Below are 230,686 nucleotides of genomic sequence, written 5' to 3' on the forward strand. Positions count from 1 at the left end.
GTTGTTTTTACGCGTTTAGAACGCAGTGTACAAACAAAATGGGGAATAAACCGAGCTTAGTGAATGCCGCTTTTCTCGTATATTGAAATATTTTAAGAATGAATCTAGTTTCAAACGGAATAAGAAAAGGAATTCCTTTGTGATTTTACATATACATCAAACCAAAACAGCCTAGTGAAAAAGGAGTAGACAAAGAGATGAAAAAATTATTCACTTTATTTGCAGCTATATTGCTGATAGGGGTATTAAGTGCCTGCTCAAAAGCAGAATCTGGAACAGTAAAGATTGGATACTTTCCTAACTTAACGCATATTGCTACAATCGTAGCTCTTGAAAAGGGATATTTCAAAGAAGAATTTGGAGAAAAGGTAAAGATCGAAACGAAAACATTCAATAATGGTGGATTATTTATGGAAGGTATGACCACAAAGGCTATTGATGTTGGGACAGTTGGACCGGGGCCATTGCTTAACTTTTATGTAAAAAATCCTAAGTTTCACCTCATATCGGGTGCAGTAAATGGTGGCGCAGTTCTTGTTGCTAGTGAAAAAAGTGGAATAAGTGAACTTAAAGATCTTGATGGAAAAAGAGTAGCCATCCCAGTCATTGGGAGCACACAGGACGTCATGCTAAGAAAGGCACTGCAAGAGGTTAATTTAAATGCTAAAGAAAACGGCGGCACCGTTGAGTTATATGCGGCTCCCCCGGCGGATACAGCAACCTTATTTGTACAAAACTCAGTTGATGCGGCGGCAACGCAAGAGCCATGGGGATATGTTCTAGAAACGCAAGCAAAAGGTAAGTTGCTGCTAGATTGGGATTCATTTGCATGGGGAAAGGAATCGACGAATACAGTTGTTGCAGCGAGTGAAGATTTTCTAAAGAATAAAGAATTAGTTACGGCTTACTTAAAAGCTCACAAGAGAGCAGTGGATTTCATTCAAGAACATCCGGAAGAAGCGCAAGATCTTGTTATAAAGCATATTAAAGATTTGACTGGTAAAGAAATTAATAAGGACGAAACGACGGCTGCTTTTAATAGATTGCAAGTAACAACGGATGTAAACGAACAAGTCATACAGGAAATGGCTGACATTAGTAAAGATGCAGGCTATGTACCAAGCAATGATATAAAAGGTTTATTTGATCTTTCATATTTAAAGGAAATAGAAAAATAACATTTTATTTTTAAGACGTTTCTAAAAAACTAGAGGCGTCTTTTTATTTGTTAAGGACATTTTCTTCACTTTGTTAAAAGAGGGAAATACTAATAATTGTAGAGTAATTAGGTGGAGAAAAAGAAATGAGTAAGAAAACGATGGAAACTAAAGAAGATGGAAAAACATTTTAACAGGTCACGGGATGTCCATGTTCCACTTCTATGATTTAGATGGCAATCGTTTTAATGTTAGTTGTTTTGTTTAAAATTAGCCCACGTATTTCTCTTGCAAATCTATAATTTTGAAGAAGCTGCCGGCTCGTTTTTTATTAGTGAAAAACCCCCTATGATATAATGATAAACAGTTGAGTTCATACGGATTAAGGGGGTTTTTAGCATAAATGTCAATCCAAAAAATTGAAGAATTTCTTAGTGACCAAAATAAGTCTATACAATTACTCTATAAACCAATTCTCTATAACCATTGGATGTCGGCGACAACAGGTGATAAAGAGTGGAGCGACAAACATGAACAGTCCTTGAAGGAATACTATGCCTACTTCGCCGATCAAGAGGCTTATCAAAAAGTTGTAGCCTTTAAAAAGGAGCAGTCTCTTACTGCGCTCCAAGAACGCCAACTGGGCGATTTATACAATAAAATGGTGAAAAATCAACTAGATCATAGTGAACTAGGTAAAACGTTAGAACTTGAAAAAAATATATCCTACGTTTTTAATACATATCGACCTACACTTACTGGAAAACAAGTAACGAATAATGCCCTCTTACATATTCTTAAAAATAGTAATGATAATGAGGAAAGAAAAGAAGCTTGGCTTGCTAGTAAACAAGTTGGAAAGAAAATTGAGCAAGATCTTTTGAAATTAATACATAAACGAAATAAAGATGCACAAGCATTGGGATATAATACCTTTTATGAAATGAGTCTAGCTACTCAAGAATTGGATATTAATACGGTTTTTAATGTTTTTCAGCAATTGAAGAATATATCAGATGAACCTTTCCGCTTAATGAAAGAGGAGATAGACGTAGAACGGGCTGGAATTTTGGGTGTTAAAAAAGAGGATCTGCGCCCTTGGCATTATGTAGATCCGTTTTTTCAAGAAGCTCCGCCTGTTAGTGGCGTAGATGTTGATCATTTTTACAGTCGTAAAAATCTTGAAAAGATTGTTTCAAATACTTTCAATGCAATGGGGTTGCCTATTGATGAAATTCTTCTAAGAAGTGATTTGTATCCTCGTGAAAATAAGAATCCTTTTGGTTTTTGTACGAATATTGATCGTGAAGGTGACATACGGGTTCTCGTAAATCTTGATGAAAGTGTTTTTTGGGCTACGGCCTTATTGCATGAGTTTGGACATGCGGCATATTTCAAATATATTGATAAATCTTTACCATTTTTATTACGGTTTCATTCTCACTCATTAACAACAGAAGCGATAGCCTTGTTTTTTGGACGACTAACGAAAAATGTTGAGTGGTACAAACGTTTCTTGGAAGTAAAAGAAGAAGAACTAATGGAAAAATTACCTGCAATTGAGAAAATGCTGCAACGACAAATGTTGGTTTCTGCCAGATGGATGATGACATTTTCTTTTTTTGAAAGAGAATTATATGAAAATCCAGATCAAGATTTAAATCGATTATGGTGGGATTTAGTAAAGGATATCCAATATATTCACCCCCCTGAAAACACAAGCTATCCTGATTGGGCTTCGAAAATGCATTTTTCATTAGCACCCGCCACTTACCAAGACTATTTACTAGGTGAATTAATGGCGTCGCAGCTGCAACATTATATTGAAACGAATATTTCTAAAGACTTATTTAGACCAGAGGTTGGAAAGTTTTTAAAAGATAATTTCTTCCGATATGGAGCTTCATTACAGTGGAATGAAAAAATAAAAATGGCAACCGGGGATTACTTAAATCCTGTGTATTTCATTAAGCAGTTTTTGGATTAATTTATTCTTAATAATAGAAGGGGATTAAGAGATGGAACACCAACTGTTTTCGCACAAGCAATTAGCTGCATCATGCTTCAACAAAGTATGGGACTATCTAGATAAAGAAGCTCTATCCTCTGAAGAAAAAGAAGAAATGATTCACCTATGCCATAGCTCATTTTGGCACTGGACTCAAATTGAAAATCATACTAAGCAAAACATTTCTATCGGCTATTGGCAGCTTTCACGTGTATATGCTGTAGCAGGACAAGGTGAGAATGCTTTGAATTACGCAAAACGCTGTATAGCAGTAGGAAAAGAAGCTAATCTCGATCCATTTTACATCTGTTATGGATATGAAGCCTCAGCAAGGGCGTATTCTGTATTACAGCAATCAGATAAGTGCCAAGAAATGGTGGAACTAGCCTATGATTATGTAAGAAAAATTGTTGATAACGAAAATAAACAATTATTACTAAATGATTTAAACAACATTCCCGATCAAGCTTGAGAAAAAAGAACTAGGATAAAGAATTCTCCTCATGTCTAGCTCATATAATGTACTGACTAATTATATGAGGAGGTTTTATATGGGGATTAAGTTGATTAAAATAGCTGTTGTTTACTTTTTGATCGGAATTTCTTTTGGACTATATATGTCTCTCACTCATGTTTTCAAACTAGCTACGGTTCACGTGCATATTAATTTACTTGGCTGGATGTCTCTTTCGATTGCTGGTATTTTTTATATTTTATTTCCAAAGCTTGCTGAGACATCTGCTGCAAAGGTCCATTTCTGGCTCCATAATATCGGTCTCCCGATCATGATGCTCAGCATTGCATTGGCAATACTGGAAATAAGCCCAATCTTTTTCCTATTTGCTACGATAGGCGGGGTCGTAACCGTTATTGGAATCTTTTGTTTCGGCTATAATGTTTTGAAAAATTTACATTCTTGAGGAATTGGAGCACCCTTTAAAAAAGGGGTGCTTTTTTCAAAAGTAAAGAAAGTATAACGTTTGATACGGTCCTTATTTTAAACAAGTCTTTCATTGTCTAGCTTCAGGCTCCCAGCGACTAGCAAACTTTCAACTTCTTTCCATGATAAGGAAGCCAAGCTCGTTCCTCACCGTGTTTCCTTTATCTCGTCAGAAGCTTAAAAAGTTTGTACGTCTCTTAACGGGCGCCTTTCGCTTTTCTTAATATAAAGGATATAGTCACTTTTTGGAGAATAATATACATAAAAGATGTAGATTGGAGTCCATGAAGTTGCAAACAAATATATACTTAGTTAGGCATGCCCATTCAACATACACACCTGATGAGCTAGGGCGGCCATTATCTGAGCAAGGAGTTAATGACAGCCATTTAGTAACAGAACAGCTTAAGAGTGAAAATATTGATTTTGTTATTTCAAGCCCTTATAAGCGTGCGATTCAAACTGTTGAAGGGATATCAAAATGGATAGATAAAGAGATTATTATAGAAGAAGGATTTAAGGAAAGGAAGCTTGCTAAGGGTCCCGTTGAAGATTTTATTGAAGCCATTACGATAGTATGGGAAAATCCCAACTTCGCTTGGAAAGGTGGAGAATCTAATATTTCTGCCCAAAAGAGGGGAGTAGACATTACGTTTAAGATACTGAAAAAGTATGAAGGAAAGAATATTGTAATCGGAACCCATGGAAATATCATGGTCCTTATTATGAATTATTTTGATTCGAAATTTGATTTTACATTTTGGCAAAAACTTGATATGCCTGATATTTATAGACTTACTTTTGAAGGAACACAACTTGTAGAGGTGAAACGAATTTGGAGAAAAGACAATTGAACAAATTGAACGCAATACAAGCTGCAGCACAATTTATTTCAGAGCAATTTCCAAATTGCCATGGAGCATTATTGGCGGGGAGTGTTGTGAGAGGAGAAGGAACGGAAACCTCTGATCTGGATATTGTTATTTTCGATAAAACCTTGGAGTCCGCATTTAGAGAATCATTAATTGCGCTTGGCTGGCCAATTGAGATCTTTGTTCATAATTTGAGCTCTTACAAATACTTTTTCCAACTGGATAGTGAAAGAGCTAAACCATCCTTGCCGAAAATGGTTTCTGAAGGGATTGTTATAAAAGATGAAGGGGTTATTCAAACCATTAAAAAGGAAGCGAATGAATTATTAGACAGAGGTCCGGATAAATGGTCGGAAGAAACCATCATCACGAAACGATACTTCATTACGGATACGTTGGATGATTTTATCGGCAGCAACAGTCGGGCCGAAGATATATTTATTGCAAATGCTTTGGCAGATCTCGTTCATGAATTTGTTTTGCGGATGAATGGACGGTGGATTGGCTCGTCAAAATGGATTGTGCGCGCGCTAAAACAATACGATGCCGCCTTTGCTGATGAGTTTGTGATCGCCTTTGATGAATTTTATCGATTACATAAAAAAGATAAAATCATTATATTAGTAGATAAAGTGTTAGAGCCGTATGGAGGAAGACTATTCGATGGTTTTTCAATTGGGAAAAGTGATTCTACTCATAGTTGAATCACCTTATTCAACCAACAGTTGATAGGTGGATGGGGAAAGGCATGCTACGATAAATATTGACAGTGCGCGCTGTACTTATATCCAAATGGAGGAGTTCATATGCTCGATACGAGAAAAATTGGTGCATACATTTCCAAACTTAGAAAAGATCAAGATATGACGCAAATGGAATTGGCAGATCAACTTAATGTTAGCCATCAAGCTGTTTCTAAATGGGAGCGGGGAGAGTCGTTGCCAGATATCGGCACGCTTCCTGTGTTGGCACAATTATTTGGTCAAACGGTAGATGACATTATGAATGGCGGGGCTGAAAGAGAAAATCGAAAGTTTCAGCATATCGGTAAAATCGTTGAAAAGATGACAGAGGACCAAACAGAGGAAGTAGCGGAAATGATTAATACTGGTGAAGTAGATGTAGAGGAACTCGTTGAGGTAGCTCCAATTGTTAAAACTAGCAAATTAAAAAAAGTTGCCGAACATTTAGATGCCGAAAGTTTTAGTATGGAGATCATTGTTAGGCTCGCTCCATTCTTGGATTCGGAAACATTGGATGACCTAGTCGGCCATGCAATTGAGGGTGAAGTACAATGGGAAGTCGTTACGAAATTAGCTCCTTTTCTAAGTCAATGGACATTAAATCAATTAGTCGATAAATCAATTGATGGGACCATTGACGTGCAAGAGTTAGTCAGACTTGCGCCGTTCCTCGGAAGAGACCAACTCGATAAGTTAGTTCACCATGCCGAAGAGGGGAGTTTTAGCTGGAATATTGTCCAGTCACTTGCTCCATTCATTAGTAAAGAAACATTAGGCCGCCTCGTCATTCAAGTAGTGGATGGTAAATTAGATGCGAGTCGGATAGTAAGTCTCGCTCCATTTTTAGATAAGGAGCATATTGATAAATTAATTAATGAAGTAGAGATGGAAAATCTAAACCCGGATATTCTTGCAAGTCTTGCCCCTTTTATTGACCAAGGGACATTGAGAAATTTGGTTACTAGTTTAATAACGAAGCGTGTTTGACATAGTATTGAAAGAGGCTGGGACATAACTAAAACAATCAAACCTAAAGACGAACAATGATCTAACTAAGCGCAGTATATTTCCGGAGCGGGTATATACACTAAACAACCTATTGTTCGGATTTATCTTTGTCTGAAATAGTTATGTCCTGGTCTCTTTTTTTATTAATAAAGGAGTTTTGGAGTCATTCACAGAATACATCAGTTAAAACACTAGTAGGAGTGCTAATGATGGAAGCTGTTATTGTTAATCAAGAAAAAACCTTAATTTTATTCGGTTTTTCCAAGCTTCATGATCCAAGCAGGGCATATAGTGAAACGATGTTTGAACTGTTGGATCGAGTTTGGGAGGAGGTAAGAAATAAAAACCTCTCTCATAAAGGCATTAATCATGTCGTTTATGATACTGGTCAGATCGTATTTGCCGGGATTGAATTGATATCGCCATCTGAAGAAAATTCATTGTTGGAACAAAGGGTTATTCACTTTAAAAAGTATGCTTATTGCAAACATAATGGACCATATAGTGAGTTAGACAAAACTTATAAAAAAATTCAATCGGTTCTAGAGATTTCGGGAGAAGATCATCAGCTTCCGATAATGGAGATTTATGGACATTGGAATGAGGATGAATCGAAGCTTGAAACGGAGATAATTTATATTCTCGAATAAAATGATAAGTACAAAAATACTAATTCGATTTTCTTGATGGTAATAAGGAAACGATTTAGTCCTTTGAAAATACGCATCATAATTAAAGATTTGGAGTAAGGAGATAGATTAATAATGGACTATCGAATTTTAATGAAAGAAGATGCGGAGATCTATCAAAAATTAAGATTAGAAGCTTTACAAACAAATCCAGAAGCATTTGGGTCTACATATGAACGAGAAGTCCATTTTACACGAAAAGACATAGAGCACAGGATTGAACCAACCGTTGATAAATTTGTATTGGGAGCTTTTGAGAAAGAATCATTAGTTGCTACGGCCAGATTTGTTCAGGAGATGGATTGCAAAACAAGCCATAAAGGATATATATATGGCATGTATGTTTCACCCTCGTATCGTGGAAAAGGAATTGGACATGAACTACTAAAAAGAGTAATGGAAAAGGCAAAATTACAGGATCGATTAGAACAAATCACTTTAACGGTAGTTTCGGATAACTTTAGCGCAAAAATGCTATATGAGAAAATGGGATTTAAAGTATTTGCTACGGAGAAAAATGCATTAAAGGTCGATGATGTCTACTATGATGAAGATTGGTTAGTCTATTTTCTAAATTAGGAAACTTTATAATTCAACTCGAGAAAAGGTGTCCGGATGAATCCCGACACCTTTCAACTTATAATAACTTCCCGACAGAACCGCCCTTAACCAACTCAACGGTAATTTCCAGTGGTTCAGTTTTCTCATTTTTTATTAATTGAATTAATTGTTCAGCTGCTTTCGAACCCCAGTCTTTTTTTGAATAATGGATTGTCGATAGTCTAGGATGAACATATTGGGACACTTCAATATCATCAAAACCAATAATATGAATATGTTCGCCAACGATGTATTCAGTTCCTGCCAAATAATTATACATTCCGATTGCCATTTCATCGTTGAAACAGAAGACGGCAACAGGATTCGTATAGTTTTGTATGATTTGTTGAGCTGCATGTTCTCCCGATGGCTTGTCAAAGTCGCCTCTTATGATTTGATAAGAAATAGAAGGATGGTTTTCCATTAGCTCTTGTACAAAGTGCAATCTTTGTTCAGAGTCGTAGGAACCTGGTGAGCCTGATACGAACACCATTTGATCGTGTCTGTGCTCAATCAAGAAGTTCACTGCCAGCTCAGCGCCCATTTTATTATCGAGCAGCACGCGCTCGATATTAGGGTGCTCAATTTCCCGATCAAGGACAACGAGCTTGTGACCGCGCTCTGCATAGGTTATAAGTTCCTCATCAGGAAAAGTAGCATCTAGAATAATCGCGCCATCAATGATACCTTCTGGCAAAAAACGGTGAGACTCTTTTCCCGTACATACAATCAAATCATAGTCTTTAAGATTCAAGGTTTCCCGCATTCCATGTAAGAGCTGCCCAAAAAATGGCCCGCTATAATCCGTTAAAAAAGCTCCGATGATTTTTGTTTTGCGTTTTTTTAATGTTCTTGCGGCTGCGTTCGGTATGTAATTCAATTCTTTTGCGATTGCAAGTATCTTGGCACTTGTTTCTTCTGTCACTTTCGGGCTGCCGTTCAGCGCATAAGAGACGGTTGAAATCGAAACACCTGCTTTTTTCGCTATATCTTTTATGCTCACCATGACGCTCTCTCCATTCTTACAAATCCACTTACTTCTAATGTATCGATAGTTTCTGATTTTGACAATCACTAAAAACAAAAGCAGCGGTCAAAAATGCCGCCGCTTTTGCTGTTAAATGGATATTTCTATTATATTTTGTCCTGTATTCAATCGGTTAATCCAATCTTCTTTTGTTATAAGGAATCCGCCTTTACGGTATGGATTCTCAATCCGGTCTGCAGCCAACGCTTCACCATTTATTTTAACTAAACGTTCAGCAACACCTGTCAACTTGTAGATAAAGGTAACTGGATTCCCATCAATTTCAAAATCAAAGTGAAGACCGTCTAATGTATCAGGGAGTACTGGATCGATAATTAAGTCACCCGCGGCAATACGAATACCAAGAACATTTGAAATTAATTGATTCATATAAATTCCCGGGCCGCTTGAGTAAATGCGCCAACCGCCTTTGACAGCAACAGAACCTGTTCTTAATTCATTAAATCTTTCTTGAGCTTCATAGCGTGTGTTAAACTTTCCGTCCGAGCTGCTGAAATATGAATTACTTTGACGAATTTCAGCATTTGGAACAGCTTGCTGAATGCTGACTGGATTGATAATTTCAAGCCCTCTCCATGCATCTTGTGCTTTTCCAAGTTTCGCCATTGCTTCAATATAGCGAATATGAGCATGAACATATTGTAATCCAACTTCCCGTCCAAAGTTAGACGCTTGTTCAGCACGCTTGAAATTAGTACTTACTCCACCTTCATAGTTTGCAGGGCGATTCATCAATCGCACTCCATCTGGACAGAAGAACTTCTCTTGAATCAGTTCATAATGCGCTTCTGCTTGTTCCGGTGTTAATAGCTCACTGATCATGCTGCGTGTCATTGGTAAAAGACGATAATGAATTCCAGTTATTGTATCTTCAGGGTGAAGCATTTTTTCTGGCTGGCCAGCTTTTTCCATGTACAAGAATCCAGGAATGATATTGGATGGTGCCATATACTTGTGGAAATCAGCGTTAATACCAGCTGCTAGTTCGTATAATTCTTTTGATTCTTCAGGATTAACTTTTTCAAGTGCTGTTGCCAACTGTCTAATAGATTGATAAGTAAGGGAGACTGTCCAGCTGCTTGCCATATATTGTTTTAGTTGAGCATTGGCTGGTTGTAGCGTGTCATCCCAATCCCCATCTCCGTATGAAGATAAGTACGTATCGTGTAAGAAATGATTTTTAATATAGTCAATTTCTTTTTTAGCGTGATCGAAAATCGTTGCAGTTTCTTCCGTAAACTGGAAGCTGCTTCGATCCATATATGGAACTTCTTCTTCTAGAATTCCAAAATCCTGCGTTACGTTTAAATAATCGCTCAACACTTTCAATGGCCAAACAATGATGTCTCCGTGACTTTCTCCAGCTTGAATGTTTAAATAACGATCAAACATAAACCATTGCGGCCAGTTTCCGTCGTCTTCGAATTGATGAGAGAAGACAGTTTTTACAATATCTTTCACTACATCATATTTTTGAGTGGCCATAAAATATTCAACTGGACCTTGGCACACATCACGTGTTCCCCAAGCTGCACCGCCATATTGCTCTAGTCCGTGTGGAACAGAATAGTGAACGAGCATATTATGCGTGTACCACCAAGCAAGGGAATTGAATTTTTCAATCGATTCTGGTGTTGAATCTTGAAGGGATAGCTTAAATCCATTCATCGTTTTCTTGAAGAATTCACGGTATTTTTCAATTTCATCTGCCACTTTACGCTCAGCGAAAGGCACGATCTTACCATGTAAAAGACCTTGAACTGTCATGGACCAATCAGCTGTTTCTTTTACTTCCAAAACAACAAGAGATGCAGAATTGGCGGCCACATTTTCAGCTAAAATCTGCTCGTCTGCTACTGTAAAATCTGCTCCCGTTACGCGCAAACGATATGTTAAGTCAGGATAATTATTTTTATTAAAAGCACTTTGACCTGCTTTAAATGTAAGAACTTCATTTGTTTTTTCCATAATAAATGGCGATTGATACTCATTGGCATCCATAATAACTTGATTTGTAACAAGGTACGGATAAGCATTGCCGCTTAGCGTACGGATTTGTAAATGTACTTCTGTAGAATCAACCGTAGTAAAGTTAGTAATAACAATCGTGTCGTTAGCTGTTTTATAATACCAACGTGCGTAGTTAAAGCCTAATTCAAATAGAGAAGGCATCGTTAACAGTTGATATTGGCCATTCATTTTTACATAAATGCGTTGCCCGGAAGTTTTCATTACGTTTAGAGCATTTCTAGCATTTGTATTAAATTTGTTAAAAGAAGTATTGCCGATTACGAGCTGGCAGTTGAAAATCCCGTACATATAGGATGTCGTTGTAATAACTTCTTCAATGTCTTTTACGTTGTTTCCACTCATCAAAATATGTCCATGCGGCCGTTCAACTAACAGTTCTTTTTCCTTCAAGACAATGTGTTCATGTGTATCTGTAAAGAAAGAAAGAAGTGTCTCATCCGCCCATTCCTCTTGATGCCGATTCGGGAAGAGATGGTTGATTTCTTCCATTGTCATTGACTGAGTTTGCAGTGTTTCACCAATCGAAGGAGAGATGGATACATTCTCAGTATAATGAAAATCCTTTGTTTCAGTTTGTTTCACTTCGTCCCATGCATCCATTATTTCCTGTTCAAATTCCAAGGAAGTAATCGCTTCTGCATGATTTTCTTTAAATAGACCATAAAATACGAATTGCGTAGAACCGGAAAGTTTCACGCGCTCTGATTGAAGTGCCGTATACGTAAATTCGTATTGATATACTTCATTGGCGAGCGTTGCTTTAGACAATGCTTCCGGTTTGTTTGTTTCTTTATAACATTTTCCGAAAAATTGAAATCCGTCAGTTGAATAACCAACCAACTTCGATAATGCACCTTGCTGTAAATAAGGGAAGCCTGTTGATTGCGGTTGGTTTTGACGAGAGCAAACAATATAGCCTCTCTTTTCATCGTTAAATACTTTATTGTCTACGTATTGGGACATATATGATTCATTGGAACGAACCGCTCCTTGATCCGCAAGGCCGATGTCCTGTGCATAAATAACATCTATTTCTACACCGGAACCATCTACTACTACGTCCCAAAACCAAATGTTTTGCTGTGTTAATGTAAAGGTAACTTTATATTTTACTTGCTTGTAAGAGCCTTCCCAACAAGCTTGATTGTTATAATAAGAGAACTTGCTAGCAGATTGCACGCCTAATAGAGGAATTGCTTCGATTTTTTCATCTTCATGAAAACGTAAATAAATATTATTTAACGAGCCATCAATTGGATTTGCGATCCATTGACTGATCATAAGATGGTTGGAGGCAGCAACATGCAAATCGCCACTGTTTAAAAACGAAAATTGCATATCTCCCGCCGTCATCTTAATCGTTGAATCTGTAATAGTAGTCATGATTAACTCCCTCGAATCATTGATATTTTATCAGGCAATCGAAACGTTTCGATTGCTTTGTTAATTGGATTATAAACTCATTAAAATCATTAGTCAATGATAGAATCGAAACGTTTCAATGGAATCATAAAAATATGCTAAAATGATAGCAAGAAAAAGTAGAAATGTTTCTAATTATCCCTTAGAGATAAACATTGATATTTTTTTAGGTAGAGGGTACATTTTTTGTAGTGAGATAATATTACGGAGGTGGTAAAAGATGATTGAACAACGTCTTCAAAAAGAGGTAACTATTACAAAGCAAGTTGAGTTGTCCTATTTGTTATCATTGCCGAAAGAATATGAAGAAAATCACGATACGTCCTATCCTCTTGTTTTATTTTTACATGGTGCAGGAGAGCGCGGCGATGATTTGAATCTAGTAAAGGAACATGGACCACCAAAACTAGCTAAGGAACGTGACTTTCCATTTATCCTTGTGTCACCGCAATGCCCGTTCGATATGAGATATTCGACATGGGAGCTTTATATGGATGATCTCAATGCGCTTATCGATGAGATTATTGAACAATACCGCGTGGACAAGAAAAGGGTGTATGTAACTGGTCTAAGCATGGGTGGCTTTGGAACATGGGATATAGCAAAGCGATATCCTGAAAAGTTCGCCGCTGCTGCCCCAATATGTGGCGGTGGTTCCACGAAGAATATAGAACGACTGAAAGGTGTTCCAGTTTGGGCTTTTCATGGAGCTAAAGATGATGTCGTTCTTTTAGAAGAAAGTGAACGCATGGTAGAAGCTCTCAGTGAAGTAGGCGGCAGCGTAAAATTAACGGTCTACCCTGATGCCAATCATGATTCATGGACAGAAACATACAATAATCCTGATTTTTACAAATGGCTTTTAAGCAAGAACAAAAAGTAATACTTTTGGTGGCGGTTTCAAATTTATTGTAGTATAACTATATATTTGATAGAATCAATCGAATAGTGTGTGAGTTTAATAAAGGAGAAGATACATATGAATAAACTTAAAGTTGGAGTTTTTGGCTGCGGAAGTATTGCAAGATATCGTCATTTACCTGAATATGCAGCGAATACCCAAGTGGAAATTGTGGCTGTTTGCGACATCGTAGAAGACCGAGCTAAAGAAATGGGCGAACAGTATGGGGCTCAAGCTTTTACAGACTATAAGACTTTGCTTGCTGAAGCAGATGTCGATATTGTATCTGTTTGTACACCAAACTATTTGCACGCTCCAATTTCAATAGATGCTTTAAACGCAGGTAAACACGTACTTTGCGAAAAACCAATGGCGACGTCTGAAGAAGATGCGCTTGCGATGATTGATGCAGCAAAAAATAATAATAAGAAATTAATGATTGCCCACAATCAACGTTTCGTTCCTTCTCACGCAAAAGCGAGAGAATTAATCGAAAACGGTGAAATTGGAAAAATTTATAGCTTTAGAACAGCGTTCGGACATCCGGGACCTGAAGGATGGAGCATTGATGGAAAAGGAAGCTGGTTCTTTAGAAAAGAAGAAGCTTTCATTGGAGCGATGGGCGACCTTGGTGTCCACAAAACAGACTTAATGCGCTATCTGCTCGGCGAGGATTTTGTTGAGGTAGGAGCATTTGTTGAGACTGGTGCAAAAGAAAATAGCACAGTCGATGATAATGCAGTCTGCGTGTTGAAATCAGAAAATGGAATTGTAGGAACATTAGCTGCAAGCTGGGCATATCAAAAAGAAGACAATTCGACGGTTATTTATGGAGAAAAGGGTGTTTTACGTCTTGAGGATGACCCTGAATACTCATTGATCGTTCATTATCGTAATGGGGAAACAAAGAATTACGATCTTGGAAAAATTCAGTCGAATGAAGAAGGCGGACAAAATAGTACTAGAGTAATTGAGAATTTTGTAAACAGCGTTGTGAATGATACTGAGCCGCCAATCAATGGTGAAGAAGGAATGAAATCTTTAAAAGTCGTCCTTGCAGCACTTGAATCAAGTGAAACAAAACAAATCGTACAATTTTAATAAAAATAGTTTAAAATAGAGTTGAGGTGTTAAAAAACACCTCAGCCATTACATAATTTTATTTTAGAAGGGATCGGTGTTTAATAATGAAACTTGGTGTTTTTACTGTTTTATTTTCCGACAAGTCTTTTGAAGAGATGCTTGATCATGTACAAGCATCCGGCCTCAATGCAGTAGAAATTGGTACAGGCGGTTACCCTGGAAATGCACACTGCGATCTAGATGCTCTACTTGAAAGTGAAGAAAAGCGCAAAGATTATTTGCATCAAGTTGAATCTAGAGGTCTTACAATCAGTGCATTCAGCTGTCACGGAAACCCAATTTCTCCTGATAAAGAATTTGCTCAAGAATGCCATGATACGATCGTTAAAACAATTAAACTAGCTTCATTAATGAACGTCCCTGTTGTCAATACATTTTCTGGTACACCTGGAGATCATGAAGGGGCTAAATATCCGAACTGGCCAGTTGCACCTTGGCCAAATGAGTATGGCGACGTTCTTAAATGGCAATGGGAAGAGAAGCTTGTTCCATATTGGAAAGAAGTCGGCAAGCTAGCAGAAGAGCATAATGTGAAAATCGGTCTTGAGCTTCATGGTGGATTCCTAGTTCATACACCATACACATTATTAAAACTAAGAGAATTAACAAGCGATGCGATCGGAGCAAACCTTGATCCAAGCCATATGTGGTGGCAAGGTATCGATCCTGTAGGAGCAATCAAAATTCTTGGTAAAGCGAACGCGATCCACCATTTCCATGCAAAAGATACATTCATCGATCAAGAAAACGTAAATATGTATGGACTTACAGATATGCAGCCATACACAGAGCTTAGAACAAGAGCTTGGAATTTCCGTTCCGTTGGTTGTGGCCATGATATGAAAGAATGGTCTGATATGATGAGTGCACTTCGCACATATGGATATGATTATGTTGTCAGCATCGAGCACGAAGATCCAATCATGTCTATTGAAGAAGGATTCCAACGTGCTGTAAGCAACTTGCAATCTGTACTGATTAAGGAACAACCATCTGCAGCTTGGTGGGTATAAGTTTCATATAACCTGCAAAGGAAATGTCGGCGAACTCCGCCTGCTTCTTTTGCAGGTTTTTTTATGGGGTTTTGACAGGAATTGAAGCAGCTTCATGATCAAGCAATCGGTTATCAGTTTTGACAGTGGATTCGGAGCTAATTCTCGATGAAAAAGTTCAGTTTTTGGGTTTGGTCGGTAATCTGGGTTTAATTCCCGATGAAAAAGTTTGATTATTGGATTTGGTCGGTAATTCGGAGTTAATTCTCGACGAAAATACTCAGATTTCAGATTTGATCGGTAATTCGCGGTAGCTCCTCGATAAAAAAACTCAGACTTGTAATTTGATCTCGAATTCGAAAGATGACACCTTATAGGTGGAGGAATAAATTTTTGACTTGGGAAGCTCTAATGGTGGCTTGTTCAAATTAGGAAACTGGAAAATTCATTATTCTTCAAGTAACATTTGATGTATACGATGAAAAAAGAAGGTTACTTTAGATGGAAAAATATATTGTAATTGGTGCTGGAATCTTAGGGGCTTCGACAGCCTATCATTTAGCAAAAGCAGGAGCCGATGTGACGGTTATTGATCGGAAGGATAAAGGGCAAGCAACGGATGCTGCTGCAGGAATTGTATGCCCATGGATTTCACAAAGGCGGAACCAAGCGTGGTATCGGCTTGCAAAAGGTGGAGCGCGATTTTATCCAAACCTTATTCAAGAATTGGAAAAGGAAGGGGAATCTGATACTGGCTATTCTCGTGTAGGGGCAATTAGTATCCATACCGATTCAAAAAAATTGATCGAGATGGAAAAAAGGGCGCGGAAACGGCGTGAAGATGCTCCTGAAGTTGGAGAAATTCAAGTACTTAGTCCAATGGAAACGAAAGCTTTATTTCCATTAATTGCGGATGGCTACGGTTCAGTTTACGTAAGTGGGGCAGCGCGAGTTGATGGGCGAGCATTGAGGGACACTTTGCTAAGATCAGCTGAGAGGTACGGAGCAACGATCGTAAGAGAGGATGCGGGACTTCTTTTAAGTAGAAAGAAAGTAATTGGTGCAAAGACGAGTGAAAGAACGTATTTTGCAGATACTGTAATTGTGACAGCGGGTGCTTGGGGGCGCCAACTGTTAGAACCACTGGGTGTCAATTTTCAAGTTGATTTTCAAAAAGGGCAGATTTTACATATGAAGCTCCAAGATATAGATACAGATAAGTGGCCGGTAATCATGCCTCCAGGCACCCAATACATCGTACCTTTTAATGATGGGAGAATTGTTGCAGGAGCAACTCATGAAAAAAATGCTGGGTTTGACTTGCGTGTTACAGCTGGAAGTATACATGAGATCTTAGAGCAATCTCTTAACTTTGCCCCTGGTCTATCCGAGGGTACGATTGTAGAAGCTAGAGTAGGGTTCCGACCTTTTACAAAGGATTTCCTCCCAGTTATTGGTCCACTTCCCGGATTCGAAGGAGTCCTTATCGCTAATGGATTAGGATCTTCTGGCCTCACGATGGGTCCTTATCTTGGTTCTTTATTGGCGAAGATAGCTTTAAAGGAAGAAGTAGATTTAGAATTAGAACCTTACACCATTTTTCATGCACTTGCCTAGTTTGTTAAGATTTTGTAAATATCCATAAAATCGTAATTTCATATGATAAGCTAAATATGGAACTTCAATCTTGAGGTTCTATATTTTTTATTCTAAAGGGAGAAGGTTTTATGGCTGAGAAAAATAGAACTTCTTTAACATTACTGATAGAAATTTTACTTGCTTCAACAAGACTTGGATTAACATCTTTTGGTGGCCCGATAGCCCATTTGGGATATTTCCACGAGGAATATATACGACGAAGAAAATGGATGGATGAAAAGAGCTACGCCGATTTAGTAGCTTTGTGCCAATTCCTGCCTGGACCCGCAAGCAGCCAAGTTGGTATCGGAATCGGGGTAATGCGCGCGGGTATTTTAGGTGGGATTGTCTCATTTCTAGGATTTACGTTGCCTTCTGTTATTGCCTTAATTGTGTTTGCACTAATTCTAAAAGGTATGGATATTGGTAATGCAGGTTGGATACATGGATTAAAATTGGTCGCTGTTGCAGTAGTGGCGCATGCAATTGTGGGCATGGCACAAAAACTTACACCTGATTTAAAGCGAAAAGCTATTTGTTTAATGGCGCTTGTAATCATATTATTATGGCAGACAGCTTACACGCAGGTCGGAGTCATTTTGTTGTCAGCTTTAATTGGCTTTCTGATTTATAAAAATCATAAAGATGAAGATGATACAAGAATTCACTTTCCCATTTCACGTGAAATTGGATTCATATGTCTATCCTTATTTTTTGGCCTACTGATACTATTACCTGTTTTAAGAGAAGTTAGTTCATTAGATTGGATTGCAATGTTCGATAGTTTTTATCGTTCCGGTTCTCTTGTGTTTGGAGGGGGACATGTCGTGCTACCTTTGCTGGAGCGTGAATTTGTACCTACAGGATGGTTAAGTGAAGAGTCGTTTCTTGCTGGATATGGAGCTGCACAAGCTGTTCCTGGCCCATTATTTACATTTGCAGCTTATTTAGGAGCGGTTATGAGTGGCTGGTCGGGTGGCCTGATCGCCACTATCGCAATCTTTTTACCTGCGTTTCTTCTCATTCTCGGTACGCTTCCTTTTTGGGATCAACTACGTCGCAATCCCAAAATTAAAGGTGCTTTGATGGGAGTTAATGCAGCAGTAGTCGGCATTTTAATCGCTGCATTTTATCAGCCAATTTGGACAAGTTCTATTTTTAAACCAATTGATTTTGCCTTTGCCGCGGTTTTATTTAGCATGGTCGTTTATTGGAAACTTCCACCTTGGATCATTGTTGTGACTGGTGCGATTGGGGGAGCGTTGCTCACATTATTGACATAATACCCAAAGGGGTATAATATATACATATGGAAAACAGAAGAGGAGGTGGTATATATGGAGTATAATGATCAAATAAAGAACAGAGTAAAACGTATTGAAGGTCAGCTTCGAGGCATCTTAAAGATGATGGAAGAAAATAAAGACTGTAAAGAGGTTATAACACAATTATCGGCTGCTAGAACTGGTATTGACCGGACAATTGGCGTTATTGTAAGTTCTAACCTTGTTGAGTGTGTGCGACAGGCTGAAGAGAGCGGACAGCAAAATACGGAAGCCTTTGTGAAGGAAGCCGTTGATTTGCTTGTTAGAAGCAGGTGAAAAAATAAAAGGGTTGACACTCTCTTTTATTTTGGGTTATTATAATACCCATACGGGTAATAGTATATTAAAAGAAGGGGAATATATTGAATATCGCGAAAGTATTAAATGCAAAAGGACTAGCGTGTCCAATGCCGATTGTAAAGACGAAAAAAGCAATCAGTGAAATAGAAAGCGGTCAAATATTACAAGTTCTTGCCACTGATAAAGGTTCAAAAGCTGATATAACTGCATGGTCGGGATCTCAAGGACACGAGCTTTTAAATATTTCAGAAGAAAATGGGGTTTTTATTTTTAATATAAAAAAAATGTGATTTTTTTAAACTGAAAATATACCCCCTGGTGTATATAAGGAGGATAAAATGACAGAGAAAAAACGTACTACCATCATTTTATTTAGTGGAGACTATGATAAAGCGATGGCAGCTTATATTATTGCCAATGGTGCAGCGGCATATGATCATGAAGTAACGATTTTCCATACCTTTTGGGGATTGAATACCTTACGAAAAAATGAACAAATTCCGATTAAGAAAAAGTTTATGGAAAAAATGTTCGGTAAAATGATGCCGCGTGGTGCTGATAAAATGGGATTATCTAAAATGCACTTTGCAGGTCTTGGCCCTAAAATGATTAAAGATGTGATTAAAAAGCATAATGCCATCCCGTTGCCACAATTAATCGAGATGGCCGAGGAACAAGGAGTTAAATTAGTTGCTTGTACGATGACAATGGACTTGCTTGGACTACAAAAGGAAGAACTACTCAATGACATTGAATATGCCGGAGTTGCTGCATATTTGGCAGATGCAGAAGAAGGCAATGTTAACCTATTTATTTAAAGGATGAATCACAATTAAGGAAGGGATTTAAATTGAATTATATGGCCGAAATCATTTTCGTGATTATCTTGTTATTTTTATTAAAAGGATTCTTGCCAGTAAAAGGTGTAAAAAATATATCAATTGAAGATTTAAAAAATGAAATGAAAAACAAAAACAACCAAATGATTGATGTTCGGACAATTGGAGAATTTAGTCGTTATCATATCACTGGTTTTAAAAATATTCCACTTCACGTTTTGTCTCAACAAGCCAATCAACTTATGAAAAAAAGGCCTATTATCGTAGTTTGCCAAAGTGGAATGAGAAGTAAAAAAGCAAGTAAGATACTGAAAAAGCTGGGTTTTAAAAATATCATGAACGTAAAAGGCGGAGTAGCCGCATGGAGATAGAAGGATTTTTGATGAAAGAATATACAACAAAAGAAGTAGAGGAAATGCTTAAAAATGGTATGCAATTTGAACCTAATAGATGTTCGTGAAATCGAGGAAGTTGAAGCCGGGAAAATTCCTGGAGCTGTTAATATTCCGCTCGGACAATTGGAATTCAGATGGACAGAACTAGAAAAGGAAAAAGAATATGTGGTGGTATGCCGCTCTGGTGGAAGAAGTGGAGGTGCCGTTCAATTGCTTGAAAGCCAGGGATTACGTGTTGTAAATATGGCCGGCGGAATGTTGAAATGGGAAGGCGAAGTGGAATAATTTTTTTAAATAAAATAATACCCTAGTGGGTAATTGAGGTGCCATCAATGAATATTAAAACGGATTATGTATTAGATGCAAAAGGTCTTGCATGTCCAATGCCGGTTGTAAAGACAAAAAAGGCCATTAACGAAATAGAGAACGGACAAGTGTTGGAAGTTCAAGCGACAGATAAAGGTTCAAAAGCAGATATTAAGGTATGGTCTGAACGTATGGGACACCAATATTTAGGAACATTGGAAGACGAGGACAAATTAAAACACTATATTCGCAAGTCTCCTTCAGAAGAAAAAGGTGAAAAAAGGTTTCCTCACGTAGTTGATAATGAAGAATTAAAAGCTATCTTAAATGAAGAAAACATTGTCCTTTTAGATGTAAGAGAAGAAGCGGAATATGCTTTCCATCATATTGCCGGATCTGTATCTATCCCTTTGGGTGAACTTGATTCAAGAATGAACGAATTGAATAAAGAAGATGAAATTTTTGTCATATGCCGTTCGGGAAATCGAAGTGATTTGGCCGCTCAGAAACTTTCTGAAAGTGGTTTTGTGAATATAAAAAATGTTGTACCAGGCATGGGTGCTTGGACAGAGGGGAAGGTGAAATAAATTGTCAGTAAAGGCAATGAGTCCGCATGAGTTGGCACAAAAAGTCTTTAAAAACGAAAAGCTGTTTATACTAGATGTTCGCAACGAAAACGATTTTCAGGAATGGAAAGTAGAAGGGAAATATTTCAAATACTTGAATATTCCCTATTTCGATTTATTAGATGGGGTCGAAGAGATTATCGATCAGTTGCCTTTAAAACAAGATATCTTAGTAGTTTGTGCTAAAGAAGGATCGTCAATGATGGTGGCAGACATGTTATCCGAACAAGGATTGAATGTCTCATATTTAGAGGGCGGAATGAAAGCATGGAGTGAACATTTGGAGCCTGTCAAAATTGGACAATTGAAAAGCGGAGGAGAACTATTCCAATTCGTTCGTATTGGAAAGGGCTGTCTATCATACATGATTTTATCTGATGGAGAGGCTGCCATTATTGATGCAACACGAATGACGGATATATTCCTTAACTTCGCGGATCAGCAGGAAGTAAAGATTAGGCATGTCTTAGATACACATCTTCATGCCGATCATATATCCGGAGGAAGGAAAATAGCCGAAGTGACTGGCGCCTCTTATTGGCTGCCACCGAAAGATGCGGATGAAGTGATTTTTGACTACAGTCCATTAGAAAATGGGGAAAAGATCGTAATTGGTAATTCCACGATTGAAATCAATGCCCTTTATTCTCCAGGACATACAATTGGATCTACCTCTTTTATTGTCGACGACACATTCTTAATGACAGGAGATATATTATTCATTGATTCAATTGGGCGTCCGGACCTGGCTGGAAAGGCAGAAGATTGGGTTGCAGATTTACGTGAAACGCTATATTTACGATATAAAAAGTTGTCAGACGAACTAATCGTCTTGCCGGCACACTTTATGATCATCGAGGAACTAAATTCAAACGGCAGCGTTTCATCCAAAATGAGTGATCTCTTTGCAAAAAACCATGGCCTAAACATTGCAGATGAGGATGAATTCAGAAAGCTTGTAACCGAAAACCTCCCTCCGCAGCCGAACGCATATAAACAAATACGCCAAACAAACATGGGAAAAATAACACCAGATGAAGAAACACAACAAGAAATGGAAATCGGACCAAATCGCTGTGCAGTCCGTTAACCATTTGTGAATTGTTTGAGAATTGTTTGAGTGCCAGGCACTCAAACAATTCCTGGACAATTCAGAATAGTTCAGGTGTATTTTTAGGAAGGGGCGCTTATGGATTTTATTATTGTTGTTTTCTTAATAGGATTTTTTGGTTCGTTTTTATCAGGTATGCTTGGAATAGGTGGGTCGATTATAAAATATCCGATGCTTTTGTTTATTCCACCTTTGTTTGGACTGGCAGCATTCAGTGCTCATGAAGTGGCAGGGATAAGCGCTGTTCAAGTTTTTTTTGCAACAATAAGTGGTGTTTGGGTATACCGAAAAGGTGGATATTTGAATAAAAAGTTAATTGTTTACATGGGAATAAGTATTCTTATCGGAAGCTTTCTTGGTGGTTTCGGATCAAAGCTAATGTCTGAGAATGGGATTAACATTATTTATGGAATTCTAGCATTGCTTGCAGCTGTTATGATGTTTATTCCTAAAAAAGGAATCGATGAAATTCCGCTCAACGAGGTGAGCTTTAATAAATGGCTAGCAGCGGGAATGGCTCTGATTGTTGGACTTGGTGCGGGGATTGTTGGGGCAGCCGGGGCATTTCTTCTTGTACCAATTATGCTAGTTGTTCTTAAAATTCCAACCCGCATGACGATTGCTTCTTCACTTGCAATTACCTTTATTTCATCAATCGGTTCAACTGCTGGAAAAATGGCAACTGGACAAGTTGATTACTTCTCAGCCTCAATTATGGTTATTGCTAGTTTAATAGCCGCCCCTATTGGTGCCCTTGTTGGTAAAAGGATGAATACGAAAATATTGCAAGTGATGCTGGCCGTATTGATTTTAGCAACGGCAGTAAAAATATGGGTTGATATTTTATAAAGCTCGGTGCCAAACATTGGGAGTATCCTACATTGTTTGGTTTTTTTACATAATGTTTTCCTTTTTATCATAGGTTAGGACATAGGTTTATTAGGAGGTTCGGGAAAATGGATAGTTTTAATAATCTTTGTCATCAGTTTGCGGCTATCTTTCATGCGAAAAGTACAAGCAATCATGGAGTTTGTTCTGTCTCGCTGCATCGTAATTTTTCTGTATTCGTTCAAGGACGGACGAGCACTTCAGTTGTCCCAGTAGGTATATCATTTGAAGCGCTTGATCAACATGGGTATGCCCTAAACTTAGCAGAGATTGCTATTTTAGAAGAAGAGGTTCCTGCGTTTATGCATTCAATTGTTCAGCAAGGTCTAATGGTCAGTGCACTACATAACCATTGGATCTTCATGAATCCCCATATATTATATATGCACATTCAATCAGTGGAACCACCTTTGCAATTTGCCAGAAAGATAGTAAATGCCTTTTCATCTTTAAGTAGTCTACCGATATCATAAATCAAAAGAAATTAATTTTGAAAAGGTTTTCATATATTTCTTTATATGGTATCTTAATAGATATAGCTTCGAGGTCATACATACTTTGTTTATTCGCTATTCAAAGCTCATACAACTAATTTTCAAGGAGTGAGAAATTTGAAGTTAGGGGTTTTTTCAGTTTTATTTGCTCAAAAAAGCTTTGAAGAAACGTTGGATTATGTTGCAGAAAGCGGTTTGCAAGCTATCGAACTTGGAACTGGCGGATATCCAGGAAATGCTCACTGTGATGCAGCTAGTTTGCTAGAAGATGATCAAAAATTAAACAAGTTTAAAGAAGCTATTAAAAGTAGAGGATTGGAAATCAGTGCTCTTAGCTGTCACGGAAACCCGCTGCATCCAAATAAGAAAATTGCCAATCAGCATCATGAAGATTTTCAAAATTCCGTTAAGTTGGCAACGAAATTAGGTGTCGATACAGTTATCACTTTTTCAGGTTGCCCAGGCGAATCAGATCATTCGCTCAACCCTTCATGGGTCACTTGTCCATGGCCTGAAGACTTTGGAAAAGTTCTTGACTGGCAGTGGGAAGAAAAAGTGATACCTTACTGGAAAGAACAAGATCAGTTTTTAAAAGAACATGGAGTGCGAGTTGCAATAGAACCTCATCCAGGATTTGTTGTTTACAATACAGAAACGATGCTGCGGCTGCGTGAGGAGTGTGGAGATAGCATCGGTGTGAACTTCGATCCTAGCCATTTATTCTGGCAGAACATGGACCCGATTGTTGGGATCAAGGATTTAGCTAAAGCCGGGGCGTTATACCACTTCCATGCAAAAGATACAGGAATAGATGCTCAAAATACTGCTGCTAACGGTGTACTTGATACAAAAAGTTATCGCGATGAATTAAATCGTTCTTGGATTTTTCGGACGGTTGGTTATGGCCATGGGGAAGAAACATGGAGAAAAATCATCAGCACCCTTCAACTTGTTGGATATGATGGCGTTATTAGTATAGAACATGAGGATAGCTTAATGTCAGTAGAGGAAGGCTTTCAAAAAGCAGCTTCTTTTCTACAAAATCTGCTTATTAAAGAAAGGATCGGTGAGATTTGGTGGGCGTAAAAAAGAAAGTAAGAATTGGAATGGTTGGTTATAAGTTTATGGGAAAGGCTCATTCACATGCGTATCGTGACCTCCCATTCTACTTTGATTGTGATGTAGAGCCTGTTCTTCAGGCTGTAGCAGGACGTGATGAAGAAGGGGTAAAAGAAGCTGCCGAAAAAATGGGATTTGCAACATATGAAACGGACTGGAGAAGATTAATTGAACGAGAAGATATTGATTTAATTGATATAGTCACTCCAAACAATACACATGCTGAAATTGCAATTGCTGCGGCTGAAGCTGGAAAGCATATTCTATGTGAAAAACCGCTTGCTCTCACGTTGGAAGATGCTCAGCGTATGTACAATGCTGTGAAAAAGAATAATGTTATTCATATGATCTGCCATAATTATAGATTTGCGCCTGCCATACAATTTGCAAAAAAATTGATTCAAGAAGGTAGATTAGGTAAAATTTATCATATGCGTGCAACATATTTGCAAGATTGGATCATGGATCCGAAATTTCCAAGTGTGTGGCGCTTGAAAAAAGAAGTGACTGGGTCGGGAGCGTTAGGCGATATTGCAGCACACAGTATCGACATGGCACGATTCCTAGTCGGTGAGTTTGAAGAAGTGACAGGAATGATGGAAACCTTTATTAAGGAGCGCCCTGTTGCAGATTCAAGCGGTGGTTTAAGTGCGAAATCTGAAAGTACAGTAATGGAAGAAGTTGATGTTGACGATGCTTCTGCATTCTTAGTTCGTTTTGAAAATGGAGCAATGGGTGTTTTTGAAGCAACTAGATTTGCAGGCGGAAACCGTAATGGAAATCGTTTCGAAATTAACGGATCCAAAGGTTCTATCCGTTGGGATATGGAGCAGATGAACAATTTGGAAGTGTATTTTGCTGACGATGAAGATGGACTTCAAGGCTTCAGAAATATCACCTGTACAGAAGAACACCATCCTTTTGCAGGTGCTTACTGGCCGGCGGGGCATATTATCGGATATGAACATACCTTTATTAATTTAATGACAGAATTGATAAAGGGGATTTCTGAAGGAAATAGCCCATCTCCTAATTTTGAAGACGGCATCAGAAATCAAGAAATTTTGACCGCGATTGAAAAGTCAGTTGAAACACGCGGCTGGGTGAATGTGAAACAAATGCGATTAGTAGAAAACGTATAATGAACAGGTGCCCTGGGAATTCCGGGGCATAACATAAGACATCATTGTGGGGGATAACAAAATGGAAAAAGTAAAGATAGGAATTATCGGTTGTGGCATGATTAGCGAAATTTACATAAAAAATACGAAAGAAACTTTTCAAAATCTTGATGTCGTTGCAGTTGCGGATATTAATCTCGATAGCGCGAAAGCACGTGCAGAGCAATTTGGGATTTCGAAGGCATATTCGCCTGAAGAGTTGTTAGCAGATGATGAAATTGAGATGGTCATTAATTTAACAATCCCTACAGCTCATGCGCCAATTTGTTTACAAGCACTTGAAGCAGGCAAACACGTTTTTGTTGAAAAACCACTTGCTGTTACACGTGAAGATGGTAAGGAAATATTAGAACTAGCTAAAAGCAAAGGGCTTTATGTTGGATCGGCGCCTGACACATTTTTAGGCGGAGGACTTCAAACATGCCGAAAACTTATTGACGACGGCTGGATAGGGGAACCGATTGCAGCAAGTGCATTTATGATGGGAAGCGGTCCTGAAAGCTTCCATCCAAACCCTGACTTCTTCTATGTTGAGGGTGGCGGCCCAATGTTTGATATGGGACCTTACTATTTGACTGCTCTTATTAATTTAATTGGACCGATCAAACGCGTTACGGGTTCTGCTAGAGCCACTTATCCCGAAAGAACGATTAAAGCTGGTCCGAGAGCAGGGGAGAAGGTACCTGTCGAAATCCCGACTCATATTTCGGGAGTATTCGAATTTGAAAATGGAGCAATTGGTTCCATTACAACAAGCTTCGATGTATGGGGATCCCAACTTCCAAGGATTGAAATTTACGGAACAACAGGAACTTTGATTGTTCCTGACCCAAATACATTTGGTGGGCCAATTTTTGTAAAAAGACAGGGTGAGGAGCTATGGACTGAAATTCCGCTTTCTCATAGCTTTAAGGAAAACAGCAGGGGAATCGGGGCGGCTGATATGGCAAATGCCATTCGAACAGGTCGTGCAAACCGTGCAAGCGGAGATTTAGCTTTCCATGTTTTAGACGTCATGCATGCGTTTATCGACGCAGCAGAAAAAGGGCAGCATATCGAAATTTCCAGCGGCTGTAATAGACCAGAAGCTCTTCCTATGAATCAACCGACAGACTTTTTAGCATAAAATGTTATAAAAACAACGAGACTTTCAAAATGAACTTTATTTTGGGAGTCTTTTTTTATACGAGGGAAGACTGCTTTTTCCCAAATAAAATTTAATAATACTTGGATAGGTGCCTTTAGCTATACTTTTTCGCTGCAGAAGGTGACGAATCTCCGTATTGGTGCCCTTGGTCAAGTCTATTTAATCTATGGAGGTCACCAAGACACAAACTATTATGTTTATTATCACACGGGACATCCAAAAAAATCAAAAAGAGACAGCACTATATGCCGTCTCTCCATTGAAAATATTAAACTTCAGTTACAGCAATGCCAGCTTCACTCATTGGAATACCAAGTGCATTTGCTACTCCTTCACCATAAGCAGGGTCTGCTTTGTAGCAATGAACGATATGTCTGATTTTAATTTCTTTTGGAGCGTCACCCATAGCGCGAGCAGTATTTCCAAATAGTATTTCCTTCTGTTCATCATCCATTTTATTAAAGAGAAGACCAGGTTGAGTGAAGTATTGATCGTCATCATCACGGAAATTCCAGTTGGCTGCGTCGCCGCTTATTTTTAGCGGTGGTTCTGTGAAGTCAGGTTGTGATTCCCACTCACCATAGCTATTAGGCTCATAATGCATAGTGCTTCCTAGATTGCCATCCACTCTCATTTGTCCATCACGATGGAAACTATGGAATGGACACTTTGGAGCATTGACTGGGATTTGATGGTGGTTTACACCTAAGCGATATCTTTGCGCATCCCCATATGAGAACAGCCTTCCTTGCAGCATTTTATCTGGTGAGAAGCCAATTCCCGGAACAATATTAGATGGTGCAAATGCAGCTTGTTCTACTTCAGCAAAATAGTTTGCAGGATTTCTATTTAACACAAACTCTCCAACTTCGATAAGAGGGAAGTCCTTTTTATACCATACTTTCGTGAGGTCAAATGGATTATAAGGCATGTTTTCAGCTTCTTCTTCCGTCATTACCTGAATATACATTTTCCATTTAGGGAATTCGCCATTTTCAATACTATCATATAAATCTTTTTGATGAGATTCGCGGTCTTTTCCAATAAGAGCTTCTGCTTCAGCATCAGTTAAATTCTCAATTCCTTGTTGAGAACGGAAATGGAATTTTACCCAATATCGTTCGTTCTCTGTACTAATCATGCTGTACGTATGGCTTCCGAATCCATGCATGTGACGATATGATTTTGGAATTCCTCGATCGCTCATGACGATCGTCACTTGATGCAGAGCCTCAGGCAACGAAGTCCAGAAATCCCAATTGTTTTTAGCACTTCGCATATTCGTTCTTGGATCACGCTTAACAGCATGGTTTAGATCTGGGAAGTTCAAAGGGTCTCTGAAGAAAAACACAGGAGTATTATTACCAACTAGGTCCCAGTTGCCTTGCTCAGTGTAAAATTTCAAAGCAAATCCGCGTATATCACGTTCAGCGTCAGCTGCACCACGCTCACCTGCAACTGTAGAAAAACGGGCGAACATTTCTGTTTGCTTACCAACTTCTGAGAAAATTTTTGCTTTTGTATATTGTGTAATGTCATTTGTGACTGTAAATGTACCGTATGCTCCTGATCCTTTAGCGTGCATACGTCTTTCAGGGATAACCTCTCTGTCAAAATGAGCAAGTTTTTCGATCAACCAGACATCTTGCAGTAATACAGGACCTCTTGGACCAGCCGTCATTGAATTTTGATTGTCTATAACTGGAGCACCTGCAGCAGTCGTTAACTTTTTCATTTGCTTCTTCTCATTCTCATTCACGAAACGTGCACCTCCGATATAATGGTATGTAACTTACAATAATTATTATAACAAACTCATTTTAATTTTACTATATTTATTATGTAAGTTTTTATATAAAAAGAAAAAGGCTTTTCCCTAAAAAGAGAAAAACCTTTATCATTAAGCTTTTGCTTCTTGATATTTAATTCTATATTGCTTCGCTTGTTGAACCAACTCTTCAAAATCCGCTTCTGTTTTTAATTTTTTTGGATTGACTAGATTACTGCCGATCCCAATTGCTGCTGCCCCGTTATTCACATAATCTTTCATATTATCAAGGTTAATTCCCCCTGTTACCATTATAGGAATTTGCGGCATCGGGCCGTGGATGCTTTTTATATAACCTGGTCCAAATACATTCGCAGGAAAAACCTTGATCATATCTGCGCCATTTTCATATGCTGTTAAGATTTCTGTCGGTGTCAATGCCCCTGGGATACTTATAATGCCGTACCGTTTTACGGTTTTGATTGTATCAACATTCAAAGTAGGAGAGACAACAAATTTAGCTCCCGCCGCAATGACAGCTCGAGCTGTTTCAGGGTCAAGGACTGTACCAGCCCCAACAAGAATTTTATCCCCAACTTTTTCGACTGCTTTTTCAATTAATGCAGCTACCCTCGGTGTTTCAGCTGTAATTTCCAGTGCATGAATTCCACCTTCATAAAGCGCTTCGCATATTGGAACAATATTTTCCAAATTAGCTTCTCTTACGACAGCCACTAAACCACTCTTCTGCAACTCAACTAAAACGTTCATTATATTCTCCTTTATTCGTATTTCCAATAATTTTAAAATGTTTATCACTAATAAGCAACTCAGGTTGTTAACGCATAAAAGACATTGTATGATAAAATATATTTATGAATTAGTCTCTAAGGAGGAAATAAAATTGTCGAAACAACAAATAGGCGTCATTGGTTTGGCAGTTATGGGGAAAAACCTCGCTTTAAATATTGAAAGCAGAGGATATTCCGTTGCCGTTTTTAACCGTTCTTCAGAAAAAACTGAAGATTTTATGCAAAACGAAGCAAAGGGTAAGAATTTTGTCGGTGCCTTAACGATAGAAGAGTTTGTAAATTCATTGGAAAAGCCGCGTAAAATATTACTAATGGTAAAAGCGGGAGCGGCTACTGATGCTACAATTGAATCTTTAAAGCCATACTTGGAACAAGGTGATATTTTAATCGATGGTGGAAATACGTTTTTCCAAGATACGATTCGCCGTAATAAAGAACTTAGTGAAGCGGGACTTCATTTCATCGGTACAGGAGTTTCTGGTGGAGAAGAAGGGGCGCTTACAGGTCCTTCCATCATGCCAGGTGGACAAAAAGAGGCGTATGATTTAGTTGAACCTATCTTCCAAGCAATTTCTGCTAAGGTAAATGGAGAAGCATGCAGTACATATATAGGTCCAAATGGAGCAGGTCATTATGTGAAAATGGTTCATAATGGGATTGAATATGGTGACATGCAATTGATTTGTGAAGCTTATTTTATAATGAAGAATATTTTAGGTCTGAATGCAGATGAATTACACGAAGTATTCTCTGAATGGAATAAAGGTGAACTTGATAGCTATCTCATTGAGATTACAGCTGATATTTTTGCGAAAACAGACGATGAAACAGGCAAGCCTTTAGTTGACGTTATAAAAGATACCGCCGGCCAAAAAGGTACGGGTAAATGGACAAGTCAAAATGCACTAGATTTAGGCGTTCCACTTCCGCTTATTACGGAATCCGTATTTGCTCGCTTTATTTCAGCGATGAAAGAAGAACGCGTAGAAGCAAGCAAAGTATTAAATGGGCCGGAAACATCCGCTTTTGAAGGGGATAAAAAGGAACTAATTGAAGCAGTTCGCAGGGCATTGTATATGAGTAAAATTTGTTCTTATGCTCAAGGGTTTGCACAGATGAAGGCTGCATCAGAAGAATATGGCTGGGATTTGAAATACGGCGACATCGCCATGATTTTTAGAGGCGGCTGTATCATCCGTGCGCAATTCTTGCAAAAAATTAAAGATGCATATGATCGTGATCCAAGCTTGGCGAACTTAATGCTTGATCCGTATTTTAAAGAGATAGTTGAAAGCTATCAGCAGGCTCTTAGAAAAGTGATTGCTATCGCGGTTGAACGCGGGATTGCAGTTCCTTGTTTCTCAAGCGCTATTGCTTATTATGATAGTTACCGTACAGAAACATTGCCTGCTAATTTATTGCAAGCGCAGCGTGATTATTTTGGTGCCCATACGTATGAGCGCCTTGATAAAGAAGGCATCTTCCATACGGAATGGATGGATAAAAATTAACATGAAGAAAACCCGGGGAATTTATTCTTCCGGGTTTTCTCGTATTTTAAAAAAGTATCAATTTTTCTAAGGCATCCAGTTTTGACCAGACTTTTATTGTCTAGCTTCAGCGCTTATCGACTAGAAAACTTCTTGTCCTTTTCGCTTGCGTAGTCAACATAAGGTTTCCTTTATCGCAAGTCTTGGGCCCAATTAGGAACGTCGACTAACAGCGGCCGCGTCCTGTGGCGACGTCGAGGGGCCACATCTTGTGGGCCCTCGACGTCGATGAAGAAGGTGCTTACGCTTTTCTGACGTTAACTTGCAAATTTAACTCTGATATTTGTAAGAACTTTTTAATTGAGAAGGCACAAGCTCCCATGACGCAAGCTTGCTTTCCTAATTCAGAAATAACGAGCTTGCCATAGTGGCTAATATTTGAATTTAGTCGATTTTCAATTTGTCTTACAGCGTCGGGATTTAAACGAAGCAGTTCGGAATTTAATACGATGATTTCAGGATTATACATATTGATGATATTATTCATTCCGATGGAAATGTGTTTTATTAAAGCCTCCATTTGTTCGCTTACGTCTTTGTCACCGGATTTTAACCATGACTGTATATCATAGTAATCCGCATTCGTGCGATTAAAGTTTTCTTCTAATTGCTTGAAGAAACTTGCTTCTGACGCATATAATTCCCAACAGCCTTGATTGCCGCATGCACATGTTTTCCCATCAGGAACGACGATCATATGACCAATTTCACCTGAATAGCCATGGAAACCTTGATGGATTTCATCGTTCATAATCATACCTAAGCCAATCCCGGAATGCATAGAAATGCTGATCAAATTATTGCATTTATTATGCTTAAAAACACCCTCGGCAAAAGCGGTCAGATTTGCATTATTTTCAATAAAAATAGGCACATCCACTTTTTTCTTAAGATCTTCTTTTATATTTTTGTTTCGCCATTGAAGCTGTGGGAAAAAGAAGACTTTTTCATCCTTTGATACGAGTCCATGAATGCCGACGGTTACTCCGATTAATCCGAATGCACTTCCTTGACACTTCTTTTGAATGTCGATAATGTATTCAATTAGGATTTCGAGTATTTCATCATACTCTTTTGTTTGCAATTGTACGATTTCAATATGGGTAGGGAAGCCAAGCAAATCTGATAATGTAAAAATAATTTGATTTTTATCAAGATCAATGCCTAATGCATACCCAGCTTTTCTATTTAAAGAAAGAAGGATGGGTCTCCTGCCCAAGTTATTATGTTCAAGCTGTTCCTCAATAAGCAAGTTTTCTTCTAGTAAGTCGGCAACTTGAACGGATACGGTTGCTTTATTAAGTCCTGTAACTTTAGATAAGTCAGCGCGAGAAATTTTTTTATATTCAATGATTTGGCTTAAAATTAAGCCTCTATTTAATTTCTTTATATAAGCAGCATCGCCAGTAATCATATTGATCCCCCTAATAACAACGATAAAGCGTATTCACTTTTGTAAAAGTTTTCTTTATTAATATTTTGTAAATACATAAGCTCTTAATCTATTATTAATTGACGGTTTGATTATGGTAATGATATTCTATTTGTATTAATTTGACTAATAAACAAATGTGTTGTAAAGAGATGTAAGTGGTTTCATTACCTTTTTCTTAGTAAGTGAATATGGATTTAGGTAGAATATCCTTTAAAGAAAAGATTTCTCTCTTTTTAAATCATACCATAGCATTACGCCTTTACCACTATATTTTGAAAAAATTGTCGAATTTTGACCTCAGTTGTCATTTTTTGCTCGGAGTATGAAATAGAATGAAAAGGAAGATGGTATATGTCTTACATAATCGGACTAGATCTTGGAACGACGAGTGCAAAAGCTGTTATATTTTATTTGAATGGAAAGGTAAAATCTGAAGCCGAGCGTTTAATTACAACTTATTATCCTGAACCTGGCTGGGTGGAGCAAGTTCCAAATGAAATTGAAAGTCTTGCGATAAAAGCGATTAGAGATGCAATGGATAACGTGAATATTGGCAAAGAAGAAGTCAAAGCTATCGGCATTTCTTGCGCGATGCATTCGCTTATTTGTGTTGATCAAGAAGGAAAAGCCTTATCTAATGCACTTATTTGGTCGGATGGCAGGAGCAGTCAGCAGGCTGACAGTTTTACAGAACAGGATCGGCAGGAGTTATTTTTAAAAACAGGGGTGCCAATTCATCCGATGACTCCTTTCACTAAATTATTGTGGATGAAAGAGGCAGGGTTTGAAGCTTATAAAAAAGCAGACTATTTTATGTCTGTAAAAGAATATTTGCTCTTTCGCTGGTTTGGGGAAAGGGTTGTTGATTACTCGATGGCATCTGCAACAGGGCTTTTTAATCCTAAAACTTTAGAATGGGATGGAACAGCAATGGAAGTTGCTGCAGTTGATGAAAATCAATTATCTAAAGTAGTCCCGCCGACGTATATATTGAATGGTGTGGATGAAGTTGTAGCAGATGAGATGGGGTTATCGCAGGAAATTCCGTTTGTGATCGGGGCGGCAGATGGTCAGCTTGCCAATTTAGGCATTGGTGCAATTTTGCCTGGAGAGGTAGCGATTACGGTTGGAACAAGTGGGGCCGTTCGTCAGTTTTCTAAAGGTGTTCGAATAAACGAAAAGCGAGAGACATTTAGCTATGCGTTTACAGATGAATATAGCATCATTGGTGGACCTTCTAATAATGGGGGCATCGCTTTGCAGTGGTTGAAAGAACTGTTAAATAATCAAGATAATTATAGCGATTTTATAGAGAAGGCTGGGAATGTTGCTCCTGGTGCGGATGGGATTATTTTTCACCCGTATATTAATGGAGAAAGAGCGCCAATTTGGAATCAGCGGGCGACCGGAAACTTTTCAGGCTTGTCCATCACTCACAAGCAAGAGCATTTCATTCGGGCAGTTCTTGAAGGAATCACGTTTAATTTATATCAAATAGAAAGGGCGCTTAGCAGACTTGCGGGAGAACCGTCCAAAATTTACGTAAACGGCGGTCTTGCTAGATCTCCACTTTGGCTGCAAATGTTAGCTGATATATTCGGAAAAGAAGTTTATGTTGCGGAAACCCATCATAGCTCAGCATGGGGAGCAGCTTGGACTGCGCTCGTTGCAATTGAAGAAGCAAATTCATTCGGGGAGATCAAGAACAATATTCAGTTGGGAGAACCGATTGTACCGAACGAAAAAACACATCGGATATACGAGGAAATATATAAAGAATATATAAAAAGAAGCCGCGTCTGATTGGATGCGGCTTTTATAGTCTAGAAATAAAGTTCGTTTTTGCAAAGGTTAATGCACCGATTACTCCTTGTTGTTGTCCAAAGCTATTTTCTTCTAAACTTAGGGAGAGGGTGGCAAAGCGGTTGGCGCGCAAAATAATAGTCCGCTTCGTTTCTTCAAAGAGCAGGGGAAGGGCATCAAAGATCGGACCGCCAATGAAAATCGCACTTGGATTAAATAAGTTGACGACATTACTAAGTGCGATTCCAAGTGCCTTTCCTGTATCAATGCAAACTTCGACAGCAATTTTATCATTTTTCTTATACGCCTCAGTGATAGAAGCATAGGGACCGTTTCGTTTCTTATATTCTATTTCAAGCATCGGAAAGGTAATGATATTTTCCAAGCAGCCATAATTCCCGCATAAACAACGGCCGGCGTTTTCATCAGCAGTAATATGGCCCAGCAGGCTGGAAACATTGCTTGATCCTCTCAGTAATTGATCATTGATCATAATCCCAGACACAATTCCGAATCCAATTTGAACGACGATAAAATCTCTAATTTCCCTTGCTTTACCTAATGTTTTTTCAGCGATTGCCATCGTACGACCGCCTTCATCAAGAAAAACAGGACATGAATATGTTTGTTTTAGTATATCGATAAGTTGAATATTGTCCCAACCTTTACGATTAGGGATATTTAATATTGTTTTTTGTTCTCTATCGATAAGTCCGGTTACTCCAATACCGATCGCATCAATATTCGCTGGAAGAGTGTGTGCTCTTTCTAAAAATTGAATAAGTTTTTCATGCAGAGCTTCGCCTTTATTTTTATAATCGTCTAATTCAGCCATGAAAAACTCTTCTTGATGTAAAACTTCCAAGCTATTATCGGATAAAGCAAATCGAACAAGATGACCGCCGATATCAATACCTAAAAAAGTGAATTTTAGAGGATTAGAGTAAAGCGATACTTCTTTACGCCCTAAACCGTTGCTAATTCTTTCACCTTCCATAATAAATTGTTCATCTATTAATTTTTTCGTGATTTTTGTAATACTCGCTTGAGACAAGCCTGAAATTTCTGCGAGTTGTTTTCTGGAGATCCTGTTATAAGTCGTTACAAGACTAATAATTTCCTTTTCGGATGTGGTGTATTTCATAAGGAAAAGTCCTTTCAATCTATGCTATAACTGATTATATCAAAAGAGGAGCGTAAGCGCCTTGCTCAATCGACGTAAAGACCTGCAATACGGGTTCGTCGACGTTGGAGCAAAAGACGAATCGATGTTATATACGCAAGGGAAAAGGACATCCAGTCTGCTAACAATAAAATAAACCCAGTGACAGAGTGGTCACTGAGTATAAGGGTTATTGATGAATTTCCATGCGTTCGTTCATATGTTTTGCAACCTTTTTTATAGCAGCAATCGCATCCTTGCAATCTTCTCGAGTCAAATTTTGATGCAAAGAAATACTGATAGAACGCGCTAATAAATCCAAAGTATTCGGGCACATGTCTTTTGAATATTGAACATTTCCTTTATAGCTTTCGCATGTCCACGGATTCCCTTTTTCACTAGCACCGCGCTTATCTAAAACATAATCCCAATTAACGTAAATATGACGATCGGCAATCCCATTGTTATAAATCGTTCCATTCGGAATGCCTTCCGCATTTAGTAAATCAGCAAAAGTTTTTGCTTCCTCTGTATCAGATAAATAGAAGATTAAGTTATATGAGACGTCACCCTCAGGGTCTGGGATTCTTTGCAATTGAATAATGGGAATATCTTTTATTCCTTCGACAATCGTTCGTTTAACTTGACAGAGCTTTGAAATGACGGAATCAATTTTTTGTGATTGGGCCAATCCGAGTGCAGCATTTAGTTCGCTCATTCGATAATTTTCACCTGGGAAGGATTCCACGTTTTCGAAAAGTTTTGTTCCCCAATAGCTTAACGCTGAGTCGTGATAGATGCTTGCTCGCGTATAAATGACATCATCATTTGTAGTAACGAGCCCACCTTCTCCAGCAGTGACGACTTTATATTGTTGGAAACTAAAGCATCCCGCGTCTCCCATAGACCCTAATGGTTTACCTTTATACAAGCCGCCATTTGCTTGTGCTACATCTTCAATGACAATAAGATCATGTTTCTTGGCGGTTTCCAAGATTTTATCCATGTCACAAGGTATTCCTTTCATATGGACAGGGATGACTGCTTTCGTGTGTTCAGTGATTGCGGCTTCAAATGCTTTTGGATCCATCGTTAAACTATCATCGACCTCCACAATAACAGGAACCGCACGGGCAATTAAAACTGCAGCCGCCGTCGCAATATACGTATAGGCAGGAATGATCACTTCATCGCCAGGCCCAATTCCCGCGCCGACAACGGCGGACACGAGTGCGGATGTACCAGAGTTAACAGCAAGAGCATGCTTCACATTCGTACGATATTTATATAAGTCCTCTAATCGTTTTGCTTCTGAGTCTGCAAGTTGCTCATGATAAAAGCGGAAAACCCTTTTCTTATCCAACACACGTAGGACATATTCTTTTTCTAACTCGTCAAATTCCTCAGAACTAATAAATTCAGGGACCCAAGGCTTAGTTCGAACTGGAGTGCCACCTTTTGCAGCTAACATGGATCTTCCTCCCTTGGCAAATTAATTTCATGAGTAAATTATATGATGGAAGGGAAGAACTGTAAACTGATTTTTAAAAGATTCATATACAATGTGAGATAGATTTAATATAATTTACTAAATAAAATAATGAGGAGAGATTGACCATGCCTAAATTCTTAATCGGATATGATGTGGAATCTCAAGATGAGTCAACAGGGAAGTTTTTGAAGGCAGCATTAGAAGTACATTCAAATCTTGAGGCAAAAGCAAGTATTTTTATTGTTGGAAAAACATTAGAAAAAAACGTGGCGGTTGCTCAGAAAGTTTTGAACCAAGGTGATTTGGAATTCCATCAACATACGTATTCACATGTTTTATTAAAAACGGTTGTTCAGGAAAATGAAAAAGGCATAACGATTTTTCCTAGCGGAACTTTTGAAGAAGTTTGCGAGGAAATCAGTAAAGGACAAAAGGTACTTCGGAACCTTTTAGGAGTTGAGGGAATTGGATTTACAGCTCCTTATAATTATTATCGGGGTCTAAGTGATCGTCTGGATTTGTTGGCAGTTTTACGCGGAAATGGAATTAAGTTTGTCCGCTCAGCTGGTAGAAATGAAAAGGATTGGCAGCCGGTTCCATTTGAGTGGCAACCTTATTTTTATGAGCGACAAGGCTTTCCAGAAATATTGGAATGCCCTCTGCATGGATGGCAGGACTGCATCGCCCGGGAAAAACTAGGATGGAGCAATATTGATGAATACATTAAGTGGGTAAAAAAGGACATTGATTACGCAAGTGCCAATCAATTAGATTTTGTATATTGCAGCCACGATTGGAGCAGCATCCGTCACGATCCTAAACTAGACCATATCGCGGAATTGATTATGTACGCTAGGGAAAAGGGGTTGGATGTTACGAATTATTCTACTTACTACGAAGAGAAACGCGCGGAACGGAAAGAACCTGGTCGAACTTTCTAATTAGAGTTGATAAAATTAGGGAAAAAGATCCGTTGCTACTGTAGGATTTTAAAAAGGCTAATAGGGAGCCCGAAGCATCTAATAGAAATGTAAAACGGCTAATAGGAAGCTTGAAATGGCTAATAGAAATGTAAAACGGCTAATAGAAAGCTCGAAATGGCTAATAGAAATGTAAAACGGCTAATAGGAAGCTCGAAATGGCTAATAGAAATGTAAAACGGCTAATAGGAAGCTCGAAATGGTTAATAGAAATGTAAAACGGCTAATAGGAAGCTCGAAATGGCTAATAGAAATGTAAAACGGCTAATAGGAAGCTCGAAATGGCTAATAGAAATGTAAAACGGCTAATAGGAAGCTCGAAATGGCTAATAGAAATGTAAAACGTGTAATAGAATGCCTGAAATAGCCAATTAAAATGCAAAAACAGTAACGGACTCTCTAAAATGACCAATAGAAATGCAAACAGCTGAACGAATACATGAAAATGATGACATTTAAACAAAAAACCCCCGAAGTTCAATTTTTCCTTCGGGGGTATCTTTATTGTCTAGCTCCAGAGCCTATCGACTAGTGGATTTCTATGTTCCTTCCTACGATAAGTCAACATCGATTCGCCCAAGGGCTCATCGTGTTTCCTTTATCTCGTCATGAACTACAAAATCCCTACGTCTATAAACAGGCGCTTTCGCTTTTGTTTTTAATCATTCGTTAATTTAAGTTTTTCAAGAACCTTGAAGAATAGGCTTAGTAAAATCGCCACGATTGTCGCAAGACCCATTCCTTTTAGTTCTACAGAACCGATATGGATAGTAGCGCCGCTGATACCAATCGCTAAAACTACACATGTTAAGATTATATTATGTGAAAGACTGAAGTCTACTTTTGATTCAACTAACATACGTAGACCACTGACGGCGATAATTCCGAAAAGCAGCAGTGAAATTCCACCCATAACTGGTGTTGGAATTGCTTGGATTAAGGCTGCAAGTTTTCCGAAGAAGGATAGGAAAATCGCAATAACTGCGGCTCCTCCAATGATCCAAGTAGAATATACTCTCGTGATCGCAAGAACTCCGATGTTTTCCCCGTACGTTGTATTTGGTGTTGAACCTGTAAGACTTGATATGATGGTTGAAATTCCATTTCCTATAAAGGAACGATCGAGTCCAGGGTCTTTGACAAGGTCTTTTTTGACGATATTGCCTGTTACAATTAGATGTCCAATATGTTCTGGCAGCAGGACAAGGGCTGCTGGTAAAATGACGATAATGTCAGACCAATTAAATTTTATTTGATAAAAAGTTGGAAGGGCGAGCATGCTTGCGTCCTTCACTCCAGAATAATCAACTAATCCTACAAAACCAGCAATGATATAACCGGAAACAATTCCAAGTAGGATTGGGATAATTTTTAAGAATCCTCTTAATGTAACCCAATACACGATTGTAAGACCTAAAGTTAACAATGAAACGGTGATCATCTTTGGATCGGGTGACCATGTTGCTGGAGCATCTGCTGGTTTTAAAAGTCCTGCCATTCCCGCAGCTACTGGAACTAGCTCCAATCCGATTACTGCTACAATTGCTCCCATGGCAGCTGGAGGGAAAATGACGTCAATCCAGGTAGTGCCAGCTATTTTTATAATAAAACCTACGAGTAGTAATACGATACCGACGGCTAGGAAACCCCCAAGTGCGTGGCTATAACCTTCTTCACCAGTATATCTTCCTAAAACAACCATAACTGGTGAGATAAATGCAAAGCTCGACCCAAGATAAGCCGGGATTTTTCCTTTCGTAATAAAAAGATAAATGAGTGTTCCAATCCCGTTCATTAGCAATACGATTGCTGGATTCACTCCAAATAATAGCGGAACTAATACTGTAGAACCGAACATCGCGAATAAGTGCTGTAGGCTTAATGGTAAACTTTGTAATAATGGTAAACGTTCGTCTACTTGGATTTCTCTGTTTTTCATCCGATATCTCTCCCTTTTTATTGATCTTAAATCAGATGCTTAAGCTATAGGACAATATAAAAAGCACCTTGTCCTAAGCTAGGCAAGGTGCATAATAATCGGATGATAGAGTCATCTTTATGCAGAATTTACGCATAGTAAGAATATGCGCATGCAACCTTGTCAGCCTCACGGGACTGTTTTAAAGGCAATCTGATTCATTTGTCTTATGTATTATTGCAGGAGCGAAAAGATAAGTCAATACCTTTTATTCATTTATCTGCAATAATCTTACAATAATACTTTTATTCTGCGCGTTCCTCAAATAATTTACAAATTTCCGCAATGACAAGAACCGCTTTCTCCATATTATCGACAGAAATAAATTCATATGGTCCATGAAAGTTTTCTCCGCCAGTAAAAATATTCGGAGTTGGGAGCCCCATATACGATAATTGTGAACCATCTGTACCACCGCGAATTGGAGAAACAATTGGTTCAATGCCAAGACTCTTCATAGCATCAGATGCGATATCGACAATTTCCTTCACAGGTTCAATTTTTTCTCTCATGTTATAGTATTGATCGTTCATGTCCATAACAACACGGTCTTGTCCATACTTTTCATGTAGATTTGCCACAATATTTGCAACTAATGCTTTTCTTGCTTCAAAATTTTCACGTTCAAAATCTCTGATGATATAAGCAAGCTTCGTTTCTTCTACATCACCTTTAAAAGCAAGCAAATGATAAAAGCCTTCGTAGCCTTCTGTCAATTCTGGAGCTTCATTTGCAGGTAATGAATTGTGGAACTCCATCGCGATTTTTGCAGCGTTGACCATGGTTCCTTTTGCAGTCCCTGGGTGGATATTAGTTCCCCGGAATGTAAGTTTTAACCCAGCGGCATTAAAACTTTCGTACTGTAGTTCTCCAATTGGACCGCCATCCATCGTATATGCATATTCAGCATTGAATTTTTTAACATCAAACTTATGGGGGCCGCGGCCTATTTCTTCATCAGGGGTAAAGGCTACACGGATTTTTCCGTGCTTGATTTCAGGGTGCTTAATTAAATAATCCATAGCGGTCATGATTTCAGCAATTCCAGCCTTATTGTCCGCCCCTAAAAGAGTCGTTCCATCTGTTGTAATTAATGTGTGCCCCTTGTAGTTAGCTAGTGAAGGGAAATCTTTCTGTGAAAGAACAACATTTGAAGCTTCGTCCAATATAAGATCTTTTCCATCGTATTGTTCTACAATTTGAGGGTTTACAGCTTCACCAGTAAAATCAGTAGCAGTGTCTACGTGAGCTAAAAAGCCGATAGTTGGTACTTTTTTCTCCGTATTTGCTGGTAGAGTTGCCATTACATAGCCATTTTCATCAATCGATACGTCCGCCATTCCAATTGCTTTCAACTCCTCTACGAGTTGATTTGCAAGAGTTAATTGTCCTTCTGTGGAGGGGCATGCAGTATTATTTTCATCTGATTGGGTATTAATTTTTACGTATGAAACAAAACGTTGAATGATCTCATTTTTCATTCTCATTACCTCCTAGTGTTGATAACTACATATTACGAAATTTGAAGGGTAAAATAAAGAAGCCGGCATTCCTATTAGGGAAAGCGGCTTTTCGTATCTAGCGCAAGCGACTATCCACGTACACTTTTCATGTACTTCGATAAAAAGACGCTTACGCTGTTCAATTTATTTTCTCTTCTTTTTCAATTTCTAGCCAGTTCTCGCCCCATACTTCTATTTCCTTCATCAAAGGAGCTAAAGCCAACCCTTTATCCGTTAAGGAATACTCAATCCGTACGGGAGTTTCAGGATACACTTGGCGTTTGACGATGCCTTCTTGTTCTAAGTCCTTTAATCTTTCGGATAAAACTCTGGCACTAATGGGCATGGCGGATTCGACTGAACAAAAACGCTGGGGTCCATTTAATAGCTGGTGAATAATTAACCCTGTCCAGCGTTGGCCTAATATACTCATTGCTTTTTCAAACTTTGGGCATAACACATTATTCAAAATACTCACCTCGCTAATTAGATTATATCACTTGCGCTACTAAATACCTATCATTTATTGAAGGGTGCCTTATTTGACATTATAACATAATTATAGTAAAGTTACTTACATAAAGTAAGTATAGAGGGGGATAAATTTGAAACAACCCACTATCATTAAACAAGCTGTACTGATTGTAAGGAATTTAGAAAAAACAGAAGCTTTTTATGAAAAAGTTCTCGGATTTAAAGTAATTGAACGAACAAATGAAAAAGTTGCTCTATCTGCCGATGGGGAAAAAGCATTATTAATTCTTGAACAGAATCAAGATGCAGTACCTCGAAACCCGAGAACTACTGGCTTATACCACCTAGCTTTTCTATTGCCGGAGCGTTCACATCTTGCCGATATTGTACATTATTTTATTCAAACTCGTTATCCTTTGCAAGGGGCTTCGGACCATCATGTAAGTGAAGCGCTGTACATGGCTGATCCAGAGGGCAATGGGATTGAAATATATACTGACAGGGCACCGGAAGAATGGAGATGGCAAGAAGGGCAAGTCTTTATGACGACAGAAGCTCTTGACATTGAGGATCTTTTAAGAGATGCTACTGAAACGGGATGGCAAGGCATGCCCGAAAGAACGGTCATTGGGCATATTCACTTGCAAGTTTCTGAGTTGAACAAAACTCGTGAGTTTTATTGTGACGGTCTTGGATTTGATCTTGTGCTTAACTACGGATCCCAAGCCTCGTTCATTTCGAAAAATAAATATCATCATCATATTGGATTAAATACATGGAATAGCAAGGGTGCTCCTGCACCGGCTAAAAATAGTACGGGACTAAAAAATTATACAATAGTCCTGCCTAGCGATGAAGAAAAGCAAAAAGTCATAGACCGTTTGAAAGAAATAAATGCTTCACTTTCCTTGGATAATGGGAAAATTATAACGGAAGACCCATCGGGAACAGAGATCGTTTTAGAAGTGTAAATAGAGGAGAGAAGATTAATGATTCAAACAAAACAAAACTTTTATACTGCAGTTGAAAATAGACGTTCAATATACGGAATAAGCAAAGAAACACTTATATCAGATGAACGAATTGAAGAAATAATCGCTCATGCGATAAAGCATGCTCCGTCAGCGTATAACTCGCAAAGCGGTCGTGCAGTTATTTTACTTGGAGAAAACCATGAAAAACTGTGGAATATTACAGAGGCGGCATTAAGAGAAAAGGTATCTGCTGAGAAATTTAAACCGACGGAAGAGAAAATGGCAAACTTTCGAAATGGTTACGGAACGATTTTATTTTTCGAAGATCAAACAGTAGTGCAATCTTTACAAGAAAAGTTTCCATCATATAAAGAAAAAATGCCTGAGTATTCATTACAATCATCAGGGATGCTTCAATATATTGTTTGGGCAGCGCTAGAAGTAGAAGGGCTTGGTGCATCATTGCAGCATTATAATCCTATTATTGATGAAGCAGTCAAACAAATTTGGGACATACCTGAAAGCTGGAAGCTTATGTCACAAATGCCATTTGGAAAGCCGACCGCAGATCCGCGTGAAAAACAATATAATAGTGTGGAAGAAAGAATGAAGGTTTTTAAATAATTTACACAGATCCGAATATTGCACATGCATATATTCGGATCGTTTTTTATTTTCGCAAATAAAGGAAAGAAGTTACTAGGAATTTTGATTAACTTACTGCCAAGTTTTGTGCTGTTTTTACCGATCTTATCGAGCGGGGGAGGGCTTTGGCATATAATGAAGAGTCTCCTTCAAGGTAGATTTCAACTATTCAAGTGTCTTTTTTTAACTATCGATTAATTCAATTTCCCACATTCCGATAACCTTTGCAAGAATGAAATTTGTAGCTGAGCCCTGAATGAAAACAGCACTAACGACTCCAATTCATACAATCTTTTTTTCTATTCATTACATTACCCCGAAACTAGGATATTTATAGTTTCTTTTTCCGTATCTTTATAAAGAGTTTTCATCCATTACAAAGTTCAAACGATAAATACGGCGTGGTCTTCCTTTGTGGGTCACTTTTTCCTCACCAACAATTTCTACCATCTTGGCATCCATTAATTTTAGTAAGATTCGATTTGCACTTCTTACTGTAATCTTTAAAGTAGATGCCAATTCCCGAGCTGTATAATCGTATTTCCTATATCTAGCTACACGAGCCATTAGCCTTGTCATATATGTAGCTGACATACCTGCTGCTTGGGCTTGGTCTAATAACTCTGCATCAGTGATAGCTAACTCATATCTTTCATATTGTGTGTGAGAAGTAATATCTACAGGTCCTAAAACACTACGATCTTCGCGAACAATATAACAAACATCTCCACCAACCTCCTTAGATTGTCGGAGTGCTAAGCGTGCATGAGTCCCAGCCTCAGCAGCAGTTCTTCCGAAGCCAATTCCAATACATAGTGAAATTCCAAGTTTGTTTTTTGTATCTTGGAGTAAGGGGATAAATTTATACCCTCTTGTTTCGCGTTCAAATATTCCTCTTGTTGTGATAAATAAATATTCCTCGCCACCTAGAATCGTAAGATGACCGTCAAGCAATTTTGTATAGTCCAGTAACATTTGATGGATACTTAACTTTAATAATTGCACATCATGCTCCGATGTGAACTTCTCAATACCGCGGTCTAGGTTGTCTACATTTATTAACCCAAAAACAATTTGTGCTTCCTTATTTTTTCTAATATCTGTTGCCAATAGCGCACGTTCTAAGGAAACAATCATGTCCTGTTTAGTCGGTGTTACCCATTCGTGTGGTATGTTTAATTCTTTAAGTTGAGAGGAAACTTTTTGAATACCTGTAAGCGGAATGGCTCCACGCTCATGATAGTTTTTTGCATGAAATTTAACAATATCATTTATCGATAGAATAGATGATTGGTTTTGATAGACAATAAGTTCACAAGTTTCTTCTTCAAGTTCTACCAGAATTTGTTCAACATATTTTACCTCAACCGTATCGATCGATAAAAGCACCAGATTAAAAGTGTTTTTTACTGAGAACAATGAACGATATAAGGCAGTACCTAATAATGTTACAGGGTGTACAGGTATGTTAAATTCATATTCTTGCTTGGCCATATTGTACAAATGATATTCGGTAAACAATAAAACATCTATGTCTTTTAAGAAATCTTCAGGAATATTGGGGCTAGTACAAGCAGAATCAACATTGAAATAGGAAGCTTTAAAATTTGGAAATGACTTTAAAGTTTCTTTAGTAAGTTGGTCTAATTCTTTTGGACCGATAATTCCAATAAGAACCTCAGATTCATTGCGTCCGTTATTCTCGATTGACAATGATTACACCACCTTAATGAATGTGTGTGTCCTTTTATCTTTCATCTTACTTTTTTAAAAGGGAGGTGTCAAAGGTAATTGTACGAGGAGTTAGAGGAAATTAATAATGGACCATTTAAAGACAAATAAAAGACTTGTCTTTTAAAAAACGTATTATAGAATAATATACAAAGTGGAATTCAAAATTCGGAAAATTTTTGAGGTGATGAGTTGAAAACGATTGAGGAGTTAGAGAATTTTATGTCGGAGCCTTCAGCACAACTCCTGCGTGATATAGCGCTGATAGATGGAGATATTTTAATCCTTGGTGTTGGAGGGAAAATGGGTCCAACATTAGCGAAGTTGGCAAAAAGTGCAATTGATAAGGCTGGAATTGAAAAAAAAGTAATAGGAGTATCACGATTTTCTTCTGGCGATTTAAAGAATGAATTAGAGGATTATGGTATAGAGACGATTGCAGCAGATTTATTGGATGAAAAATCACTTCAATCGTTGCCTGATGTTAAAAATGTTATTTATATGGCGGGTAATAAATTTGGAACTGTTGGGAATGAGCATTTTACTTGGGCAATGAATGCTTATTTACCAGGTAGAATTGCAGAAAAATTTTCTAAATCACGAATTGTCGCTTTCTCGACGGGCAATGTTTATCCCTTAACGAAGACAGTTAGAAATAATTGTTCGGAAGATTCAACGGTAAACCCGATTGGTGAGTATGCGCAATCCTGCTTAGGGCGTGAACGTGTGTTAACGTATTTTTCACATGTAAATAAGACCCCAATGCTTTTATTTAGGTTAAATTATGCAATAGATTTACGCTATGGTGTTTTATCGGAAATTGCCAAAAATGTGTATGGTGAACAAGCGATTGATCTTACGATGGGTAATGTTAATGTCATATGGCAAGGGGATGCTAATGAATATGCCATCCGTTCCTTGCTTCATTGTAATACATCTGTAAAAGTGCTAAATGTTACAGGACCCGAAACACTTTCCATTCGTTGGTTAGCGGAGGAATTCGGCAAACGATTTGGGAAAGTACCAATCTTTGCGAATGAGGAACAAGATTTTGCATTATTAAATAATGCGGCAAATGCACACCAATTATTTGGATATCCAAAAGTGACGATTCAACAAATGGTTGATATGGTGGCGGATTGGATATCCAATGACGGTGATACGTTAAATAAACCCACTCATTTTCAAGAGCGGGAAGGTGCATTTTAAATGTTAAACATAAATGTGAAAAAACGTCTACATGAGGGAACTGTCATACCAGCACATCCATTGGCATTGACAGAAGATAGACGCCTTGATACAGCGCGGCAACGAGCTCTCACTCAGTACTATATTGATGCAGGTGCAGGTGGGATTGCGGTTGGTGTACATACAACTCAATTCGAAATTAGAGATCCGAAATATGGTCTATATGAAGAAGTGTTGACTTTAGCGATAGAAGAGATTGAGCGAGCAGGGGTAGCTGAATCTTTTATAAAAATTGGCGGGATTAGCGGACCCTTGGAGCAAGCAATAAACGAGGCAACGTTATTAAAAAATGTTGGATACGATTTAGGTCTGCTCAGCATGGGTGGCTTAGGATCAGACTCCGAAGAGGATTTGCTTGAGCGCACAAAGGAAATTGCCAAAGTTATACCAATATTTGGCTTCTATTTGCAACAATCAGTTGGCGGGAGGGTGCTAACGTATGACTTCTGGAAAACATTAGCGGATATTCCAAATGTTCATGCTATAAAAATTGCACCATTTAATCGATATCAGACTTTGGATGTAATAAGGGCGGTTTGTCATTCGCGCAGAAATGAAGAAATAGCAATCTATACTGGAAACGACGACAATATTGTAAATGATCTTTTAACGACATATAGAATAGATGTTAATGGTAAAAAGATTTATAAACCAGTAGTCGGGGGGTTGCTTGGGCATTGGGCTGTATGGACAAAACAGGCTGTGGAAATGTTTGGAGAAATTAGGAATGCGAGAGAGAAAGGCACTATTTCGAGTGAACTGCTTACATTGGGGCAGGAAATTACTGATGCAAATGCAGCCTTTTTCGATGCTAATAATAATTTCAAAGGATGCATTGCAGGAATTAATGAAGTTCTTGCAAGGCAAGGACTTCTAAAAGGGAATTGGTGTTTATTGGAAAAGGAGAAATTGAGTTCAGGTCAATCAAGACAAATTGACAGGGTATATGCTGCATATCCCCACTTGCATGATGATGAATTTGTAAAGTCAAACTTGAAAAAGTGGTTGAGCTAGTGAGAAACATAGATTCCATACTATACTTTTTTAGAGAGTTATAAAAGTAGATAATTAAGGACTATTTTAAGACTTGTCTTTTAATGAGGATATTCATAAAATAAAAAGAATAGAATAATGTGAATTTCTACTCTCATGGCATGAATATGAAAACGGTAACAAAGGGAGGAGGGTTGGATGTGGGAGAAAAGTTAGGAGTTGCAATTATTGGCAGTGGGGGGATCTCTTACGCCCATGTAGAGGCGTATCAACAATTCAGCCATCAGTGTTCAATCAAAGCGGTTTGTGATGTAAGTGCAGATAGAGCCAATCATCTAGCTTCCTATATTGATAAAGAAACAGAAATATATATAAACTATAAAGACATTTTATCCCGCAACGATATCGATGTTGTCTCAATATGCACACCCCCGTACACGCATAAAGAAGTTGTGGTGGAGGCATTAAAACATGGAAAACATGTTCTTTGCGAAAAGCCGCTAGCTGCTTCCTTGCAAGAATGTGACGAAATGATAGCGGCATCAAAAAAGTATAATAGGAAGTTATCCATTGCTTTCCAAAGTAGGTATGAAAAAGACTTTTTGCAAGTTAAGCATGTTATGGAATCTGGAATGTTAAATCCTATTACTTTCAGTCAACTGAATGCGCTTTATTGGCGTGGGGATTCCTATTACGAAGTAGACTGGCGGGGAAAGTGGGAAACAGAATGTGGTGGAGCAACGATTAATCTAGAAATTCATTTGTTGGATATTTTTATCTGGTTGCTTGGTAAGGTTGAAACTGTCTATGCAGAAATGGAAACAATTTCCCATGATATCGATGTAGAGGATCTTTCAATGGCCACACTGAAATTCGCAGATGGTTCTATTGGACAAGTCAATGGGACCTCGAGCTCAGTCATTAATACAATGGGATTTAATATTTCAGGGGAAAATAAAGGAATAAGCATTCCACTTAAGTTCCATGCGCTTAAAGAAAATGAAGGTGGCTTTCCATTGGAAGATAGGGAAGGTCTAAAATATCTAGAAAATAAAGCTAGTGAAATTCAGGTGGGACATCTTGGACATACAGGCCCCGTAAATGACTTATTCCAAGCCATAAAAAATGACCGGGAACCATTAGTAAATGGTGAAGAAGCAAGGCGAGTCATAGAGATTATTACAGCCATTTATAAATCGGCAACTACTGGTGAAAGGATACCTTTGCCAATTTCAAGTAATGACCCATGGTATACGACGGAGGGGTTGCATCATCTTGTAAAAAAAGGAAGAGGGAAGAAGGTTTCTTCTGGAATTGGTCTTAAGGCTAAATAGCTGTTTGAATAAATTAAGATTAAAAACAATAAAAAGGGGAGGCTTTAATATGCGAGTATTAAAAAAGAAGTTGCACTTTACGGTTATGTTAGTTTTAATGATGTGCCTTATTATTGGGTGTAGCAGTAACGGGAAGACGAATCAAGGAAGCAGTGGGGGGGATTCCGCAAATGGGAAAAATGGCGAAACAGCCAAAGGGGAAGATAATAAGCCTGTTGAATTATCCTTTATTTGGTGGGGAGAACAAGCTCGTCACGACCGTACACAGGAAGCCATCAAGCTTTTTGAAGAGCAAAACCCTGATATAAAAATCAAAGCTGAATTTTCGGGATGGGATGGATACTGGGAGAAGATGGCGACACGTGCTGCTGGTAAAAATATGCCTGACTTGGTTCAAATGAGTTCCGCATATCTTGCTGAATATACAGATCGGGGTCTCTTGGTGGATTTAACGCAGTATATTGACAGCGGGATTATCAATTTTGATAATGTACAACCTGCCCTAAAAGAAATTGGGAAAATAGGTGACCATATATACTCTGTAAGCTTAGGTACATCTAATAGTGCTATGTTCTATGACCCAGCTATGTTTGAGAAAGCAGGGGTGCAAGAACCAAAGCCGGGATACACATATGAGGAAATGGAAGACATGTCTAAACAAATTAAAGATAACTTTGGTAAAGGTTATTTTGGTATAACAACCTTCAACAATTCAGAGGCCTTTTCTGTGTATTTAAGACAGAATGGACAAGATTTTTATAATGAGGACTTTACTGATTTAGGTTTTGACGATCAACTTCTTATAGATTACTACAATTACTGGTTGGAATTAATGAATAATGGAATTTCTACTACAGCAGAAGACGAGGCTGGAATCCAAGGGTTAGAAGATTCATTCCTTGTTCTTGGAAAGTCACCAATGGCAGTTGGCCCAGCAAATACTTTGGCGGCATTTACAGAGGCCTCCGGAAGGTCATTAAAGATGACAACCTATCCTTCCGTACCAAACGGATTGCCGGGACAGACCGCGGGGTCAGCTACACATCTATCAATCTCTGCAAATTCCCAGAATCCAGAAGAAGCAGCAAGATTTATTGATTTCATGACAAATAGCCTGGAAGCGAATTTAATTTTAATGGCCGACCGTGGTGTTCCAATTTCATCTAAAATTAGGGAAGGGATGGCGCCTGAACTAGATGATGTAACCAAACAATTATTTGAATATATGGATACGGTAGAAGATTATACTGTTGCTGCCCCTGTTATTGGACCAGCAGGAGGTGGTGAAATTACTGATTTATTTAACCGGCTTTCCGACGCAGTAAACTATGGTGAATTAAAACCTGAAGATATGGCAAAACAATTTAGACCAGAAGCAGTCAATATCTTACAAAGCAATAATTAATATAAAAGGGGGATCTCCCCCTTTTATGGAATTCTACTAAAGTAAAGAGGAGGCATGTAGGGTGGAAGTAGAAACATCAGTGCCTATGAAAGAAAGCAAAGTTCAATCATTGAACCCATCCAGACCTAAAAAGTCGAGGTGGAAACAAGACGCCGTTGCATATGCATTTATCTCACCGTATTTAATTGGCTTTTTGGCCTTTACACTTGGTCCAATGATAGCATCACTCTATTTATCTTTTACAGATTATGATTTACTGTCAAGTCCGAAATGGGTTGGATTTGAAAATTATAAAAAAATGTTTACGGCTGATCCGAGATTTCTGACTTCCTTAAAGGTAACTTTTCAATTTGCCTTTATCTCTATTCCTTTAAAGCTAGCAGCAGCACTTTTTGTAGCATTGCTTTTTGCAAGGAACTTTCGGGGAGTTTCTTTATATCGCACCGTATATTATATCCCCTCCATTTTGGGAGGCAGTGTAGCTGTAGCAATTATGTGGCGGCAGTTATTTGGTAAAGAAGGTGCTATTAATGGCTTTCTTGCTTACTTTGGGATTGAAGGTGTTTCATGGATTTCCACTCCTGATTATGCTTTATACACATTAGTTCTCCTTGGCATATGGCAGTTTGGATCACCGATGTTAATATTCCTAGCGGGAATAAAGCAAATTCCAACCGAACTTTATGAAGCAGCCGTCGTAGATGGTGCGGGAAAGATATCAAAGTTTTTTAATATTACTATTCCAATGTTAACACCTGTTATCTTTTTTAATTTAGTTATGGGGATTATTGGTGGATTTATGACTTTTACACAAAGTTTTCTCATCACAAAAGGGGGGCCGCTGGACCGCACATTATTCTATGCTGTCTACCTATATGAGAAAGGATTTACACACTTTAAAATGGGGTATGCCTCAGCAATGGCATGGGTGCTAGTAGTCATTATCGCTTTCTTTACCGCATTAGTTTTCAAGTCATCGTCCTTATGGGTTTATTATGAGTCGGGGGAGGACAAGTAAAATGTATGCAAAAAGGAAATTTTCATCAGAACTCATTTTCCACTTCGTTATCATAGCGGCTGGCATCGCCATGATTTACCCGATATTATGGACAATTGCAAGCTCGTTAAAACCTAAAACGGAAATTTTTCAAAATGTCACTTCTTTAATTCCTTCAAAACTTATGTGGGAAAACTATGTGGAAGGTTGGGCAGGATTTGGCGGTTATACTTTTGGAACATTCTTTTTAAATACATCAATCATAACTGGAGCTACTTTAATCGGAACATTATTTTCAACAACATTGATTTCATTTGGTTTTGCAAGATTGCAGTTCCGTTTTAAAAGAACATTATTTACGATTCTCCTTGCAACGATGATGCTTCCGAGTCAGGTAACATTAATTCCCCAATATATCATATTTCACAAATTAGGTTGGGTAAACACATTTTATCCGCTGACAATCGGGGCTTTTATAGGTGGAAATGCATTTTTTATTTTTTTATTAGTTCAGTTCATTAAAGGGATTCCCAGAGAACTTGATGAAGCAGCAGTAATCGATGGAGCCGGTACATTTGGTATCTTTTGGCGAATTATTTTACCTTTGACTAAACCAGCACTTGCAACTATATCCATATTTTGTTTCATGTGGACTTGGGATGATTTCATGGGTCCGCTTATTTATTTAAATGAAGCAAGTAAATTTACGGTTTCACTAGGATTAAGGATGTTTTCGGATCCTTCAGGCGTTACGAATTGGGGTTCATTATTCGCCATTTCCGTCTTATCAATTCTTCCTATTTTCCTTGTCTTTATATTCTTCCAGAAATATTTGGTTGAAGGAATTGCGACAACAGGAATTAAATAAACTCATTAATTAGAAGTGTAAATGGTTCCTAGTTTTAGTTCGCTAGATACCTGTTTTCCGTATTTCAATTGGTGAGAAATGAGTTCCATACAAAGGGTGATGAATTGTGAAAAAGCCAAATATCTTACTTATTACAAGCGACCAACAACATTGGAACACGATCGGGGCTTTTAATCCAGAACTATCAACTCCTAATCTTGATTGCTTAGTAAAAGAAGGGACTACATTTACAAGGGCATACTGCCCCAACCCTACTTGTACACCGACAAGGGCTTCCATTATTACTGGAATGTATCCTAGTCAACATGGAGCGTGGACGCTCGGCACTAAACTATTAGAGGATCGAAAAACTGTCGGAGACGAGTTTCTTCAAAATGGGTATCGAACTTCCTTAGTTGGAAAAGCACATTTTCAGCCTTTAGTTTCATCCGAAGAATTTCCATCTTTGGAGGCCGATCCTATATTGCAGGATTTGGACTTTTGGAAAAATTTTAAAGATCTATTTTATGGATTTGAGGATCCAGAAATAGCTAGAAATCATACAAGTGAAGCGCATGTAGGACAACATTATGCTATTTGGATGGAGGAAAATGGTTGTAAGAACTGGCGGGATTACTTTGAAGAACCTACTGGCACAATGGGGGCGGAAACAAAATATTCATGGCCGATTCCAGAAGAGTACCACTACAATACCTGGATTGCGGAGCGAACAAATCATAAAATGGAAGATTTTGCAAAGAACAATGAAAACTTCTTCCTTTGGGCGAGTTTTTTCGACCCGCACCCACCTTATCTAGTGCCAAAACCCTGGGATCGTATGTATGATCCGGAGAAGGTAACCCTTCCAAAGGGGCTGGAAGGGGAGCATGATCAAAATCCACCGCATTTCGGTAAAACGCAAGAAGAAGAACCAGATTTTACTGATTATGTTGAAACAGGGTACGGGTCACATGGTTACCATTCCCATATGGTGACGGATGAACACCGCAAAAACTTAACTGCGACGTACTACGGAATGGTTAGCATGATGGATAAGTATATTGGCAAGATACTCGATAAATTAGATGAACTTGGAATTGCTGATGAAACTATTGTTGTTTTTACAACTGATCATGGACACTTTTTTGGGCAACATGGGCTTCAATATAAAGGTGGGTTCCATTATGAGGATTTAATTAAACTTCCATTTATCGTCAGATATCCGGGCAAAGTGCCGGAAGGAAGAATATCGCCTGCCATGCAATCATTGGTTGATTTGGCTCCGACATTCCTATCTTTTGCAGGTATTAAGGTTCCTTATAGAATGACAGGGGTGGACCAAAGGGAAGTTTGGCTGAATGAAAAAGACGTGGCAAGAGATCATATCATATGCGAATTTCGTCATGAGCCTACCGCCATTCATCAAAAGACTTATGTAAATAATCGGTATAAAATAACCGTCTATTACAATCAAGAATATGGCGAGTTATTCGATTTGGAGAATGATCCGGATGAGTATCATAACCTATGGAATAAGTCGGAATATCAAGAATTAAAACAGCAACTATTTCTTAAATATATATGGGCGGAATTAGGAAAAGAATCCATGCCTATGCCGAGAGTTTCAGGAGCATAATAGGTAAGTTTATACGCGCTAAGGAGGAATGTGTTGGAATAAGCACATTATCATGTTCTGTAAGACTGGGTAAAAAAAAGCTTGCCAACCATATTTATTACGTAGGGATTGGAGTGTTTGTTTCAATGTTAAAAAGAAGACGTAACTATATATCACGTTTTACTTGTGTCGTGTTGGCTGCATTGTTGATGTTTGCGATATATCCATCATCGTTTTTTGCGGAGAAGGATATCAGCGCTACAGAACTTATAAGCATAGAAACATACGGTAATTTTGAAACAGCCGGTATCGATATAAAATTTGATAATCTAATCACTGATGAAACGGCTTCTATTTTTTATAAAAAATCTTCAGAAGCTATTTACAGGGAAGGCCACTCTTTCACAAAATACGATGGAAACCATATGGCGACCAGTTTGTTTGATTTAAAAAAGGATACAAGTTATGACGTTAAAATAGTTGTAAATGGTTCCCAAGGTTCAACTGAGTATTTTACAACAGTCAAAACAAAACCTGAATATACACTTCCGGTCGCTACAAAAACAGTAAATGTGGGCAACCAGCAGCAATTGGATGCAGCTATTGTAAATGCAAAACCAGGAGATCATATCTTACTAGATCCAACAGGTGTATATAGTTCAGCAAATTTTGAAGGTAAATCTGGTACAGAGGCAAATCCAATTCTTATTGGTTCTCAAGGAAAGGACAAGCCTTTGATAGAAGGACCTGTAAAATTATATCGTTCCAACTATATCGTTGTAAATAATTTAGAAGTACACAATGAGGCCGGCATAGGAGTACAAATTAGAGGGTCTCACTACGATGTGGTTGTTAATAGTGATATTCACGATAGTATTGGCGGTCCAACCACTTATCATGGAAATATTCACATTCATCATAGCGATGAAGGGAGTATGCCGGGAATCGGTGGCCATTTAATTATGAATAATGTACTAAGCGACGAAGATCATGAGCCGATTACAGATACGCAAGGTCCAGGGAATTCCAATACGGCTAATGATAGACAAACTTATTTTGGAATTAAGCAAGATGATAATCCAGGAGCATTTACAACAATACGTGGGAATATTATTTACGGGGTGGTAGATGGGATAGCTCCATCGGGTGATGAAAATAGTGATCCTGTTCTTGGTCAAGATGAACCGGATTTGTTGTTGACGTATCCAAATCAAAATATGGATATCTATGACAACATTATTTACAACGTAAAAGATGATGGCATCGAAATGGATGGTCTTACAGTTAATTCGAGGGTTTTCCACAACCATATTGGAAAGTCAGAAAACTCTATTTCGGTAGCACCAGTTTACCCAGGACCTATTTTCTTTGTAGGAAATTCAGCTTATGGAGCTCATCAGGGAAGTACGAAACTAAATACCGGAGTACGTGGGGAAACTAGAAATCTATATTTCTACAACAATACATTTGTTCAAAAAACTGGCACAACCTACGGTGTTATTTATCGGGGTGAACCAGCTAAAACAAATAATATTGTTTATAAAAATAATATCTTATTAGCTGAAACACGCATCATAAATAGTGATAACTATAATTATGGCATGAATATGTGGCACTTAAATCATGTATTTGACTATAATCTGGGATTTTCCAAGCTAACAGAAGGAACAGTTTATAAATGGAGCACTATACAAGGAGATCCTCTTAATAATGCAAGATTCGATACACTTGAGGAATTTAGGGCTGCTACGGGTCAGGAAGAAAATGGTGTTTGGGGAGATCCCATCCTAAACTTAACACCGCTTGCTGATTATCCTGAAAACTCTTTATTAATGGATCTTCGCATTGCCTCAGAAGACTCGCCTGCTATAGGTGCGGGTGCTATTATACAAGGAATTTCGAACCGATTTGCAGGAGATGCACCTGATATTGGAGCATTCCAATATGGTTTGGAAGATGAAATAGAATACATGAATCAATTAATAGATCAATACATTGCTACGGGAAAATTAAGAAGTCCTCTAACAAAGCAGTTAGAAAATAGTTTAAAGCAAGCAGAGCATCATTTAAATAAGGGATCGATTAAGCTGGCGACAAAATTTATGCAGGATTTCTTAAAACATATGAATAATAAAAAAGATAAAATATCTGCGGATGCTAGATTGGAACTTGAGGAAAATGCCAATAGACTTATGAATTCCTGGAATCAATAAAAGTTTCGACTAGTGGGATACCCGTTGATTTGCAGTTTAAGTTCTTTACATTGTATCTAAATATAGGGGGAGTAGGAAGCGGATGTTAATGTCCGCTCCTTTTCCGTTGGAGGTTAATTGCATGTTAAGTATGTTCAATTCAAAAAAAGATTTCTACGATTCAAATTGTACGATTGCAATTCTACCAGTCGGAGCATTGGAACAGCATGGGAGCCATCTTCCCGTCGGTACAGATATTATTTTTGCCGAATATTTTGCTAGACAAATAGCCGAAAAACTTGAAGGGACTTATCTTCTACCAGCGATCCCGATCACCTCTTCCATCGAACATAGAGAAGGAAAGGGAACGGTTTTCGTTAAAGCAGACACTTTGGCGCTTATTATTAGGGATATTGCGGAATCGCTCCAGTACGCCGGGTTTAAACAGTTGATTATACTAAATTGGCATGGAGGTAATTGGATTATTAAACCGACAATTAGGTCGTTAAATAGAGAATTGAATTCGTTTGAAGTCATTCTTTTGGATTCAGGTCTTGCCATTTATAAACATGGTGAAATATTTAAACATACGGAAAACGATTTGCATGCAGGTGAAATGGAAACATCTTTAATGCTTTATTTACATAAAAATTATGTTGGTGAAATAAGAACCCAAACGAATACCGATTTTACACCCCAAGCTTTTATGGACTATTTCGATGTCACTCAAATTACCGAAGATGGATATTGGGGTTACCCAGAGGAGGCAACATTTGAAAAAGGTGAGAAAATGGCCCAACTCTTTATTGAATGTGCACTTGAATATCTTCAAGAAATTGAACGTGTGAAATTAAAAGTGACGGGTAGTATTCATCCACAGTTATAAAGGAATGGACACTATTTAAGCCTGTTAAGGGGAATGATGATCCAAATGAACTTGCCTAGATGTAAACCTGAAGAACAACATGTATCTTCTAAATCAATCCTAGATTTCATAAACGCACTGGAATCGGAGGAATTAGAGATTCATAGTTTCCTTTATTTGAAAAACGGATGTGTCATTGCTGAAGGAACGTGGTCACCATATCTTAAGGAACAACTACATATTACTAATTCCTTAAGTAAAAACTTCACTTCTACCGCTATTGGACTAGCGGTGGAGGAAGGAAAACTTTCATTGGATGATTCTGTCATTTCCTTTTTTCCAGAATATATGACAGAGGATATTGAAACAAATTTGAAAAACCTTACGGTGTATCATTTACTTACAATGACAACAGGACAGGATACATCCCCTTTTTTTAAAAAGAGCGATGATTGGGTAAAGGAATTCCTAAATATGCCCATTGTTCATGTGCCGGGTACTTGTACAGAGATAATAAAGTTGTTTAATTTACAATAAAGTCATTAAAAAATAATAATGTTGTTTAAAAATCCTTATGTCACTAACGGACAAGTTACTTTAATAATGAATGTTATAATTAAGGAAATTTATTGCAGTATTAGGGGTGGGAATTTATGGATAAAGAGGAACAAGTAACATTAGAAGTATGGAATGATAAAATATCTATAAACATTATGGGGACGAAGAAACTAGCATTTGTAGACCACACTTCTAAAATGTATGACCTAATCAAAAATGCAAGATTTAGAATTCCTGAAACCGAGGAAGCTAAAGAAAATTACAAGTATCCGTATTCAAAGGAATATAAAAAAACATTACATCAGATCTCATTTGATTATTATTACGGGGAAGAATTGCGGAAAGAAGCATATAGTAAGGACTATATAATTGAGCATCTTGATAATGACGGATTTAATTGTTCAATATCAAACCTTTTTTTATTGAAGAAAATTAAAAATACTTATAAAGGTTGGAATTTTGACAAGTTAGTAGATAATAGCAAGCATATTGCAGCGCTGAGGATATATCATGTTTTAGAAAATAGAACATTTCAAATAACCATTGCATTCAATGAGTTATACCACAATGATCACATTGGAAAGTCACTTGAAAAAATTCGATTGCTCTATCCGTATAATTATGAAATTGTACTACAGGATGCTGAACAAATAATTGAAGCTATATTAAATAGAGAAAATATTAACTTCGAAAGATGGAAGGAAATCTACAGGTTTAAAGATATTCGTATCAAGTATGCACCTGAATTACAATTAACGGAAGAAGAGAAGCAACAACCACCTGGTTCATTAGTGATCAGAGATGGTCATTACTATTTTATTGTTGGGAAAACAGATACTGGAGTTGGACTCATCACCTCGATACCATATGATAAAAATTGGAACATTGATTGAATTGGTATTAGAACTGAAAGGATTTAACGACCCTGCAGGTAGAGTTATACCAATCAGTGAAATCAAAAAATCACATGAAACTGTTAAAGAACAATTAGAAAAACACGAGAATGCTGTTAAAAGTAATCAGCCACCGTTGCTCGATGGCAACCAACTAAAAGTGCTTAAAAATGTTGATGGTTTGCTTGGTGGTATTTTGCAAGCGTTTGAACAAGCTCAAAAACATGAAGCTAAAGAACATGAAAAGAAGGAAAAACAGCGTTATAGAGGGCAAAAAAAGAAGTCAAATGTCTTGGAACTTTAAAAAAGATTAGGTGGCCACTCCCAGGAGTGGCGCCAAACCTTTTTTCAAATATCAAGAGTCTACCACCTAGTAGATAAAGTAATGTCCAAAAATTCCTATATATCTGAAACATTATCCTGCTATCTACCGTATTATAAAGTATACAGCTATATATTATCTAATAGAGGTGATTCCTTATGATGAAATGGAAAGTCTTCACTTTTCTATATTCAACTGTGTTATATGCATATGTGTGTACTCAAGTTGATAATATAGATTGGATATTTATCACTTTATCCATACTTTATTTTACTATGGTGATCAATATTTATTTTATTAAAGAGGTATTTCGGATAATTTCCTCCCTTTTCTTTTTTACCTCCACTATATCTTTTATAGGTGCAATGTTTGATGAATGGTATTGGGGATTCATTTCAGGTATTTTCCTTATGACCATCTCTTTATTTATTCTCGTAGCAAACTATTCTTTCACTAAAAAGTCATGAATAGGCAGATGTTAATAGGTATAATCTCTTAAATACATATACACAATCTTCCTTTTATGGTGTACAATGTAAAAAACGAAAGGGATGTGGGGGTATGAGGGAGTTTTTGAAAAAAGTTTTAATAACATCTACGATATGCGCATTATCTATCGGACTTGTATTTTCCGGTAATGTTAAAGATCATAAGGTAAATGCTAGTGCAATAAATGAAGGCGCAAACATTAATTTCATTAAAAATGAAGAAAATCTTATGGAATACACAATTATCAGTGAAAGCGAGTCTTTATACTATATAGAGACAACTAATCAACTTGATGATGGAACTACAGTTATACATACAGAAGTTTTTGATTTTGCAAATAATATAAAGGGAGAATTGATAGAAGATTTTTATACTTCTGTAGAGAATAATAGAGTTACAGAACAAAGCGTTCTATTAGATCTTAGGGAAACAAACGAAGATGATAAAGACATTTCTATACCAAATATTCCAAGAAGCGATAAATTTAATGTAGGTATTTACGCTGTTACATCTAGCAATCGCTCATTAGTAAGCGTTATGAATATAAACTATACAAGAAACTATTCTACTGGAAAGGCAACCGCGAATTGGGTTACAAGTAGAACGAAAACTGGAATACCATTAAGTAATAAAGCGTTTAATGATTACGCTCAATCAGTAGATTCTATGAGGAATATTGAAGTTAGCACAGGTGTAGGTGCAGTTATTGCTGGTGTTGCTGGAAGCATCGGTGCTAAAAAATTAACCATGGCTTTGTTTAAAAATTTACTTGGTCCTATAGCTATAGTTACATATGGAGTAGCCTTGGGACAATGGCTTTATCAATATGATCGGCAAAGCAATCTTTTCTTGAAGATACCACCTGTAACTCCACCAGGAACAAAAACATAAAACAAATCCTAGACTGTTGAATTTTTCAACAGTCCCTCTATATAAAAATAGCCCTGATTTTTCTACACTAAAAAGAAAAATCAAGGCTATTTTTATATAGAGAGAAAATCAAGTCGCTATATGACCATTATGTGAGTACGTTCATAAGCAAGAACAAAGAAATTCCTTGTTCTATATAGAATAATAGAACGATGAACACAGTATGAAAGGGTGCATGCCTGATGAACGATAAATGGTTATACGTAACCGATGTTGAAAAACAAACAGGCATACCAAGTGCTACGATCAGGAGATACATAAGAAACCATGGACACCATTTGCAATTGAAAAAGAGAGGTAAAATCTATTTGGTTGCCAGTGAGTCTCTTTCATTTATAAAAAATATCAGAGACTTATACGATCAAGGCAAGCGTTTAGAAGATATTGAAGATGCCCTTAGATCTATGAACATACCCATGACTCATGATGAACGAGAGATGACTGTAAACGCCAGCGAAGTATTGGTACAACTGCAAAAAGACATGGAAGAACAAAAGAAATTTAATCAGTCACTCCTTGAAACTATCCAAAAACAGCAAGAATACATAAATACAAAATTAGAGGAAAGAGATCAAAAATTACTCCAATCAATTAGGGAGATCCAAGAAGCTAAAAGAGAAATTGCTGTTAGTCATGAAAAAAAGAAAGGATTCTTTTCAAAGTTTTTCAAAGGTAGGGAGGAATGAATTTGAGCAATAAGGAAAAAAATTGCTATTGATCCAATTAAAAATAGAGTATCTCCATTAATAATTGCTATTTCCTCTCCTTTATTCACAACTTCCTTCCCTTTTTCCCAAAAATGTATATTAATATGATGTTACACTAAGTGTATACAATGTTGGTATAAAAGATATGATATAATCAAGGAAGCTATTCAAAGTGATTTGCAAAAGAAACCACCCTGATCTGCCACGATCCTAAGGGTGGTTTTTTCTTTAACTATTTTCTTTCATCTTTTTTTCAATTTCTTCAGGAGAAAGCCCAATTCTAGCAAGTAACTCTCGTTTTTACTTTTGTAATTCTTCCGTTAATTCGGGAGTCTCTTGGGGTTCATCCTGACTATTAAACCATTCAGGAACAACTTCCGTTCGCCCTGTCCTTCTTTGGCTCGGCTTTAAGTTTGCAAAAGTAATTAAAAACTCAGCCTGATAAAACTCCCATGCTTCTTTCAATTTTGATTTAATAAATCCTAATGGATTTTTACGGATTTTTCTTCATTGACGTAGCGAATAAACTCACTTTCTGTTTTATCCTCCCAGATCATCCTCGCTATATCATATATTTCAGCGAAATATATTTGGTCAAAGTTGTAACCAGTAGCCAAACTGTTAAACCGATGAAGCCTTTCTTCATTTTTAGTGGTTATTGATAAACTTTGTGATGGGAATTACTAAAACTAAAGGGTAGCTTTAGCTTCACAAGGATTTAAACAACCTTATTATCTGTTTAAATTTCAGAGTATAGCTGAACTTAATCTTTTAAAAGAACTTTAAAATGAGACATTTCAATTTAAGTAGTGTCCCCTTTACGTTTTTACAAGTAAATTGTAATAATTTTATTATTCCTATTCAGTACTCACTTTGTGTATAATACGGGTGCATCTTATATGTTATCTGCCATTATCACAAAGGCTACCGGCATGAAGCATCTTGATTATTTAACCCCTCGTTTATGTAAGCCACTAGGAATGGGCGAGGTCACAACAATCTGTTGTCCAAAAGGAATCCATTATGGCGGTATAAGGATGAAAATTTTCAAAGAGGATAAGGCCAAATTTGGTTTACTTTACTTACAAAAAGGAAATTGGGACGGGCAACAAATAATACCTGAATATTGGGTCGAAGAAGCAACAAAAAAACTAGTTCATACATGGGGCGATGAGCATGATGATGCGCTCGGATATGGGTATCAATTTTGGCGTTGGCTGCATGGTGCATTTCGTGCGAGTGGAGCATACGGTCAATATTGTGTAGTTCTGCCTTAACAAAATGCAGTCGTTGCCACAACTGCGGGTACGATGGATATGGCAAAAATACTCGATTTAGTATGGTGACATTTGCTTCCTGGAATATCAGATTCATCTAATAGTTCTCAATTTAAGTTGGAAAAAAAGCTAATTCCTTAGCACTATGATCCACCAAGCTTCTTAATTACCTCACCTCATATCAAATACTGGTCCGGAAGACGTTTTGAGGTACAACACAATGAAGCGAAGATGACATTCCTTGCTTTTGACTTTTTAGAAGGGAATTATCAGTTTCATTTTTGGGATGCTAAAGGAAAACATTCAATTAGAATTGGGATTGGTATGTGGTTAGAAAGTAGTTTAAATATTCTTGCTAAACAGGTAACAGTTGCCGTAAGCGGTACATGGAGAACTTCCAAAACGATTGAAATGATTATACGAATATTAGGGACAGCATTTAGTGATACGTGGACCAGCGATTTTATAACATCGGCTGCACGAATAAGTATTAATCGGAATATATGGAATACGTCAGAAATTCCAGACTTAACCGATGTGGCGTTGTTCCCGAATTTAGTTGGATATTTAGTAGAAGAATAATTGTTTTTAACGACCGGGATTTAATATAAGAAGAACATTGGATACCGTTTTCCGATGTTCCTTTTTCAAACTTATTCTAGCGAATATGGCTAAATGATTTGCATAGTGATTTCTAATATATAAAGATACTATTAATCATTAAAAGCTGGTAAATGCTTTTGTTATAGTTCGTGTTATAATAGTAACAGAAAATTTTGAAAGGAAGACTGATTATGGGGAAAAAATACATAGGCTATGCAGGAACCTATACACGACAATCGAGTGAAGGTATTTATTGCTTTATTCTTGATACAGAAAAAGGGAAACTGATGAATGTAGAAGCAGCTGCAAAAGTTGGCAGCCCTACTTATTTGACGATCAGTGAAGAAAACCGTTATTTATATTCCGTAGCACAGCAAGAAAAGTCAGGTGGAGTTGCGGCATTTTCTGTGGATTCTGAAACAGGGGAGTTAAGCTTGTTAAATATAGAAGTGCAAGAAGGAGCATCCCCATGTCATTTAGATGTGTTTCAGCATGAACTTGTAACGGGCAATTATCACGAAGGGACCGTTGAGCTGTACAAAACGAATGGTCACGGTGTAGAACCAGCATCTTCTGTCTCAAAGCATGAAGGAACAGGTCCACACGAACGCCAGGAAAAACCGCATGTTCACTATACAGCTTTTACTCCAGACAAAAAGTTTGTCGTTGTTGCTGATCTTGGAACAGATGAAGTAGTTACATATAAAGTTGAAAATGAAAAGCTCGAAAAAGTAAATACATTAGCCGTAAGAGCAGGGAGCGGTCCTCGTCATCTTGCTTTCCATCCGAATGGAAAGGTAGCTTATTTATTAACGGAACTTAGTTCTGAAGTAGTCGTGCTAAATTATAATGCTGAAGACGGTAGCTTTACAGAAAAACAATATATTAAAGCGATTCCTGAAGAATTTACGGAAACGAATGATGCAAGTGCCATCCATATTTCGTCAGATGGTCGATTCGTTTATACCGGAAATCGTGGACATAATAGCATTACTGTTTTTAGTGTTGACACGGATACTGGAGAACTCTCAATTGTTGAACAAACTTCGTCAGGCGGGGAGTGGCCAAGAGATTTCGTATTAGATCCAAGTGAATCTTTCTTGATTGCGTCTAACCAACATACAGGGAATCTTGTGCTATTTGCAAGGGATAAAGAGACAGGAAAATTAACGAAGCTTAATTCAGAAGTTGAGGTTCCAGAAGTAGTCTGTGTAAAATTTTTAAAATATTAATCGTATTATAAAATAAATTGAAACGCTCAGAGTATCTCTGAGCGTTGTCTTATCTTATGACAGAATTTTCTTTTCTAATTCTTCGATTTTTTTAACAAGTTTTTTGCTTTTCTCCATTTCTAAGAATACGAGTGATAAAGCCGATCCGGCCATGAAAAATGCTAACCATACCATCCATTACTCCTCCAATCGCAGAAACCCCTTTCCTATTTATACGATGTTAACTTTTAATAGTTTCAGTTTTTTTCTACAATCAAAAAGTCATTATCTTGAGAAATCGGTATGATATTTGCTAGGATTCCCTTTTTTAAACTGTTTTTGACTGGATGTTTCTTTTTCTAGCAAGCCAAATAATTAATGAAATAATAAGCGATACAGCTGTATAAAAAGCGGCCCATCCAAATAAAGCTTGCCATCCAACGTTTTGAGTCATCGGCAAAACGATGGTCAAAACGTTCAGGCCGATAAAGATCATTAAGGGGGCCAAATAGTAATTTTTCAGTTTTACAGCGCCAATGAATGAAAATGCGATTGTAATGATTGGCATTAGAATAGCATAAAATGGAATTTCCCACATATAAATCATCTCCTAAAATTCTATTGATTGTATTCTTCGATATCACTTAGCTTGATGTCCGAATTTTTTTCAAAACCAACATAATATTTTACATAGCCTAGATTGTCTTTTTCAATTACTTCATTATCAAATAAATTTCCATTGAAGCTGACTCCACTGTAATTATAGTGTTCTGAATTAAGAGTTTGCTGAATAGAACGAACCATTTTTAAAACATCGTCCTTACTCCGATTTGTCGCATCCACGATAAGATGGATATAGATCGGTTTTTCCAGCTTTAAATCTTTACTCCAATTCGTATCTGAACTATACGTTCCTTTTAAAACTTCAATTTGCACGCTCATTTCGATAACTCGCCCGACTTTATCTGTCAGTAGTTCCGTAAGCTCAGCTGATGCCTCTTCCCCTAATTTATCCATGAGCGGCAGATCCAAGTTATCATAATAGATTCCATCATATGTGACAGTCGGCTTCCAAAAACCAGTAACGTTAAATTCATACTCTTTTTGTTGTCCATCACCAATTTTTCTAACATCATACGTATAACCACTCACCTTAAAATTGTAAAATCCATCGGGAATGACAAATTCTTGTCCTGGATATGTTTCTTTTAAATAGAGCTTCACTGATCTTTCTGAAACGTATTTCCACACTGGATTCCCATTAAAAGCATTGTAAAAAAATAAAATGGGGACGACTAGAATAATAATAAGTATCAAATATAACCATTTCATTTTAGTCATGATGCTGGACCTCTTTCTCTAATTTTTAGAACGAGCAAGCCAATTACACTTCCGACCAAGGCGAAGCTTAAGTGAATAACACCAAGGAAGATGGAACCAATGATAGCATCAAATGTAATGGGGGCATCTGTTGCAATATCAATGATGGACCAAATAAAATTCGGTAAAAAGGCAATTACTGTTACAATCAAAAATCGTCTGTAAAATAAAAATGTAATCAAACCAAGGATAGGATAGGTTAATATAAACCCAAAACTTTCATGCAACAACGATGTTTTAATCGCAAAAATAAACGAAATCGCGACAAAAATAATTTGATAAATAGAGAGTTTTAAATTTATTTTCTTAATCATATTTTCCGTATCGATTGTAGATGTAATCTTTTCTTTTTCAATTGGTTCCTTTGAGAGGAGGGCGAGTTCCCGACAGCTCTCACAGTTTTCTAAATGTGCCTCTACCCATTCAGTTGTTTCGTCTTGAAGCAATCCTTCGTTATAAAGGGGCAGAAGATCTTCTACAATCGCACAATCTTTATTCATGGTTCAACCCCATTTCTTTTTGAAGTCGTAGTTTCGCTCGATGAAATGTCACTCGAACATAATTTTCACTTTTATTTATGAGTTCTCCAATTTCTTTAAAAGATAATTCTCCGTATAAGCGTAAAGTTACGATTTCTTGCTGGATTTCGTCCAAGCTGCTGATTTTTTGCAATAGATTAACTTGGCCTTCCTTCGTTATATATACATCCTCGGGGGTGTTTGGAAGTTCAGGGACATCAAGAGTGAGCTTTTCTTGAAGGCCAGTCGCATATTTTTTTGAACGATAATGTTTTCGCAATATATTTTTTGCAATGGAAAATATCCAAGTTTGCAGCGTGGATTTGCCAGAGAAGGAATGGATTCCTCTAATTGCTTCGTAAAAAACATCGTGCGTTAAATCTTCTGCAGCAGATTTATCAGATGTTTTTATATAGAAGAAGGCGTAAATTTTTGGCTGAATCTCTTTATATAGCCTTTCTAACTCGCTCATGTTGTCCTCCCCCTAAGTTCTTCATAATATTAGTGCCATGAATATCTATTTCGTTACAAAAAATTATATGTTAACCAATAAAATAATTAGGTTGACATATAGTGACCATACTATTATTCTCTTATTATAGTAAAAATTTGAGGTGAAAAGATGAGTACTGCAACAGTGAAAACAAATAATAAGCTAAGAACTGTAGATATGATGTATGTAAGCATGTTCTCTGCACTAATGATGATTGGGGCGAATATTACCTCTTTTATTCCCTTCATGACGATAGGGGGAGTGCCGATTACGCTGCAAGCGTTCTTTGCTGTATTAGCGGGAGCGTTTTTAGGGAGTCGTCTTGGTGCAATTTCGATGGCAGTTTATATGTTTATTGGTCTTGTGGGTGCTCCGGTATTTGCTAAGTTTATGGGAGGGCCTGCCCAAATCCTTAACCCAACATTCGGATTTATTCTATCTTTTATTTTAACGGCATATGTAACAGGGAAAGTCATTGAAAAAAATAACAAGCTTCATTCTTTTATTATCGCGGCTTTAATCGGAACTATCGTAAGCTATTTAATTGGAACGAATTTAATGTATGTAGCTTATAAAGTGTGGGCAGCTGCTCCGTCTGCATTTTCTTATAAGGTAGCTTGGGTGTGGATGGCTGTTCCATTTCCAAAAGATATGTTTCTTGCCGTTTTGGCGGGGATGTTTGCTCATAGAATGCATAAGATTGTGAAAAGGTCTTATTAGGTGGCTTAAATATGATTAAATTTGATCATTTAGCAGAAAAAGTCTTGGCAGGAAAAGAACTCACGGACGAAGAAGCATTATCTGTTTTACAATGTCCTGACGAAGAACTGTTAACGTTGTTGCATGCAGCCTTTCAAGTACGTAAACATCACTATGGAAAAAAAGTAAAATTGAATATGATCATCAATACGAAATCGGGTTTATGCTCTGAAAACTGTGGTTACTGCGCTCAGTCCATCGTTTCGAAGGCTCCGATTGAAAAATACTCGATGATGAAAAAAGATGAAATCATAGCAGGCGCCAAAAGAGCGGCACAGTTGAATGCGGGAACATACTGCATTGTCGCAAGCGGCAGGGGACCGGCTCATCGTGAATTAGAGATTGTCGCTAGCGCAGTGAAGGAAATAAAAGAGGAATACAAACATTTGACGATTTGTGCTTGTCTTGGAATTTTGAAGCCCGAACAAGCTGCGAGATTGAAAGAGGTTGGGGTAGACCGATACAATCATAATATCAACACATCTAGTAACCATCATTCGAATATTACAACGTCGCATACATACGAAGACAGAGTTAATACAGTGGGAATTGTTAAAAAGTCAGGTATCTCACCGTGCTCGGGTGTCATTATTGGCATGAAAGAATCGCTTGAAGATGTCATTGATATGGCTCGCAGTTTGAGAATCTTGGATGCAGATTCAATTCCAATTAACTTTTTGCATGCAATTGACGGGACGCCACTTGAGGGTACGAACGAATTGAACCCACGATATTGCCTAAAAGTGTTATGCTTGTTCCGATTTATGAATCCCACAAAAGAAATCAGGATTTCCGGAGGACGTGAAGTGAATTTAAAAAGCTTGCAGCCACTCGGTTTGTTTCCCGCCAACTCTATTTTTATCGGAGATTACTTAACGACAGAAGGGCAGGCTGGATTGGTAGATAAGCAAATGTTAGAGGATATGGGATTTGAAGTTGATTTAGAGCCATTAAATCGAGAAATAGCAAAAGCTTTATAAAGATGAACAGACCCACAGCATGTGGGTCTGTCAACGTGTATGGCTTACTGGATTTCACTTTACGAACTCTAAGGCAAACGTTCAAAATTTGAAAATCGTCCCAATCACAAACAGTATGATTAGAAGTAAAACAAACAACAAATAGTAGATTGTAAATCTCCTAATGACCGTAAAGCGAATATTAGAATTAAGCGCGTAATGAACGGCCGATAATCCGGCAAGCAAACCCATTATGAGAAACCATGGTTCGTAAAAGAAAAGATCCCATAACGCTAAGCTTTGAGTGTTCAATTGTATCCATCCAGGGAAATCGATAGTAATGATGCGGGACAAAAAGAATGCCTTAGTCAGTATTCCACTTACAGCATGTGCAAGTAAAAAAGCTGTACCAATTAAGGTAGGGGTTAGCATGATAAGCGGGTGGATTTTCCTTCCACTTATCACCGGCATCCAGCGAGGAACAACTTTTCCCCATGGTTTGACTAGACCTAGTAAGCAAAAACCACAGAACATAATCACAACTCCAGCGATGTAGCTGGCCATTGATAATGCTTTCGGATCTTCAAATTGGCCATTCATAGAAATAATTCCACCACCCGCAGCTTCCAAAAATCGGACGAAGACCGCGTATAAAATTGCCCAAGTACATCCGACATAAGCAGGCCACACTGAGTTTCTTAAAAAGTGTTCGAGTGCTGTTTTCTCTTTAAATTTGGACATACTCGTTTTGCCTTTTCATAGTCGGTTTATGGATAAGGTTTTTTTCGCCTCTTCCACAATAAGAGCATCGACCGCGTCTACGATAATAGTAAGCAATAGTAGACAACCCAAGAGTTACACCCCATGGACCCCAGAAAACCATTGGTCCAACCGCCCCCCACAATTGCTCAAAAATGATGCTTTCGGTTGTAGTAAAGTGCAAGGCTAAGCTGAAAAATTGGAACGTAAAAACAAATCCAGCAGAGGTAACTGCAAGCGCCACTATAGTAGCCGGAATAACAGCAAGCATAATGGGAACTTTTTTTCCGCCAATAAACGGGAACCAACGTGGAAAGATCTCGCCCCATTTTTGAATCAAACCGAGAGTAAGGATACTGCCACCTACGCATAAAAATCCGAATGCCCATTCTGTAAATCGTGCCGCAGCATTCAATGTTGAAAAGTCTGCTAGGAATTGTGAACTTACTCCCAGCGGAATATTAAGTGCCCAAGCAAAACGCGTGATAGCATATGGAATAGGTGCAAGAGCTGCGATAATGGTAAGTAATTTACCTATTCGCACCAATAAGAACGTTCCTTCATTCTCTGTTCTTCCGCAATATTCACATGCATTACGGGTTTTTCGCTGATAAGCTACTGCGGTTAACATCCAAAGAAGTGCCCCTATAATACAAATAATTTGATTCCCCATTTGCCAGTTGAAGGCGAATTTAAATAGAAATGCGTACGCCATAGCCGCAATCAGATTGATATCCGGAATAAAAAGAATTAAGCTAATGGCAAAGCTCCAAGAATAGCCGATTAAGAGCCAATGAGGGATGGGGGCCTTTTTATTGCTTTGCATGATAAGGCCAAAACAAACTCCTAAGAGACAAAGAATCACGAATAGAACACCACCTTCTGCTTGGGAAAGATAGGTAAGCATGGCAGCGAATAAATGATCATCGCTTCTTTCCAGTTGAAATGGGTACCCCGTTCCTCCTAACAGCCAATATAGGTGCATACTTCCGTACAACAAGGACCAGATGACGGCAAGATATCCAATCCATTGAGGCCAACGCTTGAAAATTAATTTCGACATATCGAACAACCTTTCTTTTTGTTAATGGATAGGGTGAACAACAAATAACCCTGCTTTCATACTAACCAGCGAAGGTTAATAAAAAGGTAGGGTTCAGTTTAAATTTCGTTTAATTTTCTTAGAGAAAATTTTCGCCTAATATATTAAAGAACTGTTTCGTAAAGAAAAATGGTTGTTCCTTCTGATGTACTAATCATATCCCAAGTAAGATCCATTTCCTGAAGCATCAGTTCAACAATGGAAAGACCGATTCCTGCACCTTTTTCGTTTGAGCCGCCATCCATGCCCGGTCCTTTGTCATCAATTCTAACTATCAGTTTTCCGTCTTTTTCTTCGGAATAGATGCCTACGTGTTTTCCGGAATTCGCATGTCTAATGATGTTTTGAAAAAGATTATCTAATATTCGAGTTAACCAATGTGGATCGATATTCCACAACACGGACTTTTCCAGTAAATGAATCTTTACGTCGAAACCTTCTTTTTCAAATATCGGATACCAGCTCGCGACAGAAGTACGCAATACCCGATGCACATCCGTTTTGCTTTTTTGCATCGGGTATTTACCCGCTGACAATAAAGTAAAGGAAAGGAGATTGTCGAGCAGCGCGCTTAACATATCCACCTTATTTTCAATTAAAAGGAGGGAATCCTTTCCATTTGGAGAAAGGTCTTCTTTTTGTAAAGAATGGGCATGTCCTCGGATTGTAGTAAGCGGCGTCCTCAAATCATGAGAAATATTAGCGATCAACTGCTTTCTGAGTGCTTCTTCCTCTTGTTCCCGCTTCCTGCTGTTCATTAGATCATCAATCATATGATTAAAGGCTTGCCCCAACTGGCCGATTTCATCTAATTTTCGGATTATAACCTTTTCGGGAATTCCACTTGCGCCGACGGTAGTCATAGCATTTTGAAGCTTAACGAGACGTTTCCGAATTTTAGAGAAAAACAGCCATGATATACCGAGAAACAAAGTGAACACTGCAATGCCGTAGACCATAAAATATTTGTCATCGATAAAGTTTGCCGACAATGGTTCCGTAAGTTCGGATGGTATCTGAAATACCATAAAGCCTTGACTTGGGTCATCGCCAATATATTCAATGATCGTATAGGGGCCACTCCCAGTACTATTTTTCATAAACTGTATCGTCCTGGCTTCTGTCCATTGTTCCGGAATGCTCTGTTTTCCAATGGACAGCTTTGTTTTTCCAGTAGCGTCAACCCAGAAGATTTCAACTTTAGGATACTCTTTTGTTAATGCACGAAGCTTTTTGTTAATCTTGTCCTCGTTTTCTCCATTTAGCTTGAGGGCTTCCGTGTGCCACATTTGTTCAAACTTTTTCGTATCTATATAGTTCGCTCTCAGTTTCATATCTTCATTAAAAAAAATGGAGGGAATATAATAGATTGGTATGACGAATGGCCACAGTAATAACGCAACTGCAATAATAAACAAATATCTTGCGAGTAAAGAATGATGTAATTTCATTGTTTCACCCTGTAGCCGATTCCTCGGATGGTTTCAATAATTTGAGGGTTGCTCGGATCTTCCTCGATTTTTTCGCGAAGGTGTCGAATATGCACCATTAGTGTTTTATCTCCATCTAAATACGGATTTTCCCATATGGCTTCGTATATTTGTTCTTTCGTTAAAATCTGATTCGGATGACGAAGCAAATACTTGAAAATAAAAAATTGCTTCGCAGTCAAGGGAATTTCAGTATTTGTTCTTACATCCAAAACTCGGTTTTCAGGTATGTATATTCGTAGGTGTGAGAGCTGTATAAATGGAGCGGAGATCTTTTCAAATCGTCTTAATAATACTTCCACCCGGGCGGCAAGCTCGTCGGGATGAAAGGGTTTTGTCACGTAGTCATCAGCAAAATGGAGGCCTTGGAGCTTATCATCGATTGAGGTTCTAGCTGAAAGTAAAAGTATTGGTGTGGTAGGATGCTCTTTTTTCAGGCGCTGGCCTATCGAAAATCCATCCAAACCCGGCAACATGATATCTAGAATGACGAGGTCCATTTCATTCATTTGTTCTATAGCACCTTCACCTGACTTCAGCCATGTCACATTATAACCTCGATCCGATAAATCTTTATGTAGCCACGAGCCAATTTCCGTGTCATCCTCAATATATAAAATATTCATTTCATCGCATCCTCAGTTTCTTTTTAATTATAATAATAGTGTATCCTTTTGCAAATTTGGATTTCAAGAATCAAATGGAAAAATGAAAAGATAAATAAGACCTTTTTAGTAAAAGTTTCATATGTTCTTTTTCTAACCATCGATAATAGAATGAGCTTATAAAAATGATTTTCTATAAACGCCTTGTTATTTTATATGAAAGATGGTAATATTAGTTTTAAGCTTAATATATATTAAATCTTATAATTCACATGTTTTTACGGATTATATTGTTGATAATATTATCCGTAAAAGCATGTGAATTTTTGTTTATATCGCTATTAAGTAACAAATTTTTGGAGGTTTTAATTATGAACCAAGGTACAGTAAAATGGTTTAACGCAGAAAAAGGTTTTGGCTTTATCGAAGTTGAAGGTGGAGAAGACGTATTCGTACATTTCTCAGCAATCACTGGCGATGGCTTCAAAACTCTTGAAGAAGGTCAAAAAGTTAGCTTTGAAATCACTCAAGGCAACCGCGGCGACCAAGCAGCTAACGTTGTTAAATTATAATTGATAAAGAGGCATTGAGGAGTAATACTCTTCAATGCTTTTTTTATTTTACGAAGTCATTTGGCAAATCTAATATGCTATTATTTAATTAATTCGTTTTTTAAAAAGGGGGAGTTGAATGAATTTATACGAGAATCTACGTGCTTTGCTAGAACAACATAAAGTTTCCATCAATGAAACGATTCTAAGATATCATTCAGGCGATGAATCTCATCATGCGAAGATTGAACCGGATGTAGTAGTTTTTCCAGAGTCTACAGAGGATGTACAAAAAATAGTCACCTTTGCGAATGAACATAGAGTCTCGCTAGTCCCTTATGGAGCTGGCTCTGGTCTTGAAGGACAAGCCATTCCGATTAAAAAGGGAATTTCGATCAGCTTTGAACGAATGGCAAGCATTATTGAAATAAAGCCGGAAGATTTGACTGTGACGGTACAACCAGGAATGACACGCCTCAAATTAAATGAGGAATTGAAGAAATACGGTTTATTTTTCCCTGTAGATCCAGGAGCGGATGCTTCTATTGGAGGAATGGCGGCAACGAATGCTAGTGGTACACTTGCGGTCAGGTACGGAGTGATGCGGGATCAGATTTTGAACATGGAGGTTGTGCTCGCAGATGGGCGTATCATCGAAACGGGCAGCATGGCAAAGAAATCATCTTCTGGATATCATTTAAACGGTCTTTTCATCGGTTCAGAAGGTACATTAGGGATCTTTACAAAAATCATATTAAAGCTCCACGGTATTCCCGAAAATATAACAGCTGCCCGTTGTACTTTTCCAACGATTAGAAGCTGCGTTGATGCTGCGGCGGCAATATTGACGGCAGGAATTCCGATAGCAAGAATAGAATTAGTAGATGCAAGGAGCATTAAACAAGTCAATCATTTCAGTGAAACAGACTTCCCAGAAGAACCTTCGCTTTTTCTTGAATTCCATGGTAATCAATCAGGAAATGAAGAGGATATTGACTTTGTACAAACAATCGTCAAAGACATGGGATGCAGTAGTTTTGTATTTGAAACAGATTCTTTAAAACGTGCGCATTTATGGAAGGCGCGGCATGATCTCCATTATGCTTTTAGCCATAGCTATCCAAACCTTTCTATTCTAAGCACGGATGTGTGTGTTCCAATCTCTAAACTACCGGAAATTGTTGAATATACACGTAATCAATTAGATACATATGGATTGGATGGAGGAGTTCTCGGACATGTGGGAGATGGAAACTTTCATACTGCCTTGTTGTATAATCCCCATGATCCAGAGGAAATAGCAAAATCAAATCAGTTTAATAGAGATTTGGTATCATATGCTTTGAGTGTAGGAGGAACTTGCACTGGAGAACATGGAGTAGGGATTGGAAAAATTAAATTTCAAAAGGAAGAGCACGGTCCGGCATTAGATGTGATGGTGTCCATTAAGAAATTGTTCGATCCAAACGATATTCTAAACCCGGGTAAAATATTTCCTTATAATTGAAAGCGAATTCATTTCGAAAGGCTATTTTCTAAAGGTTGTTTTTTTGTAATATGCAATTCCGGAAGTAGAGGCTTTTATTAGGCTAGTTTGAAAAAAACAATTTTAAGTCAATAAGTTTTTCATCACGTAGCAACAATATTTAGGAAAAGAACTTTATAAATAGAAAGTGAGATGTTAAAAAATGAATAAAAATGAGCGTCTCTTAATCTTGCATGCGGATGATTTTGGAATGTGCCATGCTACGAATCAAGCAATTATTAAACTTTTGGATGAAGGCTCCATCTCTTCAACAACCTTAATGGTCAATTGCCCGTGGTCGACAGAAGCAGCAAATGCAGCAAGAAATAATCCGAATTTTGATGTAGGCGTACATCTAACGTTGACGAGTGAATGGGATCGTTATAAATGGGGGCCAGTCAATCTTAATGGGAATGTTGAGACATTAGTAAATGAATTAGGCTATTTTCCTCCTAATTTAGAAAAGGTGGCACTTGCGGATCGTGAGCAAGTACGAGAAGAAATCGTAGCCCAAATCGAAAAGGCCATTCAATTGGGAGTAGATCCCACCCATCTTGATAGCCATATGGGCGCATATTTATTTTTTATGGATATTCATATTGAGGTCGCAGCAGAATATAATTTACCGCTTCGTTTTACGAAAAATCCTCCATCTGGTTTTCATGTTGAAACAATGGAAGAACTCATACAATTAGCGGACAGTAAAGGTGTATTATATCCCGATCAAGTTATTGGACTGCCTTTTTGGCTAAATGAAGGTGACGGATATGAAGCATCCCGGCAAAACGCTATAGATATATTGAAAAGCTTACAAGCAGGGATTACGGAACTACTTTTTCATCCATCGTATGAATCCGAAGAATTAAAAGCAATTACGGATACATGGCAAGCAAGACAATATGAGTTTGATATTTTTAGAGATCCAGAAGTAAAAAAAGTGCTTAAAGAGGAAAATATTAAAGTAATTGGTTGGAAGGAACTTCGTGAAATGCAGAGGGGGAATAAGCGATGATTCAGACTAAGTTGCCTAGAAGCAAGCCAGAAGAACAGAATGTTTCTCCGAAATCGGTACTGGATTTTATCAATGCTCTGGAAACAGAAGAACTGGAAGTTCATAGTTTTATCTTATTAAGACATGGACATGTGATTGCGGAGGGAACGTGGGCTCCGTATGACGAAGAAGATCCACATATACTTAATTCTTTAAGTAAAAGTTTTACCTCAACTGCGATTGGGTTAGCAGTGGAAGAAGGAAAACTCTCAGTTGATGATGCTGTCATTTCATTTTTTCCCGAATACATGACAGAGGAAATTAAAAAAAATATGGCTGATTTAAAAGTGCGCCACTTACTTTCGATGTCAACTGGGCATGACGAGGACACTACTCCTTATTTAAGAAAAAGCGAAGACTGGGTGAAAGAATTTTTTAGTATTCCGATTGTCCATGAGCCTGGTACTCACTTTTTATATAACACAGGAGCTACCTATATATTGTCTGCCATTTTAACAAAAGTGACAGGTATGAAGCTGCTTGATTATTTAGAGCCGCGTTTATTTGAGCCGCTTGGAATGAGCGATATTACGACGACAACTTGTCCAAAAGGAATCCACTTTGGCGGTTCAGGAATGCGCGTTAAAATTGAGGATATTGCAAAATTTGGATTATTGTACTTGCAAAAAGGAATATGGGAAGGGAAGCAAATTATACCTGAACATTGGGTGGAAGAAGCAACAAGCAAGCAAATATCGAATGGGGACGATGAAAATAACGATTGGGCCCAAGGATATGGATATCAATTTTGGCGTTGTCGCTACGGGGCCTTTAGAGGAGACGGGGCGTTTGGACAATATTGTATTGTTATGCCCGAGCAGGAATCGGTCGTTGCGGTGACAGCGGGTGTAATGGATATGGGTGATATCCTTAGCCTTGTATGGACTCATTTGCTTCCCGGCATGTCAAGCACTTCAGAAGGCTATCAATCGGATCTCGAACATAAATTAGCCTCTTTATCGTACAAGGCGCCAAAGGTATTAACGGCATCTCAAAATAGTGATAAATGGACGGGAAAACAATTCGAAGCTCAACCAAATGATTCGGAAATCACATCATTTTCTTTCAATTTTTTAGAAGAAAAAGGTGAATGTATGTTTTCGGATTCAGAAGGAGAGCATAAGTTTCAATTTGGCTATGGCGAATGGATAACAAGTGACTTTACGATAGCAGGACAAAAAGTAAGTGCTGCAGCCAGCGGGACATGGCGTAATCGTAATACATTTGAATTGACGCTTCGCTTACTTGGAACCCCGTTTTGCGATACGTGGACGTGTAATTTTATTAATGGTGCTGTAAGAATAAATGTTTCGCGAAATATTTGGACAGTTCCAGGGCTATCAGATATGGCATTAATGCCGGCATTAGTAGGTCATTTCGTTTAAAAGGAAAAAAGCGGTTCTTTCAAATGAAAGAACCGCTTTTTTATAGCCTATCGACTTGCAAAAGTTTTAGTTACGAGCAAGTACTTTCTAATTAAATTACGCCGTGCATAAGCATTGCATTTGCAACTTTTGTAAATCCTGCAATGTTCGAGCCGACCACAAGGTTCCCTGGATGGCCATATTCATCTGCCGCTTTTATACTATCTCGATAAATGCCTGTCATAATCTTTTTAAGTTTTGCATCAACTTTATCAAAAGACCATGGAACGCGTGAACTGTTTTGGGCCATTTCAAGAGCTGAAACTGCAACGCCGCCCGCATTCGCTGCTTTACCTGGTCCAAATAGCACTTCGCTTTCAAGGAAAATATCAATTGCTTCTAGAGTAGATGGCATATTCGCACCTTCTCCAATTGCTTTTACACCGTTAGAAACAAGAACTTTTGCGGCGTTTTCATCAATTTCATTTTGTGTAGCACATGGAAGGGCAATATCACATGGAATGGTCCAAATACCTGTACTTCCTTCCACGTATTGAGCATGAGGATGTTCTTTCACATACTCGGAAATTCTGCATCTTTCAACCTCTTTTAATCTTTTTACAGTATCTAGGCAAATTCCTTTTTCGTCATAAATATAGCCATTTGAATCACTGCACGCCAAAACCTTAGCGCCATATTCTTGTGCTTTTGCAATAGCATAAATGGATACATTTCCTGATCCGGAAACAACGACCGTACTTCCGGAAAAAGTATATCCACGATCCTTCAGCATTTCTTCAACGAAATAAACGGTTCCGTAGCCAGTTGCTTCAGTTCTTCCGAGACTTCCACCATAGCCTACACCTTTACCCGTAAACACACCGGCGTCAAAATTGCCGCGGAGTCTTTTATATTGACCGAACATATAACCAATTTCCCGAGCTCCAACTCCGATATCACCTGCTGGAACGTCAACGTCTGAACCGATATATTTTGTTAATTCGGTCATGAAGCTTTGGCAAAATTTCATAATCTCCATGTCTGACTTGCCTTTAGGGTCGAAATCAGATCCGCCTTTTCCGCCGCCAATTGATTGCCCTGTCAAAGCATTTTTGAAAATTTGTTCAAAGCCAAGGAATTTGACAATGCTTTGATTGACGGAAGGATGGAACCGCAAGCCGCCTTTATAAGGTCCAATTGCACTATTATATTGAACACGGTATCCACGGTTCACTTGTACTTTTCCCTTGTCGTCTACCCATGGAACACGAAATGAAATCAATCTTTCAGGCTCAACGATCATTTCCAAAATGCCCGCTTCCATATATTTAGGATTACGCGCAAATACTGGAGTTAGCGAGTAAAAAATTTCTTTTACTGCTTGAAGAAATTCGTATTCATTCGGGTTGCGTTGAACGACCGTTTCATATACTTTATTGACATAATTTTGCGCTTTTACCATACTTTCATCTTTCAAATTCATCACCATCGCCATCTTTTCCACTCCTTTTCTTCAATACTCCAGGCAATACGAAAAGCGTAAGCGCCTTGCTTAGCCCCGACAAGCAAATGTTCTGAGTCAAAAAAGTCTGCTTTTTGACTTTTCTTGACTCAGGTTATTTGACCTCGAGGGGCTAGGCGCTGCAGCTAGACAATACGAAAAGCGTAAGCGCCTTAGCCGAGGAAGGCAGGCTAAGGACGCAACTTCCTGTTGCGCCGCCTTCCTGACCTGCAAATGTTCTGAGTCAAATAAGTCGGTATTTGCCTTTTCATGACTCTGGTTTTTGACCTCGAGGGGCTAAGGACTGCTGCTAGACACATTATCTTACAACGTCGTTCTGACCCGCATTATTGCGGGTCTCAGACAAGCAATATTCTGAAGATCAAAAAATTTATTCTTCATTTAGACTGTTTTATCTTTGAGGATGCAGCTCTGATAAAACTAATCGTAAAATACCTAACTTAACGAAACTTCTTGTTAAAAGATATTTTATCTTCTACAATTAATCTAAACAATATGGATATTAGATAATATTAATGCCTTTATGAGATGAATGGAAAGAAGGTGGATATTTTGGAATTAAGACAAATACAATATTTCATTGAAGTTGCTAAACGAGAACATATGACAGATGCCGCTGAAGCCTTACATGTCGCGCAATCTGCAGTCAGTAGACAAATTGTTAATCTAGAAGCTGAGCTTGGCGTTGATCTCTTCATTAGGGAAGGAAGAAATATACGTTTGACACCAATTGGACACATGTTCTTAAAGAAAATGCATGAAGCGATGGACGTAATTGAACAAGCTAAGAGAGAAATTGAAGAATCCCTAGACCCTGAAAAAGGTACCGTCAGAATTGGATTTCCAAGTAGCCTTGCTGCTCATTTACTTCCCACTGTAGTATCAGCATTTCGCAAACAATACCCCTATGTAAAGTTTCAACTACATCAAGATTCATACCATCATTTAATTGATTCCGTTATAAAAGGTGAAATCGATATGGCACTTTTAGGGCCGCTACCAACGGAAGAAAGACGGGTAAAAAGTCAAATTCTATTTATGGAGAATCTTGTTGCGTTATTATCTACAAACCATCCTTTGGCAAAAAAATCATCCATCACCTTAGATGACCTGCGCAGCGACTCCTTTATTTTATCACCAAGAGGATACATTCTTAGAGATATTGTTATTAAGGCTTGTAAACAGCGTGGATTCGAACCCGTCGTATCCTTTGAAGGAAAAGATATCGACGCTATAAAAGGGTTGGTTTCAGCAGGGCTTGGTGCAACGTTGCTTCCAGAAATAACCTTAGTCGACAGTTTACCCCGTTCCACTGTAAAAATTCAAATTGTTGAGCCGCGAGTTACACGAGCAGTCGGAGTGATTATTCCTCGGGATCGGGTGCTTATGCCGACTGAATTACTCTTTTATGAGTTTTTAAGAAACTTTTTCCATACATTAACAGGATATCAATAATAAAGATTGTTTTACCCAAATTAAATAGAAGTCAAACTCCATTTAAAAAATTGGAACAACTATCGTTTAATTTTTGCTATACTGTTTATGCAATATCACTTCATAGAGAGAAGGAATGCTAAATGAAATTTGTTTATCAGGGGAAGACAAAGGATGTATATTCTCTAGAAGATGGAAATTATTTATTAAAATTCAAAGACGATGTCACAGGTGAAGATGGAGTTTTCGATCCAGGAGCAAACACAGTCGGTCTACAAATTGAAGGCGCAGGAAAAGCTGGGCTTCGTTTAACAAAGTTCTTTTTCGAAATTTTACAAGAAAAAGAAATTCCAACACATTATGTGAATGCGAATGTAGACGCTGCCGAGATGATCGTAAAGCCTGGAAAAGTTTTTGGTCATGGTCTTGAAGTGATTTGTCGGTATAGAGCGGTTGGAAGTTTCCTGCGCAGATATGGCAAGTATGCTGTGGAAGGGCAAGAATTAGACGCTTTTGTGGAAGTGACTTTAAAAGATGACGAACGCCAAGACCCGCCAATCAGTGCGGATGCACTTAATATGCTGGGAATATTATCCCTTTCAGAATATGATGAACTAAAAAAATTGACCCAGAAAATCAGCGGTATTGTAAAAGATGAATTGCAAAAAAGAAACATAGAATTGTATGACATAAAACTAGAATTCGGCAGAACAGAACAGGGCAATGAAATTATGCTCATAGATGAAATTTCCGGTGGAAATATGCGAGCCTATAAAGATGGCATGTATATCGAGCCTTTAGAATTGGAAAAAATGTTAGCAGCTCAAATGTAATTGTTTTTTCGGAGGCGATAACATGGATCGGTTTATGAAGAGGGCGGTTGAGCTAGCCGCTAACAATGTAAAAGATGGTGGACAGCCATTTGGAGCAGTGCTCGTAAAAGATGATGAAGTAATTGCAGAAGGTGTAAATGAGCTTCATATAAAGTATGATGTAAGTGGGCATGCTGAGCTAATTGCGATTCGAAAAGCCCAGGAAAAATTGCAAACCATCGACTTAAGCGGCTACACAATGTATGCGAGTGGAGAGCCGTGTCCAATGTGCATGACGGCCATTTATTTTTCGGGCATTAAGAACGTATACTATTGCGCTTCGATAGAAGATGCTAAGGAAAATGGACTTGGTGCTTCATCATTTATATACAAAGAATTATCATTATCACGGGAACACCGGTCAATCGACATCATACATATGCCTCTTGAGCCAGGAATGGTTAATCCATTATCAAAATGGGCTAATAAGTAAAATAAGGTCAGTCCGAATTCCGGCTGGCCCTTCGTTTTTTGGGGCGGGGAAAAATTCATAAAAAGCTATTTCATTGTTCAACCTATGCATAATTTAGATTGAACATTTAAAAAGGCTGGAATTGATTCCGAATTCTAATCACCTCTAAGCCTTTTAGAAAAAAGTGAAACTTATGAACCTCTTTGTGCGTCTATAAAAATTGAAAATATCTACGTAGATATTTTAAGAAAGAAAGGGAGCAGATATGGGCTTTTTTAAGCAGCGAAAAAGTAAAGTTTTTGCAGTGATATGCGTTTTGCTTGTTGTGACGTTCTTTATCCCTACGCCATACTACATTTTTCAACCCGGATCTGTGGAAGAACTTGGTTCAAAAGTAACAGTAGAGGGCGGTGATAAAACATCTAAGGGGAGTTTGTATTTGACAACTGTTCTTTCTTTAAGGGCTAGTAATATTTATTATTTAGCCTATGGTATGATTGCTCCGCACACAGATTTACGGAAAGTAGTGGAAGTAAGGGGCGACATGTCCGACGAAGAGTATAGTAAAATCTTGGAACATATGATGACCACTTCTCAACAGCATGCTCTTGTTGCAGGCTTGCGAGCTGCAGGTGAAGAAGTAAATGTGGAGTCAAATGGTATTTTTGTCACAAGCATCCTTGCTACTTCTAATGCAAAAGGAAAGCTCAATATTGGAGATGTTATCACACAAGTTGATGATCAGTCTGTTGCTAAAGCATCCGATTTTCTTGAGTATCTTTCAAATAAAAAAGCTGGCGATACAGTAAAGTTAATGTTTAATCGTGATGGTACTGTTAAAACAGAAACTGTAGAGCTCATTCCGATTAAAAATAGCCCTAATCAATCGGGGGTTGGGATCGGACCTGAGGATCAATATAAGGTTGAGACAAATCGCACCGTTAAAATTAGTGCAGAAGACATTGGAGGGCCATCTGCTGGTCTCATGTTTTCACTTGAGGTTTATAATCAGTTGACTTCTGGTGATATCACAAAAGGATATGAAATAGCGGGTACCGGTACGATTGACATGGATGGCAATGTTGGCCAAATAGGTGGAATTCGTGAAAAAATTACTGCAGTAGAAAAGGCAGGAATGGATATTTTCTTTTGCCCAGCAGATATATTAGATGGGGATACAAATGAAGCAGATGTAAAAGACGAAGTGCGAAAAGAAGGGTACAACGTTAAAATCGTGCCTGTAAAAACAATACAAGAAGCGATTAATTATTTGGAAAAGCTGGCGCCTAAGGAGGGGAAATAGTTGAAACAATGGGGCAAAATCGCCATAACATTTTTATTGGGCATAAGCTTTATCCTAAATGGAATTGGATCAGCTGCAGCCGATCAAAATACGGATGAAGATGTAATTAATGAGAAATTTGGCCTTCCTATCGTCGTATATGGAGAGACGTTAACAGATGAGCAAAAAGACGAAGTGAGAAAGCTTTTAAAAGTAAAGGATCCCTCTTTAGTAGAAGAAATAACTGTTACTGCTAAGGACTTAGCTCGACTAATCGATGGAAACCCAAATTCAAGGATGTTTTCTTCAGCTAAAATTACACTGAAAGAAAAAGGAAATGGTCTCGTTGTTACTCGGGTGACTCCGGATTATATTACAGAAGTTACCGAGGAAATGTATGCCAACGCAATGTTGACCGCTGGTATAGAAAATGCCACTGTTGATGTTGCATCTCCTGTTAAAGTTACTGGACATTCAGCACTTGTCGGAATCTATAAGGCGTACGAAAGCCGCGGAGAAAATTTGGACAAAGATAGAATGGAAGTAGCGAATGAAGAGCTTGATTTAGCAACGGATTTAGCGGGAAAAGAAGGTCTAGATGATGAGAAAGTCAGTGAGTTGTTAACTGAAATTAAAAAGGCAATTGCTGACCAAAATCCAGCCACTAAAGAAGATGTTGAAAGAATAGTAGAAGAACAACTGAAAAAGATGAAAATTGAACTAAGTCCAGAGGATCGTCAATTACTGATCGATTTATTCGAAAAAATGCGTTCAATAAATATTGATTTTGGAAATGTGAAAAATCAACTTGACGATATTTCAAAGGATATAAAAAAGAAGTTAGAAGATGTAATTGGTGATGAAGGGTTCTGGGATAGTGTCAGCAACTTTTTCAAAAAGCTTTTTGAGTCGATTGCAAACCTATTTAAATAGTTTAGAAGATAAAAGACAGTATGAACAATCACTGTCTTTTTTTTATAACTTTTTAGGTTAATAGAGGTATAATAATGTAAAGGTTTTCTAATAGTGAGGGGGAGAGTGACTTGTCGGCTGTTATGAAAGCAGCAATCTTAAATAAACCGTTAGATATTGAGGTTAAACAAGTAGCCGTTCCGGTGCCGAAAAAGGATGAAGCGCTAGTAAAAGTATTCTGTATTGGTGTTTGCGGATCCGATGTCCACTATTATGAACACGGAAAAATCGGCAGATATGAAGTAAAGGAGCCGCTTATATTAGGACATGAATTGGCTGGCGAAGTAGTAGAAATCGGCGATAATGTGACCAATATTGCGATTGGAGATCGAGTGGCTGTAGAGCCTGGAGTCACTTGTGGAAGATGTGAATACTGCAAATCCGGAAGGTATAACCTTTGTCCAGATGTTGTATTTATGGCAACCCCTCCTGTTGATGGAGCATGGGCGGAGCATGTTGTTATTCGAAGTGATTTCCTTTTCAAAATTCCCGATGAGATGTCTTATGAAGAAGGTGCTTTACTAGAACCACTTTCTGTAGGGATCCATGCGATGAAGCGTGGAAAGGCAACGATGGCTGATCGGCTTTTTGTCAGTGGACTGGGTCCGATTGGGCTGTTAGCCATTCAAGCAGCGAAAATGTTTGGGATTACGGAAATCTACGCTAGCGATGTCGTCCCATTTAGAGGACAGCTCGCAAAAGGATTAGGTGTGACGGCTATTTTTGACCCCATCCACGAAGATATTCATGAGCGCATTGCAACAATAACTGAGCAAAAAGGAGTAAATTTAGTAGTAGAAACATCCGGTAATGGAAAAGCCATCTCTGATACAATAAAAATAGTCAATAGAGGGGGGCGCATTGTTCTCATTGGGCTTCCAACCTCAGATTCGATTTGCTTGGATGTAAACCAATTGATTGATGGAGAAATAGATGTTTTTGGCGTATTTCGCTACGCAAATACATATCCCATTGCCATTCAAGCATTAAAGAATTCGCAAATCGATATTGAAGACATCATAACTCATAAGTTTTCGTTAGATGATATTAAGGACGCCGTTGAACTTGCTCGAACTCAAAAAGATACGAGTGTGAAAGTAATGATATATCCTTAAGAAGCGAGGTAATTTTATGCAATATAATGACTATTTTATTCGAAATGAAAGAGAACAAAGGTTTGCGGAAATGGCTGATAATCTTGCGGTTAACTTTGCAAAAAGAGCTTTCGAGCATGATGTAGAAGGATCATTTCCTTTTGAAAACTTCCAAGATATGAAAGAAGCGGGATACTTAAAAACGACAGTACCTAAGGAATACGGAGGGGACGGGGCATCTTTATATGAGATGGTTCTCATGCAAGAGAGAATTGCAAAAGGGGATGGCTCAACTGCACTTGGAGTAGGCTGGCATGTAGGAATGATGCTTAGTTTAAGAGAAAACCGCGAATGGCCAGAAGAGCTATTCAAAGATTTCTGTGAAAAAGTAGTAGAAGATGGTGAAATGATCAATTCGTTTGCGAGCGAACGTGCTACCGGAAGCCCTGCCCGTGGAGGTCGGCCCCAGACAACAGCTGAAAAAACAGCAGATGGGTGGATCATATCTGGAAGAAAAACATTCAGTACATTAAGCCCGATATTGAATTATTTCACGGTTAGTGCCGGCATCAAAGACGAAAATAAAATCGGTCGCTTTTTAGTTAAAAAATCTGAGAATGTAGAAATTGAGGAAACATGGAACACAATGAGCATGAGGGCGACAGGGAGCCATGATGTTATTTTAGACAACGTGCACGTACCCGACTCCGCGTTGATTGAAATTGAAATTCCGGGAGAGAAAACACATCATCAAACTGATTCTGGCTGGATGCTGCATATTCCTGCCTGTTATATTGGCATCGCACATGCAGCACGTGACTTTGCTGTAAAGTTTGCTTTAAATTATCGCCCTAATAGTTTGCCGGGTCCCATAGCCGAAGTTGAACATATTCAGCAGAAGATAGGAAAAATAGAAGCAGAATTAAAAACGGCAAGAATGTTGCTGTATTCTGTAGCGGATCGTTGGGACAAAAACCCAGCGGAAAGGCTGGGGCTCAAGTCTGAATTAGGTCTTGTCAAATATGTGGCAACAAATTCCGCTTTATCCATAGTGGATCAAGCGATGCGAATTGTCGGAGGGGGCAGTCTATCGAGAAAGCTGCCATTAGAAAGAATGTATCGCGATGTGCGAGCAGGCTTGCATAATCCTCCGATGGATGATGCCGTATTGAAGGGACTTGCTACTGCAGCACTTTGGCCAAAAAATTAATAACTAGGAGAGAGATTACATGACATCTAAGGCATATATTACTTTTTCAAATAATTCTCTTGTGGAAAATGACCCACAATTAAAAGAGTTTATTCAAAACCACCAAGAAAAATTTATTACACTATTATTAGACGGAAACGTTTATACCATCATTAAAGAAAAAGATTGGATTTATGAAGATGTAAGAAATATGGCAGGATCTATTGCGAGAGAATTGAGTGGAAGGAAAATTCCATCAGTCGTATTAGAAGGAGCTGTTTTAGAAAATGGTTTTTCTAAATTAGACAAAGGAAAAGCAGTTTGTGCTTTTATCGAAGGATGGGAATTAGGTTCATATCAATTTTTAACCTATAAATCTAATAAAAGTTCCTTTAAAACAAGATTAGAATTAATAGATTGTGAAGATGTTGAGGCTTGTATTAAAGAGGGAGAAGCAAGAGCAAAGGCTGTATCATTTTCAAGAGATTTGATGAATGAAATTCCAAGTGCATTAAATCCGGAAACATATCCAGAGTTACTTGAAAAGGAATTCCGGAATACAGACGCAAAAGTGCAAATTGTGCGAGGAAAGCAACTAGAAGAACGTCAAATGAATGGAGTTTTAGCCGTTTGTCGTGGCAGTAAGTATGAGCCTGCTTTCGTAGAAATTTCTTATTGCCGTGATAAATCAAAGCCTCACATCGTGCTTGTAGGAAAAGGGGTTACATTTGATACAGGAGGCATTAGTTTAAAAAGAGGCGCTGATATAAGTGATATGAAAATGGACATGGGGGGATCGGCAGCAGTTTCAGGTGCGATGAAGCTCCTAGTTGATATGAAAGCAAATGTAAACGTAACGGCACTCATTCCAATCGTGGAAAATATGCCGGATAGCCAATCATTTCTACCTTCAGAAGTGATCCATTATAAAAATGGCTTAACGGTTCAAGTTGGAAATACAGATGCAGAAGGAAGACTCATACTAGCGGACGGTTTAATTCGCGCCGGCGAGTTAAAAGCCGATTATATTGTAGATATTGCTACTTTAACAGGTGCAATTGGAAATGCACTCGGATCGAAAATAGCAGGTGTATTTGGTGATGAAGAGTTGGCAGATGAAATGAAAAAAGTCGGCAGGGAGAACGGAGACTACGTCTGGCCAATGCCGCTTGTAGACGCTTATGATGCCTATTTAAATAGTGATTACGCAGATCTTTGCAACATCAGTTCAAAAGGCGAGGCAGGCTCTATTACAGCAGGCTTATTCTTGCGCCGATTCGTTCCAAAATCGAGTAAATGGCTGCATATCGATATGGCAGGGGTAATGGCCAGCAGTCGCACCTCAGGATATTATCCAAAGGCGGCAACAGGATTTGGTGCCCGTCTTTTAGCGGATTTTACAACGTATATCTCGAAGTGATGAGAAAAGCGCAACCGCCTTGCTCATCGACGTACAAACTCAGTGTCTTCGACTGCAGCTAGACAAGAAGAGCCGACGTTGACTTATCGTAGGGAGAAGGGCAAGAAGTTTATATGTCGATAGCGGTGTAGCTAGATAATAAAAATAAAAAGTGGCGCATTTCTGAAACAGAAATGCGCCACTTTTTTATCCGAAAATTAGTATAACAATAAAATACACAACCATAGCAATTAAGCCTACAGGCACTCCGAAACGTGCCCACTCACGGCTCGTAATGTTCAATTTTCCTGCTGCAATGATGTTAGGGATGTTACCTGGTATGAGCATTCCTCCACTAATTAAAAGACCAAGCAAGATCGCCTTAATCGTAGGCTCGTCCATAGCAGGACTAATTTCTGCCGCTGCTAGTGTTGCATTATCCAAAATGGCAGATATCATGTTAATCCAATATAACAATAACGGGCTTAAACCAAGTAAATATTTTTCTATAAATGGTTCAAATCCTGCTCCAAGTAAAGTTAACCCCATTACAAATAAATAGATTTTTACAGCTCGAATAATAATTTCTGAGTAGCTTTCAGTAGTTTGTTGAGCCGATAATCCATTATCCGTTTCTTTTGGATGAACGAGAATGGCAGCAAGGATTCCAAATAATGCTACAGCAGGAATTACATCGATGCCAATCAATTGAAGTAAATAAAAAAAGTCTTCATTAAGCTTACTAATCGCAATGGTAGATAACGGTTCGCCGATAGGTGTCAAAGCCGCCCCGAGACCAATTGAAAAACAGGCAAGAACGACGAGGCGTAATTCTGACTTGCGGTCGAGTTTAAGCACACTGACAATGACTACAAGCACAATCGCCGCTATTATGGCCGTGATGATGCTTGAAATGAGTCCTAAGAAAATGACGGTTAATGCTACAAATAACCGAAAAGGAATAGCTTTGCTTATCCCTAAAATGCTTTTTTCAATCGGTGTTTGGAGCCATTTGAATAATAAGCCCGCAATAAGCACAGCTAATGTAATATGTATAGGATCCTCCAGCGCCTTCATAAACAACTTTCCATCCATCACATGGCTTATGAAAGCCGCAGCTAGTCCCATGACAAATAGGAAGGCCTCTAAATTGTGTTCTACTTTTTTTACAGTAAACGGCAAAAATAAAACGAGTATTAAAATGATCGTTAATCCTAGTATCATATTCTCTTCCTTTACTTTTTTTCCTATTATAACATGAATTAATTTCCGTGATAGTTCCTAGCAACTAAATGAGATTATGGTCATACAATGATTGAAGATTATTGTTAAAAAACTTTAGGGAGAGAAAAATGTATTTTTCAAATATAGTTTCTAATGAAGCTAGATCCATTCATGAGAATGCAAATCAATACTCTTTTACTTGGCGTTTGGTAGTAGTTTCATTATTATGTTGTTTGGCCACTGTCTTCCAATCTGCAGGTGGGTTTATTCCAATAATTGGGTTGTTCATAAGTCCGCTCTCGACGGCACCTATTATGATTTGTTCGATAATATCAATACGACTTGGAATACTTTCGTATTTTTCGACGGTATTTCTCTTATTTATATTACAACCCAGCGAACTCATCGTATTTCCATTTACAACGGGCTTGCTGGGCGTAGGAATGGGAATCGCATTTTTAAGCTTTAAAAGTAGGCTCAGTATTCTTGTTTGCGGATGTGCTGCTTTATTTTTTGGAATCATATCTGTATTGTATCTCATTAAATTTCCGCTGCTCGGACCGATGGCTTCAACATCGTTTAATCTGTATATAACTGGTGGAATATTATTGTTCTCTTTACTGTATACTTGGATTTGGCTTGAAGTAAGTGTGATTTGTTTGAAACGGATTAAAAAGAAGTTTGTCTCGTAATTTTCCAAATGATACCCGTTTTTGGATAAAAACTGCCTGAAGGTTTATTAAGACCAAAATCGGCAATATACATTTCATTGCGGCTTCCAAACACAACATCAATGGGCCTCTCAAATCCGCCAGCTCCTGTTTGTGAAGCTGCAACACCTGTTTTATTAATGGCAAAAGGAAAAACTTCTCCTGTTTCAATGTTTATTCTCGATACACGATGTCCAACGTTCGGAAGTGGCTTGCCACCTGTAGTTCGAGGTGCATTACTGCCAAACTCTGCAATAAAGGCTTCGTTCGTAGGACCAAAAGTTGGGTCGTCATTAAAATCAAAACCCATGATGGCAGAGTGCGGCGCAAAAGTTGCGACAGGGCGGGGCGGCAACATAGGATGTTTTTCAAGTAAAAAAGATGGTTGTGGCTTACCTTCAGGTTTAAATTCACGGTTCGTCACAGGAAGTCCACCAGTAAAATCTGGCCAGCCATACCAAACCCCTTGTTGGATCCATTGAAACTCATCAGGAGAATGATCTACGGGGCGGCTACCTCTTACATCCATGCCATGATTTCCGCAAAAGAGGCGATTAAAACGATCAAATTTAATCCTAAATGGATTTCTTAATCCCCATGCGACAAGTTCGAGATTTGATCCATCCGGATTTGCCCGCAAGATACTTCCGCTTGCCTTAATACTTCCTTTTATGATTTCACCTTTATATGAAGGCGTTCCAAAAGGAGAATATGCTCCGGTAACAGCAGTTCCTTTATCTGATTTGGCAAGAATATTTTTTGTTTGGAAGTTTTCACCTTTCAGCATGATAGGCGCTCCGGGATCGTCATGGAAATAAGGGTGCTCTTTAACCCAATGATTGTCCTCCCCAACGACTCCTGTATTTGTCGCGGTTCCTTGGCCAAAATACATTTTTCCATCATGACCAAAAATAACACGATTATTATGATGGTCTCCAAAGCTTGGAAGGCCAGAGAGGATGTCTTCATTAGACCCATCTTTCTTCACAACAGTTATGAATCCACGATGTGCCACATAAATATCTCCTCGATAATAAGTAATGCCTGTTAGTGGGGGATGGAAACCCTCTGCGATGACGTGAAATCCATTTTCAGTCAGTTTCAAGACTTTTCCACTGCCAGAAAGGATCCCTGCATCACCGACTAGCATAACACCGTCATCAGTAAATGTAATGTTGATGGGGGTTGTTAAATCCTTTGCAAAAACTTCGATCGTATAGCCTGCTGGCAAAGCAATATCATTTGGGTTTACATGTCTTTCTTTCATTTCTCTTTCCAATTATTTTCACCCCATAAAATAATCATTATCCTTATGAATATTCGCAGGGCTTTTAATCTATGTTTGAAGTAAAGAAATCATTTGCAGGATCGGTAAACTCATTTCAATTCTTAATTAAACAACGTTAAAATTAGTTTGAAAGTTTCTCTAATCATCAATTGTTGTAAATTGGATTGGATTTCATTAAGTTTGAACAATCACAATCTACATTTCATCCACGCATTAACTATGATTGGAGAGAAATCTCGAGTAATATGAGTTCCTCCGAAGATAATGCAGACTTTAATAACTCTTCAAATTCTTTCATGCTTTTCGGTCTCACTCCTTTAATCCCAAAACTTCTAGCTAACTGCACAAAATCGGGATTTCCGAATTTAACACCGAAGCTTTTACCAAATTTCTTATTCATCATCTGTTTTTCAAGCTCCAATACATAATCGTTTAGAACAATCACGATAAACGAAAGACCGAGTCGTCTTGCTGTTTCGATTTCTGCAAAATTCATTAACGCTCCTCCGTCTCCCGTAATGCAAATAATGCTGTCATTTGGCCGTGCCATCTTTGCCCCGATTGAACTAGGGATGGCAAGCCCCATTGAAGCAAAGCCGTTTGAGATAAGTGCAGCACCCGCTCGCTTTGGCTGATACGTACGTGCAACTGAGATTTTGTGTGCACCAACATCAGAAATCAAAATTGTTTGATCGGTTGAAATCTTTTCGATCATATGCAAAATATTTTCAGCTGTAAAAGGCAACTGCGATATGTCTTTTTCGTTGTATCTAATTTGATATGATTGTTCGATACTTATTTTTAAATTTCCTGAAGGTGTCCAACTTTTTGAATTGACTTGAAGTGAATTTATTTCTTGTAATGTTTTTGGAATAGTACCTACCAATTCCGAACTTACGGGATAGTATTCATCCACAATGGCCGGCAGTACATCTATATGTAGTACAGGCCTTTTTCTTCGATTCCATTCTTTTGGAAGTCTTTCAACAACATCAAAGCCAATCACAATTAACAAATCTGCTTCATCAATTCCAGATAAAACAAGATCATTTTCCTCAAATCCAAAAGTATAGTAATTAAGTGAATGCTGCTTAGGCAAGATTCCTCTCGCTGTAAAAGAATGGGTGACAGGTGCCTGTAGTCTTTCGATGAAATGAATAACCTCTTTCACTCCTTCTTGCCGTATTGCACCACTCCCGACAATGACAAATGGTCTTTTGCTTTCATTAAGAAGGCTGCAAGCTTTCGTAATTGATAAATGGTCGGGTTGAGATATTGGCAGTGAAAGGGCTGGAATTACCTTAGGAGGTGCAGCCTCCATTGCCAAATTTTCTGGAATAGCAAGGAGAGCAGGGCCAGGCTTTTCCATTTGCGATGCACTAAATGCCTTTCGAATCATTTCTGGAATGGACGAGTTATCATGAATTTGGAAGGCCATCTTTGTTATTGGACTGAATATCTTGACGATGTCAACAAATTGATGTGATCGCTTATTCTGTTTATCAAGTCCAGTTTGCCCTGCAATGGCGACAACTGGAGAGTAATCCAAAAAGGCACTTGCAATCCCAGTTATTAAATTAGTTGCTCCAGGACCTAAAGTGGACGTACAAACTCCAGTCTTGCTGGAAAATTTCCCATATGCACTTGCCATAAATGCAGCACCTTGTTCGTGGCGAACGGGGATGAAGGTGATCTGATTAGATTTTGAAAGAGATTCTATGAAATCTAAAGTTTCCTTTCCGACAATACCAAAGATGTATTCGACTCCTTCGTTTTCCAAACATTGTACAATCACATCTGTTGCTTTCATTTATATCCTCCCGGAAACATGATATTTCCTAATAGTTTTTGATATATACGAAAAAAAATGCTTCCTAATTTCGAAGCATTTTTGTGAAGGATCTTTTCCCAAATATTATTTTAAAGAACTGCAGGTCTGATAAGAACCGATAACTAAACTCTCACAACACCAACTTTAGGGGGATTTCCCATAGTAAACCGGGAATGTCAATTTCATTTCGTCATATTTCCCCGGAAATATTTGATAAATTTCTCCCATAGTCACTAGGAATCATACATTTTTCGACTTCGTTTTTTTGATGCAATAAACTTTTGAAATAAGATTTCCAATAATTCATGTGAAGTTTTTTTAAAATGTCTGTTATGTTTATTAGAATGCATCCATGCTTGATTTGCTTTTCTTTGGATACTCTTTTTTTCTTGTTCCATTATTTTTTCCAATGTATATAAGTTCATCATTTCTGATCTCCTCCAATGTTTGATTAATTCTTATTTTACAGAGGTTGGAGAAGGTTAAAAATGCCATTCATTTACAATGATTTTTCCACTTAAATAACGAAAACATCTATTCCACAGCTGTTTTTCCGTGGTATATTGAATGAAACATGCAAAAGGTGAAATGGAAAGGAATTAAATTTCAACTTATTATTAAAAGGGGGGATGGAAATGATTGCAGATGATTTTATCTCTTTATGGAACTCATTTAATCATACGAAAGAACATGAACCATACCCTGTCTCAATGGGAACCCTTTCTGAATTGTGGTTCTGCACGACCCGAAATGCCAAGCTAATTATTACTAAAATGGTTCAGCTCGGCTGGGTAGAATTTGTCCCGGGAAAAGGGCGGGGAAACCATTCGATATTAACCTTTAAAAAAACGCTTGAGGATATTTTGTTTGATAAAGCTGTACAACTTGTCAAACAGGGGGAACTAAAGGAAGCACTTGAACAAATACAACTATATGGTGAAGGTACTCAAGTGAAGGAAAGGATCATGTCTTGGTTATCTGATTACTTTGGATACAACGTTGAGGATAGTGATGATGACCGAGTTGAAGTTCTCCGTTTTCCAATTTTTCGTCCGATCACAACACTTGATCCTGCACGCATCTATTATGAATTAGATGCCCATATGGCCAGTCAAATATATAGCACACTTATTGATTATGATCAGTCCTCTCAACAAATAAAAGGAATCGTTGCGCACCATTGGGAGTCGAATAAAGATCAAACGAAATGGGTGTTTTATTTACGGAAAGGTGTTCTTTTTCATCATGGAAAGGAACTAGAGGCTGAAGATGTAGTACATACTATTGATCGTTTACGAAACTCACCACATAAATGGTTAGTGCAACAAATAAAAGAAATTGTGATACATGATAAACATACGGTACAGTTTAATTTAAATAGTTCCAATTATCTGTTTTTAAATTATTTATCGTATGTACCGATGTCTATTCTTCCTGCGGATATGTCAAAGGATGAGTTTCCCAATTGTCCAAATGGCACAGGACCGTTTAAAATGTTAAAAAATACATCGAAAGCCTGCATTCTTGAAGCTTTTCCATCTCACTTTTTAGGTAGACCACAACTTGATCGAATTGAAATTTCTAGGATGCCTAATGATGAAAAAATACTGAATCTGAATAAGCAACATTTTGAGCGACTTATCGTAAATCATGATGAAGCTGCTCAGTATGATGATATCTCATGGAAGGTACATGAAGAGATATACGCAGGAAGCAGTGTTTTGAGTATGAATTTATCGAAAGAAGGTCCACAAACCAACCTTTATTTCCGGAAAGCTTTACACCGTTTAATTGATAGGGCCAAAATGGTTTCCGCATTAGGAGAACCTCGCCTGTATCCATCAAATGGATTTCAATTGAGGGGGCTTCCATCAGTTATTGATCGCGAACATAATTCATCAGAAGTCATGCCGCTGCTTCTGCAATCTGGCTATTCTGGGGAACCAATTCAATTGTATTGTTATGAAAGACATGAACCAGATGCCTTTTGGTTAAGAGAAGAGTGCTTGAAATATGGAATCAATTTAGAAATTAACATAGTCAATTGGGATGAAATGGCTCAAATTGAGTTGATTAAACGGGCAGATTGTATATTATTTGAAGTCCTTTTAGGAGATAAAGAGATCTCCCAAATTCATGATTATCAATTTTCCCATAGCTTCTTACGCATTCACTTAAGTGATGAATTAGCTGAGAAAATAGATCGGAAAATTGACGAAGTCTTACAAGAAATAAATCTAAGTGTACGAGAATGCAAATTGTTTGAAATAGAAAGCATTTTAAAAGAACATTATGCAGTCCTCTTCCTCGTCCATAAAAAACTTGGAACCGCTTTTCATCCCTCTGTACAAGGAGTTCATATGAATTCAAGAGGGTGGGTTGATTTTAAAGATATTTGGTTCCAACCAGAAGGAGTAAAAGCTGCGTTGCTTGAATAATGCTCATTTCCAAGAGCCTTGAATAATGAAAAAGAAGCCATCATATAAATGACTACGTTGGCTTCTTTATTATTTTAAATAACTTTTGGAGTTTTGAGACATACACCTATCGAATTTCCAACGGCTTACTAAGATTTGTTATTCATTTCCCGAAGTTTTTTTAAAAAGACTTGCCAAAGAGTTGTCACATATTTTTTTAAAAAAAGGCTATTTGTGCGAACAATGATGCTTTGCCAAGATAGTGCGTGTTTGATTTTCGCTACAGTTGCTCGCTTCCCGGGGGCGGGCAGTTTGTCTAGCTGCAGCGCCTAGCCCTTCGAGGTCATAAGTCATATGACTAAGCAGCTAAAGGCAAGCCACTGCGTAATTTGTCTTATGCTTGTCGGTGCTCGTCAAGGCGCTTACGCATTTCCATGAGCCTGTCTACCTTTCCCGCATGAGTCTCGCACTTTCGCTACAATCCACCTTCAATGGATTTTGTTTTAATAACAACAATCCCTTAGAGAAATCCTTGTACTATCTGACAGGGTGAATGCCGGAAGTCTATTTATTACAAAGGAGTGCTTAACATTGGCAATACAACAAATTAAACCACTCAAAAAAGGCGATACAATCGGACTTACAGCTCCAGCAGGACCAGTGACCAAGGAACGGCTGGAAAAGGCGATTTCTGTTATTAAAGAGATAGGTTTTAATGTTGAGGTAGGAGATACATGCTATGAACATTATGGAGGGTATTTAGCAGGAACTCCTATTCAACGTGCAAATGAATTAAATTCATTGTTTGCCAATCATGCAATTTCTGCTATTTTTTGTCTTCGTGGTGGTTATGGCTCCTTGCATTTGCTTCCGCTATTAGACTATGAAACGATTAAAATGAATCCCAAATTATTTATTGGCTACAGTGATATTACGGCACTTCATATTGCCTTTCAACAAAGATGTGATTTGCCAACGATTCACGGACCAATGCCGGCGTCCGACTTAGTTGAACGTGATAGTTTCACACTTGAGTCGTTGTATTCGATTTTGACAGAATATCCAAACGTAGGTTGTGTAGAAAATCCTCAAAGTGAACTCATTAATTGTCTTGTACCAGGGATAGCGAAAGGGATTTTAGTAGGTGGGAATTTATCTGTATCAGTGAGTACGCTTGGAACACCTTATGAAATAGATACAAAAGGAAAAATTTTATTTTTAGAAGATATTGGCGAAGAACCGTACAGAATCGATAGAATGCTAACGCAGCTTGCATTAGCAGGTAAAATTTCAGACGCTGCAGGAATTGTTCTAGGTACTTGGACTGAATGTTCATCAGAACGATATGCAGATGGATTTCAAGTAGAAGACCTATTTAAAAGCATCATTGCTCCTGCGGGGAAACCTGTGATTTTTAATGTTAGAGCGGGGCATTGTAAATCTTCTTTATCTTTGCCATTAGGACTTTCTGCTTATCTTGATGCTGAAAAAGGTATTTTATCATTTGGGGAACAAAATTTGGCAAATTAGGTAAATAGTATTAAAAACTTTGAGGTTATAGCCGATAATAGAATATATACAGGACTGAAGATATATAAGGAAGATGGTGGGGAAATGAAAAGTTTAAAGGGGAAAATATTAAGAGGCTTTTTAATTATTAATGCTATTCTCTTAATTATAAGCGGTTCCAATTACTTTTTTACAACACAGACAAATAAGCAAACAACTCAAGTAATTGAGGATCAATTGCCTATACTTGTTGTGTCAGAAAAGTTGAGTGTGAATATTGCTGAGAGAACTTCGCAATTAAGTATTTACCTTTTACTAGGTCAAACACCTTATATGCGTGCGTTTGAAGAGTCAACAGCTGAAAGTAAGGAATTAGAAAAGCAGCTTTTAGCTAAATCTTCAACAAAAGAAACAAAAGAGCTTCTTGAAAGGCTTAATAATTGGGAAGTTGCCATCAATGATATGGTGTTTAAAGAATTTTTAGCAGATCGGGAAATAGCACGTGATAATTTTAGAAACACAATCGAGCCGCTAAGTATCATTTTAAGGGATTCATTCCAAGAACTATCAAAAACACAGGAAAAGAACATTACAGCTAATGCGGAAAAAGTAATCAGCGCTGGTGAAAGAAATTCATTAACAAGTGTGGCAATAGGTGTCGTTGCCCTCATACTTGGGATTATCATTGCGATTATGACAGCAAATTCTATATCTAAACCTATTGTCAGAGTAGCAAATCGCATGCGTTTAATTGCCGAAGGGGACTTAACTCATGATGATTTATTAACTAGATCAAAGGATGAAGTTGGCGTGTTGATCGGATCTGTGAACGATATGAATCGTCAAATTCGATCAATGGCACAAGAAATTGGAAATGTATCACAAACTGTTATGAGACGAAGCGAGGAACTTAGCCACTCAGCAATGGAAGTCAATTCAGGCAGTCAACAGGTGGCGACTACGATGGAGGAACTTTCCGTTGCTGCTGAAACTCAAGCGCAATCCTCATCTGATTTGGTTGAATCTATGGGATCGCTCACGTCCAATATACATAATGCCAATTCGAGCGGGCAAAGGGCAAGCCATGTTTCCAGTCAGGTTTTAGATTTAACTGAAAAAGGCAATGAAGCAATGACAGAGTCAATCTCTAAAATGAAATTAATTGATGAAAACGTGAAAGATGCGGTTGGAAAAGTTCAAAGTCTTGAAGGCCATTCCAAAGAAATTTCACAACTAGTCAAAGTTATTTCCGATATTGCTGAACAAACAAACTTATTAGCTTTAAATGCTGCTATTGAAGCTGCACGAGCTGGTGAACATGGAAAAGGATTTGCAGTTGTTGCTGGGGAAGTTAAAAAGCTCGCTGAACAAGTGGCAAGCTCCGTTTCCAATATTACAGGAATTGTTTCTACCATTCAAAAAGAAACTGGCGAGGTTGTCCATTCATTGAATGAAAGCTTCGTACAGGTTGAACTGGGCACCGAACAAATTAGGTCAACTGGCAGCACTTTTGAAATGATTACTGAATCGATCAAGCAAGTGGTGGATCAAATCAAAATCATTTCTCATGACCTGGACAATATTGCAAGCAGTACAGATGTGATGAATGCTTCCATTTCTAATATTGCTTCCATTTCTGAAGAATCATCAGCAGGAATTGAAGAGACGGCAGCATCCGCAGAACAAACAACAAGCTCCATGCAAGAAATTGCAGCAAACGCCGAATCACTATCTTCTATTGCGATTGATTTGGATAAATTAATTAGGCAGTTTAAAGTGTAAAAATATAAAAAGTGAGACCAATGTATAAGAGTGATTCTATACTAATTGGTCTCTTTTTTTGTTCTATATAGAAACTTTGAGGATAACTTTCAAGAAAATAGTTTCCGTCTACCTTAAGCCCACAGGACATCGCTAACTTTCGGAAGTTAACTTCTCGTTAGGCTTAAGAAGTTGTACGGCGCTGCACAGGCGTTTCTGCTTTTGTTCTTGGAGTATGAACATTCTGTTTTTGCTTTTTTCTATTCTGCAAAAGTTTCTTAGCAAGCGGGTATACGACTGGGGCTGCCTTGATTGCAAAGCGCAATATTTTTGAAAAACGCATCATAGACATCCTTTCACCATTTTTCATAACTTTCCCATTCTCATACAATGCTAAACCCATAACATAGATTTCTCGAGTACAGGTTATGATAACCATATTAAGGGAATATCATTGAAGTAAAGTATTTTTCTTTATCTAACCGCCACGGAATCTAAAACTAGGGGGGAGCATCATGGATACACTGTTGATTATTATAAATATTGCCATATTTTTATTGCTTTTATTTCTATTATTTCGGATGCAGAAAAAGCATATTTCCTTTTCAAAACGCGTATTTACAGCATTAGGGATTGGGATTGTTTTAGGTTTGGCCATCCATTTAATATATGGGACGGATTCTGATATTACAAAAGGGTCTCTCGAATGGTTGAATATCGTCGGCAGCGGATATATTTCCCTATTAAAGATGATCGTTATGCCGTTGGTTTTTATATCAATCGTTTCCGCTTTTACAAAATTGAAATTAACAAGTAATCTTGGGAAAATCAGCGCACTTGTCATAGGGATCTTATTAGGTACAACAGCTATTGCAGCTTCGATTGGAATTGCCACGGCACTCGGCTTTAACCTTGAAGGGATTCAGCTTGAAGAAGGCGAAGCAGAAATAACTAGAAATACACAGCTTCAAGAAACAGTTGGGGATGTAAAAGATATGACAATCCCTCAACAGATCATCACTTTATTTCCACAAAACCCATTTATGGATTTAACAGGTGCCCGTCCGACTTCTACAATTGCAGTTGTTATTTTTGCTGCCATTATCGGGATTGCATACTTGGGAGTGAGAAGAAAAGAACCGGAGCATGCTGATTTCTTTGCTAAGATTATTGAGACCCTCTACACCATAGTTATGCGGGTCGTCACCCTTGTTTTAAGACTGACTCCTTATGGAGTGCTGGCTTTAATGGCAAAAGTAACGGCAACAAGTGATTATTCGGCGATTGTGAAGCTCGGAAAATTCGTTATCGCTTCTTATGTCGCGATAATTATCATGTTCGTAATCCATCTACTTTTATTGACCATTGCTAAACAAAATCCAGTTACGTATGTTAAAAAAGCGATGCCAACACTTGCTTTTGCTTTTACATCTCGTTCTAGTGCAGGGACTTTGCCTTTAAATATAAAAACCCAGCACAATGAATTTGGGGTATCTGAAGGAATCGCGAATTTTGCTGGTTCATTCGGCCTTTCGATTGGACAAAATGGATGTGCAGGAATTTATCCTGCCATGCTTGCTATCATGGTTGCACCTAGTGCCGGAATAGACCCGCTTAATCCTTCTTTTATCTTCACGTTAATATTAATTGTCGCAATCAGCTCATTTGGCGTTGCTGGAGTTGGTGGTGGAGCAACTTTTGCTGCCTTGCTCGTTTTATCTGCACTTAATCTGCCCATTGCGATTGTCGGATTATTGATTTCTGTTGAGCCTTTAATTGACATGGGGCGGACAGCATTAAATGTAAGCGGCAGTATGACAGCTGGAGTATTGACCGGAAAAATAACAGGGGAATTGGACGAAGAAGTGTATAAGCAGCCAAAACAAAATTTACAAGTTTAACCCATTCAGGAGGCTGGGACATAACTAAAACAATCAAACCTAAAGACGAACAATGATCTAACTAAGCGGAGGAAATATACGAAGACTCCTGTGGGAGGAAGGCATAGGTGAGACCCCGCAGCTCGGGACGAGCGAGGAGGCTCGCCAGCTGCCCACGGAAAGCGAAGTATATTTCCGAAGCGTGGTATATACACTAAACAACCTATTGTTCGGATTTATCTTTGTCGGAAATAGTTATGTCCTGGTCTCTTTTTATTTTTCCTTTTTTGCCATCCAAGTAGCATTCACTAGTCCGCCGATAAGTAGAACAGCTGCTGTAAAGTAAAACCAAATCATAAGAACAATAATATTTCCTAATTGTCCATAAAGTCTTGTATAGCTTGCTGCAAATGATACGTAATAGGAAAAACCGATAGAGACAGTTTGCCATCCAATTGTTGCGAAAATGGCTCCAGGAATAATGTTTTGGACACTAATTTTTTTACTTGGCACCACTTTATAAAGAAATAGAAAAAAGAAAAATAAATAGATGGAACCGATAATCCATTTAGCTAAAAACCACCATTTGTGAAATGATGGCGGCAATTCAATATGTGTCGCTAAAAAAAGTCGACCAATCTCTTCCCCAATTGGCACAAGCAAAGAAATGGTCAACGTCACCATTAGGCTTAAGGTTAAAATTAAATCTTTTCCAAATGCCAGAAAAAATCCTTCCTTCCGGACGATTTTATAAGCATCATTCATAGCACGTACGAGGGATTGAACGGCCATGGAGGCAATCCAAAATGCAGCCAACAAACTGAATGAAGCGATCTTCGTCTGTTGCTGGCCAAAAATGCCCAAAATATTGGACTTTATTAAATGAAAACTCCCTTTAGGTGCAAAAGGTTCAATAGCGCTAAGAACATCTTCAACGCGAACTGGCAGGAAACTGACGATTGAAAGGGCAAAAATGAGAAACGGAAAAATGGACAGCATAAAATAATAAGCCATTTGCGCAGATTGATCATGAAATCGATCGATAAAAAAACGTTTAATAACGGTCATGATTCTGTCCATTGTTTCATCCTTTTTTACGGGATCTGCAGCACAATTTTCCCCGCATTTTTATTTTGTTCCATATAGGAATGGGCTTCACTTCCTTTTTCCCAGTTCCAAATAGAATCAATAATTGGCTTTAAACGACCATTTTCAAACAAAGATAATGCGAAATCAGCAAAGTCTTTCGTTAAGGCAATTTTTTTCTCAATAGGCTGTGAACGAAGGGCTGTGCCAATAACTTGAATTCTTTTAAAAAGCAGCTTTCCTAGATTGACGTCGGCAAGCTTTGAGCCTCCCATCGTTCCAATTAAAATCAGTTTGCCATCGACTGAAAGGGAATGAATGTTTTGTTCCCAGTAAGGGGCACCAATAAAATCAAAAATAAGGTTAACACCATTTTCAGAAGTTTCCTTCATCACTTTTTCAGAAAAAGGTCCTTCTTTATAATCAATGGCAACGCCAGCTCCTAACGAAAGACATAATGAACGTTTCTCCTCAGTTCCAGCTGTAACAATAATATTCGCGCCAATTTCCCGTGCTAGTTGAATGGCGGCTGTTCCGACTCCACTTGCACCTGCATGGATGAGGATGGTTTCTTCTTTTTTAAGTTTTCCCAACCAAAACATATTTAAAAAGGCGGTTAAAAACACTTCAGGAATAGCTGCTGCTTCTTCAAATGACAGATTTTGAGGAATTCTGATTGCCATTTCAGCAGGAATAACTACATATTCAGCATATCCGCCTCCTGGAAGCAGTGCACATACACGGTCGCCTTTTTTAAAATCTTTTACAGCCTCCCCGAAATCTTCAACGACGCCACTCATTTCAAGGCCAAGGATAGGAGATGCACCTTGAGGAGGCGGGTAAAGACCACGCTTTTGTAGTAAATCCGCCCTATTTAGTGCCGTTGCTTTTACCTTGATAAGAAGATCGTTTTTACCCATATGCGGCATGTCTGTTTTTCCAATAAAAAGCTGTTGCGTATTTTCTTCTACTAAAACTGCTTTCATCGTGATTCCACCTTTTGTTCTAATTTTTGCAATCCTTCTTCAAGCTCATCCCAACGGTTTAAACAATGATTTTTAATCATATCGATATCATTCAATTGCTGCTCTTCATCCAACTGATACACGAGTAAGTTTCTCAACCAGCTGTACAAGTTATGAAGCTGGGCCCGATAGGAAAAGAAGCGAAGCAAATTAACGTCTAGTTTTATGTTAAATCCAATTTTTTCCTCATATGCTTTTATAAAAACAAACGGCTTTTGATTAATATAACCAGCCAATTCTCTTTCCATCGGGGCTAAAATAACAGATTCCCAATCAATGATACGGAGGCCGGATGAAGACTGGATGAGATTCCCGCCCCATAAATCACCGTGGCATATGACAAATGGAATATGCTTATTTTTAAAGGAATTGGCTAACTCTTTTATTTGCTGTATAAGTGAAATAATTACTTTTTCCTTTGAGGTTATCATGTCAATAAGTTCTAATCGTGCGGATCTTTGCTGAAGGGTTAATACATAAGTATGAAGCTCGTCCACAAACTGAACATCAAATGTTTCATTAGGGAGTTCAACTTTTTTTCCGACTTGTTCTGTTGTCATATGCAGTTTTGCCGATAATTTTGCGATGTTCCGAATATGGTCATCTTTTAAAGGATACGAATTAGCTAGCGTATAACCGTCTATCCAAGGGAATAATATTAAAACAATGTCATCCAATTCAATTTTATTTTGTTTGTCTTTCGTTAATATTGGATAAATGGCAGCCGGGTATAAATTCTTTTTATGTAATTCCGTTAATAAAGGTAAATAGTAGTGCGTTTGTTTGATGGCGGTTTCCTGTATTTTTTTATCTAAAAGCTTTAAATAAAAGGAATCTTCGTTTTGACAGCGAATTTTATAACTAAAGGATTTATCACCAAGGGGAATAAAGGATATTGAGTCTATTTTCAAATCATAATAAGAATGAACCAAATGCCCAATTTCTTTATTAGAAATGTGGTGTGGTTGTTTCAACGAAATCCCTCCAGTTTTTTATGAACTATTTATATGTATGATATGATTTTAACATTAAGGATGTAAGAAGGTGATAAACCATGACCAAAAAGGAGATTCAATATAAGATTGAAGATTTGAAGGCGGATTATGTGCGTCTTCAGCACGATCTGGAAAAGCTCGAATATGTGAAAGGCAATCTCCATCCATTAGAAAAACAGTTAGAAGGCATCGAACGTGAACTGCAGGATCTAAACAGGCGGTTAACCGACCTAGAAAATAGATGAAACCCTTAATAAGGCACAAAATTTGTGCCTTATTTTACTGTGCGCCCAGCATGGGCGTAGTCTATAGGGTGCAAGTCCCGAACTGCGAAGGCAGAAGTAGCAGTTAGCTTAACGCAAGGGTGTCCACGGTGACGTGGAATCTGAAGGAAGCGAGCGGCAAACCTCCGGTCTGAGGAACACGAACTTCATATTAGGCTATTTACGATTGGGTGAGTTTGCAGTACAGAACAAAGCCCTTTCTGCCGAAGGTTGTATGTAGTAAATGAAGCAGATAGGTGGAGGGAAAGACTACGTTCTTACCTGGGGAGGTCTGATTGGAACGCCAAGTTCACTTGGTAACCTATCCAGTGATGGATAGCTGAACAATCAGAAGTCAGCAGAGGCCATAGTACCATTCGAACTCGAGAAGAATGGGAAGGGCTGAACAATTAAGAGAGAGCAACATCTTGGCATTCAGTAACCTGCGATGAACACAGATAACCGATAAGGCATGCTTGAAGGAGGATATGGTGAATCCCATGGGGGACTTCAAGATGGTGGAGCAGAACTGGCATAAGTGGAATCGTTGTTCACGGAAAGAGGCGTAACCAATGTTAATGGAACGAATACTGTCACGGGAAAACCTCCTTTCCGCCCTGAAAAGGGTGGAACGAAATAAAGGAAGTCATGGTGTGGATGGGATGTCCGTACAAAACCTACGAGAGCATATCAAGAAACACTGGGAATCCATGAAAATGGAACTTCTTGAGGGTACCTATACACCGCAACCCGTCCGCAGGGTCGAAATCCCGAAACCTGACGGTGGGGTGCGATTATTAGGTATCCCTACCGTAACAGACCGTCTCATTCAACAAGCAATTGCCCAAGTTTTAACGACTATATATGACCCGATGTTCTCAGACCATAGTTATGGATTTCGACCAGGTCGAAGCGCCCATGATGCGGTTAGGAAAGCAAAAGGTTATATACAGGAAGGTTATCGTTGGGTGGTTGATATCGACTTGGAGAAGTTCTTCGACAGAGTAAACCATGACAAATTAATGGGGACACTAGCGAAACGAATCGAAGATAAACGCCTGCTTAAGTTAATCCGTAAATATCTAGAATCGGGAATCATGATAAATGGCATTGTGACAACCAGTGAGGAAGGAACTCCACAAGGAGGACCTCTCAGTCCTTTACTCTCTAACATTGTCCTTGACGAATTTGACAAGAAGTTAGAGGAAAGAGGTCACAAATTTGTACGATACGCCGATGATGCTAATATCTATGTGAAAACAATGAAAGCAGGAAACCGGGTGATGGATTCCATCACCTTGTTTATAGAAGGAAAGCTTAAGCTGAAAGTTAATTTGAAAAAGTCAGCTGTAGACCGTCCTTGGAAGAGGAAATTTCTTGGATTCAGTTTTACCTTTCATAAAGAACCCAAAGTTCGGATTGCCAAAGAAAGCGTGAAACGGATGAAGAATAAAATCCGAGAAATTACCTCAAGAAAGAAACCTTATCCCATGGAATATCGAATAGAGAAACTAAACCAATATCTAATGGGATGGTGCGGATACTTCGCCCTGGCAGATACGCCAAGTGTATTCAGGGAGTTTGATTCATGGATTAGAAGAAGACTTCGGATGTGTATGTGGAAGAATTGGAAGAAACCAAGCACGAAGGTGAGGAACCTCATTAGACTTGGCGTTCCGAAAGGAAAGGCTTATGAATGGGGAAACTCACGTAGAAGTTATTGGAGAATCTCCAAAAGTCCGATACTACACAGAACCCTTGGAAACTCCTACTGGAATTCCCAAGGGCTCAAAAGTCTATTATCTCGTTACGAAACTTTGCGTCACCAATCTTAGTTGAACCGCCGTATACCGAACGGTATGTACGGTGGTGTGAGAGGTCGGGGGTTAATCACTCCCTCCTACTCGATTTCTGAATCAAGTGATTTTGGTTGTATAAAATTGCGACTGAGATTTGGAAAAAGTAAGTAGTCAATTTTAATATTATCGTGCCCGTGTCTAAATGAAAGAAAGCTGTGAGGTAACGAATAGGAAATAATCGTGCCCATAAACCATGTGAAGGTAGATTTATGGGCACGAATAAAGTGTTATTGTGCCCAAGTCTATAGGGAAGTAAGTTGCAGGGTCACGAATAAGAAATCATCATACCTTTGACCAAATCAAAGGTACCATTATCAGGAACGAAAACGTGGACTTTTCACAACTTTTCGCTACAAACGCTAGAATCAACAAACTCATTTGGAAGATGGTAGTTAAATCACCATATTTTATTAAGCTTCTTGATTAGGCAGATATTCATAGTAAAATAAAGGTGAAATTAAATTTTATTGAATTAGGAATTAAACAAAAATGAAATTTTGGAAAAGGGAGGGATGGGGTTGGCTTATACAATTGGTATTGATGCTGGTGGAACGAAAACAACTGGATTAATATTAGATGTGGATAAAAATATCGTCTTCCAAATTGAAACGGGTTTTGGGAATCCTAATGTTCATTTTAAGGACGCGTTAGACAATGTGTGGGAAGCGGTGGCTGCTTGTCTTAACAGTCAATACGGAAAAGAATGCGGAGCCATTATTGCCGGAGTTGCAGGGATTGAAGCAAAAGGAAATCGTAAGCGTTTTGAAGACTTTTTTTCCGAAAGAACTAAAATTCCAACCATTTTTGTTAACGATGCGGTTCTCGCTTATCATGCTTTACTAGGTAAGCAAAATGGTATTTTGACGATTGCTGGAACAGGCTCCATTTCCTATGGGAGAAATGGAGAAAGTGAGGGCTATTCAGGTGGTTGGGGGCATATCTTAGGTGATTATGGGAGTGCCTATGATATCGCGATTCAAGCTTTTCGCCAAATAACAAAAGAAGCGGATGAAGGGCTGCCGTATTCTCCACTTTCGCAAGCATTGATGCATGAGCTTGGAATTACTTCAGCAGAGGGGTTAAAAGGTTTTATATACAACGCTACTAAAGGGGAAATTGCTTCTGTATCCTCCTTTATATTCACGGAAGCGCAGAATGGAAATAAAGACGCTCAAAGGATTTTTCGAGACGCTGGAGTTCAATTAGCAAATCAAACCTTTTCGCTTTTTAAAAAATTGAAAATAAGTCCCCCCTTGAAAGTTGGATGCAAAGGCTCTTTATTAGAAAAAAATCCATATGTTAAAGAGGAGTTTGAATCAACTCTTCAAAAACTTCTAGGAGAGGTTGAATTCATAAGAAGTGAAGTCACTCCCGCCATTGGTGCTTTGTCAGTTGCCGTTTTGTATTTGAAAAAGGAGGCATAGCATGGGAAAATTCGCTGTCGGTTTAATGTCAGGGACTTCAGTCGATGGAATTGACGCAGCGTTAGTGAAATTGAATGGTTTTGGTGTACACACAAAAGTTGAATTAGTCGATTTTATAACTTTACCTTTTGATGCTAATGTTAAAGATGAAATAATGCAAAGCATGGATATAAATAACTCGAATTCTGCACTCATATGCAGTCTGAATTTTAAGCTCGGCTATTTATTTGCGGATGCTGTAAAAAGGGTATGCAAGAAAGCAAAAGTTCCGCTAACTAAAATTGATTTCATCGCCTCGCACGGGCAAACGCTTTATCATATACCACAGCAAGATGGTCATCTTACTAAATCTACATTGCAAATTGCTGATCCTGCTGTTATTGCTTACGAAACAGGTATCACGGTCATTTCAAATTTCCGTTCGATGGATATGGCAGCTGGTGGGGAAGGAGCACCGCTTGTTCCTTATGCTGATTATTTACTATATCGCAGTGATTCAAAGGGACGGGTATTGCAAAACATCGGCGGTATTGGAAATGTAACGGTGCTCCCGAAAAAAGCAACTTTAGAGGACATTGTCGCTTTTGACACAGGGCCCGGTAATATGATCATCGATGAATTATGTAAAGTCTTGATGGGCAAACCATTTGATAAAAACGGAAAATGGGCTTCTCAAGGAATTGTTCATAAAGAAATTGCACAGTCGTGGCTGACAATGGATTTCTTCAAGATGGCACCACCGAAATCAACTGGGCGTGAATTATTTGGTATCCAATTTACAAAGCAAATACTTCAGACATATGACCATTTATCTGCTAATGATCTAATCGCAACTGCCACTTATTTTACTGCTCTCTCAATTGCAGATTCGTATAAGCAATTTGTTTTTCCGAAAGTTCATATTGATGAAATGATTATAGGAGGCGGGGGCGGATTTAATAAAACATTAATCCAGATGATCGGAAGTCTTTTGCCGAATATCTCTGTATTAACTCAAGAAGATATAGATTTTTCTTCTGAAGCAAAGGAAGCGATTGCATTTGCCATCTTAGCCAATGAAACTATGAATGGGATGCCATCCAATGTACCAAAGGCAACAGGAGCGGGAAGTGCAGTCATTCTTGGCTCCGTCACACTCCCACCTAATGGCAGGATTAATTTTGGAGGTAACGTATGAAGATTATTCCACTTAATAACAATAGAATAAAAGATTTAATAGATTTATGGAACAAAGAGTTCTCCACAAAATTCCCAATGCGGAGAGAATTGTTTATACAAAATAGCTTTGAAGATGAAAATGTGTTTCTTCCAGGTTCGTGGATGGCATTGGACGATGAAGACAATGTCGTTGGCTTTATCATTAGTAAACGTTGGCAAGATCCTATGCCGGTTCCGATGCCAAAGGATGTTGGCTGGATTCAAGTTTTGGTGGTTAGTGAAAAGGAGCGAAATAAAGGAATAGGTTCGTTATTACTAGAAAAGGCTGAAACGGCATTAAAAGCGGATGGAGCGGCAGAAATCCAGCTTGGAGGAGATCCACTACACTATTTTCCGAGTGTGCCAGCTGAATATGAAAAAGCTGCAAGGTGGTTTGAACATAAAGGTTATGAGTATGTAGGGAATGAATATGATTTACTCGCAAACTATGATCCATTAGTGGAACCGGAAAGTCTTGAGCTAGATGGTGTAGATATAGGGATTTTAAAACTAAAGGATAAAGATGAAATGCTAAAATTTATGAATCGAGTCTTCCCAGGAAGATGGGAGTATGAAACGATTCGCTATTTTCAAAAGGGCGGTACTGGCAGAGAGTTTGTTGTTTTAAAGAAAGCGGGGAAAATCATAGGCTCTTGCCGGATAAGTGATGAACATTCTTCGGTCATTTATAACAATGTATACTGGGCGCCATTGTTTAGAGAACCCCTAGGTGGCATTGGATCGGTAGGCATAGATTCAGCTGAACGTGGAAAAGGCTATGGCTTGGCCGCCGTATTGGCAGGTATTTCAATATTACGCAGCCGAGGGATCAATAAAATTGTAATCGATTGGACAACCATCGTCGATTTTTATAAGAAAATGGGTTATCAAATTTGGAAGGAATATCGGAAATATCAAAAACAACTATAGGGGGCTAGAATATGAAAGAAGAAGTCATCCGCTTTTTGCAAAAAGAAATAGATTTAGAGAATATCCCCGGTGCTGCGATTTATATTTCTCATAAAGGAACATCTATTTTAGAGGAAGTAGTTGGATATCGAGCCCTCGCTCCTAAAAAAGAACCGATGCAAATAGATACCGTGTTCGATCTTGCCTCATTAACGAAAATAGTGACAACGATGACAGCATCCTTACAATTATTAGACAAGGGTGAGATACGACTAGATGACCCTGTTTCGTACTTTTTTCCTGAGTTCAATGAAAATGGGAAAGAAGAAGTGAGGATTCGTCATTTGCTTACACATACTTCTGGATTACCTGCACATAGGCCGTTCTATGAAGAGGGATTAACAACAGAACAAATGATAAAGAAAATTTGCGCTGAAGAGCTTGAAAATCCAGTCGGGCAAAAAGTGGTTTATAGCGATTTAGGCTTTATTTTACTAGCTTCATTAATTGAAAAAGTGGTAGAAATACCATTTGATGAATATGTTTCAAAAGAGATACTAACTCCTTTAGAAATGCATGAAACAGGATTTAATCCTACATATAGTCGTACGCGATTTGCTGCGACAGAATTTAGTGAAAAACTCAATGACTTTAAGTACGGAATCGTTCATGATGATAACGCAGAATCCATGGGGGGAGTGAGTGGCCACGCGGGGTTATTTTCCACATTAAAGGATTTAACCAACTATGCACAAATGATTGAAAATGGTGGAAGCTTCAGAGGAAAAAAGATTATTTCAACAGTAGCTTTAGACCTTTCTAAACGAAACTTTACACCAGTTGATGAAGAAGGAAGAGGTCTAGGTTGGCAAATTCATAGTCCGCGATTGTCATGTGGAGATTTATTTTCTTACACATCTTATGGACATACCGGATATACAGGTACGAGTATGTGGTTTGACCCAGAAATCCAGCTCCACGTCATTTTATTAACAAATCGAGTACATGCCAAAAACCAACAAGCGATCTTAAGATTGAGGCCGAGATTACATAATTTGATTCGTGCACAGTTTTAATGTCTAGGCAATATTTAAACATTGATATTTTCAACTTCGTGTAAATTTGTAGTAGTATAGTTTGCTAATGAATCCAGGGCTATCGGAGGAGACTTATGGTTGCTATAACAATAGACAATATCAAAATTACAGGAGAATCGAGTGACACTGATTACAATTATGTATGTAATCAGTTATATGAATATAATATTCGAGCGACAAATGGCTTACTCAAAAAGCCGGGCAAGGATATTAACTTATATGTAAAAGATGAATCAGGCAAAGTCGTAGGCGGTTTGTTTTGTGAAACATGGTCTTACGGTATGTATATTGATGTATTCTGGATAGCGGATGAATATAGAAACAAGGGTTATGGAAAAGTCATGATAAAAGAAGCTGAAAGGCTCGGGAAAGAACTTGGCTGTATATTTGCTCATACTTGCACATTTTCATATCAATCGCCGGAATTTTACAAAGGGATGGGCTATGAGGTTTTTGCCGTTAATGATGAATATCCAGAAAATATAAAACAATTTTTCTTAAAAAAGAAATTGTAGTACATGTTTATATAACGAACAAGAAACAAGTTTAAATCAATCCACGTAGCAATAGACTGGTGGCTAAAACGTTAAGTCGAAAGAAATGATAGCTCAATAAACTGCCTTTTCACCGAGGCGGCTCCCCGTACCTTGTCTAGCTGCAGACGCCTTCCGCTTTTCGATGCCCCGGAAAGCGAAGCCACCTGGAACGGAAATCAACTGCTAAGTATTTAACACAATAAAATGTAAGTGACTTTTTCAATGCTCTCTTGTAAGAGAGTCTGCTTTCTCCTTCCAATTGCGTTGTTCCATTAATTCTTTTTCCCAATAAACCTCCACCCTTCTTCAAAATCCTAATCTCACCACAATAGTGAGAAAGTTAATTTTCCCCTGTTTAATGTATAATAGAGAACAAATAACGAAGATGTAGAAGGTGTGACATATGAAAATGAGAGGCAATCAACAAATGCTAAGGGAAATTAATAAGTCCCTTTTATTAAACCTTATATATCTCCACGGTCCAATTTCGAGAGTAGAACTGGCGAGACTTACGAAGCTTAGTCCAACAACGGTTTCCGTGTTAGTGGAAGAGATAATTAAAGAAGGAATTATTCACGAAACGGGGACAACTGGTTCTGGGGTTGGCCGCAAAATGACGATGTTAAACATTAATGCGGAAAATGGATATGTCATTGGCATTGACTTATCAAGGGAATCTTCGCGTTTTATGATGCTGAATTTACGCGGGGAAGTCGTCCAAACAGAAAATATGGATTGTTTTATTGGAGAAGAATCTCTCCACGAAAAATTACCAATAGCAATCGACCGTTTTCTTAATCAGCAGAACATCAATCACGATTTAATAAAATGGATGGGGCTTGCAGTCCCTGGCATTATAGATGAAGAGCAGGAAACAATTATTGGATCAAAGTATTTAAAAGTTCGAAACTTCCCAATAAAAGCAAACCTTAGTGAGAGGTTTAATATTCCTATTCATATCGTAAATGATATTGAAGCTGCTGGGTTTGCTGAGCGATTTAGCGGAGCAGCGAAAGGAAAAAGTACGATCGTTTATATATTAATCGATTATGGTACAGGTGCAGGCTTTGTCATGAATAATCAAATTTATCGCGGAGCAACAAGCCAAGCAGGAAAAATTGGAGACTTCCATCCATACGGAATCAATGCATTATATCATAGACTAATTTCAGATTATAACGAGGATTGGATTGCAGGGGATAAAGAAGCAACCATTCAAAAATTTACTCAACTAGCGCTGGACGGAACAGAGCCATATAAAGGGGATATGAATTCAATTATTCATAAAATCGCTAAATATTGCGGAAATGTCATTCAATTATTAAACCCAGAACAATTAATACTGAGCGGATGGATTGCTTCAAACGAAAAACTTGCCCAAAGCTTGACAGAATTAATTCATGAATATGAAGATGCTGCAGGAAATCCAACACCAGTGAATACTTCCCATTGGAAAGAAGAGGGACCCGCAATTGGCGCCGCGACATTAGGATTATATGAAATGTTTAAAACAAAAACAGTCCGCTAAAATCATATATTTAAGTTATAAAAATACTCGTAATATATTGATTAATTAGACCGTAATGTTATAATATGATTAATTATTTCATCCACTGGAATAATTAATCAATTAGTCCTAGAGGAGGTTTTTTAAAGTGAAGATTTCGATTGGCGGCTACTCATTTTTCAACTCGTTTCTAGAAGGAAAAATGGATATTTTCGGGTACTTGGAGTCAGTAAAATATCGTTATGGATTAGACACAGTGGATATTTGGAACGGGCAATTTACGATAGGGGAACCTGATATTTCAAGAGTTCCGGATGAAGAGTTTTTGAAAAAGGTACGCGAGGCAATGGACGAAAAGGGTTTGACATTAATTAACTACGCGATTGATGGCGCCCATATTTGGGATGAAGATCCGGACAAGCGTGAACAACTTTATCAAAATGCTTTAGGTCATCTGAATGCGGCTGAAATTCTCGGAGCTAAAACAGTACGTATCGATACAGGCGGATTTTTTGGCAACCATCCTGAGTTTAGCATGAATATGACAGATGATCAGTTGGATTATATCGTTAAACGTTACAGGGAGTATTGTGAACGAGGGGCACAGCATGGCTATACGGTCGGACCTGAAAATCATGTAGGACCTTCTTTAAGCCCTGTTCAAATGAAAAGAATTGCTGAAGCTGTTGACCATCCTAATTTCGGAATCCTCCTACATATTGGCAGATGGAGAGAAGAGGCTGATAAGGGCGATGAAATGGTGGCGCCATGGGTTAGCCATACTCATTTTGATTCAAGAACTGCCGCAGCTGAGGATGCACAAGATAAAATTCGTATGATGCAAGATAATGGCTTTGATGGCTATTGGGGAATTGAATACAATGCCGATAAAAATCAATACATCGAAATCGAGTGGATTTTAGGGACAGTAAAACGTCTTTTAGTTACATTATAAAATTCATAAAATAATAGAATTGGAGGGATATGATGAGAAAGATACGGATTGGAGTAATTGGTGTAGGGCAGATTGGGAAGTCACACTTAAATAATTATGCTGGCATTCCGGATGCGGAGATTGTAGCCGTATGTGACGTAAATGAGCAGGAAGCAAAAAGAGTAGCGGAACAATACAATATCCCTAGCGTCTACACTGATTTTCGTGAAATGTTAAGTCGAGATGATATTGAGGCTGTGGATGTTTGCTTACATAATAATTTCCATGCCCCAATGACGATTGCTGCTTTAGAAGCAGGGAAACATGTGTATTGTGAAAAGCCAATCGCTGGCACATATTATGACGGAAATAGAATGGTAGAGGCGGCAAAGGAAACAGGCAATATGCTCCATATTCAATTAGGCACTCTTTATCGCAAAGAAACGAAGGCTGCAAAAGCGTTGATTGATGGAGGAAAACTAGGAAACATCTATCATGCGCGTTCAACAGGCTTTAGAAGAAGGAATCGTCCGTTTGTTGATGGCTATGGCACAAAGTTCTTTACGAAAAAAGAAACCGCTACCGGCGGCGCGCTTATTGATATGGGAGTCTACCATATTGCACAAATGCTTTATCTACTAGACTTGCCAACACCGACCCGTATTTCGGGAAAAGTGTATCAAGAGATGGATATGGATCCGAAGCGACGCGCCGAAAGCGGGTTTGATGTTGAGGAACTTGCATTAGGTTTTGTTAAATTCCAAAATAACCTCACGCTTGATATCATTGAATCTTGGTCTGTTCATTTAGGCGGATTTGAAGGTCCTAGCATTTTAGGCTCTAAAGGCGGTATTCGCTTACCTGTATTTGGCGAAGGCAGCCAAAATCAATTTAGTTTCCATTCTACTGTTTGTGATATGGATATGGACAGCACGGTTAATTTAGATTTACTCGATTATCGCTGGCATAATCTAAGAGAAAATGAGGACGCTTACGATTCATCACAACATCATTGGATCGCAGCTCTTCAAGGTAGAGTAGCACTGTTGCCAACGGCGCAAATTGCTCTGCAGACCATGCTGATAAGTGATGGAATCTATCTTTCTGATAAGCGTGGAGAAGAAGTATCTGCTGAAGAACTTGATACATTGGCAACATCGACATCTGTATCGATATAAAAAATCACCTATGACTTAAAGGAGCCCTGAAATTATTGAAACATAATTTTAGGGCGATTTTATTAAGTGCTGAAAGGTATTGGTAAGTATGAATAAAGCAGTGCTCGGGGTAGATGTAGGCGGAACAAATATACAAATAGGGCTTGTTGCTGAAACTGGAGAAATAGTAAAGAGCAAAAAATATCGAATGAATAGTAACTCCCAGGCTGAAGCAGTAGCCGCTATTATTGACTCAATCGATGATTTTGTGAAAAGTGCAGACAAATTAAAAGCAATTGGAATCGGCTTAGTTGGCCATATTAATCCAGAAACTGGAGTTTGGAAAAGCGCAATTAATATCCCGATATCAAAGCCGGTCCCTCTTGCCCAACTAGTATCGGAAAAGACGAAAGTACCTGTATGTTTAGACAATGATGTTAATGCAGCCACATTAGCCGAAATGAAGTGGGGAATTGGCAAGCAAACATCGAACTTTATTTATGTAAATGTAGGTACGGGAATTGCGATGGGAATAGTTGAAAATGCTAAACTCATAAGAGGAATCGCGAATTATGCTGGGGAAGTAGGGCATATGTATATTGGCCAGCTAAAGGAAGGATTTGGAGATGGCTATTTAGAAACAATTTGTTCAGGCGGCGGGATGGTAAAACAAGCTTTAGTCGGTATAAACGCTTATCCTGACTCGATATTAGCTTCTTATCATCAAGATGGCAGCTTGCATTCGAGTACTATTTTTCAAGCGGCTCAAAATGGAGACCATCTAGCAGCAATCATCGCCGGCCAAGCGATTAAAGGATTAGAGATTGGGTCAACCAATATCGTCAATCTATTTAATCCTGAGCATTTAGTTTTTGGCGGTGGTGTGTTTAATCATCAATCATTATTAGAAAAAGTCCGTCAGCATATTAAAAAAAATGCCCTCCCAGTGTCAAGAAACAGCTTAAAAAGTATATCAATTACTACCTTGAATCATAATGACATCGGATTATTGGGTGCTGCAAGTATTGCTTTGATGAATGAAGAACTTTCATAAGAAAGGCGGATATTGATGGAACTACTTATACTCGAAGGTAATGAATTTGATGAAAAAGCCGCGGATATCGCCTTAGCGCAAATAAACAAGAAACTAGATTCTACACTTGGATTTGCTACAGGAAACACGACAGTAGGCTTTCATAAAAGACTAGCGGAAAATTTATTGGATAAGCAAGTGGATATAAGTCAGTTTTCCACTTTTAATCTGGATGAATATGTTGGAGTTTCCAGTCAAAATCCATCAAGCTGTTATTATAGAATGAACGAACAGTTCTTTAAACCTCTTAAACTACGAAAAGAACAAATACACTTTTTGAATGACCTTTCCGAACAAGAAAACCTACAACTAAGATGTACCCAATTTGATAAACAGATTGAGGAGTCCGGTGGAATCGACATTCAATTCCTCGGAATCGGTTTAAATGGTCATATCGGTTTTAATGAGCCAGGCTCACCTTTTGGAAAAACCACACATGTAGTAGACATCGATTTAAATACGAGAGAATCGAAGATACCTGTTTTTGGTTCATTGGACAATGTTCCGAAGCAAGGTGTTACGATGGGGATTAAATCCATTATGAAGGCTCGGAATATCGTATTACTTGCTAAAGGTGGAAGTAAAGCTAATATTATTTTTCAATCATTAACGGGACCAGTTACGCAAGATATCCCGGCATCAATTTTACAGCTTCACCCTAATCTTGTCGTCATCCTAGATAAAGCAGCCGCGCAAAAAATAAACCAATAAAAGGGGAAATACAATGAGTAAGAAAGATGTAAAAGTTGGAATTATTGGAACGGGCTTTATGGGGAAGGGACATGCAATTGGCTATCAGATGTTTGACATTGAAATTGGGATGTTTGCCTCGAGAAGTACGGAGAATGCAAAAGCAGTTGCAGAAGAATTTGGTGTTGAACGATGGACTGATGATTGGCGTAAACTCGTTTCAGACCCTGAAATTGATTGCGTTGATATTACGGCTCCTAACCATCTGCATTATGAAATGGCGATGGCCTGCATTGAGGCAAAAAAACCTTTTCTTATTGAAAAGCCATTAGCTATGAATACGAAAGAAGCTAAAGAGATTGTAGATGCGGCAAATAAACACGGTGTCATGGCTGTTTATGGTGAAAATATGCGATATAAGCCTGCAATGGTAAAAATTAAACAAATCATTGATGAGGGCGGATTAGGGGATATTATTATGCTTCGCTCAAATGAAATCCATAATGGCCCCTTTCACAGTGATTGGTTCTGGGATGCGGAGCTTGCAGGCGGCGGCGCAACGATCGATATGGGAATACATGGTCTGTACACATTAGAATGGATTATGGGTTCGAAGGTTAGAAGAGTCTATGCAGAAATGGACGTTTTAAAATGGGACGAATACTGTAAAAATGGCTCAGAGGATACGGCTGCCGTTATTTTGCGCTTTGAAAATGGGGGAATAGCCGAATTATTAATTAGCTGGGCGATAACAGGTGGGATGGATGTTCGGTTAGAAGTATTTGGCAAAGAAGGTACGGCTTATGTAAGTACAACACATGATGCCGGAGGACTTCGTGTACATAGTCACCCTGGTTACGGAAAATCCCTTGAAGAATTATCAAGCCTGAAGCCACATGTTGTATCGACCAAAGGCTGGAGCTTCCCTTCTCCAGATGATGAATTGCAACAAGGGCATGCATATGAAGTAAAGCATTTTATAGACTGTGTAAAAGGAAAAGATGAGCCTAAAAGTACGTTAGAGGACGGGTTGAGGGCACTTGTATTAGTAGAAGCGATTTACGAGTCTGCAAGAACAGGGAAAGCAGTAGAAGTTAGTTAGTATAAAAAGAAAATAACAGCCTATATTTCAGAAGGTTAGAAAGGACATCAGGGTAATAAATGGCTAAAAAAGAATCGTTATTAGTTGTAAAATTATTTAATTTTTCTCTTTATGGAGCACTGGCCGTATTAATGTCCTACTTCCCGCTATATTTCCAAGAAGTAGGCTTTAGTACAGTAACAATTGGGATGCTATTGGCGGGTGGACCGTTCGTCTCCATTTTTGCAAATCCTTTTTGGGGTTACTGGAGTGATCGACTTCAAAATATAAAGCGCATCCTTATTATTATGCTAATTGGAAATATTATCGTTGTCCAAATCGTGTTCCAATTTAGCGCACTTCCGCTCGTGTTTTTAGCGATGTTGCTTTTCTTTAATTTTCAGTCGCCATTGTTTTCGCAAAGTAATAGTTTGATTTTAAACACGATTGAGGGAACCAAATATAAGTTTGGGACGTTCCGTCTTTGGGGGTCACTAGGCTGGGCATTAATGGCAGTAGCCGCTGGTCCTCTTATTAATGTTGTTGGCATTAAAAACCTTTGGATATTATATACTGTCATGATTATCGTAACGATCTTAATCGGTTTAAAATTACCAAGAGGAAAAGTGGAAGGGACAAAAGCGGTACAAAAAGGAGGATATGGGAAAGCACTATTAGGAAATAAATACTTTTTAGTCTTTGTCATATTGGGAGTGCTCATCTCTGTACCGAATTCGATTAATCAAACCTTTATGTCTCTATATATTAGGGAATTAGGGGGCTCCGTCGTCCTTGTTGGCTGGTCAGCTTTTTTAACTGCCATATTTGAAGTGCCTGTCTTTTTATTATTTGATCGTTATTTGAAAAGACATACTCCGACGATGTTTGGCCTATTGGTATTAATCAGTATTCTATTTGTCATCCGTTGGTATCTCATGTCAATCGCAACAGGACCTATGCAAGTCGTTTTCTTCCAGATGCTCCATTGCATCACTTTTGGAGGCTATTACTATATCGGTACAACGTTAACAGCACAACTTGTTCCTGTAGAATTACGTGCAAGTGGTCAAGCGATTTATGCTCTTACATGGGGAGGTATTTCCGGGATCATCGCTGGAATTTTCGGTGGCTGGATGTTCCAGCATCTAGGTCCGAATATGATGTATCTTGTAAGCACAATGATTTCTCTATTAGGAGTCATAGGATTTACTGCACTTTGGATTAATATTAATAAGGCTGCTAAACAAAATATCGCCATTGATGGCAGAGGTGAGAATATGCCTTCCTAGAAATAGAACTAAATCCCAGTAAAATGTCTGCTTAAAGGCATATTACTGGGTTTTAATTATTAAACATTGAAATATAAAATCGATTTAATTTTAATTAAAGTAAATTACTATTTCACTAATGGGCTTCTCAATGTATAATGAAATCAATATATTTTATGTTATCGTTTAGGAAAAAGTAAGAAAGGCGGGTATGAATGCAGAAAAACCTTTCGAATCTAACAACTGAACAAATGAATCAAAGTACTGCAAGTATTGATCAAATGTCTTCCTTAGAAATAATTAAACTTATGAATGATGAGGATACATTAGTAGCTGAAGCTGTTAATCGGGAGCTTCCACATATTGCAGCTGTAATAGATTCTATCCACCATTCATTCAAAAACGGAGGTCGTCTCTTTTATATTGGTGCAGGAACTAGTGGTAGACTCGGAATTTTAGATGCATCCGAATGTCCACCAACTTTTTGTACATCCCCTGAGATGGTGCAAGGCATTATTGCAGGTGGAGATACAGCGATAAAAGCGGCTGTCGAAGGTGCCGAAGATAGTATGGATAATGGGGCAAATGATTTAAAAGAAAAACGACTATCTTCAGCAGATATTGTTGTAGGAATCGCTGCGAGCGGGAGAACGCCATATGTAATTGGTGCTCTTGAATACGCTCGTAGTGTAGGTGCTGCAACTGCATCCCTTTCATGTAATAAAAATGCTGAAATCAGCCAATATGCAGACCATCGTATTGAAGTGGTAGTAGGGCCGGAAGTGTTAACCGGATCAACACGATTGAAAGCTGGAACTGCTCAAAAAATGGTGCTAAATATGTTGAGTACCGCATCAATGATTAAAATGGGTAAAGTGTATAACAACCTAATGGTCGATCTTCATGCAAGTAATGAAAAATTGATGGAGAGAGCATGCAATATGGTGATATCGATTACGGGCGTTTCTCAAGAGGAAGCTGAAAAAGCTTTAAAAATCACTAATCAAAAGGTAAAGCCTGCCATTTTAATGATCTTAGGTGAGGTGCCTTTTAACGAAGCAAATCAATTGCTTCAAGAGACTAACGGGTTTTTAAGAGAGGCGATCACAAAGGCGAAGGAAATCCGGCTTGGCGAGGGAAAGTAGGCAAGCCAGGTAAGCGTTAACGTATTGTGTTTAATTTTGCTAGATTAATATAGAAAGTAGATACAGGGAGGAAAATGTCATGAATTTAGTCGTAGTTGGAGCCCACTGTGGAGATGCGGAAATTCAAGCAGGTGCAATAGCCCATAAATATGCTAAAGCGGGGCATAATGTTACATTTCTGCATCTGACTGCAGGAGAAAAAGGGAACCCTCCAGGGGTTTCAGTAGAAGAGTATCGCGAGCAAAAAATTAGAGAATCTGAAAAAGTGGCTGAAGTACTTGGCGTCAAAACGATCACTTTAGATTATAAAGATGCTGAACTCACTTTTAATGATGAAATTATCACTCATGTTGCAACTTTAATGAGGAAATTAAGACCAAATGTAGTCATTACTCATTGGGAAAATAGTATTCATTCCGATCATATTATGACCTTCAGAATTGTTCATGCAGCTCAATTGAAAGCCGGTCTGCCAGGTTTTGATTTAGAAGGTTTGCCAGCCCATTACTACAGCTTCTATCATAGTGAAAACTGGGAAGACATGGATGGCTATGATCCAGATCTATTTATCGACGTTTCAGAAGAATTTGATACATATTTAAAGGCTTTGTCACATTACTGGTTCATTATGAACTCATCTTCATTCCGTTATTACGATTACTATAAAGCACTTGGGACGATAAGAGGATGTGTCAATCGTACAAAATACGCCCAAACATTAAAATTCCCAACAGGAACGAATGTAAGGAAAGGCGGATCATTGCCTGGATATGAATTATAGAGGCTCTTTTCCAAAACATTGTTGATATTAGTTGTAGCTAAATAACGAGAAAAAGATTTTATCCTCGGAACTGATGTTAAAATGAGAAAAGAGCTGCCAGCTAAATAAAAACCGCTAAACTTCCTTATTAGGCGTAAAAGCAGGCTCTTGGGCTTTTGCAAAAACAACAAATTTTAAGAAAATAACCATTATAAAAACACACTAAAAAACAGCCTGCGAAATTCAGGCTGTTCTTCATATTCCAAAAGAAATGAGGCGATATTATGCGTATAGGTTTAGAAATTTTTTTAGAAAAGAATTACAAGCAATTTAATGGTAAAAGAATTGGACTTCTTACGAATATGACAGGTGTAAATGGAAATCTAATTCCTGCCATTGATTTATTTTATGAACATCCTCATATTAATTTGGTTGCCCTTTACGGTCCTGAGCATGGAATACGGGGTGACGCTAAAGAAGGCGAGGCTGTTGAATCTTCGATAGATCCATACACAGGAGTACCTGTTTATAGTTTGTACGGTGCTTCTAAAAAGCCTTCAAAGGAAATGTTGGATCCAATTGATGTCATCGTTTTTGATTTACAGGATATTGGAGCAAGATACTATACATTCATTTATTCTATGGCCTATGTGATGGAAGCATGTGCCGAACACGGTAAAGAGTTTGTCGTATTGGACCGGCCTAATCCAATTTCAGGATTATCTATGGAAGGGAACTTAGTTGAAGAAGATGTAAGGTCCTTTGTTGGACTCTATCCAATTCCAAATCGACATGGCATGACTGTTGGGGAAATTGCCCGGCTGTATAAACACGAATATGGCATCAATTGTAACTTAACGGTTATCCCAATGGAGGGATGGAGTCGTCATATGTATTATGATGAAACGAATCTTTTCTGGATTCCGTCTTCTCCTAATACAACAGGGCTTGATATGAGTATTTTATATCCGGGTACATGTTTAGTGGAAGGAACGAATTTATCTGAAGGCAGAGGGACGACGAAACCATTCGAATACGTTGGTGCTCCTTATATAGAAGGGTACCGATTAGCGAAAGCCTTTAATCAAAAAAAATTACCAGGCATATTGGCACGACCCGTTTCTTTTGTTCCGACTTATCAAAAACATAAGGACTCCATCTGTGAAGGAATTCAAATACATGTATTGGACCGCCATAAAGTTCATGCATTAAAAACAGGGCTGATTTTATTAGAAACAATTGCCGAAATGTATCCGCATGATTTTCAATTTAATGAATATCCAAACGGTAAGTTTTTCTTTGATTTACTAGCGGGGACGAAAGAGCTTAGGAACGAAATTTTAAATGGGGGAACAGTTGATTTCTTACGTTCATGTAAAGAACAAATTGCCCAATTTGAAAAACAGAGAGAACCATATTTGTTATATAAATAAAAATAGTAAGGAGCTTTGTAGATGACTACATATCGCTATTATCAATCAGGAGATGAAATTGAAATCGTTCGTTTATGGAATGAAAGCCTGCTTAAAGATCCAATTAATCAAAAAAGATTTCGTAATCTCGTATTGTTAGACGCTAATTTTGAACCTAAAGGAATGCGATTAGCTTTTGATGACAATCAATTAGTCGGTTGTGTATACGCAGTTAGAAGATTATTGCCGATGTATGGCACCGATTTGGAGCCGGATAACGGGTGGATTCCGTTCTTTTTTATCCATCCTGACTATCGTTTGTCGGGAGTCGGAACTCAATTGATGAAAGAAGCGGTAGAATTTTTACAAGCTGAGGGAAGAAATAATATATTCTTTGCTTCATATGCTCCTAATTATATATTGCCGGGCATTGATGAGGAAGCGTATCCTGGTGCGTACGAATTTTTGCAAAAACAAGGCTTTGCTAAATTATATTCTCCTGTTGCGATGGATCGCAGTCTAGTTGGCTATCAAGTTCCCAAGGACGTTATAGCATTGAAGACTAAAAGAATGGCAGAAGGCTATACGTTTTCAAAAGCGCAGGATAAAGACTTATATGAGGTCATTCGATTTGCCAATGAAGTATTCAATCCTGATTGGGGAAGAGCGATTCGAGAAGGGATTATACAAGGCCTGCCGATGGAACGGATTTTTGTTGCTAGAGAAGGGGAAAAGGTGGTAGGCTTTTGTTTATATGGCGGATATGAAGGAATTCCTGAACGTTTTGGTCCATTTGGAGTAGACCCTGAGCAGCAAGGAAAAGGATTAGGGAAAATCCTATTGCATGAAGCCCTTCAAAGCATGAGAGCGGAAGGTCTGCATGGCGCATGGTTCCTTTGGACTGGAGAGAAAACATCAGCTGGATATCTTTATAAAAAGACAGGATTTGAAATTACTCGCCAATTCCACGTAATGAAAAAAACAGTTGATAAGTGAGTTGAGTTACTATGTCCTTTGCAATGGGCGGTTTAGTTATGCTTTCTGAAATGATGACAAAATTACCACCTTCGGAAAAGAAAATAGCCGAGTTTATTATAGAAAATCCAAGAGATGCAATCTCTCTTACCGCAAGTGAACTAGGTAAAAGAAGCTCAACAAGCGGTGCTGCAGTCATTCGCTTATGTAAATCTCTTGATTTAAAGGGTTTCCAGGAATTAAAGCTTAGAATTGCAGGCGATCTACAAAAGACTTCTCATCAAGAAGTTCGTGACATCGAACCGAATGAATCTAAATACACGATTATTGAAAAAATGACGACAAACAGTATTCAAACAATAAAAGAAACAGCGGAATTACTAAGTGCAGAAGAATTAACGAAGGCCATCAAGGCAATAGAAAATGCTAATGCTATTCACTTTTTTGGAGTAGGAGCATCGTACATCATAGCCCAAGATGCACAACAGAAATTTTTGCGGATCAATAAACAGGCTACAGCTTTTAATGATATTCATATGGCGGCGACCGTTGTGGCGAACTTTAGGAAAGAGGACGTAGTTGTAGGTATTTCTTTTTCCGGAAACACGGCTGAAGTGGCAAAAATCCTTGAATTGGCAAATAAGGTAGGGGCCAATACGATTAGTTTAACAAAATATGGCTCTTCTATCGTTTCAGAGCAGGCGGATATTCATCTCTATACATCCGCTACGCGGGAACCTACTTTTCGAAGCGGCGCTACATCATCTCGAATAGCCCAACTGCATGCCATCGATATCCTTTTTATGTGTGTGGCGTCCCAGCAATACGAAGAAACCGTAAAACACATCGATGATACAAGAGAAGCCATCGATTTTATTCGAATGCCTTTTCGTCCTAAAAAAAAGTAAATAAATATAAGAGGAATACGTAACATAAAAGGCGAACATATAACTAATCAAACGTTTGATTAAGAGAAAAGTGGAAGCGCCTTGCCCATCGACGTACAGGCCCACAGGATGTGGGTCCGTCGACGTCGCCACAGGACGTGGCGATTTTAGTCGACGTTCCTTATTCGGCCTAAGACTTGAGATAAAGGAAACACGGCGAGGAACGAGCTAGTGAAATTGGCACTTCAAATTTCACCTAGTGAAATTGGCACTTCAAATTTCACCTAGTGAAATTGGCACTTCAAATTTCACCTAGTGAAATTGGCACTTCAAATTTCACCTAGTGAAATTGGCACTTCAAATTTCACCTGATGTTGACTTGCGCAAAAGAGAAGGACAAGAAGTTTGCTAGTCGATAGGCGCTGAAGGTAGTTAGGCAGAAAAGAATGCGCCTCCAATTTTTTTGATATTTGGAGGATCTTTTTATAATTTATAGGGGGAGAAGTCGTGGCTAAAAAGAAGATATTTATCATTGGAGAAATTAATGTCGATTTGATTATGACGGGAGAAAATGTTGATCCACAATGGAACCAAGAGAAATTAGTTGATTCATTTGATTTAGTTTTGGGATCTTCATCATGCATTACCGCGGCAGGATTAGCCGGTTTAGGAATGGACGTTTATTTTGTTGGTCTCGTTGGTGATGATGTATTCGGTCGCTTCTGTGTGGAGGAGTTAAAGAAAAAGGGAATTAATACGAGTTATGTAAAATTAGTCCCGCATATCCAAACAGGGGTTACGTTATCGTTATCAACTTCTAAGGACAGGGCGCTGCTTACATATATGGGAACGATTTCTGAACTAGGACCTGAAGATATTCCAGCAGAAATCTTTGATCTAGCTGATCACATTCATTTCGGATCTTATTTTTTACAGACAAATATGAAAAAACATTGGAAAGATGTATTAATTCAAGCTCGATCAAAAAATGTTACTACATCATTTGATACAGGCTGGGATCCAAATGAAAAGTGGGATCGGGATGAAATATATTCCTTAATAGAGGATGTAAGCTTATTTATTCCGAGTGAAGTAGAAATAAATAATATTTTTGACTTGCCTAGTGTGGATCAAATAGAAAAGATTCTACCTAAAAAACATGAAAATATCGTCGTGAAGCTTGGGGCAAAAGGATCCATGATGATTGATGCACTCGGAAAAACAACAAAGACGAGTGGATACTCCATTACTCCAGTTGATACGACCGGCGCAGGAGATTCTTTTAATGCAGGGCTCATTTATGGATATTTACATGGAAAGAAAAATAAAGATCTACTGGAATTTGCCAATGCATGTGGAGCTATGGCCACGCTAAGAATAGGGGGAGCAAGTACAGTTCCTAGCGTAGAGGACGTCATAGCGTTCCAAGAGGATAATAGTATTGTAAATTCTTGAATTTATAGGCGATAAAAGGCGAACATACATCTAATTAAACGTTTGATTAAAAGAAGAAAAAATTAATCAAACGTTTAATTAATTTGTGAAACGGTGAACAATACTTGTTGAAGAGGCTAATCAAAGATTGATTTATAAGGAAAACCGCATACTTTTAATCAAAATTTGAATAATATAGAAGATATATTATATGAGTTTTTATCATGATGATGGACTATGCCAAGCTGATTCGCATAGGCTAATTTGAAACGAATCTTCAACAGGAGTTGACGATAGATGAGCGGTAAAACTTTGAGATACTTTGCAGGAGGAAATACGGCGAAGGGTTTTTATAATTTGTATGACTCGAACTTAGCGGGTCTGGAAAGGGTTTTTATTTTATCAGGAAAATCAAAAAAAGAAAAATCTCACATTATTGATCATTTCATCCAAAAGTGGAGTGAATCTGATCTTCCAATGGAGATTATTCATAGTGCAGGCAATCCTGACGATGTTGAGGGATTAATTATTCGAAAGTTGAATTTTGCTATCGTAGATGGAGATCCGCCTCATGAAGTAGGAAAAGAGTATACCGGTTCATTGTGGGAAACAATAGACTTGGATCAAGCTGACAGAACCGCAAATTTAGATGGAGAAATGGATGAGGTTTTAAACTTAAAGTCGAAAATTGAACAATCCTATCTCAATGCATATAAAGCTTATGAGAAGGGGCTTCAGGTTCACGATGAGTGGGAGCGTATTTATATTAATCAAATGAACTTTAATAAAGCAGATAATGTTGCAAAATCGCTCATTTCCACTTTGATTAAAAAACCTGTTGTTGCAGAAAATAATGAGTCTAAAATCAAACGCCGTTTTCTTGGTGCTGCTACACCAATAGGAGCAGTTGATTTTGTCGATAATATAACAGAGGGTTTACAGGCAAGATATTTTCTAAAAGGGCGAGCAGGCACTGGCAAGTCCACTATATTAAAAAAAATTGCGGCGGAAGCAGAAAGAAATGGATATGATGTTGAAATTTATCATTGCGGATTTGATCCCGAGAGCCTTGATATGGTGCTAGTTCGGGAGCTGGGATGGGCCGTTTTTGACAGCACACAGCCACATGAATATTTTCCGGCGCGACCTGGGGATGAAATTGTCGATATGTATGAATTGACAATTGCCCCTGGAACGGATGAAGCCTTTGCAGAAGAAATCTCCAATATTGAAGCACGGTATCGTGAACAAATGAAAATGGGGAAGCTTTATTTAGCTGAAGCGAAAAAATATCAAGATGAACTAGAAGCAATTTATAGCAAAGTATCAGATAAAGATCAGGCAAATCTCATGATACAAGAACTGGACCATCTAATGTAAACCAATGTAGATAATCTAAAATGAAGTGGCTGTCTAATAAGTGTTGGAAAAAGGTCATTTTTCTCTAATTCCAATGGAAAGCGAACATATACAGCAGAAATCAACAGTCTATTTTAAAAGAGCAATTTACATTATGAGAGGCTTTCCAAAAGTCAACGATACGACTTTTAGAAAGTCCTTTTTACTTTTTAAATTACATAATCATTTTTTAATACGAAAGACCCTTCAATTTTTTTTCACACATGATATAATTAATACAACTGGTAATGACAACATGACAAGATATTAGATTTATTATTTAAGGAGAAGGAATGAGGATGGTCGAAAAAAAGGATAACCGTTTGCCACTTTATTACCAACTAATGGATATTATCATACGTAAGATTGATTCTGGAGAGCTTAAGGATCATGACAAGCTTCCTTCTGAGCGAGAATTATGTGAAATGTATAATGTAAGCCGTACGACTGTAAGACAGACGATGCAGGAACTTGAGAAAGAGCAGTTAATTTATAAGCAACACGGCAAGGGGACGTTCGTTTCACCAAAAGTCATCAACCAAAGTCTACTTAAATTTTATAGTTTTACAGAAGAAATGAAAAAGATTCATAAAATTCCATCCTCAAAAGTATTAGCATTTGATGAAATAGAAAGTGATGCGAAAACGGCAAAGAAAATGGAAATCAGTGAGGGCACGAAAGTTTATAAAATAACAAGACTTAGGTTCGCAGATGATGAACCGATGATGTATGAAACCTCGTATTTGCCTTTAGACAGGTTTCCTAATCTAAATGGAAACGATCTTGATTTGGTGCCAATGTATACTCTTTTTCGCGATCAATATCAGGCCATCATTACAAAGGCTACCGAACGATTTTCAGCCATTCCGACATCAAAGAATGAAGCGGCCCTTTTAAACATTCAAGAGGGAGAGCCTAGTCTCTTAATTAACCGAATAAGTTTTGAAGATGATTACGTGATTGAGTACACGGTCACGATTGCAAGAGGAGATAAGTTCACTTATTCAGTGGAATTAAACTAAAGAAAGGTTGGGTAAAAATGGAGAAGTCACACACAATGAGAGAAATTGAGCAACAACCATCGTTATGGGTAAAAGCAGTTGAGCAATTAGCAGTTGAAAAAGAAAATATGGAATTATTTTTAAATGCAATTGAAGAGAAGCATGGACAGACTAGAGTAATTTTTACAGGGGCGGGAACAAGCGCGTTTATTGGTGAAACAATTTATCCGTATGTTCGCCGTGCTATTAGAGAAAGAGGCTGGGAAATAGAAACCATCTCAACGACTAATCTCACATTGTCACCTTTTTCTTTTTTAGATAAAAGTATTCCGACCATTATGGTATCATTCGCTCGTTCAGGAAACAGCCCTGAAAGTATTGCGGCTGTCGAACTTGCTGAAAAAATGATTAATGATTTTTATGAAATTACGATTACGTGTAACAGCGAAGGTGCACTAGCAAAGCGAAAACGAGAAAAAGAAGAACAGCTTGTATTAATTCTCCCTGAAGAAGCGAACGACAAGGGACTGGCGATGACGAGCAGTTACTCAACGATGATGCTGACTGCCTTGTATTTGTTCAGTAAAAATAAAGATGAATTTGGACAAAAAGTATCGGAAATTGCTAAAGCTGGAGAAGTGGTGCTTAGTACTTGCAGGAATTTAATTCCTGAGCTAGTTAAATTTCCAATCAGTAAATTAGTTTATTTAGGATCCGGAGTATTTGAAGGTTTATCAAGGGAGTCCGCTTTAAAGTTTCTTGAATTAACGTCTGGAAATTACCCAACGATGTTTGATACAACTCTCGGATTCCGACATGGTCCAAAATCAATCCTAGATCAAGAAACGATGATCGTCGTGTACTTGTCCAATCATGAATACACAAGAAAGTATGACCTTGATATGTTAAAGGAATTATATACTGAAAAAGGCCGGGGCCCACTTGTTGCAATTTCAGGGCAAGAAGATCAGGAAGTTGCAAAATTTAGTGATTATCAAATAAATGTTCCACTACCTGCAGAGGAAGATATGTTGCTGGCATTTCCGAATGTTATTTTTGCACAAATGCTAGCCTATGAAAAATCTCTTCATAGTGGTTTATCACCTGATAACCCATCTCCAACTGGTGTGATCAACCGCGTTGTACAAGGTGTACAAATCTATCCTTTCGAGGAGGAAAAATAATATGGCAAATGCCTCACAAAATCTTTTACAATTAGCTCAATCTGGAAATTACGCGGTCCCAGCGTTCAATATTCATAATTTAGAAATTGCTAAGGCAGTACTTGAAACAGCAGAAGAAATGCAGTCACCTGTTCTTCTTGCTGCAACTCCGGGAACGGTTAAATATATGGGAGAAGAATTCCTAATTGGTATTATGGAAGCGGCTAGGAAAAAATATCATATCCCATTTGAAGTGCATTTGGATCACCATGAAAATATAAACGATATAAAAAGGTTGATTGATATGGGAGTTGGTTCTGTCATGATTGATGCGAGCCATCATCCGTTCGAAGAAAATATAGCGATTGTAAAGGAAGTTGTAGATTACGCTTCGAATTATGGAGTATTTGTTGAGGCTGAGCTAGGGAGATTAAGTGGTATAGAAGACGATATGAGTGTGGATGAAAAAGATGCCATTTACACTAATCCTGCTCAGGCGAATGAATTTGTCGAGCGGACTGGAATCCACTCTTTGGCGGTTGCCATTGGTACCGCTCATGGTTTATATAAAGGTGAGCCAAAGCTTGACTTGGAGCGTTTGCAGGAAATTCGCCAAGCCGTAGATATTCCACTTGTCCTTCATGGCGGCTCCGGACTTCCAGATGCTTTAGTTCAGGAAACAATTCGTATGGGAATTTGCAAAGTAAATATTGCGACAGAATTAAAAAATGCTTTTATTGCAGGTTTAAGTAAATATTTAATTGATCATCCAGATGAAAACGATCCACGAAAATATTTTAGCGATGCCATTACAAAACTTAAAAAAGTAGCAGCAGATAAAATTAATATGTGTCAGAGTGCTGGTAAGGCATAATATTACAGGTAAACGGAATTTAACGCAGTGTTAAATTCCGTTTATTTTTTTGTGTTTTGTCCTTATCATATGAACATAATTTTATGATTATGATATATTATATATAACAACAGTGGTTATTATTCACGTGTGTATTTCTCTGGTGTACACATGTGTATTATGCGCTTACATGAAGATGGATTTTCCAAAGTGGAGGGATGAATATGTCGAGTCAAACATTGGATCAATTTTTAAAAGAGAATCTGAATCAGTTGCGAAGCCAAGGTCTTTATAATGAAATTGAAACGGTCGAAAGTGCAAATGGTCCCATCATTACATTGGATGGAAGAAACCAAATTAATTTATCTTCGAATAATTACTTAGGCCTTGCTACGGATGAGCGGTTAAAAAAAGCCGCAATTGATGCAGTGAATGAGTGGGGTGTTGGAGCAGGCGCCGTTAGAACGATTAATGGTACGTTAAGGCTCCACGATATGCTTGAAGATAAATTAGCTGAATTTAAAGGTACAGAGGCAACCATTTCATATCAGTCTGGCTTTAACTGTAATATGGCAGCGATTTCAGCGGTAATGGATAAGAACGATGCGATTTTATCAGACGAATTAAATCATGCATCCATCATAGATGGATGTCGTTTATCAAAAGCAAAAATCATCCGCGTTAATCATTCGGATATGGATGATCTACGAAACAAAGCTAAGGCAGCAAAAGAATCAGGTCAATTTAATAAAATGATGATTATCACTGACGGTGTTTTTTCGATGGATGGGGATATCGCGAAGCTTCCAGACATCATTGACATTGCTGAAAAATTCGACTTGATTACGTATGTCGATGATGCCCATGGTTCAGGAGTGTTAGGGAAAGGGGCAGGTACAGTAAAACACTTCGGCCTCCAAAATAAAGTCGACTTTCAAATTGGTACGTTATCGAAAGCAATTGGTGTTGTCGGAGGATATGTAGCAGGAAAAAAAGAATTGATTGACTGGTTAAAGGTAAGGTCTCGTCCGTTCTTATTTTCAACTGCTGTTACCCCAGCTGATGCTGCAGCTGCTACGAGAGCAATTGAGATTTTGATGGAGAGTACTGAACTCAATGAACGTTTATGGGAGAATGGCAACTATTTGAAAAAAGGTCTACAAAACCTTGGATTCAATATCGGCCACAGTGAAACACCGATTACGCCTGTCATCATTGGTGATGAAAAAATGACTCAAACATTCAGTAAGCGCCTATATGAAGAAGGTGTATACGCAAAATCAATCGTATTTCCGACAGTGCCTAAAGGAAAAGGACGTGTCCGTAATATGCCGACCGCCGCGCATACGAAAGAAATGCTTAATGATGCCTTTTCCATTTATGAAAAGGTTGGAAAGGAATTGGGGATTATTTAATTTTTGTCTAGCTGCAGGCACCTTCCGCTTTTCAAGGCACATCGTATTTCCCTTCTCTCAGTCGAAGAACGGAAGTTTGTCTTTCGAATGATAAGGCACTTTTCTAATAACTAACATCTGGAGGAAGCCCTATGAAAAAGATAATGGTTACGGGAGCACTCGGTCAGATTGGAACGGAATTAGTTATAAAACTTCGTAGTTTATATGGAGAGGAACATGTAGTGGCTACGGATATTTGTATCGATGAATCTGTTGCTGCAACATCGGGCCCTTTTGAAATTTTAGATGTGACAGACGGTAAAAGGATGTTGGAATTAGCTAAAAAATACCGGGTAGACACGATTATGCATTTGGCTGCAATGTTATCAGCTGTTGCAGAAGCAAAACCATTGGTTGCTTGGAATGTAAATATGGGTGGGCTCGTAAATGCTCTTGAAACATCAAGAGAATTAGGCCTGCAATTGTTTACCCCAAGTTCGATTGGAGCATTCGGGCCTTCCACTCCGAAAGACCGCACCCCACAAGTGACGATCGAGCGTCCTACAACGATGTACGGTGTGAATAAAGTTTCTGGGGAACTTTTATGTGATTACTATTTTGCGAAGTTCGGAGTGGATACGAGAGGGGTGCGTTTTCCTGGATTAATTTCATACGTGGCGCCACCAGGCGGGGGAACAACTGACTACGCTGTTGAAATTTACTATGATGCTGTAGAAAAGGGCAGATACACTTCTTTTATCGATAAAGGAACATACATGGATATGATGTATATGCCAGATGCGTTACAAGCGATTGTTCAGTTAATGGAAGCGGACCCTGCCAGTTTGAAGTATCGCAACGCATATAATATTACGGCGATGAGCATAGAACCAGAAGAAATTGCAGGAGCCATCCGAGATTATCTACCCAACTTTAAGTTAGAATACTCTGTTGATCCTGTTCGGCAAGCCATTGCCGAAAGCTGGCCAAATTCAATCGATGATACCGCAGCCAGGGAGGATTGGGGATTTAAAACTAGTTTTGATTTAAAAAAGATGACAGCAGATATGTTGAAAAAAATTGAACGGAAAATAGAGAGAAAAGGTAAGATGGCTCAGTAGCAATAAAAAAATCCATCCTGGAAAGATCAAGGATGGATTTATCTTTTCTATAAATCTTCTAATTTCCAATCAACTGAAAAACTACCTTTTAAGTCATCTCCCGTTATGACGATCCTATAAATCCCAGACTTTTCAGCTTTGAATTTTATTTGTTTTTCAGTCGATTCATACATTGGAATCAATTTTCCTTTTTCATTAAGTATGTGCTGACCGTGTCCACCTCCATTTTCATTGTTTATTGTTATAGTAGCTGCGACGGTTTGCCCTTCACTTGCTTTAATTGGTATTTGTTGCTCTCCGTTAAACAGGGAAAAGCTTGCGAAGTACGATGTATCCTTCTTTGTTTCTAACCATTGCTCCTTTTCGGTAAAATCAATACTCATGATGGTTAAAAATAATATCGGCATCGCAAAGGCAAATATATATTTGAATACAGACGTTTTGCTCGCAATACTTGATCCAAAATAAAAAAGAAGAGCTGCCAAAGCACCAATCGCTCCAGCAATAATCGTAAAGAAATTAAATCCAAAAACAAAAAAGATCGAAAATCCAGCCACTAAGTAAAGAATTACTTTTCTAGAATGGCCAATATTTGGGACTTTATTAATAATGAGATCTATCGCAATTGAACATATACATCCATACCCAAAAAACGCAGCCCAATAAAGAGGACTCGATAGATCCTTGGAAAATTGATACATATCAAACTTGGATGCATCTAGCATAATGAATAAATTAAAAATAGAAAATGAAAATCCTGCACCGGCTAATTTGATGAACAGATAAGAGAGTATGTTTTTCATAATATTAACACCTTTAAAAGTAATTCTTTTCCTTTAATAATAAATGAGTATGGCTTCTGATTCCATACACATTACATCCTAAATTAGTTGACACTCGACCAAAAAGCCCCCATGCGGCTGGGCAGCGGATACCTTCAAGCCAACTTCACGTGCCATTTCTCGGAATTCGGCCAATGTAATCGGCTTGCTGCCTAGCAGTACCATTTCGATACTTAATTGATGCTGTTCTTCATCAGGCGTTACGCCGCCCATAATAACAATTCGGCCAGTAGGACGAGCAGCTTCGGCACAACGTTGTAAGAGTTCCTTTTTCTGTTGATCTGGCCAATTCCCAAGCACTTTTTTTAATATGTATATATCAGCGCCTGCAGGCAGGGGATCAAAGAAACTTTGCCCAACCATTGTAACACGGTCGATTACACCTGCAGCTTTAAAAACTTCAGCTGACCTGGAAACCGTCCCAGGTAGATCAACTAAAGTACCGTGGATGTGAGATCTGGCACGAAGGATTTCAGCAAGCATCGCTCCAGTACCACCACCTACATCGACAACGGTTTGAACTGCATTCCAGTCACCTGTAATAGGGAAATATGGATCAGGAACACCATGCCCGGCTATACCCATAAGGTCATCGAAGCTCTTTCCGATATCTGGGTTAGCCGCAAGATCCTCCCAAAATGGAAGTCCAAATTGTTCATGGTATCCCGAATCGCCCGTTCTAACGTATGTAGGAAGAGTGCCCCACGCATAAGCCATCCTCCCGAAGATACCATTTAGGTTAGGACTAAACCCGGGTTCGAGCAATCCCATAGAAACATCATTGAGTTCAAATCTACCAGGCTCTGTTTCTAAAAATACCCCTTTATTGACAAGATGCCTCAGCACATTTTGCAGGGCATAGGCATTGCTGCCACTAACTTCTGCAAGTTCATCAATATGATTGATTCCTGCAGAAATATGATTCGCAATCCGGAGAGTGCCAATAGTATGTATACACCATGGAGTGCAAAGATCGCTTAATTGTTCAAGCTTTTCAAAATTAATTTCGGACATAAAACTTCCCCCAATTTCATAGATAAGTTGTCTTTATAGTATATGAAAACGCTTTATTCATCAATGAATCTTTTAAAACCTTCTTTATCAAATGATAAACGTATATTTCTATCCATATAAAGTGTTCATACCGAAAAGTTAGAGGATATATTCACCTATTGAATTTGTTATAATGGAATTATCTCTTAATTGGAGGTTCTTTCTTTGTTAAATAAAGCAAAAAAATTACTACAATCTTATTTTGGATATGATCATTTTCGTGTAGGCCAGGAAGATATTATACAAAAAGTAACGGAAGGAAAGGATACCCTTGCCATAATGCCAACGGGGGGTGGAAAATCACTTTGTTATCAAATTCCGGCGATGCTATTTCCAGGAATAACGATTGTGATTTCGCCACTTATTTCTTTAATGAAAGATCAAGTGGATGCATTGGAAAAAACAGGAATACCTTCAACATATATTAATAGCACTCTTCCTGGCGATGAAATTAGTGAGCGGCTTAATGGGATTTATAACGGAAATTATAAGCTTGTCTACATAGCCCCGGAACGATTGGAAGTACCTTCTTTTTTACGACTTCTGAAAGAAATTCATATATCCTTCCTAGCCATCGATGAGGCACATTGTATTTCCCAATGGGGGCATGATTTTCGCCCGAGTTATATGCAAATCAAAAATTTAATCAATCAAATTCAACCTAAACCAGTTATATTGGCACTTACTGCTACAGCAACACCACAAGTACAAAACGATATTTGCGATTTGCTTCATATAAAAGATGAAAATACCGTCATGACAGGATTTGGACGAGAAAATTTGCATTTCCAAGTTGTCAAAGGTGAGGACAGGGATCGTTTTTTACTCAATTATATAGAAAAAAATAGTAGCCAAGCGGGAATCATCTATGCAGCCACTAGAAAAGAAGTGGATCGTATTCATCTTTTACTAGAAAGAAAAGGATTGGCTGCTGGAAAGTATCATGCTGGAATGTCAGAGGCAGAACGCAATAATCAGCAGGAACGATTTTTATTTGATGATATTACAATAATGGTAGCGACTAATGCTTTTGGGATGGGAATAAATAAATCGAATGTGCGATTCGTTATTCATTATCAAATCCCGCGTAATATGGAATCCTATTATCAGGAAGCTGGAAGAGCAGGAAGGGATGGAGAAGAAAGTGCCTGCATTTTGTTATTTGCACCTCAAGATGCACAAATCCAATCCTTTTTAATTGAACAATCTGAGATGGACGAAGGTCGGAAAGAACACGAATACGCAAAGCTTAGAAAAATGGTTGCGTACGGACACACGGAATCTTGCTTACAGCAATATATTTTGCATTATTTTGGGGAAGAAAATCCTCCTGAATGCGGGAAATGTGGGAATTGTACCGATTCTCGCGAACAAGTCGAAGTCACTGTCGATGCACAAAAAGTACTATCTTGCATAAGGAGAATGAATGAGCGCTTCGGAAAAACGATGATCGCTAAAGTACTTACAGGGTCCACAGATAAAAAAATCAAAAGTTTCCGGTTTGATCAGTTGACCACATTCGGAATTATGAAGGAAAGATCTCAAAAAGAGGTCAGCGAATTTATTGATTTTTTAACAGCTGAAGGCTATTTGCAGCCAACAGATGGTCAATACCCTGTATTAATGTTGACGGAAAGTGCAGGGAATGTGTTGCGTGGAAAAGAACCTGTTCTACGTAAAGAAAATGTACGAATTGCTAAAATTGTAGCAGACAATGACCTTTTCGAACTTTTAAGGGAATTGAGAAGAGAGTTTGCTGAAAAAGAAAAAGTGCCTCCATACGTTATTTTCTCTGATGCGACGTTAAGAGAAATGAGCGCCGCGTTGCCGCAGAATGAAGACGAGCTACTAGAAATAAAAGGAATAGGGGAAAGAAAGCTCGAAGCATATGGTGCCGATTTCCTGACAGTCATAAACAACTATTGTGAGGAAAAGGATGTTAAACGAAAACCAATTGTCACAGTGAGAGTGGAAAGAAAACCTGTTTCCAAGAGTACGAAAGAATCTAGTCATCTTGCAACATTTCAACTGCTGCAGGAAGGAATGGGGATTGAGGAGATCGCTAAGGAACGGGACCTTTCTGAAAGAACGGTAGAATCCCATATAATTAAATGTGATGAAGAAGGTCATTCCGTGGATTGGGATCAATTTATTCCTAATCAATTTGAAGAACTAATTGAAAATGCCGTGGAAGAAGCCGATTCTACAAGGCTAACTCCTATTAAAGAATTGCTTCCGGACGAAGTGAGCTTTTTCATGATTCGCGCGTTTTTACAAAAAAGAAAAGTGAAAGGGGAAGTTTAACATAACGACCATTTGTTTAATTCGCCATGGAGAAACAGATTGGAACGCATTAGGGAAACTTCAAGGAAGAACTGATATTCCTTTAAACTCTACTGGCATCCAGCAGGCTGAGGAATGTAGGGACTTTTTAAAAAGCGATTCTTGGGATGCCATTATTACGAGTCCCTTGCAGCGCGCAAAGCGTACTGCTGAAATAATTAATGAAGGTTTGCAAGTTGAACTAGTTGAAATGGAAGAATTTGTTGAGCGCTCCTTTGGGGATGCGGAAGGATTGACGCGGAAGGAGATTGAATCGATTTATCCGAATAAGAATGTTCCAAATCAAGAAGACAGATCTGCACTGAACGAGCGGGTAATAGAAGGCATAGAAAAGATCAACCGAAAGTATGGCAATAAAAAAGTTCTTCTTGTCGCACATGGAGGTGTCATAAACGCCATTTTATCGATCTTATCGGACGGAGAAATTGGATCGGGTAAAACGAGGTTAATCAATGCTTGTATAAGCAATATTAATTTTCAGGATGAGAAATGGTTAATTAGTGACTATAATCAAATAAACCATCTGACGAAATATAAAAAGTTTTAAATAATAAGTTAAACAGCCTATATGAAAGAGTAGCAGCATACTCGTTTGTATAGGCTGTTTTGTTTTGGGCAAGGAAGGTATTTTCGTCGCATCAACCGAAATATAGAAACAGGGTATTAATGTTTTATGAATAATTGCAAGATATCAAAAAAGAGGGGTTTTGTCTTGAACAGAATTGATCATATACGAAAAGAAGAAAAAGAATATCATGACTATTGCTACGATAATTATAAATTATTTGAGGAAGGATCGTGGTTGCACAAACCTGTTCAGACAGTCATGGAAACAATTCCTTTATTGGGAGAAAGAAACAAGCTTAATGTTCTGGATTTAGGAGCGGGAGTTGGAAGAAATAGCATTGCTATCGCCAAGTTGCTAAAAGATAGAGAGTGCAAGATTGTTTGCGTCGATTTGTTAGAAAGTGCTTTGAAAAAATTAAATCAATATAGTGAAGAATATGGTGTTCAGGATATAATTCAAAGCGTACAAGCGGATATAGGGAACTATGTAATCCCGCCCAACAGTCTGGATTTAATTGTGGCTGTTTCAAGTTTGGAACATGTTGAATCTGAAGCTGTTTTCGAAAAAGTTCTTTCTCAAATGGCAGAAGGAACAAAGAATAATGGGATAAATTGTATTATCGTAAATTCAGAAATACAGGAACTTGACTTGGAAACGAATGACCGTTTAGATGCTCTAATGGAAATAAACATATCGACTGAAGACATGATGAAAAAATTAAATAAAGTATATATAGGTTGGGAAGCAATAAAAGCTCTTGTGAAACCATTGGAATATACAATAATGCGCGGCCAGCGTTCAATTCTTTTAACAACGAATGCGATCACATATGTTGTAAAGAAAGTTAAATGAGTACTGACATATATGGGGGGGGGGAGAAAATTGCTTAAACGGAAATATGGTGATCGTTCGGAATGGAAACGAGTGCTTAAAAGGCAATATAGTCAAACCTTTCTTGATACAAAGGAGTTTAAAGGGTATGTTACCCTTTTGAAAGTTCATAAGGTTAGAGAGCCATTATTTGTTAAATACGTTGAAAAAACGGTTTGTATCGTGGACGACGGGTACATTTGGCTTCAGCACTTTCCTGCGGAAGAACACTATTCTTTAACGACGATGTTTGATTCAGAAGGGAAAGTCGTTCAATGGTATGTTGATATTTGCTTAGAATGTGGGCTTGAAAATAATGTCCCATGGATGGACGATTTATTTCTAGATATTATTATATTGCCAACAGGGGAAGTTATTGAAAAAGATGCCGATGAACTAGATGAGGCATTGTCGAAAGGAATGATTGACGAATCTCAATACAAGATTGCGTGGAAAGAGGCAAATAGATTATTGAAGTTGATAGATAATAATGACTTTGATTTGATAAAGCTTTCCAAGCCCCATAAAGATATGTTGCTTAATAGAAAAAATGAATAAGTATTAATCAAAAATATATGATAGATTGCAAGGTTTTTCTTATGATTTAGTATTCGTTTTATTGCTAGAAGCTGCTGATACAAAGGGGGATTTATCTTGAACTCATTACGTGTGATGACGACAGCTTATTTATTTTGCGGAGACTCAGTACTTCTAATGGAACGATCTTCACAAAAAAGCTTTATTCCAGGTGTGTGGTCTGGTATTGGGGGACATGTAGAGTCAAACGAGCACGGAGATTTAATGTCTGCATGTTTGAGGGAAATAGAAGAGGAGACAGGGTTGCTCTTAAATAATTTAGACTCAATAAGCTTGAAATATATCGTATTAAGACAAAGCAAAAGTGAATTGCGCCAACAATTTATTTACTTTGGAAATGCAAATACAAAGCAAATAAGCACTTCGGATGAGGGGACATTACACTGGATTCCTTGCGACCAAATCTTTAGTTGTAAGATGACAGATAGCAACCGTTTGATGTTAGAACACTTTTTTAACAACAAAAAAACCGACGAGGTGTTTGTAGGTGCTATGTACGGAGAGGAATCGCAGCCACATATTCATTGGACCCTGGTGTCTGATTGGGAAAAATAACAGGGGAGTTGATTTGATAAATGAAAATATATTCACATAAGCCAGAGGGGTATGAATGTCCATTTTGTCGAATTGTTTCAGGTATTGAAAGACCGAATCAAGGTACAAAACAAAGAGATATTATTTTTCATAATGAATACGCAACCGCCTTCATAGCGAGTAAATGGTGGCCAAACAACAAGGGACATGTGTTAGTTATCCCCAACCAACATTTTGAGAACATCTATGAGCTTCCTGCGGAATATGCAGCTGAAATTCATAAAGCTGCTCAATTAGTAGCCTTTGCGATGAAAGATACATATAAGTGTGATGAAATTTCAACACGACAACATAATGAACCAGCAGGGAATCAAGATGTGTGGCATTATCACCTTCACGTTTATCCAAGATATGAAAATGATAACCTCTACATGACAAAAGGTCAGCAATCAGATCCAAATGAACGTCCTTTTTATGGTGAAAAATTGCGTTCATGGATAAGGGAGAATGGATAGAATATGCTTACTTGTTTATTATCGCAAATATGGAACTAATATGGGACGAGGCAATAGGAAAATCTTAAGGATGTGGTCCAATGAATTATCACATGAGGGTTAGAGCATGTGCATTAATTATTGAAAATAATAATATTCTTTTGGTGGAATTCTATGATGAAAAAGGGCTCCATTATAATTTGCCAGCAGGAGGAGTCGAGCCAAACGAATCCATTATTGAAGCTGTGCGAAGAGAAGCGATGGAGGAAGCATCAGTAGATGTGGAGGTCGGTCCATTAGCGTTTGTGTATGAATATGCTCCGCATCTAAACTCTCACAAATACGGATATACTCACTCGTTGAGCCTAATATTTGAATGTGAAGTGAAAGATGGCTCCACTCCGAAAATGCCTAAAAATCCTGATGAAAATCAAATAAATGTAAAATGGATTCCACTATCAGAATTAAAAAATATTAAATTATATCCAAATATCGAAAACCACATAATAGACTACTTACAAACCAAAAGAAATATAGAATTAATTGAAGAGCACACATTGAAAGAATATTAAAAAACACCTGCACTTATTACATAAGTAAAACCACTTTTCTTACGCTAATTCATATTTAGAATACTTGGAGTTGGAAACTATGGACTTGTTAACGAACAAAAAAATGATCGAAGAACTATCCCTAAATCATTGGCAGCCATTATCAACATTGCTTTATGACGGATGGATATTAAGGTTTGCAAAAGGTTATACGAAACGTGCCAATTCAATCAATCCCATTTATTCCTCAACTTTAGATTTGAACCGAAAAATTAAAGAATGTGAGAACATCTATGCGAGGAATGATTTGCGGCCTACCTTTAAAATCACTCCCTTTGTTAATCCCGCGAATCTAGATGGTATTTTACAAGAACAAGGTTATTTTTTGATTGATTACACAAGTGTTCAAACAGTGGATTTAAATGAGATCAAGGAGCCAATCTTAAATTCCGTAAAACTAGATGAAAATATTGATCTTAATTGGATAGAGGACTTTTGCAGACTGAATCATATTGAGGAGAAAAATAAGAATACGATGATTCAAATGCTATCTAATATTTCAACTAGGAAATGTATTATCTCCTTATACCATGAGGATCAGGTTGTAGCCTGTGGTCTTGGCGTTATTGAAAGGGAATATATTGGCCTCTACGATATTGTGACACATATGAACTACAGGAATCACGGATATGGCGAACAGTTAATATTAAATTTATTAAAATGGGGAAAAGAAAATGGTGCAAAGTATAGTTACCTTGCAGTTCTTTTAAATAACAAACCCGCCTTAAGATTGTATTCGAAAATTGGTTTTTCGGAAATTTATCAATACTGGTATAGGGTTAAAGAAAAGGGTGAGTTTAGTTGAGTAGAGTTGAACAGAGTACAAAGTTAGATATTGAGAGAATTGTTTTCATTGGAAGGACTTTTGAAGAGTATTTAAAAATGTTTTCTTTATCAGTAGAATCATTGAAGGGTAAAAGAATACTCGATTGTCCAGCAGGTGCATGTTCTTTTACGGCAGTTGGCAATAAATTGGGATTAGACATATCAGCTTGTGATATTGCTTATTATCATTCTAGTGATGACCTGAAAAGTAAAGGTCTTAAAGACATTGAACATGCGATGGAGCATATAGAAAAAGCGAAGGGTAATTATATTTGGGATGTTTTCAAAGATGTAGAAGATCTAAGGAAGCATCGTCTGAATGCTTTAGAACATTGTACGAAGGATATGGAGGAAGCAAGTGAACGATATGTAGCTGTTACTTTACCTTCGCTACCGTTTAAGGATGAAGAATTTAATCTTCTTCTTTCCGCTCACTTTTTGTTTATGTATGCTGACCGTTTAGATTATGAATTTCATATAGAAACTCTTAAAGAATTATTGAGAGTAACAAAAGAGGAAATCCGTATTTTTCCATTAGTAGATTTGGAAGGAAAACGCTATGAGCATTTAGATAAAGTAGTAAGATTTCTTATCGATAATGGATATGATGTAGAAGAAATTAATGTACTATATGAATTTCAAGCAAATGCTAATTCAATGTTAAAAATAATTAAATGAAAGTGGGCAAGGTTCAAACCTTGTCCCTTTAATTGGGTTCCCTTATGGTTTTAAAATAGGCAGGATAGTGTAAGGAGAGAATAGAATAAGTTATAGAGTCCAGAGAAAATAAGGAGGACAAATGATGACTGAAGACTTTTATTGTGATGAAGTATTAAGTGGAAAGACAGAGGTGAATAAGGTTCTGGAGACGGAAAATGTATTAGCCTATCATCATACAAAGCCTTTCTATCCCGTGCATATTGTCGCTATACCTAAGAAACACATCCCTTCCTTGATCACATTAGAGGAAACAGATAATGAACTATTGATTGAATTAATGGAGGTAATTAAAAAAGTGGCGACAAAGGTAACAGAAGAAAACGGGGCTTGTAGAGTAATCACAAACCTAGGCAAATATCAAGAATCTAAACACCTCCATTGGCATATAGTCTTTGGGAAACCTTTGAAATAGAAAAGTCTTCTATATAGCGGCTCTATAAAGGAAAAAGATTTATAAAAATGCTTTTAGCCGATCTATGTCAAAGGATTATTTAATAGGATGCTAGGGAGATTGGAAATATAATTGTTCCTTTCTGCATACAGAGTAATGAAGAAATGCTTAACATAAAAGGAGATAGTATGGATTACGTTAAATTCTTAAGGTCAATGGTAGGTAAAGAGAAAGTAATTATGGTTGTTGCAGGAGCTTTTATTTTTAATGAAAAAAATCATATATTGCTGCAGCAACGCTCTGATAACGAGAAATGGGGTCTTCCTGGAGGATTTATGGAATTAGGGGAAACTGTTCAAGATACAGCAAGAAGAGAAGTGCTTGAGGAAACAGGTTTACATCTCGGGAAGCTTGAGTTATTTGGTATTTACTCTGGTCCGGAATTCGATAAAACCTTTTCTAATGGTGACCAAGTTTCAATGGTTCAAGTTATGTTCTCATGTAATGATTTTTCTGGTGAGTTATTAAAGCAAAATGAGGAATCGTTAAAGATTATGTTTTTTCCGATTAATGAATTACCTTCTGATCTGTTTCCAGACCATATGATATTTTTTAATGATGTCTTATCAGAAAAAGAAAGACCTATAATTGGATAAATAACATGAACTAAACCTTTACACAATACATATCTACTAGTGAAATGTCTAAAGCCCAAATTGTAAATACATAAGTAACAATCCTTAAAAATGTTGAATATAAATAGAATTGTGCTCTTTTTAAATTGTCCCGAGACAACTTGGATAAATAATCTGTTTACAAAGCATTCGATCTTATCGAAAAAAAACGACGAATAAGTTTAATAGAAAAGGAGTAACTGAATAGTGAGTGATCAAATAATCCCGGCAATTGTTTCGTTCGTAATTGTCGCAGCATTATCCCCATTATTAATTATTGTTTTACGAAACTTTGGACTTATTCAACCTATACGTAAAGAATTGCCTTCGGACCATCAGTTAAAAAAAGGCACACCATTGATGTTTGGAATCATTCTTTTTGTTGGAATCATCGTGGCAACTTTGTATTCCCCTACGCCATTAATGTTTTTCTTATCAATTACATACATTTTATTTAGTTTTGTCGGTTTTTTAGATGATTTTTGGAAAGCTTCCCGCCAAGACCCAGGAGGAGTATCTGGCAAGACAAAACTTATTTTTCAATTTTCTTTTACTGGGATTTTACTATTTTACGTAGTCAACAAACTTGGAATAGACACTAACATTCATATATACAAAAACATTTCCGTGGACCTTCCGATTATCTTTTATGTTATGGTCATCACTTTATTTGTCGTTGGTTCGGCAAATGCCATTAATTTTACGGATGGATTGGATGGCCTCTTAGGAGTTGTAGCCATTCCCACCTATTTTTTCTTTTTTATGATTTCAGAAAGGGCAGAGGTACAACTTTTTAGTTTAATCATGATCGGATGTTTGCTTGGATTTCTCATTTATAATATATATCCAGCGAAAGCTTTCATGGGTGATACTGGATCATTGGCTATAGGCGGATCACTTTCGTTTCTTGCTATTCTTGAGAAAGTTGAAATTTTAATACCTATATTATTTTTTATATATTTCGCAGAACAGCTGTCGGTCATATTACAAGTATCGTCGTTTAAGCTTACGAGGAAAAGAATTTTCAGAATGACACCGATTCATTACCATTTTTCTTTAAAATACGGTTGGACGGAAAATACGATTGTAGCAGTTTTTGGATTTGTGTCATGGTCCTGTACTCTCACGTGTTTAGCTTATTGGAAATACTTTCTATATCTATAAAAGGTGCTATCGTCATCCCAACACATATTAAAGGCAGCCAAGCAATAAACAATATAAGAAAAAGAAACATAGGTCGGAAATCAGCGACCAAATAAATCGATGTACTGATCACAATCCCGAAAATAAAATAAAGAGCGAGGATCATTTGTAATCGAACTCCTTTTTAATATTATAAAAAACGTATTTGGTTTTTGATTGGGCTCTTTATCATTTTGACTTTCATTTTTTATTGATTTTTTAATGAGTAATGATCACACGCGTTCGGAGGTAATTAGAATGAAAATGCCAACACATATAGTAGCAGTCGGTGGAATTGTTGAAGATGAAGAAGGAAATATTCTTTTAGTTAAGACACGTGATGGAGGATGGGTATATCCTGGAGGACAAGTAGAAATTGGAGAAAATTTAATTGATGCATTGATCCGAGAAATAAAAGAAGAAAGCGGAATCGATACAGCTGTTTCTTACTTGATTGGAGTGCATTCCAATACAAGAATTCATAAATGGTACGATGGTGTAACAGATGTTCCAACCAAAGTTATGTTTGATTATGTTTGCAAGCCTGTCGGTGGAGAATTAGGTATTTCGGATGAAACAACAGATAGTCGCTGGGTAGCGAAGAATGAAGTTCTAGACATGATTACAGCTCTAGCGATCCGTATGCGTTATCAAGCTTATTTAGATTATAAGGGGAATATAAATTATACGGAATACGTAACGAAGCCTGAATTTGAAATGAAGCTGAAAAGGACGTTGTAAAAGATAATTGTGTCGAATCATATAATCACTTTGTAATTTAAACTACATAGAAATTATAGATTTACGTTATTTCTTATATGGATGAAGCACTAAAATGAAATGGTCCAATCCACATCCAGCCCCTTAAGTGAAGGTAGGTAATGTAATGAGGTTTTTTGGCATACAAGCAATATTCATAGATAGAGATGGAACGATCGGAGGAAGTGATAAAGTAATCTATCCTGGGGAGTTTGATCTGTTCCCAGGTGTTGCAAAGTCTATACAACTATTGAAAAAATCCGGTGTTCTTATTTGCTCATTTACCAATCAGCCTGGGATTTCTAAGGGAGAAGTAACACTTGATAGTTTTAAAAAAGAGTTCATGGACTTTGGTTTTGATAAAATTTATCTCTGCCCCCATCAACATTATGAAGGTTGCTGCTGTAGAAAGCCTTCTTCTGAAATGCTAAAAAAGGCTGCTAATGATAATCACTTGGATTTAGAGAGTTGTGTAGTAGTTGGGGATAGATGGACAGATTTGCTAGCCGCCGATGAGGCTGGATGTAAGAAGATTTTAGTGAAAACAGGTAGTGGGAAAGAAACGTATGACAAATACATTAACAATGAGTTTTATGGGCGCTGGGGAGAAGTAAAGCCTGACTATATCGCCAATAATTTCAATGAGGCTGTTAAATGGTTAATGTGAAGAGTCAGAAATATTTACATCTCGTGAGGCGAGTTCACTTTATTAAATAATTTTGACGACTTATAAATACTGAACAATGTAATATTAATAATGGAGATGCATTAATGAACAGGTTAGTAATCATAACAGTCGGAAAAACACATAGCGGTAAGACTACTTTTGCTAAAGCTTTAGAACAGCAGTTAGGCAACTCAATTGTCATTGACCAAGATAACCATGCTGAATTCATCAATACCTTTTATAAAAGCCTGTTGCCGAGCCAAGGACCTAATACGATTAAATACGCAGTAACGTAAACCTTTGTAGACTATGCTGTAAATCAGACTAGTTTTCATCTCATTCTTTGCAACTCAAATCGCTCTCGAAATGACCGTCTGGAACTGCTCAGACACTTTCGTGATAAAGGATTCATTAGCATTCTCGTACATTTTGATATTCCTGATTATGTTCTTCAAGCTCGAGTGGCAAATAGTAAACGAAGTACAACTATATTTAGAAGCGCTGCAACTTTTGAGGAAGTACTTAATCGTCAAATAGCTGAATCTCATAAAAGTGAGTTAATTGCTCCAATAGAAGGTGAAGCTGATTATCTTTTTACAATCAATAATAATGATGACGTTCAGTCTGTTATCCGAAAGATTGTTGATATTAGTTAAAGTTTATCTAAATATAATTGAAAAGTGTGAGGAAATAAAATGAATGATCAAATGCTATTTGAGTATTATCAAAGTTTGAGAGAGCCAGAAGCAAATGAATGGAATTTATCTCCGAGAAGTTTATATTTGGAATTTGTCACAAGAGATTATGTCTCAAATAATTTCAATATTTTTGAAGGAATGAAGGTTTGTAATGTAGGAATTGGTGTTGGCGAATGGGATGACTATTTAGGTTATTTATTAAAGGGGAAGGGACAATTAACGAGTATTGATATTGATCCGTATATATGTAAAATGTTCCAATATAGACAATTAAGAGAAGGGCACCCGAATCCATCATTCGTAGTATGTGAAAGTATCCTTAAAACAACTGTAAAGGAAAGTCAGTTTGATTTGTTAACAATGATTGGTTCAACTTTAAAAGAAACGCAAAAATATGAAGAAGCTTTTAAAAAATGCCTGAACTTAATTAATGAAAATGGCAGCTTGATGTATATGGATTTTGAAAAGTACCATGCTTCAAAAGACTTTGAGGCTTTCGCGTTGGATAATGGCCTTCACATTGTTCAAAAAGATGTTTATGACAAATATGAGAATCTTACATTCTATATCTATAAAGTGAAAAAGTGAATACGAATATTGTTATCATTAAGAAAATGGAAATAAAATCTATTGAGCATACATGATTGACAACTGATTAGTGTTTATTTTATGATTAATATATAAATTTGAATAATTCTCCTAAAGGGGAGTAGCTTTAATAACAAAGTCGTCATTACGGAGTTGCGACTCTCGGCTTTGTTGGCAACTGATCGTTGTTAGCGAGACCTTTACCAACTGGTAAAGGTCTCTATTTGCATAAAAAACCTTTACCGAATAATGGTAAAGGTTTTTTTGTTGGTTTTTAGCGATATGGTGACTGATGAATTACAACGATCCAAACAAAAAGATGAAAGAAGGATGACGTTATGAGAAAAGCCAAAGTATCTTTATCTGAGTTAATTAGCAAGAATAAGGAAGAACTTCTTAAAGACAAGGCATTAATTGAAAAAATAGAACAACGTGTAGATGAAAAATACACAAACTTAAATAAGTGATCAGGAGGGTATGTATTGCTATTAAGGAAGTATATGTCCCTTATAGGGATAGGTTCAGCGCAAATAGATCTTATTCTGCCAAAGCATATGTATAAGGCTGGGGAGCATGTTAGCGGATATTTCTCCATCAAAGGTGGTACAATTGATCAACAATTAAAACGAATTGATTGTGAATTGATTATGAAAGATCAGCGTAAGGATATTGAAAAAATAATTGATTTACGAACCATATTGACATCAAAGCGTATCCAATCAGTTGAATTATATGAAATACCATTTGCTTTCAAGCTTCCAGCAACTATTCAGGATTCGTCAGAAGAAATATCTTACCATTTTAAAACGAAGCTTACTTTTGACGAAGGAGTGGAAAGTAAAGACCAAGATCGTATTTTAATTAGTCAAAACAATATGAAGGGAGGATACATACTTAATGATTGAAACACAGGACCAGCTACTTGTTGAATTGAAAAAAAGTGAGGATTGGGAAAAAGACCAAAGCTCGTTATGGTTTTGGGAAAAACTTGGCCGTCTTCCATTCAAACTTCTCGACAAACTGACACCAGCATTTTTACAAAGGAAAATTGGAACTATTTTAGACGAGCTCGGTCAATATATTCAATCAGGGGGAAGGTATTTAAGCTCTGTTTCTTCGCTAAAATCGTATTATCCCCAAAAAGAAGTCCATACATTGCAGGACTTGGATTTGATTTCTGTTAATGAAATGGATCATGCTGTTAGGAATCTCAAAAAAAACCGAAAACGGCTGGCAACGTTCCAAGGGGCAAGCACAGGGATCGGAGGAATTTTCACGATATCCATTGATATTCCATTGCTTCTAGGCCTACAATTAAAAACTCTTCAGGATATAGCCATTTGTTACGGTTATGATCCAAACGATAAAAAGGAAAGAGTGTTTATTGTCAAAGTCCTACAGTTTGTTTCTTCTGATATTGTCGGAAAACAAGCGATATTAAAGCAATTATCCCTCATTGATTCTTCTGATGAAGAGAAAAAAAGAAACTCGGTTTCAGAACTCCTGGGCTGGCGAGAAGTAATTATGAAATACCGAGATCATGTCGGTTGGAAAAAGGTTTTTCAAATGGTTCCCATTGCAGGACTGATTTTCGGCGCCTTTGTAAATCGCTCCTCAATTAACGAGTTATCAGAAGCTGGGATTATGCTTTATCGAAAGAGAAGAATAAAAGAACGTTTAGCTCGATTGGATGGTAAATGAAAATATCATCTTCTTGTGAATATAAACAGAAGGGTCAAAATTGGCCCTTCTGTTATTCTTTTATCCCAATGACACGGATCCTTTTATAATCAGCTATCCATTTATCATCATGAAATAAAATTTCTCTCAAATTATTCTCAACATTTTTGATGATCATGTCTTTTTTGCTTTCTGAAATTCCTTCGAACATAGCGTTGGCAAACATGTTTATCCAGTTCTGGAGTCCATTATCTCCTTCGAGTGGGGTCGGTCTATCAAAATGTTGAGCAAAAGTGACTCTAAAGCCCGTCTCTTCCATTAAAGATGAATACTCTCCGATACTTGGAAAAAACCATGGGAACTTTTCAATGTTTTTTTCGTACCCTTCATGTTTCAATTGATTAATCATCTCATCTGTTATGAATTGAACATTTCCTTTCCCGCCAAATTCAGCGACAAATCTTCCGCCTCGATTTAGTGCCTTATAAATACAATGCAATGCTTTTCCTTGCGGCTTTATCCAATGAAGTGTAGCGTTAGAAAATACCGCATCAAATTCGTTCGTATAGTTTAAATCAGTGGCATCTCCAACATCAAAATGAAGATCTGGATATTTATTTCTTGCTAATCTAACCATATTTTCAGATTTATCTACACCTACAACCTCAATCCCGCGATCATATAATTGCTTTGCCAAATCTCCTGTTCCACAACCAAGGTCGAGTATTTTTTCTCCTTTTTCAGGCGCTAACAATTCAACTAAGTGAGTGCCAAGTGCTGAAACAAATGAATGTTTATAATCATACAAATGTGCATTCCAAGAATCCTTTATGTTTTTGTCATTTTCCAACTGTACCACTCCCTAAAATAGGCTGTTATTTTTTGTTAATTCCATTATACTTAATGAAAAACATTATGAATATTAACAAAAATGGAGTCTATTAATAACGAACTGTTATTGAATAGGGGAGAAATATATGGATATTAAATGGCTTAAAACCTTTGTTATCGCGGCAGAGTATGAAAACTTTCGTAAAGCCTCAGAAGAGCTATTTTTAACTCAGCCAGCCGTCACAAAACATATTAAAAGACTGGAAGAGAACCTAAACATCCAGTTATTCGATAGAATCGGAAAAAATATTACACTTACAGCGGCTGGTCATAAATTCCTGCCCCATGCTAAAGAAATAATTTGTACATACGAACGAGGGCTTGATGACTTTGAATCTTGGAAGCAAGGATACAATCGAAAATTAATCATTGCTGCCGCACCTCAAATTGCCTCTTCAATCCTCCCTTCTATATTGCGAAGTTTTACAGAGAAAAACCCCGACATTGAGGTATTGATCAATGTTCTTAGTTCATATGAAATTGGCAGTGAAATCAGTGCGGGTAGAGCGGACTTGGGATTAACAAGAATAAAACCAATACAAACCAATATAAATTGCCAGATCGTGCATGATGAGCCAGTTTTTCTTGTTGGTCCTAATATGGCAGATCAAGACTGTATGTATGACGAAAAGATGGCCTTGCAAAAATTTAGGTTAATCACACATAACCATCCCGAATATTGGGATCATCTGTTAAACAATATTAAGCGATTTTATCCAACTGTTCGAACTATGAAAGTGAATCAAATAGAGATTACAAAACAATTTATCGAGCAAGGTCTGGGAGTATCTTATTTGCCGGCTACAATGGTGAAGAATGAAATAAAAATGAAACAGCTAGTTGAAATAAAGGCAAATAAAATTGTCCCTCCTACTTCATCAACTTATGTCTTAACAAAAGTAGCAACAAACGAGTCAATTGAATTTATTCAGTTTTTAAAAAAGGCTATTTTATAAACCATTAATAAGCAGGAGGGATTTGGATGAATATTAGAAACTCGGTTAAAGCGATTATCATGAAAGGGGAAAAAATACTATTAACAAAAAATCATGATCATGAAGGATATTTTTATCTCTGTCCAGGTGGCGGCCAGGAGTACGGGGAAACATTTCATGAAACCTTAGTACGAGAATGCTTGGAAGAGATTGGGCGAAAGATTAGTATAGGAGAACTATTATATATACGTGAATATATAGGCAAAAACCATGAACACTCTGCTTTTGACTTTGAGGTTCATCAGGTTGAATATTATTTTGCTTGCCAGCTTAATGGAATGGGGGAAAGTAGTTTTCATCCTTCTAATCCTGATCTACATCAAGTTGGAATTGAGTGGATACCTGTTCATGATTTGCTGCAATACCGGATGTATCCAAAACAATTAAGAAAATTTATTATAAAACATCATAATGAAGAGAAAACTCCAATCTATTTGGGAGATGTTAATTAAAGGGAAAGGAACTGTTAAATGGACCATATTATTCGCAAAATGAAAATGGAAGATATTCAACAAGTCCAAAGCATAGCAAAAACTAGTTGGAATCATACATATAAAAACATTATCCCGATGGAAGTTCAGGAAAACTTTCTCACATCCGCTTATAGCGATGAAATGATGAAGCAACGTATGGAACGCTCTATTATGTATATAGCTGAGGTCGATGGGGAAATTGTAGGTTTTGCTAATTATTCTCCAATGCAAGAGGATGGCAAAGTTGAACTTTATGCGATCTATTTATATCCTGAGTACCAAGGAAAGGGAATAGGAACTTCCTTATTAAAAGCGGGAATAAACAATCTTGAAAATGTAAGAGAGATTTATATTAATGTAGAAAAGAATAATAATATTGGGAAAACCTTTTATAAAGCTAAGGGTTTTGAAGTAGTATCACATTTTGATGATGTATTGGATGGGCATATTGTAGAAACGATTAGGATGGTCTTAAAAATATAGGCACAAGGAGACAATCAATATGGAAAATGTATTTTTATTAAAACCCACCCTGGAATTAAAAGAAGAATATGTAGAATTCTATAAAGAATGGAAAGAAAGTCAGGAGGATATGGTTCCTTGGGTCATAAGTAAAGACCCGTCTGACTTCCAAGGAATGGTACAATTTCTTATGGATAATGAAAAAGGAGAAAATCTGCCTGATAACTGGGTGCCAGATTCTACTTTTTGGTTGGTTACTAAGAAGAAAAAGATTATTGGAGCAGTAAACATTAGACACCGACTCACCGAATCTTTATTTAATTCCGGTGGACATATCGGATATGGGATTCGGCCATCAGAAAGAAAAAAAGGATATGCTACGAAGCTATTGGCATTATCTTTAGAAAAAGCGAAGGAATTGGGAATTAGCAAAGCTCTTGTTGTATGTGATGAAAACAATATAGCTTCGGAAAAAACGATTTTAAAAAATAACGGAATTCCTGATAATAGTTTTATCGAGGACAATGGAAATATGATAAAAAGGTTTTGGATACATATATAACATATTGATTTGTCCTGAAAAAACCGTTTGGGAGCTTTCGTTCCAAACGGTTTTTAAAATGATAATTTAAAAAATTAAATGTGCAATCAATGTAATAATCGGCAATGTAATCAATGTTCTCAATAGAAATAGTATAATCAAATCTTTCATTCCCACTGGAATTTTCGACCCAATCAACAGTCCGCCGACTTCGGACATATAAATTAACTGAGTGACAGATACACTTGCGATGATAAAACGGGTCATATCGGATTCTATTCCTCCTGCTAAAATGGAGGGCAAAAACATGTCGGCGAACCCAACAACTAATGTTTGCGATGCAGCTCCAGCTTCAGGTATTCTTAGCAATTCAAGCAGCGGAATAAAAGGGGTGCCGAGCCATTGGAATAATGGGGTGTATTCAGCTATCACGAGCGCTACCGTTCCAAGCGCCATTACGATTGGTGCTACACCTAACCACATATCCAAAATATTTTTGCACCCGTCTATAAAGAATGCTTTAACACTGCTGCTCTTTCTTGCTTGACTTTGTGCTTGTTCAATTCCGTAACCTAATCTTGAGTAGCCATCAGGAATCAGTTCAGCAGTATTGTCATCTTCTTTTCCATTTATGAAGGTGTTCGGCTTGCTAGAAAGCGGCCAAATTCTTGGAAGGATAATCGCTGCAATTATCCCTGAAAAAGTAACAGCAAAGTAATAAGGTACAAAATAATGCATTAAGCCTACTTCTTTTAAGACGACGATACTAAAGGTGATTGATACGACCGAGAAAGTTGTCCCAATAATTGCCGCTTCTCGTTTCGTATAATGGCCTTCCTCGTATTGCTTGCTAGTAAGCAACACTCCGATTGTTCCGTCTCCGAGCCATGAGGCAAGAGCATCGATTGAGGATCGCCCCGGTAATTTGAATACAGGCCTCATAAATTTTGTCATGAGAGCTCCAAATAGTTCCAATAGTCCAAAGTTCAATAATAACGGCAATAATAAACCAGCGAATAGAAAAACACTAAAAAGGACGGGTAATAAGCTGAACAATAAAGTCGCTCCCGTATTTTCCGACCAGATTGCCTCTGGACCAACCTTAAAAAACACCATAATCGCAAAAACAACCGCTAATATACGAGCTATCACCCATATTATAGGAATATCAAATAGTGCTGTTAAAAATGATGAATTTCTAATAAATGTTGGTTTTAAGGTTTTTGCTATCACCGTTCCGATGAAAGCAAGAATAATGATTCCGACCATTATTGCAGGAATAACCGGACCAAGAATATTTTGCAATGCTTCAGATAAGACAGCGATAGGAATGGTAACTCCTTCACTTGAAGGAATCGGAATCATAAATAAAAAAACACCGATCAAAGAAGGTATTAAAAAAAGTAAAAAGTCCTTTGGAATGATTTTAAGTTTATTCAATGATGTTCACCTTTCGTTATAAAAATTCAACGTTTCTCATTTTAATGCATAAGCACAAAAAAATCCAACCCAAAATTAGGGAAAGGCCGATGGGGACTTGATAAAAAGGAACCGGTCCTTAAACCATTCCCATTTCCTTAAACCATTCCCATTTCTTTGCATTGATACTCTTTTTCAGTTAGAATTATTCGCAATAGAAGAGTGCGTTTAGCATAAAGAAGGAGCTATGAAAATTGATTAAATGTATTGCATCAGATATGGACGGAACGTTATTAAATGCAAGGCAAGAAGTAAGCGAAGAAAACATTCGAGCAATTCAAGCTGCTCAAGAAAAGGGAATTGATTTCGTTGTTGTAACAGGAAGGGCATACAACGAAGTCCGTTATGTACTTGATAAAACAGGTCTTACTTTGCCGGCCGTTTGTGTAAATGGCGGAGAAATTCGCGATAAGGAAGGGAAAGTCAGTTATTCCGTCGGATTGGATGGACCCACTGCGGCAAAAGTTACTTCTGTGTTTGAAGAAATGAATATATACTTTGAGCTGTACACGGAGGGCGGAACATACACAACGGATTACGAAAAAGGAATTCAAGTGCTTGTCGATATTTATCATACAGCGAACCCATCCCAAGATGTAGAAAAAATCCGCGAATCAGCGGATGAACGTTTTCATCAACGACTCATACATGTAATTGATGATTTTGAACGTATTTTTGAAGCAGCTGATTGCCACGTCTATAAATTCCTTGCCTTTTCAATGGATGAGGAAGTACTGATGGAAGTGAGCGAACGCTTAAAGGAAATAAGCGGACTGGAAGTGACTTCTTCAGGTCGAAACAATTTAGAAGTTATGCACTATGAGGCGTTAAAAGGAAAAGCCCTTCAAAAATATGTAGAACAGAAGGGTATATCACTTGAAGAGACAATGGCTTTAGGTGACAACTATAACGATTTATCGATGTTGAAAATTGTCGGCCACTCCGTAGCAATGGGCAATTCAGAACAAGAAATAAAAGATATTTGCAAATATGAGACGGCCACGAATGATGAAGATGGGGTAGCGAAGGCGATTATGAAAGCACTTGGACAAATGGAAACTTCTCAATAAAAAGGCGGTTGCTAATTTGTTATTTTACTTTTGATTTCGGTCATTTTCCTTTTAAAAAACAAAATTGGAGATGATCGATATGATATATAAAAACACGCTTGATGGAATTTCAGCTGATATGCTGACCGGCTTTTTTGTGGATTGGCCAAACCCGCCAAATCCTCAAACGCACCTTAAGCTTTTAAAAAATAGCAGCAACGTAGTTATCGCGATAGATGAAACGGTTAATCAAGTAGTAGGATTCATAACGGCCATTAGCGACGGAATTCTATCAGCCTACATTCCATTTTTAGAAGTATTGCCTGAATACAAAAATAAAGGAATCGGTCAGGAATTAGTTAGCCGGATGCTAACAGAACTGAATCACATATATATGATTGATCTATGCTGTGATGATGATTTAGTTTCTTACTATGAAAAGTTTGGAATGTACAGAACGAATGGAATGATTTTTAGGAATTATAGCAGGCAATCTGGAAATATAGATGAATAGATGGGTGCACAAAAACGCTTTTTATAAAGCGTTTTTGTTGTTAATTTTGTTCCTCCTAAAATTCACATATTCAAGAATGAGAAAGTTAATCCACGTTAAAATGGGAATATAAAATATTAAATAATGAAGGCTAGAAGAACCAAAGCCAAAGGCTCTAGCTTCTTCATCCCCCATGTAAAAAAGCCATGTCATCATGACTAAAATGAGCGTGTTAATGCACAGTGAGGATAGGTTGCTGAACCATTTATGGCTGCTTTTATTAAATATCCATATCGATAGGATTGTAGAAATTATTAGAGAAACGGCCAGCATAATAAACAACAAATGAATCCCGCCTCTTTGTTTTAAATGATTTTGATAAATTATTTTAGATTTCCACAGGCATTGGAATCACTACCGCGTTGCAAGCTTTCTCGTAAAATTCCATTGGACCTGCTCCTCCAATAATGGCATATTCATAGCCTATTTCTTTCATATCTTTAAGGCAGTGATGCAACAGCGAATACCCAATCCCTTTTGTTCGTTGTGAAGTGTGTACTCCCATTGGGCCGAAGTAACATTTTTTATTTTGATAGATATCAAAGGCTGCAAAACCTGCCAATGTATGATCTTCCTCAAAGGCAACGTAAATTTTTGGATTTACTTCACATAATCCCTTTTCAATTGTTTGTGCCCATCCTTCCGAAAAATACATCTTTACGAATTGAATAAGATTTTCATAATCTTCTTTTTTAACCTTTCGAATGAAAGGAGGGTGTTTAATTTCAGGAAAAATATAATGACCAAGGTGAGTAATCATGTCTCGTGAAGTTGTGCCGAGAGCCATTATTATTTTTTTATCTTTCTCGGATAAATAGGAGGCAATTGTATTTGTAGCCAATAACGCTTTAAGTATATGGCCTTCATTTATGTAGATTTGATTATACTTTTTCATATATGTAATAGACTTTTTAATAACACTTTCAACTTCCGTAGCAATGGGAATTGTAAAAAAGTCATGATAAATAAATGGATGTTCAGGATCGATTACTGTTATTAATAAGTCTAAGTTCATATTGCATCTTAATGAGATTTCCCCTAATACACCTGTTTTTTCTAAAAAACATGCTAAAAGAATATGGCTGGGAGTAAGCATAACACTATTTGCTGCAAGTGCCTCACTTTCAGCAATGCGAAAGACTCTTTGAACCCTATCAGTAAGAAAAAGTTGTCCGTTATTCAGCTCAATCACCTCCTTTTAACAATGAAATATCTTCAATTTTGACCAAGTAGATTTCCAATTCTTATTTTGGATGCGTTCTTCATATAAATCTGCTAGTAGTGGATTTTCCAAAATATAAGGAGTTGGTCTCACTTCTAAATGAATGACATCGTGAATTCCATGAGGAGCTGTTAAAATTACATGATTGCTGGAATCTAATTTTACACCTAAAGCTGTTGCAGTTTCCGGAAACTTTGATATAGCATCAATGGAAGATTCATAGGGCGGTACATTATTTCGGATATGCATTCTCGCCTCATTTTTGACCGACCATGGAATTGTTGGATTAATTGCTCGCAAGTGATCTTCATATTCCTTTTCAGTCTCTTCCTTTAAATTGTTTAGGTCATAGTAAATGACATCTATATCTGAGAGCGGGGTTCGCCGAGTGAATCTATGTAATTCATCCCAAATTTTCGAACGGACAAAACCTGCACAAATCCACCAATCAGGTAATTTTAGAGATTTTGCATGATGTAAAATATTCATCATCCAATGATCTTGTTCAATTAAGTGAATGATATCTGCTTCGTTGTTGACCTTCAATTATCCTGCACCTGCCTTGTACTATGTTATCTTTACAATTGTAAAGGGTATAAATATAATATAGATATACAGCATAAATTAAACAGGGACGCCAGCTGCAACTGGCATCCCAACATACAGCTAGACTGCATGAAATGTAGCGACCCAAGGAAGAGATAACCCCCTATGCCGGGTCAAAGCAAGGGAGGGTTATTTCTTTTTATATAGAGAAATAACTATGGCGACTACTGATACGATTAGACTTGAAAACATTACCATCAAGACTATTGCTTCGTATAGAGTTACCATCAGCGTCACCTCCTCTCTACGAGGAAGTGGTCGCTTCCCACCCTGCTTATGTAACTGTATAATTCTACTATATCACAGAGTTGGATAACGCTACCAATTGCCATTCCAATAGAATTTATCTTCATCAATGACACTCGTACAGTAATCTTCTTCTCAATCTCTGCATTACGATGATTGCCATTGCACAATCAACTCTTATTCCTTACACTTATACATAATGATTCACGAAAAGGTGATCTACATATGAAAATTTTACTTGTGGAAGATGATAAAACGATTGCTTCTGGACTTGAATATTCGCTTCAGCAGGATCACTTTTCCACGATATTATGCCATGATGCTGCTTCAGCTAAGAAAGTAATAGCGAAACAGCTTGATCAAATTGCACTATGTTTATTTGATTTGTCTTTGCCAGATGGCAGCGGCTATGAATTGTGTAAAATCGTTAAGGAGAATGGCGATGTTCCGGTCATTTTTTTAACGGCTGTGGATGATGAAGTTAATGTTGTAATGGGGCTAGATATGGGGGCGGACGATTATATTACAAAGCCATTCCGTATTCGCGAGCTGCTTTCACGAATAAAATCCGTTTTACGAAGGTATAACAAACAAGCTCAAACAAAAACGCTAATTGATCTAGACAATATTAGAATCAATACACTTGAAGGCAAGGTCTATAAAAATGGCGTCGAGGTTATTTTAACGGCGTTGGAATATCGTTTGTTGTTAATCTTTGCAAATCACATTGGACAAGTTCTTTCCCGAAATCAGTTGCTTGAGCAAATTTGGGATGTAGCGGGAGACTTTGTGAATGATAATACATTGACGGTTTACATTAAAAGGTTGCGAGAAAAACTTGAGGACCAACCGCAAAATCCAACTATTATTAAAACGGTGCGCGGATTGGGCTATAAGGTTGGCGATTGACATGCTGCGGAATAAAGAGGTTCAAATCTTATTACTAATTATGTGTTCGATCAGTTTGGCGGCAATGATTGCAGCATTCTTTATTTCAATTTCTGCCTTTATTCTAGTTTTGAGTGTATCTATTTTACTGATTGCCTCCTGTTACGTGTTTACTCGTTGGAGGTATCGTGAAATTGAACATTTGTCTAGTTATTTACGTCAGATCACGAGTGGCAACTATTCTCTTGATATACGAGACAATCATGAAGGCGAACTTAGTATTTTAAAAAACGATATTTATAAAGTTACTTTAATGCTTTCTGAACAGAGCTCTCTTTTACAAAAAGATAAAGTCCAATTAACAGATGCAATTTCCGATATATCGCATCAATTGAAAACACCGTTAACATCAATGATGGTTATGTCTGATTTATTAAGTGATGCCGAGCTTCCAAAGGAAAAAAGAATGGAATTCACACGCAATATACGAGTTCAACTTGAACGGATTGAATGGCTCGTTTCTTCATTATTAAAGTTATCCAAAATTGACGCAGGTACGGTTCAGTTCAAAAAAGATAAAGTCATAATGCAGAAACTAATACATGCAGCTATGCAATCGGTCCTTATTCCAATTGATATTAAAGAGCAGACCATTTCAATAGAAGGTGAAAAATCAGTTTCATTTATGGGCGATTCCAATTGGACGATGGAAGCCATTATAAATATATTAAAAAACTGTGTAGAACATACGGAAGAAGGCGGAACGATTTCCATTTCTTTTACAGAAAACGCATTGTTTACGGAACTTATCATTGCTGATAACGGAAAGGGCATCCCAAAAGAAGATCTGCCGCATATTTTTAAACGTTTTTACAAAGGGAAAAATGCAAGTGAAGAAAGTGTTGGGATTGGGCTTGCGATGGCATATAGCATCATAAAAAGTCAGAACGGGGATATTAGTGTTGTGAGTGAAAAAGAAAAGGGAACACAGTTTAGGATAAAGTTTTATAAGCAAGTCATTTAGATGACATTTGAAAAATGATATGATAAGAGTAGGCATAATATAGGGAAGTTAAGGGTGGAAGGCAGTTACCTCCTAGTGATAGAAAGGGGGTGATGCCTATGACTACTTTTCAAACCATTTATCTTATGATTAGTTTTGCAACTCTCATTGTTGCCATACTGTCATTTCATAAAAGGGAAAAGTAAAACCACCCTTAGCCTACCGAGCTAACGAGGGTGGTTTTACTTCACCTTAGAAAAAGCCTTCCCAATCTAACGGGAACTATATTGTGCCAGTCGGTAGGGTGTGTCCAGCACCTTACCGTCTTTTTTATTTTATGAGTATCTATAAATACTATACCATAATGGGGTCTATTTCAAAACGACCAAATAAGTTCTAATGTGACTAAATTGTCATTTTCAAAGTCACTTGAAAGTCATTTTAGACAGATAAACTATAATCAACAGCAAATATGGAGGTTTTACAATGGAAATTTTAAAAATAGAGAATCTGTCTAAAGTGTATGGTAAAGGTGAGACGGCCGTTAAAGCGTTGGATGATGTTTCATTCTCGGTAAAAAAAGGTGAGTTTGTTGCAATTATCGGTCCGTCGGGATCAGGTAAATCCACCCTTTTGCATTTGCTTGGTGGTGTAGATCGCCCATCAAGCGGAAAGGTATTTGTGGATAATACAGATATCTATAGTCTAAACGAAACACAGTTAGCAATCTTTAGAAGAAGACAAATCGGATTGATTTATCAATTTTACAATCTTATTCCAGTTTTAACAGTGGAAGAAAATATTACATTGCCACTATTGTTAGACCAACATAAAGTTGATCAAAAGCAATTTAATGATATCGTCAAAAAGTTAAATCTAGAAAACCGCTTGAATCATTTACCGAATCAGCTTTCTGGAGGACAGCAACAGCGTGTTTCGATTGGCCGCGCATTAATTAGCAATCCAGCGATTATGCTTGCAGACGAACCGACTGGAAACCTAGATAGTAAAAATAGTGGTGAGATTATCGACTTGCTAAAAATGTTTAATAAAACATTTAATCAAACTCTAATTGTCATTACACATGATGAACGAATTGCTCTACAAGCAGACCGTATCATCGCTATTGAAGATGGGAAGGTCAAGAAGGACGAGGTGGTTCGTCCATGAACATTGTCAACAAACTAACGATTAGGCATTTACGGCAAAATAAACGACGAACACTTGTCACGATCATTGGAGTAATTATTTCAGTGGCCATGTTAACAGCGGTAGCGACAATCGGTGTTTCTTTTATGGATTTGTTGAAAAGGCAGACGATTGCAGATGAAGGGGAATGGCATGTTCTTTATAAGAATGTTAACCAAGAGCAGGTCCACGCAATAAAAAAAGATGAGGAGACGAAAAAAGTAGTCCTCTCAAGAGATATAGGCTATGCCTTACTGAAAGGCAGTAAAAACGAAAGTAAGCCTTATTTATTCATCAAGGAATATAATAAATCCGGCTTTGAACAATTTCCAATAGAATTAAGCAGCGGTAGATTGCCGAAAGCACCAAATGAAATCGTCATTTCGGATGAAATTATTAATAATGCGAAGGTTGATTATAGAATTGGCGATATTATAAAGCTTGATATTGGACATAGAATTACAAATGATCCTGACATAGAGGGGCCAATAGATGAAACGTATTCTTTATTAATAAAAGACGGAGAGACCAATGAAAAATTAGAAACAACAGCAACAAAAGAATTTACAATCGTTGGCACTATTAAACGCCCTGGGTGGGAAATACCATGGGGTCCGGCTTATACTGTGATTTCTTATCTTGATGAAGAAGTGCTTAGTAAGGATGAGCTTGTAAATGCAACGGTCGTCTTAAACAAAGTTAAAACTTCTTTATTTGATCATGCCCAAAACTTAGCTGAGAAAAATCAGATAGAAAAAGTTGACTTTAACCATAATTTACTTCGCTATTATGGTGCGATTAAAAATGACGGTATGCGTACAACCCTTTATTCGTTGTGTGCCATCATTATGGTCATTATTATTGTTGGATCAGTATCATTGATTTACAATGCTTTCGCAATTTCTGTTGCGGAACGCTTTCGCCATTTAGGGATGCTTTCGAGTGTTGGGGCTACAAAGAAACAGAAGCAAAACTCAGTATTTTTTGAAGGCTTTGTTATTGGATTGATTAGTATTCCAATTGGAATTATTTCCGGGCTTGCCGGAATGGGAGTAACCTTTTTATTTATCAATACCATTATTCAAGGAGCTATGGGAGTAACTGAGAAGTTAAAAGTGACGGTAACACTTGGTTCGACTTTAGTGGCGATCTTAGTCTCGATTATTACAATTTTTATTTCCACCTACATCCCGGCAAGGAGAGCATCCCGAATTTCAGCAATTGACGCTATCCGTCAATCCACGGATGTGAAACTGACTAGAAAAGCAGTAAAAACTTCTAAATTTGTTCGGAAAATATTTGGAATCGAAGCAGAGATCGGATTGAAAAATTTAAAAAGAAATAAGCGCAGATATCAAGCCACCGTTTTTTCACTCGTGATTAGTATTATGCTCTTTTTATCGGTTGCCTTTTTTACAGCGAATTTGAAAAAGTCATTGTCCCTCTCACAAGATGGTTTGAATTATGATATCGTGATGGAAATTCAAAAAGGGAGAGACGACCAGTTAGTCAATTCAATTTTGTCTATGGATGAAGTGACAAAATCCAGCATGATGTCGCAGCAATATAGTGTAACTTCGTGGATTGAAAAAGATAAGACGTCGGATGCATTGCGAAAATTTGAAGGTTTCAACAATCAGCTTGTTGATGGGAAATATCCTTATAGTATTAATCTTTATTCTATAGATGATGAAAGCTTAAAAGCCTATGCAAAAGAAGTAGGTGCTGATTATAACAAGTTACAAAATGGATTAAATGCGATTGTCATTGATCAGATTAAGTATGAAGATGCTGCTGCGGGAAAATATGTTGAAACGAAAGCAATCCATACGAAAGTAGGGGAGCAGATTGATTTATTTTCTTATAATGAGGAGCATGAGAAAGAGCAATTTTTGAATAAAATAACGGTTGCCGCGTTAACCGGAAAACTTCCAATGGGGGCTTATGGAGGATATCCTGGTAGTTTGGATGTAATCGTGTCTGAATCAACTTTAGAAAAATTGGGATTTGTCGCAGAAGACAACCGAATGCTGTATTTAAACAGTGCAGATCCACTTAAGACGCAGCAGAAAATTGAGGAAATCGAAGAAGTAAGGCATTATATACACAACGTTTATCAAAGTCGCCAGCAGGATGAACAAATGGTCATGATCATGTCTGTCTTTACGTATGGGTTTATCGTGTTGATTACGGCGATTTCAATTGCGAATATCTTGAATACCATTTCGACAAGCATATCTTTAAGAAAAAGAGAATTTGCGATGTTGAAATCAATGGGAATGACGCCAAAAGGCTTTAACAAAATGATGAATTACGAAAGTATTTTTTACGGAATAAAGGCATTGGTTTACGGGTTGCCATTAAGTATCGTATGTATGTTCCTTATCTATAAGGCGTTGGCGAATTCGTTTAGTTATAGTTTTACACTACCGTGGTTAAGTATTATTTATGTAGTTGTGGCCGTTTTTCTTATCGTCGGTACGTCGATGCTATATTCAAGCGCGAAGGTTAAGAAGGAGAACATTATTGATGCTCTAAAACAGGAAAGTATATAATGAGGAAAAGGCTTCTAGAGATAGGAGCCTTTTTTCTATAAGGGGTGTGTTGGATGATTCAAAAGTGGATTGCGGAAATCGAAAAAGGTTGGGGATTGGAACATTTCGATTTGAAAAACGCATCGATTAAAAGGGAGGCTTCTGCTATTAAAACAACGGAGTATAAGCTGGAAATGGAATGGTTTCCTGCAGGGGCTGAAATGGAGGAAGAATCGAATCCTCCCGGAACTGTGTGTGCCGAAGTGAATTTGACATATGGATTTTTAACAAGCTTTATTATAGTTAGAGGTGAAGATTTTAGGGAAAGTCCTCCATTATTACCGAGTACAAATTTGGAGGATGTAGTGGCATGGATCGAATCTACAACAGGATTGAAGTGCGAAATTGATTTCCGGCTACAAATGAAAGACAAAGATGGTGACTACAAGGAATATTTCTTTTCCTCTCTTTTGAATGAAAGAAAAGTCTCACCGGGCGGTTATATTGAAGTTAAAGTAAATAAACAAGGGTATATTGTTTTTTATTCATTATTTGGTTTCTTTCCGAGACTTTATCCGGAAATTACAATTGAGCAAGACCAGCCCGACCTTAATTTGAATAAATTCAAACAAAAGCAAGTCGTCCTATTTGGATTGCCGGAAGAAGAAGGATACCAGCTCTTATATGGAGTGGAAGAAGCTTTTGTTGGCGGCGTTAAGGATCAGATTGTCCTTCATTGGAATGACGACGATCCTGTAAAGGAAATTCGCTTTTCAGACAAAATAGTCGGCGCGATGTGGGAGGAATTTTATAACTCACAAATCATTACAGAAGAAGAGATGTCATTACATATACCACATCCTGATTGCCTCCCTATTAGAGATGATGAAAAACATGAATTATTACAAGTGATTTCGAATTATTTAAAAGTCCACCGCCCGAAAGAAAGCGGCAAATGGCAAGTTGAGAATATCGAGAGGAAAAATGGACTTTTACATGCTGATGCAGTTCCTATTAATTATGTGGATAGAATTTTAGACAAACTTAAATTCTTATACGATGCCGATGAGCATATAGTACTTCATGTTATGGATAAACGCGAGATATTTAGTAAAAAGATTGAGATGCCTTCAAAAGATGTAAAAGTGACAAAAGAAGAAGCGCTAGCGCTATTGGAAAAAGATATCTTTTTCGAGCCTTATTATATGTATGATTTCGAGAAAGAGATTCTTAAGTCAACGCAAATGATTGATTGCCATGAATTTGTTAATGCTGTGACAGGAGAAAAAGTGCAGGAATAGATTCTTGCCCTAAGGTTACAGATTAAAGACAAAACGACTAATAGAATTTCGTAATGGCTAATAGGACCGTCGTAACGGCTAATAGAATTTCGTAATGGCTAATAGGACCGTCGTAACGGCTAATAGAATTTCGTAATGGCTAGTAGGACCGTCGTAACGGCTAATAGAATTTCATAATGGCTAATAGGACTGTCATAACGGCTAATAGAATTTCGTAATGGCTAATAGGACCGTCGTAACGGCTAATAGAATCATGAAACAGATAGATTAATCCCTAAATTCATCCAACTTCAGCAAATAATTATAAAAAACCTGGTTAGAATTCCTAACCAGGTTTACAACACTTTATCTTTTTCCCAATCATACGTCCAAAAACGTTCTTTTTGCCAGTGTGAGAGTAATTCTGGATCATTGGCGGAGAGCCTTTCCTCCATATCGGCAAGCATCCAGGCCGTTTGTGAAATATGGGCTTTTAACGCTCCAAGCTTTTGTTCCCAAGCAGCGCTTACATCGTAATGAATGTCGGCAGGACCAATTTCAGCTTCCGTATTTTTTGAAAAAGCGACGCAATGCAGTTTCGGACGGTTTTCTTTCGGAAGTCTTCTTACTGCGCGAACGACAGCTCTGCCAGTTGCCTCATGGTCAGGGTGGACTGAATATCCTGGATAAAATGAAATTACGAGCGATGGATTGAGCTCTTCAATCATTTCAAATACCATATTGGCGAGCTTTTCATCGCTTTCAAATTCCAAAGTTTTATCCCGGTAGCCCATCATACGTAAGTCTGTAAGCCCCATTGACTTTGCAGCAGCCTCAAGTTCGGCTTTTCTAATTTTTGGCAAGGACTCTCTAGTAGTAAACGGGGGATTTCCAAGGTTTCTGCCCATTTCTCCGAGAGTTAAACATGCGTATGTAACGGGGGACCCGTTTTTTATATAACTCGAAATAGTTCCTGATACCCCAAATGCCTCATCATCTGGGTGAGGGAACACAACTAATACATGGCGTTCTTTTTCCATTGGCATGATCTCCTTTCGTAAAATCTTATTCAAACGGGGTCTTGCTAATTTCTAATGCTACGGCTAGTTTTCCGTCATAACCGTGTCCAGCAAGAAGCAACCGTCCCAGTTCATCTAATTCAAAATGTGTAAGTCCTTCTGCATAAATCCATCCAATCGGAAGCTTTAACCCTACACGATATGGGCCATCGCCTACAATTTTACCGTGCTCGTAACACACTTGCGCGTTGCGGATATACGCTCCAGCTGAAAAAAATGAATCATTATTATGGGCAGCGTATGCACCATTTGTTGTTTCTAGATGTATGTAAACACTGTCGCCAGCAAAATCGTTTATGTGTTGTTGCACCTTTAATACATTTATCTTCTCCATTTATTCGGCCTCCTTCCTAAAGGAACGATATGTTTATTTTACATATAAATGTGCATTTTGTCTTATATAAAAAACGCCTGAAAGAGATTGAATCTCTTTCCAGGCATTTCACTTATGCTTACTTATTGTATGCACCGTGCATTACAGGTCCTACATATTGGTTAAGCTTCCAACCGTGCTTAATCGCAGCTGTTACAAACTCTTTAGCGGCGGAAACAGCTTCTTTTACTGATTTTCCATGAGCCAAGTTCGCTGTAATCGCTGCGGCGAATGTACAGCCTGCACCGTGGTTGTACGTAGTCTCTAATTTTTCTTTTTCGAGAAGTGAAAATTCTTTTCCATCATAAAAGAGATCGATTGCTTTATCGTGATTCAAGCCTTTACCGCCTTTAATGACGACATTTTTAGCGCCTAGATCGTGAATTTTAGCGGCGGCTTCTTTCATATTATCGATTGTTTTAATTGGGCCGGTTTTAGCAAGCTGCCAAGCTTCGAAAAGGTTTGGAGTTACTACTGTTGCGCGTGGTACGAGCAGTTCGCGCAATGCTTCTGTGTTTTCAGGCTGCAATACCTCGTCTTCGCCTTTGCAAACCATTACAGGATCAATCACGACTTTCTCCAATTTATGTTCATCAATTTTACGAGCACCAAGTTCAATAATGTCAACAGATCCAAGCATCCCCGTTTTCATGGCGTCGATGCCGGTGGATAAGATCGTTTTTAATTGTTGTTCGACGATCGATACGTCAATTGGAAAAACACCGTGACTCCAACCATTGTCGGGGTCCATCGTTACGATTGATGTCAAAGCGGTCATTCCGTAGACGTCATGTTCTTGAAATGTTTTTAAGTCTGCCTGTATACCTGCACCGCCACTAGAGTCAGAACCAGCGAGGGTCAATACTTTTTTCATTGCCATAAAAACTACCTCCTAGTTTCACTTGATGTTTATTTTTAGAATATACTAAATTTCACTTGTTGAAAAGATTTTTAACTTTACAAAATAGGATGTACCATAGTAAACTAAAAATGTTAAATTGCGCACGATTTTCCAAGGGAGGAATGTAGTATGTCAAATGTAAACATAATCACTCAAGAAAACTTCATACTGCCCGTGGATCATGGTGTCAATTTTCGTTAATGATTTATATCCATTAATTTTATCCATTTTCCATGGGCGCATATAAGCTCATGGTTTTATATTTGTACGGGATACGTATGCCCATATGACAAAAAACAGAAACCGCGACTTGCGGTTATTTTTTTTGTCCAGCACAAGCAGCCGCCGACGGACCCACATCCTGTGGCCTGTACGTCGATGGGCAAGGCGCTTGCGTTATTCTAAATGCGAAAAAAATTGGAGGAAATTAAACAATGGATTTAAAAATATTAGGTTGGAACGAACAATTTGAAAATGAATTTGAATCATATAAACAAGAAGGCTACTCAATGGGAAGGGTAGCTTTAGAACATAAGCATATGTATAAAGTGTTAACAGAACACGGAGAAGTATTAGCTGAAGTGTCAGGGAAATTTCAATATAATGCTGCGGGGCGGGGAGCTTATCCGGCAGTCGGGGATTGGGTCGTTCTATCCATAAGAATGGAAGAGAGTAGAGCAACGATTCACCGCATTTTACCGAGAAAAAGCAAATTTTCCCGAAATATAGCTGGAGCTACAACAGAAGAACAAATTGTCGCAGCAAACGTCGATACCGTTTTTATCGTAGCTGCCCTCAATGCGGATTTTAATGTGCGAAGAATAGAACGGTATATGTTGATGGCTTGGGAAAGTGGAGCGAATCCAGTCATTATTTTAAGCAAAGCTGATCTTTGCCAAAATATCGATGATAAGGTACAAGAAACGGAATCTGTTGCCATCGGAGTTCCCATTCATGTTGTAAGCGCGGAGCGAAACATTGGAATTGAAGCCCTTTCGGAATATATAAAAGAAGGGAAAACAGTTGCACTTCTTGGATCATCCGGCGTTGGAAAATCCACACTTGTCAATACGTTTACCGGAAAAGCAACGTTAAAAACAGCTGGCATACGTGAGGATGATGATCGCGGTCGACATACAACGACCCATCGTGAACTTGTTGTCCTTGATCAAGGTGGAATATTAATCGACACCCCAGGGATGAGAGAATTACAGCTTTGGGAATCGGATACGGGATTGAGTCAAGAATTTTCTGATATAGAGGAGTTCACCTCCCGATGTAAATTTAGAGATTGCAGCCATAATGGAGAACCAGGATGTGCGGTTCGCAAGGCGATTGAAGAAGGCGAATTAGATGCAGATCGATACAAAAGCTATCTTAAATTACAAAAAGAACTGGCATATTTAGAAAGAAAAGAAGATAAACAACTAGCACAAGCTGAGCGTGATAAATGGAAAAAGGTTACGATGGGGCAAAGGAAGAAAAGGTAGGTAGGAATAAATGTTGTTAAATAACTTTGAAGAATACGACGATCCAATATTATATGATAAAGAAAATGACTCATTTAATGACGATATTTCCTTCTTATTGAAGTGGGCATCGAAAAAGCAAGGACCAATCATTGATTTAGCTTGCGGAACAGGGAGAACTACAATTCCGTTGGCGAGGGAAGGGCATCGGGTGATTGGAGTAGACGTTCATAGCGGCATGCTAAATGAAGCGAAAAAGAAATCATCTAAGCTGAACCTTCCAATCGAATGGATGGAACAAGACTGCACTCAGTTTCAGTTGGAAGTAAAGAGTGGATTTATATATACAGTTGGAAATTCTTTTCAGCATTTCCTTACAAATGAAGCGCAAGATGGGCTGTTATCTTCTGTGTATAAACATTTAGAAGACGAAGGCATCTTTATTTTCGGAACAAGATTTCCGAGTACGGAGGAATTATTGCAGCCAAGCACGGAGGAGTATTGGAGAACATATCACGACCGTGAAACTGGACATAGAGTGGATGTTTTTACAATTAGCATTTATGACAGTCTCAATCAAATTCAAGATTACACGACGATTCGGAAATATAAGAATGATCTTGATGAAATCGTAAATGAAAAAAGAACGAATATCAGTCTACGATATGTATTTCCGAAAGAAATGGAGAGAATGTTATCTGCTCATGGATTAAAAGTTCTCCAAGTTTATAAAGACTGGAACGAATCTCCGATTTCGAATGATAGTTACGAAATGATATATGTTTGTGAAAAAATATAAGATGTTTCTTATGAGGCTGCTTAGATCTTGAATGATCTAAGCGGTTTTTTTAATCGGTAAAAGCAGGATTATAAAATTTAACGAGGAATAGACTTAATAACCGAAAGCAGAAAGGGGAGGTGAGATGGAGCTAGTATTTATTCGCCATGGTCAAGGCGAACATACACTGGAAATTCCTCGCAGCCTGCAATTGGAAGATCCTTCTTTAACAGCAAAAGGAGTAGAGCAAGCAAGGTTATTAAGAAGTGAACTTCCCTTAGAGAAAGAAGATATTATTATAATAAGTCCTACAAGAAGAACATTGGAAACAGCTTTAATTTGGAGCGAAAATATTCGTTGTCAAAAAATTGTTAGTGTATTAGTATCTCCAAGAATGTTTCCAATTCTTCCAGATGCACGAACATTACCTTGCGACAAAATAATGGATATAGAACATATCAAATCTGAATTTCCTTCCGTACATATTGATATGGCAGTTCCTCCCGAATTATGGTCTAAGGGAATAAATATTATGGCGGAAAGTGAATTTGTAAAAATAAGCAAAGAATTTATTGCTGATTATAAAGGGTTTAAAAAAGAAAAGCTTCATATCGTTTCACACGATGGTACCATAACCTCTTATAGACAAATGATTTCTGGCCAAACACTTACTAGAAAAGATTTCCCACAAGATGCGGGCTGGTATCGAATAAATTGTTAATCTATCAGGAAGAAAAAATAGTAGGGAAATGGTAGATTTAGAAGGATCATTCAATGTTCGAAAATAACTTTGGAGGACAATAGATGAAAAGTGAGGATAAATTTGATTTAGTATTAGATATCGCAGGTGTACTAGCAACTAACTTTTCACCATTATTTTGGAGAGAGCTTTCTATAGAATATAGTATTTCATATAGTGATCTTATTGCTTTCAAAAAAGAAATCCGTGATGAATTATGGACGGGCAAAATTACAGAAAACGAGTTTTGGCATAGATTAAGAAAAAAGTTTCCGACTATCGAAATGGAGGGTGCAAAGATAAAATTATTATCCTGTATAAAACCATTACCCGCGATTGAACAAATTCCACTTTTAAGTGAATATGTGAATATTCATTTACTGAGTAATCACAGGAGAGAATGGATTGAGCACATAATTAGCCCTGTTAATCATTATTTAAAAAGCATTATAATATCTAGTGATGTAGGCTGTTGTAAGCCGCAAGCGGAAATCTATTTAATTGCCAACACTTATGTAAGCCACGATCATGTTCTATTTGTAGATGACCAAGAGAAAAATTTGAAGGAAGCACACAATATTGGTTGGAATACTTTACTCGCTGATGAAAAAGGAGAATGGATGAACAGCTTATCCACATTTGTAAAAAATTCAAGCGAGATTCGAAGGAGAGATGATTATGAAAGTACGACTTTCAGATTTTAGTGAGTGCTGGGCTCAAATGTTTCATGATGAATCCCAATTCCTGAAAACAATATTTGGTGACGAAATAATAATATTTGAGCATTTTGGAAGTACGTCCGTTAAGGGTATGATGGCCAAACCCGTAATTGATATGATGTGCATCGTGAAAGATATAGAAAAGATAGATTCGTTCAATGAAAAAATGGATTTCTTGGGATATGACGTTGCTGGAGAGTTGGGGATTCCAGGAAGACGATTATTCCGAAAGGGCGGGGAAGATAGAACTCATCATATTCATTTTTATCAACAAAATAATCCACATATTGAACGCCATTTAATTTTTCGTGATTACCTCCGTACTTATCCACAAGAAGCAGCAAAATATAGTGACTTTAAGAAGCAGTTGGCCCGCCAATTTGATGATACTAGAGAATATAGTATGGCAAAAAAGCATTTCGTGAAAGAAATGGAACAAAAAGCCCTTCTTTGGTTTCAAAAAAGTCAGCAGAAATAACAGAAACAAGGCTAAAAGGTTAAAGTTATAAATAAAATTAAACATTAACCTTATAATTCAAAACTAATTCGTCTCCTGGTAATCCTCTTATTCCCCAATTATGTTTTGGCGTTTCAAAAATAGTAATTTCTAAGTCTTGAGGGAATATTTCTAATTCTGAACTAATACGTTCAAATAACAACTTTATTAATAATTTTTTTGCTTCAACTGTTCTACCTTCAAATATACTAATCTCGATTATCGTATATGCCTCAGTTCGTCCGTCTGCAAAATAAAAGTCACTTTCATCCATAGGGAAAAAACGATGAAATTTCTTATTAGTAGGATATTCAAGCGCATCTACCATACACGAATGAATGACATTCGATAATGTTTTTTTTATAGGATTTAGCTTTTCCTTAAATCCATAAATTTTTATTTGTCCCAAAGTCATCATCCCTTTAACTCGTCATTAAACCAAAATGGGCTACTACATAATCACTATTCAACAAAAAGAAGAAATCTCCTTTTTTAACCCTTTTCCTTAAATTTGAATAATAAGCCTTTAGAAAGTTTGAGGAGTGAATGAATTGATTAAACATCGTTTACTATTGATCGACTTAGATGATACTCTACTTAGTTCTACATGGTTTTATGATGGATTGAAAAAAACGATTAAGATACATCCTTTAACCGAAAAACTAGATGAGGTAATATTTTTTGAAAAAATGCGTAACGTTCCAAAGTACTTATTGGAGAAATTGACAAGGAAGGAACTAACCCCATTGGAATTTAGACGAGAACGGTGGAGGCAATCCTTTGCATATTTTGATGTGGTGTATGATATAGAACTGCTAGATGAAATAGATGGGCTCTTCTTGAAAATAAGTATGGATTATATTATCGAAAATAAAAAATTAATAGATTTACTGAATGATTTGCAAGCACATTATCAACTTGGAATAGTCACAAACGGTCTTTATGATCCACGTATTAAAATTAAGAAGATGCAACTATCGGTCGTTTTTCCTGATGATTGTATATTCGATGCTGAACAGCTTGGATATAGGAAGCCTGACCAAGAGATTTATTTAGCAGCCTTGAACCATTTTGGGAAAGAACCGCGAGAAACTCTTTTTATTGGAGACTCTTGGACACACGACATAGTTGGACCAATGGAAGTTGGAATGGATGCCATCTGGGTTAATAAAAAAGGTATAAAAAAACGGACACCTCATCATCCCTTTGCTATTGTTTCAGATATATTGGAGGTAAGAAGCATATTGCTTAGAAATTAAGTTAATAAATGACTACTCGCTTTGAGGATTATTGGAAGGTTTTGAAGAATTTCTTATTAAAGATTTAATTGGAGTTACTTTTTTGTTGCAAATTTCCTATAAAAAAGAAATTGATTTAGGGGGACAGGTGTGAAAACAACATTAATAAATATCCTTCTACGTATTTTGTTTTATCCTTTACCTGAAATATCAATTAGTGGAAAAGAAGAAAAAGTATTTCATGATTTATTCGAAACTTCTAGTAAAAAAGCGGATAAATTAATCGAGTACAACCTTGCCGTACCTAAATATAAATTTCTTTATTATTTAACGAAAAGTAGGCTGGTTGTGTTACATGGATCTAATCAAAAGGAAATACATACTTTTGAACCTCGCAGGCAGACCTTATATAACGGTGAAATAGTGGAGGCGATTTTTGCTACTAAAGATCCGTTGTGGCCCATTTTTTATGCCATTTTAGATAAGGCGAAAATAGTTGGAAATATAAGAAATGGTTCCGTGTCAACGAATGGCCATAGAAGTTTTCACTTTTATTCCTTAACGAAACCTACACTCATAAACTCTCCTTGGACATCCGGAATGATTTATCTATTTCCTCATGATTCCTTTACCAAGATAAGTAAAGGTGCCGTTCAATTCAATGAATGGATTAGTGAAAGACCCATAACGCCAATTGCTAAAATTGAAATTGAACCAAGCGATTTTTATTTTATCGAAAGGGTGGTATCACATCGATCTGATGAATCATTAATTAAATCGTGGTTGTTATACAAATTGAGATCATTGTTATTTAAGAAAAATACATAACGAAAGTATAGGAACAAAGCTAAACACTTGTAATCAAGTAATATTCAATTCCCAAAGATAAATGTTAATATTAAAAGTATTTTTAACTTTGGTATAATCGCCAATCATCGAATATGGGTGCATTCATTAAAAAAATGCGAGTAAAAGGGCACCGATCATCGTATTGATGCCCTAAGTTGATCAGTAAAGGAAGAGGAAGGTCATCAATCATCGTATTGATGCCCTAAGTTGATCAGTAAAGGAAGAGGAAGGTCACCAATCATCGTATTGGTGCCCTTAGTTGATCAGTAAAGGAAGAGGAAGGTCATCAATCGCACCATTATGGCCTTTGAGTGTTTAAAAAAGCAAGATGAAGGCTATCAATCTACATAATGAAGATTTTTATCTTCATCATCCACCAAGTCACGACCCTGTCGATCGATAGTGCTTCACCCCAAACCGCCAAACGAGCAAACATGGGAGTATAAAAACTATTCCAGCAATCGGTGCTAGCATATTGAGAAGGGCGTCTCCTTCATTTCTTCCTAACACATACAATAAAGGCAGGTAGTTGACGCAGCCAAACGGAATGACGAATGTAAAAAATTTAGTGACCCATTTGTGGTAGATATTCAATGGATATTGGGCCATTTCCCTGCCGCCATCGGTAAAAATATTTACGACTTCGAGTCCTTGAATCGTCCAAAAACATAAAGTTGCGGCTAGAATGAAGATGCCCGTAAAAATAAATACTCCGCTGAAAATCATCAGTAAAAGAACACAAGCTTTTACAAAACTCCATTCAATCGATAAGTTACTTAATGCCCAAGTCAAAACGATGATGCTTTGAATGAGTCTTCCCAATCTTGTAAACTCGAATTGCGATCCCATTACTTGAATGATCGTACCTCTAGGCCGTACGAGCAATCGATCAAAATTTCCGTTCCTCACAAGGCCAGAAAACGAATCAAATCCTCGTGCGAAACATTCACTTATGGCGAATGACATATGAATGACTGCAAAGCATAGAGCTACTTCGAAAAATGTCCATCCTTTAATTTGGCCAAAACGTTCGAATAGAAAATATAGCCCTGCAAAAACGGATAAAGGTATGAAAAATTGGCCTAGCGATAATAGCCAAAATGATGTTCGATACTGCATTTGAGACTTAAACAATATATGAAGGTATTTAAAATATAAGCTCATTCCATCATCCTCCTTGAACGACAACTCTTTGCAAGGCTTTTTGAAAAGCAAATTTTCCGAGTAAAACAAGGACGACTAACCATCCTAATTGAAACAGAATGCCGACCAAAGCTTCATTCTGAGGAATATGGCCGGAATAAACGCGGAAAGGAAAATCGGCTGTTAAACGGAACGGGAGCATATAAGCAATATTTTGCATCCAAGATGGCATTAATGGAATGGGAATCGTCAGCCCTGCTAAAAATTCACCGACCACACTAAACATAAGTAATGAGCCTACAGGTGACATTGTGATGAATACAGAGATGTAGATAAACATGGAGATGGCTACTAATAGTAATAAACCTAGTATGATAGCTAAGACAAATAATAGAAAGGTAGTGAAGTTTGACGGTAATGTCATTCTATAAGGCTGCGGCAAGAAAAACGCAACGATTAGAATTGGAAAGCTTCGAAGTAGTGCACTGGACAAGCGTTGTGCGAGTAACTTTGCATACCAAAAGCCGTAGATTCCGCAAGGTCTACAAAGTTCATAGGCAATATTTCCAGTAGTAATAAGATCGAAAAGCTCGTTATCACGAAACCAAAGCATGATGAAAGCAAGAAACGCTTGTTGAAGCCAAAGGTACGTAATTAATTCTTTTAATGACATCGGCGGAGTTTGGATAGCATGTTCATAAAAAGCCTCAAAAATCATGATATACATAAATCCCCAGAAAAATTGCGTTGCTACCCCGGCAAGTGCTGCTGTCCGATATTGCATTCCGTTCAGAAGCCTTAACCTCAACACTGAGACATATGCACTCATATTTGATACTCCTTATATAATTGAATAATAATTTCTTCAATAGGCTGGGAATCAATCGAAAGGTCAACGATTTCCACCATGCTTGATAATGTCGCAATGACTTCTGAGACCATGGTTTTCCCTGTATCCACACTTAAAACTGCCCGATCGCTAGTTTGAGAGAGTACGGTCACTCCATAAATATTAAAAGCTTGGGAAGCTTTCCTATAATCAACTGTCATCATTTTGTTCGACCCAAACTTTTTCCGAAGCTCATTCAGTTTCCCATCATATAGCAAACTACCTTTTCCGATTAAGATCACACGGTCGGCAAGCGCCTCAATATCGTTCATATCATGCGTCGTTAGGATGACCGTCACGCCTTTTTCTTTATTGATCGTTTTAATAAAATTTCGGACTGCAATTTTAGAAAGAGCATCAAGCCCAATCGTTGGCTCATCTAAAAACAATACACTCGGACTATGTAATAAAGACGCAGCAATTTCACAACGCATCCGCTGTCCTAAGCTTAACTGCCGCACGGGTGTGTTGATAAGCTCCTTTAATTCGAGTGTTTCCACAAGCAAATCTATATTTGCCTTATATTCTTGTGGAGGAATTTTATAAATATCGCGTAAAAGCTCGAATGAATCAGCGACTGGTACATCCCACCAAAGTTGGGAACGCTGGCCGAAAACAACGCCAATATTTTTCACATATGAAACTCGTTCTTTCCAAGGCGTATATCCCATTATCGTACACTTACCGCTATCAGGTACCAAAATACCGCTCATCACTTTAATGGTAGTGGACTTTCCAGCTCCATTTGGCCCAATGTAACCAACAATTTCCCCAGGATCAATTGAAAACGAAATATCATTGAGTGCATGAACAATTGTATGCTCACGGTAAAAAAGCGCTTTCAATGAATTCGCAAGTCCAGTTGAGCGCTTAGCAACTTTAAATGATTTGTTTAAGCCTTCAATTTTAATCAAGCATTTCCCTCCCTTAAATACACAATCGGAAGGAAAATATTATCACTATATGATAGGGCTGTCAATCCATTTTTTAAAAATTTGAAAAATATATGGTATAATTTGAATAAGAAGGGGGATGACTATGAGTCTCTATCAAAAAGAGCCTATTACGTTTGACGAGTATTTACAAATTCGCGAGAATACCGAAGAATTATTGGAATACATCGATGGGTTCATCTATATGTCGCCATTTCCATCGACAAGGCATCAACGAATATCTAGGAAGCTCCTAGTTCAATTGGATCGTTTTTTTGAAGGGAAGCCTTGCGAAGTTTTTTCTGCACCGTTTGATATTGAACTGAAAAATGAAAAAAAGGATGGGACCAAAATTTTCATTCCGGACCTGAGTGTTATTTGTGACAAAAAGGGATTCACGGATTCTAGATATGTCGGAGTTCCAAGTCTAATAATAGAGATCCTAAGTCCTACCAATCAGTCTCATGACCTAATCACGAAGTTAAATATTTATATGGAGTATGGAGTGAAAGAATACTGGATTGTGAATCCAATGCTATTATCAATTACAGTTTACAAGCTTAATGAAAAAAATATGTATGAGCAGCATGATATGAAAACAGAAATAGGACAAATTCATTCGGGATTTTTAGATGGATTCACTATAGAATTGAAGGAGATTTTTAGTGAAGGGTAAAAATCGAGTGTTAACCATAGGGAGGCACTCGATTTTTTGCTATTTTCCAAATACATATGTTTTTAAAAGCGCAAAACGCTCGCGAGTTGTTAATTTCCATTTCACAACCTTAGGTGTTTTGGCCGCTACAGTGTCCGACTCTAAATCAAGTCTGCGGGCAATTTTTCTAGCTCGTGCAAGATGGAAATCACTCGTAATGATCGTAACAGAGTTGATGGAAGCAGGCAGCAGTTTCTTAGAAAATTGAATATTTTCATAGGTAGATGTCGATGCTGTTTCCAAAATTAAGCGATCCTCTTTGATGCCGTGTTCGACTAGGTATCGTCTCATAGCTTCCGCTTCTGAAATATCTTCATCCGGACCTTGGCCTCCTGATAAAATGAATTTTACGTGATGGTGTTCGTTTGCGTAATTCAAGGCCGCTTCAAGTCTGTAGCGTAAAGAAAGTGAAGGAATCTCACCATTCACTTTAGCACCGAGAATTATGGCATATTCATTTTTTCCATTGGCGGCGGGCTGCTTGCCGGCATTCATCCAACTTTCCGTTTTAACCCACAACGTAATACCAATTATGGCGAAAGGTAGTACACATAATAAAATCCATTTTAATTTCAACAAAATTCACCTCATAATTAAAGAATATCGGACTTCATTATGTTAGTAAATTGAAATTTTAAAGGGGGCGCAAAAGTGAAAACGATTATTCTAGCTGGAGGAAAATCAAGCCGCATGGGTGAAAATAAAGCTTTAATGAAAATAGGGGACAAACGAGTTATTGATCGTATCATAGAGGAATTCATCCCTATTTCAGAAGAAGTATTTTTAATAGCGAATGAACAATTTTATCAAATAGAACATTCCGTGATGGTTTTGGAAGACACAGAAGCATATAAGAGCCAAGGTCCATTAGCTGGGATTTTAACTGGGCTAACTGCCGCAAAGCAGGGCCCGTGTCTCGTTGTTGCTTGTGATATGCCGTTTGCATCTGCTGATTTAGCAAAACAACTCGTACAAACACTCATTGATAAAAAACTTGATGCTGTCGTTCCTATTGTCGGGAGACAGATTCATCCACTATTTTCCGCCTATGATGCGCGAATACTTACGTATGTGCATGAAACATTAAAAGAGGGTAAGAAAGCAGTAAAATCTTTGCTTGATCGTATCAATGTTGAGTATATTGAAGTTATGGATTCATTAGATTTATGGAATATGAATACTAAGGAAGATTATATAGAGGCAAAAAAACGAATTGAAGGGAACGAACTTCATTGAATTGTGAGATCACGAGAGACCCTATAAAAATAGAAGAAATATACGAAAAAGTGGTACGAAGAGAAGCAGGAGCCGTTACAACCTTTATCGGAACTGTCCGTGAATTGACTCATGGCCGGAAAACACTTTATCTTGAATACGAAGCATATGAAGCAATGGCACTAAAAAAGCTTGAGCAAATTGTAGCGGAGATGAAGGAACGCTGGCCAGGAGTGATTGCTGCGATCTCACATCGAATTGGACGTCTTGAAATAACTGATATTGCTGTTGCGATTGCGGTTTCTTCCCCACATCGTCCGGAAGCATATGAAGCAAATCGCTACGCTATCGAAAGGATCAAAGAAATTGTTCCGATTTGGAAAAAGGAGCATTGGGAAGATGGCGAGAAATGGATTGGCAACCAGCAGGGGACAAAGGAATATGTGGAAGGAAAACCTGAGGAGGCAGACTTAAATGAATAAGATTTTGTTATTCGCGCATTTAAAAGAGCTGGCTAAGGATAGTTCTTTAACATTGGATGTTTCGGGAAAAACAGTAAAGGATCTGCGAGATTATTTAGAGACTGAAACAAATCTAGGAAGTTTGGCTGGAATTATGGTCGCCATTAATGAAGAATTTGCTATAGATGAAACAGTTATAAAAGCTGGAGATGTGATAGCACTTATTCCGCCAGTAAGTGGGGGCTAATCCAGATGGACCGATACTCACGGCAAATTTTATTTAAAAAAATGGGTGAAGCAGGTCAAAAGGAAATGGCAAAAAAGCACGCACTCATTCTTGGAGTGGGTGCTCTAGGCACACATACTTCGGAAACTTTAGCTCGCGCAGGCGTAAGGAAGCTAACGATTATCGACCGGGATTATGTTGAAATGAGCAATCTTCAAAGACAGCATTTATTTACGGAAGAAGATGCACTAAAAAAATGGCCGAAAGCGGAGGCAGCAAAAAATAGATTGCAGCAAATTAATAGCGAAGTTGAAATTGAGGCTATCGTTGCCCAAGCAGATGGAGCTCTTTTAGAAGGTATGATAAATGATGTCGATCTACTCATAGACGGCACCGATAATTTTGAAACGCGATTTTTAATGAACGATCTTGCCCATAAGTATGGTATCCCTTATATTTTCGGCTCATGTGTCGGAAGCTTCGGAATGGCATTTACAATTATTCCTGATGAGACTCCTTGCTTACAATGCTTATTGAAAAAGTTGCCGTTGCAAGGTCAGACTTGTGACACAATTGGAATCATCGCACCTACTGTTCAAATGGTTACGGCTCATCAAAGTGCGGAGGCTTTGAAAATTTTATCGGGGAATAGTGAAGCAGTGCGAAAAACCTTTGTTTCATTCGATCTATGGGAAAATGAATATGTAGCTTTAAAGGCAGGGGCATTAAAAGATAAAGCGTGTCTTTCATGTGGAGAAGAACGTACATATCCATTTTTACAAGCAGATTCCAATACGAAGGTGGCTGTTTTATGCGGCAGGGATACAGTGCAAATACGTCCTGCTGACGGTGAGTCTCTTTTATTGGAGCAGCTTGCGGATAGATGGCGTTCAGCTGGATATGAGGTTGGAGGAAACCCTTTCTTACTTTCAATCGTAAAAGAAGGAACACGGATTGTTTTTTTCAAAGACGGCCGTGCACTCATTCATGGGACGAAAAATCCGAATGAAGCTAGGAAAATCTATTATTCTTTAATTGGATAGGAAAGGAGTAGGGTATGGTAAGTTCGACAATGATTGTTTCAATGTTCATTTCTTTTATCATTGCTGTAGGCACACCGATATTTTTACTTGTTTTTTTCAAAAAAAGATATAAGATTTCACTGATTGTATTGTTGATTGGGATGGTAACGTTCTTTCTGTTTGCTAATGTATTAGAAGGACTTTTGCATAGCTATTTCCTCGTTTGGAATAAATCTACGAAACAGTTTTTCGAAAATCCATGGCTTTTCATGCTTTATGGAGGTTTAATGGCGGGAATTTTCGAGGAGACAGGTAGATTTATCATGATGAAGTTTGCATTGAAGAAGTACCGGGAATGGAGAGATGGACTTGCGTTTGGCCTTGGTCATGGCGGGATGGAAGCTATCTTACTCGTTGGAATTAATAGCATCATGATGATTGTTTTTGCTTTTATGATTAATAACGGGACCTTCGATTCGTTATTGATTAATGAACAAACGATAGAAGCATTAAGCCCAATAAAGGAACAATTGACGAGTAGTTCGCCCTTTATGATCCTGTTAGGTGGAATTGAGCGATTAAGTGCACTTTCTATTCATTTAGGACTTTCCATTCTTGTATTGTATGGGATCCATAAACGAAAAATAATATATCTTTTTCTAGCGATTCTTATTCATGCAGTCTTTGATTTCCCGGCTGCTCTTTACCAAGCGGGTGTGATTACAAATATTTATTTGGTAGAGTTGTTGATTGCAATCATCGCCGCCGGTTCCATATATTGGGTAGTGAAGTCGAAAAAATTATTTGAAGATGATAAAAGGGCTGCCAGTTAACTAGTTGGCAGCCCTTTATGATCAATATTAATGTTCAGTTGTAGCAACAATGACTACTTGTCCTTGATCCAAGACTTTTTCATATTGCTCCGCCTCTGCTTCAGTTAGGCCGACAGCTTCGAATTTAGCGCGAAGCTCATCTCCTCTTTTTCGGAATACATTGCTGACTGAATCAAGAACTCCGAGCTCTCCCACTCCTACTACACCAGTATCTGTAACGTCCGTCAAATCCTTTGAACGTTCTTCATCATGTGCAAATAAATAAATATGATTATGCTCAAATCCTTGGTTAGTTAAATCATTTATAATATTTTTTGCCTCTAGACCATTCTCACAAACTCTGACGGTATTCATATATTACATCTCCTTTTTTAGTAAATAAGTGGACACTATTTATATAACCCGTTAGATTTCAATTAAAACATTTAATGGATAATAATTAGGTTAGACAAAATAAACCAAATTTGTAAGGATGTAGGATTCAATTTTCCATAAAACCGTATATTATTTAAATAGGTTGTTTAATAGAGAGGATTGGTTTTGATATAATAAAGTTGTCAGAAAATAAATTACATTGTGAGAGTGATTTAAACGATGAGTAATGGAGATGGAATGAATTACGCACCAAAAGGAAAACCAAATCCTGTTGTAAAAGAAGGAGAATTTATTTTTGCAGCGATTGCTTTAGATCACGGACATATTTACGGTCAATGCAATGGATTGATTGAGGCAGGGGCAACGTTGAAATGGGTGTATGATCCTGATCAAGCTAAGGTAGACCAGTTCCTGAAAACATATCCACAAGCTAAACAGGCGAGCAAGATCGAAGAAATTTTAGAAGATCAGGAAGTAAAGCTTGTAGCAGCGGCGGCAATACCATCGGAACGAAGTGCTTTAGGCAATCGTGTCATGCGAGCGGGAAAGGACTATTTTACGGACAAAACTCCTTTTACAACATTGGCGCAGCTGGAGGAAACAAAAAAGGTCGTTGAAGAAACAGGGCAAAAATATATGGTCTACTACAGTGAGCGTCTTCATGTAGAAAGTGCCGTATTTGCTGGTCAACTAATTGAAGAAGGAGCCATAGGCAAAGTTATTCAAGTGACTGGCTTCGGGCCTCATCGATTAAATGCGCCGAGCCGACCAGATTGGTTTTTTAAGAAAGAACAATATGGCGGTATTTTATGCGATATCGGAAGCCACCAAATCGAGCAATTTCTATTCTATACAGGGGCCAAAGATGCAAAAGTGTTACATAGTAAAGTCGCAAACTACGATAATCCCGAATACCCGGAACTTGAAGATTACGGAGATGCCACATTAGTAGGGGACAATGGCGCAACACAATATTTCCGTGTAGATTGGTTTACACCAGATGGATTGAGTACATGGGGAGATGGGCGTAGTTTTATTGTCGGGACAAAAGGGACAATTGAAATTAGAAAATATGTTGATTTGACCCGGAATACTGGTGGAGATCACTTGTATCTCGTCAATCAAGAGGGTGAAAAATATTTTGACCTAAAAGGTGAAGTAGGATATCCGTTCTTCGGAGAATTGATTAAAGATTGCATCCATCGTACAGAAAATGCGATGACACAAGAGCATGCATTTAAAGCAGCGGAATTGTGTTTAATGGCGCAGGAAAAGGCGATTAAGTTGATGTAGTAAGAGCCTTTGTTCATTAAAGGTGGCTGTTCAAATAGACAGTTTTCAATCACTGTTTTTTTGGATGGCTTTTTTTTGTTATTAACAAAACGAATTAGATTTTAAATAAAACATTTCATGGGTATATAGTAAACTGAAGGGAGAGACACGCATTGAAAAATACTTTAAAAAATGATTGGGGTTCATTACTAGAATCGGAATTTCATAAATTATACTTTGAAAAGCTCCAAGCTTTTTTAACCGAGGAGTATGACAAGGAAATTATATATCCAGATCATAACGATATATTTAATGCACTTCATTATACACCTTATCATCATGTAAAAGCCGTCATTCTTGGTCAAGATCCTTATCATGGACCCGGCCAGGCGCATGGGCTTAGCTTTTCCGTTAAACCGGATGTCCGCGTTCCGCCGTCTTTACGGAATATTTTTAAAGAGTTGAAAAATGATATAGGATGTGAGATTCCGAATAACGGATATTTAGTAAAGTGGGCAGAACAAGGCGTCCTCATGCTTAACACAATACTAACCGTCAAGGCGGGGCAGGCCTTCTCGCATCGAGGAAAAGGGTGGGAAATATTTACGGACAAAGTGATTTCGTTACTCAATGAACGGGAGAAACCCGTTGCTTTTATTCTTTGGGGCCGCCCTGCACAAGAGAAAATTGCGCTTATTAATACAAGTAAACATAAAATAATCCAATCCCCTCATCCAAGTCCATTTGCGGCAAGGAAGGGATTCTTTGGCAGCCATCCCTTTTCAAAAACGAACGAATTTTTGCAGGAATTGGGTGAAACACCTATCGATTGGCAAATTCCTAATCTTTAATCTTTTGCGCCAGGAATTTTGGAAATTACCATAATCTATGCTAGAACTTATATTTTTTTAGATGATAGCTTCCGATTAAATTTCCTTAGCTTTGTATAATCAACCAAATCATATTGAATCCATTTCATTGATGAGGAATTCTCCTCATCTTATTTTTGATTTTTTTTGCAAAAATGCCTATGCTGTAATTGTAGCGAATGAAAAGTGGTTAAGTGAGGAAGAGAATGGCTGCAAATGAATGACTGGAGTTGTCGGTATGAATATCTCTTATAAAAGCTTACTTGAAAAATTAGAGAATGAGATAAGGAAGGCAAAAGGAGCAAATGGAGAACAGGAACTAAAAGGGCATTTATATGCTGTTAAGGCTCTTGCTGAATTGGCGTTAGAGGAAGATCAAAAAGATATTAGCAGTTTTACACCACGGAAAATTACTCTCCCTGAAAAAGCTCAAACTATTTCAGTAACAAACCAGGAACGAATTAAAATGGAAGATGGCGCGAACGGAGATTCATTGTTTGACTTTTAATAGAAAAGCGAAAGCGCCTGTTCATCGACGTACAAACTTCAGGGCCACTGACCGAGATAAAGGAAACACGGCGAGGGACGAACTAGTGAAATTGGCACTTCAAATTTCACCTGATGTTGACTTATCGTAGGGAAGAGGACAAGAAGTTTGCCAGTCGACAGGGGCTAGCTGGAAATAGAAAGGTGATTTTACTATATGAAAATATTTATCATTATTGGTGCAATCAATGCATTTTTAGCAGTTGCTTTAGGAGCATTTGGTGCTCACGGATTAGAAGGGAAACTTGAACCAAAATATTTAGAGGTTTGGAAAACAGGGGTTACATATCAAATGTTTCATGCGCTTGGCCTGATAGCGATTGGAATTATCGGGAGAAATATTCCGGTTTCTTCACTTTTATCATGGTCTGGCTGGACGATGCTGATTGGAATTATCCTTTTTTCAGGTAGCTTGTACATATTGAGTACATCTGGCATTAAAGTTTTAGGGGCGATTACACCTTTAGGCGGTATTGCATTCCTTATATCGTGGGTTCTTCTCATTGTTTTTGCGGTGAAGCACCTTTAATACTAGAAATATTACACCTTGCTTATACAAAGAGCGAGGTGTTTTTATATTGATGAAGGAATTTGGATTCTTATATAGAAATAAAATAAATAGACACAAAAGCAGGTGATATGAATGAAAGCACTTTTAGTTATTGATGTACAAAATGGAATTGTGAGTTTTGGAGATTTTAAAAAGGAACTTACATTGATGGAAAACATCATTCAAGATTTCAAAAATCATCATTCCCCAGTCATCTTTATGAAACATTTTGATGAAATGGAGGAAAGCCCACTATATAGAGGGTCGGAGGGTTTCGAATTACATAAATCTCTTAAAAGATACGCTGATTACGTCATTGAAAAACAAACTCCAAGTTCATTTTTTAACACAGAATTAGCCGCTATTTTAGAAAAATTAGGTGTAGATCATCTCTTTATAACAGGGTTTAATACAGAATTTTGTTGTATGTTTACCGCTATTTCTGCATTCGATAGAGGATACAAAGTAACGTTTATTGAGGATGCCACTGGTACTGTAAATAATGATGAAACTTACGAAATGCCGGGGTTAGATATAAAAGATTTTGTTGGAACCGTACTTAATTGGTCAGGTGTTATTGAAGTATTAGATTACGAGGAATATGTAGAAATATATAAGAAAGTGTGAGATTAAGAAATTATTTCAGTGATAGATACGGAGGTGTAATGTTATGGAACTAGGTATGTACACGATTGAAATGAAACGCCCCACCACAGAAGAGCTGTTTGCCTCTATTAAAAATGTAGGGTTCACTCAAGTTCAATTTGATTTTTCTTCAGTGTGTGACGAACAGTTGCCATTAACGTTCGAACGAGGACTGCTAAAAGAGGTTCAAAAACAGGCAGAGCGGAATAAAGTTGAAATTGTTGCAGTGAATGGAACGTTCAATATGATTCACCCATCTAAAGAGGTAAGGGAAGATGGCTACAAACGGTTTGCTTCGGTCGCTGAAGCTAGTCGTGAGCTAAATTGTGATTTTATCACATTATGTACAGGAAGCAGAAATATACAAAGCATGTGGTTGGGGCATGAGGACAATCAGAATCCTGAGGCTTGGGAAGATCTTTTGGTGTCGACGGAAAAGGTGTTGGAGCAAGCAGAGCGGTATGATTTAATTTTAGGTATTGAGTGTGAGCCTAATAACTGTATTAATACTCCCGAAATGGCTCGAAAGCTAATGGACACTTTTAATACGCCTCGTCTAAAAATAATCATGGATATCGCAAACCTTTTTCAAAAAGGACAAGCTCGAAAAGAAAAGGTAAGACCGATAATGGATCACGCTTTTGAACTGCTAGGGAAAGATGTTTATCTTGCTCACGGCAAAGATATAAAAGATGGTGACGATTTGAATCCCACATACGCTGGGAACGGGATTGTGGACTTCGAATACTTTTTAGAAAAGCTAGATCAGGTAGGCTACACTGGTGGAATGCTGTTACATGGAATTCATGACGAACGCCACTTCGATGATAGTGTTGCATTTATTAGAGATGTGATCGCAAAACATAAAGCATAAATATAAAAAGCGCCTTGATTAATTGCCAAGGCGCTTCCGCTATTCCGATTATCGGGGTGGTGCTGATGCCAGAGGTCCTGCACCAAATGGATATTCGTAATCAATCGGTTCATCAAAAGTGACATAGTCAACATAAACCATTGGAATTAAATATCTTTTTCCAGTCTGAGGATCACTTAAAATGAGGTGATCCCTTCCCGCGGCTTCGATAATACCATTAAAAATTTTTGCATTCCATTCCCGATTATGTTCAAAGGTACTATGGACATGGACAAGCTTGCCTTTATTCAGCCTGAGAATATTTTCAATATAGGATTCCTCTATAGGCAGCATGCCAGGGACGTTGACTCCGCCTTTTGTACCGGCGACACCGGTAGGAACTTGCATCGGTTGTTGATAAAATCCCGCTGGGAATTGGGCTTGCGGTGTAAACGGCATTTGTTGTCTTTGATTCTGTGGATAATAACCGGCCATATTTTGATATGGATATGGGTTTGACAAATTACTCCCTCCTTATAGATTCGGGTGCCTTTTCCTTTTGGCAGCCTTGTTCTAGAAATGAATGTTTGGTAGGAAAAATGATAAAAGCACCAAATTTAATTCACTCTTTCATATCTATGCAAACAAGAGGGCTGGTATGCAGTACTAACTTTTCGAAAGTTTAAAGAAAAATCAAATGAAAAAAGCCTTTTCCCGTTAAAAGGAAAAAGGCTATGTATCATATTTATTTTATATATAAAAATCTCTCTAAATCATGATCTTCAAGTATATTTCCGACGAAGAATGAACCGAATTCCCCGTAGCGTGCGCTCACTTCGTCAAATCTCATTTCATATACAATTTTTTTGAATTGCAAGGCGTCATCTGAAAATAACGTGACTCCCCATTCGTAATCGTCTAATCCAACAGATCCGCAAATAAGCTGCTTAATGATTCCGGCATATTTGCGACCAATCATACCATGGCTGTACATTAATTCTTTTCTATCTTCCATGGAAAGCATATACCAATTGTCATTCCCTTGGCGGCGCTTATCCATTGGATAGAAGCAAACATGCTTTGTTTTCGGTAAAATAGGGTATAAACGTCCACGGACATATGGATTTTGATACGGATCCTCTTTTGATTCTTTTGCCATGTAATTACTTAATTCCACAACGGATACATAGGAATAGGCAGGTATTGTGTATTCAGCAATCGTTAATTTATTGAATTCATTTTCAAGATCATTCAATTCTTCCATCGTCGGACGTAAAATCATTAGCATAAAATCCGCTTTTTGACCAACAATGGAATAGAGAGCATGACTGCCTTCCTTTTGATCTTGCACAGCATTCAGCTTTTCTAGATATTGTGAAAATTCATGGATCGCCGCTTGTCGCACGTCACTTGATAATTGTTTCCAAGAAGACCAATCCATCGTTCTAAAATCATGCAGTGTATACCAACCATCCAGTGTTTGTGCTGGTTCACTCATTCGGATCAACTCCTATTCTTCAGCATTTGTGATTCATTCTAGCCTTTTAGCTACTAGAATAAACTATATCATAATTTGTCCTGAGCAAGCCTCATTAAGCATCTATGTAAAAATATTGTCAAGAATACACCATATCATTATCAATCTTGTGAAAATGGGTATATGCTTATGGAGAGGATTACCTAGTAAACCATACAGGTGGATTATGGAGTAAACCATACAGGTGGATTACGCTAGTAAACCATACAGGGTTAATTATTAAAGCAGGAGGAAGATTAACATGGCTGACTTAAATAATGACTTATTTGAAATTTTAAAAGAAAAAGCACGCGGATGGGATAGGAAAATTGTTTTTCCTGAAGCGTTAGATCCGAGAGTCCTTGCCGCGGCGGGAAGACTTGCAGCAGACGAAGTGTTAATCCCGGTATTGATTGGCAGTATGGAAAGTATTCAGGAAAAAGCGGATGAAATGAATGTTTCATTAGATCGCATGGAAATATATGATCCCGCAAAATATGTTGCCTTCGATGAAATGGTAGCAGCCTTTGTGGAAAGACGAAAAGGAAAAGTAACGGAATCGGAAGCACAAAATTTACTATTAAATGAAAATTATTTTGGAACAATGCTTGTATACATGAAAAAAGCACATGGGTTAGTAAGTGGAGCGGTCCATTCAACTGCGGATACGGTTAGACCAGCATTGCAAATTATCAAAATGAAGCCAGGCCTAAGTAAAACATCAGGCGTTTTCATTATGGTAAGAGGGGAAGAACAATACGTATTTGCGGATTGTGCTATCAATATTGCACCAGAAGCTCAAGATTTAGCTGAAATTGCGGTTGAAAGTGCCAAAACAGCAGCAATGTTTGATATTGATCCTCGTGTTGCCATGCTTAGTTTTTCAACAAAGGGTTCAGCTGTGTCTGATGAAACAAAAAGAGTGGAAGCAGCTCTTCAATTGGCAAAGGAAATGGACTCTGAATTGCTTATTGATGGTGAGTTCCAGTTTGATGCAGCAATTGTACCATCTGTTGCACAGAAAAAAGCACCAGACTCCCCCATTCAAGGTGATGCAAATGTCTTCATTTTCCCAAGTCTTGAAGCTGGAAATATTGGATATAAAATAGCTCAGCGACTTGGAGGCTTTGAAGCAATAGGGCCGATCTTACAAGGGTTAAATTCACCGGTAAACGATCTTTCACGCGGTTGCAGTGAAGAAGACGTGTATAATCTAGCCCTTGTTACAGCAGTTCAATCACTTGGGAAAAGTTCTTAAGGTTGCAGGTTGAAGGAGTTAAACGTACATGTTGGGAAGTAACCTACTTTTACAGCAAAAAGAATGGCGAATTATTGATCAATCAAGTGTGAATCCTCATTTTCATGCGATGCAATCATTTGCTATAGATGATACTCTTTGCATGTCGGTTGGGAGTGGCTATTCGCCCCCAACTGCAAGAGCATGGGTTCATGCTAATACTCTAGTATTAGGGATACAAGATACAAAGCTTCCAGCTTTACAAGAGGGTCTCAAGTTTCTAGCCAATCAAAACTATGAGGGGATTGTACGTAATTCTGGAGGACTTGCCGTAGTTCTTGATGAAGGGGTCCTTAACTTAACGCTTATTTTCCCCGACACCGAAAAGGGCATCGATATTAACCGCGGCTATGATTCTATGTATGATCTTATTCGCCTTATGTTTCAAGACTTTCCACAAACGATTGAAGCTTACGAGATTATTGGGTCTTATTGTCCGGGAAGCTATGATCTAAGCATTAATGGGAAAAAGTTTGCCGGCATTTCCCAGCGGCGAATCCGAAAAGGGGTTGCCGTACAAATTTATCTTTGTGTAACGGGAAGCGGACGTAAGCGTGCAGAACTCGTTCGAGATTTTTATACATACGCCAAATTTATGGAGCCATCTAAATATCATTTTCCAGATGTGCATCCAGAAGTTATGGCTTCTTTGTCTGAATTACTGAAGGTTGATTTATCCATTCAGGATGTAATGCTGAGGTTTTTGCAGACATTGCAAGGTTTGGCTGGAAAGCTATATTCCAGCGGGTTAAAAGGGAATGAACTTGATTGGTTTGAAGTTTATTATGAACGAATGATCGACAGAAATAATAAAATAAAGCCGTAATGTGTTGATACACATTCACGGCTTTTACTGTGTCTAGTTCCAGCGCCTATCGACTAGCAAACTTCTTGCCCTCTTCCCTGCGATAAGCCAACATCAAGTGAAATTTGAAGTGCCAATTTCACTAGGTGAAATTTGAAGTGCCAACTTCACTAGGTGAAATTTGAAGTGCCAATTTCACTAGATCGTCTTGTCTAGCTGCGGTCGCCAACCCCTTGAGGTCAAATAACCTGAATCAATAAAAGTCAAAATACGGACTTTTTTTGCCTCGGAACATTTGCTTGTCGGAGGTCCACAGGATGTGGGTCAGGAAGGCGTTGCGATGTACACGGATGTACTAGTGCGGGCGAATCGACAGGACGTCGCTGCCTGAGCCTGCAACAGGACGTTGCGCACTTAGCCTTCCTTCCTATTCAGGCGACTTCCGCTTTTCTTGTTACTCTGCTAACTTCTCTAAATTTCCGTTTCTATCCATTTTAAACGTGTTTGCAGGACGCTCATCTTCATCGAATAATACGAGTTTTCGAGCGCGGTTCAAAATCTTCATTAGTGTCTCATAATCTTCTTGCATGGTTTCCGAGTTATCTTCAAGCTTGGAGACTTGTTTTGTTAATACTTCATTTTCTTTGCGCAGTTCGGAGATTTCCCTTTTTAATCTCTGATTCTCACTTCTTAGTACATCTAAATGAAACTCGGAACTTTGAATCGTCTGTAGATATGAAATTACTTTTTCTATACTCAATTCACCTGTTTGCATTGTTGCAGGTGCTGGTAATAAGTTTCCTGTAAACGGAGCAAGTTCAGAAAGTGTTTGTTCTTCTCCCATTTCTTCTGCATACATTTCATACGAATTTGCCGATTCCAGTGAAGATTCCATCGGTGCCTCATTTAAAATAGAGATTGGTGGCTGATAAAGGAGCTTCTTTTTGCCGCCTTGATCTTTGCCAAGCATTCTTTGACGTTGTTTTCGTTGTTTTTTCGCTAAATCTAGCGCTTTTTCATACTGATGACGAACTACGGCATTCCATCTAAAGCCACAAGCTGCAGAAGTTCGATTAAGTCTATCACCGACTTCTTCAAATGCATTTAACTGAGTACTACCCTCGCGAACATGCCTAAGTACAGTCTCGGCCAACAGTAAATCATTCTCTTCCGTCCAAGCATCTTGTCGTGTTTTCATCATTTTTCACTCCCATTAATATCTTTTAATTCCGGTAATTATATGATGGACAACAAAGCCAATTTATATACCAAAATCGCAATAAATTAATAGAAACTTGATGTGCTTTATAAAAAAATCCAAAACCGATATAATGTAAACATGATAGATAGGAAGAGGGTTTGTAGATGAATCATTCCAATATAAAATTAAGCGAGGAAAAAGTTTTCAAAGACCCTGTTCATCGTTATGCCCATGTGCGTGATAAAATTATTTGGGAATTAATCGGTACGAAGGAATTCCAGCGACTTCGAAGAATCAAGCAGCTTGGAACTACATATTTAACGTTTCACGGTGCGGAGCATAGCCGTTTTAATCATTCTCTCGGTGTGTACGAAATTGTGAGGCGAATCGTTGACGATGTATTTAAAGGGAGACCTGAATGGAACGAAGATGAAAGACTTCTATCCCTTTGTGCTGCTCTTTTACACGATTTAGGACATGGTCCATTTTCGCATTCATTTGAAAAAGTGTATCACACAGACCATGAATTATTCACAAGACAAATTATCTTGGGGGAGACTGAGGTTAATGCTGTTTTACGGCGTGTTAGTCCTGATTTTCCTCAAAAGGTGGCAGATGTCGTAGGAAAGACGTATGAGGACAAGTTAGTTGTCAGTTTAATATCAAGTCAAATTGACGCGGATCGAATGGATTACCTACAGCGTGATGCTTATTTTACGGGTGTTAGCTACGGCCATTTTGATATGGAGAGAGTCATGCGGGTAATGAGACCGCTTGAAGATCAAGTTGTTTTCAAATCAACGGGGATGCATGCAGTTGAAGATTATATTATGAGCCGCTATCAAATGTATTGGCAAGTATATTTTCATCCTGTCACGAGAAGCGCGGAAGTCATCCTTACAAAAATCCTGCAGCGAGCAAAAGCGTTATATGAAAACGCGTATACATTTAAATATGAACCAACTCACTTTATTTCTCTTTTTGAGGAAAAAGTGACATTAGAAGATTATTTAAAATTAGATGAAACTGTTATTTTATACTATTTTCAAATGTGGGAAGACGAAGAGGATCCCATTCTCCGAGATTTGTGCAATCGGTTCATGAATCGCAATCTATTGAAATATGTAGAATTTGATCCTGCACGAGAATATAAATTGTTAGGACATCTCGATGAACTTTTCCGAGAAGCGGAGATTGATCCTAATTATTATTTAGCTGTAGATTCTTCTTCGGACCTTCCATATGATTTTTACCGACCTGGTGAAGAGGAGGAGCGCCTCCCGATTCATTTATTAATGCCTAACGGTGAATTGCGTGAATTATCAAGGGAGTCGACAATCGTACAAGCCATTTCTGGAAAAAGACGTACAGATCATAAATTATATTACCCAGAAGACTTTCTTCTAGACCAATCGAAACATGGGGAAATCAAACAGCAAATATTATCCATTTTAAAGAAACATGGATGATCCATCACTGAAAAAATTGAGCAGGAGTTGAAACGTTTGTTATGCTGAATGACCATCTACGATTAATGAATATATTTGCTGTGGCAGGAGAAATTGTCGGTCGTAAAAAGCTGCAAAAGATGGTTTATATTGCAAAGAAATTAAATTTTCCTTTTCAGGAGAAGTTCGAATTTCATTTTTACGGGCCATATTCAGAAGAATTGACATTACGAGTTGAGGAATTATGCAATTTTGGTTTTATTGATGAAGTGAAGGAAGATAGAAGCGGATATGTTCATTATAAGTATAGAGTGACAAAGGCGGGGCAGGAGTTTTTAGATTCATACGAAATGGATCTTCCGAACTTGGAGGCATGCCTGGAAAAAATGAACGAGAAGAATGCACGCTTTCTTGAGTTAGTTTCGACGGTTCTATACTTTGATTCATTACCAAAGCCGAAAGTGGAAGAAAAAGTCCAAGTTTTAAAGAGCGAGCAATCATATACAAAGGATGAAATGAAAGAAGCGTATACATATATTGAGGATTTGAGAAAAGCGACTATTCTACATTAAGCGGCTGAAGAGGGCAACGAAATGACGTCGCCCTCCGTTTTTACTCGAGTCTAGCTCCAGCGCCTAGTGGATTTCTACTTCCCTTCCTACGATAAGGAAGCCAGATTCGTCCTCACGGACTTATCGTGTTTCCTTTATCTCGTCAGTGAATACGAAATCCATACGTCGATGAGCAAGGCACTTACGCTTTTCTATTCATCACTTAATCTTTTTCCGCCAACAGCATAATGGTTTTTGCTCATCTCTTCGATGAAAACAACAACTTTGTCTTCCGAGGCTCCAGTTGTTTCAACAACAGCAGCTGTTACTTTTTCTACTAATGCTTTTTTCTGTTCTTCATTTCGTCCTTCTAGCATTTTTACAGTTACGTAAGGCATGTTAATATTCCTCCTACTAAATATGTATTCAAGGAAAAGTGTATGCTTTTTTTACCATTAAAGAAAGCATAAAATGTTTATTGCCGTTTAATTAAATAAACGTGTTTACTTATCTAGTTTTAGTCGAAACGGCTTAAGATTGAAAACCAATCGCTAATCTGAACATTTGCTTGTTTCCGATTAGAGGGGGATTTCTAATAAGATAATCAATAAGGGCTTAAATTTTTGCTATAATGTTAGGAAGAATGATTTATGAAGGGGTTGGATATGTGGAACGTTTTCTTAGATTCCCTCTCGAACAAATTCCGTTAATTGCAGCGGTACTACTGATCGCTTTTACTGTGCATGAATTTGCGCATGCATATACAGCATATAAATTAGGAGACTCAACTGCGAAAAATCAAGGAAGATTGACATTGAACCCACTCCACCATTTGGATCCGATAGGGACATTACTCATTTTCATCGCAGGTTTTGGTTGGGCACGCCCTGTCCCTGTGAATCGATACCATTTCAAAAATCCACGTGTCGGCGGAATATTGGTGTCCTTAATGGGGCCAGTTAGCAACTTTTTGCTTGCGTTTATTGGAATGGGCGTTCTATATGTATTTATTATATCGGGGCTTGCTGCATCATTACCGCCATTGGTTATGCAATTCTTTAATTTATTCGTATATTTTAACGTGTTGCTATTTGTTTTTAATTTACTGCCGCTCCCGCCATTAGATGGATATAGGATTTTAGAAGATCTATTACCGCCTTCTGTAAGGGCAAAAATGACTCAGTATGAACAATTTGGTTCATTAATATTTATCATTTTAGTCATAACCCCACTTGGGAGATATACGATTTATCCGATTATTAATACAGTTGTGCCATTTTTTATAGAAAGTCTTCAAAATGTGTTTGCTTTTGTTTTATAAGGAAAAGCTAAAGTGTGAGGAGGTTTTTTTGTGGAACAAGGGAAGAAAAAACTAGAATTCAATATTATAAAAAATGACCCGACAGACGGACATAAAGGATTTGGAATTGGCTCTCTCAGTTTAGATAACATAACTCCTATTATGATAGATGTAGAGGCTGGAGAAGTATGGATTGAGCTTCAGGCTATGCACGCTCGAAGCAAAACAGAGCGTGGGGTTAGATACGTAAAAAGTCTTGAGGAACTCTTGACAGATTACCCTAAGGAAGATGCGAAAAAATACTGGGTTATTTGGGTAGCCGTTGCTCGTAAGCCAGAGGGACCATATTACGCAGGGATCACGGCTTGTGAATTATATATTAATCGCCCTGCACGAAGAGGCTATAAATCGATGCCGGAACATGTGAATCATATGGATAAGGCAATGAAGGGCAAAGTCATTGTTCGTAACATGGAAGATGAATCAAGAAAAAACCTTGCAGCCTTTTTAAAACAGCATGATGAGGGAATGTGGAATCGTTCAAGTGAAGCCCTGAAAGATGAATTATCTTAAGTACTATATAAAGATTTGAACAATTTATGACATTTTGCAAATATAGTAGTGCGTACTTGCCGATTGATCGGAAAAAAAGTAAACTTACATATAGTTTGTACAGAATACAAACTAGGACACTGAAAAGCGAAAGCGCCTGTCCATCGACGTATGAACTTCAGGGCCATTGACTGAGATAAAGGAAACACGATAAGCCTGCAAGGCGAATCGATGTTGACTTATCGTAGGGAGAGGGACAGGAAGTTTACTAGTCGATAGGCGCTTCAGCTGGACACTGAAAAGCGAAAGGCGCCGGATTAGCCCCGACAAGCAAATGTTCTGAGGCAAAAAAGTCTGTTTTTTGACTTTTATTGACTCAGGTTATTTGACCTCGAGGGGCTGGCGCCTGCAGCTGGACACACGAAAAGCGAAAGGCGCCGGATTAGCCCCGACAAGCAAATGTTCTGAGGCAAAAAAGTCTGTTTTTTGACTTTTATTGACTCAGGTTATTTGACCTCGAGGGGCTGGTGCCTGCAGCTGGACACACGAAACCTGAGGCCGCACACCTCAGGTTTTTTCATCTATTAGATAGGTGGTGAAATCATGGTAACGATATTGATCGCAGATGATGAAAAAGAGATTGCTGAATTAGTAGGATATCATTTAGAGAAGGAAGGCTATCAAGTCATCAAAGTTCACGATGGAATGGAAGCGCTTCAGACAATGCAAACACGAAACATCGATTTAGCGGTTTTAGATATTATGATGCCAAAAATGGATGGTTATGAAGTGATTCGCGAAGTTCGTGAGGAATATGCTTTACCTGTTATTTTTTTAAGTGCGAAACAATCTGATTTAGATAAAATTACCGGACTTGTAATGGGTGCAGATGATTATATGTCTAAGCCGTTTAACCCAATGGAATTAGTGGCGCGCGTCAATGCTCAGCTTCGCCGTTCCAAGCTTTTGAGCCAAACGAATGGAAAAATCCACGAAGTAGAAGTGGGCGGATTGAACATAAATCTGGACGAGCGGACAGTAAAGTTATACGGAGAACCTATAGAATTAACTCCAAAAGAGTTTGATATTTTATACTTATTGGCTAGTTATCCAAAGAAGGTTTATAGTGTTGAAAATATCTTTCAGAACGTATGGGGCGAAGAATACTACGAGGGCAGCAATACAGTAATGGTACATATTCGGGCTTTGAGAAAAAAGTTAAAAGAAGACGAGCATAAGAATAAGTTCATAAAAACCGTTTGGGGAGTAGGGTATACATTCAATGGCTAAAATAGTGCGCAGCTTTCGAACTCAAATGATCCTTCGCTTATGTGTCAGTATGCTCTTAGCTGGTGCTATTACTTTTGGTATCTATAAAATACTCCAATATTATTATCAAACATCCCAAGTGCAAATGGGGGAGCCGTTGGCAAATATTCGAAAAACCATAGAGAGAATAGGGGATATAAATGTTTTCCTCATTATTTTTATTCCCCTCGCAATTTTGTTTTTCTTTTTACTTACAAAGTCATACTCAACGTATTTTAAAAAAATATCAACTGGAATTCATCAGCTTGCAATTGGTGAATTTAATAGCGCCGTACACATTTCAACGAATGATGAGTTCAGGATTATCGCAGAAGATATTAATAAAGCGGCACAGGAATTGAGGGAGTCCCTACAAAGAGAAAATCTTGCCATAAGTAGCAAGGAGCAGCTTATCGTCAACTTAGCCCATGATTTACGGACACCACTCACTTCCGTTTTAGGATATATAGAATTGCTTATGAAGGATCAACAACTTTCCGAAGATCAAATGAAGCATTTTTTAACGATTGCCCATACAAAATCATTAAGGTTGGAAAAGTTGATAGACGAGCTCTTTGAAATATCACGCTTGAATTACGGAATGATTAAAATGGACAAGGAATCTATTAATATTGGGGAACTGCTTATTCAATTGAATGAAGAATTTTACCCGATTTTGGAGAAAAACCGTTTATTAGCCAGATTGGATATCGTTCCTCATCTGCTAATTACTGGTGATGGTGAGATGCTGGCAAGGGTCTTCGAGAATTTGCTCACGAATGCGATCCGTTATGGATCTGAAGGAGAATATATCGATATAAAAGGCTATCTTGATAGCCATGAAGTCGTTGTGGAAGTTGTGAATTATGGAAGTTTTATACCCGAAGATGATCTAACACATATTTTTGACGTGTTTTATACAGGTGATCGTTCCCGTTCATTGGAACATAATAGTACGGGATTAGGACTTTACATTGCCAAAAATATAATTGATCAGCATAACGGAACGATTACTGCCTATAGCGACCCCATTCAAACAAAGTTTGAAGTTCGCTTGCCTCAAAAAGTATAGTCTTTTAGGGTTTATATTTTTGGAATGCGACTCGTTTTTGTCTAGCGCAAGCAGTTCCTTTCATTGTAGTCGTACGTCGATGAACAGGCGCTTTTGCTTTTCTAGTAAATCTTAATAAAAACTTTATCTTTTCTTTCTTTTTTCTTTAATTGTCTTTCCTATTATTAAGATGGAGGGAAGATAAGATGAAAAAGATAAAGTGGATATTATTATTAGGGATTCTCGTTCTGCTATTCGGTTATAAGTTCAATGATTTTCATTCAAGGATAAATATTTCTGATGAAAAAAGTGAGAATACAACTTATATTACGATTGAAAGTGATCACATTTACTACGGAGATTTATTATTGATCAATCAAGATAACCCAGTAAACGAGATAGGTGTAAAACGAGATATCATAAATTTAATCGAACATCAAAATCATATGCAAGGTTATCAACTGCTCGATCATAATATAAAAATATCAGAACAAGTAGCAGAACGTTTTTCATCAATGGTTAATGCAGCAAAAAAAGATCAAGTTAACCACTTTATGATTAATAGTGGTTTTCGGAGTTTTGAAGAACAAAATCAACTCTACGAAGAAATGGGTCCAGCCTATGCATTGCCAGCCGGATTCAGTGAACACAATTTAGGTCTTTCACTCGACATTGGCTCGACATTAACTAAGATGGAAGAGGCAAAAGAAGGAAAATGGCTCGAGAAAAACTCGTGGAAATATGGTTTTATTTTGCGCTATCCGAAAGATAAAACGGCAATCACAGGAATTCAATACGAACCTTGGCATTTTCGCTATGTCGGTTTGCCGCATAGCGCCATTATGTATGAAAAAAACTTAACCCTTGAGCAATACTTAGATTATGTGAAAAAGAAGAAATCAATTTCTGTTCACTACGAAGGTAATAAATATTATATATCTTACTATGATTTCAAAGGAGAATCTTCCTTAAAAATAGCGGTTGCACGTAACTATGAAATATCAGGGGACAATAAAAGTGGAATCATTGTAACAGGAATGGAATAAAAAGTGAAAAAAAATAACGGAGCCAATTAATTTGGCCCCGTTAATAGGTGTTCTGCGCAAATTTCTTCAGGTTCAGTGCCTTTTACAAAATAAGTAAGCCTAAAGACAGGGCACAGATTTGTAGCTAATTTTCCATTCGATGGGTCAACAGGAACGGCTGTTACACCTACAGGCGGTCTGAATGTGTGAAGTTTTTCAGGCTGACCTTCTATAGCTCGCTCCATAAAACGAATCCACATATTTTTCGCGTAAACCTTGTCTGCGGTGAGCGTAATTTCTTTGCCTTGGTCATAACCTGTCCAAACGACAGATGCGAGTCCCGGAGTAAAGCCAGCCATCCAGCTATCTGATATAGTAGAACCGGATTTTCCGGCATACACTCTGCTCATCTGGTTTGCAATCGAAGCTCCTGTCACGGTAGCATATCCGTTCAATTTAGAATCGAACATACCTGTCATCATTTGACTCATAATAAAGGCAAGATCCGGATTTAAAACTTGTTCTTCTTTTTCTTCAATCTCGTAAATCACTTTTCCGCGATAATCTACTACTTTCTGAATAAAAATGGGCTCCACCTTTTTTCCACCATTTGCGAGCATGCTATAAGCATTCAGCAATTCTACAACCTTTACACCGGAAGTTCCTAGTGCGAGAGATGGGACGGGTTCCATGTCAGATGTGATCCCAAATTTATGAACCGTATCTACTAAAACTTTTTCTCCAAGAAATAGATGAGTTTTAACGGCATATATATTGTCTGATACTGCCAGCGCTTGAGCCATTGTCACTTCGCTATTTGCATAGCGATTATTAAAATTATGCGGAGTGTATTCGGAATTTCCATCGAATGTAAACGTTGTTGGTTCACTTCGCATTAAGGTAGATGGTGTAAAACCACGCTCAAGAGCCGCATAATAAAGAAGTGGTTTCATTGTAGATCCTGGTTGCCTTACTGCTTGAGTTGCTCGATTAAAAGGACTTTCATCATAATTTCTTCCCCCTATTAGCGCTGTGACGAATCCAGTCTTTGGATCCATAGCCGCAAATCCGACTTGAATCTCCGAGTCTTCGGCAAATGTTTCTTTCATCACATTTTCAGCAATCTCTTGTTGTTTAGGATCAATTGTTGTAAATACTTTTAACCCGCCAAGCGCTAAGACTCTTTCATCGAGACCAACTGTCGTTAATAATTCCTTTTTTACGATATCATAAAAATAAGGAGCGGAGTCAGCACGATGATGCGGATGTTTTCCAGTAAAGATTAAATTTTCTTCAGCGGCGGCTTTTGCCGTTTCTTCCGTAATCACGTTCATTTCTTGCATCGATTTTAAAATGAGCAACTGTCTCTTTTTCGCTTTTTCATAGTTAATGATCGGAGAGTAAATGCTTGGACCTTTTGGGATTCCTATAAGCATAGCGCCTTCTGCAATCGTTAAATCTTTCGCGTTCTTCCCAAAATAAAATTGACTTGCCGCTTCAATCCCGTATGCTCCATGTCCAAAGTTTATTGTATTTAAATAACCTTCCAATATTTCATCTTTACTGTAATTTCCTTCAAGACGAATCGTATAAATTGCTTCTGAAATCTTTCGTTTCCACGTTTTATCCATTGTCAAAAATAGATTCCGAGCATATTGTTGAGAAATAGTGCTTGCACCTTGTACTTTTTTCATTGCTGTCACATTCGCTACTACAGCCCCAACAATTCTTTTAAAATCAAAACCAGAATGATGATAAAAAGTACGATCTTCAATAGCAATGGCCGCTTCGATAGTGGATGGTGAAATTTCATCTAGTTTTATCCAGTAACGCTTTTCCCCGCTATTGCTCTCCCCTATAACCGACCCGTCATTTGCATAATATAAAGTGGATTGTGGGATGGCAAGTGGAGGAGGGCCAAGTATTTTTATATAAATAATAAATGAAAGGAAAAGTGCTCCGAATGCTCCAATCGCTAAAATACTAGTAAACATCAACAGTCGAATCGTTCTCCACTTTTTTCTATGAGCTCTCGTTTCCGTCTCCATTTTCATCACCCCAATCTAGCAATCTTTTATCATCAGTATGAAAGAAAAAGCTTTGTTTTATTCACCGTTTTCTAAAAAATCTTTACATCATTCCTCATATTTTCTATAATTTTGTTGTTTGCAAATGTCCGATAGTGGAAAACTAGTTAGAAAAGCGGAAGCGCCTTGCCCATCGACGTATGGATTTCGTATTCCCAGACGAGATAAAGGAAACAGGATGAGTCCGAAAGGACGAATCGATGTTGACTTATCGTAGGAGGGGAAGTAGAAATCCACTAGTCGATGGCGCTGTAGCTGGACAAAGAAAAGCGGAAGCGCCTTGCCCATCGACGTATGGATTTCGTATTCCCAGACGAGATAAAGGAAACGGGATGAGTCCGAAAGGACGAATCGATGTTGACTTATCGTAGGAGGGGAAGTAGAAATCCACTAGTCGATAGGCGCTGTAGCTGGACAAAATAATGTGCCAATGCACACGGAAGGATGGCTGTAAAAATGGGAGGTTTATGGTTTACTGAAAAGCAGACTGATCATTACGGCATCACGATGAAGATAAAACGTACATTACATACAGAGCAAACAGATTTTCAAATGTTGGAAATGTTGGAAACAGAAGAGTGGGGGAATATGCTTCTGCTTGATGGGATGGTCATGACGACGGAAAGGGACGAATTCGTTTATCATGAAATGGTGGCCCATGTACCTTTATTTACACATCCTCATCCAAAAAATGTGTTAGTAGTAGGTGGGGGCGATGGCGGAGTTATTCGCGAGATTATGAAGCACCCGTCAGTTAAAAAAGCAGTCCTAGTGGATATAGATGGGAAAGTGATTGAGTACTCGAAACAATTTTTACCTACAATTGCAGGTGAACTGGATAATGATCGCGTCGAAGTAAAAGTAGACGATGGCTTTATGGAAATAGCGAAAAGCGAAGATGAGTATGATGTCATTATGGTCGATTCAACGGAACCAGTAGGTCCTGCCGTGAATTTATTTACGAAAGGCTTTTATGCAGGAATTTCAAAGGCTTTAAAGGAGGATGGGATTTTTGTCGCCCAAACAGACAATCCTTGGTTTAAAGCTGATCTCATTCGTGAAGTTCAACGAGATGTGAAAGAAATTTTTCCAATTACAAAACTCTATATTGCAAATGTCCCGACTTATCCAAGTGGGATGTGGACTTTTACATTAGGATCAAAGCGCTATGACCCACTAAAGGTAGAAGATAGTCGATTCCATTCAATTGAAACAAAATACTACACAAAAGACCTGCACAAAGCAGCCTTCGTTCTCCCAAAATTCATCGCAGACCTTACAAACGAATAAGCAGGGATTGGAGTAAACGGAGGCAGGTTAGAAAGAGGAGAATATAAATGCGTTTTGATGAAACGTATTCGGGAAATGTATTCATTGGAAGCCACCCGAATTTTGAAGAGAGCCAAGCAGTAATATATGGAATGCCGATGGATTGGACAGTGAGTTATCGTCCTGGTTCCCGTTTTGGCCCGGGGCAAATTCGAAAAGTATCTATTGGTCTTGAAGAATACAGTCCGTATCTTGACAAAGAAATGTCCGAAGTTAAATACTTTGATGCCGGTGACATCCCACTTCCATTCGGAAATGCACAGAGAAGCCTAGATATGATTGAGGAATATATCGACTCATTATTGGATGCTGGAAAATTCCCCTTTGGAATGGGAGGGGAACATTTAGTTACATGGCCGGTCATAAAAGCGATGTATAAAAAGTATCCGAATCTTGCTGTCATTCATATGGATGCTCATACGGATTTACGAACGGAATATGAAGGAGAGCCACTATCCCATTCGACTCCCATTCGAAAAGCAGCTGACTTGATAGGTGCAAAAAATATCTACTCATTCGGGATCCGTTCCGGAATGAAAGAAGAATTCGAATGGGCGAAAGAAAATGGCATGCATATCGCTAAATTTGAAGTACTCGAACCATTGAAAAAAGTTCTGCCAACATTAGCTAATCGCCCTGTCTACGTAACGATCGATATTGACGTTCTTGACCCAGCACATGCTCCGGGAACAGGAACCGTAGACGCAGGCGGCATTACATCAAAAGAACTACTGGCATCGATTCACGAAATCGCTCATTCCGACATCAACGTCGTCGGCTGTGATTTAGTGGAAGTAGCTCCTGTTTACGACCATTCCGAGCAAACAGCCAACACGGCGAGTAAACTCATAAGAGAAATGTTGCTAGGTTTTATAAAATAACTCTGCATTATTAATGGTTGATTTTCGTGTAGGTATGAGAATCAATAGGCGGAAAATTTCCGTCTAATGTATATAAACTAGCTTAAGAAGCAGATATAAACGGAGATATTCCGATTAACTGCTCTAAATAAGGCAAAATCCAAAGATTTGGATGATATAAACGGAAAAACTTCCTTTATTTTTTAGGAAATATGGGCATTTCTTATCTTAAACGGAATTTATCCGTTTATTATCAAAATACCTTGAAATTAACATATTAAAAGAAAAAGGCTACCCTAATTAGTTATAAACTGATTTCAGGGTAGTTTTAACTATTTCATCAATATGCACCACTTTATTCCGGCCGGTGTCTTTTGCATGATATAAGGCGATATCAGACTGGTTGAAAAGTTTTTGTATCTCATTCCCATTATGGGGAAATGTACTAACACCAACCGAAACGGTAATATCTAGCTGTAGTCCATCGGTCATCTTAAAAGAGGTGCTTTCCACAGCTGAACGTATTATTTCAGCCACTTCCATTCCAATTTCTTTTTCAGCATTTGGGACAATGACTGTAAATTCCTCTCCACCATTTCTTGTTACGATTCCCTCATAACTGTGTGACGCTCTTCTCAATCTTGAAGCAAGTTCACGAAGTACTTCATCGCCAACTGGATGCCCATATGTATCATTTACTTTTTTAAAATGATCGATATCAAGAAGGAGGAGCGAAAAAGGAGTATTCTTTTCCGCTGTTATCGTTTCAGTGATTTTCTGAAACATTCTATTATTATAAAGTCCTGTTAAAAAGTCTGTTTCCGCCAACTTTTCCGCCATACTCACCTTTTTAAAATGAATATCCATTTCGCGCAAAATAAATAGGACGGTAAAGAATGATAAAAATGAAAAAGCCATGAAGTAAAGAACTTGTGTAGCTGATTCCCATGAAAAATTCATAAGGAAAGCTAAAGTAAGTGATGTTTGAACAGCATAGTAGTAAAAATAATAACGAGCATTTCGAAAGGTCATGCCTTTTCTTTTTGTGAAATACGAAATAACTAAGCCGCCGAAGATCGTTAGCGTCCCAGCGATAATGGAATCAAAAGTGACGCCCGTTATAAAAATTCTTACTCCCCCAATAATTAGTCCACTAACTAATGGCGCGATCGGACCGCCAAATATTCCCGATAGGACAATAACGACGATGCGAGCATCAACAATAATAGAATCTGAAACCGCAATGGCGGTATGCATTAATACAAGACCAGCTACTGCACTTATAAGTCCGATTAATAATGGATGTAAGGCAGGGAAAGGAAAGTGAAAACGGACTCGACTTTGGAAGGGCCAGTAAGAGAGAACACTAAAAGTGAATAAAATACAAAAATTTATTGCCATTTCTAAAAACATATATGTCTCCTATTATCGAATTTTGTCGCTTTCATTATAGCGGATTTGTATATGGTTAATAAAGGGGATTATACATTTTATTGGGAAAATCAACGAGCAAAATAGACTTCCGCGTGAAAGTTTCCTATAATAAATAGGTTAAACTAAAGATAAAGGTGGTTTTTTGACCGTGGATACACAAACCTCAGTCAAAATCCAACTCACGACAAGAGTGAGGATCGACGATGACATTGAGACATACGAATTGACCGTTTTTGGTACTCGTTATCAGAAAGGGAATACAATATATTTGAAATATGATGAAGTTCAAGAAGAAGGAACAATCCATACAGTTGTGAAGGTTTTACAAGATGAAGCTGTCATTATGCGAAGCGGGCTTATTAAAATGCGCTTGGCTTTTAGTTTATCGGAGCAAAGGCAAGGAACACATGAAAGCACATTAGGAAGTCTCTTTTTAATGACGGATACAAAAAAGCTGAATCACGAAGATGGGAAATTAAGTCTTGCCTATGATTTATCCATGCAAGGCACGCTCGCTGGATATTACGAAATGGATCTAGAATATAAGGAGGATAAGCTGTAATTATGAACATTGTTGAACAAATTCAAGAGAACGTAAAGGCGGAAATTAAGGCAGCAGTATTGAAAGCGGAGCTTGCGACAGAGGAACAGATTCCCGAAGTCATCCTCGAAACACCGAAAGATAAAACACATGGTGACTATTCTACCAACATGGCGATGCAGCTTGCTCGTATTGCCAAAAAAGCACCGCGCGTAATAGCTGAGCAAATTCAAACACATTTCGATCTTTCGAAAGCATCGATTGAAAAAATTGAAATCGCTGGGCCAGGCTTTATTAACTTTTACATGGATAATAGCTATTTAACAGATATTATCCATACGATTCTTGACCAAGCTGTAGACTATGGCCGCTCAAATGCTGGGAAAGGTGAAAAAGTCCAAGTCGAGTTTGTATCGGCAAATCCTACCGGTGATCTTCATCTTGGACATGCTCGTGGAGCCGCAGTCGGCGATTCCCTTTGCAATATCCTCGATAAAGCAGGATATCATGTATCGCGGGAATTTTATATTAATGATGCTGGAAACCAGATTCATAATTTAGCTTTGTCAGTAGAGGCGCGTTATTTCCAAGCGCTGGGGCTTGAAAAAGATATGCCGGAAGATGGCTATCATGGACAGGATATCATTGGCATCGGTCAAAAACTTGCCGAAGAATTCGGAGATAAATATATCAATGTAGACGAACAAACTCGCTCCGATTTTTTCCGTAAATATGGATTAGAATATGAACTGGAAAAATTAAAACGGGATTTAGAAAACTTCCGAGTGCGTTTCGACGTGTGGTATTCAGAAACATCATTATATGAAAACAACAAAATTCAGCCAGCTCTAAATCAACTTCGTGAAAGAGGCCATATTTACGAGCAGGATGGGGCTACATGGTTTAGATCAACAGAGTTTGGCGATGATAAAGATCGCGTTCTTATTAAAAATGACGGAACCTACACATATTTAACGCCAGATATTGCGTATCATTTGGATAAGCTGGATCGAGGTTTTGATAAGCTCATCAATATTTGGGGAGCAGATCACCATGGATATATTCCTCGTATGAAGGCAGCGATTCAGGCATTAGGGTACGAACGCGACCGTCTCGAAGTTGAAGTCATCCAGCTTGTTCATTTGTATAAAGATGGAGAAAAAATGAAAATGAGCAAGCGTACAGGGAAGGCTGTCACGATGCGTGAATTGATTGAAGAAGTTGGGCTAGATGCTGTGCGCTATTTCTTTGCGATGAGAAGTTCAGATACCCATATGGACTTTGACTTAGATTTGGCTGTTTCCGAATCCAATGAAAACCCTGTTTATTATTCTCAATACGCACATGCGCGAATTTGGAGCATTCTCCGTTCGGCAGAGGAAAAAGGATTTTCCGTAGACTTGAACGCAGATCTATCTGTATTGATGAGTGAAAAATCCGTAGACTTATTGAAAAAACTCGGTGAATTCCCGCAAATTATTGCAGATGCCGCTGAAAAGCGAATTCCGCATCGAATTACTCATTATGTTTATGAGCTTGCTTCTTCCTTCCATAGTTTTTACAATGCAGAGAAAGTGTTGAATGAGGAAAATGTGGAAGAAACAAAAGCTCGTCTAGCTTTAGTAAAAGCGGTACAGATTACATTGAAAAATGCTCTCGCCTTAGTCGGTGTATCCGCACCTGAGAAAATGTAAGAAGACAGAGTTCGTCCCTATATGAATAAGTATTGCCTATACAAAAAGCCAAACCTGGGATTTTGAAGGGATTGGCTTTTTGTTCATTATATGTTAATTGTTATTTTCCTGTTTTTCAGATGTTCGACCATCATTTTGTTCAGTTCCGAATGGATTTTGATCACCAAAACCACCACGCCCAAAAGGTGTTCCGTTCATTCCGTTGTTTGCATTTCCTTCTGTTACACCATCCTCATTCAGGTAAGTCATAACGTTTGATAATGTTAATGTAACAGATACATTGCCTTCTTCATAGTTTGCATTTTGATACAAACCATCGACATGGTCACCTGTTAAGATGCCGCCTGATTGGAATGTATAGCTTTCGTTCTGTTTTAAGTCAGGTGTACTGATCACAAGCGTTTGGAATTGTTTCTCTGGAGCGACAGCAATAATTTGTTGACCTTTTTCGTCTGTTACAAACACGTTTGTATTTGCTTCTTGGAATTCGGAATAGGTCATCATGATGGTATGTTGACTAGAGTTTTCAGAAATTCCTTGTGCCATGCCACTGCTGCCGGAAGCAACGAGAATTCCACCTTCTATAATAAATGTCTCATCGTAATCAAGAGATCCATTGCCATCATTTGTCGGTCCATACACAAGAACAGTACCGCCTGTCATTTTTATAGAAGTGTTTGAATCAAGCCCGTCACCTTTGGCATTGACATATAAATAACCTCCATTAATGAGTAATTGTCCTTCTTCAGTTGGTTGATTATTCTCTTTTTCCGTTGCAGAACTTGTATCTTTATTAGGAGAGGCTGCGTCTTGATTTTCTCGTGTTGGCGCATTGTCAGAAGGTGGCATATTTCCAAAGTTACCTGGCATTCCAAGGTCGCTGCTTCCGCCATTTACATTTACACCATCATCTTCAGAGACAACGTGGATTTTGCCGTCAGCAACCGTTATATTTACTCCTTCGATTCCTTCATAACTTTTTTCAATTGAAACATCTCCACCACTTAAGAGTACGTCTTCATCAGCATGAATCCCATCATCCCCAGTAGAAATCTTGATGGTTCCACCTGAAATGGCTACATCTTTATTACTGTGAATTGCATCATCCAATGAATCAATCTTTATTGTTCCGCCACTGACGTAAAGATTAGTTCCAGCTTTTATCCCTTTTGTACTAATGCTCTCTTCTTCGTTTTCTTCATCCGCCAGCTTTTGGGAAGAGGAAGGAGTGTTTTGCTCTTTAGATGTTTCGTTGTTTGTTTTATTAGAATCAAATGGTGATTGATTATTTCCGTTGTTTGAACCATCCCCCGCGTCTTTAGCTGGTGCGCCATCACCTTGTGTGTTACCAGGACCACGCATACTTCCATTTTCCTGAATTTGCTTCAAAACGTCTGGATGATCTTGTAGAATCGTTTGAATTTCCTCCATGCTCTTTGCTGCTTCTAATTGTTTCTTCAAGTCTTCAGAAATCTCAATTCCTTCTAAAAATCTATCTACAAAAGATCCTATGTTTTCTTGGCCGAATCCATCAAGAGGTCTTCCGCCCATGCCCTCATCGCGGGTTTCGATTGTTTCTGGACTGCCGCCGCCGGTAACGATAGTATAATCACCATCCGCTACTGCTACTGTGTTTTCAGCTTGTACACCGTCACCATCGGCTTTAATAGTAAATTTGCCATTTTCAAGGGCGATATTGCCTTTCGACTTGTTTTCGTCATTAGATGCTTTTAATCCATCTCCGCCAGAAGTTACATGAATTGTGGCATCTTTTATGGCTAATAAGTCGCGCCCAATAATCCCATCATCGACAGAAGTTACCTGGATCGTCCCACCAGTGATTTTTAAATCATCATTACTTTTTATGCCATCATTGTAATTTCCTTTAACCGTCAATGCGCCAGAACCATTGATGGTTAAGTCATCCTTACTATAGATAGCTGCTGATGGTTCGTCATTATTGTCACTTTCGTATACATAATCGTTTGCATCAGAGAGGGTATTTTCCGTTTTTTCTTCAAGAGAAATAATGGTTTTATCTGCTTGTTTTACATAAATTGGCGCAGTAGTCGATGAATTGATCGTTGCACCATTTAAAATTAAACGGACATTTCCAGCGTCTTCGGCATCGACAACAATTTGTCCATCGTCAAGTGTTCCTTTAATAACATAAGTCCCACTCGTGCGAATCAAAATTTGCTCATCTTTTACAACGGCTCCACCATTACCATCGACTGTTGCCTTTGAACCTTCTAAATGAATATAAGTAAAGTCTTCTCCTTGCCAGTCTGTATAGTCATCACTATTTTTATATGTCACTAGATTACTAATAATATTCTCCTGTTTAGTAGTGGCTGCATTAGAATTACTATTACAGCCACTGATTAGCAAGGTAGAACATAGCAATAAAGGGAGGAGATTTTTAATTTTTTTCTTAATCATATATTTCACCCTTTTGTAGAGTTTAAGCGGTAAAATTGCCGTCATAACTTAACATGACTGCAGAATGTACCCCTTTTAGTTCAGAAATATCAGCTATGATTTTAGAGTCATTATCTCGCACTCTGATTTCATAAGTTCCTTCGATTTCCTTGCCCTGTATGATTGATTTAGATTTAAGTAAAAATTTCTTTGTATTATCTTTAATGAGGCTTTCAATTTCCTCCGTAGTAATTCCTTGATCATATTTCACGACTAATAAATAAGGATTTTCTACTTTTATTTTGTTCGCAAATAATAGGATTACTGCTCCAATGATGCTGGAACCGACTACTGCTAAAATAATGAACTCGGCACCACAAAGAATTCCAACGATAAGGGACCAGAATAAATAGACTAAATCCATTGGATCTTTAATAGGCGTACGAAAACGAACGATTGACAATGCCCCGACCATACCAAGGGATAAGAGAACATTTTGACTAATCCCCATAATAACGAGAGAGGTAGCCATCGTTAAAATAATCAACGAGATATTAAAGGAATGTGAATAAATGACTCCGTTGAACGTTTTTTTATAAACGATGTAAATAAATAATCCGAGTATTAATGCGAATCCGATACTGATCACGGAATCGGTCAATGAAAATGAACTTGTCTTTTCTAAAAAACTTGATTTAAAAATGTCTGAAAAAGTAGTTGTATTCATATTTTTTCTCCTTAATGTTTTTATTGAGTTATTAATTTTACTTTTTTACCCATACATCCGACTTAATTGATACTTTGAGTATGCCTCCTGCCTCGTGTCGGATAATTGTAAAAGGAGTTTAATGACTTCAGGGATATATTCATCATATTTAACTTCTAATATGGCAAGGTTTGGTTCCAACACGTCGACCATAGGCAAATGCTTATTGAACATATCTGTGTTATTTAAACTTGATTGTACCTTCATATCGAAGGTAACTCGGACATTGCCATATGGGTATACCCAAGCTTCCCGTTCGTAATCTACGACAGTTTTCGGTTTAATCAGATGATTGTTCATTTCGAGAAACAAATCGCGAATAAGATCGCGTTCGTCGTTTTTCATCCATTGAATATCACCAACGCGAATCTTCTCATACTCTTTCCGAGTGATATTGCACTTTGATTTGAAGGTTAAGTTGTTTCGCTTACTTTTCCTTTCAAGATTAATCACACGATCACTTAAACCATATATGCGGACTCGGTATTTATCTCTATTTAAAAAACCTTCCTTTTTTTCATTCAAAATCTTATTATCAAAGTAAGTTGAACGAATTAAATATTTTCCATCTGTTCCTGCATTCGGATCACTGCGCATAAAGTGAATAAGTTTTTTTCGCAGTGTATAATATTCTGCCTTGGAAATGGCATGTTTTAACTCCTTGCGTCCATTTGGATTGAAAGAGGTTTGTATTGGCATTGTTAGATCCTCCTTTTTTTCGGCTAGTTCAGTTGAACAATTCCAAGTATATGGGGGAAATATGTCAGGTGTATGTCAAACAAAAAATTTTAAAAAAGGCGAAAAAAACTGTGCCGTATCTTTTTCATGAACTAGCACTTTGACTTTTTGCTGACGTATTTCTGTGTTAATGTTAATGAGAAAATTGGCAATTTATTAGGAGAGTAAACATATATGAAAATTTTAGTGGTGGAAGATGAATATGCGATTAGTCAAGTATTGAAAGCCTACTTACAAAAAGTAGGATATGAAGTTGTTCAAGCTTTTGATGGGGATGAAGCGATGGATAAATTCCACGAATGTTACCCAGATCTTGTTTTACTCGATGTTATGCTGCCAAATAAAGATGGTTGGGAGATTTTAAAAGAAATAAGGAATGAGAGCAATTGCCCTGTCATTATGATAACTGCGTTAGGAGATGTAAATTACCGTTTAGAAGGATTAAATATCGGAGCAGATGATTATATATCGAAGCCATTTATTGCCGATGAGGTAGTTGCACGTGTGAAAGCCGTGCTGAGACGATCTCAGGCTGACCATGATCAGCCTGTTAAACGGTTCGGGCAGTTAGAAATAAATTTAAAAGCACATCAAGTAATGGTTAAAGGGAAAAATATTACGCTCACTCCAAGAGATTTGTCCGTTCTATTATTTTTAGCAGAATATCCGAATCAAACCTTCACACGAGAGCAATTGATCGAACATATTTGGGGCTGGGATTATGATGGAAGCGATCGTGCCGTTGACTTAGCGATTAAAAGAATAAGAAAGTCATTGCAAGATTGGCCAAGTTCAGAAGGAGAAATTAAGACTCTTCGGGGATTGGGGTATCAATTAAGTGTTTATCAAAAATAATATCAAAAAAGGAAGACGCGTTTCACTACGGAGATATTGGACGAGTAGGTATTTATTAACTCTTTGTATGGGGCTTACGGTTATTGCTATTATTTCAGCCCTTTGGATTCGGCATACTACAATGGATAATCGCTTAAATTTAATGTCCTTGCTGGCAGAAAATATGGCAGATCACATTATCGCGAAAAATGACTTGGACCAAGGTGAACGCCCACCTGATTTTTTTAATGAAAGGGAAATGAGAACCGAATTAGAAATCGATCCTTTCACTTATATAGTTGATGCAGATGGTAAAATCATATCAAGTAATCGGCCTAAGGGGCCATTAGGACAGCAAATACAGCCTTCTGTATTGGAGAATGAAGATGCGTTTCAGAAATTGAACATTGATAATCAAACATTTTATGCTGTAAAATCTCCAATTGAAATCGATGATTCAGTTATTGGCTGGGTAGTGATGATGGATTCTAAAGACAAATTAACCCATGTCAATCAAGAATATACCCAGCTGGCTATTATGATTATTAGTCTCGCATTGCTCGGTTGGGCAGCAATCTTTGTTCTGTCTACACGTTTATCTAAACCAATAACAGATGTAGCGGAAGCAGCAAAACATGTAGCAGAAGGAAACTACCAGATCAATCTCTCTACTGACAGTAAAGAAAAAGAGGTTTACGAACTCATCAACTCATTTAAAGAAATGACGGCAAAATTAGAAAGGCTCGAATCTCTACGAACAGAGCTTTTGGCTGGTGTTACTCATGAATTGAAGACCCCTGTAACTTCCATAAGTGGCTTATTGCAGGCGTTGAAAGATGAAGTAGTAACGGGAGACGAGGCTAAAGAGTTTATAAATGTATCATTAAACGAAACGGAAAAAATGAAGACAATGGTAGAAGATTTGCTGGCATTTAATCAATTTGCCACGAATGCAGTCTCTGTCAATAAAGAAATTCTTAATATAAATGAAGTGGTAGAAGATGCAATCTTTGCATGGGAAATTGCTCAAAAGGAAGAAATTGAAGTTACACTATATAAACTCTTCAAGCAAGTAGAAATAAAGATGGATCCGCTTCGTTTTCAACAAATAATGGCGAATTTGCTGAACAATGCAAAACATGCGATGGAAAATAGAGGAGAAATTTACGTCTCTTTGATAGAAGAGCATGCTCATGTCTTCATTGAAGTATCCGATACAGGGGTCGGAATTCCCGAAAAAGAACAGCCGTTTATTTTTGAACGCTTCTTCCGTGGTGAAAAGAAAAAATATAAAATCAGAGGATTAGGTCTTGGATTGGCTTTAAGCAAAATGATTGCTCAAGCCCTCGGTGGAGACTTAATTTTGCTGAAGAGCTCTCCGGATGGCACAGCCTTTCGAATCATGTTGCCTAAAGGAGACGGAATAAGATAGTTAGTGATCCGAAGGCTTAATATCCACGCATTCCGCAAGAGCTATTTCTGGTCCCGTGTAGGTATGCGCTATTTTAGAAAGAGCCACTCTTCATAACAAATCTTTAATGATCCAGCCAAGCCATTCTTTCAATTTAACGCGGAAACCAACACTTTTCAACTTCTCTAAAGACATAAGATGAGAGTGAGTAATGTCTTCTCGTAGGGCTTGTTCAACATCCGCAATAAACGTTTTGTCATAAATATAACAATTAATTTCATGGTTCAATAAGATGCTTCTACGGTCAAAGTTGGCGGTCCCAATATCGCAAATTTTTCCATCTACAATTATCACTTTTGCATGGAAAAATCCCTTTTCAAATTGATAGACTTGGCCGCCGCCGGCAAGTACTCTGCGTAAATAACGAAAAGAAGCTTCCTTTACGATGGCATGGTCAGCCGTATTAGGAACTAAAACAGTAATGGATACGCCTCTTTTCAAGGCTGCTTCAAGGGAAGCCATAATAGCTTCCGTCGGTATAAAATAAGGAGTTCCAATGGAAATTGAGATTTTTGCGCTATCAATCAGTTTAAGAAGATGAGATTCTACGCCAATCCCTTCTGCTGGATAAAAGCGATGTAGCATTTCTCCGCTTTCAACAGAAGGCCCATCATGCACAGGTACTTTCTTTTTCCTTGCCCGCTCCCAGTCGACCATGAATTCATTTTGCAGATCCGAAATGCCTTCGCCTGTCACACGAATATGATAATCGCGCCACGGAGCGAGCTTCGGATCCAAGTCAATATATTCCTTGCCTATATTATAGCCGCCTAAATATCCGATACGATCGTCAATAATTGTAATTTTTCGATGGTTTCTCTGTTGTAGAGTAAAAATAAGAAATGGCAAACGTGGAACATGACAAAAGGCAATATCAATTCCACAATTGTGTGCGGCTCTAATCCACTTTTTCGGCACATGGCGGCTGCCTAGCCAATCGAGGAGCAAGCGGACTTTTACACCTTCCTTAGCCTTTTCCATTAATACATCCCAAAAAACTTGGCTAAATCGATCATTTTTTACGATGTAAAATAAAATATGAATGCTCGATTTCGCTTCTCTCAAGTCTTTAAAATAGATGTCAAATAAATCCGATCCGTTTGTAATTAGCTGAAGATGGCCCTTTCTCTTTGGATATGAACGTTTTTTCCATCTCTTTTTATGCATGTAAAGACCGAGGTGAAAATCGGCGCAGCACCATACAATGAGCAAAACTATTACGAGTAAGCTGCATATGAACCATCCCATTTCCAAACCTCCATCATTCAGAATTGCAAGTGCTGTACTTAATTATTATGACCATAAGCTTATAAAAAAGATGTAGGAATAGAAAAAAAGATGTATAATCAATGAGGATCTAATAATTACATAGCTTGGATATCGGTGCTTCTTTTATAGGGAAGCTGAAAAGGGAAGTTGGTTCAAATCCAACGCGGTCCCGCCACTGTAATTGGGAGCCTGCTGTTATACCACTGTGCACACGCATGGGAAGGAACAGCCGGCGATGAACAAAAGCCAGGAGACCTGCCGATTCCGTTGCACCAATAAACCTACGAGGATAGGGAGGTGGAGAAGAGGCAAGTTTTTTTTATTGTTGACGTACATCTCCATTATAGGGGATGTTTTTTATTGTGCGCCCAGCATGGGCGTAGTCTATAGGGTGCAAGTCCCGAACTGCGAAGGCAGAAGTAGCAGTTAGCTTAACGCAAGGGTGTCCACGGTGACGTGGAATCTGAAGGAAGCGAGCGGCAAACCTCCGGTCTGAGGAACACGAACTTCATATTAGGCTATTTACGATTGGGTGAGTTTGCAGTACAGAACAAAGCCCTTTCTGCCGAAGGTTGTATGTAGTAAATGAAGCAGATAGGTGGAGGGAAAGACTACGTTCTTACCTGGGGAGGTCTGATTGGAACGCCAAGTTCACTTGGTAACCTATCCAGTGATGGATAGCTGAACAATCAGAAGTCAGCAGAGGCCATAGTACCATTCGAACTCGAGAAGAATGGGAAGGGCTGAACAATTAAGAGAGAGCAACATCTTGGCATTCAGTAACCTGCGATGAACACAGATAACCGATAAGGCATGCTTGAAGGAGGATATGGTGAATCCCATGGGGGACTTCAAGATGGTGGAGCAGAACTGGCATAAGTGGAATCGTTGTTCACGGAAAGAGGCGTAACCAATGTTAATGGAACGAATACTGTCACGGGAAAACCTCCTTTCCGCCCTGAAAAGGGTGGAACGAAATAAAGGAAGTCATGGTGTGGATGGGATGTCCGTACAAAACCTACGAGAGCATATCAAGAAACACTGGGAATCCATGAAAATGGAACTTCTTGAGGGTACCTATACACCGCAACCCGTCCGCAGGGTCGAAATCCCGAAACCTGACGGTGGGGTGCGATTATTAGGTATCCCTACCGTAACAGACCGTCTCATTCAACAAGCAATTGCCCAAGTTTTAACGACTATATATGACCCGATGTTCTCAGACCATAGTTATGGATTTCGACCAGGTCGAAGCGCCCATGATGCGGTTAGGAAAGCAAAAGGTTATATACAGGAAGGTTATCGTTGGGTGGTTGATATCGACTTGGAGAAGTTCTTCGACAGAGTAAACCATGACAAATTAATGGGGACACTAGCGAAACGAATCGAAGATAAACGCCTGCTTAAGTTAATCCGTAAATATCTAGAATCGGGAATCATGATAAATGGCATTGTGACAACCAGTGAGGAAGGAACTCCACAAGGAGGACCTCTCAGTCCTTTACTCTCTAACATTGTCCTTGACGAATTTGACAAGAAGTTAGAGGAAAGAGGTCACAAATTTGTACGATACGCCGATGATGCTAATATCTATGTGAAAACAATGAAAGCAGGAAACCGGGTGATGGATTCCATCACCTTGTTTATAGAAGGAAAGCTTAAGCTGAAAGTTAATTTGAAAAAGTCAGCTGTAGACCGTCCTTGGAAGAGGAAATTTCTTGGATTCAGTTTTACCTTTCATAAAGAACCCAAAGTTCGGATTGCCAAAGAAAGCGTGAAACGGATGAAGAATAAAATCCGAGAAATTACCTCAAGAAAGAAACCTTATCCCATGGAATATCGAATAGAGAAACTAAACCAATATCTAATGGGATGGTGCGGATACTTCGCCCTGGCAGATACGCCAAGTGTATTCAGGGAGTTTGATTCATGGATTAGAAGAAGACTTCGGATGTGTATGTGGAAGAATTGGAAGAAACCAAGCACGAAGGTGAGGAACCTCATTAGACTTGGCGTTCCGAAAGGAAAGGCTTATGAATGGGGAAACTCACGTAGAAGTTATTGGAGAATCTCCAAAAGTCCGATACTACACAGAACCCTTGGAAACTCCTACTGGAATTCCCAAGGGCTCAAAAGTCTATTATCTCGTTACGAAACTTTGCGTCACCAATCTTAGTTGAACCGCCGTATACCGAACGGTATGTACGGTGGTGTGAGAGGTCGGGGGTTAATCACTCCCTCCTACTCGATTTTATGGCAGCATTGTTGCTGTGAATTTTAACGTTGGATTCAGAATATCCAGATGATTAATTTTCTAGATTGTGTTTTACAAAACAACAAATTTTAAGCAAACCGTCATTCTTACAACAACATAAGGGGGAACGTAATAAATGAAAAAAATATTTGGCTTTATTACTGCGCTTTTACTAGTTTTTGGCCTTTTAGCAGCGTGTGGTAATGAAGGAAATTCAAAAAATGAAGACAATAATAAACAACCTGTTTCAGAACAAACAAATGAAAATACAAATGAGGCGGAAGAAGCATTCCCGGTTACGATTAAAGATGCAAGTGATACTGATGTTGTGATCGAGAAAAAGCCTGAGAAAATTATAACACTGATACCTAGCAATACGGAGATTGTTTACGCCTTAGGCGAAGAGGAAGCATTAGTCGGTGTATCAGAAAATGATAATTATCCAGAAGAGGCAGCTGCGAAAGAGAAAGTAGCTGGAATGGAATTAAATGTGGAAAAAATTCTTTCGCTAAACCCAGATCTTGTTCTTGCACACGGATCAACTGCCACCATGTGGGAAGCGGGCCTCAAGCAGCTGAAAGATAGCGGTGTGACCGTTCTTGTTGTAAATGATGCTCAAAGCTTTGATGCTGTATATGCATCCATTGAAATGGTCGGAAAAGCGACAGGTAAAACGGCTGAAGCTGATCAACTTGTACAAGATATGAAAGCGAAATTGGATGAAATTAAAAAACAGGCTGAATCCATTTCAGATCAAAAAACGGTATTTGTTGAGGTATCCCCAGCGCCAGAGATTTATACAACTGGAAAAAATACGTTTATGAATGAAATGCTTGAAGTCATCAATGCTAAAAATGCCGTAGGTGATCAGGAAGGCTGGGTTCCGATTAATGAAGAAGCAGTCGTTGAAATAAATCCAGATACGATTATTACGACTGTCGGATATGTTGAAAATGCTGCTGAAGAGATTAAAGCACGCGTGGCTTGGAAAGATATTACGGCTGTAAAAGAAAATCAAGTTTATTTAGTAAATGAGGATCTTGTAAGTCGTTCAGGTCCGCGGATTGTTGAAGGAGTAGAGGAGCTTGCAAAAGCCATTTACCCGGATGTTTTCGGGAAATAAAAAATTAGTTTCATATGTAGTTGCGGTTGGATTTTTACTATTGGCGATCTTTCTTGGGATCGCCATCGGTGCTGTACATGTGCCGTTTAAAAATATAGCCGCCATTATATGGAGAGAAATTTTTCAAATTCAGCAAAATAATGAGGCGGATCTTTTGAGCAATATTGTTATGAACATCCGCCTTCCACGTGTAATATTGGCAGGCCTAGTTGGAGCTGCTCTTGCAATGGCAGGAGCGGCTTTCCAAGGACTGCTTCGAAATCCACTCGCGGATCCCTATACTTTAGGAGTTTCATCTGGAGCCTCTGTTGGTGCGGTCGTTGTGCTATTTTTTCAATTATCGCTCCCATTCGCTGGGATATTTACGTTGCCCATATTGAGTATAGCGGCATCCTTCATCACAATTTTCCTCGTATTATTTTTTGCAAGAACAATAGAGCCATCGTTGAAAGTGGAGACAATTATTTTAACGGGAATTATTTTCAGCTCGTTTCTTGGAGCAGTACTTTCTTTAATGATCGCTCTTTCTGGAGAAGAATTAAGACAAATTATCGGCTGGCTGCTTGGAAGCGTATCGATGCGTGGTTGGAGTTACGTCCGAATTATTCTGCCTTTCTTTATAATCGGAGGATTTATTCTCATGATGAATGTCAGGGAACTAAATGCGATGTCTTTTGGCGAGGATCGGGCAAAGTATCTCGGGGTGAATGTAGAACGGAGAAAACTGGCGATTTTACTTGCCGGCTCACTACTTACGGGTGCCGCCGTCGCTGTGTCGGGAACAATTGGCTTTGTTGGACTCGTTATCCCGCATTTCGTGAGGATGCTTTCGGGGCCCGATCATAAACACTTATTACCATTGTCCATATTCGTCGGAGCAGGATTTCTTATTTTGGCAGATTTAGTCGCGAGGACAATCATTCAACCAGCGGAGCTGCCAATCGGCGTCATCACTGCCTTAATAGGAGCACCGGCATTTGCAGGGATTTTAGTGAAAAGACGTATGGAAAGAAGGGGATAGAAAATGCTTCAAGTGAATGGCTTATATGGAGGCTACCCCGGATTTACAGTCTTGAATGATGTTTCTTTTTCGGTAGAGTCCGGCGAGCTTTTCGGCATTCTTGGACCGAATGGAAGTGGGAAAACGACGTTATTGAAAATGATTAGTGGATTGCTTTCCCCTGATCAAGGGGAAATTTTTATAAATGCTAAACCTCTTCAAAACTACTCGGCTAAAGAATTAGCAAAAATCACCGCGGTATTGCCGCAAGTATCTTCGGAAGTATTTGCTTATACAGTTCGGGAGACCGTTTCATTAGGACGCTATGCTCATCAACGAGGATGGCTGAGCCGCAATGATGAGGTTGATGAAAAAATAATTGACGAAGCAATGGCATTAACGGGAGTTGGAGTATTTCAAGATAAATTATTGCACGAGCTCTCAGGTGGAGAACGGCAACGAGTTTTTCTCGCTCAAGCTCTTGCCCAACAACCGAAAATTTTGCTATTGGACGAGCCGACCAATCATTTAGATTTATCATTTCAAAAAGATTTATTGGATTTATTGAAAAAGTGGACGCGGGATCAAGGCCTGACTGTAGTCTCTATTTTTCATGATTTAAATCTTGCCAGTCTTTATTGTGATAAACTTCTTCTCTTAGATAAGGGAAGAATTCGTTCTATTGGAGAAGTGGAAGAGGTTTTGAAGAAAGAGAGAATTCAGGAAGTGTACGAAACAAGCATAGATTTCCACCCGCACCCAAAAATGCCGAAACCGCAAATGGCTTTAATTCCTGAAGATGGTGAGATGGACGATTTTTATATAGACCAATCTCTGCTGAAAATAAACGAAGACTATGCCGAACTCATTTCGCCGACGCCTTTAAAAGTGATGGCGTCATCCTTGCATGGAGCTGGAATTGGTTGGCATACAAAGTTCATCAAGTATTTTTCCAAAGAGCCTCCTGTATTAGATAAAGCGGTCTTGATGCCCGCCAAGGGTCGTGAACTGATTAAGTACGGCACATACCAACACATTTTTGTAATGGTTTCTTCTGGAGAGGAGCAGGGACATATCAATCTATGCCTATTCGTAAATGGGATCATCACCGACGAAGCATTCCTCAAAGGAATCATAGCGGCAAGCGAAGAGAGAGCACTCGCCGCAGAAGAGGGTGTGGGAGGAGCGATTGTTGTTGCTGCTTCGCAAAAAGGAATGCGAATTGATGACGACGTGCTGGTTGCGGATATACGGAGAGGTGTGCGGGAAACTGCAAGCAAGTTGAAATGAATACGATTTTGTCACCATATATTATAACCTCAATCCTAAAACAGAAGAAGTGCGGATTCAAGAAAGCTAATCGTGCCCTTGTCCATGTGAAAGTAAGCAGTAAGGTCACGAATAGGATGTAATCGTGCCCTTGCCTATGTAAAAGTAAGCAGTAAGGTCACGAATAGGGTGTAATCGTGCCCTTGGCCATGTGAAAGTAAGCAGTAAGGTCACGAATAGAGTGTAATCGTGCCCTTGATCATGTAAAAGTAGTCATTGAGGTCACGAATAGAGAATCATCATGCCTATGCACATGGAAAAAAGAAATAGGATCACGATTATGATAACATCGTGATCTTATCGTAAAAATATATGTAACAGTCAAATTAAACGCTTTTATCCAGCTCTTTTGTTGGGGGAAATGAATAACGACAAATATATTTTTATATAATTATGGATAAACATAATATGAACTTCTCCCATGATAAAATACCTTTAAAAATTTCATTAGAATTCTTCTAATTGCTTTCATAGAAATTTGTGAATCACACCATTCATGCACAATTTTTGTTGTAATTTTATTATCCGGAAAAAGAATTCTAAAGTCTTCAACGCTTCGCATAATTGCGGCTTCAACCCCCTCTTTGCATCCACATTCGTTACACATCATTTCCTTTTTTCCCAAACCAACCACAACCATAAATGAGTAGCATGACTTACAAGTGACTCCTTTTTTTAGTCGCTCAAATTCAAAATCGGGTAGTTGTTTATGTGGAAATACCTTTACATGATCCTTCATTATTTGCTCTGCTAACTGGAAGTGATAATTGCTTAACTTTGTTGGCATGGATTGAAGTTGATTAATGAAGCGGTTGACCTGTGTTGGGAGAACAATAGATTGATGACGAGGAGCTTCATATAAGGTGAATTCGGGGTTAACAAAGATGAGGAATTCTTTGATGGGCAAGTGATGAATGTCTAAATCCTGAAGATAACGCCGAAATAAGGATGTGCATCTAGATAATTGGGGGAATGGATTTTGTATTTCCTTATCAGTTGCAACTGAGTACCATTTATTTTCTTTAATAAAAAAATCACCTTCATAATTTTTCACATCGCAAAGGTAAATGGTGTTATGAAAAAATAGTAGAGTATCAATCTGGAAAAATGTGTTGTTGTTTTTAAGAAGTATGTCGTTCATTAAGAGAAAGTCACCAATTAATAAAGCGTTGAAATTTTTCTCACCTTCATAGCCTTTTTCGAGGTTTAGATAATGCAGCTTTTCTTTAGGAGCCAACATCATACGGCTGTTTAAAATCCTATATTGTTTCAATTCCAATGGTTCAACGAGAGGCTTAATAATAAACATGTCCCACTTCCTTTGTTATAAAAATGTTTTCAACACAATCATAGGAAAGATCGTGCTTCTATTCAAGCCTTTTATTGCATATGCCTAACGCACTATGAAAAAAATGCAGAATATTGTTGTATCTCTATGTAAAATCTTTTATACTCCAAAAGTAGTGGTTAATTTTTCCTGTGTAAAAAACTGAAGTTTGAGCTTTTATTATACAAAGGGATGCAAAACCGCCAAAATTCCTAGTAATTTTATAAAGGGAACAATGAGTTAACTATTCTATTCAACTAGAATAGTCATTTTTTGTTTATCTTTGAAGAGGTGATTTAAAAATAGTTGGCTTATTAATATGTTATGTCAGGCGAAACTTGATCTAATGGATTAGTCTGAAGTATTTAAAATTATTTTGAGAAGGTGTCAAGTTGAATTTATTATCATCCATTAAAATGAAACTGATTACAATTTCTTTTTTGCTTTTAACTATACCACTACTTATTACTGGAGCATTAGCGTATCAAAAAAGTGCTTCTAGTTTAGATGACCTTGGTGCTACTAATTTAAAAAATAGTGTAGAGATGACCATCTCAATGATTGAAATGGTGAATAAAGAAGTGGCGAAGGGAAATATTTCACTGGAGGACGCACAGGAAGAGGTAAAAGAGGCCATTTTAGGTGAAAAAAATGCAGATGGAACGAGACCAATCAATCCAAATCTAGATTTAGGAGAAAATGGCTATATGTTCGTCGTTGACAAAAATGGTTTAGATATAGCATCTCCGAATACAGAGGGTCAAAACTTTTGGGATTCTGAAGATGTCAATGGAGTAAAGTTTATTCAGGATTTGATTAGTGTTGGAAATGATGGTGGTGGCTTAACAAGCTATAGTTGGGCATTGCCAAATGATCCGGATAAGGTTATGCCTAAAATCGCTTATTCAAAAACTGACCCGTATTGGAATTGGACAGTTAGCGCAAGCACATATATGCTCGATTTCAACAAACCGGCAAAAGAAATCCTAAATTTAGTTTTGCTTGTTGTGGGAATTACTTTAGTAATTGGTATTTTTATCATTTGGTTATTTTCAACAAGTATTGCAAAGCCAATTAACAAAGTATCGGAACACATGCACCACCTAGCAAACGGAAATCTATCACAAGCATCATTACAAGTAAAATCTAAAGATGAAGTTGGGCGTCTGGCAAACGCCATGAATTATATGCAAAGCCGATTAAAGGAAATGATAAAAAGTGTGTCAACTGCATCGGAAACCATTACAAGTCAAAGCGAAGAATTCACTCAATCCGCTAATGAGGTAAAAGAGGGTGGGGAACAAATCGCATCAACTATGCAGGAACTGTCTTCAGGCGCAGAGTCTCAAGCCCACAGTGCAACAGAGCTGACTGAAATGATGGAGAATTTTAATCTTAAAGTCGTGGAAGCGAATGAAAACGGTGAAGACATACTAAAAACTTCCGATGAAGTATTGGTGATGACGGAAGAAGGACGAGTTTTAATGGATCAGTCCGTTAAACAAATGGAAAATATCCATCAAAAGGTAACAACAGCAGTCAAAAATGTACAAGGACTTAATAATCAAACAAAAGAAATTTCCCAGCTTGTTCAAGTCATTCAAGAAATTGCCGCTCAAACGAATCTATTATCATTAAATGCGGCCATTGAAGCAGCGAGGGCAGGCGAGCAAGGGAAAGGATTTGCAGTAGTTGCTACTGAAGTACGGAAATTAGCGGAGCAAGTTTCGAATTCAGTGAGTGAGATTACGAATATCGTAGATCGAATTATTCACGGTTCCAATGAAGCAGTTGTTTCTTTGCAATCCAGTTATGAAGAAGTAGAAAATGGAACGAATCAAATAAAAGTAACGGGTCAAACATTTGGAAATATTAATGAATTTGTAACCAATATGGTAAGCAAGGCGCAGACCATTTCTGCCAATCTTAAAGAATTGACCGAGAATAGCGGAGAAATGAATAAATCGATCGAAGAGGTCGCCGCTGTAGCAGAAGAATCGGCAGCGGGAGTTGAACAAGCAGCTGCATCTGCCCAGCAATCAAGCAGTTCAATGGAGGAAATAGCAAGAGGCGCAGAAGATTTAGCCGCTTTGGCAGAACAATTAAATAGTGAGGTTAGTCATTTTAAATTGTAATCCAAAAAAGTTCTGGGATAATTCCCGGAGCTTTTTTCATAGTAATCTATTAAGGGTATTTTTAATCTTGACTGAATGCTCATTCATTATATAATGAAAGTAATCAAAGTTCGGAAATGCCGGAAGGGAGTGCGGGCGATGGAAATATTATTTTGGGTCAATTGGCTTGCGTTTTTATTTGTAACCGCTTACGCCGTTTCTTTATTCGTATATGTTGTCAGAACACGGATTACGTATATTAAACTCGGGAAAAAAGCAGAGTTTCATAATGATGTGAAAGCACGCTTAAACAATATTTGGGTCAATGTATTTGGTCAGAAAAAATTGTTAAAAGATAAAAAGAGCGGTTTGATTCATGTCATGTTTTTTTACGGATTTATCCTTGTTCAGTTCGGTGCAATTGATTTTATTTGGAAAGGTCTTGCACCAGGTTCTCATCTTCCTCTCGGTCCTCTTTATCCAGGTTTTAAATTTTTCCAAGAAATTGTGACGCTTATTATTTTAGTAGCTGTTGTGTGGGCTTTTTATAGGCGCTATATTGAAAAATTAGCGCGATTAAAACGTGGATTTTATGCCGGTCTCGTTTTGCTTTTTATTGGGGGGCTCATGCTTTCGGTTTTACTCGGAAATGGGATGTCTCTTTTATGGAATGAAGAGTCTCTCACATGGACGGAACCAGTTGCATCGGGAATTGCGGCTCTTTTTAGCTGGATTGGGCCGGCGATAGCCGCAGTCATATTTTATATTTCTTGGTGGGTGCATTTGCTGCTTTTACTCGCCTTTCTCGTGTATGTTCCTCAATCAAAGCATGCCCATTTAATTGCGGGCCCCGCCAATGTATATCTGGAGCCGCTTGATGGTGGAAAAAAACTCGCGCCAATTGACTTTGAAGACGAAACTCAAGAAAGCTTTGGTGTTGGGAAAATAAATGAATTTACGGATCTCCAGCTAGTTGATTTATATGCTTGTGTAGAATGTGGCCGCTGTACGAATATGTGTCCAGCTTCGGGAACAGGAAAAATGCTGTCTCCTATGCATATTATGACAAAATTGCGTGATCATCTCACAAATTATGGTGCAGCTGTCACGCAAAAACAACCATGGGTTCCTACTATTGCCTTTGCAGGTACGATTGGAAATCAGCTAGCGAAAGCGGCTAAAGGGCAAGGAGTTGAAGAAGCAGCTGCTGCCTTAAACTATGAACCTAGCATGATTGGTGAAATCATCACAGAAGAGGAACTATGGGCTTGTACGACATGCCGCAATTGTGAGGACCAATGCCCAGTTATGAATAAACATGTAAGCCACATCATCGACATGCGCCGTTATCTTGTGCTGACAGAAGGAAAAATAGATCCAGATGCACAGCGTGCCATGCAAAATATAGAAAGACAAGGAAATCCATGGGGTCTCAACCGCAAGGAAAAAGAAAACTGGCGTGATGCTCGCGAAGATGTATTTGTACCAACGATAAAAGAAATGAAAAAAGCGGGAGAAGAATTTGAATATTTATTCTGGGTCGGCTCGATGGGCGCCTTTGATAATCGCAGCCAAAAAATTGCACTCTCTTTTGCGAAGCTGTTAAATGAAGCAGAAGTTTCATTTGCCATTCTCGGAAATAAGGAGAAAAATTCAGGCGATACGCCGCGCCGCCTTGGAAATGAGTTTTTATTCCAAGAACTTGCGACAGCTAATATTGCCGAATTCGAAAAAAATGACGTGAAGAAAATCGTAACGATCGACCCGCACGCATATAATATTTTTAAAAATGAATATCCCGATTTTGGATTCAAAGCTGAAGTGTATCATCATACTGAGCTCCTTGACCAATTAGTTAAGAAAGGACGTTTACAACCACGTTATTCGGTCAAGGAAAAAATAACATTCCATGATTCTTGCTATCTAGGACGTTATAACGAAGTGTATGATCCACCGAGGGAAATCTTGAAAGCCATTCCTGGCGTCACACTTATGGAAATCGAACGCAATCGTGAAAATGCGATGTGCTGTGGAGCAGGTGGAGGCTTGATGTGGATGGAAGAAGATGCAGACAAACGAGTGAATGTGGCTAGAACAGAACAAGCTCTTGCTGTAAATCCATCTATTATTAGTTCAGGTTGCCCATATTGTTTGACGATGCTTTCAGATGGAACGAAAGCGAAGGAAGTAGAAGACACGGTAAAAACGTATGATGTAGCGGAATTATTGGAAAAAGCAGTATTTGGAATGGAATCAGAACTAGTTTCTTAGCACATAAGCGCTTCGTTTTGAAGCGCTTATGTTAAATATGAAAATTGAGCGAGCGTTCAGTCAAGGAGTTTGAAAGCGTTTACAAATTTCTGTTGAAAAGGAGAATGGTTCATGGCAAAAACAGTCATTCTTGCAGGAGCACGTACCCCTTTTGGAAAATTTGGAGGAGCTCTTAGTTCATTAACGGCTTCCGAACTTGGAGGCATTGCAGTAAAAGAGGCTATGTTAAGAGCTAATGTCCCGCCTGAAGAAGTACAGGAGGTCATACTAGGGACAGTTTTACAAGGTGGACAGGGACAGCTCCCATCACGGCAGGCCGCTCGGAACGCGGGAATACCTTGGAGGGTCAAAACAGAAACAATCAATAAAGTATGTGCCTCTGGAATAAGGGCGGTCACACTTGCTGACCAAATCATTCGGTTAGGGGACGAAGAGGTGATAGTAGCTGGTGGAATGGAATCGATGTCCAATGCCCCTTATATGTTGCCGAACGCAAGATGGGGCTACAAAATGGGTGATGCTGCTTTAGTCGACTTGCTTACTCATGATGGTCTCACTTGCTCATTCGCCAACGTCCACATGGGAACGTACGGAAATCAGACGGCAAGAGAATTCGAGATTACGAGGGAAGAGCAGGATGAATGGGCATTTGCGAGCCATGAAAGAGCGGTAAAAGCAATGGAGTCTGGAAAGCTAGCTGAGGAAATCGTGGAAGTTCAAATACCACAGAGAAAAGGCAATCCGTTAATCATAAAAGATGATGAGGCGCCGCGTAAGGATACGACGTTAGAAAAGTTGGTGACGCTTAAGCCAGTTTTTGATAAAAATGGAACGATTACAGCAGGAAATGCTCCAGGAGTGAATGACGGTGCTGCAGCACTTGTGTTAATGAATGAGGAACGTGCAAAGAGGGAAGGCAGGCAGTCTCTCGCCCAGATTATTGGGTCTGCGGAAATAGCTGTAGAAGCGAAGGATTTTCCGCAAACACCTGGACTTGTCATCAATGAACTTTTAAAAAAGACAGGAAAAAACATTGAAGACATCGACCTTTTTGAAATTAATGAAGCCTTTGCAGCCGTAGCTCTAACAAGTAATAAAATTGCAGGTCTGCCTCCTGAAAAGGTGAACGTGAATGGTGGTGCGGTTGCACTTGGACATCCAATTGGAGCTAGCGGAGCGAGAATTATTTTAACATTAGCGTACGAATTGAAAAGACGTGGAGGCGGACTAGGCATCGCTTCGATATGTTCTGGAGGTGGTCAAGGCGATGCTATCTTAATCGAAGTGCCAAAGGCGGTGGAATCTTAATATGGAAATTAAAACAGTGATGGTCGTTGGTGCGGGACAAATGGGTTCGGGAATTGCCCAAGTATGTGCACTCGCTGGATATAACGTATTTTTGAATGATTTGTCCGAATCATTAGTTGAAAAGGGTCACGGCGGTATCGCAAAAAATTTGAATCGGCAAGTAGAAAAAGGAAGGATGACAGAATTAGAGAAAGAAAACGTGCTGGGAAATTTAAGATTATCCATTAATTTAAACGATGCGCAAAACGTAGATATCATCATTGAAGCAGCCACTGAAAATATGGACGTGAAAAAGAAGATCTTCGCTAGGCTAGATGAAATTGTACCACAGTATGCAATTCTCGCTTCCAACACATCTTCACTTCCGATCACAGAAATCGCCGCCGCTACAGCTCGGCCAGAACAAGTCATCGGCATGCATTTTATGAATCCAGTTCCAGTTATGAAACTAGTAGAAATTATCCGCGGTCTAGCGACAGCAGATAAAGTGTATGAAACGGTCGAATCAATGGCGAAAACCCTTGGCAAGATCCCGGTCGAAGTGAATGATTTTCCAGGTTTCGTTTCGAATCGCATCCTCATGCCAATGATCAATGAGGCCATCTACACTCTTTATGAAGGTGTAGCAACGAAGGAAGCGATTGATGAGGTGATGAAGCTCGGAATGAACCATCCGATGGGTCCACTAACACTTGCTGATTTTATCGGCTTGGACACTTGTCTCTATATTATGGAAACCTTGCATGAAGGCTTTGGCGACGACAAATATCGTCCGTGTCCGTTATTAAGAAAATATGTAAAGGCAGGTTGGCTCGGTAAAAAGACAGGGCGTGGTTTTTACGAATACGGCTAATTCCTTAAATCGAGGAGGTCTACTATGAGATTTCAATTGACTGAACAACAGCTGATGATGAGGAATATGGTTCGTGATTTTGCAGAAAAAGAAATAGCCCCTCTTGTTGTAAAAATGGAAGCTGGAGAGTTTCCACGGGAGGTTTTGAAAAAAATGGGGCCTCTCGGTTTAATGGGAATCACGATCCCTGAAAAATATGGCGGTTCGGAAATGGATTTTATCTCTTATATTATTGCGATTCATGAGATATCAAAAATTAGTGCGACTATGGGAGTCATTTTATCTGTTCACACGTCTGTCGGTACAAACCCGATTGTTTATTTTGGAACGGACGAACAAAAGCAAAAATATGTAACTAAGCTTGCAGGCGGAGAGTATTTAGGAGCTTTTTCGCTTACTGAACCAAATGCAGGATCGGATGCTGCCAATATAAAGACTCGTGCAGTTCACGTCAATGGGCATTACAAGTTAAATGGAACAAAAGCCTTCGTTTCGAATGGCGGAGAAGCAGATCTCTATATTGTATTTGCGATAACGGATCTAAACGCTGGTAGCAGAGGAATGTCGGCGTTTATCGTGGAAAAGAATACGCCGGGCTTAATAATCGGAAAAGACGAGAAAAAAATGGGCCTTCACGGGTCAAGAACGGTCCAATTAATGTTTGAGGACGCGTTGGTGCCAATTGCAAACAGACTGGGTGAAGAAGGAGAAGGCTTTAAAATTGCTCTTTCTAATTTAAATATCGGTCGAATTGGCATTGCCGCTCAAGCGCTTGGGATAGCAGAAGCAGCCTTTGAAGCAGGGGTAAAATATGCGGGAGAACGCAAACAATTCGGAAAGCCGATCGCAGAACAACAAGGCATTGCGTTCAAGCTTTCAAATATGGCGACAGCCGTTGAAAGCTCACGTCTCCTCGTATACCAGGCAGCCGATTTGTGGGGAAGAGGAATCCCATGTGGAAAAGAAGCATCCATGGCCAAACTATTCGCTTCAAAAACAGCCGTGGAGATTGCAACAGAAGCTATACAAGTATTTGGCGGATACGGCTATACTGAGGACTATCCAGTCGAGCGCTATTTCCGCGATGCCAAAATCACCGAAATTTACGAAGGCACTAGTGAAATCCAGCGCATTGTTATCGCGAAACATCTCCTAAAATAGCATGGAAAAGTGGGTAAAATGGATTTTCAACAATCCCATCTAGTTCAGAATTTCATCAATTAATAATCCAAATCAGAATTCCACCAATTAACGATAAATTATAATCAATCCAGTTTCAAAGTTCCCTTTATTAACATAAAAGTCCTGCAATTGAGGAGGAAAAAAGATGAATTTTCGATTAAGTGAAGAGCATGAAATGATTCGGAAGATGGTCCGGGAATTTGCTGAGAATGAAGTAGCGCCGACCGCAGCGGAAAGAGATGAAGAAGAACGTTTTGATTTAAATATATTTGAAAAAATGGCAGAGCTCGGATTAACGGGGATTCCTTGGCCGGAGGAATATGGGGGAATTGGGAGCGATTATTTAGCGTATTGTATCGCCGTTGAGGAGTTATCAAGGGTGTGCGCGTCAACAGGCGTTACACTTTCCGCCCATACATCACTTGCTGGTTGGCCAGTATATAAGTTCGGTACGGAAGAACAGAAACAAAAATATTTGCGGCCCATGGCGGAAGGAACAAAAATAGGAGCTTACGGACTTACTGAGCCAGGATCTGGATCTGACGCAGGAGGAATGAAAACAGCAGCCATCCTTGACGGTGAGAACTATATATTAAACGGCTCAAAAATTTTCATCACGAACGGCGGCATTGCCGACATTTATATCGTTTTTGCGTTAACGAATCCGAATGATAAACGGAGTACGACTGCCTTTATCATTGAAAAAGATTTTGAAGGCTTCTCCGTTGGGAAAAAAGAGAAAAAGCTAGGTATTCGCTCGTCTCCAACAACGGAAATTATTTTTCAAGACTGTAAGGTCCCTGTCCAAAATGTCCTTGGTGAAGTGGGGCAAGGCTTTAAAATTGCGATGATGACTCTGGATGGTGGACGAAATGGAATTGCCGCTCAGGCAGTCGGTATCGCTCAAGGTGCGTTAGATGCAGCAATCGCCTATGCAAAAGAACGAAAACAATTCGGGAAGCCGATTGTTGAAAACCAAGGAATCTCTTTTAAGCTTGCGGATATGGCGACATCGATTGAGGCATCTCGCCTCCTCACCTATCAAGCAGCATGGTTGGAATCAGCAGGTCTTCCATATGGCAAGGAATCCGCTATGTCAAAGTTAATGGCGGGGGACACAGCAATGAAAGTGACGACAGAAGCCGTTCAAATTTTTGGTGGATACGGATATACGAAGGACTATCCAGTAGAAAGATACATGCGGGATGCAAAAATCACTCAAATTTATGAAGGGACTCAAGAAATTCAGCGTCTCGTTATTTCACGGATGCTGACGAAATAAAAGTTTGTACGTCGCTAAACGGGGGCTTGCGCATTTCTAAAAGAAAGTAGGTGAAAGGGAAGTGGAGCAGAAAAGAGAGGTGTATGCATCGGTAAAGGATGAAAACCTCATAAAAAAACGCCGTGACCAAATGATTCATGGCGCCGTCTCTCTTTTTAAAGAAAAGGGGTTCCATCGAACGACGACTCGGGAAATTGCGAAAGCTTCGGGGTTTAGTATCGGAACATTATATGAATATATTAGAACGAAGGAAGATGTTCTTTATCTCGTATGCGACAGTATTTACGATGAGGTAAGCAGACGATTAAGCAGCATCGACCATGGAAAAGGAACGCTAGCAAGCCTAAAACTTGGAATTAGCCATTATTTTAAAGTAATGGACGATATGCAGGACGAAGTGCTTGTCATGTACCAAGAGGCAAAAGCGTTGTCCCAAGAAGCACTTCCTTATGTTTTAAAGAAAGAACTGGAAATGGTGTCAATGTTTGAACGGATAATCAATCGCTGCGTGGAAAATGGTGAATTGGATATTGGAAAGGAACAGCAGCATTTGTTTGCTCATAATATTTTTGTTCAAGGGCAAATGTGGGGATTCCGCCGCTGGGCTTTTAAAAAAATATATACGATCGATGACTATATTTCACTCCAAATTGACTTGCTTTTTTCAGGGGTCCAAGGATATGAAACGAAATAGGAGGGGTAATCGTGACAACGAACGTTTACAAACCGAAAAATCACGTCCGTTTCATAACGGCATCGAGTTTATTCGACGGCCATGATGCCTCCATCAATATAATGCGGAGAATTTTACAGGCGAGTGGTGCTGAAGTGATCCATCTTGGCCATAATCGATCTGCCCGAGAAGTCGTCAACGCGGCTATCCAAGAGGATGTACAAGGTATTGCCATTTCATCTTATCAAGGTGGCCACGTCGAGTATTTTAAATATATGCGTGATTTACTCATTGAAAAAGGTGCCCCACATATCCGAATTTATGGAGGCGGTGGTGGAGTCATCATCCCTCGCGAAATAAAGGAACTCCACGATTATGGGATCGCTCGAATTTTTTCTCCGGAGGATGGACGAACTCACGGTCTGCAAGGCATGATCAATATCATGCTTGAGGAATGTGATGTGGAAATTCCCATTCAATCACTTGAAGATGAAGTTGAAAAACTGCTTCAGGGTGATTTGCAATCAGCAGCCAAATTGATCACGATAGCAGAAAACGATAAAGAAACTCTCTCATGCATATTTGAAAAGATTAAAAATAGAGCCGGAGCCGCTCCCGTACTCGGTATTACCGGTACAGGGGGTGCAGGGAAAAGTTCGCTGACAGACGAATTGATCCGCCGATTCATCAATGAATTCCCAAATAAAAAAGTGGCGATTTTATCCGTTGACCCGACTAAACAAAAAACGGGTGGTGCTCTTTTAGGCGACCGGATTAGGATGAATGCAATCTTTTCACCTAATGTGTATATGAGGAGCTTAGCAACTCGTGGATCAAAAAGTGAGATTTCCGATTGCCTTGAGGATGCTATTCAAATCGTGAAAGCGGCAGGTGTCGATTTTGTCGTTATTGAAACGAGTGGGATTGGCCAAGGGGATGCCGAAATAAGCCAATTTAGCGATCTATCGATGTACGTCATGACAAGTGAGTTCGGAGCACCTTCACAGCTTGAGAAAATTGACATGATTGACTACGCCGATCTCATCGTCATAAATAAATTTGAGCGCAAAGGCTCAGAGGATGCAAGAAACCAAGTTCGAAAGCAATACCAACGCAGCCATATGTTATTCAGTGATCCATTAGAGACGATGCCTGTATTTGGAACAATCGCAAGTCAATTTAATGATCCGGGAACGAATGCACTTTTCTCAGCATTGATTGACATGATCAATGAAAAAACAGGTGTGGAATGGACTTTTACAGCTCCTACTACTGAAAATGCAGAGAAAAAAGACGTCATTATACCGATCAACCGCCAATATTACTTGCGTGAAATTGTGGAAATCGTTCGGAATTATCATAAACAAACAAAAGAACAGGCACAACATGCACGCCAGCTTTTTCAACTGGAAGGAGCAATCGAGGCTGCAAAGGGAAATGAAGTCGACCCGACTGTCATTACAGTGCTTGATCAATTACGCGAAAAGGCAATCACTCATTTAACCCCCGCTTCCAAAGAAATATTAAATGAATGGCAGTCAGTGAAGAAAAAATACGCAGCAGACCAGTTCACAACAACCATTCGTAATCGTGAAATCATAACTGAGTTAAAAGTTCACACATTATCTGGTCTTTCAATCCCCAAAGTGGCTCTTCCAAATTTCGAGGATTACGGTGAAATTTTGAAATGGGTGTATACGGAAAATATTCCGGGTTCATTTCCTTTCACAGCCGGTGTTTTTCCTTTTAAACGTCAAGGTGAAGACCCGAAACGTCAATTTGCCGGAGAAGGAACTCCTGAACGAACGAATCGTCGTTTTCATTATTTATCAAAGGACGACGAAGCAAAGCGACTGAGCACCGCATTCGATTCAGTCACACTGTATGGAGAAGATCCTGATTATCGACCAGATATTTACGGTAAAGTCGGGGAAAGTGGAGTTAGTATTTGCTCATTGGATGATATGAAAAAATTGTATGCGGGCTTCGACCTCTGTTCACCTGCAACCTCTGTTTCAATGACAATCAACGGGCCTGCGCCGATTATTTTAGCAATGTTTCTCAATACGGCAATTGCCCAGCAAACAGATGTGAAGGCAACAGAACTAGGAAGGGAATTAGCGGATGAAGAGCTTGCTGAAGTAAAGGCAAAGACGTTAGAGACGGTAAGAGGAACGGTGCAGGCCGATATTTTAAAAGAAGATCAAGGGCAAAACACGTGTATTTTCTCAACGGAATTTGCCCTGCGCATGATGGGAGATATCCAGCAATACTTCATAGACCATAATATCCGAAATTATTACTCCGTTTCAATTTCTGGGTACCATATCGCTGAAGCAGGAGCTAATCCCATTTCTCAACTAGCTTTTACACTTGCCAATGGATTCACGTATGTAGAGTATTATTTGAGTCGCGGAATGGACATCAATGATTTCGCTCCGAATCTTTCATTCTTTTTCTCAAATGGGCTGGATCCTGAATATACCGTGATTGGTAGGGTGGCGAGAAGAATATGGTCGGTAGTTATGCGTAATAAATACGGGGCAGATGAACGCAGTCAAAAGTTAAAATACCATATTCAGACATCTGGAAGATCACTCCATGCCCAAGAAATTGATTTTAATGATATCCGCACGACATTACAAGCATTGATGGCTCTTCAAGATAACTGCAATTCTCTCCACACAAATGCGTATGATGAGGCGATTACGACACCTACTGAAGAATCCGTCCGCAGGGCAATGGCTATCCAGATGATTATTACGAAGGAACATGGCTTATCGAAAAATGAAAATCCACTTCAAGGTTCATTCATCATTGAAGAGCTGACAAACCTTGTCGAGGAAGCTGTTTTACAAGAATTTGAGCGCATTAACGACCGCGGTGGTGTATTAGGAGCAATGGAAACCCAGTACCAACGCGGAAAAATTCAAGAAGAATCGATGTATTATGAAATGCTGAAGCATTCAGGACAGCTGCCAATTATTGGGGTCAATACGTATATAAATCCACATCCACCTACAGAGGAGGAACTGAATAATATCGAGC

The 230,686-nt window shown here is 38.2% G+C and carries 228 protein-coding genes, 2 pseudogenes and 1 riboswitch (2 of these 231 running past the window's edge); of the genes and pseudogenes, 172 read left to right on the forward strand and 58 right to left on the reverse strand.

The window, feature by feature from the left end:
- The 10 genes from KHA96_RS10055 to KHA96_RS10100 all read left to right on the forward strand — a co-directional run.
- Positions 1–60, forward strand: partial view of an ABC transporter permease gene (locus KHA96_RS10055; RefSeq protein WP_213129170.1) — the end only. The gene continues 699 nt to the left of window position 1, outside the view; the window shows 60 of its 759 coding nt (coding positions 700–759); its start codon lies beyond the left edge, outside the window; its stop codon occupies positions 58–60.
- A 137-nt stretch (positions 61–197) separates the two neighbouring features.
- Positions 198–1,178 carry an aliphatic sulfonate ABC transporter substrate-binding protein gene (locus KHA96_RS10060; RefSeq protein ID WP_213129171.1) on the forward strand — a complete coding sequence of 327 codons (981 nt, stop codon included), beginning with the start codon at positions 198–200 and terminating at the stop codon, positions 1,176–1,178.
- 382 nt (positions 1,179–1,560) lie between these two features.
- Entirely contained in the window at positions 1,561–3,144 is a 1,584-nt protein-coding gene (locus KHA96_RS10065; protein WP_213129172.1) for a M3 family metallopeptidase, read from the forward strand.
- Positions 3,145–3,175: 31 nt separating this feature from the next.
- A complete protein-coding gene (locus KHA96_RS10070; RefSeq protein ID WP_213129173.1) occupies positions 3,176–3,637 on the forward strand; it encodes a hypothetical protein in 462 nt (153 codons plus the stop codon).
- Positions 3,638–3,716: 79 nt separating this feature from the next.
- Positions 3,717–4,085: a cytochrome-c oxidase gene (locus KHA96_RS10075; protein WP_213129174.1), complete on the forward strand. Its 369-nt coding sequence runs from the start codon at positions 3,717–3,719 to the stop codon at positions 4,083–4,085.
- 310 nt (positions 4,086–4,395) lie between these two features.
- Positions 4,396–4,959, forward strand: coding sequence for a histidine phosphatase family protein (locus tag KHA96_RS10080; protein ID WP_249315443.1), 564 nt, complete (start codon positions 4,396–4,398; stop codon positions 4,957–4,959).
- 5 nt (positions 4,960–4,964) lie between these two features.
- Positions 4,965–5,681, forward strand: a complete 717-nt coding sequence (locus KHA96_RS10085; protein WP_213129901.1) for a nucleotidyltransferase domain-containing protein — start codon at positions 4,965–4,967, stop codon at positions 5,679–5,681.
- Between the two features lie 102 nt (positions 5,682–5,783).
- Entirely contained in the window at positions 5,784–6,707 is a 924-nt protein-coding gene (locus tag KHA96_RS10090; RefSeq protein WP_213129176.1) for a helix-turn-helix domain-containing protein, read from the forward strand.
- Positions 6,708–6,937: 230 nt separating this feature from the next.
- Positions 6,938–7,378, forward strand: a complete 441-nt coding sequence (locus tag KHA96_RS10095) for a GyrI-like domain-containing protein (protein WP_213129177.1) — start codon at positions 6,938–6,940, stop codon at positions 7,376–7,378.
- Between the two features lie 114 nt (positions 7,379–7,492).
- Complete coding sequence (locus KHA96_RS10100; RefSeq protein ID WP_213129178.1) at positions 7,493–7,996, forward strand: GNAT family N-acetyltransferase; 504 nt, start codon at positions 7,493–7,495, stop codon at positions 7,994–7,996.
- A 58-nt stretch (positions 7,997–8,054) separates the two neighbouring features.
- On the opposite strand, the gene KHA96_RS10105 is transcribed toward KHA96_RS10100, so the two are convergent.
- Positions 8,055–9,023, reverse strand: coding sequence for a LacI family DNA-binding transcriptional regulator (locus KHA96_RS10105; RefSeq protein WP_213129179.1), 969 nt, complete (start codon positions 9,021–9,023; stop codon positions 8,055–8,057).
- A 111-nt stretch (positions 9,024–9,134) separates the two neighbouring features.
- Positions 9,135–12,479 carry a GH36-type glycosyl hydrolase domain-containing protein gene (locus KHA96_RS10110; protein WP_213129180.1) on the reverse strand — a complete coding sequence of 1,115 codons (3,345 nt, stop codon included), beginning with the start codon at positions 12,477–12,479 and terminating at the stop codon, positions 9,135–9,137.
- 259 nt (positions 12,480–12,738) lie between these two features.
- Here KHA96_RS10110 and KHA96_RS10115 point away from each other — a divergent pair, with 259 nt between their 5' ends.
- The 17 genes and pseudogenes from KHA96_RS10115 to KHA96_RS10195 all read left to right on the forward strand — a co-directional run bounded on the left by KHA96_RS10115 (position 12,739) and on the right by KHA96_RS10195 (position 26,902).
- Entirely contained in the window at positions 12,739–13,401 is a 663-nt protein-coding gene (locus tag KHA96_RS10115) for a carboxylesterase family protein (RefSeq protein WP_213129181.1), read from the forward strand.
- A gap of 96 nt (positions 13,402–13,497) precedes the next feature.
- A complete protein-coding gene (locus KHA96_RS10120; protein WP_213129182.1) occupies positions 13,498–14,520 on the forward strand; it encodes a Gfo/Idh/MocA family protein in 1,023 nt (340 codons plus the stop codon).
- A gap of 86 nt (positions 14,521–14,606) precedes the next feature.
- Complete coding sequence (locus tag KHA96_RS10125; protein WP_213129183.1) at positions 14,607–15,575, forward strand: sugar phosphate isomerase/epimerase family protein; 969 nt, start codon at positions 14,607–14,609, stop codon at positions 15,573–15,575.
- Between the two features lie 480 nt (positions 15,576–16,055).
- On the forward strand, positions 16,056–17,171 hold the full coding sequence (locus KHA96_RS10130; protein WP_213129184.1) for an NAD(P)/FAD-dependent oxidoreductase: 1,116 nt from the start codon (positions 16,056–16,058) through the stop codon (positions 17,169–17,171).
- Between the two features lie 110 nt (positions 17,172–17,281).
- Entirely contained in the window at positions 17,282–18,475 is a 1,194-nt protein-coding gene (locus tag KHA96_RS10135) for a chromate transporter (RefSeq protein ID WP_213129185.1), read from the forward strand.
- A 54-nt stretch (positions 18,476–18,529) separates the two neighbouring features.
- Positions 18,530–18,793: a metal-sensitive transcriptional regulator gene (locus KHA96_RS10140; protein ID WP_213129186.1), complete on the forward strand. Its 264-nt coding sequence runs from the start codon at positions 18,530–18,532 to the stop codon at positions 18,791–18,793.
- Positions 18,794–18,879: 86 nt separating this feature from the next.
- On the forward strand, positions 18,880–19,107 hold the full coding sequence (locus tag KHA96_RS10145; RefSeq protein ID WP_213129187.1) for a sulfurtransferase TusA family protein: 228 nt from the start codon (positions 18,880–18,882) through the stop codon (positions 19,105–19,107).
- A 48-nt stretch (positions 19,108–19,155) separates the two neighbouring features.
- Complete coding sequence (locus tag KHA96_RS10150; RefSeq protein WP_213129188.1) at positions 19,156–19,635, forward strand: DsrE/DsrF/DrsH-like family protein; 480 nt, start codon at positions 19,156–19,158, stop codon at positions 19,633–19,635.
- A gap of 41 nt (positions 19,636–19,676) precedes the next feature.
- The gene (locus KHA96_RS10155; RefSeq protein WP_213129902.1) at positions 19,677–20,027 is read left to right on the forward strand and encodes a rhodanese-like domain-containing protein; all 351 of its coding nucleotides are present in this window, start codon (positions 19,677–19,679) and stop codon (positions 20,025–20,027) included.
- 11 nt (positions 20,028–20,038) lie between these two features.
- Positions 20,039–20,336 (forward strand): annotated as a pseudogene (locus KHA96_RS10160) (rhodanese-like domain-containing protein).
- Positions 20,337–20,383: 47 nt separating this feature from the next.
- Positions 20,384–20,944, forward strand: a complete 561-nt coding sequence (locus KHA96_RS10165; protein WP_213129189.1) for a sulfurtransferase TusA family protein — start codon at positions 20,384–20,386, stop codon at positions 20,942–20,944.
- Between the two features lie 16 nt (positions 20,945–20,960).
- A complete protein-coding gene (locus tag KHA96_RS10170) occupies positions 20,961–22,073 on the forward strand; it encodes an MBL fold metallo-hydrolase (RefSeq protein ID WP_481748236.1) in 1,113 nt (370 codons plus the stop codon).
- Positions 22,074–22,172: 99 nt separating this feature from the next.
- On the forward strand, positions 22,173–22,943 hold the full coding sequence (locus KHA96_RS10175; protein ID WP_213129191.1) for a sulfite exporter TauE/SafE family protein: 771 nt from the start codon (positions 22,173–22,175) through the stop codon (positions 22,941–22,943).
- 107 nt (positions 22,944–23,050) lie between these two features.
- Positions 23,051–23,455, forward strand: a complete 405-nt coding sequence (locus tag KHA96_RS10180) for a DUF1259 domain-containing protein (protein ID WP_213129192.1) — start codon at positions 23,051–23,053, stop codon at positions 23,453–23,455.
- A gap of 138 nt (positions 23,456–23,593) precedes the next feature.
- Entirely contained in the window at positions 23,594–24,562 is a 969-nt protein-coding gene (locus KHA96_RS10185; protein WP_213129193.1) for a sugar phosphate isomerase/epimerase family protein, read from the forward strand.
- Between the two features lie 20 nt (positions 24,563–24,582).
- On the forward strand, positions 24,583–25,737 hold the full coding sequence (locus KHA96_RS10190) for a Gfo/Idh/MocA family protein (protein ID WP_249315554.1): 1,155 nt from the start codon (positions 24,583–24,585) through the stop codon (positions 25,735–25,737).
- A 61-nt stretch (positions 25,738–25,798) separates the two neighbouring features.
- The gene (locus tag KHA96_RS10195; protein ID WP_213129194.1) at positions 25,799–26,902 is read left to right on the forward strand and encodes a Gfo/Idh/MocA family protein; all 1,104 of its coding nucleotides are present in this window, start codon (positions 25,799–25,801) and stop codon (positions 26,900–26,902) included.
- Positions 26,903–27,191: 289 nt separating this feature from the next.
- Here the strand turns inward: KHA96_RS10195 and KHA96_RS10200 are convergent, their stop codons facing one another.
- Both KHA96_RS10200 and KHA96_RS10205 read right to left on the reverse strand, forming a co-directional pair.
- The gene (locus tag KHA96_RS10200; RefSeq protein ID WP_213129904.1) at positions 27,192–28,658 is read right to left on the reverse strand and encodes a catalase; all 1,467 of its coding nucleotides are present in this window, start codon (positions 28,656–28,658) and stop codon (positions 27,192–27,194) included.
- A gap of 165 nt (positions 28,659–28,823) precedes the next feature.
- A complete protein-coding gene (locus KHA96_RS10205) occupies positions 28,824–29,462 on the reverse strand; it encodes a bifunctional 4-hydroxy-2-oxoglutarate aldolase/2-dehydro-3-deoxy-phosphogluconate aldolase (RefSeq protein ID WP_213129195.1) in 639 nt (212 codons plus the stop codon).
- A gap of 133 nt (positions 29,463–29,595) precedes the next feature.
- Between KHA96_RS10205 and gndA the strand changes: the two genes are divergently transcribed.
- Positions 29,596–31,014: an NADP-dependent phosphogluconate dehydrogenase gene (gene gndA, locus KHA96_RS10210; RefSeq protein ID WP_213129196.1), complete on the forward strand. Its 1,419-nt coding sequence runs from the start codon at positions 29,596–29,598 to the stop codon at positions 31,012–31,014.
- Between the two features lie 280 nt (positions 31,015–31,294).
- Here the strand turns inward: gndA and KHA96_RS10215 are convergent, their stop codons facing one another.
- Complete coding sequence (locus KHA96_RS10215; RefSeq protein WP_213129197.1) at positions 31,295–32,467, reverse strand: ROK family protein; 1,173 nt, start codon at positions 32,465–32,467, stop codon at positions 31,295–31,297.
- A 372-nt stretch (positions 32,468–32,839) separates the two neighbouring features.
- Between KHA96_RS10215 and KHA96_RS10220 the strand changes: the two genes are divergently transcribed.
- Positions 32,840–34,291 carry a gluconokinase gene (locus KHA96_RS10220; RefSeq protein WP_213129198.1) on the forward strand — a complete coding sequence of 484 codons (1,452 nt, stop codon included), beginning with the start codon at positions 32,840–32,842 and terminating at the stop codon, positions 34,289–34,291.
- A gap of 13 nt (positions 34,292–34,304) precedes the next feature.
- On the opposite strand, the gene KHA96_RS10225 is transcribed toward KHA96_RS10220, so the two are convergent.
- Both KHA96_RS10225 and KHA96_RS10230 read right to left on the reverse strand, forming a co-directional pair.
- Entirely contained in the window at positions 34,305–35,435 is a 1,131-nt protein-coding gene (locus KHA96_RS10225; RefSeq protein ID WP_213129199.1) for an ROK family transcriptional regulator, read from the reverse strand.
- 208 nt (positions 35,436–35,643) lie between these two features.
- Positions 35,644–36,924, reverse strand: coding sequence for a DegT/DnrJ/EryC1/StrS family aminotransferase (locus KHA96_RS10230; RefSeq protein WP_213129200.1), 1,281 nt, complete (start codon positions 36,922–36,924; stop codon positions 35,644–35,646).
- Between the two features lie 146 nt (positions 36,925–37,070).
- Here KHA96_RS10230 and KHA96_RS10235 point away from each other — a divergent pair, with 146 nt between their 5' ends.
- Positions 37,071–37,886, forward strand: a complete 816-nt coding sequence (locus KHA96_RS10235; protein WP_213129201.1) for a polysaccharide deacetylase family protein — start codon at positions 37,071–37,073, stop codon at positions 37,884–37,886.
- Positions 37,887–38,583: 697 nt separating this feature from the next.
- Here the strand turns inward: KHA96_RS10235 and uraA are convergent.
- The 3 genes from uraA to KHA96_RS10250 form a co-directional block, all read right to left on the reverse strand.
- A complete protein-coding gene (gene uraA, locus KHA96_RS10240; protein WP_213129202.1) occupies positions 38,584–39,864 on the reverse strand; it encodes a uracil permease in 1,281 nt (426 codons plus the stop codon).
- A 284-nt stretch (positions 39,865–40,148) separates the two neighbouring features.
- The gene (pepT, locus tag KHA96_RS10245) at positions 40,149–41,384 is read right to left on the reverse strand and encodes a peptidase T (protein ID WP_213129203.1); all 1,236 of its coding nucleotides are present in this window, start codon (positions 41,382–41,384) and stop codon (positions 40,149–40,151) included.
- Positions 41,385–41,544: 160 nt separating this feature from the next.
- Complete coding sequence (locus tag KHA96_RS10250; protein ID WP_249315556.1) at positions 41,545–41,838, reverse strand: winged helix-turn-helix transcriptional regulator; 294 nt, start codon at positions 41,836–41,838, stop codon at positions 41,545–41,547.
- A 172-nt stretch (positions 41,839–42,010) separates the two neighbouring features.
- Here KHA96_RS10250 and KHA96_RS10255 point away from each other — a divergent pair, with 172 nt between their 5' ends.
- Positions 42,011–42,850 (forward strand): VOC family protein, encoded by an 840-nt coding sequence (locus KHA96_RS10255; RefSeq protein WP_249315446.1) that lies wholly within the window; start codon positions 42,011–42,013, stop codon positions 42,848–42,850.
- A gap of 18 nt (positions 42,851–42,868) precedes the next feature.
- Complete coding sequence (locus tag KHA96_RS10260) at positions 42,869–43,477, forward strand: nitroreductase family protein (protein ID WP_213129204.1); 609 nt, start codon at positions 42,869–42,871, stop codon at positions 43,475–43,477.
- A 375-nt stretch (positions 43,478–43,852) separates the two neighbouring features.
- Here the strand turns inward: KHA96_RS10260 and KHA96_RS10265 are convergent, their stop codons facing one another.
- The gene (locus KHA96_RS10265) at positions 43,853–45,211 is read right to left on the reverse strand and encodes a GGDEF domain-containing protein (RefSeq protein WP_249315447.1); all 1,359 of its coding nucleotides are present in this window, start codon (positions 45,209–45,211) and stop codon (positions 43,853–43,855) included.
- Between the two features lie 210 nt (positions 45,212–45,421).
- Here KHA96_RS10265 and KHA96_RS10270 point away from each other — a divergent pair, with 210 nt between their 5' ends.
- The 15 genes from KHA96_RS10270 to KHA96_RS10340 all read left to right on the forward strand — a co-directional run bounded on the left by KHA96_RS10270 (position 45,422) and on the right by KHA96_RS10340 (position 60,603).
- Positions 45,422–46,438: an NAD-dependent epimerase/dehydratase family protein gene (locus KHA96_RS10270; RefSeq protein ID WP_213129205.1), complete on the forward strand. Its 1,017-nt coding sequence runs from the start codon at positions 45,422–45,424 to the stop codon at positions 46,436–46,438.
- Positions 46,439–47,491, forward strand: coding sequence for a dihydrodipicolinate synthase family protein (locus KHA96_RS10275; protein ID WP_213129206.1), 1,053 nt, complete (start codon positions 46,439–46,441; stop codon positions 47,489–47,491).
- Between the two features lie 179 nt (positions 47,492–47,670).
- On the forward strand, positions 47,671–48,804 hold the full coding sequence (locus KHA96_RS10280; RefSeq protein ID WP_213129207.1) for a Gfo/Idh/MocA family protein: 1,134 nt from the start codon (positions 47,671–47,673) through the stop codon (positions 48,802–48,804).
- Positions 48,805–48,853: 49 nt separating this feature from the next.
- Positions 48,854–50,209: an ABC transporter substrate-binding protein gene (locus tag KHA96_RS10285; protein ID WP_213129208.1), complete on the forward strand. Its 1,356-nt coding sequence runs from the start codon at positions 48,854–48,856 to the stop codon at positions 50,207–50,209.
- Between the two features lie 85 nt (positions 50,210–50,294).
- Positions 50,295–51,227: a carbohydrate ABC transporter permease gene (locus KHA96_RS10290; protein WP_213129908.1), complete on the forward strand. Its 933-nt coding sequence runs from the start codon at positions 50,295–50,297 to the stop codon at positions 51,225–51,227.
- A 1-nt stretch (position 51,228) separates the two neighbouring features.
- Positions 51,229–52,074, forward strand: a complete 846-nt coding sequence (locus KHA96_RS10295; protein ID WP_213129209.1) for a carbohydrate ABC transporter permease — start codon at positions 51,229–51,231, stop codon at positions 52,072–52,074.
- 103 nt (positions 52,075–52,177) lie between these two features.
- On the forward strand, positions 52,178–53,689 hold the full coding sequence (locus KHA96_RS10300; RefSeq protein WP_213129909.1) for a sulfatase family protein: 1,512 nt from the start codon (positions 52,178–52,180) through the stop codon (positions 53,687–53,689).
- Positions 53,690–53,814: 125 nt separating this feature from the next.
- Entirely contained in the window at positions 53,815–55,881 is a 2,067-nt protein-coding gene (locus KHA96_RS10305) for an FIMAH domain-containing protein (protein WP_213129210.1), read from the forward strand.
- Between the two features lie 121 nt (positions 55,882–56,002).
- Positions 56,003–56,746, forward strand: a complete 744-nt coding sequence (locus KHA96_RS10310; RefSeq protein WP_213129211.1) for a creatininase family protein — start codon at positions 56,003–56,005, stop codon at positions 56,744–56,746.
- A gap of 45 nt (positions 56,747–56,791) precedes the next feature.
- Complete coding sequence (locus tag KHA96_RS10315; RefSeq protein ID WP_213129212.1) at positions 56,792–57,262, forward strand: serine hydrolase domain-containing protein; 471 nt, start codon at positions 56,792–56,794, stop codon at positions 57,260–57,262.
- Positions 57,263–57,378: 116 nt separating this feature from the next.
- Positions 57,379–58,176, forward strand: coding sequence for a hypothetical protein (locus KHA96_RS10320; protein WP_213129213.1), 798 nt, complete (start codon positions 57,379–57,381; stop codon positions 58,174–58,176).
- Positions 58,151–58,480: a hypothetical protein gene (locus tag KHA96_RS10325; protein WP_213129214.1), complete on the forward strand. Its 330-nt coding sequence runs from the start codon at positions 58,151–58,153 to the stop codon at positions 58,478–58,480. The genes KHA96_RS10320 and KHA96_RS10325 overlap by 26 nt, the downstream gene beginning before the upstream one ends.
- A gap of 176 nt (positions 58,481–58,656) precedes the next feature.
- The gene (locus KHA96_RS10330; RefSeq protein ID WP_213129215.1) at positions 58,657–58,965 is read left to right on the forward strand and encodes a hypothetical protein; all 309 of its coding nucleotides are present in this window, start codon (positions 58,657–58,659) and stop codon (positions 58,963–58,965) included.
- A 106-nt stretch (positions 58,966–59,071) separates the two neighbouring features.
- On the forward strand, positions 59,072–59,878 hold the full coding sequence (locus KHA96_RS10335; RefSeq protein WP_213129216.1) for a hypothetical protein: 807 nt from the start codon (positions 59,072–59,074) through the stop codon (positions 59,876–59,878).
- Between the two features lie 221 nt (positions 59,879–60,099).
- Complete coding sequence (locus tag KHA96_RS10340; protein ID WP_213129217.1) at positions 60,100–60,603, forward strand: DUF3967 domain-containing protein; 504 nt, start codon at positions 60,100–60,102, stop codon at positions 60,601–60,603.
- 321 nt (positions 60,604–60,924) lie between these two features.
- Here KHA96_RS10340 and KHA96_RS10345 read toward each other — a convergent pair whose 3' ends face one another.
- Positions 60,925–61,089, reverse strand: a complete 165-nt coding sequence (locus KHA96_RS10345; RefSeq protein WP_213129218.1) for a hypothetical protein — start codon at positions 61,087–61,089, stop codon at positions 60,925–60,927.
- Between the two features lie 410 nt (positions 61,090–61,499).
- Between KHA96_RS10345 and KHA96_RS10350 the strand changes: the two genes are divergently transcribed.
- The 3 genes from KHA96_RS10350 to KHA96_RS10360 all read left to right on the forward strand — a co-directional run bounded on the left by KHA96_RS10350 (position 61,500) and on the right by KHA96_RS10360 (position 63,736).
- Positions 61,500–61,901 carry a serine hydrolase domain-containing protein gene (locus KHA96_RS10350; RefSeq protein WP_349305727.1) on the forward strand — a complete coding sequence of 134 codons (402 nt, stop codon included), beginning with the start codon at positions 61,500–61,502 and terminating at the stop codon, positions 61,899–61,901.
- A gap of 231 nt (positions 61,902–62,132) precedes the next feature.
- Positions 62,133–62,483 (forward strand): hypothetical protein, encoded by a 351-nt coding sequence (locus KHA96_RS10355; RefSeq protein ID WP_213129220.1) that lies wholly within the window; start codon positions 62,133–62,135, stop codon positions 62,481–62,483.
- 212 nt (positions 62,484–62,695) lie between these two features.
- Positions 62,696–63,736: a lactonase family protein gene (locus KHA96_RS10360; protein WP_213129221.1), complete on the forward strand. Its 1,041-nt coding sequence runs from the start codon at positions 62,696–62,698 to the stop codon at positions 63,734–63,736.
- Positions 63,737–64,043: 307 nt separating this feature from the next.
- On the opposite strand, the gene KHA96_RS10365 is transcribed toward KHA96_RS10360, so the two are convergent.
- From KHA96_RS10365 to KHA96_RS10380, 4 genes are read right to left on the reverse strand one after another with little or no spacing between them, the layout of a single operon-like run.
- Positions 64,044–64,313 (reverse strand): DUF2651 family protein, encoded by a 270-nt coding sequence (locus KHA96_RS10365; RefSeq protein ID WP_213129222.1) that lies wholly within the window; start codon positions 64,311–64,313, stop codon positions 64,044–64,046.
- Between the two features lie 20 nt (positions 64,314–64,333).
- Complete coding sequence (locus KHA96_RS10370; protein WP_213129223.1) at positions 64,334–65,056, reverse strand: YfjL-like protein; 723 nt, start codon at positions 65,054–65,056, stop codon at positions 64,334–64,336.
- On the reverse strand, positions 65,053–65,595 hold the full coding sequence (locus KHA96_RS10375) for a zf-HC2 domain-containing protein (protein ID WP_213129224.1): 543 nt from the start codon (positions 65,593–65,595) through the stop codon (positions 65,053–65,055). Before KHA96_RS10375 ends, KHA96_RS10370 begins: the two co-directional genes overlap by 4 nt.
- On the reverse strand, positions 65,588–66,085 hold the full coding sequence (locus KHA96_RS10380) for an RNA polymerase sigma factor (RefSeq protein WP_213129225.1): 498 nt from the start codon (positions 66,083–66,085) through the stop codon (positions 65,588–65,590). The genes KHA96_RS10375 and KHA96_RS10380 overlap by 8 nt, the downstream gene beginning before the upstream one ends.
- A 150-nt stretch (positions 66,086–66,235) precedes the next feature.
- Here KHA96_RS10380 and KHA96_RS10385 point away from each other — a divergent pair, with 150 nt between their 5' ends.
- Positions 66,236–66,826, forward strand: a complete 591-nt coding sequence (locus KHA96_RS10385; RefSeq protein ID WP_213129226.1) for a biotin transporter BioY — start codon at positions 66,236–66,238, stop codon at positions 66,824–66,826.
- Positions 66,827–66,837: 11 nt separating this feature from the next.
- Positions 66,838–67,845, forward strand: coding sequence for a biotin synthase BioB (gene bioB / locus KHA96_RS10390; protein ID WP_213129227.1), 1,008 nt, complete (start codon positions 66,838–66,840; stop codon positions 67,843–67,845).
- An 81-nt stretch (positions 67,846–67,926) separates the two neighbouring features.
- Here bioB and KHA96_RS10395 read toward each other — a convergent pair whose 3' ends face one another.
- The 4 genes from KHA96_RS10395 to KHA96_RS10410 form a co-directional block, all read right to left on the reverse strand.
- Positions 67,927–68,565, reverse strand: a complete 639-nt coding sequence (locus tag KHA96_RS10395; protein WP_213129228.1) for a DUF3995 domain-containing protein — start codon at positions 68,563–68,565, stop codon at positions 67,927–67,929.
- Complete coding sequence (locus KHA96_RS10400) at positions 68,552–69,646, reverse strand: hypothetical protein (RefSeq protein WP_213129229.1); 1,095 nt, start codon at positions 69,644–69,646, stop codon at positions 68,552–68,554. The genes KHA96_RS10395 and KHA96_RS10400 overlap by 14 nt, the downstream gene beginning before the upstream one ends.
- 143 nt (positions 69,647–69,789) lie before the next feature.
- Positions 69,790–71,136 carry a HAMP domain-containing sensor histidine kinase gene (locus tag KHA96_RS10405; protein WP_213129230.1) on the reverse strand — a complete coding sequence of 449 codons (1,347 nt, stop codon included), beginning with the start codon at positions 71,134–71,136 and terminating at the stop codon, positions 69,790–69,792.
- Entirely contained in the window at positions 71,133–71,801 is a 669-nt protein-coding gene (locus KHA96_RS10410; protein WP_213129231.1) for a response regulator transcription factor, read from the reverse strand. Before KHA96_RS10410 ends, KHA96_RS10405 begins: the two co-directional genes overlap by 4 nt.
- 350 nt (positions 71,802–72,151) lie before the next feature.
- Between KHA96_RS10410 and KHA96_RS10415 the strand changes: the two genes are divergently transcribed.
- From KHA96_RS10415 to KHA96_RS10430, 4 genes are all read left to right on the forward strand, one after another.
- A complete protein-coding gene (locus KHA96_RS10415; RefSeq protein WP_213129232.1) occupies positions 72,152–72,352 on the forward strand; it encodes a cold-shock protein in 201 nt (66 codons plus the stop codon).
- Positions 72,353–72,470: 118 nt separating this feature from the next.
- The gene (locus tag KHA96_RS10420) at positions 72,471–73,838 is read left to right on the forward strand and encodes an FAD-binding oxidoreductase (protein ID WP_213129233.1); all 1,368 of its coding nucleotides are present in this window, start codon (positions 72,471–72,473) and stop codon (positions 73,836–73,838) included.
- A gap of 181 nt (positions 73,839–74,019) precedes the next feature.
- A complete protein-coding gene (locus tag KHA96_RS10425) occupies positions 74,020–74,868 on the forward strand; it encodes a polysaccharide deacetylase family protein (protein WP_213129234.1) in 849 nt (282 codons plus the stop codon).
- Positions 74,865–76,292 (forward strand): serine hydrolase domain-containing protein, encoded by a 1,428-nt coding sequence (locus KHA96_RS10430; RefSeq protein WP_249315451.1) that lies wholly within the window; start codon positions 74,865–74,867, stop codon positions 76,290–76,292. Before KHA96_RS10425 ends, KHA96_RS10430 begins: the two co-directional genes overlap by 4 nt.
- A 91-nt stretch (positions 76,293–76,383) precedes the next feature.
- Here the strand turns inward: KHA96_RS10430 and gdhA are convergent, their stop codons facing one another.
- On the reverse strand, positions 76,384–77,766 hold the full coding sequence (gdhA, locus tag KHA96_RS10435; protein ID WP_213129235.1) for an NADP-specific glutamate dehydrogenase: 1,383 nt from the start codon (positions 77,764–77,766) through the stop codon (positions 76,384–76,386).
- A gap of 579 nt (positions 77,767–78,345) precedes the next feature.
- On the opposite strand from gdhA, the gene gltC reads away from it, so the two are divergent.
- The 8 genes from gltC (at position 78,346) to KHA96_RS10475 (ending at position 86,468) form a co-directional block, all read left to right on the forward strand.
- A complete protein-coding gene (gltC, locus tag KHA96_RS10440) occupies positions 78,346–79,248 on the forward strand; it encodes a glutamate biosynthesis transcriptional regulator GltC (protein ID WP_213129236.1) in 903 nt (300 codons plus the stop codon).
- A gap of 122 nt (positions 79,249–79,370) precedes the next feature.
- The gene (locus tag KHA96_RS10445; RefSeq protein WP_213129237.1) at positions 79,371–80,060 is read left to right on the forward strand and encodes a phosphoribosylaminoimidazolesuccinocarboxamide synthase; all 690 of its coding nucleotides are present in this window, start codon (positions 79,371–79,373) and stop codon (positions 80,058–80,060) included.
- A 22-nt stretch (positions 80,061–80,082) separates the two neighbouring features.
- Entirely contained in the window at positions 80,083–80,532 is a 450-nt protein-coding gene (locus KHA96_RS10450) for a nucleoside deaminase (RefSeq protein WP_213129238.1), read from the forward strand.
- A 244-nt stretch (positions 80,533–80,776) separates the two neighbouring features.
- On the forward strand, positions 80,777–81,814 hold the full coding sequence (locus tag KHA96_RS10455; RefSeq protein WP_213129239.1) for a SepM family pheromone-processing serine protease: 1,038 nt from the start codon (positions 80,777–80,779) through the stop codon (positions 81,812–81,814).
- Positions 81,815–82,726 carry a DUF1002 domain-containing protein gene (locus KHA96_RS10460; RefSeq protein ID WP_213129240.1) on the forward strand — a complete coding sequence of 304 codons (912 nt, stop codon included), beginning with the start codon at positions 81,815–81,817 and terminating at the stop codon, positions 82,724–82,726.
- 122 nt (positions 82,727–82,848) lie between these two features.
- A complete protein-coding gene (locus KHA96_RS10465) occupies positions 82,849–83,880 on the forward strand; it encodes an NAD(P)-dependent alcohol dehydrogenase (RefSeq protein WP_213129911.1) in 1,032 nt (343 codons plus the stop codon).
- 16 nt (positions 83,881–83,896) lie between these two features.
- The gene (locus KHA96_RS10470) at positions 83,897–85,069 is read left to right on the forward strand and encodes an acyl-CoA dehydrogenase family protein (RefSeq protein ID WP_213129241.1); all 1,173 of its coding nucleotides are present in this window, start codon (positions 83,897–83,899) and stop codon (positions 85,067–85,069) included.
- A gap of 19 nt (positions 85,070–85,088) precedes the next feature.
- The gene (locus KHA96_RS10475) at positions 85,089–86,468 is read left to right on the forward strand and encodes a M17 family metallopeptidase (protein ID WP_213129242.1); all 1,380 of its coding nucleotides are present in this window, start codon (positions 85,089–85,091) and stop codon (positions 86,466–86,468) included.
- Between the two features lie 186 nt (positions 86,469–86,654).
- On the opposite strand, the gene KHA96_RS10480 is transcribed toward KHA96_RS10475, so the two are convergent.
- The 5 genes from KHA96_RS10480 to KHA96_RS10500 form a co-directional block, all read right to left on the reverse strand.
- Positions 86,655–87,671 carry a DUF1646 family protein gene (locus tag KHA96_RS10480; protein ID WP_213129243.1) on the reverse strand — a complete coding sequence of 339 codons (1,017 nt, stop codon included), beginning with the start codon at positions 87,669–87,671 and terminating at the stop codon, positions 86,655–86,657.
- Between the two features lie 184 nt (positions 87,672–87,855).
- The gene (locus tag KHA96_RS10485) at positions 87,856–88,371 is read right to left on the reverse strand and encodes a hypothetical protein (RefSeq protein ID WP_213129244.1); all 516 of its coding nucleotides are present in this window, start codon (positions 88,369–88,371) and stop codon (positions 87,856–87,858) included.
- Positions 88,341–89,660, reverse strand: coding sequence for a PQQ-dependent sugar dehydrogenase (locus tag KHA96_RS10490; protein ID WP_249315453.1), 1,320 nt, complete (start codon positions 89,658–89,660; stop codon positions 88,341–88,343). The genes KHA96_RS10485 and KHA96_RS10490 overlap by 31 nt, the downstream gene beginning before the upstream one ends.
- Positions 89,661–89,886: 226 nt before the next feature.
- On the reverse strand, positions 89,887–91,479 hold the full coding sequence (locus tag KHA96_RS10495) for an acetolactate synthase large subunit (protein ID WP_213129245.1): 1,593 nt from the start codon (positions 91,477–91,479) through the stop codon (positions 89,887–89,889).
- Positions 91,480–91,733: 254 nt separating this feature from the next.
- Positions 91,734–91,928, reverse strand: coding sequence for a hypothetical protein (locus KHA96_RS10500; protein ID WP_213129246.1), 195 nt, complete (start codon positions 91,926–91,928; stop codon positions 91,734–91,736).
- A gap of 207 nt (positions 91,929–92,135) precedes the next feature.
- Here KHA96_RS10500 and KHA96_RS10505 point away from each other — a divergent pair, with 207 nt between their 5' ends.
- From KHA96_RS10505 to KHA96_RS23505, 3 genes are all read left to right on the forward strand, one after another.
- Positions 92,136–93,938, forward strand: coding sequence for an ABC transporter substrate-binding protein (locus KHA96_RS10505; RefSeq protein WP_213129247.1), 1,803 nt, complete (start codon positions 92,136–92,138; stop codon positions 93,936–93,938).
- Positions 93,939–94,514: 576 nt separating this feature from the next.
- Positions 94,515–95,447: a S66 peptidase family protein gene (locus KHA96_RS10510; RefSeq protein WP_213129913.1), complete on the forward strand. Its 933-nt coding sequence runs from the start codon at positions 94,515–94,517 to the stop codon at positions 95,445–95,447.
- 672 nt (positions 95,448–96,119) lie between these two features.
- Complete coding sequence (locus KHA96_RS23505; protein WP_481748237.1) at positions 96,120–97,208, forward strand: methyl-accepting chemotaxis protein; 1,089 nt, start codon at positions 96,120–96,122, stop codon at positions 97,206–97,208.
- Between the two features lie 163 nt (positions 97,209–97,371).
- On the opposite strand, the gene KHA96_RS10520 is transcribed toward KHA96_RS23505, so the two are convergent.
- A complete protein-coding gene (locus KHA96_RS10520) occupies positions 97,372–97,590 on the reverse strand; it encodes a hypothetical protein (protein ID WP_213129249.1) in 219 nt (72 codons plus the stop codon).
- A 112-nt stretch (positions 97,591–97,702) separates the two neighbouring features.
- Here KHA96_RS10520 and KHA96_RS10525 point away from each other — a divergent pair, with 112 nt between their 5' ends.
- Positions 97,703–99,088, forward strand: a complete 1,386-nt coding sequence (locus KHA96_RS10525; RefSeq protein ID WP_213129250.1) for an L-cystine transporter — start codon at positions 97,703–97,705, stop codon at positions 99,086–99,088.
- A gap of 252 nt (positions 99,089–99,340) precedes the next feature.
- On the opposite strand, the gene KHA96_RS10530 is transcribed toward KHA96_RS10525, so the two are convergent.
- From KHA96_RS10530 to KHA96_RS10540, 3 genes are read right to left on the reverse strand one after another with little or no spacing between them, the layout of a single operon-like run.
- Positions 99,341–100,147 carry a YihY/virulence factor BrkB family protein gene (locus KHA96_RS10530; protein WP_213129251.1) on the reverse strand — a complete coding sequence of 269 codons (807 nt, stop codon included), beginning with the start codon at positions 100,145–100,147 and terminating at the stop codon, positions 99,341–99,343.
- A 14-nt stretch (positions 100,148–100,161) separates the two neighbouring features.
- Positions 100,162–101,139, reverse strand: a complete 978-nt coding sequence (locus tag KHA96_RS10535; RefSeq protein ID WP_213129252.1) for an NAD(P)H-quinone oxidoreductase — start codon at positions 101,137–101,139, stop codon at positions 100,162–100,164.
- The gene (locus KHA96_RS10540) at positions 101,136–102,152 is read right to left on the reverse strand and encodes a phosphotransferase (protein ID WP_213129253.1); all 1,017 of its coding nucleotides are present in this window, start codon (positions 102,150–102,152) and stop codon (positions 101,136–101,138) included. The genes KHA96_RS10535 and KHA96_RS10540 overlap by 4 nt, the downstream gene beginning before the upstream one ends.
- Positions 102,153–102,232: 80 nt before the next feature.
- On the opposite strand from KHA96_RS10540, the gene KHA96_RS10545 reads away from it, so the two are divergent.
- From KHA96_RS10545 to KHA96_RS10575, 7 genes are all read left to right on the forward strand, one after another.
- The gene (locus KHA96_RS10545; protein WP_213129254.1) at positions 102,233–102,418 is read left to right on the forward strand and encodes an SE1832 family protein; all 186 of its coding nucleotides are present in this window, start codon (positions 102,233–102,235) and stop codon (positions 102,416–102,418) included.
- Between the two features lie 590 nt (positions 102,419–103,008).
- A complete protein-coding gene (gene ltrA, locus KHA96_RS10550) occupies positions 103,009–104,271 on the forward strand; it encodes a group II intron reverse transcriptase/maturase (RefSeq protein WP_213127439.1) in 1,263 nt (420 codons plus the stop codon).
- Between the two features lie 542 nt (positions 104,272–104,813).
- Complete coding sequence (locus tag KHA96_RS10555) at positions 104,814–105,719, forward strand: BadF/BadG/BcrA/BcrD ATPase family protein (protein ID WP_213129255.1); 906 nt, start codon at positions 104,814–104,816, stop codon at positions 105,717–105,719.
- Between the two features lies 1 nt (position 105,720).
- Positions 105,721–106,896, forward strand: coding sequence for an anhydro-N-acetylmuramic acid kinase AnmK (gene anmK / locus KHA96_RS10560; RefSeq protein ID WP_213129256.1), 1,176 nt, complete (start codon positions 105,721–105,723; stop codon positions 106,894–106,896).
- Positions 106,893–107,846, forward strand: coding sequence for a GNAT family N-acetyltransferase (locus KHA96_RS10565; RefSeq protein WP_213129257.1), 954 nt, complete (start codon positions 106,893–106,895; stop codon positions 107,844–107,846). The genes anmK and KHA96_RS10565 overlap by 4 nt, the downstream gene beginning before the upstream one ends.
- A gap of 11 nt (positions 107,847–107,857) precedes the next feature.
- Positions 107,858–108,901: a serine hydrolase domain-containing protein gene (locus KHA96_RS10570; RefSeq protein ID WP_213129258.1), complete on the forward strand. Its 1,044-nt coding sequence runs from the start codon at positions 107,858–107,860 to the stop codon at positions 108,899–108,901.
- Between the two features lie 95 nt (positions 108,902–108,996).
- Entirely contained in the window at positions 108,997–109,437 is a 441-nt protein-coding gene (locus tag KHA96_RS10575) for a GNAT family N-acetyltransferase (RefSeq protein ID WP_213129259.1), read from the forward strand.
- A 136-nt stretch (positions 109,438–109,573) separates the two neighbouring features.
- Here the strand turns inward: KHA96_RS10575 and KHA96_RS10580 are convergent, their stop codons facing one another.
- The gene (locus KHA96_RS10580) at positions 109,574–109,747 is read right to left on the reverse strand and encodes a hypothetical protein (RefSeq protein WP_213129260.1); all 174 of its coding nucleotides are present in this window, start codon (positions 109,745–109,747) and stop codon (positions 109,574–109,576) included.
- Positions 109,748–109,861: 114 nt separating this feature from the next.
- Between KHA96_RS10580 and KHA96_RS10585 the strand changes: the two genes are divergently transcribed.
- The 19 genes from KHA96_RS10585 (at position 109,862) to KHA96_RS10675 (ending at position 130,731) form a co-directional block, all read left to right on the forward strand.
- Positions 109,862–110,986 (forward strand): ROK family transcriptional regulator, encoded by a 1,125-nt coding sequence (locus KHA96_RS10585; RefSeq protein ID WP_213129261.1) that lies wholly within the window; start codon positions 109,862–109,864, stop codon positions 110,984–110,986.
- A 127-nt stretch (positions 110,987–111,113) separates the two neighbouring features.
- The gene (locus KHA96_RS10590; RefSeq protein WP_213129262.1) at positions 111,114–111,920 is read left to right on the forward strand and encodes a sugar phosphate isomerase/epimerase family protein; all 807 of its coding nucleotides are present in this window, start codon (positions 111,114–111,116) and stop codon (positions 111,918–111,920) included.
- Positions 111,921–111,952: 32 nt separating this feature from the next.
- A complete protein-coding gene (locus KHA96_RS10595; RefSeq protein ID WP_213129263.1) occupies positions 111,953–113,077 on the forward strand; it encodes a Gfo/Idh/MocA family protein in 1,125 nt (374 codons plus the stop codon).
- Positions 113,078–113,165: 88 nt separating this feature from the next.
- Entirely contained in the window at positions 113,166–114,110 is a 945-nt protein-coding gene (locus KHA96_RS10600) for an ROK family protein (RefSeq protein WP_213129264.1), read from the forward strand.
- Positions 114,111–114,125: 15 nt separating this feature from the next.
- A complete protein-coding gene (locus tag KHA96_RS10605; protein ID WP_213129265.1) occupies positions 114,126–114,860 on the forward strand; it encodes a glucosamine-6-phosphate deaminase in 735 nt (244 codons plus the stop codon).
- Positions 114,861–114,873: 13 nt separating this feature from the next.
- Positions 114,874–115,941 (forward strand): Gfo/Idh/MocA family protein, encoded by a 1,068-nt coding sequence (locus KHA96_RS10610; RefSeq protein ID WP_213129266.1) that lies wholly within the window; start codon positions 114,874–114,876, stop codon positions 115,939–115,941.
- A 59-nt stretch (positions 115,942–116,000) separates the two neighbouring features.
- Positions 116,001–117,209, forward strand: a complete 1,209-nt coding sequence (locus KHA96_RS10615) for an MFS transporter (protein ID WP_213129267.1) — start codon at positions 116,001–116,003, stop codon at positions 117,207–117,209.
- Positions 117,210–117,403: 194 nt separating this feature from the next.
- Positions 117,404–118,333: an N-acetylmuramic acid 6-phosphate etherase gene (murQ, locus tag KHA96_RS10620; RefSeq protein ID WP_213129268.1), complete on the forward strand. Its 930-nt coding sequence runs from the start codon at positions 117,404–117,406 to the stop codon at positions 118,331–118,333.
- 79 nt (positions 118,334–118,412) lie between these two features.
- On the forward strand, positions 118,413–119,114 hold the full coding sequence (locus KHA96_RS10625) for a PIG-L deacetylase family protein (protein WP_213129269.1): 702 nt from the start codon (positions 118,413–118,415) through the stop codon (positions 119,112–119,114).
- Between the two features lie 263 nt (positions 119,115–119,377).
- The gene (locus KHA96_RS10630; protein ID WP_213129270.1) at positions 119,378–120,526 is read left to right on the forward strand and encodes an exo-beta-N-acetylmuramidase NamZ family protein; all 1,149 of its coding nucleotides are present in this window, start codon (positions 119,378–119,380) and stop codon (positions 120,524–120,526) included.
- A gap of 21 nt (positions 120,527–120,547) precedes the next feature.
- Positions 120,548–121,501 carry a GNAT family N-acetyltransferase gene (locus KHA96_RS10635; RefSeq protein ID WP_213129271.1) on the forward strand — a complete coding sequence of 318 codons (954 nt, stop codon included), beginning with the start codon at positions 120,548–120,550 and terminating at the stop codon, positions 121,499–121,501.
- 11 nt (positions 121,502–121,512) lie between these two features.
- Positions 121,513–122,388, forward strand: a complete 876-nt coding sequence (locus tag KHA96_RS10640; protein ID WP_213129272.1) for a MurR/RpiR family transcriptional regulator — start codon at positions 121,513–121,515, stop codon at positions 122,386–122,388.
- Between the two features lie 486 nt (positions 122,389–122,874).
- A complete protein-coding gene (locus KHA96_RS10645; RefSeq protein ID WP_349305729.1) occupies positions 122,875–123,822 on the forward strand; it encodes a carbohydrate kinase family protein in 948 nt (315 codons plus the stop codon).
- A 276-nt stretch (positions 123,823–124,098) separates the two neighbouring features.
- Positions 124,099–125,181, forward strand: a complete 1,083-nt coding sequence (locus KHA96_RS10650; RefSeq protein WP_213129273.1) for a PRK06851 family protein — start codon at positions 124,099–124,101, stop codon at positions 125,179–125,181.
- 317 nt (positions 125,182–125,498) lie between these two features.
- Positions 125,499–126,221, forward strand: coding sequence for a GntR family transcriptional regulator (locus tag KHA96_RS10655; RefSeq protein WP_249315457.1), 723 nt, complete (start codon positions 125,499–125,501; stop codon positions 126,219–126,221).
- A gap of 17 nt (positions 126,222–126,238) precedes the next feature.
- Complete coding sequence (locus KHA96_RS10660; RefSeq protein ID WP_213129275.1) at positions 126,239–127,384, forward strand: SIS domain-containing protein; 1,146 nt, start codon at positions 126,239–126,241, stop codon at positions 127,382–127,384.
- Between the two features lies 1 nt (position 127,385).
- Positions 127,386–128,237 (forward strand): tagatose-bisphosphate aldolase subunit GatY, encoded by an 852-nt coding sequence (gene gatY, locus KHA96_RS10665; RefSeq protein WP_213129276.1) that lies wholly within the window; start codon positions 127,386–127,388, stop codon positions 128,235–128,237.
- 203 nt (positions 128,238–128,440) lie between these two features.
- Positions 128,441–129,631, forward strand: a complete 1,191-nt coding sequence (locus KHA96_RS10670) for a glycine C-acetyltransferase (RefSeq protein WP_213129277.1) — start codon at positions 128,441–128,443, stop codon at positions 129,629–129,631.
- Between the two features lie 131 nt (positions 129,632–129,762).
- Positions 129,763–130,731 (forward strand): L-threonine 3-dehydrogenase, encoded by a 969-nt coding sequence (locus KHA96_RS10675; RefSeq protein WP_213129278.1) that lies wholly within the window; start codon positions 129,763–129,765, stop codon positions 130,729–130,731.
- 47 nt (positions 130,732–130,778) lie between these two features.
- Here the strand turns inward: KHA96_RS10675 and KHA96_RS10680 are convergent, their stop codons facing one another.
- Both KHA96_RS10680 and KHA96_RS10685 read right to left on the reverse strand, forming a co-directional pair.
- Positions 130,779–131,534, reverse strand: coding sequence for a hypothetical protein (locus KHA96_RS10680; protein ID WP_213129279.1), 756 nt, complete (start codon positions 131,532–131,534; stop codon positions 130,779–130,781).
- Between the two features lie 78 nt (positions 131,535–131,612).
- Positions 131,613–132,587 carry a methyltransferase gene (locus KHA96_RS10685; RefSeq protein WP_213129280.1) on the reverse strand — a complete coding sequence of 325 codons (975 nt, stop codon included), beginning with the start codon at positions 132,585–132,587 and terminating at the stop codon, positions 131,613–131,615.
- Between the two features lie 204 nt (positions 132,588–132,791).
- On the opposite strand from KHA96_RS10685, the gene recQ reads away from it, so the two are divergent.
- From recQ to KHA96_RS10780, 19 genes and pseudogenes are all read left to right on the forward strand, one after another.
- Positions 132,792–134,930, forward strand: a complete 2,139-nt coding sequence (recQ, locus tag KHA96_RS10690; RefSeq protein WP_213129281.1) for a DNA helicase RecQ — start codon at positions 132,792–132,794, stop codon at positions 134,928–134,930.
- A 1-nt stretch (position 134,931) separates the two neighbouring features.
- Positions 134,932–135,516, forward strand: a complete 585-nt coding sequence (locus tag KHA96_RS10695) for a histidine phosphatase family protein (RefSeq protein ID WP_213129915.1) — start codon at positions 134,932–134,934, stop codon at positions 135,514–135,516.
- A 165-nt stretch (positions 135,517–135,681) separates the two neighbouring features.
- Positions 135,682–136,389: a class I SAM-dependent methyltransferase gene (locus KHA96_RS10700; RefSeq protein ID WP_213129282.1), complete on the forward strand. Its 708-nt coding sequence runs from the start codon at positions 135,682–135,684 to the stop codon at positions 136,387–136,389.
- 30 nt (positions 136,390–136,419) lie between these two features.
- Complete coding sequence (locus tag KHA96_RS10705) at positions 136,420–136,965, forward strand: ribonuclease FAU-1 family protein (RefSeq protein WP_213129283.1); 546 nt, start codon at positions 136,420–136,422, stop codon at positions 136,963–136,965.
- Positions 136,966–137,061: 96 nt separating this feature from the next.
- Positions 137,062–137,559 carry an NUDIX domain-containing protein gene (locus tag KHA96_RS10710; RefSeq protein ID WP_213129284.1) on the forward strand — a complete coding sequence of 166 codons (498 nt, stop codon included), beginning with the start codon at positions 137,062–137,064 and terminating at the stop codon, positions 137,557–137,559.
- Positions 137,560–137,579: 20 nt separating this feature from the next.
- Complete coding sequence (locus KHA96_RS10715) at positions 137,580–138,053, forward strand: HIT family protein (protein WP_213129285.1); 474 nt, start codon at positions 137,580–137,582, stop codon at positions 138,051–138,053.
- A gap of 80 nt (positions 138,054–138,133) precedes the next feature.
- Positions 138,134–138,604, forward strand: a complete 471-nt coding sequence (locus KHA96_RS10720) for an NUDIX domain-containing protein (protein WP_213129286.1) — start codon at positions 138,134–138,136, stop codon at positions 138,602–138,604.
- 79 nt (positions 138,605–138,683) lie between these two features.
- The gene (locus tag KHA96_RS10725) at positions 138,684–139,448 is read left to right on the forward strand and encodes a GNAT family N-acetyltransferase (protein ID WP_213129287.1); all 765 of its coding nucleotides are present in this window, start codon (positions 138,684–138,686) and stop codon (positions 139,446–139,448) included.
- Positions 139,445–140,146, forward strand: coding sequence for an SAM-dependent methyltransferase (locus KHA96_RS10730; RefSeq protein WP_213129288.1), 702 nt, complete (start codon positions 139,445–139,447; stop codon positions 140,144–140,146). Before KHA96_RS10725 ends, KHA96_RS10730 begins: the two co-directional genes overlap by 4 nt.
- Before the next feature lie 121 nt (positions 140,147–140,267).
- Positions 140,268–140,600 carry an HIT domain-containing protein gene (locus tag KHA96_RS10735; protein ID WP_213129289.1) on the forward strand — a complete coding sequence of 111 codons (333 nt, stop codon included), beginning with the start codon at positions 140,268–140,270 and terminating at the stop codon, positions 140,598–140,600.
- A gap of 167 nt (positions 140,601–140,767) precedes the next feature.
- Positions 140,768–141,235 (forward strand): NUDIX hydrolase, encoded by a 468-nt coding sequence (locus KHA96_RS10740; RefSeq protein WP_213129290.1) that lies wholly within the window; start codon positions 140,768–140,770, stop codon positions 141,233–141,235.
- A 225-nt stretch (positions 141,236–141,460) separates the two neighbouring features.
- Positions 141,461–142,417 (forward strand): phospho-N-acetylmuramoyl-pentapeptide-transferase, encoded by a 957-nt coding sequence (mraY, locus tag KHA96_RS10745; RefSeq protein ID WP_213129291.1) that lies wholly within the window; start codon positions 141,461–141,463, stop codon positions 142,415–142,417.
- Between the two features lie 276 nt (positions 142,418–142,693).
- Entirely contained in the window at positions 142,694–143,176 is a 483-nt protein-coding gene (locus KHA96_RS10750) for an NUDIX hydrolase (protein ID WP_213129292.1), read from the forward strand.
- Between the two features lie 145 nt (positions 143,177–143,321).
- The gene (locus tag KHA96_RS10755; RefSeq protein WP_213129293.1) at positions 143,322–143,861 is read left to right on the forward strand and encodes an HAD-IIIA family hydrolase; all 540 of its coding nucleotides are present in this window, start codon (positions 143,322–143,324) and stop codon (positions 143,859–143,861) included.
- 104 nt (positions 143,862–143,965) lie between these two features.
- A pseudogene (locus tag KHA96_RS10760) lies at positions 143,966–144,517 on the forward strand (ATP-binding protein).
- Positions 144,518–144,556: 39 nt separating this feature from the next.
- Positions 144,557–145,147, forward strand: coding sequence for a class I SAM-dependent methyltransferase (locus tag KHA96_RS10765; RefSeq protein WP_213129294.1), 591 nt, complete (start codon positions 144,557–144,559; stop codon positions 145,145–145,147).
- A gap of 338 nt (positions 145,148–145,485) precedes the next feature.
- The gene (locus KHA96_RS10770) at positions 145,486–145,614 is read left to right on the forward strand and encodes an FbpB family small basic protein (RefSeq protein WP_213129295.1); all 129 of its coding nucleotides are present in this window, start codon (positions 145,486–145,488) and stop codon (positions 145,612–145,614) included.
- A 15-nt stretch (positions 145,615–145,629) separates the two neighbouring features.
- Positions 145,630–146,052, forward strand: coding sequence for a sporulation protein (locus KHA96_RS10775; protein ID WP_249315458.1), 423 nt, complete (start codon positions 145,630–145,632; stop codon positions 146,050–146,052).
- On the forward strand, positions 146,045–146,848 hold the full coding sequence (locus KHA96_RS10780; protein ID WP_213129296.1) for an EcsC family protein: 804 nt from the start codon (positions 146,045–146,047) through the stop codon (positions 146,846–146,848). The genes KHA96_RS10775 and KHA96_RS10780 overlap by 8 nt, the downstream gene beginning before the upstream one ends.
- Positions 146,849–146,900: 52 nt before the next feature.
- On the opposite strand, the gene KHA96_RS10785 is transcribed toward KHA96_RS10780, so the two are convergent.
- Positions 146,901–147,677, reverse strand: coding sequence for a class I SAM-dependent methyltransferase (locus tag KHA96_RS10785; RefSeq protein ID WP_213129297.1), 777 nt, complete (start codon positions 147,675–147,677; stop codon positions 146,901–146,903).
- A gap of 127 nt (positions 147,678–147,804) precedes the next feature.
- On the opposite strand from KHA96_RS10785, the gene KHA96_RS10790 reads away from it, so the two are divergent.
- From KHA96_RS10790 to KHA96_RS10805, 4 genes are read left to right on the forward strand one after another with little or no spacing between them, the layout of a single operon-like run.
- Positions 147,805–148,674, forward strand: coding sequence for a LysR family transcriptional regulator (locus KHA96_RS10790; protein ID WP_213129298.1), 870 nt, complete (start codon positions 147,805–147,807; stop codon positions 148,672–148,674).
- Between the two features lie 26 nt (positions 148,675–148,700).
- Positions 148,701–149,165 (forward strand): NUDIX domain-containing protein, encoded by a 465-nt coding sequence (locus KHA96_RS10795; protein ID WP_213129299.1) that lies wholly within the window; start codon positions 148,701–148,703, stop codon positions 149,163–149,165.
- An 18-nt stretch (positions 149,166–149,183) separates the two neighbouring features.
- The gene (locus tag KHA96_RS10800) at positions 149,184–149,669 is read left to right on the forward strand and encodes a GNAT family N-acetyltransferase (RefSeq protein WP_213129300.1); all 486 of its coding nucleotides are present in this window, start codon (positions 149,184–149,186) and stop codon (positions 149,667–149,669) included.
- A 19-nt stretch (positions 149,670–149,688) separates the two neighbouring features.
- On the forward strand, positions 149,689–150,210 hold the full coding sequence (locus KHA96_RS10805) for a GNAT family N-acetyltransferase (protein ID WP_213129301.1): 522 nt from the start codon (positions 149,689–149,691) through the stop codon (positions 150,208–150,210).
- A 66-nt stretch (positions 150,211–150,276) separates the two neighbouring features.
- On the opposite strand, the gene KHA96_RS10810 is transcribed toward KHA96_RS10805, so the two are convergent.
- Complete coding sequence (locus KHA96_RS10810) at positions 150,277–151,554, reverse strand: YjiH family protein (RefSeq protein ID WP_213129917.1); 1,278 nt, start codon at positions 151,552–151,554, stop codon at positions 150,277–150,279.
- A 308-nt stretch (positions 151,555–151,862) separates the two neighbouring features.
- On the opposite strand from KHA96_RS10810, the gene KHA96_RS10815 reads away from it, so the two are divergent.
- Positions 151,863–152,738: a Cof-type HAD-IIB family hydrolase gene (locus KHA96_RS10815; protein WP_213129302.1), complete on the forward strand. Its 876-nt coding sequence runs from the start codon at positions 151,863–151,865 to the stop codon at positions 152,736–152,738.
- 79 nt (positions 152,739–152,817) lie between these two features.
- Positions 152,818–153,231: a GNAT family N-acetyltransferase gene (locus KHA96_RS10820; RefSeq protein ID WP_213129303.1), complete on the forward strand. Its 414-nt coding sequence runs from the start codon at positions 152,818–152,820 to the stop codon at positions 153,229–153,231.
- A gap of 367 nt (positions 153,232–153,598) precedes the next feature.
- Here KHA96_RS10820 and KHA96_RS10825 read toward each other — a convergent pair whose 3' ends face one another.
- The 3 genes from KHA96_RS10825 to KHA96_RS23035 form a co-directional block, all read right to left on the reverse strand.
- Positions 153,599–154,462: a GNAT family N-acetyltransferase gene (locus KHA96_RS10825; RefSeq protein ID WP_349305730.1), complete on the reverse strand. Its 864-nt coding sequence runs from the start codon at positions 154,460–154,462 to the stop codon at positions 153,599–153,601.
- 6 nt (positions 154,463–154,468) lie between these two features.
- Positions 154,469–155,038, reverse strand: coding sequence for a nucleotidyltransferase family protein (locus KHA96_RS10830; RefSeq protein WP_213129304.1), 570 nt, complete (start codon positions 155,036–155,038; stop codon positions 154,469–154,471).
- A 189-nt stretch (positions 155,039–155,227) separates the two neighbouring features.
- Positions 155,228–155,326 carry a putative holin-like toxin gene (locus KHA96_RS23035; RefSeq protein ID WP_249315460.1) on the reverse strand — a complete coding sequence of 33 codons (99 nt, stop codon included), beginning with the start codon at positions 155,324–155,326 and terminating at the stop codon, positions 155,228–155,230.
- A 243-nt stretch (positions 155,327–155,569) separates the two neighbouring features.
- Between KHA96_RS23035 and KHA96_RS10835 the strand changes: the two genes are divergently transcribed.
- From KHA96_RS10835 to KHA96_RS10855, 6 genes are all read left to right on the forward strand, one after another.
- Positions 155,570–156,253: a response regulator transcription factor gene (locus KHA96_RS10835; protein ID WP_213129305.1), complete on the forward strand. Its 684-nt coding sequence runs from the start codon at positions 155,570–155,572 to the stop codon at positions 156,251–156,253.
- Position 156,254: 1 nt separating this feature from the next.
- Positions 156,255–157,256 carry a sensor histidine kinase gene (locus tag KHA96_RS10840; protein ID WP_213129306.1) on the forward strand — a complete coding sequence of 334 codons (1,002 nt, stop codon included), beginning with the start codon at positions 156,255–156,257 and terminating at the stop codon, positions 157,254–157,256.
- 98 nt (positions 157,257–157,354) lie between these two features.
- Complete coding sequence (locus KHA96_RS23510) at positions 157,355–157,441, forward strand: putative holin-like toxin (protein WP_425311311.1); 87 nt, start codon at positions 157,355–157,357, stop codon at positions 157,439–157,441.
- A 280-nt stretch (positions 157,442–157,721) separates the two neighbouring features.
- Positions 157,722–158,405 (forward strand): ABC transporter ATP-binding protein, encoded by a 684-nt coding sequence (locus KHA96_RS10845; protein WP_213129307.1) that lies wholly within the window; start codon positions 157,722–157,724, stop codon positions 158,403–158,405.
- Entirely contained in the window at positions 158,402–160,978 is a 2,577-nt protein-coding gene (locus KHA96_RS10850) for an ABC transporter permease (protein ID WP_213129308.1), read from the forward strand. Before KHA96_RS10845 ends, KHA96_RS10850 begins: the two co-directional genes overlap by 4 nt.
- Positions 160,979–161,031: 53 nt before the next feature.
- Entirely contained in the window at positions 161,032–162,258 is a 1,227-nt protein-coding gene (locus KHA96_RS10855) for a hypothetical protein (RefSeq protein ID WP_213129309.1), read from the forward strand.
- A 335-nt stretch (positions 162,259–162,593) separates the two neighbouring features.
- On the opposite strand, the gene bshB2 is transcribed toward KHA96_RS10855, so the two are convergent.
- The 3 genes from bshB2 to pdxK all read right to left on the reverse strand — a co-directional run bounded on the left by bshB2 (position 162,594) and on the right by pdxK (position 164,569).
- Positions 162,594–163,277, reverse strand: a complete 684-nt coding sequence (gene bshB2 / locus KHA96_RS10860) for a bacillithiol biosynthesis deacetylase BshB2 (RefSeq protein ID WP_213129310.1) — start codon at positions 163,275–163,277, stop codon at positions 162,594–162,596.
- A gap of 25 nt (positions 163,278–163,302) precedes the next feature.
- Positions 163,303–163,650 carry a YojF family protein gene (locus KHA96_RS10865; RefSeq protein ID WP_213129311.1) on the reverse strand — a complete coding sequence of 116 codons (348 nt, stop codon included), beginning with the start codon at positions 163,648–163,650 and terminating at the stop codon, positions 163,303–163,305.
- A gap of 118 nt (positions 163,651–163,768) precedes the next feature.
- Positions 163,769–164,569, reverse strand: coding sequence for a pyridoxine/pyridoxal/pyridoxamine kinase (gene pdxK / locus KHA96_RS10870; RefSeq protein WP_213129312.1), 801 nt, complete (start codon positions 164,567–164,569; stop codon positions 163,769–163,771).
- A gap of 455 nt (positions 164,570–165,024) precedes the next feature.
- On the opposite strand from pdxK, the gene rsgA reads away from it, so the two are divergent.
- From rsgA to KHA96_RS10895, 5 genes are all read left to right on the forward strand, one after another.
- A complete protein-coding gene (gene rsgA, locus KHA96_RS10875; RefSeq protein ID WP_213129313.1) occupies positions 165,025–166,080 on the forward strand; it encodes a ribosome small subunit-dependent GTPase A in 1,056 nt (351 codons plus the stop codon).
- 10 nt (positions 166,081–166,090) lie between these two features.
- The gene (locus KHA96_RS10880; RefSeq protein ID WP_213129314.1) at positions 166,091–166,858 is read left to right on the forward strand and encodes a class I SAM-dependent methyltransferase; all 768 of its coding nucleotides are present in this window, start codon (positions 166,091–166,093) and stop codon (positions 166,856–166,858) included.
- Positions 166,859–166,982: 124 nt separating this feature from the next.
- Complete coding sequence (locus KHA96_RS10885) at positions 166,983–167,558, forward strand: histidine phosphatase family protein (RefSeq protein WP_213129315.1); 576 nt, start codon at positions 166,983–166,985, stop codon at positions 167,556–167,558.
- Positions 167,559–167,641: 83 nt separating this feature from the next.
- Entirely contained in the window at positions 167,642–168,280 is a 639-nt protein-coding gene (locus tag KHA96_RS10890; RefSeq protein ID WP_213129316.1) for an HAD family hydrolase, read from the forward strand.
- Positions 168,255–168,773, forward strand: coding sequence for a GrpB family protein (locus KHA96_RS10895; protein ID WP_213129317.1), 519 nt, complete (start codon positions 168,255–168,257; stop codon positions 168,771–168,773). The genes KHA96_RS10890 and KHA96_RS10895 overlap by 26 nt, the downstream gene beginning before the upstream one ends.
- A gap of 37 nt (positions 168,774–168,810) precedes the next feature.
- On the opposite strand, the gene KHA96_RS10900 is transcribed toward KHA96_RS10895, so the two are convergent.
- Positions 168,811–169,200 carry a tautomerase family protein gene (locus KHA96_RS10900; protein ID WP_213129318.1) on the reverse strand — a complete coding sequence of 130 codons (390 nt, stop codon included), beginning with the start codon at positions 169,198–169,200 and terminating at the stop codon, positions 168,811–168,813.
- A 142-nt stretch (positions 169,201–169,342) separates the two neighbouring features.
- Between KHA96_RS10900 and KHA96_RS10905 the strand changes: the two genes are divergently transcribed.
- Both KHA96_RS10905 and KHA96_RS10910 read left to right on the forward strand, forming a co-directional pair.
- Entirely contained in the window at positions 169,343–170,050 is a 708-nt protein-coding gene (locus KHA96_RS10905; protein ID WP_213129319.1) for an HAD family hydrolase, read from the forward strand.
- 129 nt (positions 170,051–170,179) lie between these two features.
- Positions 170,180–170,857 carry a hypothetical protein gene (locus tag KHA96_RS10910; protein ID WP_213129320.1) on the forward strand — a complete coding sequence of 226 codons (678 nt, stop codon included), beginning with the start codon at positions 170,180–170,182 and terminating at the stop codon, positions 170,855–170,857.
- A gap of 402 nt (positions 170,858–171,259) precedes the next feature.
- On the opposite strand, the gene KHA96_RS10915 is transcribed toward KHA96_RS10910, so the two are convergent.
- From KHA96_RS10915 to KHA96_RS10925, 3 genes are read right to left on the reverse strand one after another with little or no spacing between them, the layout of a single operon-like run.
- On the reverse strand, positions 171,260–172,042 hold the full coding sequence (locus KHA96_RS10915; protein WP_213129321.1) for an ABC transporter permease: 783 nt from the start codon (positions 172,040–172,042) through the stop codon (positions 171,260–171,262).
- Between the two features lie 4 nt (positions 172,043–172,046).
- Complete coding sequence (locus tag KHA96_RS10920) at positions 172,047–172,850, reverse strand: ABC transporter permease (protein ID WP_213129322.1); 804 nt, start codon at positions 172,848–172,850, stop codon at positions 172,047–172,049.
- Positions 172,847–173,824, reverse strand: coding sequence for an ABC transporter ATP-binding protein (locus KHA96_RS10925; RefSeq protein WP_213129323.1), 978 nt, complete (start codon positions 173,822–173,824; stop codon positions 172,847–172,849). Before KHA96_RS10925 ends, KHA96_RS10920 begins: the two co-directional genes overlap by 4 nt.
- Positions 173,825–173,948: 124 nt before the next feature.
- On the opposite strand from KHA96_RS10925, the gene KHA96_RS10930 reads away from it, so the two are divergent.
- Positions 173,949–174,518, forward strand: coding sequence for a Uma2 family endonuclease (locus KHA96_RS10930; RefSeq protein ID WP_213129324.1), 570 nt, complete (start codon positions 173,949–173,951; stop codon positions 174,516–174,518).
- A 39-nt stretch (positions 174,519–174,557) separates the two neighbouring features.
- Here KHA96_RS10930 and KHA96_RS10935 read toward each other — a convergent pair whose 3' ends face one another.
- Positions 174,558–175,133 carry a YdcF family protein gene (locus tag KHA96_RS10935; protein WP_249315461.1) on the reverse strand — a complete coding sequence of 192 codons (576 nt, stop codon included), beginning with the start codon at positions 175,131–175,133 and terminating at the stop codon, positions 174,558–174,560.
- A gap of 75 nt (positions 175,134–175,208) precedes the next feature.
- Between KHA96_RS10935 and mobA the strand changes: the two genes are divergently transcribed.
- From mobA to KHA96_RS10960, 5 genes are read left to right on the forward strand one after another with little or no spacing between them, the layout of a single operon-like run.
- Positions 175,209–175,793, forward strand: a complete 585-nt coding sequence (gene mobA, locus KHA96_RS10940; protein WP_213129325.1) for a molybdenum cofactor guanylyltransferase — start codon at positions 175,209–175,211, stop codon at positions 175,791–175,793.
- Positions 175,790–176,254, forward strand: a complete 465-nt coding sequence (locus KHA96_RS10945; protein WP_213129326.1) for a molybdenum cofactor biosynthesis protein MoaE — start codon at positions 175,790–175,792, stop codon at positions 176,252–176,254. The genes mobA and KHA96_RS10945 overlap by 4 nt, the downstream gene beginning before the upstream one ends.
- A complete protein-coding gene (gene moaD, locus KHA96_RS10950; RefSeq protein ID WP_213129327.1) occupies positions 176,247–176,480 on the forward strand; it encodes a molybdopterin converting factor subunit 1 in 234 nt (77 codons plus the stop codon). The genes KHA96_RS10945 and moaD overlap by 8 nt, the downstream gene beginning before the upstream one ends.
- 5 nt (positions 176,481–176,485) lie before the next feature.
- Complete coding sequence (locus KHA96_RS10955) at positions 176,486–177,502, forward strand: ThiF family adenylyltransferase (protein WP_213129328.1); 1,017 nt, start codon at positions 176,486–176,488, stop codon at positions 177,500–177,502.
- A 14-nt stretch (positions 177,503–177,516) separates the two neighbouring features.
- A complete protein-coding gene (locus KHA96_RS10960; RefSeq protein ID WP_213129329.1) occupies positions 177,517–178,314 on the forward strand; it encodes a YhfC family intramembrane metalloprotease in 798 nt (265 codons plus the stop codon).
- Between the two features lie 27 nt (positions 178,315–178,341).
- On the opposite strand, the gene KHA96_RS10965 is transcribed toward KHA96_RS10960, so the two are convergent.
- Entirely contained in the window at positions 178,342–178,668 is a 327-nt protein-coding gene (locus KHA96_RS10965; RefSeq protein WP_213129330.1) for a YflT domain-containing protein, read from the reverse strand.
- A gap of 240 nt (positions 178,669–178,908) precedes the next feature.
- On the opposite strand from KHA96_RS10965, the gene KHA96_RS10970 reads away from it, so the two are divergent.
- From KHA96_RS10970 to KHA96_RS10995, 6 genes are all read left to right on the forward strand, one after another.
- Complete coding sequence (locus tag KHA96_RS10970) at positions 178,909–179,982, forward strand: Gfo/Idh/MocA family protein (RefSeq protein WP_213129331.1); 1,074 nt, start codon at positions 178,909–178,911, stop codon at positions 179,980–179,982.
- A gap of 152 nt (positions 179,983–180,134) precedes the next feature.
- Positions 180,135–180,812 carry a uracil-DNA glycosylase gene (locus tag KHA96_RS10975; protein ID WP_213129332.1) on the forward strand — a complete coding sequence of 226 codons (678 nt, stop codon included), beginning with the start codon at positions 180,135–180,137 and terminating at the stop codon, positions 180,810–180,812.
- Between the two features lie 256 nt (positions 180,813–181,068).
- The gene (locus KHA96_RS10980; protein ID WP_213129333.1) at positions 181,069–181,338 is read left to right on the forward strand and encodes a YwdI family protein; all 270 of its coding nucleotides are present in this window, start codon (positions 181,069–181,071) and stop codon (positions 181,336–181,338) included.
- Between the two features lie 195 nt (positions 181,339–181,533).
- The gene (locus KHA96_RS10985) at positions 181,534–181,905 is read left to right on the forward strand and encodes a DUF423 domain-containing protein (protein ID WP_213129334.1); all 372 of its coding nucleotides are present in this window, start codon (positions 181,534–181,536) and stop codon (positions 181,903–181,905) included.
- A 114-nt stretch (positions 181,906–182,019) separates the two neighbouring features.
- Positions 182,020–182,553 carry a cysteine hydrolase family protein gene (locus KHA96_RS10990; protein WP_213129335.1) on the forward strand — a complete coding sequence of 178 codons (534 nt, stop codon included), beginning with the start codon at positions 182,020–182,022 and terminating at the stop codon, positions 182,551–182,553.
- A 43-nt stretch (positions 182,554–182,596) separates the two neighbouring features.
- Positions 182,597–183,445: a sugar phosphate isomerase/epimerase family protein gene (locus KHA96_RS10995; RefSeq protein WP_213129336.1), complete on the forward strand. Its 849-nt coding sequence runs from the start codon at positions 182,597–182,599 to the stop codon at positions 183,443–183,445.
- Between the two features lie 48 nt (positions 183,446–183,493).
- Here KHA96_RS10995 and gerQ read toward each other — a convergent pair whose 3' ends face one another.
- Positions 183,494–183,919 (reverse strand): spore coat protein GerQ, encoded by a 426-nt coding sequence (gene gerQ / locus KHA96_RS11000; protein WP_213129920.1) that lies wholly within the window; start codon positions 183,917–183,919, stop codon positions 183,494–183,496.
- Positions 183,920–184,169: 250 nt separating this feature from the next.
- Complete coding sequence (hemQ, locus tag KHA96_RS11005) at positions 184,170–184,922, reverse strand: hydrogen peroxide-dependent heme synthase (RefSeq protein WP_213129337.1); 753 nt, start codon at positions 184,920–184,922, stop codon at positions 184,170–184,172.
- A 280-nt stretch (positions 184,923–185,202) separates the two neighbouring features.
- Here hemQ and pta point away from each other — a divergent pair, with 280 nt between their 5' ends.
- Together pta and lipL are read left to right on the forward strand one after the other, a co-directional pair.
- Positions 185,203–186,198 (forward strand): phosphate acetyltransferase, encoded by a 996-nt coding sequence (gene pta, locus KHA96_RS11010; RefSeq protein WP_213129338.1) that lies wholly within the window; start codon positions 185,203–185,205, stop codon positions 186,196–186,198.
- Positions 186,199–186,226: 28 nt separating this feature from the next.
- Positions 186,227–187,063 (forward strand): octanoyl-[GcvH]:protein N-octanoyltransferase, encoded by an 837-nt coding sequence (lipL, locus tag KHA96_RS11015; protein WP_213129339.1) that lies wholly within the window; start codon positions 186,227–186,229, stop codon positions 187,061–187,063.
- Between the two features lie 433 nt (positions 187,064–187,496).
- On the opposite strand, the gene KHA96_RS11020 is transcribed toward lipL, so the two are convergent.
- On the reverse strand, positions 187,497–188,240 hold the full coding sequence (locus KHA96_RS11020; RefSeq protein WP_283248449.1) for an RsfA family transcriptional regulator: 744 nt from the start codon (positions 188,238–188,240) through the stop codon (positions 187,497–187,499).
- 167 nt (positions 188,241–188,407) lie between these two features.
- Here KHA96_RS11020 and KHA96_RS11025 point away from each other — a divergent pair, with 167 nt between their 5' ends.
- Both KHA96_RS11025 and KHA96_RS11030 read left to right on the forward strand, forming a co-directional pair.
- On the forward strand, positions 188,408–189,712 hold the full coding sequence (locus tag KHA96_RS11025) for an HD domain-containing protein (RefSeq protein ID WP_213129341.1): 1,305 nt from the start codon (positions 188,408–188,410) through the stop codon (positions 189,710–189,712).
- A 41-nt stretch (positions 189,713–189,753) separates the two neighbouring features.
- On the forward strand, positions 189,754–190,263 hold the full coding sequence (locus KHA96_RS11030; protein ID WP_213129342.1) for a YwgA family protein: 510 nt from the start codon (positions 189,754–189,756) through the stop codon (positions 190,261–190,263).
- Positions 190,264–190,454: 191 nt separating this feature from the next.
- Here the strand turns inward: KHA96_RS11030 and KHA96_RS11035 are convergent, their stop codons facing one another.
- The gene (locus tag KHA96_RS11035) at positions 190,455–190,664 is read right to left on the reverse strand and encodes a 2-hydroxymuconate tautomerase (RefSeq protein WP_349305758.1); all 210 of its coding nucleotides are present in this window, start codon (positions 190,662–190,664) and stop codon (positions 190,455–190,457) included.
- A 245-nt stretch (positions 190,665–190,909) separates the two neighbouring features.
- On the opposite strand from KHA96_RS11035, the gene KHA96_RS11040 reads away from it, so the two are divergent.
- From KHA96_RS11040 to KHA96_RS11060, 5 genes are all read left to right on the forward strand, one after another.
- A complete protein-coding gene (locus KHA96_RS11040) occupies positions 190,910–191,563 on the forward strand; it encodes a site-2 protease family protein (RefSeq protein WP_349305731.1) in 654 nt (217 codons plus the stop codon).
- A gap of 30 nt (positions 191,564–191,593) precedes the next feature.
- Complete coding sequence (locus tag KHA96_RS11045; protein ID WP_213129343.1) at positions 191,594–192,115, forward strand: YwhD family protein; 522 nt, start codon at positions 191,594–191,596, stop codon at positions 192,113–192,115.
- A gap of 582 nt (positions 192,116–192,697) precedes the next feature.
- Positions 192,698–193,384 carry a response regulator transcription factor gene (locus tag KHA96_RS11050; RefSeq protein ID WP_213129344.1) on the forward strand — a complete coding sequence of 229 codons (687 nt, stop codon included), beginning with the start codon at positions 192,698–192,700 and terminating at the stop codon, positions 193,382–193,384.
- On the forward strand, positions 193,377–194,474 hold the full coding sequence (locus KHA96_RS11055) for a HAMP domain-containing sensor histidine kinase (RefSeq protein WP_213129345.1): 1,098 nt from the start codon (positions 193,377–193,379) through the stop codon (positions 194,472–194,474). The genes KHA96_RS11050 and KHA96_RS11055 overlap by 8 nt, the downstream gene beginning before the upstream one ends.
- 185 nt (positions 194,475–194,659) lie before the next feature.
- Positions 194,660–195,499 carry a M15 family metallopeptidase gene (locus tag KHA96_RS11060; RefSeq protein ID WP_213129346.1) on the forward strand — a complete coding sequence of 280 codons (840 nt, stop codon included), beginning with the start codon at positions 194,660–194,662 and terminating at the stop codon, positions 195,497–195,499.
- A gap of 26 nt (positions 195,500–195,525) precedes the next feature.
- Here KHA96_RS11060 and KHA96_RS11065 read toward each other — a convergent pair whose 3' ends face one another.
- Entirely contained in the window at positions 195,526–197,532 is a 2,007-nt protein-coding gene (locus KHA96_RS11065) for a transglycosylase domain-containing protein (protein ID WP_213129347.1), read from the reverse strand.
- A 236-nt stretch (positions 197,533–197,768) separates the two neighbouring features.
- On the opposite strand from KHA96_RS11065, the gene KHA96_RS11070 reads away from it, so the two are divergent.
- The 3 genes from KHA96_RS11070 (at position 197,769) to speB (ending at position 199,775) form a co-directional block, all read left to right on the forward strand.
- A complete protein-coding gene (locus KHA96_RS11070; protein WP_213129348.1) occupies positions 197,769–197,936 on the forward strand; it encodes a hypothetical protein in 168 nt (55 codons plus the stop codon).
- Positions 197,937–198,021: 85 nt separating this feature from the next.
- Entirely contained in the window at positions 198,022–198,855 is an 834-nt protein-coding gene (gene speE, locus KHA96_RS11075; protein ID WP_213129349.1) for a spermidine synthase, read from the forward strand.
- A 47-nt stretch (positions 198,856–198,902) separates the two neighbouring features.
- Entirely contained in the window at positions 198,903–199,775 is an 873-nt protein-coding gene (gene speB / locus KHA96_RS11080; protein ID WP_213129350.1) for an agmatinase, read from the forward strand.
- A 279-nt stretch (positions 199,776–200,054) separates the two neighbouring features.
- Here the strand turns inward: speB and KHA96_RS11085 are convergent, their stop codons facing one another.
- Positions 200,055–201,167: a GGDEF domain-containing protein gene (locus KHA96_RS11085; RefSeq protein ID WP_213129351.1), complete on the reverse strand. Its 1,113-nt coding sequence runs from the start codon at positions 201,165–201,167 to the stop codon at positions 200,055–200,057.
- Positions 201,168–201,336: 169 nt separating this feature from the next.
- On the opposite strand from KHA96_RS11085, the gene KHA96_RS11090 reads away from it, so the two are divergent.
- Both KHA96_RS11090 and argS read left to right on the forward strand, forming a co-directional pair.
- On the forward strand, positions 201,337–201,750 hold the full coding sequence (locus KHA96_RS11090) for a YwiB family protein (protein WP_349305732.1): 414 nt from the start codon (positions 201,337–201,339) through the stop codon (positions 201,748–201,750).
- A gap of 2 nt (positions 201,751–201,752) precedes the next feature.
- Complete coding sequence (gene argS / locus KHA96_RS11095; RefSeq protein WP_213129353.1) at positions 201,753–203,423, forward strand: arginine--tRNA ligase; 1,671 nt, start codon at positions 201,753–201,755, stop codon at positions 203,421–203,423.
- 93 nt (positions 203,424–203,516) lie between these two features.
- On the opposite strand, the gene KHA96_RS11100 is transcribed toward argS, so the two are convergent.
- The 3 genes from KHA96_RS11100 to KHA96_RS11110 are packed head-to-tail and all read right to left on the reverse strand — an operon-like array spanning position 203,517 to position 207,309.
- Positions 203,517–205,865 (reverse strand): carbohydrate-binding domain-containing protein, encoded by a 2,349-nt coding sequence (locus KHA96_RS11100; RefSeq protein ID WP_213129354.1) that lies wholly within the window; start codon positions 205,863–205,865, stop codon positions 203,517–203,519.
- Positions 205,866–205,887: 22 nt separating this feature from the next.
- The gene (locus KHA96_RS11105; protein ID WP_213129355.1) at positions 205,888–206,571 is read right to left on the reverse strand and encodes a DUF4956 domain-containing protein; all 684 of its coding nucleotides are present in this window, start codon (positions 206,569–206,571) and stop codon (positions 205,888–205,890) included.
- 45 nt (positions 206,572–206,616) lie between these two features.
- Positions 206,617–207,309: a polyphosphate polymerase domain-containing protein gene (locus tag KHA96_RS11110; protein ID WP_213129356.1), complete on the reverse strand. Its 693-nt coding sequence runs from the start codon at positions 207,307–207,309 to the stop codon at positions 206,617–206,619.
- A 213-nt stretch (positions 207,310–207,522) separates the two neighbouring features.
- Here KHA96_RS11110 and KHA96_RS11115 point away from each other — a divergent pair, with 213 nt between their 5' ends.
- Together KHA96_RS11115 and KHA96_RS11120 are read left to right on the forward strand one after the other, a co-directional pair.
- On the forward strand, positions 207,523–208,203 hold the full coding sequence (locus KHA96_RS11115; protein ID WP_213129357.1) for a response regulator transcription factor: 681 nt from the start codon (positions 207,523–207,525) through the stop codon (positions 208,201–208,203).
- The gene (locus tag KHA96_RS11120; protein WP_349305733.1) at positions 208,187–209,614 is read left to right on the forward strand and encodes a HAMP domain-containing sensor histidine kinase; all 1,428 of its coding nucleotides are present in this window, start codon (positions 208,187–208,189) and stop codon (positions 209,612–209,614) included. The genes KHA96_RS11115 and KHA96_RS11120 overlap by 17 nt, the downstream gene beginning before the upstream one ends.
- Before the next feature lie 90 nt (positions 209,615–209,704).
- Here the strand turns inward: KHA96_RS11120 and cls are convergent, their stop codons facing one another.
- Positions 209,705–210,901 carry a cardiolipin synthase gene (cls, locus tag KHA96_RS11125; RefSeq protein WP_213129358.1) on the reverse strand — a complete coding sequence of 399 codons (1,197 nt, stop codon included), beginning with the start codon at positions 210,899–210,901 and terminating at the stop codon, positions 209,705–209,707.
- 116 nt (positions 210,902–211,017) lie between these two features.
- A riboswitch (cobalamin riboswitch) is annotated at positions 211,018–211,199 on the forward strand.
- Positions 211,200–211,835: 636 nt separating this feature from the next.
- On the opposite strand from cls, the gene ltrA (KHA96_RS11130) reads away from it, so the two are divergent.
- The 4 genes from ltrA (KHA96_RS11130) (at position 211,836) to KHA96_RS11145 (ending at position 216,589) form a co-directional block, all read left to right on the forward strand.
- Positions 211,836–213,098: a group II intron reverse transcriptase/maturase gene (gene ltrA, locus KHA96_RS11130; protein ID WP_213127439.1), complete on the forward strand. Its 1,263-nt coding sequence runs from the start codon at positions 211,836–211,838 to the stop codon at positions 213,096–213,098.
- 214 nt (positions 213,099–213,312) lie between these two features.
- Complete coding sequence (locus KHA96_RS11135; RefSeq protein WP_213129359.1) at positions 213,313–214,299, forward strand: ABC transporter substrate-binding protein; 987 nt, start codon at positions 213,313–213,315, stop codon at positions 214,297–214,299.
- Positions 214,283–215,320, forward strand: coding sequence for a FecCD family ABC transporter permease (locus KHA96_RS11140; RefSeq protein ID WP_481748238.1), 1,038 nt, complete (start codon positions 214,283–214,285; stop codon positions 215,318–215,320). Before KHA96_RS11135 ends, KHA96_RS11140 begins: the two co-directional genes overlap by 17 nt.
- A gap of 3 nt (positions 215,321–215,323) precedes the next feature.
- Positions 215,324–216,589 carry an ABC transporter ATP-binding protein gene (locus KHA96_RS11145; protein ID WP_213129361.1) on the forward strand — a complete coding sequence of 422 codons (1,266 nt, stop codon included), beginning with the start codon at positions 215,324–215,326 and terminating at the stop codon, positions 216,587–216,589.
- A gap of 430 nt (positions 216,590–217,019) precedes the next feature.
- Here KHA96_RS11145 and KHA96_RS11150 read toward each other — a convergent pair whose 3' ends face one another.
- Positions 217,020–217,907 carry a nuclease-related domain-containing protein gene (locus KHA96_RS11150; RefSeq protein WP_213129362.1) on the reverse strand — a complete coding sequence of 296 codons (888 nt, stop codon included), beginning with the start codon at positions 217,905–217,907 and terminating at the stop codon, positions 217,020–217,022.
- 464 nt (positions 217,908–218,371) lie between these two features.
- On the opposite strand from KHA96_RS11150, the gene KHA96_RS11155 reads away from it, so the two are divergent.
- From KHA96_RS11155 to icmF, 8 genes are all read left to right on the forward strand, one after another.
- Entirely contained in the window at positions 218,372–220,090 is a 1,719-nt protein-coding gene (locus tag KHA96_RS11155; protein WP_213129363.1) for a methyl-accepting chemotaxis protein, read from the forward strand.
- Between the two features lie 138 nt (positions 220,091–220,228).
- Positions 220,229–222,340 carry a 4Fe-4S dicluster domain-containing protein gene (locus KHA96_RS11160; RefSeq protein ID WP_213129364.1) on the forward strand — a complete coding sequence of 704 codons (2,112 nt, stop codon included), beginning with the start codon at positions 220,229–220,231 and terminating at the stop codon, positions 222,338–222,340.
- Positions 222,341–222,451: 111 nt separating this feature from the next.
- Complete coding sequence (locus KHA96_RS11165; RefSeq protein ID WP_213129365.1) at positions 222,452–223,648, forward strand: acetyl-CoA C-acetyltransferase; 1,197 nt, start codon at positions 222,452–222,454, stop codon at positions 223,646–223,648.
- Between the two features lies 1 nt (position 223,649).
- Positions 223,650–224,501 (forward strand): 3-hydroxybutyryl-CoA dehydrogenase, encoded by an 852-nt coding sequence (locus tag KHA96_RS11170; RefSeq protein ID WP_213129366.1) that lies wholly within the window; start codon positions 223,650–223,652, stop codon positions 224,499–224,501.
- A 24-nt stretch (positions 224,502–224,525) separates the two neighbouring features.
- Entirely contained in the window at positions 224,526–225,662 is a 1,137-nt protein-coding gene (locus tag KHA96_RS11175; RefSeq protein ID WP_213129367.1) for an acyl-CoA dehydrogenase, read from the forward strand.
- Between the two features lie 166 nt (positions 225,663–225,828).
- Positions 225,829–226,965: an acyl-CoA dehydrogenase gene (locus KHA96_RS11180; protein ID WP_213129368.1), complete on the forward strand. Its 1,137-nt coding sequence runs from the start codon at positions 225,829–225,831 to the stop codon at positions 226,963–226,965.
- A 61-nt stretch (positions 226,966–227,026) separates the two neighbouring features.
- Positions 227,027–227,659 (forward strand): TetR/AcrR family transcriptional regulator, encoded by a 633-nt coding sequence (locus KHA96_RS11185; protein WP_349305734.1) that lies wholly within the window; start codon positions 227,027–227,029, stop codon positions 227,657–227,659.
- Positions 227,660–227,667: 8 nt separating this feature from the next.
- Positions 227,668–230,686, forward strand: partial view of a fused isobutyryl-CoA mutase/GTPase IcmF gene (gene icmF / locus KHA96_RS11190; RefSeq protein ID WP_213129925.1) — the 5' portion only. Its footprint extends 227 nt past the window's final position; the window shows 3,019 of its 3,246 coding nt (coding positions 1–3,019); the start codon lies at positions 227,668–227,670; its stop codon lies off the right edge, out of view.

Origin of the sequence: Bacillus sp. FJAT-49711 (genome assembly GCF_018343715.1) — a bacterium.
Classification (GTDB): Bacteria; Bacillota; Bacilli; order Bacillales; family Bacillaceae_C; genus Lederbergia.

What these genes read in the sequence shown, in the direction of transcription:
- KHA96_RS10430 (WP_249315451.1), top strand. Translation starts at nt 74,865, where the DNA reads ATGATTCAGACTAAGTTGCCTAGAAGCAAGCCAGAAGAACAGAATGTT.
- KHA96_RS10790 (WP_213129298.1), top strand. Translation starts at nt 147,805, where the DNA reads ATGGATATTAAATGGCTTAAAACCTTTGTTATCGCGGCAGAGTATGAA.
- KHA96_RS10325 (WP_213129214.1), top strand. Translation starts at nt 58,151, where the DNA reads ATGATAAAAATTGGAACATTGATTGAATTGGTATTAGAACTGAAAGGA.
- KHA96_RS10190 (WP_249315554.1), top strand. Translation starts at nt 24,583, where the DNA reads ATGGTTGGTTATAAGTTTATGGGAAAGGCTCATTCACATGCGTATCGT.
- KHA96_RS10810 (WP_213129917.1), bottom strand. Translation starts at nt 151,554, where the DNA reads ATGATTCCGATTCCTTCAAGTGAAGGAGTTACCATTCCTATCGCTGTC.
- KHA96_RS10500 (WP_213129246.1), bottom strand. Translation starts at nt 91,928, where the DNA reads ATGATGAACTTATATACATTGGAAAAAATAATGGAACAAGAAAAAAAG.
- pdxK (WP_213129312.1), bottom strand. Translation starts at nt 164,569, where the DNA reads ATGGCAATGAAAAAAGTATTGACCCTCGCTGGTTCTGACTCTAGTGGC.
- KHA96_RS10225 (WP_213129199.1), bottom strand. Translation starts at nt 35,435, where the DNA reads ATGAAATACACCACATCCGAAAAGGAAATTATTAGTCTTGTAACGACT.
- KHA96_RS10865 (WP_213129311.1), bottom strand. Translation starts at nt 163,650, where the DNA reads ATGGAGAAGATAAATGTATTAAAGGTGCAACAACACATAAACGATTTT.
- KHA96_RS10895 (WP_213129317.1), top strand. Translation starts at nt 168,255, where the DNA reads ATGAAAGTACGACTTTCAGATTTTAGTGAGTGCTGGGCTCAAATGTTT.
- KHA96_RS10315 (WP_213129212.1), top strand. Translation starts at nt 56,792, where the DNA reads ATGAACTTGCCTAGATGTAAACCTGAAGAACAACATGTATCTTCTAAA.
- speB (WP_213129350.1), top strand. Translation starts at nt 198,903, where the DNA reads ATGCGTTTTGATGAAACGTATTCGGGAAATGTATTCATTGGAAGCCAC.
- KHA96_RS10365 (WP_213129222.1), bottom strand. Translation starts at nt 64,313, where the DNA reads ATGTGGGAAATTCCATTTTATGCTATTCTAATGCCAATCATTACAATC.
- KHA96_RS10465 (WP_213129911.1), top strand. Translation starts at nt 82,849, where the DNA reads ATGAAAGCAGCAATCTTAAATAAACCGTTAGATATTGAGGTTAAACAA.
- gatY (WP_213129276.1), top strand. Translation starts at nt 127,386, where the DNA reads ATGGCAAATGCCTCACAAAATCTTTTACAATTAGCTCAATCTGGAAAT.
- KHA96_RS10420 (WP_213129233.1), top strand. Translation starts at nt 72,471, where the DNA reads ATGAATTTATACGAGAATCTACGTGCTTTGCTAGAACAACATAAAGTT.
- KHA96_RS10290 (WP_213129908.1), top strand. Translation starts at nt 50,295, where the DNA reads ATGAAAGAAAGCAAAGTTCAATCATTGAACCCATCCAGACCTAAAAAG.
- ltrA (WP_213127439.1), top strand. Translation starts at nt 211,836, where the DNA reads ATGTTAATGGAACGAATACTGTCACGGGAAAACCTCCTTTCCGCCCTG.
- KHA96_RS10230 (WP_213129200.1), bottom strand. Translation starts at nt 36,924, where the DNA reads ATGTTAGCTGCAAAAGGTGGCACTCCAGTTCGAACTAAGCCTTGGGTC.
- KHA96_RS10920 (WP_213129322.1), bottom strand. Translation starts at nt 172,850, where the DNA reads ATGAGTGCATATGTCTCAGTGTTGAGGTTAAGGCTTCTGAACGGAATG.
- KHA96_RS10740 (WP_213129290.1), top strand. Translation starts at nt 140,768, where the DNA reads ATGGATTACGTTAAATTCTTAAGGTCAATGGTAGGTAAAGAGAAAGTA.
- KHA96_RS10120 (WP_213129182.1), top strand. Translation starts at nt 13,498, where the DNA reads ATGAATAAACTTAAAGTTGGAGTTTTTGGCTGCGGAAGTATTGCAAGA.
- KHA96_RS10605 (WP_213129265.1), top strand. Translation starts at nt 114,126, where the DNA reads ATGGAACTACTTATACTCGAAGGTAATGAATTTGATGAAAAAGCCGCG.
- KHA96_RS10915 (WP_213129321.1), bottom strand. Translation starts at nt 172,042, where the DNA reads ATGAGCTTATATTTTAAATACCTTCATATATTGTTTAAGTCTCAAATG.
- KHA96_RS10800 (WP_213129300.1), top strand. Translation starts at nt 149,184, where the DNA reads ATGGACCATATTATTCGCAAAATGAAAATGGAAGATATTCAACAAGTC.
- KHA96_RS10660 (WP_213129275.1), top strand. Translation starts at nt 126,239, where the DNA reads ATGGAGAAGTCACACACAATGAGAGAAATTGAGCAACAACCATCGTTA.
- KHA96_RS10585 (WP_213129261.1), top strand. Translation starts at nt 109,862, where the DNA reads ATGAAAATGAGAGGCAATCAACAAATGCTAAGGGAAATTAATAAGTCC.
- KHA96_RS11065 (WP_213129347.1), bottom strand. Translation starts at nt 197,532, where the DNA reads ATGAAAATGGAGACGGAAACGAGAGCTCATAGAAAAAAGTGGAGAACG.
- KHA96_RS10360 (WP_213129221.1), top strand. Translation starts at nt 62,696, where the DNA reads ATGGGGAAAAAATACATAGGCTATGCAGGAACCTATACACGACAATCG.
- KHA96_RS11140 (WP_481748238.1), top strand. Translation starts at nt 214,283, where the DNA reads ATGTTTTCGGGAAATAAAAAATTAGTTTCATATGTAGTTGCGGTTGGA.
- KHA96_RS10200 (WP_213129904.1), bottom strand. Translation starts at nt 28,658, where the DNA reads ATGAAAAAGTTAACGACTGCTGCAGGTGCTCCAGTTATAGACAATCAA.
- KHA96_RS10495 (WP_213129245.1), bottom strand. Translation starts at nt 91,479, where the DNA reads ATGAAAGCAACAGATGTGATTGTACAATGTTTGGAAAACGAAGGAGTC.
- KHA96_RS10165 (WP_213129189.1), top strand. Translation starts at nt 20,384, where the DNA reads ATGAATATTAAAACGGATTATGTATTAGATGCAAAAGGTCTTGCATGT.
- KHA96_RS10195 (WP_213129194.1), top strand. Translation starts at nt 25,799, where the DNA reads ATGGAAAAAGTAAAGATAGGAATTATCGGTTGTGGCATGATTAGCGAA.
- KHA96_RS10250 (WP_249315556.1), bottom strand. Translation starts at nt 41,838, where the DNA reads ATGAGTATATTAGGCCAACGCTGGACAGGGTTAATTATTCACCAGCTA.
- KHA96_RS10235 (WP_213129201.1), top strand. Translation starts at nt 37,071, where the DNA reads ATGCCTAAATTCTTAATCGGATATGATGTGGAATCTCAAGATGAGTCA.
- KHA96_RS10305 (WP_213129210.1), top strand. Translation starts at nt 53,815, where the DNA reads ATGTTAAAAAGAAGACGTAACTATATATCACGTTTTACTTGTGTCGTG.
- KHA96_RS10075 (WP_213129174.1), top strand. Translation starts at nt 3,717, where the DNA reads ATGGGGATTAAGTTGATTAAAATAGCTGTTGTTTACTTTTTGATCGGA.
- KHA96_RS10670 (WP_213129277.1), top strand. Translation starts at nt 128,441, where the DNA reads ATGTCGAGTCAAACATTGGATCAATTTTTAAAAGAGAATCTGAATCAG.
- KHA96_RS10175 (WP_213129191.1), top strand. Translation starts at nt 22,173, where the DNA reads ATGGATTTTATTATTGTTGTTTTCTTAATAGGATTTTTTGGTTCGTTT.
- KHA96_RS10415 (WP_213129232.1), top strand. Translation starts at nt 72,152, where the DNA reads ATGAACCAAGGTACAGTAAAATGGTTTAACGCAGAAAAAGGTTTTGGC.
- KHA96_RS11160 (WP_213129364.1), top strand. Translation starts at nt 220,229, where the DNA reads ATGGAAATATTATTTTGGGTCAATTGGCTTGCGTTTTTATTTGTAACC.
- KHA96_RS11050 (WP_213129344.1), top strand. Translation starts at nt 192,698, where the DNA reads ATGGTAACGATATTGATCGCAGATGATGAAAAAGAGATTGCTGAATTA.
- uraA (WP_213129202.1), bottom strand. Translation starts at nt 39,864, where the DNA reads ATGAAAAACAGAGAAATCCAAGTAGACGAACGTTTACCATTATTACAA.
- KHA96_RS10565 (WP_213129257.1), top strand. Translation starts at nt 106,893, where the DNA reads ATGAAGATTATTCCACTTAATAACAATAGAATAAAAGATTTAATAGAT.
- KHA96_RS10600 (WP_213129264.1), top strand. Translation starts at nt 113,166, where the DNA reads ATGAATAAAGCAGTGCTCGGGGTAGATGTAGGCGGAACAAATATACAA.
- KHA96_RS10655 (WP_249315457.1), top strand. Translation starts at nt 125,499, where the DNA reads ATGGTCGAAAAAAAGGATAACCGTTTGCCACTTTATTACCAACTAATG.
- KHA96_RS10480 (WP_213129243.1), bottom strand. Translation starts at nt 87,671, where the DNA reads ATGATACTAGGATTAACGATCATTTTAATACTCGTTTTATTTTTGCCG.
- KHA96_RS10380 (WP_213129225.1), bottom strand. Translation starts at nt 66,085, where the DNA reads ATGAGCGAGTTAGAAAGGCTATATAAAGAGATTCAGCCAAAAATTTAC.
- KHA96_RS10060 (WP_213129171.1), top strand. Translation starts at nt 198, where the DNA reads ATGAAAAAATTATTCACTTTATTTGCAGCTATATTGCTGATAGGGGTA.
- KHA96_RS10180 (WP_213129192.1), top strand. Translation starts at nt 23,051, where the DNA reads ATGGATAGTTTTAATAATCTTTGTCATCAGTTTGCGGCTATCTTTCAT.
- KHA96_RS10615 (WP_213129267.1), top strand. Translation starts at nt 116,001, where the DNA reads ATGGCTAAAAAAGAATCGTTATTAGTTGTAAAATTATTTAATTTTTCT.
- KHA96_RS10275 (WP_213129206.1), top strand. Translation starts at nt 46,439, where the DNA reads ATGTTAAACATAAATGTGAAAAAACGTCTACATGAGGGAACTGTCATA.
- KHA96_RS10595 (WP_213129263.1), top strand. Translation starts at nt 111,953, where the DNA reads ATGAGAAAGATACGGATTGGAGTAATTGGTGTAGGGCAGATTGGGAAG.
- KHA96_RS10445 (WP_213129237.1), top strand. Translation starts at nt 79,371, where the DNA reads ATGAAATTTGTTTATCAGGGGAAGACAAAGGATGTATATTCTCTAGAA.
- hemQ (WP_213129337.1), bottom strand. Translation starts at nt 184,922, where the DNA reads ATGAGTGAACCAGCACAAACACTGGATGGTTGGTATACACTGCATGAT.
- KHA96_RS10425 (WP_213129234.1), top strand. Translation starts at nt 74,020, where the DNA reads ATGAATAAAAATGAGCGTCTCTTAATCTTGCATGCGGATGATTTTGGA.
- KHA96_RS10155 (WP_213129902.1), top strand. Translation starts at nt 19,677, where the DNA reads ATGGCCGAAATCATTTTCGTGATTATCTTGTTATTTTTATTAAAAGGA.
- KHA96_RS10855 (WP_213129309.1), top strand. Translation starts at nt 161,032, where the DNA reads ATGATTCAAAAGTGGATTGCGGAAATCGAAAAAGGTTGGGGATTGGAA.
- KHA96_RS10475 (WP_213129242.1), top strand. Translation starts at nt 85,089, where the DNA reads ATGACATCTAAGGCATATATTACTTTTTCAAATAATTCTCTTGTGGAA.
- bioB (WP_213129227.1), top strand. Translation starts at nt 66,838, where the DNA reads ATGATTAAATTTGATCATTTAGCAGAAAAAGTCTTGGCAGGAAAAGAA.
- speE (WP_213129349.1), top strand. Translation starts at nt 198,022, where the DNA reads ATGGGAGGTTTATGGTTTACTGAAAAGCAGACTGATCATTACGGCATC.
- KHA96_RS10575 (WP_213129259.1), top strand. Translation starts at nt 108,997, where the DNA reads ATGGTTGCTATAACAATAGACAATATCAAAATTACAGGAGAATCGAGT.
- KHA96_RS10395 (WP_213129228.1), bottom strand. Translation starts at nt 68,565, where the DNA reads ATGTCCAAATTTAAAGAGAAAACAGCACTCGAACACTTTTTAAGAAAC.
- KHA96_RS10850 (WP_213129308.1), top strand. Translation starts at nt 158,402, where the DNA reads ATGAACATTGTCAACAAACTAACGATTAGGCATTTACGGCAAAATAAA.
- KHA96_RS11030 (WP_213129342.1), top strand. Translation starts at nt 189,754, where the DNA reads ATGCTGAATGACCATCTACGATTAATGAATATATTTGCTGTGGCAGGA.
- KHA96_RS10355 (WP_213129220.1), top strand. Translation starts at nt 62,133, where the DNA reads ATGACATTCCTTGCTTTTGACTTTTTAGAAGGGAATTATCAGTTTCAT.
- KHA96_RS10635 (WP_213129271.1), top strand. Translation starts at nt 120,548, where the DNA reads ATGACTACATATCGCTATTATCAATCAGGAGATGAAATTGAAATCGTT.
- KHA96_RS11135 (WP_213129359.1), top strand. Translation starts at nt 213,313, where the DNA reads ATGAAAAAAATATTTGGCTTTATTACTGCGCTTTTACTAGTTTTTGGC.
- KHA96_RS10205 (WP_213129195.1), bottom strand. Translation starts at nt 29,462, where the DNA reads ATGAACGTTTTAGTTGAGTTGCAGAAGAGTGGTTTAGTGGCTGTCGTA.
- KHA96_RS11145 (WP_213129361.1), top strand. Translation starts at nt 215,324, where the DNA reads ATGCTTCAAGTGAATGGCTTATATGGAGGCTACCCCGGATTTACAGTC.
- KHA96_RS10570 (WP_213129258.1), top strand. Translation starts at nt 107,858, where the DNA reads ATGAAAGAAGAAGTCATCCGCTTTTTGCAAAAAGAAATAGATTTAGAG.
- KHA96_RS23505 (WP_481748237.1), top strand. Translation starts at nt 96,120, where the DNA reads ATGACAGCAAATTCTATATCTAAACCTATTGTCAGAGTAGCAAATCGC.
- KHA96_RS11105 (WP_213129355.1), bottom strand. Translation starts at nt 206,571, where the DNA reads ATGAATACAACTACTTTTTCAGACATTTTTAAATCAAGTTTTTTAGAA.
- KHA96_RS10150 (WP_213129188.1), top strand. Translation starts at nt 19,156, where the DNA reads ATGACAGAGAAAAAACGTACTACCATCATTTTATTTAGTGGAGACTAT.
- KHA96_RS10400 (WP_213129229.1), bottom strand. Translation starts at nt 69,646, where the DNA reads ATGTCGAAATTAATTTTCAAGCGTTGGCCTCAATGGATTGGATATCTT.
- KHA96_RS10405 (WP_213129230.1), bottom strand. Translation starts at nt 71,136, where the DNA reads ATGAAATTACATCATTCTTTACTCGCAAGATATTTGTTTATTATTGCA.
- KHA96_RS10765 (WP_213129294.1), top strand. Translation starts at nt 144,557, where the DNA reads ATGAATGATCAAATGCTATTTGAGTATTATCAAAGTTTGAGAGAGCCA.
- KHA96_RS11165 (WP_213129365.1), top strand. Translation starts at nt 222,452, where the DNA reads ATGGCAAAAACAGTCATTCTTGCAGGAGCACGTACCCCTTTTGGAAAA.
- KHA96_RS10170 (WP_481748236.1), top strand. Translation starts at nt 20,961, where the DNA reads ATGAGTCCGCATGAGTTGGCACAAAAAGTCTTTAAAAACGAAAAGCTG.
- KHA96_RS10385 (WP_213129226.1), top strand. Translation starts at nt 66,236, where the DNA reads ATGAGTACTGCAACAGTGAAAACAAATAATAAGCTAAGAACTGTAGAT.
- KHA96_RS10725 (WP_213129287.1), top strand. Translation starts at nt 138,684, where the DNA reads ATGGACTTGTTAACGAACAAAAAAATGATCGAAGAACTATCCCTAAAT.
- KHA96_RS10095 (WP_213129177.1), top strand. Translation starts at nt 6,938, where the DNA reads ATGGAAGCTGTTATTGTTAATCAAGAAAAAACCTTAATTTTATTCGGT.
- KHA96_RS11115 (WP_213129357.1), top strand. Translation starts at nt 207,523, where the DNA reads ATGAAAATTTTAGTGGTGGAAGATGAATATGCGATTAGTCAAGTATTG.
- KHA96_RS10780 (WP_213129296.1), top strand. Translation starts at nt 146,045, where the DNA reads ATGATTGAAACACAGGACCAGCTACTTGTTGAATTGAAAAAAAGTGAG.
- KHA96_RS10330 (WP_213129215.1), top strand. Translation starts at nt 58,657, where the DNA reads ATGATGAAATGGAAAGTCTTCACTTTTCTATATTCAACTGTGTTATAT.
- KHA96_RS10100 (WP_213129178.1), top strand. Translation starts at nt 7,493, where the DNA reads ATGGACTATCGAATTTTAATGAAAGAAGATGCGGAGATCTATCAAAAA.
- KHA96_RS10450 (WP_213129238.1), top strand. Translation starts at nt 80,083, where the DNA reads ATGGATCGGTTTATGAAGAGGGCGGTTGAGCTAGCCGCTAACAATGTA.
- KHA96_RS11180 (WP_213129368.1), top strand. Translation starts at nt 225,829, where the DNA reads ATGAATTTTCGATTAAGTGAAGAGCATGAAATGATTCGGAAGATGGTC.
- KHA96_RS10295 (WP_213129209.1), top strand. Translation starts at nt 51,229, where the DNA reads ATGTATGCAAAAAGGAAATTTTCATCAGAACTCATTTTCCACTTCGTT.
- KHA96_RS10930 (WP_213129324.1), top strand. Translation starts at nt 173,949, where the DNA reads ATGAGTCTCTATCAAAAAGAGCCTATTACGTTTGACGAGTATTTACAA.
- KHA96_RS23035 (WP_249315460.1), bottom strand. Translation starts at nt 155,326, where the DNA reads ATGGTAACTCTATACGAAGCAATAGTCTTGATGGTAATGTTTTCAAGT.
- KHA96_RS10680 (WP_213129279.1), bottom strand. Translation starts at nt 131,534, where the DNA reads ATGAAAAACATACTCTCTTATCTGTTCATCAAATTAGCCGGTGCAGGA.
- rsgA (WP_213129313.1), top strand. Translation starts at nt 165,025, where the DNA reads ATGGATTTAAAAATATTAGGTTGGAACGAACAATTTGAAAATGAATTT.
- KHA96_RS11020 (WP_283248449.1), bottom strand. Translation starts at nt 188,240, where the DNA reads ATGAAAACACGACAAGATGCTTGGACGGAAGAGAATGATTTACTGTTG.
- KHA96_RS10720 (WP_213129286.1), top strand. Translation starts at nt 138,134, where the DNA reads ATGAATTATCACATGAGGGTTAGAGCATGTGCATTAATTATTGAAAAT.
- KHA96_RS10375 (WP_213129224.1), bottom strand. Translation starts at nt 65,595, where the DNA reads ATGAATAAAGATTGTGCGATTGTAGAAGATCTTCTGCCCCTTTATAAC.
- KHA96_RS10770 (WP_213129295.1), top strand. Translation starts at nt 145,486, where the DNA reads ATGAGAAAAGCCAAAGTATCTTTATCTGAGTTAATTAGCAAGAATAAG.
- KHA96_RS11055 (WP_213129345.1), top strand. Translation starts at nt 193,377, where the DNA reads ATGGCTAAAATAGTGCGCAGCTTTCGAACTCAAATGATCCTTCGCTTA.
- cls (WP_213129358.1), bottom strand. Translation starts at nt 210,901, where the DNA reads ATGGGATGGTTCATATGCAGCTTACTCGTAATAGTTTTGCTCATTGTA.
- KHA96_RS10455 (WP_213129239.1), top strand. Translation starts at nt 80,777, where the DNA reads ATGGGCTTTTTTAAGCAGCGAAAAAGTAAAGTTTTTGCAGTGATATGC.
- KHA96_RS11085 (WP_213129351.1), bottom strand. Translation starts at nt 201,167, where the DNA reads ATGTTTTTAGAAATGGCAATAAATTTTTGTATTTTATTCACTTTTAGT.
- gerQ (WP_213129920.1), bottom strand. Translation starts at nt 183,919, where the DNA reads ATGGCCGGTTATTATCCACAGAATCAAAGACAACAAATGCCGTTTACA.
- pta (WP_213129338.1), top strand. Translation starts at nt 185,203, where the DNA reads ATGGCTGACTTAAATAATGACTTATTTGAAATTTTAAAAGAAAAAGCA.
- KHA96_RS10310 (WP_213129211.1), top strand. Translation starts at nt 56,003, where the DNA reads ATGTTAAGTATGTTCAATTCAAAAAAAGATTTCTACGATTCAAATTGT.
- argS (WP_213129353.1), top strand. Translation starts at nt 201,753, where the DNA reads ATGAACATTGTTGAACAAATTCAAGAGAACGTAAAGGCGGAAATTAAG.
- KHA96_RS11170 (WP_213129366.1), top strand. Translation starts at nt 223,650, where the DNA reads ATGGAAATTAAAACAGTGATGGTCGTTGGTGCGGGACAAATGGGTTCG.
- KHA96_RS10955 (WP_213129328.1), top strand. Translation starts at nt 176,486, where the DNA reads ATGGACCGATACTCACGGCAAATTTTATTTAAAAAAATGGGTGAAGCA.
- KHA96_RS10880 (WP_213129314.1), top strand. Translation starts at nt 166,091, where the DNA reads ATGTTGTTAAATAACTTTGAAGAATACGACGATCCAATATTATATGAT.
- KHA96_RS10990 (WP_213129335.1), top strand. Translation starts at nt 182,020, where the DNA reads ATGAAAGCACTTTTAGTTATTGATGTACAAAATGGAATTGTGAGTTTT.
- KHA96_RS10115 (WP_213129181.1), top strand. Translation starts at nt 12,739, where the DNA reads ATGATTGAACAACGTCTTCAAAAAGAGGTAACTATTACAAAGCAAGTT.
- KHA96_RS10125 (WP_213129183.1), top strand. Translation starts at nt 14,607, where the DNA reads ATGAAACTTGGTGTTTTTACTGTTTTATTTTCCGACAAGTCTTTTGAA.
- KHA96_RS10985 (WP_213129334.1), top strand. Translation starts at nt 181,534, where the DNA reads ATGAAAATATTTATCATTATTGGTGCAATCAATGCATTTTTAGCAGTT.
- KHA96_RS10795 (WP_213129299.1), top strand. Translation starts at nt 148,701, where the DNA reads ATGAATATTAGAAACTCGGTTAAAGCGATTATCATGAAAGGGGAAAAA.
- KHA96_RS10650 (WP_213129273.1), top strand. Translation starts at nt 124,099, where the DNA reads ATGAGCGGTAAAACTTTGAGATACTTTGCAGGAGGAAATACGGCGAAG.
- KHA96_RS10070 (WP_213129173.1), top strand. Translation starts at nt 3,176, where the DNA reads ATGGAACACCAACTGTTTTCGCACAAGCAATTAGCTGCATCATGCTTC.
- KHA96_RS11025 (WP_213129341.1), top strand. Translation starts at nt 188,408, where the DNA reads ATGAATCATTCCAATATAAAATTAAGCGAGGAAAAAGTTTTCAAAGAC.
- anmK (WP_213129256.1), top strand. Translation starts at nt 105,721, where the DNA reads ATGGGAAAATTCGCTGTCGGTTTAATGTCAGGGACTTCAGTCGATGGA.
- KHA96_RS10220 (WP_213129198.1), top strand. Translation starts at nt 32,840, where the DNA reads ATGTCTTACATAATCGGACTAGATCTTGGAACGACGAGTGCAAAAGCT.
- KHA96_RS10805 (WP_213129301.1), top strand. Translation starts at nt 149,689, where the DNA reads ATGGAAAATGTATTTTTATTAAAACCCACCCTGGAATTAAAAGAAGAA.
- lipL (WP_213129339.1), top strand. Translation starts at nt 186,227, where the DNA reads ATGTTGGGAAGTAACCTACTTTTACAGCAAAAAGAATGGCGAATTATT.
- KHA96_RS10840 (WP_213129306.1), top strand. Translation starts at nt 156,255, where the DNA reads ATGCTGCGGAATAAAGAGGTTCAAATCTTATTACTAATTATGTGTTCG.
- KHA96_RS10320 (WP_213129213.1), top strand. Translation starts at nt 57,379, where the DNA reads ATGGATAAAGAGGAACAAGTAACATTAGAAGTATGGAATGATAAAATA.
- KHA96_RS10285 (WP_213129208.1), top strand. Translation starts at nt 48,854, where the DNA reads ATGCGAGTATTAAAAAAGAAGTTGCACTTTACGGTTATGTTAGTTTTA.
- KHA96_RS10685 (WP_213129280.1), bottom strand. Translation starts at nt 132,587, where the DNA reads ATGTCCGAAATTAATTTTGAAAAGCTTGAACAATTAAGCGATCTTTGC.
- KHA96_RS10260 (WP_213129204.1), top strand. Translation starts at nt 42,869, where the DNA reads ATGATTCAAACAAAACAAAACTTTTATACTGCAGTTGAAAATAGACGT.
- KHA96_RS10505 (WP_213129247.1), top strand. Translation starts at nt 92,136, where the DNA reads ATGATTGCAGATGATTTTATCTCTTTATGGAACTCATTTAATCATACG.
- gdhA (WP_213129235.1), bottom strand. Translation starts at nt 77,766, where the DNA reads ATGGCGATGGTGATGAATTTGAAAGATGAAAGTATGGTAAAAGCGCAA.
- KHA96_RS10110 (WP_213129180.1), bottom strand. Translation starts at nt 12,479, where the DNA reads ATGACTACTATTACAGATTCAACGATTAAGATGACGGCGGGAGATATG.
- KHA96_RS10835 (WP_213129305.1), top strand. Translation starts at nt 155,570, where the DNA reads ATGAAAATTTTACTTGTGGAAGATGATAAAACGATTGCTTCTGGACTT.
- KHA96_RS10965 (WP_213129330.1), bottom strand. Translation starts at nt 178,668, where the DNA reads ATGAATACCGTCAGAGTTTGTGAGAATGGTCTAGAGGCAAAAAATATT.
- KHA96_RS10530 (WP_213129251.1), bottom strand. Translation starts at nt 100,147, where the DNA reads ATGGACAGAATCATGACCGTTATTAAACGTTTTTTTATCGATCGATTT.
- murQ (WP_213129268.1), top strand. Translation starts at nt 117,404, where the DNA reads ATGCAGAAAAACCTTTCGAATCTAACAACTGAACAAATGAATCAAAGT.
- KHA96_RS10970 (WP_213129331.1), top strand. Translation starts at nt 178,909, where the DNA reads ATGAGTAATGGAGATGGAATGAATTACGCACCAAAAGGAAAACCAAAT.
- KHA96_RS10885 (WP_213129315.1), top strand. Translation starts at nt 166,983, where the DNA reads ATGGAGCTAGTATTTATTCGCCATGGTCAAGGCGAACATACACTGGAA.
- KHA96_RS10960 (WP_213129329.1), top strand. Translation starts at nt 177,517, where the DNA reads ATGGTAAGTTCGACAATGATTGTTTCAATGTTCATTTCTTTTATCATT.
- KHA96_RS10215 (WP_213129197.1), bottom strand. Translation starts at nt 32,467, where the DNA reads ATGATTACTGGCGATGCTGCTTATATAAAGAAATTAAATAGAGGCTTA.
- KHA96_RS10820 (WP_213129303.1), top strand. Translation starts at nt 152,818, where the DNA reads ATGATATATAAAAACACGCTTGATGGAATTTCAGCTGATATGCTGACC.
- pepT (WP_213129203.1), bottom strand. Translation starts at nt 41,384, where the DNA reads ATGAAAAATGAGATCATTCAACGTTTTGTTTCATACGTAAAAATTAAT.
- moaD (WP_213129327.1), top strand. Translation starts at nt 176,247, where the DNA reads ATGAATAAGATTTTGTTATTCGCGCATTTAAAAGAGCTGGCTAAGGAT.
- KHA96_RS10135 (WP_213129185.1), top strand. Translation starts at nt 17,282, where the DNA reads ATGGCTGAGAAAAATAGAACTTCTTTAACATTACTGATAGAAATTTTA.
- KHA96_RS10610 (WP_213129266.1), top strand. Translation starts at nt 114,874, where the DNA reads ATGAGTAAGAAAGATGTAAAAGTTGGAATTATTGGAACGGGCTTTATG.
- KHA96_RS11060 (WP_213129346.1), top strand. Translation starts at nt 194,660, where the DNA reads ATGAAAAAGATAAAGTGGATATTATTATTAGGGATTCTCGTTCTGCTA.
- KHA96_RS10535 (WP_213129252.1), bottom strand. Translation starts at nt 101,139, where the DNA reads ATGAAAGCAGTTTTAGTAGAAGAAAATACGCAACAGCTTTTTATTGGA.
- KHA96_RS10735 (WP_213129289.1), top strand. Translation starts at nt 140,268, where the DNA reads ATGATGACTGAAGACTTTTATTGTGATGAAGTATTAAGTGGAAAGACA.
- KHA96_RS23510 (WP_425311311.1), top strand. Translation starts at nt 157,355, where the DNA reads ATGACTACTTTTCAAACCATTTATCTTATGATTAGTTTTGCAACTCTC.
- KHA96_RS11110 (WP_213129356.1), bottom strand. Translation starts at nt 207,309, where the DNA reads ATGCCAATACAAACCTCTTTCAATCCAAATGGACGCAAGGAGTTAAAA.
- KHA96_RS10130 (WP_213129184.1), top strand. Translation starts at nt 16,056, where the DNA reads ATGGAAAAATATATTGTAATTGGTGCTGGAATCTTAGGGGCTTCGACA.
- KHA96_RS10065 (WP_213129172.1), top strand. Translation starts at nt 1,561, where the DNA reads ATGTCAATCCAAAAAATTGAAGAATTTCTTAGTGACCAAAATAAGTCT.
- KHA96_RS11100 (WP_213129354.1), bottom strand. Translation starts at nt 205,865, where the DNA reads ATGATTAAGAAAAAAATTAAAAATCTCCTCCCTTTATTGCTATGTTCT.
- KHA96_RS10340 (WP_213129217.1), top strand. Translation starts at nt 60,100, where the DNA reads ATGAACGATAAATGGTTATACGTAACCGATGTTGAAAAACAAACAGGC.
- KHA96_RS10675 (WP_213129278.1), top strand. Translation starts at nt 129,763, where the DNA reads ATGAAAAAGATAATGGTTACGGGAGCACTCGGTCAGATTGGAACGGAA.
- KHA96_RS10625 (WP_213129269.1), top strand. Translation starts at nt 118,413, where the DNA reads ATGAATTTAGTCGTAGTTGGAGCCCACTGTGGAGATGCGGAAATTCAA.
- KHA96_RS10545 (WP_213129254.1), top strand. Translation starts at nt 102,233, where the DNA reads ATGACCAAAAAGGAGATTCAATATAAGATTGAAGATTTGAAGGCGGAT.
- KHA96_RS10630 (WP_213129270.1), top strand. Translation starts at nt 119,378, where the DNA reads ATGCGTATAGGTTTAGAAATTTTTTTAGAAAAGAATTACAAGCAATTT.
- ltrA (WP_213127439.1), top strand. Translation starts at nt 103,009, where the DNA reads ATGTTAATGGAACGAATACTGTCACGGGAAAACCTCCTTTCCGCCCTG.
- KHA96_RS10470 (WP_213129241.1), top strand. Translation starts at nt 83,897, where the DNA reads ATGCAATATAATGACTATTTTATTCGAAATGAAAGAGAACAAAGGTTT.
- bshB2 (WP_213129310.1), bottom strand. Translation starts at nt 163,277, where the DNA reads ATGGAAAAAGAACGCCATGTATTAGTTGTGTTCCCTCACCCAGATGAT.
- KHA96_RS10750 (WP_213129292.1), top strand. Translation starts at nt 142,694, where the DNA reads ATGAAAATGCCAACACATATAGTAGCAGTCGGTGGAATTGTTGAAGAT.
- KHA96_RS10140 (WP_213129186.1), top strand. Translation starts at nt 18,530, where the DNA reads ATGGAGTATAATGATCAAATAAAGAACAGAGTAAAACGTATTGAAGGT.
- KHA96_RS10845 (WP_213129307.1), top strand. Translation starts at nt 157,722, where the DNA reads ATGGAAATTTTAAAAATAGAGAATCTGTCTAAAGTGTATGGTAAAGGT.
- KHA96_RS10890 (WP_213129316.1), top strand. Translation starts at nt 167,642, where the DNA reads ATGAAAAGTGAGGATAAATTTGATTTAGTATTAGATATCGCAGGTGTA.
- KHA96_RS10995 (WP_213129336.1), top strand. Translation starts at nt 182,597, where the DNA reads ATGGAACTAGGTATGTACACGATTGAAATGAAACGCCCCACCACAGAA.
- KHA96_RS10640 (WP_213129272.1), top strand. Translation starts at nt 121,513, where the DNA reads ATGTCCTTTGCAATGGGCGGTTTAGTTATGCTTTCTGAAATGATGACA.
- KHA96_RS11155 (WP_213129363.1), top strand. Translation starts at nt 218,372, where the DNA reads ATGAAACTGATTACAATTTCTTTTTTGCTTTTAACTATACCACTACTT.
- KHA96_RS10755 (WP_213129293.1), top strand. Translation starts at nt 143,322, where the DNA reads ATGAGGTTTTTTGGCATACAAGCAATATTCATAGATAGAGATGGAACG.
- KHA96_RS10525 (WP_213129250.1), top strand. Translation starts at nt 97,703, where the DNA reads ATGGATACACTGTTGATTATTATAAATATTGCCATATTTTTATTGCTT.
- KHA96_RS10980 (WP_213129333.1), top strand. Translation starts at nt 181,069, where the DNA reads ATGAATATCTCTTATAAAAGCTTACTTGAAAAATTAGAGAATGAGATA.
- KHA96_RS10090 (WP_213129176.1), top strand. Translation starts at nt 5,784, where the DNA reads ATGCTCGATACGAGAAAAATTGGTGCATACATTTCCAAACTTAGAAAA.
- KHA96_RS11175 (WP_213129367.1), top strand. Translation starts at nt 224,526, where the DNA reads ATGAGATTTCAATTGACTGAACAACAGCTGATGATGAGGAATATGGTT.
- KHA96_RS10715 (WP_213129285.1), top strand. Translation starts at nt 137,580, where the DNA reads ATGAAAATATATTCACATAAGCCAGAGGGGTATGAATGTCCATTTTGT.
- KHA96_RS10370 (WP_213129223.1), bottom strand. Translation starts at nt 65,056, where the DNA reads ATGACTAAAATGAAATGGTTATATTTGATACTTATTATTATTCTAGTC.
- KHA96_RS10520 (WP_213129249.1), bottom strand. Translation starts at nt 97,590, where the DNA reads ATGGGTTTAGCATTGTATGAGAATGGGAAAGTTATGAAAAATGGTGAA.
- KHA96_RS10105 (WP_213129179.1), bottom strand. Translation starts at nt 9,023, where the DNA reads ATGGTGAGCATAAAAGATATAGCGAAAAAAGCAGGTGTTTCGATTTCA.
- KHA96_RS10410 (WP_213129231.1), bottom strand. Translation starts at nt 71,801, where the DNA reads ATGAATATTTTATATATTGAGGATGACACGGAAATTGGCTCGTGGCTA.